The organism is Plantibacter sp. Mn2098 (assembly GCF_049319745.1).
Classification (GTDB): Bacteria; Actinomycetota; Actinomycetes; order Actinomycetales; family Microbacteriaceae; genus Plantibacter.
The window spans coordinates 460,706-630,943 of sequence record NZ_JBMOUH010000001.1 but is presented as its reverse complement, the minus strand read 5'-3'; the positions used below and the strand labels follow the sequence as shown (position 1 = coordinate 630,943).

The 170,238-nt window shown below is 66.5% G+C and carries 146 protein-coding genes, 1 tRNA gene and 2 pseudogenes; 73 read left to right on the top strand and 76 right to left on the bottom strand.

The window, feature by feature from the left end; genetic code table 11:
• Positions 1-134: 134 nt before the first annotated feature.
• The gene (gene galU / locus ACL9RL_RS02775) at positions 135-1,028 is read right to left on the bottom strand and encodes a UTP--glucose-1-phosphate uridylyltransferase GalU (protein WP_422778684.1); all 894 of its coding nucleotides are present in this window, start codon (positions 1,026-1,028) and stop codon (positions 135-137) included.
• A gap of 150 nt (positions 1,029-1,178) precedes the next feature.
• Between galU and ACL9RL_RS02770 the strand changes: the two genes are divergently transcribed.
• The 3 genes from ACL9RL_RS02770 to mscL are packed head-to-tail and all read left to right on the top strand — an operon-like array spanning position 1,179 to position 2,657.
• On the top strand, positions 1,179-1,778 hold the full coding sequence (locus ACL9RL_RS02770; protein WP_422778683.1) for a 5-formyltetrahydrofolate cyclo-ligase: 600 nt from the start codon (positions 1,179-1,181) through the stop codon (positions 1,776-1,778).
• A gap of 45 nt (positions 1,779-1,823) precedes the next feature.
• Positions 1,824-2,159 carry an FmdB family zinc ribbon protein gene (locus tag ACL9RL_RS02765; protein WP_422778682.1) on the top strand — a complete coding sequence of 112 codons (336 nt, stop codon included), beginning with the start codon at positions 1,824-1,826 and terminating at the stop codon, positions 2,157-2,159.
• Between the two features lie 51 nt (positions 2,160-2,210).
• Entirely contained in the window at positions 2,211-2,657 is a 447-nt protein-coding gene (mscL, locus tag ACL9RL_RS02760; protein ID WP_422778681.1) for a large conductance mechanosensitive channel protein MscL, read from the top strand.
• Positions 2,658-2,878: 221 nt separating this feature from the next.
• Here mscL and ACL9RL_RS02755 read toward each other — a convergent pair whose 3' ends face one another.
• From ACL9RL_RS02755 to ACL9RL_RS02745, 3 genes are all read right to left on the bottom strand, one after another.
• Positions 2,879-3,154: a hypothetical protein gene (locus tag ACL9RL_RS02755; protein WP_422778680.1), complete on the bottom strand. Its 276-nt coding sequence runs from the start codon at positions 3,152-3,154 to the stop codon at positions 2,879-2,881.
• A complete protein-coding gene (locus ACL9RL_RS02750; RefSeq protein WP_422778679.1) occupies positions 3,154-6,873 on the bottom strand; it encodes an AAA family ATPase in 3,720 nt (1,239 codons plus the stop codon). Before ACL9RL_RS02750 ends, ACL9RL_RS02755 begins: the two co-directional genes overlap by 1 nt.
• A 159-nt stretch (positions 6,874-7,032) precedes the next feature.
• On the bottom strand, positions 7,033-8,244 hold the full coding sequence (locus ACL9RL_RS02745) for an ROK family transcriptional regulator (RefSeq protein ID WP_422778678.1): 1,212 nt from the start codon (positions 8,242-8,244) through the stop codon (positions 7,033-7,035).
• A gap of 184 nt (positions 8,245-8,428) precedes the next feature.
• On the opposite strand from ACL9RL_RS02745, the gene ACL9RL_RS02740 reads away from it, so the two are divergent.
• Positions 8,429-9,634: a glycosyltransferase family 4 protein gene (locus ACL9RL_RS02740; RefSeq protein WP_422778677.1), complete on the top strand. Its 1,206-nt coding sequence runs from the start codon at positions 8,429-8,431 to the stop codon at positions 9,632-9,634.
• Here the strand turns inward: ACL9RL_RS02740 and ACL9RL_RS02735 are convergent.
• Entirely contained in the window at positions 9,597-10,595 is a 999-nt protein-coding gene (locus tag ACL9RL_RS02735; protein WP_422778676.1) for a Gfo/Idh/MocA family protein, read from the bottom strand. The genes ACL9RL_RS02740 and ACL9RL_RS02735 overlap by 38 nt on opposite strands.
• Before the next feature lie 242 nt (positions 10,596-10,837).
• Here ACL9RL_RS02735 and ACL9RL_RS02730 point away from each other — a divergent pair, with 242 nt between their 5' ends.
• Positions 10,838-11,320: a LysM peptidoglycan-binding domain-containing protein gene (locus ACL9RL_RS02730; RefSeq protein ID WP_422778675.1), complete on the top strand. Its 483-nt coding sequence runs from the start codon at positions 10,838-10,840 to the stop codon at positions 11,318-11,320.
• A 19-nt stretch (positions 11,321-11,339) separates the two neighbouring features.
• Here the strand turns inward: ACL9RL_RS02730 and ACL9RL_RS02725 are convergent, their stop codons facing one another.
• Positions 11,340-12,842, bottom strand: coding sequence for a CitMHS family transporter (locus ACL9RL_RS02725; RefSeq protein ID WP_422778695.1), 1,503 nt, complete (start codon positions 12,840-12,842; stop codon positions 11,340-11,342).
• A gap of 144 nt (positions 12,843-12,986) precedes the next feature.
• Between ACL9RL_RS02725 and ACL9RL_RS02720 the strand changes: the two genes are divergently transcribed.
• Entirely contained in the window at positions 12,987-14,738 is a 1,752-nt protein-coding gene (locus ACL9RL_RS02720) for an ATP-binding protein (protein WP_422778674.1), read from the top strand.
• Entirely contained in the window at positions 14,735-15,406 is a 672-nt protein-coding gene (locus ACL9RL_RS02715; RefSeq protein ID WP_422778673.1) for a response regulator, read from the top strand. The genes ACL9RL_RS02720 and ACL9RL_RS02715 overlap by 4 nt, the downstream gene beginning before the upstream one ends.
• Positions 15,407-15,435: 29 nt before the next feature.
• Here the strand turns inward: ACL9RL_RS02715 and ACL9RL_RS02710 are convergent, their stop codons facing one another.
• Entirely contained in the window at positions 15,436-15,792 is a 357-nt protein-coding gene (locus ACL9RL_RS02710) for a hypothetical protein (RefSeq protein ID WP_422778672.1), read from the bottom strand.
• A gap of 447 nt (positions 15,793-16,239) precedes the next feature.
• Between ACL9RL_RS02710 and ACL9RL_RS02705 the strand changes: the two genes are divergently transcribed.
• The gene (locus ACL9RL_RS02705; RefSeq protein ID WP_422778671.1) at positions 16,240-17,262 is read left to right on the top strand and encodes an AvrD family protein; all 1,023 of its coding nucleotides are present in this window, start codon (positions 16,240-16,242) and stop codon (positions 17,260-17,262) included.
• Positions 17,263-17,270: 8 nt separating this feature from the next.
• Here ACL9RL_RS02705 and ACL9RL_RS02700 read toward each other — a convergent pair whose 3' ends face one another.
• Positions 17,271-17,966: a ScbR family autoregulator-binding transcription factor gene (locus ACL9RL_RS02700; protein ID WP_422778670.1), complete on the bottom strand. Its 696-nt coding sequence runs from the start codon at positions 17,964-17,966 to the stop codon at positions 17,271-17,273.
• 64 nt (positions 17,967-18,030) lie between these two features.
• Between ACL9RL_RS02700 and ACL9RL_RS02695 the strand changes: the two genes are divergently transcribed.
• Entirely contained in the window at positions 18,031-18,969 is a 939-nt protein-coding gene (locus ACL9RL_RS02695) for an NAD-dependent epimerase/dehydratase family protein (RefSeq protein ID WP_422778669.1), read from the top strand.
• A gap of 264 nt (positions 18,970-19,233) precedes the next feature.
• Positions 19,234-19,557 (top strand): DUF4234 domain-containing protein, encoded by a 324-nt coding sequence (locus tag ACL9RL_RS02690; protein ID WP_422778668.1) that lies wholly within the window; start codon positions 19,234-19,236, stop codon positions 19,555-19,557.
• 202 nt (positions 19,558-19,759) lie between these two features.
• Here the strand turns inward: ACL9RL_RS02690 and ACL9RL_RS02685 are convergent, their stop codons facing one another.
• A complete protein-coding gene (locus ACL9RL_RS02685) occupies positions 19,760-20,647 on the bottom strand; it encodes a helix-turn-helix transcriptional regulator (RefSeq protein ID WP_422778667.1) in 888 nt (295 codons plus the stop codon).
• 146 nt (positions 20,648-20,793) lie between these two features.
• Between ACL9RL_RS02685 and ACL9RL_RS02680 the strand changes: the two genes are divergently transcribed.
• The 7 genes from ACL9RL_RS02680 (at position 20,794) to ACL9RL_RS02650 (ending at position 32,623) form a co-directional block, all read left to right on the top strand.
• Positions 20,794-22,029 (top strand): MFS transporter, encoded by a 1,236-nt coding sequence (locus ACL9RL_RS02680; RefSeq protein ID WP_422778666.1) that lies wholly within the window; start codon positions 20,794-20,796, stop codon positions 22,027-22,029.
• A 47-nt stretch (positions 22,030-22,076) separates the two neighbouring features.
• Positions 22,077-22,634 carry a YbhB/YbcL family Raf kinase inhibitor-like protein gene (locus ACL9RL_RS02675; RefSeq protein WP_422778665.1) on the top strand — a complete coding sequence of 186 codons (558 nt, stop codon included), beginning with the start codon at positions 22,077-22,079 and terminating at the stop codon, positions 22,632-22,634.
• The gene (locus ACL9RL_RS02670) at positions 22,631-23,497 is read left to right on the top strand and encodes an NAD(P)-dependent oxidoreductase (protein WP_422778664.1); all 867 of its coding nucleotides are present in this window, start codon (positions 22,631-22,633) and stop codon (positions 23,495-23,497) included. Before ACL9RL_RS02675 ends, ACL9RL_RS02670 begins: the two co-directional genes overlap by 4 nt.
• 880 nt (positions 23,498-24,377) lie before the next feature.
• Complete coding sequence (locus ACL9RL_RS02665) at positions 24,378-27,182, top strand: hypothetical protein (protein WP_422778663.1); 2,805 nt, start codon at positions 24,378-24,380, stop codon at positions 27,180-27,182.
• Positions 27,183-27,333: 151 nt separating this feature from the next.
• Entirely contained in the window at positions 27,334-28,467 is a 1,134-nt protein-coding gene (locus ACL9RL_RS02660; protein WP_422778662.1) for a hypothetical protein, read from the top strand.
• Positions 28,468-29,068: 601 nt separating this feature from the next.
• Positions 29,069-30,853: a DUF262 domain-containing protein gene (locus ACL9RL_RS02655; RefSeq protein ID WP_422778661.1), complete on the top strand. Its 1,785-nt coding sequence runs from the start codon at positions 29,069-29,071 to the stop codon at positions 30,851-30,853.
• A gap of 153 nt (positions 30,854-31,006) precedes the next feature.
• The gene (locus ACL9RL_RS02650; RefSeq protein WP_422778660.1) at positions 31,007-32,623 is read left to right on the top strand and encodes a DUF6119 family protein; all 1,617 of its coding nucleotides are present in this window, start codon (positions 31,007-31,009) and stop codon (positions 32,621-32,623) included.
• A gap of 78 nt (positions 32,624-32,701) precedes the next feature.
• Here the strand turns inward: ACL9RL_RS02650 and ACL9RL_RS02645 are convergent, their stop codons facing one another.
• The 7 genes and pseudogenes from ACL9RL_RS02645 to ACL9RL_RS02615 form a co-directional block, all read right to left on the bottom strand.
• On the bottom strand, positions 32,702-35,794 hold the full coding sequence (locus ACL9RL_RS02645) for a type I restriction endonuclease subunit R (protein WP_422778659.1): 3,093 nt from the start codon (positions 35,792-35,794) through the stop codon (positions 32,702-32,704).
• The gene (locus ACL9RL_RS02640; RefSeq protein WP_422778658.1) at positions 35,791-37,020 is read right to left on the bottom strand and encodes a restriction endonuclease subunit S; all 1,230 of its coding nucleotides are present in this window, start codon (positions 37,018-37,020) and stop codon (positions 35,791-35,793) included. The genes ACL9RL_RS02645 and ACL9RL_RS02640 overlap by 4 nt, the downstream gene beginning before the upstream one ends.
• A complete protein-coding gene (locus ACL9RL_RS02635; protein WP_422778657.1) occupies positions 37,017-37,829 on the bottom strand; it encodes a hypothetical protein in 813 nt (270 codons plus the stop codon). Before ACL9RL_RS02635 ends, ACL9RL_RS02640 begins: the two co-directional genes overlap by 4 nt.
• Positions 37,816-39,396 carry a type I restriction-modification system subunit M gene (locus tag ACL9RL_RS02630; protein ID WP_422778656.1) on the bottom strand — a complete coding sequence of 527 codons (1,581 nt, stop codon included), beginning with the start codon at positions 39,394-39,396 and terminating at the stop codon, positions 37,816-37,818. Before ACL9RL_RS02630 ends, ACL9RL_RS02635 begins: the two co-directional genes overlap by 14 nt.
• A gap of 203 nt (positions 39,397-39,599) precedes the next feature.
• A pseudogene (locus tag ACL9RL_RS02625) lies at positions 39,600-40,601 on the bottom strand (IS481 family transposase).
• A 241-nt stretch (positions 40,602-40,842) separates the two neighbouring features.
• Positions 40,843-41,439 carry a DUF3846 domain-containing protein gene (locus ACL9RL_RS02620; RefSeq protein ID WP_422778655.1) on the bottom strand — a complete coding sequence of 199 codons (597 nt, stop codon included), beginning with the start codon at positions 41,437-41,439 and terminating at the stop codon, positions 40,843-40,845.
• A gap of 158 nt (positions 41,440-41,597) precedes the next feature.
• Entirely contained in the window at positions 41,598-41,948 is a 351-nt protein-coding gene (locus ACL9RL_RS02615) for a hypothetical protein (protein ID WP_422778654.1), read from the bottom strand.
• 237 nt (positions 41,949-42,185) lie between these two features.
• Between ACL9RL_RS02615 and ACL9RL_RS02610 the strand changes: the two genes are divergently transcribed.
• From ACL9RL_RS02610 to ACL9RL_RS02595, 4 genes are all read left to right on the top strand, one after another.
• A complete protein-coding gene (locus ACL9RL_RS02610; protein WP_422778653.1) occupies positions 42,186-42,968 on the top strand; it encodes a hypothetical protein in 783 nt (260 codons plus the stop codon).
• Between the two features lie 9 nt (positions 42,969-42,977).
• Positions 42,978-43,367 (top strand): hypothetical protein, encoded by a 390-nt coding sequence (locus ACL9RL_RS02605; protein WP_422778652.1) that lies wholly within the window; start codon positions 42,978-42,980, stop codon positions 43,365-43,367.
• Between the two features lie 106 nt (positions 43,368-43,473).
• Entirely contained in the window at positions 43,474-44,145 is a 672-nt protein-coding gene (locus ACL9RL_RS02600) for a hypothetical protein (protein ID WP_422778651.1), read from the top strand.
• Between the two features lie 130 nt (positions 44,146-44,275).
• Positions 44,276-44,536, top strand: coding sequence for a hypothetical protein (locus ACL9RL_RS02595; protein ID WP_422778650.1), 261 nt, complete (start codon positions 44,276-44,278; stop codon positions 44,534-44,536).
• Between the two features lie 6 nt (positions 44,537-44,542).
• On the opposite strand, the gene ACL9RL_RS02590 is transcribed toward ACL9RL_RS02595, so the two are convergent.
• The 6 genes from ACL9RL_RS02590 to ACL9RL_RS02565 all read right to left on the bottom strand — a co-directional run bounded on the left by ACL9RL_RS02590 (position 44,543) and on the right by ACL9RL_RS02565 (position 49,386).
• Positions 44,543-45,061: a hypothetical protein gene (locus tag ACL9RL_RS02590; protein WP_422778649.1), complete on the bottom strand. Its 519-nt coding sequence runs from the start codon at positions 45,059-45,061 to the stop codon at positions 44,543-44,545.
• Positions 45,058-45,288, bottom strand: coding sequence for a hypothetical protein (locus ACL9RL_RS02585; RefSeq protein WP_422778648.1), 231 nt, complete (start codon positions 45,286-45,288; stop codon positions 45,058-45,060). The genes ACL9RL_RS02590 and ACL9RL_RS02585 overlap by 4 nt, the downstream gene beginning before the upstream one ends.
• Positions 45,289-45,418: 130 nt before the next feature.
• Entirely contained in the window at positions 45,419-45,841 is a 423-nt protein-coding gene (locus ACL9RL_RS02580; protein WP_422778647.1) for a hypothetical protein, read from the bottom strand.
• 184 nt (positions 45,842-46,025) lie between these two features.
• The gene (locus ACL9RL_RS02575) at positions 46,026-47,054 is read right to left on the bottom strand and encodes a tail fiber protein (protein ID WP_422778646.1); all 1,029 of its coding nucleotides are present in this window, start codon (positions 47,052-47,054) and stop codon (positions 46,026-46,028) included.
• A 173-nt stretch (positions 47,055-47,227) separates the two neighbouring features.
• Positions 47,228-48,652, bottom strand: a complete 1,425-nt coding sequence (locus tag ACL9RL_RS02570; protein WP_422778645.1) for a helix-turn-helix domain-containing protein — start codon at positions 48,650-48,652, stop codon at positions 47,228-47,230.
• A complete protein-coding gene (locus ACL9RL_RS02565; protein ID WP_422778644.1) occupies positions 48,652-49,386 on the bottom strand; it encodes a hypothetical protein in 735 nt (244 codons plus the stop codon). The genes ACL9RL_RS02570 and ACL9RL_RS02565 overlap by 1 nt, the downstream gene beginning before the upstream one ends.
• Positions 49,387-49,759: 373 nt before the next feature.
• Here ACL9RL_RS02565 and ACL9RL_RS02560 point away from each other — a divergent pair, with 373 nt between their 5' ends.
• Positions 49,760-50,278, top strand: coding sequence for a hypothetical protein (locus ACL9RL_RS02560; RefSeq protein WP_422778643.1), 519 nt, complete (start codon positions 49,760-49,762; stop codon positions 50,276-50,278).
• 67 nt (positions 50,279-50,345) lie between these two features.
• Here ACL9RL_RS02560 and ACL9RL_RS02555 read toward each other — a convergent pair whose 3' ends face one another.
• Complete coding sequence (locus ACL9RL_RS02555) at positions 50,346-51,590, bottom strand: hypothetical protein (protein ID WP_422778642.1); 1,245 nt, start codon at positions 51,588-51,590, stop codon at positions 50,346-50,348.
• A 112-nt stretch (positions 51,591-51,702) separates the two neighbouring features.
• Here ACL9RL_RS02555 and ACL9RL_RS02550 point away from each other — a divergent pair, with 112 nt between their 5' ends.
• From ACL9RL_RS02550 to ACL9RL_RS02505, 10 genes and pseudogenes are all read left to right on the top strand, one after another.
• Positions 51,703-52,665: a hypothetical protein gene (locus ACL9RL_RS02550; protein WP_422778641.1), complete on the top strand. Its 963-nt coding sequence runs from the start codon at positions 51,703-51,705 to the stop codon at positions 52,663-52,665.
• A 5-nt stretch (positions 52,666-52,670) separates the two neighbouring features.
• Positions 52,671-52,931: a hypothetical protein gene (locus ACL9RL_RS02545; protein ID WP_422778640.1), complete on the top strand. Its 261-nt coding sequence runs from the start codon at positions 52,671-52,673 to the stop codon at positions 52,929-52,931.
• Between the two features lie 260 nt (positions 52,932-53,191).
• A complete protein-coding gene (locus tag ACL9RL_RS02540; protein ID WP_422778639.1) occupies positions 53,192-53,830 on the top strand; it encodes an MT-A70 family methyltransferase in 639 nt (212 codons plus the stop codon).
• An 8-nt stretch (positions 53,831-53,838) separates the two neighbouring features.
• Positions 53,839-54,042: a hypothetical protein gene (locus ACL9RL_RS02535; protein ID WP_422778638.1), complete on the top strand. Its 204-nt coding sequence runs from the start codon at positions 53,839-53,841 to the stop codon at positions 54,040-54,042.
• Between the two features lie 172 nt (positions 54,043-54,214).
• Positions 54,215-54,445: a hypothetical protein gene (locus ACL9RL_RS02530; RefSeq protein ID WP_422778637.1), complete on the top strand. Its 231-nt coding sequence runs from the start codon at positions 54,215-54,217 to the stop codon at positions 54,443-54,445.
• Positions 54,442-56,622 (top strand): type IV secretory system conjugative DNA transfer family protein, encoded by a 2,181-nt coding sequence (locus ACL9RL_RS02525; protein WP_422778636.1) that lies wholly within the window; start codon positions 54,442-54,444, stop codon positions 56,620-56,622. Before ACL9RL_RS02530 ends, ACL9RL_RS02525 begins: the two co-directional genes overlap by 4 nt.
• A gap of 217 nt (positions 56,623-56,839) precedes the next feature.
• Entirely contained in the window at positions 56,840-57,760 is a 921-nt protein-coding gene (locus tag ACL9RL_RS02520) for a replication-relaxation family protein (protein WP_422778635.1), read from the top strand.
• Positions 57,757-58,083 carry a hypothetical protein gene (locus tag ACL9RL_RS02515; protein WP_422778634.1) on the top strand — a complete coding sequence of 109 codons (327 nt, stop codon included), beginning with the start codon at positions 57,757-57,759 and terminating at the stop codon, positions 58,081-58,083. The genes ACL9RL_RS02520 and ACL9RL_RS02515 overlap by 4 nt, the downstream gene beginning before the upstream one ends.
• Complete coding sequence (locus tag ACL9RL_RS02510) at positions 58,080-58,874, top strand: hypothetical protein (RefSeq protein WP_422778633.1); 795 nt, start codon at positions 58,080-58,082, stop codon at positions 58,872-58,874. The genes ACL9RL_RS02515 and ACL9RL_RS02510 overlap by 4 nt, the downstream gene beginning before the upstream one ends.
• Positions 58,875-59,150: 276 nt before the next feature.
• Positions 59,151-60,065, top strand: a pseudogene (locus tag ACL9RL_RS02505) (recombinase family protein); the annotation flags it as partial.
• A 150-nt stretch (positions 60,066-60,215) separates the two neighbouring features.
• Here ACL9RL_RS02505 and ACL9RL_RS02500 read toward each other — a convergent pair.
• From ACL9RL_RS02500 to ACL9RL_RS02480, 5 genes are all read right to left on the bottom strand, one after another.
• Positions 60,216-60,437 carry a hypothetical protein gene (locus ACL9RL_RS02500; protein WP_422778632.1) on the bottom strand — a complete coding sequence of 74 codons (222 nt, stop codon included), beginning with the start codon at positions 60,435-60,437 and terminating at the stop codon, positions 60,216-60,218.
• A gap of 523 nt (positions 60,438-60,960) precedes the next feature.
• A tRNA-Arg gene (locus ACL9RL_RS02495) sits at positions 60,961-61,035 on the bottom strand.
• A gap of 252 nt (positions 61,036-61,287) precedes the next feature.
• On the bottom strand, positions 61,288-61,785 hold the full coding sequence (locus ACL9RL_RS02490) for an HNH endonuclease (RefSeq protein ID WP_422778631.1): 498 nt from the start codon (positions 61,783-61,785) through the stop codon (positions 61,288-61,290).
• 454 nt (positions 61,786-62,239) lie between these two features.
• Complete coding sequence (locus tag ACL9RL_RS02485; RefSeq protein WP_422778630.1) at positions 62,240-63,430, bottom strand: CHAP domain-containing protein; 1,191 nt, start codon at positions 63,428-63,430, stop codon at positions 62,240-62,242.
• A 279-nt stretch (positions 63,431-63,709) separates the two neighbouring features.
• Entirely contained in the window at positions 63,710-64,411 is a 702-nt protein-coding gene (locus ACL9RL_RS02480) for a metal-dependent transcriptional regulator (RefSeq protein ID WP_422778629.1), read from the bottom strand.
• 83 nt (positions 64,412-64,494) lie between these two features.
• Between ACL9RL_RS02480 and serC the strand changes: the two genes are divergently transcribed.
• A complete protein-coding gene (gene serC / locus ACL9RL_RS02475; RefSeq protein ID WP_422778628.1) occupies positions 64,495-65,607 on the top strand; it encodes a phosphoserine transaminase in 1,113 nt (370 codons plus the stop codon).
• Positions 65,608-65,741: 134 nt separating this feature from the next.
• Positions 65,742-66,734 carry a hypothetical protein gene (locus ACL9RL_RS02470; protein WP_422778627.1) on the top strand — a complete coding sequence of 331 codons (993 nt, stop codon included), beginning with the start codon at positions 65,742-65,744 and terminating at the stop codon, positions 66,732-66,734.
• A gap of 7 nt (positions 66,735-66,741) precedes the next feature.
• Here ACL9RL_RS02470 and ACL9RL_RS02465 read toward each other — a convergent pair whose 3' ends face one another.
• The 3 genes from ACL9RL_RS02465 to mprA all read right to left on the bottom strand — a co-directional run bounded on the left by ACL9RL_RS02465 (position 66,742) and on the right by mprA (position 69,071).
• Positions 66,742-67,620 (bottom strand): DUF3027 domain-containing protein, encoded by an 879-nt coding sequence (locus ACL9RL_RS02465; protein WP_422778626.1) that lies wholly within the window; start codon positions 67,618-67,620, stop codon positions 66,742-66,744.
• On the bottom strand, positions 67,613-67,996 hold the full coding sequence (locus ACL9RL_RS02460; protein WP_422778625.1) for a cold-shock protein: 384 nt from the start codon (positions 67,994-67,996) through the stop codon (positions 67,613-67,615). Before ACL9RL_RS02460 ends, ACL9RL_RS02465 begins: the two co-directional genes overlap by 8 nt.
• A gap of 169 nt (positions 67,997-68,165) precedes the next feature.
• Positions 68,166-69,071, bottom strand: coding sequence for an MprA protease, GlyGly-CTERM protein-sorting domain-containing form (mprA, locus tag ACL9RL_RS02455; RefSeq protein ID WP_422778624.1), 906 nt, complete (start codon positions 69,069-69,071; stop codon positions 68,166-68,168).
• A gap of 134 nt (positions 69,072-69,205) precedes the next feature.
• On the opposite strand from mprA, the gene ACL9RL_RS02450 reads away from it, so the two are divergent.
• The 3 genes from ACL9RL_RS02450 to ACL9RL_RS02440 all read left to right on the top strand — a co-directional run bounded on the left by ACL9RL_RS02450 (position 69,206) and on the right by ACL9RL_RS02440 (position 73,192).
• Entirely contained in the window at positions 69,206-69,481 is a 276-nt protein-coding gene (locus ACL9RL_RS02450) for a multidrug ABC transporter ATPase (RefSeq protein ID WP_422778623.1), read from the top strand.
• A 5-nt stretch (positions 69,482-69,486) separates the two neighbouring features.
• A complete protein-coding gene (locus ACL9RL_RS02445) occupies positions 69,487-71,454 on the top strand; it encodes a helicase-associated domain-containing protein (RefSeq protein WP_422778622.1) in 1,968 nt (655 codons plus the stop codon).
• Between the two features lie 94 nt (positions 71,455-71,548).
• Positions 71,549-73,192, top strand: coding sequence for a DNA repair helicase XPB (locus ACL9RL_RS02440; RefSeq protein WP_422778621.1), 1,644 nt, complete (start codon positions 71,549-71,551; stop codon positions 73,190-73,192).
• Between the two features lie 235 nt (positions 73,193-73,427).
• Here the strand turns inward: ACL9RL_RS02440 and ACL9RL_RS02435 are convergent, their stop codons facing one another.
• Positions 73,428-73,883 carry an Hsp20/alpha crystallin family protein gene (locus ACL9RL_RS02435; RefSeq protein ID WP_422778620.1) on the bottom strand — a complete coding sequence of 152 codons (456 nt, stop codon included), beginning with the start codon at positions 73,881-73,883 and terminating at the stop codon, positions 73,428-73,430.
• A 164-nt stretch (positions 73,884-74,047) separates the two neighbouring features.
• Positions 74,048-74,479, bottom strand: coding sequence for a hypothetical protein (locus ACL9RL_RS02430; RefSeq protein ID WP_422778619.1), 432 nt, complete (start codon positions 74,477-74,479; stop codon positions 74,048-74,050).
• A gap of 189 nt (positions 74,480-74,668) precedes the next feature.
• Here ACL9RL_RS02430 and ACL9RL_RS02425 point away from each other — a divergent pair, with 189 nt between their 5' ends.
• Complete coding sequence (locus ACL9RL_RS02425) at positions 74,669-74,917, top strand: WhiB family transcriptional regulator (protein ID WP_422778618.1); 249 nt, start codon at positions 74,669-74,671, stop codon at positions 74,915-74,917.
• A 103-nt stretch (positions 74,918-75,020) separates the two neighbouring features.
• Here ACL9RL_RS02425 and ACL9RL_RS02420 read toward each other — a convergent pair whose 3' ends face one another.
• The 4 genes from ACL9RL_RS02420 to ACL9RL_RS02405 form a co-directional block, all read right to left on the bottom strand.
• Positions 75,021-76,514 carry a sensor histidine kinase gene (locus tag ACL9RL_RS02420; RefSeq protein WP_422778617.1) on the bottom strand — a complete coding sequence of 498 codons (1,494 nt, stop codon included), beginning with the start codon at positions 76,512-76,514 and terminating at the stop codon, positions 75,021-75,023.
• A gap of 9 nt (positions 76,515-76,523) precedes the next feature.
• A complete protein-coding gene (locus ACL9RL_RS02415) occupies positions 76,524-76,931 on the bottom strand; it encodes a MinD/ParA family ATP-binding protein (protein ID WP_422778616.1) in 408 nt (135 codons plus the stop codon).
• A gap of 132 nt (positions 76,932-77,063) precedes the next feature.
• Positions 77,064-77,894, bottom strand: a complete 831-nt coding sequence (locus ACL9RL_RS02410) for an AAA family ATPase (protein ID WP_422778615.1) — start codon at positions 77,892-77,894, stop codon at positions 77,064-77,066.
• Complete coding sequence (locus ACL9RL_RS02405; RefSeq protein WP_422778614.1) at positions 77,891-78,544, bottom strand: hypothetical protein; 654 nt, start codon at positions 78,542-78,544, stop codon at positions 77,891-77,893. Before ACL9RL_RS02405 ends, ACL9RL_RS02410 begins: the two co-directional genes overlap by 4 nt.
• Positions 78,545-78,693: 149 nt before the next feature.
• On the opposite strand from ACL9RL_RS02405, the gene ACL9RL_RS02400 reads away from it, so the two are divergent.
• Positions 78,694-78,990, top strand: a complete 297-nt coding sequence (locus tag ACL9RL_RS02400) for a helix-turn-helix domain-containing protein (protein WP_422778613.1) — start codon at positions 78,694-78,696, stop codon at positions 78,988-78,990.
• 47 nt (positions 78,991-79,037) lie between these two features.
• Here the strand turns inward: ACL9RL_RS02400 and ACL9RL_RS02395 are convergent, their stop codons facing one another.
• Positions 79,038-79,628, bottom strand: coding sequence for a hypothetical protein (locus ACL9RL_RS02395; protein ID WP_422778612.1), 591 nt, complete (start codon positions 79,626-79,628; stop codon positions 79,038-79,040).
• Between the two features lie 148 nt (positions 79,629-79,776).
• On the opposite strand from ACL9RL_RS02395, the gene ACL9RL_RS02390 reads away from it, so the two are divergent.
• Complete coding sequence (locus ACL9RL_RS02390; RefSeq protein ID WP_422778611.1) at positions 79,777-80,256, top strand: Rv3235 family protein; 480 nt, start codon at positions 79,777-79,779, stop codon at positions 80,254-80,256.
• A gap of 86 nt (positions 80,257-80,342) precedes the next feature.
• Here ACL9RL_RS02390 and secA read toward each other — a convergent pair whose 3' ends face one another.
• On the bottom strand, positions 80,343-83,153 hold the full coding sequence (gene secA, locus ACL9RL_RS02385; RefSeq protein WP_422778610.1) for a preprotein translocase subunit SecA: 2,811 nt from the start codon (positions 83,151-83,153) through the stop codon (positions 80,343-80,345).
• Positions 83,154-83,421: 268 nt separating this feature from the next.
• Here secA and ACL9RL_RS02380 point away from each other — a divergent pair, with 268 nt between their 5' ends.
• A complete protein-coding gene (locus ACL9RL_RS02380; RefSeq protein WP_422778609.1) occupies positions 83,422-84,000 on the top strand; it encodes a PadR family transcriptional regulator in 579 nt (192 codons plus the stop codon).
• Positions 84,001-84,193: 193 nt separating this feature from the next.
• Here ACL9RL_RS02380 and hpf read toward each other — a convergent pair whose 3' ends face one another.
• From hpf to mtrA, 5 genes are all read right to left on the bottom strand, one after another.
• Positions 84,194-84,835: a ribosome hibernation-promoting factor, HPF/YfiA family gene (gene hpf / locus ACL9RL_RS02375; RefSeq protein ID WP_422778608.1), complete on the bottom strand. Its 642-nt coding sequence runs from the start codon at positions 84,833-84,835 to the stop codon at positions 84,194-84,196.
• Between the two features lie 90 nt (positions 84,836-84,925).
• A complete protein-coding gene (locus tag ACL9RL_RS02370) occupies positions 84,926-85,750 on the bottom strand; it encodes a ComF family protein (RefSeq protein WP_422778607.1) in 825 nt (274 codons plus the stop codon).
• 97 nt (positions 85,751-85,847) lie between these two features.
• Complete coding sequence (locus ACL9RL_RS02365; protein ID WP_422778606.1) at positions 85,848-87,575, bottom strand: GerMN domain-containing protein; 1,728 nt, start codon at positions 87,573-87,575, stop codon at positions 85,848-85,850.
• Entirely contained in the window at positions 87,562-89,292 is a 1,731-nt protein-coding gene (gene mtrB / locus ACL9RL_RS02360) for an MtrAB system histidine kinase MtrB (RefSeq protein ID WP_422778605.1), read from the bottom strand. Before mtrB ends, ACL9RL_RS02365 begins: the two co-directional genes overlap by 14 nt.
• Before the next feature lie 9 nt (positions 89,293-89,301).
• Positions 89,302-89,985: an MtrAB system response regulator MtrA gene (gene mtrA, locus ACL9RL_RS02355; protein ID WP_422778604.1), complete on the bottom strand. Its 684-nt coding sequence runs from the start codon at positions 89,983-89,985 to the stop codon at positions 89,302-89,304.
• 236 nt (positions 89,986-90,221) lie between these two features.
• Between mtrA and ACL9RL_RS02350 the strand changes: the two genes are divergently transcribed.
• The 5 genes from ACL9RL_RS02350 to ACL9RL_RS02330 are packed head-to-tail and all read left to right on the top strand — an operon-like array spanning position 90,222 to position 95,993.
• Positions 90,222-91,718 (top strand): hypothetical protein, encoded by a 1,497-nt coding sequence (locus tag ACL9RL_RS02350; RefSeq protein WP_422778603.1) that lies wholly within the window; start codon positions 90,222-90,224, stop codon positions 91,716-91,718.
• Positions 91,715-92,389, top strand: a complete 675-nt coding sequence (locus tag ACL9RL_RS02345; protein ID WP_422778602.1) for a DUF4129 domain-containing protein — start codon at positions 91,715-91,717, stop codon at positions 92,387-92,389. Before ACL9RL_RS02350 ends, ACL9RL_RS02345 begins: the two co-directional genes overlap by 4 nt.
• Complete coding sequence (locus ACL9RL_RS02340) at positions 92,386-93,600, top strand: DUF4350 domain-containing protein (protein WP_422778601.1); 1,215 nt, start codon at positions 92,386-92,388, stop codon at positions 93,598-93,600. Before ACL9RL_RS02345 ends, ACL9RL_RS02340 begins: the two co-directional genes overlap by 4 nt.
• Complete coding sequence (locus ACL9RL_RS02335) at positions 93,597-94,685, top strand: AAA family ATPase (protein ID WP_422778600.1); 1,089 nt, start codon at positions 93,597-93,599, stop codon at positions 94,683-94,685. Before ACL9RL_RS02340 ends, ACL9RL_RS02335 begins: the two co-directional genes overlap by 4 nt.
• Positions 94,686-95,993: a DUF58 domain-containing protein gene (locus tag ACL9RL_RS02330; protein WP_422778599.1), complete on the top strand. Its 1,308-nt coding sequence runs from the start codon at positions 94,686-94,688 to the stop codon at positions 95,991-95,993. It begins immediately after the preceding gene.
• 92 nt (positions 95,994-96,085) lie between these two features.
• On the opposite strand, the gene ACL9RL_RS02325 is transcribed toward ACL9RL_RS02330, so the two are convergent.
• Positions 96,086-96,970 (bottom strand): LysR family substrate-binding domain-containing protein, encoded by an 885-nt coding sequence (locus ACL9RL_RS02325; protein WP_422778598.1) that lies wholly within the window; start codon positions 96,968-96,970, stop codon positions 96,086-96,088.
• Positions 96,971-97,074: 104 nt separating this feature from the next.
• Between ACL9RL_RS02325 and ACL9RL_RS02320 the strand changes: the two genes are divergently transcribed.
• On the top strand, positions 97,075-97,476 hold the full coding sequence (locus tag ACL9RL_RS02320) for a DUF5997 family protein (RefSeq protein WP_422778597.1): 402 nt from the start codon (positions 97,075-97,077) through the stop codon (positions 97,474-97,476).
• A gap of 28 nt (positions 97,477-97,504) precedes the next feature.
• Here ACL9RL_RS02320 and ACL9RL_RS02315 read toward each other — a convergent pair whose 3' ends face one another.
• Positions 97,505-98,500: a stage II sporulation protein M gene (locus tag ACL9RL_RS02315; protein WP_422778596.1), complete on the bottom strand. Its 996-nt coding sequence runs from the start codon at positions 98,498-98,500 to the stop codon at positions 97,505-97,507.
• A gap of 17 nt (positions 98,501-98,517) precedes the next feature.
• Here ACL9RL_RS02315 and ACL9RL_RS02310 point away from each other — a divergent pair, with 17 nt between their 5' ends.
• Entirely contained in the window at positions 98,518-99,372 is an 855-nt protein-coding gene (locus tag ACL9RL_RS02310; RefSeq protein ID WP_422778595.1) for an RDD family protein, read from the top strand.
• A 168-nt stretch (positions 99,373-99,540) separates the two neighbouring features.
• Here ACL9RL_RS02310 and ahcY read toward each other — a convergent pair whose 3' ends face one another.
• The 3 genes from ahcY to ACL9RL_RS02295 all read right to left on the bottom strand — a co-directional run bounded on the left by ahcY (position 99,541) and on the right by ACL9RL_RS02295 (position 102,774).
• On the bottom strand, positions 99,541-101,025 hold the full coding sequence (gene ahcY, locus ACL9RL_RS02305) for an adenosylhomocysteinase (protein ID WP_422778594.1): 1,485 nt from the start codon (positions 101,023-101,025) through the stop codon (positions 99,541-99,543).
• A 102-nt stretch (positions 101,026-101,127) separates the two neighbouring features.
• Positions 101,128-102,546: a phosphomannomutase/phosphoglucomutase gene (locus ACL9RL_RS02300; RefSeq protein WP_422778593.1), complete on the bottom strand. Its 1,419-nt coding sequence runs from the start codon at positions 102,544-102,546 to the stop codon at positions 101,128-101,130.
• A gap of 24 nt (positions 102,547-102,570) precedes the next feature.
• Positions 102,571-102,774, bottom strand: a complete 204-nt coding sequence (locus tag ACL9RL_RS02295; protein WP_422778592.1) for a DUF3499 family protein — start codon at positions 102,772-102,774, stop codon at positions 102,571-102,573.
• A gap of 122 nt (positions 102,775-102,896) precedes the next feature.
• On the opposite strand from ACL9RL_RS02295, the gene ACL9RL_RS02290 reads away from it, so the two are divergent.
• Positions 102,897-103,334 (top strand): metallopeptidase family protein, encoded by a 438-nt coding sequence (locus ACL9RL_RS02290; RefSeq protein ID WP_422778591.1) that lies wholly within the window; start codon positions 102,897-102,899, stop codon positions 103,332-103,334.
• A gap of 92 nt (positions 103,335-103,426) precedes the next feature.
• On the opposite strand, the gene ACL9RL_RS02285 is transcribed toward ACL9RL_RS02290, so the two are convergent.
• The 4 genes from ACL9RL_RS02285 to galE form a co-directional block, all read right to left on the bottom strand.
• Positions 103,427-104,857, bottom strand: coding sequence for a DUF5719 family protein (locus ACL9RL_RS02285; RefSeq protein WP_422778590.1), 1,431 nt, complete (start codon positions 104,855-104,857; stop codon positions 103,427-103,429).
• Positions 104,847-108,377: a glycosyltransferase gene (locus ACL9RL_RS02280; protein WP_422778589.1), complete on the bottom strand. Its 3,531-nt coding sequence runs from the start codon at positions 108,375-108,377 to the stop codon at positions 104,847-104,849. The genes ACL9RL_RS02285 and ACL9RL_RS02280 overlap by 11 nt, the downstream gene beginning before the upstream one ends.
• Before the next feature lie 266 nt (positions 108,378-108,643).
• Complete coding sequence (locus ACL9RL_RS02275) at positions 108,644-108,964, bottom strand: WhiB family transcriptional regulator (RefSeq protein WP_422778588.1); 321 nt, start codon at positions 108,962-108,964, stop codon at positions 108,644-108,646.
• A 229-nt stretch (positions 108,965-109,193) separates the two neighbouring features.
• Complete coding sequence (gene galE, locus ACL9RL_RS02270) at positions 109,194-110,156, bottom strand: UDP-glucose 4-epimerase GalE (protein WP_422778587.1); 963 nt, start codon at positions 110,154-110,156, stop codon at positions 109,194-109,196.
• A gap of 201 nt (positions 110,157-110,357) precedes the next feature.
• Here galE and ACL9RL_RS02265 point away from each other — a divergent pair, with 201 nt between their 5' ends.
• Positions 110,358-111,338: a GlxA family transcriptional regulator gene (locus ACL9RL_RS02265; protein WP_422778586.1), complete on the top strand. Its 981-nt coding sequence runs from the start codon at positions 110,358-110,360 to the stop codon at positions 111,336-111,338.
• Positions 111,339-111,713: 375 nt separating this feature from the next.
• Here ACL9RL_RS02265 and manA read toward each other — a convergent pair whose 3' ends face one another.
• The gene (gene manA / locus ACL9RL_RS02260) at positions 111,714-112,925 is read right to left on the bottom strand and encodes a mannose-6-phosphate isomerase, class I (protein WP_422778585.1); all 1,212 of its coding nucleotides are present in this window, start codon (positions 112,923-112,925) and stop codon (positions 111,714-111,716) included.
• Positions 112,926-113,117: 192 nt separating this feature from the next.
• On the opposite strand from manA, the gene ACL9RL_RS02255 reads away from it, so the two are divergent.
• The 3 genes from ACL9RL_RS02255 (at position 113,118) to ACL9RL_RS02245 (ending at position 117,314) form a co-directional block, all read left to right on the top strand.
• Positions 113,118-114,296, top strand: a complete 1,179-nt coding sequence (locus ACL9RL_RS02255; protein WP_422778584.1) for an acyl-CoA dehydrogenase family protein — start codon at positions 113,118-113,120, stop codon at positions 114,294-114,296.
• A gap of 232 nt (positions 114,297-114,528) precedes the next feature.
• A complete protein-coding gene (locus tag ACL9RL_RS02250; protein ID WP_422778583.1) occupies positions 114,529-115,980 on the top strand; it encodes an O-antigen ligase family protein in 1,452 nt (483 codons plus the stop codon).
• A 56-nt stretch (positions 115,981-116,036) separates the two neighbouring features.
• Complete coding sequence (locus ACL9RL_RS02245; protein ID WP_422778582.1) at positions 116,037-117,314, top strand: exopolysaccharide production protein; 1,278 nt, start codon at positions 116,037-116,039, stop codon at positions 117,312-117,314.
• Positions 117,315-117,351: 37 nt separating this feature from the next.
• On the opposite strand, the gene ACL9RL_RS02240 is transcribed toward ACL9RL_RS02245, so the two are convergent.
• Positions 117,352-119,544, bottom strand: coding sequence for an acyltransferase family protein (locus ACL9RL_RS02240; RefSeq protein ID WP_422778581.1), 2,193 nt, complete (start codon positions 119,542-119,544; stop codon positions 117,352-117,354).
• A 136-nt stretch (positions 119,545-119,680) separates the two neighbouring features.
• Positions 119,681-120,706, bottom strand: coding sequence for a glycosyltransferase family 2 protein (locus tag ACL9RL_RS02235; RefSeq protein WP_422778580.1), 1,026 nt, complete (start codon positions 120,704-120,706; stop codon positions 119,681-119,683).
• A gap of 178 nt (positions 120,707-120,884) precedes the next feature.
• Between ACL9RL_RS02235 and ACL9RL_RS02230 the strand changes: the two genes are divergently transcribed.
• From ACL9RL_RS02230 to ACL9RL_RS02215, 4 genes are all read left to right on the top strand, one after another.
• The gene (locus tag ACL9RL_RS02230) at positions 120,885-121,922 is read left to right on the top strand and encodes a glycosyltransferase family 4 protein (RefSeq protein WP_422778579.1); all 1,038 of its coding nucleotides are present in this window, start codon (positions 120,885-120,887) and stop codon (positions 121,920-121,922) included.
• A gap of 85 nt (positions 121,923-122,007) precedes the next feature.
• Positions 122,008-122,904 (top strand): glycosyltransferase family 2 protein, encoded by an 897-nt coding sequence (locus ACL9RL_RS02225; protein WP_422778578.1) that lies wholly within the window; start codon positions 122,008-122,010, stop codon positions 122,902-122,904.
• Between the two features lie 69 nt (positions 122,905-122,973).
• Complete coding sequence (locus tag ACL9RL_RS02220; RefSeq protein WP_422778577.1) at positions 122,974-123,708, top strand: glycosyltransferase family 2 protein; 735 nt, start codon at positions 122,974-122,976, stop codon at positions 123,706-123,708.
• Complete coding sequence (locus ACL9RL_RS02215) at positions 123,705-124,103, top strand: DUF2304 domain-containing protein (RefSeq protein WP_422778576.1); 399 nt, start codon at positions 123,705-123,707, stop codon at positions 124,101-124,103. Before ACL9RL_RS02220 ends, ACL9RL_RS02215 begins: the two co-directional genes overlap by 4 nt.
• Here ACL9RL_RS02215 and ACL9RL_RS02210 read toward each other — a convergent pair.
• The 3 genes from ACL9RL_RS02210 to ACL9RL_RS02200 all read right to left on the bottom strand — a co-directional run bounded on the left by ACL9RL_RS02210 (position 124,033) and on the right by ACL9RL_RS02200 (position 127,541).
• Entirely contained in the window at positions 124,033-125,094 is a 1,062-nt protein-coding gene (locus ACL9RL_RS02210; protein WP_422778575.1) for an acyltransferase family protein, read from the bottom strand. The two genes, ACL9RL_RS02215 and ACL9RL_RS02210, sit on opposite strands and share 71 nt — an antisense overlap.
• A gap of 85 nt (positions 125,095-125,179) precedes the next feature.
• On the bottom strand, positions 125,180-126,427 hold the full coding sequence (locus ACL9RL_RS02205; RefSeq protein WP_422778574.1) for a hypothetical protein: 1,248 nt from the start codon (positions 126,425-126,427) through the stop codon (positions 125,180-125,182).
• Between the two features lie 43 nt (positions 126,428-126,470).
• The gene (locus tag ACL9RL_RS02200) at positions 126,471-127,541 is read right to left on the bottom strand and encodes an NAD-dependent epimerase/dehydratase family protein (protein ID WP_422778573.1); all 1,071 of its coding nucleotides are present in this window, start codon (positions 127,539-127,541) and stop codon (positions 126,471-126,473) included.
• A gap of 204 nt (positions 127,542-127,745) precedes the next feature.
• On the opposite strand from ACL9RL_RS02200, the gene ACL9RL_RS02195 reads away from it, so the two are divergent.
• The 4 genes from ACL9RL_RS02195 (at position 127,746) to ACL9RL_RS02180 (ending at position 133,591) form a co-directional block, all read left to right on the top strand.
• Positions 127,746-129,254 (top strand): DUF2142 domain-containing protein, encoded by a 1,509-nt coding sequence (locus tag ACL9RL_RS02195; protein ID WP_422778572.1) that lies wholly within the window; start codon positions 127,746-127,748, stop codon positions 129,252-129,254.
• A 131-nt stretch (positions 129,255-129,385) separates the two neighbouring features.
• Positions 129,386-130,477, top strand: a complete 1,092-nt coding sequence (locus ACL9RL_RS02190; RefSeq protein ID WP_422778571.1) for a hypothetical protein — start codon at positions 129,386-129,388, stop codon at positions 130,475-130,477.
• Positions 130,474-131,871 (top strand): hypothetical protein, encoded by a 1,398-nt coding sequence (locus tag ACL9RL_RS02185; protein ID WP_422778570.1) that lies wholly within the window; start codon positions 130,474-130,476, stop codon positions 131,869-131,871. Before ACL9RL_RS02190 ends, ACL9RL_RS02185 begins: the two co-directional genes overlap by 4 nt.
• Positions 131,872-131,986: 115 nt before the next feature.
• Positions 131,987-133,591: a DUF2142 domain-containing protein gene (locus ACL9RL_RS02180; RefSeq protein ID WP_422778569.1), complete on the top strand. Its 1,605-nt coding sequence runs from the start codon at positions 131,987-131,989 to the stop codon at positions 133,589-133,591.
• An 88-nt stretch (positions 133,592-133,679) separates the two neighbouring features.
• Here ACL9RL_RS02180 and ACL9RL_RS02175 read toward each other — a convergent pair whose 3' ends face one another.
• The 3 genes from ACL9RL_RS02175 to ACL9RL_RS02165 all read right to left on the bottom strand — a co-directional run bounded on the left by ACL9RL_RS02175 (position 133,680) and on the right by ACL9RL_RS02165 (position 137,693).
• Positions 133,680-135,914 carry an LGFP repeat-containing protein gene (locus ACL9RL_RS02175; protein WP_422778568.1) on the bottom strand — a complete coding sequence of 745 codons (2,235 nt, stop codon included), beginning with the start codon at positions 135,912-135,914 and terminating at the stop codon, positions 133,680-133,682.
• Positions 135,911-136,381, bottom strand: a complete 471-nt coding sequence (locus ACL9RL_RS02170; protein ID WP_422778567.1) for a hypothetical protein — start codon at positions 136,379-136,381, stop codon at positions 135,911-135,913. Before ACL9RL_RS02170 ends, ACL9RL_RS02175 begins: the two co-directional genes overlap by 4 nt.
• 103 nt (positions 136,382-136,484) lie before the next feature.
• Complete coding sequence (locus tag ACL9RL_RS02165) at positions 136,485-137,693, bottom strand: hypothetical protein (protein ID WP_422778566.1); 1,209 nt, start codon at positions 137,691-137,693, stop codon at positions 136,485-136,487.
• Between the two features lie 221 nt (positions 137,694-137,914).
• Between ACL9RL_RS02165 and ACL9RL_RS02160 the strand changes: the two genes are divergently transcribed.
• From ACL9RL_RS02160 to ACL9RL_RS02150, 3 genes are all read left to right on the top strand, one after another.
• On the top strand, positions 137,915-138,751 hold the full coding sequence (locus tag ACL9RL_RS02160; RefSeq protein ID WP_422778565.1) for an ABC transporter permease: 837 nt from the start codon (positions 137,915-137,917) through the stop codon (positions 138,749-138,751).
• Positions 138,748-139,482, top strand: coding sequence for an ABC transporter ATP-binding protein (locus ACL9RL_RS02155; RefSeq protein ID WP_422778564.1), 735 nt, complete (start codon positions 138,748-138,750; stop codon positions 139,480-139,482). Before ACL9RL_RS02160 ends, ACL9RL_RS02155 begins: the two co-directional genes overlap by 4 nt.
• Before the next feature lie 74 nt (positions 139,483-139,556).
• Positions 139,557-140,402, top strand: coding sequence for a glycosyltransferase family 2 protein (locus ACL9RL_RS02150; RefSeq protein WP_422778563.1), 846 nt, complete (start codon positions 139,557-139,559; stop codon positions 140,400-140,402).
• A gap of 21 nt (positions 140,403-140,423) precedes the next feature.
• On the opposite strand, the gene ACL9RL_RS02145 is transcribed toward ACL9RL_RS02150, so the two are convergent.
• From ACL9RL_RS02145 to ACL9RL_RS02130, 4 genes are read right to left on the bottom strand one after another with little or no spacing between them, the layout of a single operon-like run.
• Positions 140,424-141,356 carry an NAD-dependent epimerase/dehydratase family protein gene (locus ACL9RL_RS02145; protein WP_422778562.1) on the bottom strand — a complete coding sequence of 311 codons (933 nt, stop codon included), beginning with the start codon at positions 141,354-141,356 and terminating at the stop codon, positions 140,424-140,426.
• The gene (locus tag ACL9RL_RS02140; RefSeq protein WP_422778561.1) at positions 141,349-142,599 is read right to left on the bottom strand and encodes a glycosyltransferase family 1 protein; all 1,251 of its coding nucleotides are present in this window, start codon (positions 142,597-142,599) and stop codon (positions 141,349-141,351) included. The genes ACL9RL_RS02145 and ACL9RL_RS02140 overlap by 8 nt, the downstream gene beginning before the upstream one ends.
• Before the next feature lies 1 nt (position 142,600).
• Positions 142,601-143,470, bottom strand: coding sequence for a glucose-1-phosphate thymidylyltransferase RfbA (gene rfbA / locus ACL9RL_RS02135; protein ID WP_422778560.1), 870 nt, complete (start codon positions 143,468-143,470; stop codon positions 142,601-142,603).
• A 3-nt stretch (positions 143,471-143,473) separates the two neighbouring features.
• Complete coding sequence (locus ACL9RL_RS02130; protein ID WP_422778559.1) at positions 143,474-144,079, bottom strand: dTDP-4-dehydrorhamnose 3,5-epimerase family protein; 606 nt, start codon at positions 144,077-144,079, stop codon at positions 143,474-143,476.
• Positions 144,080-144,221: 142 nt separating this feature from the next.
• Here ACL9RL_RS02130 and rfbD point away from each other — a divergent pair, with 142 nt between their 5' ends.
• Positions 144,222-145,073: a dTDP-4-dehydrorhamnose reductase gene (gene rfbD / locus ACL9RL_RS02125; RefSeq protein WP_422778558.1), complete on the top strand. Its 852-nt coding sequence runs from the start codon at positions 144,222-144,224 to the stop codon at positions 145,071-145,073.
• Positions 145,070-146,206 carry a glycosyltransferase family 4 protein gene (locus tag ACL9RL_RS02120; RefSeq protein WP_422778557.1) on the top strand — a complete coding sequence of 379 codons (1,137 nt, stop codon included), beginning with the start codon at positions 145,070-145,072 and terminating at the stop codon, positions 146,204-146,206. Before rfbD ends, ACL9RL_RS02120 begins: the two co-directional genes overlap by 4 nt.
• Before the next feature lie 77 nt (positions 146,207-146,283).
• Here ACL9RL_RS02120 and ACL9RL_RS02115 read toward each other — a convergent pair whose 3' ends face one another.
• Positions 146,284-147,645, bottom strand: coding sequence for an LCP family protein (locus ACL9RL_RS02115; protein ID WP_422778556.1), 1,362 nt, complete (start codon positions 147,643-147,645; stop codon positions 146,284-146,286).
• Complete coding sequence (gene purE / locus ACL9RL_RS02110; RefSeq protein ID WP_422778555.1) at positions 147,642-148,148, bottom strand: 5-(carboxyamino)imidazole ribonucleotide mutase; 507 nt, start codon at positions 148,146-148,148, stop codon at positions 147,642-147,644. The genes ACL9RL_RS02115 and purE overlap by 4 nt, the downstream gene beginning before the upstream one ends.
• Positions 148,149-148,448: 300 nt before the next feature.
• Here purE and ACL9RL_RS02105 point away from each other — a divergent pair, with 300 nt between their 5' ends.
• Positions 148,449-149,558 (top strand): VIT1/CCC1 transporter family protein, encoded by a 1,110-nt coding sequence (locus ACL9RL_RS02105; RefSeq protein WP_422778554.1) that lies wholly within the window; start codon positions 148,449-148,451, stop codon positions 149,556-149,558.
• A gap of 117 nt (positions 149,559-149,675) precedes the next feature.
• On the opposite strand, the gene ACL9RL_RS02100 is transcribed toward ACL9RL_RS02105, so the two are convergent.
• Positions 149,676-150,821, bottom strand: a complete 1,146-nt coding sequence (locus ACL9RL_RS02100; protein ID WP_422778553.1) for a 5-(carboxyamino)imidazole ribonucleotide synthase — start codon at positions 150,819-150,821, stop codon at positions 149,676-149,678.
• A 143-nt stretch (positions 150,822-150,964) separates the two neighbouring features.
• Between ACL9RL_RS02100 and ACL9RL_RS02095 the strand changes: the two genes are divergently transcribed.
• Positions 150,965-151,495 carry a GtrA family protein gene (locus ACL9RL_RS02095; protein ID WP_422778552.1) on the top strand — a complete coding sequence of 177 codons (531 nt, stop codon included), beginning with the start codon at positions 150,965-150,967 and terminating at the stop codon, positions 151,493-151,495.
• A gap of 410 nt (positions 151,496-151,905) precedes the next feature.
• Here the strand turns inward: ACL9RL_RS02095 and ACL9RL_RS02090 are convergent, their stop codons facing one another.
• Positions 151,906-157,710, bottom strand: a complete 5,805-nt coding sequence (locus ACL9RL_RS02090; protein WP_422778551.1) for a GH92 family glycosyl hydrolase — start codon at positions 157,708-157,710, stop codon at positions 151,906-151,908.
• 159 nt (positions 157,711-157,869) lie between these two features.
• Here ACL9RL_RS02090 and ACL9RL_RS02085 point away from each other — a divergent pair, with 159 nt between their 5' ends.
• Positions 157,870-158,892, top strand: coding sequence for a LacI family DNA-binding transcriptional regulator (locus tag ACL9RL_RS02085; RefSeq protein WP_422778550.1), 1,023 nt, complete (start codon positions 157,870-157,872; stop codon positions 158,890-158,892).
• 64 nt (positions 158,893-158,956) lie between these two features.
• On the opposite strand, the gene ACL9RL_RS02080 is transcribed toward ACL9RL_RS02085, so the two are convergent.
• Positions 158,957-159,604, bottom strand: coding sequence for a PH domain-containing protein (locus ACL9RL_RS02080; RefSeq protein ID WP_422778549.1), 648 nt, complete (start codon positions 159,602-159,604; stop codon positions 158,957-158,959).
• Between the two features lie 222 nt (positions 159,605-159,826).
• Positions 159,827-160,630 (bottom strand): biotin--[acetyl-CoA-carboxylase] ligase, encoded by an 804-nt coding sequence (locus tag ACL9RL_RS02075; RefSeq protein ID WP_422778548.1) that lies wholly within the window; start codon positions 160,628-160,630, stop codon positions 159,827-159,829.
• 139 nt (positions 160,631-160,769) lie between these two features.
• Between ACL9RL_RS02075 and ACL9RL_RS02070 the strand changes: the two genes are divergently transcribed.
• On the top strand, positions 160,770-162,371 hold the full coding sequence (locus ACL9RL_RS02070; protein WP_422778547.1) for an acyl-CoA carboxylase subunit beta: 1,602 nt from the start codon (positions 160,770-160,772) through the stop codon (positions 162,369-162,371).
• Positions 162,368-162,598, top strand: coding sequence for an acyl-CoA carboxylase subunit epsilon (locus ACL9RL_RS02065; protein ID WP_422778546.1), 231 nt, complete (start codon positions 162,368-162,370; stop codon positions 162,596-162,598). The genes ACL9RL_RS02070 and ACL9RL_RS02065 overlap by 4 nt, the downstream gene beginning before the upstream one ends.
• Before the next feature lie 403 nt (positions 162,599-163,001).
• On the opposite strand, the gene ACL9RL_RS02060 is transcribed toward ACL9RL_RS02065, so the two are convergent.
• The 4 genes from ACL9RL_RS02060 to ACL9RL_RS02045 form a co-directional block, all read right to left on the bottom strand.
• Entirely contained in the window at positions 163,002-164,057 is a 1,056-nt protein-coding gene (locus ACL9RL_RS02060) for a hypothetical protein (protein WP_422778545.1), read from the bottom strand.
• Positions 164,054-165,304: a sensor histidine kinase gene (locus ACL9RL_RS02055; RefSeq protein WP_422778544.1), complete on the bottom strand. Its 1,251-nt coding sequence runs from the start codon at positions 165,302-165,304 to the stop codon at positions 164,054-164,056. Before ACL9RL_RS02055 ends, ACL9RL_RS02060 begins: the two co-directional genes overlap by 4 nt.
• The gene (locus ACL9RL_RS02050) at positions 165,294-165,950 is read right to left on the bottom strand and encodes a response regulator (RefSeq protein ID WP_422778543.1); all 657 of its coding nucleotides are present in this window, start codon (positions 165,948-165,950) and stop codon (positions 165,294-165,296) included. Before ACL9RL_RS02050 ends, ACL9RL_RS02055 begins: the two co-directional genes overlap by 11 nt.
• 211 nt (positions 165,951-166,161) lie before the next feature.
• Positions 166,162-167,454 carry a class I SAM-dependent RNA methyltransferase gene (locus tag ACL9RL_RS02045; RefSeq protein WP_422778542.1) on the bottom strand — a complete coding sequence of 431 codons (1,293 nt, stop codon included), beginning with the start codon at positions 167,452-167,454 and terminating at the stop codon, positions 166,162-166,164.
• A 44-nt stretch (positions 167,455-167,498) separates the two neighbouring features.
• On the opposite strand from ACL9RL_RS02045, the gene ACL9RL_RS02040 reads away from it, so the two are divergent.
• A complete protein-coding gene (locus tag ACL9RL_RS02040) occupies positions 167,499-168,149 on the top strand; it encodes a Maf family protein (protein ID WP_422778541.1) in 651 nt (216 codons plus the stop codon).
• A gap of 190 nt (positions 168,150-168,339) precedes the next feature.
• Positions 168,340-170,097, top strand: a complete 1,758-nt coding sequence (locus tag ACL9RL_RS02035; RefSeq protein ID WP_422778540.1) for a biotin carboxylase N-terminal domain-containing protein — start codon at positions 168,340-168,342, stop codon at positions 170,095-170,097.
• Positions 170,098-170,238: the final 141 nt, after the last annotated feature.

Below are 170,238 nucleotides of genomic sequence, written 5' to 3'. Positions count from 1 at the left end.
GCCCCGAGCGACCCGGGGAAGCGGAACGGCCCGGCCCCGAGCGACCCGGGGAAGCGGAACGGCCCGGCCCCGAGCGATCGGGACCGGGCCGTTCATCGGACCTCGTCGACCCGCCCACGGCGAGTCGACGGTCGTCAGTCGAGCTTCGCGGAGAAGTCCTTGAGCCACGGACGCAGGTCGGGGCCGAGGTCGTCGCGGTCGACGGCGAGCTGCACGATCGCCTTGATGTAGTCGAGACGGTCGCCCGTGTCGTAGCGGCGGCCTCGGAAGATGACGCCGTAGACGCCGCCAGTGCCCTCGACGTCGCCCGCCATCTCCTGCAGCGCGTCGGTCAGCTGGATCTCGCCGCCCTTGCCGGGTTCCGTGTGCTCGAGGATCCCGAAGACCTCAGGCTTCAGGACGTAGCGGCCGATGACGGCGAGGTTCGACGGGGCGTCCTCCTTGGCCGGCTTCTCCACCAGACCGGTCACACGGACCACGTCGGGGTCGTCGGTCTTCTCGACAGCGGCCGCCCCATACATGTGGATGGTGTCCGGGTCGACCTCCATCAGCGCGATGATGGTCGCGTTGCGACCCTCCTGCTCTTCGAGCATGCGCTCCAGGAGGACGTCGCGGGCATCGATGAGGTCGTCGCCGAGGAGCACGGCGAACGGCTCGTCGCCAATGTGACGCTTGGCGCGGAGCACCGCGTGGCCGAGGCCCTTCGGGTCGCCCTGGCGGAGGAAGTGGATGTCGGCGAGCTCGTTGGACTCGTTGACCTTCTCGAGTCGCTGCGTGTCACCCTTCTTCACGAGGTTGAGCTCGAGTTCGGTGACACGGTCGAAGTGGTTGGCGAGCGCGTTCTTGTTGCGCCCGATGATCATGAGGACGTCGGCGAGACCGGCGTTGACGGCTTCTTCCACCACGTACTGGATGGCGGGCTTGTCGACGACGGGCAGCATCTCTTTTGGCATGGCCTTGGTCGCAGGCAGGAATCGAGTACCGAGGCCCGCTGCAGGAATGACGGCTTTTGTGATTCGTGAGGTCATGGGAGCGACCTTATCGTTCTGATGTGACTCGCAGACTGAGCAATTCTTGCTTCCTGGCCCTCGTTTCGGGGGTTTCGCGTACAGCGAACCACAATGAAGGACAAGTGATGGAAAGCGGCCGGACGGTCGATGGCGCTTAGAATGGCTCCCATGACGAGTCCGGCTGAGCACGAGAAACGCGCGCTGCGCGCTGAACTCCGCGAACGTCGCGAACTCATGACGTCCTCGGAGCGGGAACGCACCTCGATCGGCATCACCGACAACCTCCGCGCACTCGTCGAGCGCACCGGAGCGGAGTCCATCGCCTGCTACCTCTCCTCCCCGCGTGAACCCGACACCCGCCCCTTCCTGCGCTGGGCGCAGGATCGCGGCATCCGCATCCTCTTCCCCGTCACCCGCCCGGACGGTCTGCTCGACTGGACCGTCGGCGAAGACGGCGTCGAGACGGAGGGGTTCGCCGGAACGCCGGAGGTCGTTGGGGAACGGCTCGGCCCCATCGCCATCAACGACGTCGACCTCATCCTCGTCCCGGCCGCTGCCGTGGACGGGACCGGCCTGCGCATGGGCTGGGGTCGCGGCTACTTCGACAAGACGCTCGGCTCCATGGAGAAGTGCCCACCCGTGTACGCCATCGTCTACGACGGCGAGATCCTCGACCAGGTGCCCAGGGAAGCGCACGACGAACCGGTCGGCGGGGCAGTCACCCCGACCAGGATCCTCGATTTCACCCCGGCTCGGCAGCGTCGCTAGACGCTGCACGCATCAGCCGAACGACGCATAACCCAGGAGAACCACGTGCCAACCTACGCGTACCGCTGCACCGAGTGCGGCAATGCCTTCGACGTGCAGCAGGCGTTCACCGACGACTCGCTCACCGAGTGCCCGTCGTGCGGCGGCAAGCTGCGCAAGCTCTTCAGCGCCGTCGGCGTGACGTTCAACGGCTCCGGCTTCTACCGCACGGACTCCCGCGCCGGCGCATCGAAGTCGTCCTCTGTGCCCGTCTCCTCTGCCAGCAGCGCGTCCTCGAGCAGCGGCTCGTCCAGCAGCTCGTCCGCGTCGACCAGCGGCTCCAGTGGATCGTCGAGCTCAAGCGGCGGCGCGCCAGCGTCGACTGGTGCGTCTTCCAACTGAGCAGATAGCGTTGTCCGGAGTCAGGTCCAATACACCCTCCGGAAGGTGCCCATGCTCAAGGGATTCAAAGAGTTCGTCCTCCGTGGCAACGTCATCGACCTCGCGGTCGCCGTCGTCATCGGCGCGGCGTTCACCGCTGTCGTCAACTCGCTGGTCGAGAACGTCTTCAACCCGCTCCTCGGCGCGCTGTTCAAGTCGGAAAGTCTGAACACGGCGTTCGTCGTGGCCATCCCGACGTTGGATGGCAAGACCGCCAATGTCGCATTCGGCGCGTTCCTCGGCGCACTCATCCAGTTCGTCCTCGTGGCGGCCGTGGTGTACTTCGTCATCGTGGTGCCGATGAACCACTTCAAGCGCATCACGACGAAGCCGACCGTCGCTGACGAGCCGGCCGCTCCGAGCGAGCTGTCGCTGCTCACGGAGATCCGCGACCTGCTGAAGACGGGCGAGAGCTCGCCGCTGCCGCCGGCGCGCGACGACACGACCGACGGCCGGTAGGCGTCGGGAGTTCCACCCTTCGACAGGCTCAGGGACCACGGTCCCTGAGCCTGTCGCATTCCCCCCCCCCCGCCGCCGCCCCGGTCCCTGAGCTTGTCGAAGGGCCCCACCCCAACCACCCGCACCCGGTCCCTGAGCTTGTCGAAGGGCCCACACCCCAACCGCCGACCCCGGTCCCTGAGCTTGTCGAAGGGCCCGACCCCAGCACGGCCGAAGCACCCCTACCAGTGCGGCGGAACGTTCCGCTTCAACTCGTCGTCGTTGCCGCCGGGCGACGGCTTCGCAGCCGCAGCACCACCCCATGCCTGGTCGGTGTCCTCCGCGGCCTTCACCGGCCCGCTCGGCAGCTGCGGCGCCGGGTCCGTCCCGGGCGCCCCAGGACGCTGCGCACGCCGAGACCGCTTCGCCCGCACAACGGCCGGCCCGACGACCGCTTCCACGGCCGGTTCCACGGCAGGCTGCTGCCCACCGTCATCGGACGGCCCTGCAGGCGTCATCAGGAGTGCCGTGGCACCTGGACCGCGATGGGAGCGGTGTTCAGGTCTTCCGTGGAGACGAGGCCCAGGACGCCTGCGACCCGCTTCGCGACGGCGTCCGCGTCGGCGAACAGGTCGAAGCTGTGCACACGCACGTAGTGCCAGCCGAGGCGACGCAGCACATCCGGCCGGAGCCTGAGCGACTCGCGCAGGCTCGTCTCCGCGAGCTGCGAATCGCACTCCACCACAACGGCCCGTCCGTTGAACGCCGCGACGAGCGCGAGCTTGCCCCGGTAGCCCATGTCGACGCGCATGCCGAGCGTCTCCAGCCTCGTGGCGAGGTCGACGAGCATCGGTTCGGCCTCGTGCGTCGCCTGGTCGGCTGCCGCACGACGGGTCGTGTCGGTGAGGATGCGGGCAAGCGCGAGTATGCCGTGCTGCACACGCGCCTGGTCGAGGTCTTCCGGTCGCATGCACGACACGATGACCATCGAACGCCTGGCGCGCGTCATCCCGACGGCGAGCAGACGGTCGCCGCCCGGCTGCCCGAGGGCGCCGAAGTCGGAGAGCACCCGTCCGTGCGGCGTGAGGCCGTAGCCGATGGAGAAGATGACCCGGTCGCGGCTCTCCGCGACGGACTGTTCGAGCGTCAGGACCGTGAACGGCTCCGCGCGCTCACGCAGGAGGAACTCGGAAAGGTCCGAACGGCGCGCGAACGCCGCCAGGACAGCCTGCTGCACCCGGACGGCGTGCTTCTGGCTGGCCGTGACGACCATGAGCGACTCGCGTGGACGGTTGGAGGCGTGCTCGAGCACGAGTTCGACGACGCGGTCCACCTCGACGTCGACGCTCTCGATGGCGCCCGTCACCGGGTCCGGCATGCCGAGGCCGCCAGGCACGTAGTCGAGGCTCAGGCTGCCGTGGCCGAGGAACGATCCGGCCCACGGCAGGGAGTCGATCTGTCCGCCGTAGAAGCGTTCGTTGACGAGTTCCGCGAGGTCTTCGCCGCCGGCGCGGTAGCTGCGCGTCAGCATGAGCGTCGGCAGGACGGCGCTCAGGCGTTCGAGGGCGGAGTCGCGGTGCAGCTCCCCCAGGTCGACGTCAGGTTCTGCCGGGTGGTCGACGTCGTCGACACCGATCGCGAACGGCGACGGGCTCTGCGTCACCGGGTCGCCGAAGGCCACGACCTGGCGCGCCCGACGGATGGCGTCGACGTTCTCGGCCAGCAGCGTCGCGCCGGCGTCCACGAGGAGCACGGTGTCGAAGCCGGCGCCCTCCGGGATGCGCGGGACATCGTACGGCGAGACGAGCCACACGGGTGCGAGTACCCGCGAGAGCGTCGGTGCGGCGGTTTCGAGGTCGGTCGCGGAGATCTGGGCCGTGCCGGCCTGGCCGTCGCGCTTGAGGAGCGTGCGGAGGGCCATGCCCTCCTCCGGGTGATCGACGAGGCCGATCTTCCAGGTGTCGGCGAGGAGCGATGCGAGGAGCTGGCCGGAAGCCGATGCGTGCGCCTCGTCGACGAGGCGGAAGTCGGATTCCAGGCGCTCGACGACGGTCGTGTTTGCGCCGAGGAGTCCGCGGTCCTCGTTGAGGAGGTACTCCAGCATCGACTGCCACCAGGACAGTTCCAACTCGTCCGCGAGGCGGTTTCCCGGGACGTGGCGGTCGGAGAGGTCGATGATGAGTTCGCCGAGGCCCTGCTCGCGGAGGCCGGCGAGGATCGCGGTCCGCTCCTGCAGGTTGTGCAGCACCTCGGACTCGGTCGCGAGCTCGGAGATCGTGCGGACGAGCGTCGGGATGGGCAGGCGTCCGAGGCGGTCCGGCGTGCCGGCGATGCCGAGCGGTGCGTCGACGCGTTCGAGGTCCTCCGCGACCCGCAGGAACGCCTGGTCGACCTCGGCGATGCCGATGGGCACCTCCGGCGGCGCTCCCGTCGTCACGTACCGCTGCCAGAGGGTGCGCTGCTGCTGGATGCGGCGCAGCGAAGCATTCATGTCCGCGACGTGCGCGCCGGGCCGCAGGTACTCCTTGGCGAGGGACTTCAGGCGGCGACGGCTGGCGGAGGACATCGCGGCAGAGTCCTTGCGGGAGCTCGTGGCGACGATGAGATCGGCGAGCGAGCGGTCGAAGACGTCCGGCTGGAAGCGGTCGAGCGTCTCGCGGATGTCGGCGAGCAGGTGCAGGTAGATGCCCAGCTCGTCGATCGACTCGAACGGTCGCATCTGCGTCTGCCCGATGAGGTCGTACGCGCGTTGCAGGAGCTGCGGGAGATCCTTGCGGTGCAGCTTCTTCGCGAGTTCGTGGGTGGCCTTGGCGCCATCGGTCGTGTCGAAGGACGCGCCGTACCAGGGCGAGTCGCTCGGCCCGTACTTGAACTCGCCGAGCGATGCCGCCGCTTCCAGCGCCTCGGCTTCCCGGACGCGGCCGTGTGCAAGGCGCACGAGCGACTCGCGGTCGAGGCGGACGAGCGTCCCAGGCGGGATGGGGAGCTTCGAGAGCTTCGCGAGCGCATCGAGGGCGTCGATGACGGAGACGCCCAGATCGGGGTCCGTCGTCGCGATGGAGGACCGGTAGTCCTGCAGGACGCGACGCAGGCGCACGAGTGCGTCGTCCACCTCGCCCACCTGCGGCGGGACGGCCCGCTCGTTGCGGGTGATCGCCTGGATGACGTCACGACGCAGGCTTCCGGGCGAGACGCACAGGCCAGGCAGGCCCACCTTCTCCAGCCGGTGCCTGATGCCGTCGAGCGTCGAACGCCGCGGGCTCACGACGAGCACTCGCTTGTGCTGCGATGCGAGGACGCCGATGGCGTTCACGATGGTCTGCGTCCCGCCGGTGCCTGGGAGGGTCGTGACGACGAGCGAGTTGCCTGCGCCGATCTGCGCGATGACGTTCTCCTGCTCGACGTCGGCGTCGAGGAGCAACGTGTCGGTCGACGGCGGACGCTCGTCCTGGCCGGGGGCGTCGACGGGCTTGAAGCTGCTGCGCACGAGCTTGGCCGCCTCCTCGTCGCCGGCTGCGGCATCGAGGATCGGGTGATCGAGCTTGACCGCGTCCTCGAGCAGGGAGTGCCCGACCGTGCCGAAGGAGGAGACCACGAGTCGCGGCTGCACGCTGAACCAGTCGAGGCCGGAGGTGAGCATCCGCAGCTTGTCGATGACGGGCTGCGGCTTGAAGACGCCGCCTGACTCGCTCAGCGCGACGAACTCCTCCGGATCGAAGATGATGCCGAACTGCTCGCGGAGCGCCCGCACGAGTTCCGGGTTGGCGTAGGTGTTGCCGCGCAGCTTGACCTCGAAGTCGCGGCCGTACCGACGGATGGCGAGTGGCCGGAGCAGGACGGGAGCGCAGAAGTCCTCGTCGCCGTGCTTCCACTGGGCGAGTCCGACGGCGAGGTGCACGGCATCGATTCCGCGGACGGTCGAGAGCTCGATGCCCTTCGTCGTGATGCGGTCGGCCGCACGCTTGGCCGCGCGGAGCGCGATCTCGTCGCGGATGAGGTTCGAGAGGAGGGTCGACTTGCCGGAGATGAACTGCGGCAGGCCGCCCGGGTGCGTCGAGCTCAGCTCGACACGGGTGCTCGGGGCGTCCACGAAGTGCAGGAGCGGTGATGGACCACCGACCTGTTGCAACTGATGACGCCATTCGGCGAGCGCAGTGTCCACGGCGCCGGCCGCAGCGGCGACCTCGCCGTTCTGCAGGTCGATGTCCTCCTGCACGCGTTCGAACCCAGACGTCACGTTGCCGTCATCCCGTCTCTTCTCCAACCGCCACACACTTGCACCATAGACGCCAACACGCCGAATACCCCGCAATCGTCGCGGGTTTTCGTGGACTTGGCCCCCGAATCCGGGTCAGAGCGTCGTGAACGCGCGGATCGGGGGTCTGATCGGCCGGTCCTAGGACACACCGAGGAGCCCGGAGAGGACCATCACCGCGGTTCCCCTGAGCACGATGTCGCTGCCCTGCTCGGTCATGCGGAGCACCACGCCGCCGTGGAATTCCGTCATCGTGCGCGCTTGCACGGTCGCGACGGCGCTGTCCATGAGGACGCCGCCGAGGAGGTCCTCGGGTCCGCTCAGGACGATCTCGGACAGGTTGAGCGCTCCGACGATCGCCGCGAGCGAGATCCCGAGGCGTTGCCCGGCCGCGGCGAGGATGTCGGCGCGTCGCTGCTCGGCCTCCGCCTCCGGGAGGTCAGCGGCGTCGACCGCGTCGATGAGTTCACGCAGGTGCGGGACGGCGAGCCAGGCTTCGAGGCAGCCGCGTTTGCCGCACGCGCACGGCGGTCCGCCGTCCGTCCCGACGACGACGTGCCCGATCTCGCCGGCGGCGAACCGGCTGCCGAACATCAGCTGCCCGCCGACGAGCAGTCCGGCGCCGACGCCCTGGCTGACCTTGACGAGCATCAGATCTCCGGCGCCGCCGCCGAAGGAGTATTCGGCGAGCACGGCCGCGTTGGCGTCGTTGGCGACGAGGACGGGGACCTGGGCGACGTGTTCGATGGCGCCCTGCAGGTCGACGTCCGTCCAGTCGAGGTTCGGCGCACTGCGGACGTACCCGGCGACATCGACGACACCGGGTGAGCCGACGCCGACGCCAAGGACCTCGACGCTCGTCAGGTCGAGCAGTTCCTCGGCGAGCGCAACGGCCTTCGCGATCGCGTCCTCGCCTTTCGCCCCGTCGAGTGCGACCTCGCGGGCGAGCACGATCTCACCGTCGAGGGTGAGGATCGCCCCGCGGAACGATCGTGTGTCGGAGAGGTCGAGTCCGACGATCTGGAATTCGTCCCGGTTGATGTCGATGAGGGTGGCCGGCTTCCCCGGCCTGGTCGACTCCCGGACTCCGACTTCGACGATGAGGTTGTCGGCGATGAGCGATGCGACGAGGTCGGAGATGCTCACCCGGGTGAGCCCGGTCGCCCGCGCGATGTCCGCCCGGCTCATCGCCCCGCTTGCGAAGAGGGTCTGCATCACGAGCGCACGGTTGTGACCCCTCGCGTGCTCCGGCAGGACCTTCGCGCTCGGGCGGAGCCTGCGGCCGGGAGCGTAGGAGAAGGAGTCCAGACGGTCGTGCGCGCCGTCCCCTCCTGCGATTCCACCGACACTCATGGGATAAGTAAAGCAGGCTTCCCATCATCGATGCCGCTCCCAGCGGTTCCGGCCCGTCCGCACCGGATCCCGCGGGTTCCGCAGTTCCAGCGGCGGCGCCGTCCACCAGGCCGTCACCGGATGGTCACCGACGCGTCCCCTGCACAGCACCCCTGGGCCGCACGAGCTGCAGGACCATGGTGATGTGAGGATCGCAATCGTGGCCGAGTCGTTTCTTCCGCAGATGAACGGCGTCACCCACTCCCTGCTGCGGGTCATGGAACACCTCTCCGATCGAGGCGACGACGTCGTGGTGATCGCACCTGGCGCGGGGGCCGCGACGCCGGACCACCACGGGAACGCACGCGTCGACGGGCTGCCGTCGTTCGCGCTCCCCCGGTACCGGAACGTGCGGGTCGCCGCCGGAGGGGTGCGCCGCATCGCCGCCATCCTCAACGGGTTCCGGCCGGACGTCGTGCACCTGGCGTCGCCGTTCGTCCTCGGCTGGCGCGGTGCACAGGCGGCGGAGCGGCTCGATCTGCCGACCGTCGCGGTGTACCAGACCGATGTCCCGGCCTACGCCGCCCGCTACGGCTTCCCGGTGGCGGAACCGTTCCTCTGGCAGCACGTCGAGCGCATCCACCGGCGGGCGACGCTCACCCTCGCCCCGTCGCGGGACGCCCTGGCCCAGCTCGAAGCGCACGGCGTCGGCCGCCTGCGGCTGTGGGTGCGCGGCGTCGACGCCGTGCGGTTCTCACCTGAGCGCCGCAACGAGGAGTGGCGGCGGGTCGTCGCACCCGGCGGGGAACGGATCATCGGCTACGTCGGCAGGCTCGCGTCCGAGAAGCAGGTCGAGGACCTCGCGGCACTCGCCTCCATGCCTGGCACACGACTCGTCATCGTCGGTGACGGCCCGCTCAGGGCCCCGCTCGAACAACGACTCCCCGATGCCGTGTTCCTCGGATTCCTCGACGGCGACGCCCTCGCGACGGCGATGGCCGGCTTCGACGTCTTTGTGCACCCGGGAGAGTCCGAGACCTTCTGCCAGACGATCCAGGAGGCGATGGCCTCTGGCGTGCCTGTGGTCGCGACGGGGCGGGGCGGCCCGGTCGACCTCGTGGATTCGAGCCGCACGGGCTGGTTGTACGAACCTGGCCGGTTGGAGCAGATGCGGGCGTTCGTGCAGGACCTCGTGGGCGATGACGGCAAGCGCGCCGCGTTCGGGCAGGCGGCAAGGGAGGCGGTCGCGCCGCGCACGTGGAAGAGCGTCAGCAGCGCACTCGTCGGCCACTACAGCGACGCGATCGAACTGCACGATGCGGCAGCGAGGCTCCGCGACGGCATCCCGCCGCGGAGCAACCCGCTGCAGGCGATCATTCGCCGGGGTAGCGCACGCCGATCTGACGTCTGACCTCGTCCATCGTCTCCATGATGCTGATGGTCTCGGCGACCGGCAGCCGGTCGCCGCTCAGCTCGCCGGAGGCGACGATGCGTTCGAGCTCCCACGCCTGGTACTGCATGCCGCGGCCGGCGACATCGGAGGTGTAGCTCTCGATGACTTCCGCGTCCGGGCCGAGCACGCGGAAGTCCGCCGGGTCCTGCCAGGTGCGGTCGATCTCGATCCACGCCTTCGTGCCGACGATCGACGCGCGGTTCGGACCGGGCGCGCGGCTCGACGCGAGCGTCACGGCGGTGGCGCCGTTCGCGTAGGTGAAGAGGGTGGTGACCTCGATGTCGGTGCCGACGTCCTGCAGCGTTCCGGACGCCTGGATCCGCTCCGGCGTGCCGAACAGGTCGGAGGCGAAGGAGATCGGGTAGACCGAGAGGTCCAGGAGGGCGCCGCCGCCGAGCTCTGGCGCGTTGATGCGGTGGGCGGGGTCGGTGGACAACAGCTGGTTGTGACCGGCCGTGACGTTGCGCAGCTCGCCGAGGGTGCCGGCCGCGATGATCTCGCGGATGCGGTCCATGTGCGGCAGGAAGCGCGACCACATCGCCTCCAGGACGACGAGGCCCTTCTCGGCTGCGAGGGCCACGACTGCCTGCGCCTCGGCGGCGTTGAGTGTGAACGGCTTCTCGATCAGGACGTGCTTCCCCGCGTTCAGCGCGAGGATCGCCTGCTCGGCGTGGAACGGGTGCGGAGTCGCGATGTAGACGACGTCGACCTCAGGGTCGTTCACGAGCGATTCGTAGCTCGTGTGCACGTTGGGGACGCCGTATTCGGCGGCGAACCCGTCGGCGGTCGACTGCGATCGCGAACCGACGGCGCGCACGTCGAAGCCGTGCAGAACGAGGTCTGCGGCGAATGCCTTCGCGATGCCGCCCGGGCCGAGGATCCCCCACCGCAAACCGTTCTGCTTGGTGCCGTCCGTCATGTGAGTTCTCCTTCGAATCGTCTGGTTCGAGCCTACTGGAACGGCAGGGACCGACCGGCACGATAGGGGCTCGTGACAGGGCCCAGACGTGCATGGTTCCGCGCTCCGGACCGGATGCGGGACGTCATCGTGCACCGTTTCCTCGATCCGGCATCCGCGACGTTCTATGCTGGTCCGGCACCGCGATGCGATGAGGCCCTACTCGTGACCATGCGGCGCCTCATCGTGGAGGGGACCACTGTATGAAACCGTTCGCCTGCCGTCGCGCCCGAACGCTGATCGGAACCGCGATCGGAGCGATGCTCGTGACCGTGTGCCTGAGCGCGTGCGTCCAGGAACCGCCGGCCCCGGCCGTCACGATCGTGGTGACGGAGACGGCGACCCCGACGCCCACCCCGACGCCGCCGCCCGCCGCAGCCCCTGCTCCGCCGCCTGAGCCCGCGCCCCTCGTGCCGAACGCCCCGGCAGCCCCCAAGGAGCCCATCCCCGAGGGGCCGGCCGACGACACCGGCGCCATCCCCGGCGCGACCGGCGCCCCCACGAGGGACGCCGACGGCAACCTGTCGACCTACACCGTCGTCTCCGGCGACGCCTTCTTCGAGATCGCGCAGCGCTTCGACCTGCCCCAGCAGCAGCTGCTGCGGATGAACCCGTCGATTCCCGGCCTCGGCCTCGAGATCTACATCGGCGACGTCATCAACCTCGACTGGACGAAGACCAAGTAGCCGCCTCGGCGCCCGCGGGTCAGCCGAACGGGATCGCCCCGACGAGCACACCGACCACGAGCATCACGACCGACACCACGGCGGCGCGCCACAGCACCTTCTTGTGGTGGTCGCCCAGGTTGACGCTCGCGAGCGACACGAGCAGCAGGATGGCCGGCACGAGCGGGCTCTGCAGGTGCACCGGCTGACCGGTGATCGACGCCCTGGCCATCTCGACCGGCGAGATGCCGAAGGTCGAGGCGCTCTCGGACAGGATCGGCAGGATCCCGAAGTAGAACGCGTCGTTGCTCATGAAGAACGTCATCGGGATGCTCAGCACGCCCGTGATGACCGCGAGGAACGGGCCGAGGGCGTCCGGGATGATGGCGACGATCCAGTCCGCCATCGCCGAGACCATGCCGGTGCCGTTCAGGACGCCGATGAGGACGCCGGCCGCGAGGACCATCGACACAACGCCGACGATGCTCGGCGCGTGCGCCACGATCTCCTTCGACTGCTGCGCGAGCTTCGGGAAGTTGATCAGCAGCGCGACGCCGGTCCCCACCATGAACACGTACGGCAGCGGTACGACGTCGATCACGAGCAGGACCATCACGGCGATCGTCAAGGCGAGGTTGAACCAGATGAGCTTCGGGCGCAGGGTCTCACGGTCCGGGTCGAGCATCGTGTCGGCCATCGCGGTGTCATCCGGCCGCACGAGCGTCGCGAGTGCTCCGCGACGCGGCCTGGCGAAGGAGGTCGCCATGCCTCCGGTGAGCGGTGCAGCGGCCGAACCGCCGCCGGACGCCGCAGCAGCGACGCCTGCCCCCGGTGCGTGCGCGAATCCGTCGTCGAGCGAGTCGAGCATCCCGAGCGCACCGATCCGCTTGCGCTCCCCCAGCCCGAGCATCCACGCGAACACGAACACGATGACGAGACCGGCGGCGAGCGACGGCAGCATCGGCACGAAGATCTCCGTCGGCGACACGCGCAACGCCGAAGCGGCCCGCACTGTCGGACCGCCCCACGGCACGATGTTGAGCGTCCCGTTCGCCAGCCCGGCGACACACGTCAGCACCACCGGGTTCATCCCGAGCCGGAGGTAGATCGGCAGCATCGCGGCAGTCGTCACGATGAACGTCGTCGAGCCGTCGCCGTCCAGCGAGACCGCGGCCGCGAGGAGCGCCGTGCCGAGCACGATCTTCGCCGGGTCGTTCCCGAGCGCCCGCACGATGAACCGCACGAGCGGATCGAACAGGCCGACATCGATCATGATCCCGAAGTACATGATCGCGAACATCAGCAGCGCGGCCGTCGGCGCGAGGTTGCCGATCGCTTCGATGACCATGTCGCCGAGGCCGAGCCCCGCGCCGGCGAAGAGCCCGAAGATCGTCGGGACGAGGATGAGGGCCACCATCGGGGTGAGCCGTTTGGTCATGATGAGCACCATGAAGGTGAGGATCATCGCAAAACCGAGGACTACCAGCACGTCGACTCCTTCGTCTGAGTGGGTGTGGATGCGCCGACCAGGGGGTCGGCCGATCCGTTCCACAGGTTAGGAGGGCCGTGCTTCGCCGTCGCGCTATTCCGCGTTCGGCTCGGATAAGCGGCTTGACGCACGTTCTGCGCATTCTGCTCACGCACCGCCGACCGCCGGACGGGCGTGTCCACGCCGTACGATCGTGGGATGGTCGACGTCGACGCCCCGAAACGGCCCCGCCTCCGCTTCGCCACACAGGTGCTGTTGCTGCAGCTGCTCGTGGTCACGGCCGTCATCGCGATCAGCAGCGCCATCTCGATCTGGGCCGGGGTCCAGCGGCTCGCGCACGAGGCGCAGTCGACCGCGTTGTCCATCGCGCAGAGCGTTGCAGAGGACGTCGACGTCCGCGCAGAGGTTACGGCCGAGTCGCAGAACGACGGCGAACCGGACGGCGCCGCTCTCGTCGCAGGGCCGCTGCCCGCCATCGCGACCGCCGTCGAACGGCGCACGGGCGCGTTCTTCGTGGTGATCACCGATGACCGGGGCATCCGTCTCGCGCACCCGGATCCGGCCGAGATCGGCAAGCGGGTGAGCACCAGCCCGGACGCCGCACTCCGCGGTGAGGAGACGGTGTCATGGGAGACGGGGACCCTCGGGCCGTCCGCACGGGCGAAGGTGCCCGTCTACGCGGCGGGATCGACCGGGAACCTGCCAGCGGACGTGGTGGGCGAGATCAGCGTCGGGTTCGCCCCGCAACGCGTCTTCGAGGACGTCGTGCGGGATGTGGTCCCCGTCGTCGTCGGGGTGGTCGCGGCCCTCGCCATCGGACTGCTCGCCTCCGTGCTCATCCGGCGGCGCCTCAGCCGTCTGACGCTCGGGCTGCAGCCGGAGGAGCTCGCTGCCCTCGTGCAGAATCAGGCCGCCGTGCTGAGCGGCGTCGGCGAAGGGGTGCTCGCGGTGTCGCCCACCGGCGTCGTGACGGTCTGCAACGACCAGGCGGCGGGCCTGTTCGACGTCGGCGACTGCGTGGGACTGGACTTCGACGACCTCGGGCTCCCCACAGCCCTCCGCGAGCTCGTGGCCGGCCGGGAGGACACCGCGGAACCCCTCCAGCTCGTCGTCGGACAACGGGTCCTCTTCGTCGACGTCCGGACCGTGTCCCATGACGGCGTCCCGCTCGGGCGGGTGCTCGTCGCACGCGACCGCACCGATGTCGAGGCGCTCACCAGACGACTCGACGCCGTCGCAGCGATGACCACGGCGCTCCGGGCGCAACGCCACGAGTTCGCCAACCGGCTGCACACCATCGCCGGCCTGCTGGAGATCGGACAGGACGCCGAGGCCAGGAGCTACCTCGCGAACGTCCTCGACCACGGCCCGCTCAAGTACCCGGTCGAGCACGCGGACCGGCTCACCGAGCCGTATCTGCAGGCGTTCATCGGTGCAAAGGGCGTCGAGGCGGCGGAGCGCGGTGTGCTCCTGACGCTCGGGTCGGAGACGCTCGTCACCGGGTCGCTGTGCGATCCTGAGGACGTGACGACGGTGCTCGGGAACCTCATCGACAATGCGATCACGGCCGCGGTCGATGGCCGGACGAAACCGGCCTGGGTCGAGGTCGAGGTGCTCGACCACGGGTCGGAGCTGCATCTCTCGGTGATGGACTCCGGTGACGGGGTCGATGACGGTACGGGTCACGGTGCGGCCGGTCGCGAGCCGGGTGCTGGTTCTGGTGCCGGCGGACGCGGGGGCGCCGACGCGGACGCAGAGACGGACACCGGACGGATCCGCGGCCTCGGGCTCGGCCTGCCGCTCTCGCGTGAGATCGCCAGACGCCGGGGTGGGGACGTCTGGCTCGCCTCACCGAAGTCGGGCGTCGACGAGCCCCGCGCCCACGGAGCCGTCTTCTGCGCGCGGCTGCCCGGGGTCATCGAGCCGCTCGGTCCGGAGGACGAACGATGACGGCGGCGAACGATCTGCGTGTGCTCGTCGTCGACGACGACTTCCATGTGGCGCGCCTGCATCGCGAGTACGTCGACTCCCGTCCAGGGTTCCGCGCCCTGCAGCCGGTCGGGACCGCTGCGGAGGCGATCGCCGCGATCGCCAGGGACAAGCCGGACCTCGTGCTCCTCGACGTGTACCTCCCCGACCGCAGCGGGCTCGACGTGCTGCGTGAGATCGACGCGGACGCGTTTGTGGTCAGCGCGGCGACCGATGGCGCAACGATCCGCCGCGCCATCCGCAACGGAGCGCTCTCCTACCTCGTCAAGCCGTTCTCGGCGACGCTGCTCACCGATCGCCTCGGCGCCTACGCCCGGTACCGCAACATCCTCGATGAGGGCGCGACGCACGACCAGGAGGCGGTCGAGCGGGCGCTCCGCGTGCTCCATTCCGGCGACGCGAGAGGCGGTGCGACGTCCCGCTCCGCGACGGAGCAGACCATCTACGAGGCGGTGTCCGGTGCCGTCGCCGACCTCTCGGCGATCGACGTGGCCGAGCTCGTCGGCGTCTCACGCGCAACGGCGCAGCGATATCTGGCCGGCCTCACCACGAACGGGCTCATCCGCGTGCAACTGCAGTACGGGACGACCGGGCGTCCCGAGCACCGCTACGGCCCGACACCGGGCTGACTCGGGGCAGACTCCGGGCTGACTCCGGCTCAGCGCTCGGAATTGGCCGCGAGCGGCTGAGATGCCGCGTCAGTGTCCGTGTCCGCGCCCGGCTCCGCCTCCGCGTCGGAGAGTTCCTCGGCCATCTTCGCCCACATCTGGATAGTGGTCGGCGAAGCGTGGCCGAGCGCGGCCTGCAGCGTCTTGAACTGGATCCGCAGTTCTCGCGCGTCCTTCGTCGCGCGCGGCAGCTCCTCCTTGACGACCGCGTCCCGCACATCCCGCAGGACGAGCAGTCTCGCGATGGCCCGATCACCCTCGGTCGGCTTCCCGGTCGCGAGCTCTCGTGCCCGACGTTTGGCCAGGGCTGCGACGGCCCGTTCGATCTCCGGTTCCAGACGGCTCATGCGATGATCCTCTCATCGTGCGGCCCCCGATGCGAGCATCCTCGGCGTCGCCAGGCGGATGACCTCGCCGCTGCGGATCGACGGTGATCCCACAACGGGAGGGGAATTGGCTGGGCGATCCCCCCATGACATCGCCCAGCCCGTGATTCTCTACTCCGCCGGTGTCTCGACGAGCGCTCCCCTGCGCGCGTCAGAGCTCTTGGCCCCCAGACCGATCAAAGTGAGTCAATCACCCGACTTACCATACGGCATCGCGAGCGGTTTACCCAGCGCTCGTTGCCTGATGGACATTATTCGTTACACAAACTGTCCAATTCCGCGCACCGGAAATCCGCGGAACGACACAGAACGCTCAATTAAGCGACACATGACGCACATAGTAGGTCGCACACCTTGGCGATGCGTCAGGCTTGGCCTGTGGCTCACCGAGCCGGAGAGGGACTCACCATGACCATGGCCATCGACCGTCCAATCGGGGACGAATCCGAACGCATCCCCATGTACCCGACGCCCCACGATGACTTCGAACGCCGACTGGGCCCATCGCATCGACGGTACTTCGGCGCCGGCTACCGCAAGACGGAATACCGTGTCCCGGTCCTCGCCCGCACCGATGACGACACGCTCACTGGAGTCGCCGCCATCGACTACGCCTCCGACTGGTCGAGCAAGGCTTCATCCGAACGGAAGCCGCACGCGAGCACCGTCGATGCGACCGTCCTGGCCGGACATGCGGCAGAACGCGCCCTCCAGTCCCTCATCGGCCTGTCCCCGGCCGAGGTGCGTCGCGCATGGATCGAGCGCATCGACGTGCGCGCGGGCGCGAAACCACTCGAGTCCACCTCCGAGGTACCGCTCTCGATCACCCGCACCGACACGGGCGAGGTCCAGGACGATGCCGTCGGCACGCCCCTGCAGACCACGCTGCAGTGCAGGATCGGCACCTTCCAGGTCGCGCTCGTTGTGCGGCACCCAGTCCCGGAGTCCCCCGACACCTCGCGCCCGACCTCGTTCACCGACGGACGGCCGTCGACCGCCTACCGCGGCACGACGCACACCTCGACCATCACCCGGCTCTCCATCGAGGATCAGCTCGTCGCCTGCACCCACCACGCGGTCGCCGACCCGATGCTGCGCGACGACGCCGCCCTCGAATCAGCACACGATCCGATCGTCGGCATGATCGACCGTCTCGTCCTCGCCGGGCAGATGGCCCAGGTCCTCATCTACGCGACCGACGGGGTCGACCGCGACACGACCGCGAACCTCTGGATGCGGCGCGCCACGATCATCGCCGAGCCGCCGGCGCAGTTCGCGGCGGCGAGCGTCGATTCGACCCTGCGGGTGAGTCAGCGGCGCTCGTTCGCCCGCGACGGAGGATCGGTCCGCACCGTCGACGTCGTCATCGACGACCTGTTCGGTGTGCACATCGAGTCCTCGTTGGCGTATCTCGACGCCGGACCTGCGTGATCGGAGCGTCAGTCCTCGGTGGCAGCAGCGTCTGCAGCGGCCGCCGAGGCACCCGCCTCGTCGTTGTCGAACGTGCGCTCGATGAAGGCCGTCACCTGTTCCTGGCGCTCCGGCACGATGACCGCGAGCGTCATGAGCTTCCACATGGTCTCGAGCGCGGACAGCAGGTCGCTGCGCTGGCTGAGCACGTTGGAGACGAGCTGCACACCGGTGAAGTAGGACACGGTGGAGCGGCCGAGGCCCTCCCGCTCGATGTCCGGGCGCACGTAGCCTTCCTTGACGGCCTCTTCGAGCTGTTCGGAGACGGAGGCGATCCACTTCCGGTAGAACTCCGTGGTCGGCATGGACAGGGTGCCCTGCTCGAGCGACAACCGGATGCCGGCGCGGACGACCGCATCGGTCGTCAGGTGCTCCGCGATGATGCGCGATGCGGCGACGAGGGCGCAGAAGGACCCGTCGTCGTTCGGCACGTCGGCGAGCGCCGCGAAGGTGCGGGAGTTCTGTTCGTTGATGACGGCGAGCGCCAATTCTTCCTTCGACGGGAAGTAGAAGTACATCGACCCCTGGGTCGTTTTGGACTCGCGGGCGATGTCCGACAGGCTGGCCTGGCCGTAGCCGACGCGGTCGAAGACGCGGGCTGCGCCTTCTACGACGGCTTGCCTGCGCTCATGACCACGCTGCTGTTGCGGCTTGCGTTCTGGCATCGAGAGGTTTTCCTCCAAGAAAATCTTGACCCAAGCGTATCGAGTAGATCAGGAGTTCATTGACATGTGTGACCGAATTCATATCCTCCTCACGGGTTCGACCGGTTTCATCGGCTCGGCGATTCGTGATTCTCTCAACGATTTGGGGGTTTTGCCGCGCCGATTGGTGCGCGCAGAGCGTGCGTCCGGATCACACGGCGACCCGCTCGAGGTCCGCGGCGATCTGCACGATGCGGCGGCGTTGGACCGTGCGCTGGACGGCTGTGACGTGGTGATCCATGCGGCGAGCTACACGGGTTCGGACGAGGCGGAGCAGGCCAGGACGAACCGCGACGGGACCGAGCGACTCGTCGCAGCGGCTGCGAAGGCCGGTGTCCGCCACATCGTGTCGCTCAGCACGGCCGGCGTGTACGGCGCCGACTTCCCGTTGGGCGGTGACGGCGCAGGGGTTGCGCCGGTGCCGCGGTCGGCACTGAGCGCGAGCCGTCTCGCGGCGGACGAGGCCGTGCTGGCAGCCGGCGGCTCAGTCGTCCGTCCGAACCTCGTCTACGGTGCGGGTGACCGCTGGTTCCTGGGGCCGCTGCTCACGCTCATGGGCGGGCTGGGCGCGTGGATCGGCACCGGGGACGCGCGCATCTCGGTCATCGAGCGGACGCAGCTGGGCGATGCCGTCGCGAGGCTCGCGCTCGCGGCGACTGACCCTGAATCGTCGTCGGTCGGCGGGATCTACCATGCAGGAGTCCCCGACGCGATGACACCCAGGACCCTGGTCGGGTCCCTCTCGGACCGCCTCGGGCGCGCGGCGCCGTCGGCGATGATCGACGCCGCATCGGCCCTGGGGAAGCTGCAGAGGTTCGGCGTCACCGGCGCCCAGCTGTCGACCGTCGCCGACGATCACTGGTTCGACTCCTCGCGTCTGTGGGACACCATCGGGCGGCGTCCGTCGAGCGATCCGTTGTGGTCCGAGGCGTCTCTCGACTGGTATCGCCGCTTCGGGGGCTGAGGCGGCCCACACGCCGCCGAGCTGTCGCAGAACCAACGTTACATTTCACAAACTGTGACTCGTTCGACCGCCCGATTCCAGTATGCTCGACCAGGCGGATCCGCACGGACCCGCCATCTTCGTGTGGGGAACACGAACCGGACGACCATGCATCGCACCTGATTGTGATGCGCAGGCTCCGATTCTGCATCTGCGATGCGCCGGATCAGGTCATCACGACGCCTTCCCACACGCATCGATTCGACGCTTCGAAAGGCGCCTCCCATGAAACGACGCAGCCCCGCCGCCGTGTTCTTCCTGCCCATCATCACCCTCGGCATCTACTTCATCGTCTGGTACGCCAAGACGCGTGGCGAGCTGAAGGCCCAGGGCCAGAGCGTTCCGACGACCTGGCTGTTCATCGTCCCGATCGTGTCGTTCTGGTGGCTGTGGAAGTTCTCCGTCGGCGCGGCGAACGTCTCCGGCAAGAGCGCGGGCGGCACCTTCGCCCTCCTCCTCCTCGGCAGCATCGGTCAGGCGATCGCGCAGAACGGCTTCAACAAGCGCAACGTCGCTCCCGTCGCCGTCGAGGTCCCGGTCGCCGCGTAACCCGCAGCGCACCACAGCATCACCCGGAGGCCCGCGCCTCGGACACCCAGTCCGGCGCGGGCCTTCGTCGTTCCTCTATCCATATGACACCGATGCCACGATCGCTTGAGGCTCGTCCTCACCCCGGGAGCGTGATCGCCACAGGTTCGAATACGGGGCGGGGTCGCAGATGTCATCTGCAGCATGCAGCCACAGGACGCCGCTAGTCGGTCGACGTGCGCAGACTCTGGTGCGATGCGGCGCTGGGAGCTGTCCAGTTGGCGAGCAGCTGCATCGCCTGCTCCGTCGGCGACGCCGGTTCAACGGTGTAGACGAGCAGGAGGAGTTCCGGGTCGCTCGTGATCTCGAACGACTCGAACCCGAATTCGACGTCGCCGACGAGCTCATGGGTGTAGCGCTTGACGCCCGACTTGTACCGCAACACGTCGTGCGAGGCCCACAACTCGGTGAACTCGGCACTCGACGTCGACAGCTCGCCGACGAGTCGAATCAGACCTTCATCATGCGGTGCGCGACCGACCGCTTGACGCAGCAGCGCGACGTTGTTGCGCTTCATCAGGTCGAAGTCGCGGTAGAAGTCGGCCGCCCTCGGGTTCAGGAAGACGAATCTGGCGTAGTTGAACGGCACGGCCGGATCGTTCGTCTCGTGTCCGTAGAGTGCACGGCCGATCGCATTCGTCGCGACATGATCGCCACGGTTGTTCTGAACGATCGCCGGCACCGTGATCGCATCGAGCACCAGCTGCACACTCGCGGACACGCGTGACTTCGTGACCCGTCTGGGCTGTCGACGCGATGGGCTCACCGGCCGCGTCGCCTGAACGAGGTCCTGCAGGTGCTCCCGTTCGGCCTCGTCGAGCCGGAGGGCGTTCGCGATGGCGTCCAGCACCTCCGTCGACACGCCACCGGTGTGGCCCCGTTCGATGCGTGCGTAGTAGTCCACGCTCACCCCGGCAAGGTGGGCCACCTCTTCTCGGCGAAGCCCAGGCACACGACGCACACCGCCGAACGTCGGCACCCCCGCATCCTCCGGCGACACCCTCGCGCGACGAGACGCGAGGAAAGTCTTGATCTCCGCTCGTCTGTCCATGCCGCCATCGTACGTCGCCGACCCGCTGCCAGGGGTGCCCTGTCAGACCCTGGGTGCGCCAGACCACGGTTCATCACGCCGTTCCGCGCAACTGGGAACTGGGGTTGTCTCGAATGGTCAGCCATTCACAGACAGGACTTCCCTCCATGACTTCCAACAGCGTCACGGCACCATCGACCCCGGCCGGCGGTGAACCCCACCGCCGATCCGCGAAACCGCGGATGCCGATCATCGTGCCCCTCCTGATGATCGGTGCATTCCTCATGTGCACGACCGAGAACATCGTCGCCGGTCTGCTCTCGCAGATCTCGGACGACCTCCACGTCACCGAGGCGCGCGCCGGTCTCCTGATCACGATCTTCGCGATCGGGATGGTCATCGGCGCGCCGACGATGGCGATCGCCACCCGGAACATGCCACCCAGGATCATCCTCGTCGCCGCGCTGCTCGTGTTCGCGGCCGGGCACGCGTTCACCGCGTTGAGCGGCAGTTTCGAGATCAGTCTCATCGCTCGATTCATCTCGGCCGTCGCGACCGGAGCATTCTGGTCGGTGGCTGCGGTCGCGGCGACGACGGCCGCCGGACCGGCCCTCGCCTCCCGAGCGCTCGGCCTCATGATGAGCGGTGTCGGCCTCGCTACCGTCGCCGGCGTCCCGCTCGGCGCATTCCTCGGCCAGTTGGTCGGTTGGCGGGGCACGTTCTGGATGCTCACTATCCTCACGGTCGTCGCCGCTGTGATCATCGCGCGCGTCGCCCCCTCCGCCAAGCCGACGGACCAAGCGTCGATCCGCTCCGAGCTCGGCGCGTTCCGTCAGGTGCGCATCTGGCTCGTCCTCGCCGGCACCGCCGTGGTCAGCGGTGGTGTGATGGCTGCGTTCAGTTACATCCAGCCGCTGCTCGTCGGCCGCACCGGCCTGCCGCAGTGGACGGTCCCGCTCGCGTTGATCGTCTTCGGGATCGGCTGCCTGCTCGGCACGAACCTCGCCGGTCGACTCGGCGACACGCACGCCGTCGGCACCTTCATCGGCGCCTCGATCGTCGGCGCTGTCGCGCTCGCCCTCCTCGTCCCGTTCTCGGTCGCCCCGGTCGCGACCTTCGTCCTCTTCTTCTTCGTCGGCGCGGCCGGCCTGTGCGTGCCACCGCTCGCGACGGGCCTGTCGATCCGCCTTGCGAGCTCCGCACCGACCCTCGCGGCCGCGTCGGCGGTCGCCGCCTACAACGGAGGTGTCGCTCTGGGCTCCTGGGTCGCGGGTATCGCCCTGGAGTCGGCCCTCGGCGTCACCGGGCCATCGGCCGTCGGCGCGGTCATGGTGGGCATCGGCCTGATCCCGCTCATCGTGCTCGCAGCCCTGCGCGCACCACGGACCTCCGTCGCATCATGACCAACCCACCACTTCCACCCCACCACGAATCAACCGAAGGAACACGCATGACCACGAACAACAATCCGTTCGCCCGCCTCCCAGAGGTTCCGGACTTCACGCTCACGAGCACAACCGTCGTCGACGGCCAGCCGCTCGCCGCCGCCCAGCTCTCCGGCCTCTTCGGCGTTCCGGGCGGTCGGGACGTCTCGCCACAACTGTCCTGGAGCGGCGCACCAGCGGGAACGAAGAGCTACGCCGTCACGGTCTACGACCCGGACGCGCCCACCGGTTCCGGCTTCTGGCACTGGGCAGTCGCCGGCATCCCGGCCAACGTCACCTCACTCCCGGAAGGGGCAGGCGATGAGGCGGGAACCGGCATCCCGACCGGAGCGTTCCAACTCCCGGGAGACGCCAGTGCTGCACGATTCATCGGTGGCGCCCCGCCGGCCGGCCACGGAGTGCACCGCTACTTCATCACCGTGCACGCGCTCGATGTCGAGGACATCGGCATCTCCCGGGACGGGACACCCGCGTTCCTCGGATTCCTGATGGCTTCGCACATCCTCGGCCGCGCGACGCTCGTTGCGACTGCTGAGAGCGACGAGCACGGAGATGACGCGTGAGCACGATCGCCGTCGTCGGTCTCGGCGCGATGGGGCGCGCGATCGCCCGCAACCTCCTCGCCGCCGGTCACGAGGTGACGGTGTGGAATCGGTCACCCGAGCCCGTCGAAGAACTCGTCCGAGCCGGTGCGCTGGCGGCCATTTCTCCCGCACAGGCGTTCCAGACCGGCGTGGTGTTCTCGGTCCTCGCGAACGATGCCGCAGTCACGGACGTTCTGCTCGACGCAGACGCGTTGATGTCCGCTCCGCACGGTGCAGTGCATGTGAACCTGGCGACGGTGAGCACCGATCTCGCCCGCCGCGCCACGGGACTGCATGCCGAGTACGGTGTCGGCTACATCGCGGCTCCAGTCTTCGGTCGGGTCCCGGTGGCGGAGGCCGGCAAGCTGAACATCCTCGCCGCCGGACCGGAAACGCTCATCGATCAGGTGCAACCGTTCTTCGACGTCATCGGATCCCGCACGTGGCGTTTGGGCGATGCGCCGGAACAGGCGAACATCGCCAAGATCCTGGGCAACTACCTCATCGCCTGCGCCCTCCAGTCGATAGGTGAGGCCGTCAGTCTCGCCGAGGCGGCGGGAGTCGATCCGGAGCAACTCACCGGACTGCTCACCTCCACGCTCTTCCCCGGCGTGGTGTACTCCTCGTACGGCCCCCTCATCGCCACACGCACCTACCAGCCGGCCGGCCTCACAACGCGGATGGGACGAAAAGACCTCCATCTGGCCCTCGACGCCGCGGCGAAACACGACCAGTCGCTTCCCTTCGGCGAGATCCTCCGACAGGTCTTCGACCAAGCCATCACGACCGGTCACGCCGACGACGACTGGGCGGCCATCGCGGAACTACGCCCCCGTACCTGATCGATTGCTCGCGATATGGCGGCACCCGACGGAACCGGGCCTCCGGTCCCCTCTCCCCGCCGGGTCAGATCCGTCGCTCGCGCGCAGAGACACGATCAGGAACACGGTTGTGCCCGTGATGAAACAACCTCACGGGCACAACCGGACGCACGTGGGCACCCGGCGCCTATGCAGGATGCGGCACCCGGTGCAACGTTCCACGCGATCGAGGCCCGCCCTGTCCGGGCACGTACAGACAGTGTGCGACTGCTGGGACAGTACTTGAGTTCAAAAACAGAGGCCGAGCGGATTTCTGGTCTCTATCGGCGGGCGACAATATCAAAGGTAGAGCGCCTTTCCCCTACCTCAGTTCGTGGACCTGCGAGGCTCACAAGAGTTCAAAACGTGGAGCTCGTCGCACTCTACGAAGCGGATGGTCGCCCAGCCGATATCGCACGGCAACTATGCACAACCGAATAGACGATCCGTCACCGGCTCCCTAGGCGTGGAACGACGGCCAATCAGCACGACCGACGCTGAGATTCAAGAAGCACTTCGGCTCAACGACGGAGGCGTTCCGATCACAGAGCTAACCAAGCGATTCAATCGATCATGGAGGACAATCCGGAAAGACTCCGCGCTGCTCGCGGCTACTGGTAACGCCGCTTGTAGTTCAAGGAGGATCTGCGCCATCTTTACTGGCTCGCGATCTGCTCCTCGGAAACGACTCGATACCTGGGCGCATAGACAGACATCCCGATCCGATAGTCCTGTTTGTGACAGGTCCTTCCATCTACCTGCCGAATCGGTAATGTCTTGTAGGGAGGTACCGTTGCCAAGCAACCGTCGGAGTGGCGCACAGCGCGAAGCGGAGAGGCGAGCGCGGCAACGCCAAGTTTCGATGGCCCGCGCCGCCGCACCTGAGCAGAATCTACCTTCAGTAGACGAGATCTTCGCTCAGCTCAGAAGCGGAGCGGCAAATGTCGCGGGCGTCACTTATCAGGTGAGCCTCGCTGCGCTTCTTCTCGCGGGTGGACGATCCCGCCAGGGCGCCTTCCCTGTAGTCACCGCCGTCCGGCCCGAGGGTTTCGAGGACATCGATCTTTGCCTCGACGACGGCTCATGGCTACTCGTGCAGAGCAAGCAACGCGGTGGTGAGCGACCAATCGGAATTGCCGAGATTGCGAGGATCATCGTCCATGCGTCTCAGGTGGAGTCAGGGCGAGACTATGACGGGAATGTCGCGGGCTTTGCGATCGTCACAAACGGGTCTTTTGCGATTGAGCCGACTGGGTGGGCGGCCACCGTTTCAGAAAACGAGGACCTCCTTGTAGCTGTGCAGAAGGCGTTGTCGAGCGTCGGCCGCGAGCCTAAGGGCGCGCCTCAACTGGTAGCCCGCACTCGACTTGTGATCACTGAGGACTCTCTCGCCAGCCATATCGAGTCGCAACTCATCAGCGCGTTCGATGTTGCTCCGGTCGTAGCAGCCATCGCCAGAACCCGGCTTACGGCCGACCTCGGCGAACTTTCCGCAAGTCAGCGCGGTGGCGTTGCTTCTACGGCTCTTCACATGGGCGCCTCCGACCTCGATGTCCTCGTCACCGACGTCCAAGGTACCGTGGACGTGAGCGCCCTTGAAGAGGCCCTTCGCAGCGGCGTCTGCGAGCTTGCGAACTTCGCCAGAGGCTCGGCTGACTCTGAAACCCAGTTTTTCGCGGGCGTTCGGGTTGTCCCGGGTCACGTTGGGTCCAATCGTGACGTAGTTCGAGTGCCCGAATGTCTGTCGATCCTCGACGCGCTACGAGCGAGCCGACACGTCTTGGTGGTCGGCCCGAGCGGCACTGGTAAGTCCGGACTCCTCTGGCGTTCAGCCTCGATGCTCGAAGACGGCCCGATCCTGGTTCGCGTACTCCGCGTTGAGACCGAAAACGATGTTGAACAGCTCGTCCGCTACGCGAAGGTTCTTGCGCCCTCGGAGCAGAGGCGCGTTTTGGTCTGCGTAGACGACATCGGGCGCACCTCCACGGAACTGTGGCCAATCGCGAGAGACCGTTTGCTCGAGCTTCCTGGCGTTTCTGTACTTGGAGCGTCCCGCCAAGAAGACCTCCTGCCGTCTACGGCGATCGGCGCCACGCTCGTCGACTCGCGATTGACAACGGAGTCTGCGGAGCGAATTTATGAGCGCCTCGTAGCCGCTGGACTACCCATCGAAGCCGAGCCAGAGGAAGCCATTTCGCGCGCCCAGGGTCTGCTCATGGAGTTCGTTGCGATTGCAACCACCGGGCACAGGCTACGTGAGGTACTACGTAGCCAGATTGCCGCGCTCCGTTCCGCTGAGAACGAGGTGGCGCTCGATCTTCTTGGGATCGTCACTGCCCTCCACACGCTCGGCCGTTTCGTGGATGCCAACCAGCTTCCCGCTTCGACAGGGCAGACCGCGACTAAGGTGTCTCAGCAGCTCGCCAGACTCCAAGACGAGCACCTTCTCGTAACTGAAGATGGGACGAACTGGCGAGCACTACACGACTTGCGTGCTGAGGTCATCTTGGACCTCATCCACGAGACGCCGCCGCCAACCCTGGCCGCTACCTACGCGAAGGCCATCGATGCCACACCCGCTGGCGCCCGGCCCGCTCTCTACTGTCGAGCGGCAGTCCGCGTGGTGCGATCCCTGCAGCCGAACGCAAGGAGCGATGCGGCTGCGAGGTTGACGCTCTTTCACCAGGCGCTTGCTCCGCTGGTCGCCTCGATCTGTGCTCGAATCGACGCCCTCGTGGCCGCGAGCACTCCCTCCGTGGCTTCAGAGATCGCGGCGCTCGTCGACGCCGCAGAGCGTTTCGATGTCGCCGCCTATGCTGCATCAACGCTCGAACACGTCCAGCGGCACACGCCAGCTACGATCGACGTCTCCGGCTACTACCTCTTAGCTCACTCTTCGAAGTTCGGCCGCATCTTCGACGGTAACGACGCCTTTCAACAAATTGCGTCAATCGGTGAGGGCCTTCCCGACTGGGATTCCTCGTCGCGCCGGCAAGTGCTCGACAGACTCACAGACAACGCGATCAGCCAGGTGCTGGTTGAGACTGATCTCGATGCCGCGGTGCGATTCAGCGAGAGGCTCGAGGGCTTCCGTGTATTGCCGCGGGATCAGGTGATCCGCGTCTATCAAGCGCACAATGCTCAAGCGCCGGCAACGATCGAGAGGGCGGACATAGTCGCGCAACTGATCGCGACTCTCGCTGTGGTCTCGGGCTCCCAAGGAGCGGAATTCTCAGACTTATTCGGTCCGATAGAAGGCCGCGCGACATGGGCCGTTGCTTCCGATGACCACGCCTTCGAAGTCAAAATCGACTTTCCGAACAAAGCTACGTTGCCGGACTCGCCGAGCAGCATGGCGAGGGTCCGCACATACACCGAAGACTCGTTCTGCAAAATATCGGCACGTGCCTTCCTTCGAAGAGATGCCGCCGTCAGTCGGGGTTACCAACCTCAGCCCTCCCACGACCGCACCTCGGTCAACGCACAAGCCGTGTTTCTCGCTCAACGCATTTTTGATGCTTGCCCTGAAGCCGATCTCGTCGCGGTCGAAGTCGTGACGGCAAACCTCGTCGCACCGATCGATGGGGGTGAAGATCATGAGGTCTGGCGTACTGCCAAGGCAGGTGTCGGTCGAGCGATCGATCGCTACTCAAGTAACTGTCGCTGAGCTCCTAAGTTCTGAGCGTTGGACCGACCGGTGCCGCCGCCAAGCGGCATCAAGCGCCCAACTCGTTGAGCTCCTCCAGGACCTGCCGACGAGGCTGACGGACCGTGACGGCACACGGCGCCGAGATGACTGGACGTCTCGAGCCGAGAGTGTGGCGTCCGCGATCGCCGCTCTCCCGGGCCTCCCGTTCGATCCCCAGCTTGCGGACGCTCTAAGCGACCAGTACCCGCACGCGAATGACTTCGATCGCAACGTACGTGAGGCCATGCGCGACCAGTCAAAGGCTGCTCTCGACCACATCGCCGGATGCATTCTTCAAGTGGCTCGGGATCTAAGCAATGAATCCAATTTGACGGGCGCGGGGTTCCGCCTAGCAGACGGTGTCAAGCGACTGAATGAAGCTCGAAGCGATGCACGACTCCCGGATTTCGCGGGGGTAGGGCCCCTGCTGCCCGATGAACTGGATGGACTCGTGACTTTTTGCGCCCGACTCCTCATAGCTCGGGGACGAGGGCTCATTAAATCTTACGAAATTCAGGCTTCCTCGCCAGCCGAGATCGAGTCGAGGATCGCGGCCATCATGATGGAGTCGGGGGAGCACTCTATTGCCGCGTTGACTCAACGCCTCGCTGAACACGGTGTCGCTCTGCAGGATGCCGCGGTCAGCGTTTGGACAGATGCTCCGGATCCACTGGTCGCCATCCAGGTCTCCGGAGCCGTCCGGGTTGAGTCCTGGCAAGCGGCGGAGGAGGCCGTCCGTGAATGGAGCATCGCCGAAAAGGAGTCGGCCGGTTTCGCCACGAGAGCAACTCTCGCTACGGTGGCTTCGGGTACAATCATCCAGATCGGCATCAACATCTGGAATGCAACCGCCGGATTCACCCTAGCCACTCAGCCTGACTTTGAGAGAGTGGCGAACGCGCTCCAACACCCGCTTCTCCCGACGATATACCAGGAGCTGGCGGACGAACTCTTGCAGAACCTCGTCACGGCGTCGTCAAACATGGTTAGAAGCGAGAAGCGACCACCAGACTGGCCGACTAAAATCGCCCCCACGCGGCTGACGAACGTCGACCTCCGAGCCGGCGATCCCGCGCCTTGGGAGACTGCACTAGATACATACCGGGAACTGCGCGACCGTGTGCTTACCCAGACTCCGGGCGACACCTTGGCGGGCGCAGTCTCGAACCTCGCGCCCTCCGTATCCACACAGTCGCCACTCATCGAGCTGGTCGCGAACCTGCGGCTCGCGGCTATGGACGCAGACCTCGCAGGATCGAGCTAACACTGCCTCGACGTATCGTCGGCGCGCGAGCATCGATGCCACGGCAACCGTCACATCAGCCACCCGCTCGAAAGTGCGCGTAGTACGAATGGCGACGCGAATACCGACCGGAATATTGGTGCGCCTCCTGCAGGTTTACTCGAACCCTTCAAAACTACAGTTCTCTGCTCAGGACCTCGTCGCCCGTTCTCGTCGATCTTCGCGACCAGAGGCGTCTCAAGGCCCGGCTCGCTCCGCGCGACAACTTAGGGAGGCGGAGCTTGAATCGCTGGTGGCTCGATACCTCGAAACTCGCAACATGCGCCAGGTGGCCCGAGAGATGCGAGTGTCGCGCACGACAGTCGCAAAGCTACTTGCGCAAAGAGGCATCGACACTTCGCTGAGCATGAAAGCTTGGGAGATCGATCGCGCCGTCGAACTGTACGCACGGGGACGCTCAAGTGCAGCGATCGGTAAAGAGCTCGGGTTCGACAATCACACCGTCCTGAACGCGCTCCGTGCGCAAGGCGTCCAGATCAGGCCGCAACTTGCGAGCCGGTAGCAGACGGCAGTGTCTCATCACGTCGATACGCTGAGTCCCAGAGGTAGAAGGAGACGCATCTTGGGATTCGAGTCAGCGAAGCATGTCGAGCAGGTACTCCGGGAGATTCATGCGCGCGAGTATCTCCTCCCCGCAATCCAGCGCGAGTTCGTCTGGGACACAGATGACATCGCCAAGCTGTTCGACAGCCTGCTCCGCGGCTACCCGGTTGGGTCCCTTCTCTTCTGGAAAGTGGATCCAGAAACAGCCGAGGACTACGTCTTCTACAACTTCCTGACCAATTTCCACGAGCGTGACGAGCCATTCGCGGTGCGGGCTACAGTTCCAGCAGGATCCGGAACCACAGCCATCCTCGACGGTCAACAGCGTCTCACCGCACTCAACATCGGGCTCTACGGCAGTCACGCCACGAGACGGCGATACGGTCGCTCATCCAGTTCTCAGGCCTACCCCAAGAAGCGCCTGTATCTGAATTTGGTCGATAGCCCGCCTGACGAGGAACTCGGACTCAAGTACGACCTCCGCTTTCTTACGGACGACGAGGCGCACCCCACACCAGCGGCTGAGGGGGCCAGCGCGATGGACCGGTGGTTCCTAGTCGGCGACGTATTCAAGCTCACGGACGATCCCGTGGGCTACATCGATGCCGTCACGGAACGAGCGATTCCTGACATCCGCGAAGGAACCCGGCGCCTTGGCGCTCTCTACACAGCCGTGCGGAAGACGCCGTCGATGAACTACTACCTCATCGACGAGAAGGAGCGGACTCCCGACGAGGTTCTCGAGATATTTATCCGTGTCAATCAAGGTGGCGAGAAACTCACTAACTCGGACCTGCTGTTGTCGATGGCGACAAACCAATGGTCGACCGAACCCGGGGCGCGTGAAGAGGTGAGAAACCTCACGGCCGAACTGAACACGCGCGGCTTCAACTTCGACAAGGACTTCGTCCTGAAGACCGCACTCACTCTCGTCGGCGCGGACGTCCGATTCAAGGTCGAGACGATCACTCACCAGAACATCACGAAGGTCGAGAACGACTGGCCGAAGATCTCGGCCACGCTGCAGCGCACCGCCGACCTCTTGAAGTCTTCGGGCTTTTCCCGCGAATCCCTCACCGCGAACAACGCGGCAATCCCGATCGCCTATTACCTGCACCAGCGGAACATCTCGGACTCGTTCCTCGATTCCACAGCCAGCGCACCAGAACGCGCTGAGATCATCCGTTGGCTGACTCGGACTCTCCTTAAGCAGGGCGTGTGGGGCTCAGGACCGGACACGCTTCTCACGCGCCTTCGGTCAGCGATCGACCGTGAACAGTCCACACCTGGCTTCCCGACCGCCGCCCTCGATGCCGAGTTCGCTGCGCTCGGCAAGGCTCTGACCTTCGATGACACCGAGATCGACGGCCTGCTCGATCTTTCCTACGGCGCCCGTGGGACGTTCGCTGCCCTCGCAATTCTCTATCCGGGTTTGGACTTCTCGAAGGAGTTCCACGAGGACCACATCTGGCCGAAGTCGCTCTTCACTCGCCGACGGCTCGAAGAAGCCGGCGTGCCGTCCGAAGCAGTCGACGGCTACTTGGCACGCGTCAACTCGCTTCCGAACTTGCAACTGCTCGAGGGACGTCAGAACCAGGAGAAGCTGGCGAAGCTACCCGCCGACTGGATCGAGACCCTGCCGGAAGTACGCCGCGAACCGTACCTCCGCGAAAACGACCTCGACGGGGTGAATCTCGCACTAGGGAGCTTCGTCGAGAGCTTCACGACTCGACGCGAACGGATCCGCCAGCGATTGGCCCGCGCTCTTGGAACAGACAAGGATAGATCCACCGAACTCTTCTGATGAGTTACATCCCATCCGTCACGTTCTGAATCGACTTGGCGGCAAGAGGCGACTGCTGTAGGAGTTGCGAGACCAACGCGTCGCATCCCAACCATTCCTTCGCTACCAAGATCCGGTAATCTCACAGATACCGTCAATGTGGAGGGAGAGTGCGTGCGAACTCAGCGCCTAACCATCTTCCTGCTACGCGATATCGCGAACGTCGATGACGCCATTGCCGAGGACGCATCTGCGGGGCTCGAGGTCAGCGAACTCACCGATTCATCCGGGCTGGTGGGACGTTTCTACTCGAAGAAGAACTTCGCCAGCACCCCAAGCTGGGCAAAATATGTCGAGCCCGCGGTCGAGGGTGGAATCCACGGAGTCCAATCGGCATCCGCATCAGGACTCCTCGTGCTAACCGTTGATGACCACACCTTCGCGCTGACCTTCGGATATGGGCGAAGCTTCCTCGACCAAGCCAAGATCGAACGCCGCTTCGGGCTCAAGGTCGCACTCAATCTCATCGACGAGAAACAGATCCGCAGCCTCGACACCAAATTATTCGACGAGATGGTGGTGTCAAAGAATACGCAGACAAGTCGCACTGCCGAGCTCCCTGCGTTCGGGGTCGATATCCTTCGCGACATCGTGCGCGCCGTTACGGGAATCGCTCCGGAGTCCACTGGTTACAAGGGTGTGAGCGGGGCTGATGCCCTTGTCCTCGGCGTGTCAACGCCGGTCACAGATCTCCCAACGCTCCTCAAAGACATCTACGGTCACTTCACTGCGACCAAGTATCAAGCCGCCTTCGGCTGGGTGGATCATCTGGCCGAGGTCAAAGACCCCACGCTCTCAGAGAGCCTCGACACCCAGTTGATCGATCAGCTTAAGGCGAGCGACACGAGTTCAACGCACATGGCCATGCCAGAGAACCTGGACTGGGAGGATATCGAGCACTTCCTAATCGCGCCGACCCGTCGACAGATCCAGTTCGTCGAGTTGGACTTGGATCTTTACCTCGCCCAACCAGTGACCAAGCCCTCCGAGACGACTGTCGGCCAGCTCAAGCAGCGCAAAGTTGCAGTCAAGTTCCTCAGCAGCGCAGACCCCGTGGACCGATGGAGCGTTTACCAGTGCCTCGTATCGGAGCAGTGCATCGGTGAGAAGCTGTACGCGCTGGTTGAGGGTAGATGGTTCGAGATCGCGAGTTCACTCGTGAATCAAGTCGACTCGGTTGTCTCAGCGATTCCCGCGATGACGGTGACATTGCCGCCAGGTCGCCCGGGTGAGTCCGAAGGCGACTACAACGAAAGGGCAGCGGCCGGTTCAGTCGAGTTGACACTCCTCGACAAGCAATTGGTCGCGGCGGACGGTGCCACGAGCAGGATCGAGTTCTGCGATCTCATAGCCACCGATGGCTCCTTAATCCACGTGAAGCGCAAGTCTCGATCGTCCACTCTGAGCCATCTCTTCGCCCAAGGACATGTCTCGGCTGAGGCGCTCGTTGACGGTCCACTGCGCGACCAAGTTCGAGCGGCCATCACAAGGGCCGCCGGTCCCGCTGATGCCAGCGGTTGGCTCGCGCTGGTGCCTCCGAACGGTGCAGCCCCAGAACGCGACAAGGTCACAGTCACCTACGCCGTGATCGCAAACTCGAAGGCTAAGGGCATCGAGTGGCTCCCGTTCTTTAGTCGACTCACGCTCATGCAAACCGTCCGCGATCTCAACCGACTCGGCTTCACGAAGATTGCACTAGCGCGCGTGCCGGTCGAAGAGATCCAGAGCTGAGATCCACCCGCCGCTCATGTCCAGGAGTTCGTGTGACCGCCAGGCCGTCGATACAGGAATCTGTGGCACTCCTCGGGCTCAACTCAGGCCGAAGAACCGATCGAAGAAGATTGTCAGGGCTTCAAGCGCGCGCCGCTTCAGATCGCCGTGACTGGCCTCGCGGCTAAAGCGCGACACCGGTGGCAGAATCCGGGTGATCTCAGTTCCCGTCGTGCGGAGTTGGCCGTCTCGAAAGGCTGAATCGATGAAGGCGCGAGTCTGCTCGGGCTTGAGCTTCTGCGCCACGATTATTGACTCGAGTTCCGCCTCCCTCTTGCCAGCGACGAACGCCTGCCACTGCTCATCGACGGTCCCGTCTACCGAGACCGAGTCGACGAACGACTCGACGAGGTCGCGCTTCGAGCGAAGGCTCGGGCTAGAGTCCAAAGCTCGAGAGATCTGGGCGCGGACTTCCTTGTCTTCCCCGTCGCCAAAGCTTGCGCGATACTTCTCGACGAGCATCAGGATGTAGTCGACGTTGATCTCGACCTGCTTGACGAGCTCGATCTCGAACACGATGTCGTCGTTGATCGTCTCTTTGTCGCTGTCGCGTTCCTTGCGGAACTCGGCGTAAAGGTCGAGGTAGATAGAGCGGTAGTCCTGGCTCTGGCGCTCCGTGAGCGGATCCTGTCCCGCGAAGTCGTCGAAGGAGGTCAGGATGTTCTGCAGGCGAAGGACCGATCCAAAGAGCCCAACAAACGTCTTCTGGGCAGCCTCGCCGCCTATCGGGATTCCGAGCGGGAAACGGCTGAGCAGTTCGGTGACTTTGTCTGCGTATTCGGCGTAGTAGTCGCCGTAAGGCTTGAGGAGCACGACGCCGCGGGCGTCCTTATTCCCGAACAGTTCGAGGGCGGCATTGGTCTCGTCTTCAAGGTCGCGGAATGTGACGATGTTGCCGTACGTCTTGACGGAGTTCAGGATCCGGTTGGTCCGCGAGTAGGCCTGAATGAGGCCGTGCGAGCGCAGATTCTTGTCGACGAAAAGGGTGTTCAACGTGGTGGCGTCAAAGCCGGTCAGGAACATGTTGACCACGATGACCAGGTCGATCTCGCGGTTCTTCATCCGCTGCGACAGATCCTTGTAGTAGTTCTGGAACTTGTCGGCGCTCGTGTCGTAGCTGGTGCCGAACATTGCGTTGTAGTCGCGGATGGCCGCCTCCAGGAAATCCCGGCTGCTGCCGGAGAGCCCTTCGGTGTCGAACGCCTCGTCGTCGAGGATGCCGTCCTCGGTAGCCTCGTTGGCGCCGTAGCTGAAAATGATGCCGATCTTGATACGTCGATCCGGCGTAAGTGATTCTTGCTGAGCCCCGAAAGTCAGGTAGTAGCGCTGCGCCGCCTCGATCGAGGCAGTCGCGAAGAGGGCGTTGAAGCCACGGACCCGTTTGTTCTCCCGAATTGCTGCCATCGCCCGGCGCGTCCGCACCGACTCGGCCACGTTCGTCACGATCAAGTGCTCGTAGCCCGAGGCGTCGCGCTTGGTCTTCTGATCGAAGTGCTCGAGGACGTACCCGACGACATCGTTCAGCCGCCGCTCATCGAGCAGCGCCTGCTCGGCCTGAATTCCAGAAACCTCTTTGTCGATGACCGACCCGACCTTGACGGTGTTGACGTAGTCGATCCGAAACGGCAGCACGTTTCGATCGGTGATGGCGTCCACGATCGTGTAGGTGTGGAGCTTGTCGCCGAACGCCTGCTCAGTAGTTTTCAGCTGCGGGTTACCGCCACTGCCGGCGTTTGCGGAGAAGATCGGGGTGCCTGTGAAGCCGAACAGGTTGTAACGCTTGAAAGCCCTGGTGATGTCCGTGTGCATGTCACCGAACTGCGACCGGTGGCACTCGTCGAAGATGATCACGACATGGCCCGAGTAGATCTCGTGACCCTTGTTCGCCTTGATGAACGTGGATAGCTTCTGAATGGTCGTGATGATGATCCGGGCGTTCGGATCCTCGAGCTGCTTCTTAAGGATCGCGGTCGACGCGTTCGAGTTCGCCGCCCCCTTCTCGAAGCGGTCGTACTCCCGCATGGTCTGGTAATCCAGATCCTTGCGATCGACCACGAAGAGCACCTTTGCTACATCGGGAAGCCTGGACGCGAGCTGCGCGGCCTTGAACGAGGTCAGCGTCTTGCCGGAGCCAGTGGTGTGCCATACGTACCCACCCGCTTCCACTGTGCCGAGCTTGCGGTAGTTGGTCGCGATCTCGATCCGCTGCAGGATCCGCTCCGTCGCCACGATCTGGTATGGACGCATAACGAGAAGGTCGCGGTCGGCGGTCAGCACGCAGTAGCGCGTCAGAATATTCAGAAGCGCGTGCTTGGCGAAGAAGGTCTTGGCGAACGCCGTCAGTTCCTGAATCGGAGTGTTCCGTGCATCCGCCCACCACGACGTGAACTCGAACGAGTTGCTCGATTTCTTGCCACGGGTCTGCTTGCCCGAGCCTTCCTTGATATGCCGAGCACGAGTGGAGTTTGAGTAGTACTTCGTGAGCGTGCCGTTGCTGATCACGAAGAGCTGGACGTAGTCGAACAAACCGGAGCCGGCCCAGAAGCTGTCCCGCTGGTAGCGGTCGATTTGGTTGAATGCCTCACGGATATCTACTCCGCGGCGCTTGAGCTCGATGTGCACCATGGGCAGACCGTTCACCAGCACGGTCACGTCGTAGCGATTGGCGTAGCGGCCACCGCCCTCGCTGCGCTCCACCTCATACTGGTTGATCACCTGCAGATGGTTGCCATGGATGCTCTTCTTGTCGATGAGCGTGACGTTCTTCGTCGACCCGTCGTCCCGGGTAAGCGCCTGGACGTGGTCATCCTGGATGCGCACCGTCTTCTCGACAGCGCCCTCGTTCTGGCCGGCAAGCTTCGTTGTGAAAAACCGATCCCACTCCGCATCCGAGAACGCGAAGTTGTTGACGCGCTCGAGCTGGACGCGCAGGTTCGCAATCAACTGCGCCTCGCTCGTGACGGGGAGATACTCGTATGCCTGTCCCTGCAAGATACGAATCATCTCGCGCTCAAGATCGGCCTCCGACTGGTACGCGGCCGCACTCGACGGATCGGCGATGTACTCGGAAACGATCGTGCTCTCGGCAGAGATGGCGATCGGATCATACTTTCGTGCGAGGGCGTCACTCATGCCGCCCTCTCCTCGAACGTCAGCAACAGGTCACGGTAATGCTCGTATTGTTTACGGCGCGCGTTGATCTCAGCAGGAAGACCGTCACGAAGGTCGTTCACAAGCGCATCGAACTGATCGAGGAACCCGATGGCGCGCTGCTGCACCTCCCGAGTCGGGAGAGGCACCTCGACAGAGCGAACAATCTCGGCATTCAGGTTCTGCACCGTACCGGCACCCGCACGGCGTTTGAACTCCTCTTGGATGGGAGCTGAACGCAGCAAGTGATAGAGGTAGTCCGGGGCAAACGACTCCTCAAACCCACTGATTGCGAGCCAGCCGTCATGGATGTACCCCTCGATCTTGGAGATGTAGGGACGGCCGAAGCTCATCGAGTTGGAGAGAACGAAGTCACCAGGCTTCACGCGCCGAGACTTCGCAGCGCCGGCCAGCGTGACACGCTGTGCTGTGCCAGTGATGTACTTGCCGTCCGCAGGAACGTCGCCGATCTTGATCCATGGAGCACCATTGGGATCGTCGGTGAAAAACTGCTGGATCGGGCGAGGAGAGGCCCCTCGAACGATCTTCGCAACGTCGCCGAGCTTCACTCTCGGAACGTCAGCGTCCGCCGCGAGGAGAGAACCGGCATAGTAGCCATACTGGGCGCGCCGAGCCTCCAGCTCCGCCTCCAGCTCTGTCTCGAGATGAGTGAACTGGTCCAGTATTCTCACGATCTCGCGCTGAACCGGTAGAGGCGGGACGGGGATTCGGTAGCTCATTAGTTGCGGCGTGTTTATCGACGTGGCAGACCCGCCAGACTTACTCGTCTTAAGCAGTATGTCCTGCCCGCGCGAGCTCAGGACATGTGCGAGATATTCCACTTGAATGTCGCTGCGAGGCACAACCGCTTTCATGTCCTGATTGAGTGCAACCTCAATCGGGACAAGAGCCGTGGGAAATGTGTGATCAAGAATGCTAGAGCGCACGACCATCACGACGGAGGTCGGAGGTACCAACTTTGTCGACGAGCCAACCACCGCGGCATCCGTAATCGTGTCGATTGACGAGTCCAGGACGCGTCGTCCCATGTCCTTCGGGGACACCCACGGAATCGTACCGTTTGTCCAGTACTCGGGCGTCTCTTTCGAAGGTGTCCCACCGCCGTACCAAACGCCAACATCTCCGAGCGGAACGAGCGGAACGCCATCGGGACACAGGTCTCGAACAAGTTGAGCAACGCTGATCATGACGAGCCTCCCTCGCCGGCAATCTCTTGGATATTGTCCAGGTTCCAACCCAGCTCGTCGATCGCCTGCGCAACGACATTGTCACGATTGACTTCATCCACGACACCCAGCACCAGTTGAAGGCACGGCCTGAACTTCTGGAGCGCCTCAGCCTCACTCGAGTCGCCGTGAATAATGCCGCTCAGCTCGCGGAAGAGTTGGTACCCGTCGCTGGAAAAACGCTGAGGGATGATGTTGCGGACGTTGTTGACTTCCTCGAGCACCTTGAAGAAGGCCCGCGGGCTGCCGTTCGGCTTCTTCGTCTCGACGCCGAGGATCTCGGCGACTTCCCACGTGACCTTTTCGAAGATCTTCCGGAGGTAGATGACAGCACCCGCTCCGAGGTCACTCTCGTAGGCAAGCTGAGCGCGCTTAATAAGGTCGGCGAAAGGGCCATCGGTGACCCCCACACGGTCCGCACGATCCCGGAGATTCTCTGTGTAGCGCTCGACGCGAACTTCAGGAGCGCGCGCGTAGATGTCACCTCTTGAAGCCACCACGAACCATGCCTCGACGGAGGCGCGGCACACCATGCAGCGCAGCGTTGCGTCGATGCTGACCTGCTCGTTGCTGAGCCCAAGACAACTCAACTCCTCGCCCGATTCGAACGGGCGGACATCTCCGCAGTTCCGGCAGTAGAAATTGTGGATCACCTTGCCGACCCGGATCCGCTTGTGCTTTCCCCAACCGAGCGGGCGGTCAGAAAGAAATCCTTCGACCTGGGCGGAGACGACCTCCGGAGCTTTGGAGAGAAGGTCAGACAATCGCATGTCCCCCCGCTTCCAGATCAGCGACGATCGCGTCGATCGAGGTTCGGAGTTGCGACTGGCGCTCGACGATTTGGGAAATTTCGGCGTTCAGCGCCGCGATATCGACAACCTCGCGAGTGTCCTCGGACTCGACATACGAAGAGACAGCAATGTTGTAGTTGTTGGCAGCGATGGTTTCGTTCGAGACGCGCATGACGAAGTGTCGCGCCTCCGTGCGCGTTTCGACCGCGTCGAGAATGTTCTTCTGATGGCCGGAAGTGAGCTTGTTCTTATTGCCGACCCGGTCGAACTCCTTCGACGCGTTGATGAAGAGGACGTCGTTATCGGTCTTGGACTTCTTGAGAACAAGGATGCAAGTCGCGATCGTGGTGCCGAAGAAGAGATCCGGCGGGAGCTGAATCACCGTGTCGACGTAGTTGTTGTCGACGAGGTACTTGCGGATCTTCTGCTCCGCTCCCCCGCGGTACAGGACGCCAGGGAACTCGACGATGGCTGCAGTCCCGTTGACCGCCAGCCAGCTGAGTATGTGCATCGTGAAGGCGAGGTCAGCCTTCGACTTCGGCGCGAGGACGCCGGCCGGCGAAAACCGCTCGTCATTGATGAGCAGGGGGTTGGCGTCGCCGTCCCACTTGATGGAGTAGGGCGGATTGGACACGATCGCCTCGAACGGCTCCTCATCCCAATGTTGCGGGTCGAGGAGCGTATCGCCGTGGGCGAGGTTGAAGTCCGAGTAGTTCACGTCGTGCAAGAACATGTTGATGCGGGCGAGATTGTAGGTGGTCAGGTTGATCTCCTGGCCGTAGAAGCCTTGGCGGACGTTCTCCTTGCCAAGTACCTCTGCGAACTTCAGCAGCAGCGAGCCCGAGCCCACCGCGGGGTCGTAAACCTTATTCACCTGCGTCTTGCCGAGCACCGCGATTCGTGCCAAGAGCTCAGAGACTTCCTGCGGGGTGTAATACTCGCCGCCGGACTTGCCGGCGTTGGCCGCATACATCTGCATCAGGTACTCGTAGGCGTCCCCGAACAGGTCGATCGAGTTGTCCTCGAACCGTCCGAGCGGCAGATCACCGACCGCTTCGAGCAGCTTCACGAGCTTCTCGTTGCGCCGAGCGACTGTCGCGCCGAGTTTGTTGCTGTTCACGTCAAGGTCATCGAACAGGCCCTTGAGATCGTCCTCGCTGTCCGTGCCAAGCGCTGAGCCCTCGATGTTCTTGAATACGCGCTCGAGCGTCTCGTTGAGGTTCTCGTCGCCCTTCGCGGCCTGGCGAACGTTCGCGAACAGCTCGCTTGGGATTATGAAGAACCCCTTCTCTGCGACCACCTCGCCGCGGGCGAACGCAGCGTCCTCGTCCTGGAGCTTCGCGTAGTCGAAGGAAGCGTCTCCGGCCTCATGCTCGCCCTTGTTGATATATGCGGTCAGGTTCTCGGAGATGAAGCGGTAGAAGAGCATGCCCAGCACGTAGCTCTTGAAGTCCCAGCCATCCACTGAGCCACGCAGATCATTGGCGATACGCCAGATCATCTTGTGCAGCTCAGCGCGCTGTCCCTCTTTTGTCGTCGGTGCCATGCGTTCGTCTCCTGCGCCGCGGCGCGCTTTAGGTTGTGCGTAGTGGGGCCAGTCTCACCGTACCGGCGGGCCAAACCGTCAGCACTAAGCCCCGCCATCGTTGATGATGGAAATCGCTTGGGCGGGAGTCAGAAGGACTCGATACCAGAACCCGCGATCCTTGCTCAAGTATCGCACGCCCAGGTGCTTTCGTAAATGCCGACCTAGTTGTAGTGCCCAGTCAGGTTGTTTGAGATCCGGCTGATGGGCGGGAGCTTGCCGATGGCAGTGTGGGGCCGATGATGATTGTAGAAGTGCAGCCAGGCCGGGAGTGCGTTGCGGCGTGCTGACTCGGAGTTGTAGCGCTTCGAGAAGGCCCAGCCATCGGCCATGGTGCGGTGGAAGCGCTCGATCTTCCCGTTGGTCTGCGGCCGGTAAGGGCGGGTCTTCTTCGCCTTGATGTCGAGCTCGGCGCAGGCGTCCCGCCAGGCGTGGGACTTGTAGGCAGAACCGTTGTCTGACAGAACTCGCTCGACCGTGACACCGCGGTCAGCGAACCACGAGACCGCCCGGCGCAGCACGCCGATCGCGGTGACGGCGGTTTCGTCGTCGTGGATCTCGGCGTAGGCGACGCGGGAGTGATCGTCGATGACAGTGTGGACGAACGCGGTGCCCAGTCGCGGCTCCTAACGGTGGTTTCGGCTGCGGGTGCGGCGAGCGGTCGCCTCGCGGTTCTTCTCGCCCTGGACGCGGCCGACGAACCGCCACCCTCCGCCGTCGGGGATGTTGCCGAGCTTCTTCACATCGACATGGATCAGCGCGCCGGGCGTCTCGTGCTCGTAGCGGCGGGCCGGCTCTCCGGTCTTCACATCGACGTGGGAGAGTCGGTTGAGGCGGCAGCGCACCAGGACCGCGTGGACGGTCGACGCGGGTATCCCGAGTCGCCCGGCGATCTGCACTGGCCCGAGCCGTTTCTTGATCCGCAGGTGAACGATCCTCTTCACCACCGGCTGCGGAGTCCGGTTCGGATGCGAGTGCGGTCGGCTCGAACGATCGGCCATGCCCTCCGGGCCAAGCTCGACGTATCGTCGAGCCCACTTCGCCGCCGTCGGATACGACACCCGGAAGTAATCAGCCGCAGCCGAGACCGACCAACCCTCATCCACGATCTGCCGGGCAATGCGAAGACGTTGGCGGGGCGTGAGCGCCGCATTAGCGTGAGACACGAGAACCTCCTGGTTCAGAGCGAGCGGTAGCAGCTCCACTCTGCCGGGAGGTTCTCGTCACATCAGGGCATCCAGATCAAACAACGTCCCTGGGCACTACACCTAGTCGATGCAAACGGGAAATCTGATTGGAGTCCCTCTGCCAACTGCATACCAGCAACGGGAATGAAGAAGGCGACAGTCCGCCCGGGAGAGAACTCGTGCGGTTCTCGATCCCGGGCGACTGCCGCCTGTTCCCCACCTAGTTTGAGGTCGCCGTTCTCTTCGCCGCCTGAAGGTGCTCGGGCAGTTCGGATACGGGCACGACCTTCGTGTCGACAGCATCGCTCCACCGCTCAAGCAGCACCATCGCCCACACCGCGGCTTCGAAGTAGTCGCCGTACCGAGCCGAGCTGAGGTACCAGTTCGGCTCTCCACTGGTGAGCGGGAGGACGACGGAAGACACCTTGTTCACGGGGTCGGTGTACCAAGCGGGGTCTGTCCCGACTTTGATCAGCACGGCGTACCCACCCTCGGTGGTAAGCAGGGCGAGCAGCTCCTCCGGCACGTCAGTGTTGTCACCGTTTCGATCCGGCATGCCAACAATGACCGCGTTACCGACCAGCATCGCCTGACGCGACGCCGGAACGTTGTACCACCACAAGAACGAGGCCCGGGAGTTGAACGGCAGATGCCGCAACCGTCCTTCCTCGTTGACGTACATCGTGATGCCGAGATCGGGGATGTCGACCGGTTCGATCCATCCTTCGACGGCGGCTTGGTACGCCGCGAGGTTGGCGAAGTCGCACACTTCGAGGGGCTCGGACGGGTCGACGGGGACGTGGATGCCTTTGACCATTTCTTCTCTCCTTGCTGCAAGCGGCCGGCGAACCAGGTGGTTCTCCTTGGGAGCCGCGCCGCAGCAACGAGCAGGAATGGTGGGTCGAGGTGGTGAGAGCGACAGCCGCTCCGGGAGAGAACTCGTGAGGTCTCAATCCCGGAAGCGACTGCCGCTGTTCAGGCTTCTTCCGTTGCCTGTTTGCCGCGCCCACGCGAGCCTCCGGTGGTGCCGGAGGTTCCCTCCTTCTGGGCGGAGCCGCCGAAGATGGCCGTGATCGCGTTGCGCTTAGTCTGCGCTTCGCGTTCGATGTCGGCCCGAACCGTCTCGGCACGCTGGAGGACGGCGGGGTCGGACTTGCTGGTCTCGACCCACCCCTCCAGGGCGATACGGATCTCTTCGGTGACGCTGCGGTCGTTGAGCTGGGCGATGACGTCCAGCTGTGCCCGCAGATCGTCGTTGATGCGAACAGCCAGGGTCCGCATCTGGTACACCGGGGCGTACCCGGTGGGCTGAGTGGCATCACTCATGCCACACCTCCTCTTCTTTGAGCGGCCGACGAACCCCGGATGGGTTCCTCTCGTATAGCCGCTCTCGGACGAGGAGGGATTGATCATTATGAACAGCCGGGCGTGGGAGTCAATATTCCGATCGGGACGTTGTGTATTTCGCAACGACTAACCGTTAGCGGTTCTAGGCTCGCCGAAGCCTGCACTGTGTCAGAGCGGCACCCGCGAAGTGTCTGACCTCACGGCAATACTGAGAACGTGAGCATTCGAGCGCCGAGAGACCTGATGGGGCAGATCGAGCGCGACCTATTGGCAGAGAAGCCTCTTGACACCCTTCTTCGCAAGCTCATCCTGCTTGGCGGGAATGCTGGCTCGCCCGAACTTCGTGCCTGGGCCTCGATGGAACTACGCGGCTACACCAAAGGTGATGAGCTGCCTGCCTACCGCACCGTCGTTGCGCCGCTACAGATCGATGGCGCAGTGCCAGGCGGCATCGTGCGTCACCAAACGATCGGGGCTATGGACATCCCGGACTTCGCAAGAGACGACGTCAATGAAATGGTGCCGCTTCGAATGGGAGTGAGCGAGATCCACAGCATGGTGAACCAGCACAAGAGCGACCGGATGGTGAAGTTGCAACCGCCGGGAGCTCCTGACCTCGTCACTTACATGAACGGGACCCAGGAAATGAACGGCCACATCGCGTCGCTGTACTGGAGCGTCAGCACCATCGCGCTTGAAGGCGTCCTCGACCAAATCCGCACCCGTCTCGCGGAGCTCATCGCCGAGCTTCGCTCGGGCACGCCGCGCGGGCAGGCGCTCCCTTCACCAGCACAGGCCGCCAACGCCGTCAACCTGGTGATCAACGGTCGCGGGAATCGAGTGAACATCGCCCAGGCGGCCCATGGCAGTACCGTCACCGCACTTCCCGACGAGACTCCTCCGCGTTTCTGGACAAGCGCGCGAATCGTCGGGGCGGCGGTCGTGGGCCTCTTTACGATCGCCGGAACCGTCCTCGCCGCATTGCAGTTTGCCTTCTAAGGAGAAGCCATGGCTAACGTCGTTCCACGCAGAGTGACCTCTGTTCTCGTCGAAGAGGACGCCAACAGCGTGACGATCACCTGGGGCATCGCGGAGGCGGTCGACACGAAGCCAGTCGAGTATTTCGGCTACGGCATGTACTACTACGACCCGACAGGCAACGGTGGGAAGCGTTTCGGTGTCCGCTTCGGCGAAGCAACGACTGCCTGGGTGTTTGACAATGCAAGCAACACGCAGGCGAACTACGCGTCCGACAGCGTGACCGTCTCATCCAATGCAATTGTCGTGCGTTACCACGACGCGAGCCTCGGAATCGAAGACATCGGGACCATCAGTGCGTACGCACACATCAACGGTCGCGATGAGCAGGTCGAACTGCCGGTCACGCTCCTCCGCTGACATGAGCGACCTCGAAGCATCCGACAAAGGTTCGTTCGGTGAGCACCTCATCGAGAACATGTTCACTACCTGGGTCGACAGCGATCTTGCGCGCCGAGACACCGGGTTGAGCCGCTCGGACGTGACACGAGCGGTCGTCGAACTCCCGCCCTTCAGCGGCAACCCGATCATCCGCATCAACGACGAGGCCTCACTCCAAGCGAAGGCGGTCGCGGCGACTGCGATCAAGAAGGGCGATCCGGTCACCCCCGAGAACATCCGCGACCTCGAGTCGTTCTGGCCCGTCGACGTCCACCCAGACAGCGGTTGGCTCGCCTACGTGGTCGTGGGTGACGCTGCCTACATCGCGTTCGATCTGCGCTACAACAAACAGCGGACTGCCGAACTCCTCGGTCTGGCCGACGACTATCTCGAAGTCGTCGAGGCAGTCATGAACCGCGCGCTCAGGCCGGCAGTCGACAACTTGCTATCCGCGGCAGAGCTCACCGTGCAAGCGCAAATGCTTGCCGAGTCCCAAGAAACTAAGTTCCACCATGCCCGCGACAAATGGCTCCGCCAGGACGAGCGCATGGGCAATGCTCCCGCGGGCTTCTTCGAATTACTGCAGCGGCTTCGCGATGAGCGAGCAGCGGCACGCTACGGCGACGGCCACCTGTCGGTCAGCGTCGATGAGATGCCCGCGCTCGTCGCTCGGGTGAGACAGATGATTGCGCACGCCGCGAGTCGGGTTGGCGTGGAACCGATCGAGGGCTCCGGAACTGATTCGCCGCAGAGTTGACGCCGTCGTCGTCGACCTCATACTCGCCAAGCACAGGCTCAAGGTGATCACCTACCGCTCTCGAGCAGGGTGCCATTGGCTCAGCGCTTCCCACTAGCTGTGCTCCAGTCCACCCCGATACCGTGACTACATGACGTCACCTGCCTCTGACTGGATCGCGCCGACCGGCGTCCGGGCGGTCGAGGTGGACGCTACTGACACCGCGATTACAGACTCCGCGATGAGCGACCCGCGGCTGTCGCTCGCAGCCAAGGGGCTCTACGCGTTGCTGCTCACCTACCAAGGGCAGCCGATCGACCCGTACGACGATGCCCTGGAAGATGAGTGGGAGATCCGTGCCGCGATCGACGAGCTCATCGAGTGCGGCTACGCAGTGCGGGTCAAGCGGTAGGTTCCGCTACAGCGCGGTGCGTCTCTCGTGCTTGCGGTTAGCAAACGGCCAGCGCCCGAAGCGGGATTCGAACGCGTCGATCATGGCCGTCTCGAGCGGCTGCACTTCGTCGTCCGATGTGGTCTTCCAGCACGCCAATAGTTGCGCTGAGTCTGCGAGCTGCCAGATGTACTCGCCGCCGCGGTGCCCGACCGCCTTCCCAGCACCATGCCGTCGGTACTGACTGAGTCGGCGACGGATTCCATCTTGCTTGATACCCCAGCCCGCCTTGCCGATGTAGACGACAGGAGTGCCGTCGACCCAAGCCGCCTCGAGCACCGCAACTCCGACGGTCGAGTCGACTCCCTTGAACCTGCCGGCGATGCTCTGCCCCAAGAAGGTCGGCGCCGCGTTGGACTCACGCAGGATGACGTAGATACCTGGCAACTTCGGCACGGCAGCAGGAGGGAGCGCCGCGAGCGGGAGGAACCCTTCGAAACCGGCGTCCTGGAGGCCGGCCCGAGTCCACTCGGCAGGGATGGTCATGCGAGCCACTCGCGCAGCCGCGACGTCAGAAGCGCCGGACTGGCCGTCCGGCGCGCGAAGAAGATGTTGACCAGTTGGTTGTCGGCCATCCAGTGGATGTCGCTCGAGGCGGGAGCGACTGCCGCGATCTCCGAAACAAACTCGTCGTAACTTAGCGGGCGGTCGAGAGCGTCGAGATGTTCGGCAACCGTCCGACTGTCGCGGGTGAGCGTGTCGTCGAGAGCCATGGTGGAAGCGTACTGATCTCCGCAGACATGACCTCGGACAATGAAAAGAGCCCGACTCCAGCGACGGCAGAGATGCCACAGCTGGAGCCGGGTGCTTCTCTGCCGGTGGTGCGGGCTCTAAGGTGTCGATTCACCGGAGGGTGAGTCGACCGCGAAGGTTTACGTCGATGACCTGGGCTTTGCCCTCGACAACGATCGGTCCTTCCAGACAGGTCTTCCCACCAACGTAGGCATCCTCTCGAACGATCACGCCGCTGATCAGGATGGCTTCGCCTCCCACCCTTGCGCGGTCGCGCAGGGTAGTCATGCCGCCGAGCACTGCATGGTCCTCGGCGATGGCTTCGCCGAACAGGCGTGCCGTTCCCAGAAGGACCGCGTGACCGCGGACCATCGCTCGACGATCAACGTAAGCGGACGGTGCGACCTTGGCTGTGACGGCCACGAGTCCGCCGCCGAACTTGTGCCGTCGATAGAACTCTCCGTCGATGCAAATGAGTTCTGGCGGAGCGTCAACGAGGGTGGTCGACACTGGGGTGGAGACGGATATTGACATGATGATGCTCCTCTCGGGTTGGAGTCCTGCGGGCGCAGGCGGCTAACCAGCACGACGGTGCTGGGCCGACGCCCACGTCCGGGTCTTCACCCGAAACGACAAACAGACCGGCGTCTCCTCCGGTCTGGGTGGTAACTATGCGCTCATCGATCGATTTCGTCAAGCATGAGCGGGATGCAATTTGTCAGTACTTGATCGCCATTCGCACAACCACCGACGGCTGGACGATGTTGTGAGCCTGACCGCCACCGTTAGCGATGACCGGAGGATACGGGGAACCTCCGGAACCCATGTAAAACCGGTTGTTGGAGTATCCATTGTTGTCAGGAGCATCGTTGCCGTTCGACTGCACAAAGACCTGGTTTGAACCACTGCGCGTGATTTGCAGCGGAGGAACTTGGGCTGAGGTCAGAGTGTGAGTGGTTGCTCCTCTGTGCTTGCCGACTGCGTTGAAATTTCCATCACTACCCAGATCTACGAGAACTCGGTCGTTGGTGAGCGGAAGTCGGAACTCAGAACTCGCACACGCACCCCATCCGAAAGATGCCGTTATGTCTGCCTCATAAGCAGTCCCGAACTTCGCGAAAAGCGCGCTGTAGGTGGTGCGGGAAACACATTGCCCGTCAGTCCAAAGATAGCCATCCGGGGCCGTAGTGCCGGAGGTCCAAGCGAGAGAGATGATCGATCCGACAGGCATAGTCGACACCGGCACCGCTACAGCGTTCGCCGAACTGCTCGTCCATACACGCCATGCGAGATTGGTCGAGCTCCTCACACCCTCGGTGTAGCCCTTAGCTTGAGCAGAACCGTCTACGACGAAGAAGGTACGAATGCCATCACGATCAATGACGTAGGCAGAAGCAGATGAGTCGATGTTCCCAGCGCAGTCAGTGTTCGGGCGAAGCGGCTTCTCGTTCGTCCAACTGATCTGGTTACCCGATTGTTCGAAACACGCCGTCGCGAACTCGTTCCCTGCGTCCGTCGCGAGTTCGGCCAACTTCGTGTAGTGCTGGTCGCGGAGGCCGTTGTTCACTGCCACCGTTGCGGACATCCCCGTGACGAGCAACATCAGCAAGATGACTGAGACGATCAGGACTGCGGGAAGGGCGAAGCCTTGCTGGGCCGTGGTGCCGGAAGTTCGGCGACTCGAGGAAGCTCGGCTGCCTAACGAGTCGGTTGATCGGCCTGCACGGATGGGTACTTGTTGCGTCATTGCTGCCCATGACTATGAACCACAAGCGCGTTTCGTTCAAGACGTTTGATGTTGCGGTTTTTACAACTGCACCGACGAACCGGGGGGAGTCGCTACAGTGGCAGCAGAAGAGGGCGGTCGATCTCAGTATCAGTGAGATCGAACGCCCTCTCCGGTTTCAGGGTGAGTGCGGTCTACTTGCCGCGCTCGGTCACGCTGGTGTTCGGGTGACGTGCTGCGGCAGCGTTGGAGATGTACTTCCCGCTGATTGCAGACCGGTTGTGCACACCACTGGACTTGTTGCCACCGGATTCGGTGACGCTCGTCTTCGGGTGCCTGGCGGCCGCTGCATTCGAGATGTAGCGGCCGGATATTGCGGAACGGTGAGCCATGTCGGCTCCTTCCTCTTGGGATTCACTCTCGGAGGTACCGAGAGCCGCCGTCGGATCCACTGTCTGTATGGACCGACGGTCGTCTGTGCTGCCCACGAGCGAGAGCTTGGGCTGCGGGTCGTCGATGTCGGCGAGGCGCCGAACATGCTTGGGCGTCATCTGCAGATCGGCTGCGATCTGCGTGAGCGTGACATCGACGGTGTCGAGTAGCTCGATGGCGTTATTGAGAAGCTCCGGGCGCTCCCCCGGGAAATCCCGGATGGGTAGAGGCCGGCGCGGGAGGCTGCTGAGCGTCATGTAGGCGCGACGGGCAGTGGACTCGGAGATGAGCTCCAGCTCCTTGGAGCGGTACACCAGCGAATGCACGGAGACACCCCACCACTGGCTGAGTTCCTCGAGCTTGTCGAAATTCAGCCGCCGAGGGAGTTGCTCGCCGATGACCTTCTTGGGCGTCAGGAACTCCGCCGCGAACATGTCGGCCTGGCGCTCCATCTGAGAATCCGTGCCCTGCCGGCCATGGTGCAGCACGATGTGGCCGAGCTCGTGCGCCGCGGAGAACCGGTGGCGCATCACGTCGTTGGCCTTGTCGGGAGTGAGCACGATCATCGGGCGGGGCAAAGCGGTGGTCGAGAACGCGTCGATACGGCCCTTGTCATCGGGCTCGCCGTCCTGCTTCATGGTGAAGAACACCGTGAGGATCCCGTGCTGCTCCAGCTGGTAGACGAGGTGCTCGATCGGCTCCTGACCCAAGTTCCAGTACACGCGCATAGCCCGCGCTGCCGTGATGGGATCCGGAGAGTCGTCCGACTCGGCGAGCGCCCAGTCCGGCAGATCCAGCGCCGGGAACTCGACACTCTCTTCCAAGTAGCAACTGAGCTCCCACGCTTGTTCGACGTAGGCCGTCGCCTGTTGCTGCTGGGCGAGCGACGTCGACCGCAGACGACGGAACGAAGCCTCTGCGATATCGACCTGCGCCTTCGGGCGACCGTGCGCGAAGAATCCGGGCGGCACGCGCAGCGCATCAGCGAGCAGGGCGATCGTCTCGGCTCGCGGCTTCATCTCGCCGCGCTCGTACTGTCCGATCGCTGCCGCCGACACCCCGACCGCTTGGTGGAGTTCGGTCTTGCTCATCTTGCAGACTTGGCGCGCTTGAGTGAGCCGAGCCGGGTCGAACAGGCGAGCGACATCGGTGAGGCTTGGCTGGGACGCCGTTGGCTTGTCGGCCATCAGCTGCGGCCCTTCTGGTCCTCGGGGCGTGGTCGAAGCTTGGCAGAGGTGCGCGGGCGCTCCCCCTCTGCGAACCCGGCCGCCGGACGGGGAGCTTCACGCTTCTCCTGCTTCGCAGCGGGCTCCTTCACGTAGGTCAAGCGCTCCGGATCGGTGAACTCGAGGTAGCGACCTCGGAGGCGAGCCGGAGCCCAGAACATCGACCCGACGCTGAACGGCGTGCTGCTGTAGTACGGCACGAACAGGGTCACGCGGCCGGCGTCGCCGACGATGTCGAGCACATCGGAGAGGTTGGCTGCCTCGTCAGCCTCTTCTTGCGGCAAGTCGAACAGGCCGGGCTCGGTGTACTTGACGTTGCTGGTCTTCTCGAGCAGTTCACGGCGCTGCTCGGGGAGGTAGCTCAACCGGAAGCGGCGGTGGTTGCGCGGCATCTTCTTGCCGACCCGCTGCAGAAACAGGAGCGTGTCGCCGACGAAGGTCAGGGTGCGCCGGGTTCCTTGCACGCGCTGCTCGCGGTATGAGTCGAGCCCCTTGAGCGCTGCTTGGAGTTCCTTCTGCGCGCCACGCGACATCCCGACGCCATAGACGTCTTGGTCCCCGTCAGGGTCGGCGTACTCGGTGTGCGCCCGAGCGGACCGCTCCTGGCTGGCGTGGATCGCGTTCGGGATAGCGCTGCGAATCGCTGCGAGCTCTTCATCCGAGAACTCTTCGCGCCAATCTGGTCGCTCTTCCATGGGTGTCTCCTGTCTGCCAACAAGGAACACACTAGCAGATTGGTTTAGCCAGAATCAGAAATTCGTCATTTCATCGGTGGCGTGTCGCGCATGTCGCGCACAAACTCGTGCACTCAGAGCACGAAACCGCCAGCCTTTGCTCCCGGCGCGAACGCCTTTACCGGTCTGCTCGCTTGGATAAGTAGACCACCCGCCACCGACAACGGATGCGAGGGTATTGACACATTCGAACGTTTGTTCTATAATATGAGGCAGTCTCGCACAGCGGAAGACCGACCCCTTCTTGAAGCATCTCAGTCTTGAAGAGCGGATCGGTCTGCCGCTCATGGCGACCCCGACTACCCACGGACTGGGTATCAAGTTGGGAGCTCCCATGAACTATCAGACGAACATTCACCCCACGGCAAGAATTGACCCAAGCGCGGAGGTTGACCCCTCGGCTCGGATTGGCGAACGCGTCATCATCGGGGCCAAGGCAATAGTCGGTCCGCGCGTAGTCATCTCCTTTCGCGCCACTATCGGCGTTGGTGCACGCGTCGGCGCTGGCACAACCATCGCCATGCACACCCACGTTGCAGACGGCGCTTGGATTGACCATCGCTGCCGAGTCGCCGGAACTGTCAGCGGCGGCGCTCGAATCGACTACGGCGTCACTGTGGCAGAGGGTGCATACGTCGGCCTGGGTGTCCGGATTGGGCACAACAGCTACATCGGCGAATGTGCGCGCATCTCGGACGGGTCCCGAATCGGCATGCACTCAATTGTTGGCGATGGAGCGGTCGTACCTGCGAAAACGCGGCTTGTCCACCACACTGTGGTGCTTCGCCGCCGGCAGGGATACAAGAACCAGCAGACACTGATCTACGACGACGCCTTTTCACCTCAGCCGTGAGAAACCAGCCCCGCACAGAATAGTGCGGGGCTTTTCACGTCCTACCGACGCATCGCGACCCGTGTGGCTACTGGTCGTCCTTGGATGAGTCGGGTGCGGGGCCGAAGGAGGATTTGAGCTGCTTGAGCCACGCACTCTCTGCGTCCGCCCATAACAAGTCGATCCGGCGGGCGAGGTCGCCGTCGTCCAGTAGCGGCACGGAAACAACTGGAGACTCCTTCGGACGCCGAAACTGCAACAGCTCGAAGTCTGCGCGGTCCATGTCGCGCTCAAGCCACCGCCGAGCTCCCCGCTCGCGCATCATGAGGAAGTCCGTCAGCTCCTGAGTGAGCTCATGCGATGGAAGCTCGTCAGCGGTGCCCATCTGCGCAGCCCACTTGTAGACCTGCCAAACGAGCGCGACCCGCAGGTCTTCGCTTTCCACGCCAAATCCTGGTGCGCGTAGCGGGCGTTTAGGCGAGAGCTGTCGATAGAGCCCGAACATCCGCAGCGGAAACCAGAGCCAGAGCCTCCGCTGCAGTAGGCCATATCGATTCACCCAGTCCAGCGACCCCGAGAGTGCATACATGCGCTCCCACCTGCGCCGGTCGTTTACACGGCTCCCGAGAAGCACCGAGGCACGCCGCACCAGAAAACTCGGGGGAGCAAAAGGGTTGTCCAGTTCATGTTGAATCGTGTGGTCAACGACCAGCACGCGGGCAACGAGCGCGGTCACAAACTGGATCCGCGCGGGCACGCGCCACCACGGCATCAGTTGCCAACGCTCCGCCGCCTGGTAGAGCGCGAGTATCTGGGCTCGCAGTTGCCCGAGCTGATACCTGGTCTCGACGCTGGCCTCGTCCGCGTAACCCCGTTTAAGACCGCCGTCTAAGAAGTCGAGGTGCTTCGCGTTGGTGAGAGTGTCCACCATGCCCACTATTTGCTCGGCGAGCTCGGCAGTCAGCTCGTAGCGCCGCCGCTCCCGCGATCGCTCGGCACTGTGCGCGAATCCAGGAAGCTTGTACGCCTCGTCTAGCAGTGTTCGTGGTGTGTGGCTTGCGTAACGCCACTCACCAAGACCGAACAGCACTTCTACCACCTCAGCCGTTTGCGGCTCGAGTCCCTGCGTCGCCGCTTCCAGCATTGTCCGCAGGTCTTCTCGACTTGCTGTGTCGCGCATCGACCACAGGGCGGCGATCCTCCGCAGGTATGGGATCGGCAGCGAACCACTCCGATGCGCATCGATGTGACCGATGCCACGGACACGAAGCGCAGTGAGTTCGCGAGCGAGTACGCGCTCGAAATCCTCGATCTCCTCTGCTGCACGGTCCATACATCAATTCTGGCGGGAACTGGGCGGATGTTTCAGCGCAGTGGCGAGAACTGCTCGACACGCTGAGAACCATCTCTCGACCGCACCGGTCGAACACACCCGGAGGTCGCCCATGAACAGCACACCGACAACAGCAACTGCCGAGCAGATCAGCATCGCCGACAAGGAACTCACCGCCACGGTCCAGTCCGTTCTGCTCAAGATGGCAGACCGCCTAGAGCCAAACCTTCCCGGCATCGCGGACGGAGCGCGCCGGACCGTCATGAAAGTGAAGCACCGCCCTGGTAAGTCGCTCGGCCACTTCGCGGAGCACGCCCACGTCAAGGGCGGTACCCGCAAACACGAGATTCTTCTGAACTCGGATCGCGCGCAGGGGCACTTCCACGGCAAGCAGCCCGGCTGCGACGCCGTCGTGACGCTGGCGCACGAGCTGGCTCACCTTTATGCGGCAGAGCACGGCGTGAAAGACACCGACGGTGCTGTGCATAACGCGGAGTTCGGCGACATCGCCCAACTCACCGAATGCTTCGTCGAGAAAGACGCGGGAGGCAGTCACTGCACCACTCGCCTGAGCAGGCGAGGCCAAGTGCTCTTCGCAGATCTCGTCTCAGAGATGGAACGCGCCTTCATCGTGCACGGTGCGGCGACCTCCGTCGCTCCGCACGCTCCTTCGTCGCCTCGCAGTTCCCTCACGCCGACCCCAGCAGCACCCATCCCGTCCTCATCCCCAACCCCCGCCAGAAAGGTAGATCCCCTCATGTCCCTCGTTCCCGGAAACTCTCTCGTTCCGATGCCGCTCGGTGGCGGTGGCGCTGTCGGCGGGTCGCTGACACCCCGCCAGCAGCGCGCTGCGCTCGCCGCTATCGAGCAGGTACAGCTCGGTGGGGCCATCTCGGCCCTCACCGATGACATGCGCCACCGGCTCGCGATGCGCGCCATGGAGAACGTCGCCATGCTGTCAGGCATTGAGGGTCACTACCTCGCGGTCGCGCCGCTCGCGGAGGCTCGCATCAAGGCCATCGTGGACGCCTACACGCTTGCCGCATCCGCCGCGATCCAGCGATTCGGGCGGTGATGGCTGTGACTGCAAATGACATCTGGGTCGTCGGCGGTTACCTGGTTCTGCTGGTCGCCCTTGGCTTGATCCTTGGTGCACTGCTCGTCTCGTTTGCCGTCGACAAGCAGCGCCGCCGCGCGGAGCACGCTGAGCAGCAACTCCGGCAGGTGTATTCGATGGTGAGCCAGGCTGGCGCGCTAGGCAGCGCGCTCGACGAAGCGGCGCTTCACGCCCACCGCGAGCTCATCCGCGAAGCAGTCGCCGGCCGCCAGCGCACCTCGTAAGGGATGGCGGCCGAGGTCTCGAGCCTGGCTCTCTGACTCGCTCCCGACGTCGCCCGTTGACGATTTCACAACAACCGAAATCGCCGCCAGATCAGTTCTCTGAGAGCAACTCCCGACCTTCGGTCGGCTCTCTTCGCGTCGCCGTTCCGGTCGCTGGCACTGCATAGCGACCGGAACATTGACGACCCGTTTGCCATGCCTCATAACCATCCGTCCCCGATCCGGACCCTCTAACCACCCGGACGAGAAAGGAGATCTTCGTGAACAGCACCACCCACCAACCCAAGGCCGAGCAAGAGGGAGGCCGACGCTTCAGCGTCATCTACGCCGACCCACCGTGGGACATCGCCCAACTCGGTGCCCGCGGCGCTCACCGCCACTACGACGTCATGAACTTAGAGGCGATCAAGGCGATGCCGGTCGCCGACCTCGCTTCCGATAACGCCACCCTTCTGCTCTGGGTCACCAACGCGGCGCTGCCCGCCGGCCTCGAGGTAATGAAGGCCTGGGGCTTCGAGTACAAGACCAACGCCGCCTGGGACAAGTACTACATGGGGCTCGGGAACTACTTCCGCGGCACGCACGAACTGTTGCTGCACGGCACTCGCGGCAAGGCACCGTTCAAGTTCCGTGGGCAGCGCTCGACGTTGCTGTTCCCGCGCCAAGACCACTCACGCAAGCCCGAAGAGATGATCCCGCTCATCGAGCGCATTCTCGACGGCCCCTACCTCGAGCTCTTCGCGAGGGAGCGACCGAACAGTCACTCGGACTGGTCCGTGTGGGGTAACGAAATCGAGAGCGACATCACGATCCCCGGCTACCCCGTGCCGTCCGACTTCACTCGGCTCTTGACTGCGGGGCACTCCGGAGACCCCGGTCTTGCAGGAGAGGTCAGGTGAGATGACTCGTGGCCGACAAAGACAAGGAGCCGGTGACGCTCGCGCGCCGCTTCCTCAGCTTCTGCTTCGCCGTCTTCGGCGGCATCCTCCTGCTGCACTTCTCCCTGCAACTGCTGTCGCAGTTTTGGGGCTGGCTGGTGCTACTCGCGGCCGTCGGTGCGGCCGGGTACGCCGCGTTTCGGATCACGCAGTCACGACGGGATCGCTGGTGAAGGCGATCAAGAGCGTGAGCACGTTCACCTCTGGGCAGGCGTTGTGGAATGGACAACGCCCCTTGACAGAACGAACGACCTGCCTCATAAACGGTCATCCCCCATCCGGGCCCACCCCACGACCGCTCCCGACAGAGAAGAGAGACGAGCAGACAGGAAAGGAGGTTTCCCTATGACCAACCGTCAGACCCGTCGCCGCTACCGCAAGAGTGCGGATCGGCGCGTGTGGGTGTTCAGCGAACTGAACCACGACCTGACGCCCGAGCAGATGGCGAAGGTACTCGTCTCCGCGGCTTTGGAGCAGGCACGGCGCGAGAAGGAGGCCCAGCAGGCTCAGCCGCAGCCCGACGCGACGTCTCACGCCGAGTCTCGGGCCCATGACAGCGGTGAGGTCCGCCCATGAGCGAGCCGATCGTCTTCGCCCGCCTCTACCTCCCGGTGCCGCTCGACCCCGCTCACGTCGCCCGGCTCATCGCTCGGCTCTCGTCACCAGACGCGCCGCGTCCTGCGATCTTCGAGACAAGGGCGGGCGACCACGGCGTCACGCACCTCATCGGCAGCACCATCGACCGCTTGGGCCACCTTTGCCGACTCGTTGAAGACCAACTCCCCGGAGCACGGACATCGTCAAACGCCTCGAGGACACCGGTCAGCGGCGCTAGGCGAGTGCACATCGAACCTCGCTCACTGCCACTCAACCCAGATGCAACCGAGGCCGCCGTGCACGCCCTGTACGCCGCGCTCGGGCTCCGAAAGCCCGGCGAAGCACTCGTTATCCAGATTGCGCTCGGTCGCGGGCACCGGCCGCAGATCGTCCCGAGCATCGCCGCCGACCCGACCGACTCCAGCATCTGGCATTCACTCACTCGCGGCAACAAGCCGGCCAGTAGTGAGATACGCACCCGCTTGAGGCGTCGGGCGGAACAGACGACACTCGATCTGAACATCGCCGTGGGCGTTGTGGCCGAGACACCGGACCGCCGGCGTGCACTGGGACACCAGGTACTCGGTGCACTCCAGACACTGCAGGCACCGGGCGTTCGCATCGAGCTCATCCGTGACTCCGCGCAGGCGATCAACGAACCGCAGCGCATCCGACGGTTCCGCCTGCAGCTTTCACCGAACGAGCTGATCCCCCTCTTGGGATGGCCAGTCGGAGGCGGGGAACTCCCCGGCATGCCGACCCTGCACCCTAAGCGCCTGCCTGCGCCTGTCTCGCTGAGCAGTACCGAGAACTGCTTCGCCATCACGACGGCTCCCGGCGACACCCGTCCGGTCGGGATCCGTCCCGAGGCCCGGCTGCAACACCTTGTCGTGTCCGGCCCGACCGGGTCCGGAAAGTCGATGGTGTTCGCTCACCTGATCCTGTCCGACATCAAGGCCGGACGTCCGGTGGTCGTCGTCGATCCCAAGCGCCAGCTCATCGACTACGTCAGCGACCGCATTCCAGCGGATCTCACAGAGAACGTCGTTGTCCTGGACGCGGCGGACGAGCGACCGGTCGGGTTCAACCCGCTCGATACCGAAGGCCGCAACGCCGACGTCGTTGTCGATGGCATCCTGAGCGCCTTCAAGGCCGTATTCGAGGACGGCTGGGGACCGCGCACCGAAGATCTCCTGCACGCCGGCCTACTCTCGCTGGCACACGCAGGTGTCGCCCGAGGCGAGCCGTACACGCTGCTGGATCTCCCGAGACTGCTCACCGATGCTCCTTTCCGGCGCACCGTCTCCGGAGCCGTTGCGAGCAACCCGACCCTGGCGTCCTTCTGGGCAGGGTACGAGGAACTCAGTCCCGGAGCACGAGCGAGCATCATCGCCGCTCCCATGAACAAGCTGCGCAAGTTCGTGCTACGCCGAAACCTCGCCGCCGTGCTCGGGCAGAGCCGCTCGAAGCTGCGTCTGCGCGATGTCTTCCGGGAGGGCAAGACCGTGCTCATCCCGCTCAACGATGCCCTCCTGGGCCCGGGTGCAGCGCAGTTGCTCGGCAGCCTGGTCGTCTCGGAACTCTGGATGGCGACACTCGAGCGGGCGAGCGAACCGAACCCGACCAGCCGCCCGGGCTCGATCTACATCGACGAAGTGCAGCAGTTTCTGAACCTGCCGACCTCGATCGCTGATGCGCTGGCCACCAGCCGCTCTTACGGAGTCAGTTGGAACTTGGCACACCAGTTCCGCGCGCAGCTGCCACCAGCCATGCGTGCCGCGTTCGACGCCAACGCGCGCAACAAGATCGTCTTCGGCCTGGGCGCAGACGATGCCCGCGACCTCGCCCGCATGGCGACAGGACGTGGGCTGGAGGCTGAGGACTTCATGAGCCTGCCCACCTATGAGATCTACGCACAGCTCGTCGATCAGGGCGGCGTCACCGGCTGGTTCTCAGCCCGAACCGCCTCACCTACTCCTTCGCTGGAGAGCGGGGCACACGTGCGCGCTGCCAGCCGCGAGCGCTACGGCGCGGACAGCCAGCCCACCGATGAGCCAGTCGACATCAGGCCGAGCACGGCTGCCAGCGGGACATCTGAGTCAGGCGGCGGGCCCGAACCACCGGTCGGCGGGCATCGCAGAGCGAGGCGACCATGAGCCGCGACTACATCACTCGGCACCCGCTGACCTCTGGCAGGGGTATTCCGGTCGCCTGTCCACTGGGTACTCGAACCCGATGCCTGAGAGAACCGCTAGAAGGCCCGTGTTTGGCGGCAGAAGGGGCCAATCGGGATGGGACTACCCCTGTTATCACTGGTGTTCGCCCTGCCAGCGCCGGAGGCCGCTCCCTGGCCATTCACTTTGGAGGCGGACGATGAAGCCCACTCCATCTACCTACAAGATCCATCAGATCAGACAACACCTGAGCCCTCGGGATCTCGAAGTACTGCGCGCCATCGAGACCTTCCGCCTACTCACGACCGGACAGATCCAGCGCCTGCGTTTTCTCGATCACGTCTCGTCGAGCTCGGCAGCGCGAACCACGGTACGGGTACTCGCTCGGCTTGAGGGACATCGCCTCATCGTTCGACTCAGCCGCAGGATCGGTGGGTACGACAAGGGCTCTGCCGCGAACGTCTGGCAGCTCGCGGCGCTCGGTGAGCGACTGCTGCGCGCACTCGACGGCAACCCGAACCGACGACGCTTCGTCGAGCCGTCTGAGAAGTTCACGGCTCACACCGTGGCGACCGCCGAACTCGCCGTGCGGACCGTTGAACACTCGCGTCAGGGTCACTTCGACATCCTGACGCTGCAGACGGAGCCGGACTGTTGGCGGACTTCGACCCGCGAAGACGGTACGACCGATTGGCTCAAGCCGGACCTATTCATGGTGACCGCCGATGCCGACTACGAGTCACATGCGTTCGTCGAGATCGATCTCGACACGGAGCATCTGCCCGCGATTCTTCGCAAGTGCCACACCTACCAGCGGTACTGGCGCTCAGGCATCGAGCAAGCCGACTCAGGCCTGTTCCCTGCCGTCGTCTGGGTCGTCCCGACCGCGGGCCGCGCCGAGCGGATCCGTGCCGCGATCCGAGGCGAGGCCAGCCTGACGAGCGACCTATTCCACGTCGTCACCGCCGACCAAGCACTCAGCGTGCTAAGCCCCGAGCCGAGCACTAATACGGACCCTGACCCTGACCCTGACCCTGACCCTGACCCTGACCCTGACCCTGACCCTGACCCTGACCCTGACCCTGACAAATCAAGTAACCGAAAGGAGGTATCCCCATGACATCAACCACGCAGACCAGCCCATCTGAGCTGACCACACCAACGAAGGTCGCCGCTGGCCCAGACCAGACCGAGCGCGCCCGTGAGCTCATCGAGTTCTGGATGACGCTCGATCCCGAAGCACAGGACGAATACCTGGCGCGACTCATCGCCGCCGCCGTGCACCCTGGACTAGGTTCCGTCCTCGAGCGCTTCGCGGCCACCGGGTCGCTCCACCCTCAGGACGCGCTCGATGAACTCAACGAGGTGCGCGTCCCGCTCGAGCGGGAGTCCTGGGTCGACATGCTCGGGCGCTTCGTCATCTCGGGAGGTGGGCGCCGATGAACGAGCAAGAACCGAGCACCCGAAACCCCGAGCGGCTCGTTCGCACTGCCGGCCGCTACGAACAGCAGATCGTCGAAGGCATCGCCACCGCAAAGCAGGAGCAGCGCGAGATCGATGAGCACACTGCCCGCCAGATCGCCCACGTGCTCGGACGTGCCGTAGGCCGCGCCTCAGCACTGGCCGAGTACGGACGGGCGGGCTACAGCGACGGATGCTACGAGCCGCTCCGCGAGGAATACCTCGACCTCTACATCGACCCCACCACCCCGCCTGGGATTAGGGAGTGGATCGACTGGTTCGGCACGCACGTCATTGCGCGGGAACGAACCAGCAGCGGGCGGCAGTTCATGAACGACCACCTGCCACCGACGCTGCAGCTCCTGCTCGTGGAGACATCTGTCACCATCGGTGAGCAGACGTTCACCGTGCACATCCCCGCCGACCGCACTCAGACCAGCGTTGACGAGCTCCGCCGCTCGCTTGAAATCCTGGAGCTCAGCAGGAATGACGCCCTGCAGGCCTTCCTTTCGCTGTCCGATGTCGACGCCACCAGCCCCGACCTCATCGAGAGCTTCGACGAGTCCTACGTTGGCACGTTCGATTCCGTCGAGGCGGCACTCCGGGGCCTCATGGAGGTCGAAGTGTGGGAAGCCGACCTCCAGTCGTTCGCCTCAGAGCGCGGGTTGCTCCCCGGAGCGGTCACTCTCGACCTCCGTGTCATCGAGGCGCAGACCCGCGAGATCTATGACCTCGTCGAGCACAAGGGAGCCGTCTATGCCTTCAACAAGTAGCACCCTGACGGTGGGTTCGAGACGCCAGCGTCGCGCGAAAGTGGTGTTCTCCGTGGGCAGACAGGGAGTGTTGTGGAATGGTCAACAGGCCCGGAAATCCGGGCCTGACGAGGTAAAATTGGAGGGTAAACGGAGAACGCAACCGATGGCGGATCAGACATCGGGCACGCGCCCTGGCCCGAAGAATCACGGGGCGCACACTCCACCACCTCTCTCTCGAAACCGAGTAGCTGCTCGCCTCGAGGCTGTCCCCTCACATCCGAAAGGAGGGCAGCCATGAACCTGCCAGAATCCGCCCCACCGTCCGCTTTCGTTGCGGCACCACCGCGGCTCCGGCCCGCCACCGAACCCGTCGCGGCAAGCGCGGACACCTCATGGCCAGACGCCACTGAGAACACACTGGTGAGCGCAGTCGCGCCAGCGGGCAGCCGAGCCGTCGTCTACCTACGCGTCTCATCCAAGGGGCAGGTCAACACCGACTACGACCCCGAAGGCATCTCCATCCCAGCCCAGCGCCTGTCTTGCGAGCGCAAGGCCGACCAACTCGGACTCTCGATCGTGGCCGAGTACGTCGAGGCCGGGATCTCCGGAACCGAGATGACCAAGCGCGTCGAGTTCCAGCGCATGCTCGAACGTATCCGCCGCGACAAGGACGTCGACTACGTCATCGTCTACAAGCTCTCTCGCTTCGCACGAAACCGCACCGACGACGCCATCGTGATGGCAGACCTACAGAAGCGCGGCGTCACCCTGATCTCCGCAACCGAACAGATCGATGCGACGCCCGTCGGGCAACTCATGCACGGCATCCTCTCCGCATTCAACGAGTACCGGTCTCGCGAAGACGGTGCCGATATCGCCTACAAGATGGGGCAGAAGGCCAAGAACGGAGGGACACTTGGCAAGGCTCCCCTCGGCTACATCAACACGCTTGAACGCGTCGAGGGCCGCGAGTTTCGCGGCATCGCAGTCGATGAAGAACGCGCGCCCTTCGTGCAACTTGCATTCAAGATGTTCGACGAAGGTGACGTCTCCATGGAGGACATCGCGGATGCATTGACCGATCGCGGACTCGAGACTCGCCCAACCGCGCGTCGACCAGCCGGTCCCATATCGACCTCGAAGATTTCGTCGATGCTGCGTGATCCGTACTACGTCGGTGACATCACCTACAAGGGCGAGAAGTTCGAAGGTCGACACCCTGCGATCATCGACCGCGAACTCTTCGACCGGGTTCAAGTTCGCCTCGAAGCATCGGGGCGCGCTGGCGAGCGCAAGCGCATCTATCCCCACTATCTGAAGGGCACCCTCTGGTGCGGGGAGTGCTACGCAGTCCGAGGACTACACGCAAAGAGGATGCTGATTCAGCGCTCGATTGGACGACTTGGTGGCGAGTACTTCTACTTCTTCTGCCGGGGTCGTCAAGAGGGCATCTGCGACTCGCGTCACCTTCCGTTCGACCTTGTCGAGGACAAGATCATCGAGCATTACCGCACTGTGCAATTGCGCGCTGAGTTCATCGAGTGGGTCGACGCCCAGATAGACGCCGTGCTGCGGGATCAAGCCGGGACCCAGCGCCAGATGCGCGACCAGATCCAGGGCCAGATCATTCGACTACAGACTCGCGCAGACAACCTGATCGATCTCGTCGCTGACGGTGGACTAGCTGGTTCCAAAGCTCGCGAGAAGATCACCGAGATCGAGCGGGAGCGCGCAGGGCTGCAAGCACGTCTCTCGACGATCGACGACGACATCAGCATCGGCGCGGACTACCTCAAGGGATGGCTGCAACTCTTGCGCGATCCCTATGAGATGTACCGAACCGCCAGCAACGAGATGCGTCGGGAACTCAATCAGTCCATCTTCAAGCGCATCTGGGTCATGGATCAAGACCGCGCCGAGTCTGAACTCGCGGAACCCGCACGGCTTCTCATGGAAGCGCAAGTTGCCTGGGCGGAGTCCTTTGATCTCGGATCTGACTCCGAGACGATCAAAGGAGACGCCGAAGCGTCGCCTGAATTGTTGTCAACCAGAGAAGACCGACTAGAGCCCATGGAAAGTGCTCTGGGTTCTAGTAAGCGTTCTCTGGTGCCCCTGGAGGGACTCGAACCCCCAACCCTTTCCTTAGGACGGAACTGCTCTTCCATTGAGCTACAGAGGCTGACCACACGAGTTTAGCGGAGACGCGGCGTTCGCACGCCACCCCTCGCCGCTCGCCCCTCGCCGTCGCCCATGCAGCAGCTAGCCCCGTCGCGAGGGGAGGCATATCGCCCCTCGGAGCGCGGGCGGACGACAATTCGCCTCACCTCGCGTAGAAAGTGACGACAATGCGCCTCACCTCGTGGACGGGGAAGGAGGGACGTGCGGGCGCAGCGGGACGCAGCGGGGTGCAGCGGAACACCGCGACTGCCTACTACGCCGCAGGCTCCAGGTACTGCTCCCAGTCGGGCTGAGGGCGCTCGACGCCTCGCACCATCCAGTGCGAACCGTGCGGCATGCGCGGGGAGATCCCGAGGTCCCAGTTCATCTCCGACGGCGTCCGGTCGCCCTTGACGTTGTTGCAGCGCAGGCAGCACGCAACGAGGTTCTCCCAGCTGTCCACTCCCCCGCGCGAGCGCGGCAGGACGTGGTCGATTGTCGTCGCCGACTTGCCGCAGTACGCGCACCGGTGTCCATCGCGACGAAGCACACCACGACGCGTCACGGGGACGCGTCTCGAATGCGGGATCCGCACGTACCGGGTGAGGAGGATGACCGACGGACGATCGAACTCCCCACTCGACGCGTAGACGGGATGCGAGGAGTCGATCTCGACCACAACGGCCTTCTGATTCATCACGAGCATCAGAGCCCGTTTGAAGGACACGATCGCGAGCGGCTCATAGCCCGCATTCAACACCAGTGTGCGCATGCACGCTCCCTTTCGATCGGCCGCGACGGCTGCCGCGACGAAACGACGTCGCCCCTCGGAGATCGCATGGCATCCGCCGACTTCCAGGCAACAAAAAAGGGCGCTGTCATGATGACAACACCCTCACGCACACGGCTGCGCCGCTGCACCGTTGGCTGGAATGCCGGAGCGCGTACAGGCCGCGGTCCACCGCGGCACCGTGACGACGTATTCCGTGCATCAGCTTCTGAACCTCTCCAGAACCACAAGGACCAGAAGACTCAGGTCCGCTTCCGAGTTGCAGAGCACCAGATTAACCCACAAATCCCGAAAACTGTGCACAGTCAGGGCAGATTCATCCGAGCGTCACGGATTCGTCGACCGCGGAACACCTGACGGAGGTCCCCGGAAACGGCGATCGGGCCTCGGACGATTGTCCAAGGCCCGATGCACAACACCGACATCAGCTGACGAATCAGCCGACACCCGGCGGGTAGAGGTAGGAGGCGACGGAGCTCGCCGGAACCACACGCACGTTGTACGCGTGGCGGGCCGCACCGTAGTTGTACTCCTCGAGCACAACCGTGCCATCGGGGTTGACCGCCTGCACGTACGCGACGTGGTTGTAGGTGAACCAGGCGACAGAGCCTGCGATCGCCGTGGTGCCCTGCTTGTACGGCCACGCGGACGACCAGCCGTACGCGCTGCTCGGCGGCAGGCCATTGCCCCACGTGTACGCCCAGCCGCCGTTCGGCGTGCCGGCGTCGCGGTTGAGGCGCCAGGCCACGAAGTCGACGCATTCGCGGTAGTAGTACCGCAGCGGCGACAGTCCGCCACCCTCGTCGTCGGTGGGCATGTCGTACCAGGGGTAGTCGTCGCCCTCTGCGCGGGCGGCGGAGACCTGGATGGAGTACTTGGCGTTCGTGACGGCCGCTGCGGCGTCCAGCTGACGCTGGCGCTGCTGCAGTTCCTCCGGCGACGTCGCCGAGTATGCGTCACGGGCGATGTTCGTGTCGGCGACCTTGTCCGAGACCACAACGCTCTGTGCGCCGGACGCCTTGAGGCTCGCGGCCTCAGACGTCCCGAACTCGGCCGTCGGGCCGGTGCTCGCCGCGTAGGCGGGAAGTGCGATGGTAGCCAGCAGTGCCGGGACGAGCACGGCCATGGTCGCGATGCCGCGGACGGAGCCGGGGCGTGCGCCGGCCGGCTTGGCCTTCCGTGCGGCGAGGTTCTTGGAGCCGCTGTTCTTCGTGGCGAGGTTCTTGCCACCGCCCGTGCGGATCGGGCCGGTGCGGACCGGGATGCCACGAGCAACGGTCGGGGCCTCTGCGGCGGCTGCCGCGATGCCGTCTTCGACGGGCGCGACGCTCTCGGACGCGGTCACGGCGTGCGGCGCGATGGGGATGCTCGGTGCGGAGTCGCTCACGACCTCGGCATCAACGACCTCTTCGACGACGTCGGCATCGAGGATCTCAGCGTCGACCACACCGGTCTCGACCAGCTCTGCCTCGACGATCGGCCCGGTGTCCGCTGCGTCAGCGGCTTCCGGAGCGACGCCACCGGCCGCAGCCTGCTGCTCCTGGAGCCGCAGCTGTCGTCTCGTCAGTGGAACATCGCTCGGGTTGGTGCCGGTCCCCTCGGGACCGTTCGCGCCAGCTGCAGTCAAGTGAATTCCTCCGGCATCTCACCAGCACAGAGCTGCCCCGTCCGCCATAAGTATCGGCTTCTACAACCAAGGAACGGGCTAGGGAGATGCCTTGGTCGGTGTCCATCGGTCGGGTGGTGACCTCGAGAACGAGTCACAGCCTACGGGCTAACCCTAGGAATGTCACGTTTTCGTTACGGCGAACCGTGGAACTTCGGCAATTCCTCATCGAGGTCTCATCGAAGCGGCGCGCATCGAGCAGGGCAGGCGGGAATGCGCCGTCCGCCGCCGGAGGCGCGCTTACGCGGCGGGCGCGTCGACGAAGATGTGCGTCGCGAGCTCGTTGGGGAGCTCGAGCCCCTCATCGAAGCCGTCGATGTGCACCAGCACGTAGTTGCCGGCAGCGGAGAACCGACCGGTGCCTGCCGGCATCACGCCGGACTGCTTGAGCTGCAGGAGCAGCTCCGGGTCGACCTGCGCCGGCTCTCCGAGACGGCGGATGGTCGCGGTGACGGGCTCCGTCGTGCCGGCGACGAGCGTGGCGATGTTGACCACACCCTGCGAGAAGGAGACGGCCGGGCTGTCGCCGAATTCGTCGAGACCAGGGATGGGCGTGCCGTACGGCGACTCCGTGGGGTGGTTGAGCATTTCGAGCAGCTTGCGCTCGACCTGCTCGCTCATCACGTGCTCCCATCGGCACGCCTCTTCGTGGACGTACTCCCACTCGAGGCCGATGACATCGCTCAGGAGGCGCTCGGCGAGGCGGTGCTTGCGCATCACATGGACGGCCTTGCGGCGGCCGGCCTCGGTCAGTTCGAGGTGGCGATCGCCGGAAACGACGACGAGTCCGTCACGCTCCATGCGGCCGACCGTCTGCGAAACCGTGGGTCCGGAGTGCCCGAGGCGCTCCGAAATCCTGGCGCGCAGAGGGATGATGTTCTCTTCTTCCAACTCGAGGATGGTCCGCAGATACATCTCCGTGGTGTCAATCAAATCGGTCATCGACGCCCTCCCTGCCCGATTGCACGTTTTCGAGCTAAGCCTAGTGTGAGTGGCTGACACTCCGGCGCAACTAGAATCAGCACATGCCGGAGATCATCATTCCTTCTTCCCTTCTGCCCGTTGACGGTCGCTTCGGATGCGGCCCGTCGAAGATCCGCCCGGAGCAGATCACCGCGCTCACGAACGCGGGCCTGTCCCTCCTCGGGACCTCCCACCGTCAGGCCCCCGTCAAGAACCTCGTCGGCAGTGTCCGATCCGGTCTCGCAGAACTCTTCAACGCGCCGGAGGGCTACGAGGTCATCATCGGCAACGGCGGCTCGACCGCGTTCTGGGACGCAGCGGCGTTCGGCCTCATCGAGCAGCGCAGCCAGAACCTCGTGTTCGGCGAGTTCGGTCAGAAGTTCGCAAAAGCGGCTGCAGCCCCGTGGCTGACCGCGCCGGACGTCCGCGAGTCCGCAGGCGGATCGCGCACCGAGTTCGAGGCCGTCGAGGGCGTCGACGTCTACGCGTGGCCGCACAACGAGACCTCCACCGGCGTGATGGCGCCCGTCACGCGTGTGCACGGCGACGACGGCGCTCTCACGGTCATCGACGCGACGAGCGCTGCCGGCGGCATCGACTTCTCCGCAGCCGAGGCCGATGTCTACTACTTCGCACCGCAGAAGAACTTCGCATCCGACGGCGGCCTCTGGCTGGCCCTGTTCTCCCCCGCAGCCATCGCCCGCGTCGAGCGCATCGCGGCGAGCGGCCGGTACATCCCTGAGTTCCTGAGCCTCAAGAACGCGATCGACAACTCGCGCCTCAACCAGACGCTCAACACGCCGGCGCTGTCGACGCTCGTGCTGCTCGATGAGCAGGTCAAGTGGATCAACGGCAACGGCGGCCTCGGTTGGGCGTCGGCCCGCACGGCAGAGTCCTCTGGGGCCCTGTACGACTGGGCCGAGCGCACGGAGTACGTCACCCCGTTCGTCGTGAACCCGGAGCACCGTTCGCAGGTCGTCGTCACGGTCGACTTCGACGACGCCATCGACGCGTCGGTCGTCGCCAAGACGCTCCGCGCCAACGGCATCGTCGACACCGAGCCGTACCGCAAGCTCGGCCGCAACCAGCTGCGCGTCGCAACGTTCACGGCGATCGACCCGAGCGATGTCCGCCAGCTCATCGCGAGCATCGAGCACGTCGTCGGCGCCCTCTGATCATCGCAACACCCTGACGCGCATCGGGCCGGTCTCTGCTGAGGCCGGCCCGATCCGCATCTGCGGACAGGTGCCGCCAGGAATCGCCCGGGTCGAACGGGAATGACCTGGAGGATTGCTGGAATACTGTCTGGATGCCCGCGGCCGCCCGATCGAGACTCCGGTCACTCCTCTCCCACGGATCCCTCTACGCGGTCGTCTGCTGGCTCGCCGCAGCGTGGTGGCTGGCACGCGGAGAGGCTGCAGAGTTCGTCCCGTTCCTGTTGGCGCTGCTCGCCGGAGTCCTGTGCGGAACCGACTTCGTGGACGCTCTCCAGCGATTCGATCGCCTGCGGACACGGCTGCTCGTGCACGCCGGAGTCGTCATCGCGGTCGCGGCAGCGCTCGCCTGGTCCACGGCGTCCGTCGGCCTCGCAACGCTCTTCCGGTTGGAGCCACCGCTGCTCTCCGGCACGTTCTTCTTCCTCTTCATCGCCGCCCTCCCGTTCACGGCGTGGTCTGGGCTGGCCCTGTTCACGCACATCACCTGGGAGCTCATCGACCGACGTCCGATGATCGAGTCCGCGACGCCGGAATGGAATGGCGAACGCGGCGTGTACACGCTGAAGATCCGCGCCGTGCCGATGAGCACCACAACGGGTCTGGTGATCCTCACCGCGGGTTGTCTGCTGGGCGGCGGCGCCTATCTATCGGCCGTCGTCGCTCTGCAGCACATCGGCTTCGGGATCGGCACCGGCGTCCTGGTGCTGCTCTCGCCGATCTTCCTGGTCGTCGTGGCAGCGACCCAGTGGCTCGTCCGCCGACGCGCGGTCGAGCACACCGTCCGGCTGACGACGTCGATCATCGATCTCGCCGCCGGCACGAACACGATGGTGGCACCCCTGACCGCGGTCAGATCCGTGCGCCTGCGCCCTCGCGGACTCCTGGCGCGCATCGAGTACGAGACCGCCGATGGCCGTCGGACGCTGCTCGTCGGCATGGGCCACCCCTCGAACTGGATGCGTCGCGATGAGCGCCCCCTGATCCCGCGCTTCCCCAAGCGGATCGTGGATCTCCTGGAGCACAGCGGACTGTCCGCGGATGAATCAGCGGCCCCGAAGGAGCTCCGATTCATCCGCGAACGGTGAGGGTGGTTCAGCGCTCGAGGCGCGGGTCCTCGTAGTCGTCGTCATCCTCGTCGAGGTCGTCGTCGGACTCGTCGTCGTCCGGTTCGTCCTCGTCGGACTCGTCGTCGTCCGAATCCGCGTCGTCGTCGTCGTCTTCATCGTCTTCGTCGGACTCGTCGTCCTCGAAGTCGTCGTCCAGGTCGTCTTCGTCGTCGCCGTCGAGAGCCAGCACGCTCAGTTCGTCCTCGTCGACCTCGTCCTCGTCGTCATCGAGGTCGTCGTCGTGCTCGTCAGCTGCAGCGGCAGCGGCGATCTGCGCAGCCCGGTAGTCCGCGAGCCGTTCGGACCACGGGACCCACTGCGGGGCGAGCAGAGCGCCCTGGCCCGGCATCAGCTCGGTTTCGAGCACGTTGGGCAGCGCGTCGTCGCTCGTGCGAGACAGCGTGACCGTCCAGAACCAGCCCGGGTACCCGGCCATCGTGTTCTCGAACAGCAGCGACACCAGGTGGTCGTCGACGATCGTGTATCCCGCCGGCTCGCCGATCGTGCGCTCCGGCGTGATGCCGAGGAGGGCCGTGCGGGCGAGGTCGACCGATGCGATGAGGGTCTCGTCCGGGATGGGGTCGCGAGCAGGCTCGACCGGCACCTCGACTACAGGAGCATCGGCTTCTGCCTCGGCTCCGGCTTCTGCGGCCGGTTCTGCCGCATCGGCGAGGTCTGCATCCACAACGACGGACTCGGACTCCTCGGCGACTGCCGAACCCGCTTCCGGCGCGTGCGCATCGGTCACTCCGGCATCCACGGTCGCCTCGGCGGCAGCCTCGGCTTCGGCAGCGGCGGCAGCAGCAGCCTCACGGTCGGCCTGCAGCCGGACCGCGAACGGGTCGAACGGATCGACGTCAGGCATCCAGCTCGTCCGCCACCTTGCGCAGCACGGCAGCGATCTTCTTGCTGTGAGCGCTGTTGGGGTACTTGCCGCGGCGCAGGTCGCCGCCCATGCCGTCGAGGAGCTTCACGAGGTCTTCGATGATGATCGCCATGTCGTCCGCCGGCTTGCGCTTGAGCTTCGCGAGGCTCGGCGGCGTCTCGAGGACGCGCACCGACAGCGCCTGGGCGCCGCGCTTGCCGTCGGCGATGCCGAACTCGAGCCGGGATCCTGGCTTGATGGCGGTGGTTCCGGCTGGGAGCGCAGACGCGTGCAGGAAGACCTCCTGGCCGTCATCGGAGCTGATGAAGCCGAACCCCTTCTCCTCGTCGTAGAACTTGACCTTGCCGGTGGGCATGGAAACCTCGCTGTGTGTTGTGCGCGAAACAGCGCGCCGTGCGGTGACCGCGCGGACAGCACGGCCGAATCGGGGCAGTCGGCCCCGCATCAAGCTTAGTTGCTCAGCCGCCCTGGACGCCGGAAGACGGGCCAGAGGTCCGCTCCGGAGTCGGCTGGAGCGGCTGTGTTCAGCTGCGCAGACGCCGGCGGGCGAACAGGACGCCGGATCCGAGCAGGAGAGCTGCGAGAGCCGGTGCGACGAGTCCGCCGGCGAATCCCGTGTCCGGCAGCTTCGCGGCATCGACCGACGCGACCACCGGGGTCGGCGTGGGGGTCGGCGTCGTCGGCGGTGCGAGCACGGGGATCGACGATGCGGGGATCACACACTCCTCGACGGAGAATCCGGCGGTCTCGCCTGCACTGGTGACCTCACCCGTCACGGTGTTGAGCGATGCGGCGTTGAACGTGACCGCCGAGCCCACCACCCCGGTCAGATCGGTGCCGCGCGGAGCGGTGTCCGCCACACGGATCGTGAAGCTGAGCACGGAGGCGGAGGCGTCGATGGCGTCGAACGGCCACTCGAACTGGCTCGGGACGATGCGCGGGCTCTCCGGGATCTCCAGGGCGTCGTGGTCGCTCATCCAGGTCAGTCTGGCGCCTTCCGGTGCGTCCTCGACACTCACGGTCTCGCCGGGCCCTGCGGCGGCGCCGACGAGTTCGACGTCGAACGGCAGCCCTCCCGTCGGCGGGAAGCTCGTGGTGATCCCCTGGGACGGAGTCGGGGCGCCGACGAGCTCGAAATCGGAGCCGAGCGTGGTGACGCTCGTGCCGTAGCGGAGGTCGACGGGTGTCGTCGGGAGGGTCAGGTACTCGTCCGCCTCGGAGGCTTCCGCCGTCGAGAGCGTCGCGTCGACCAGATCGACCCGGAAGGTCCCCGCACCCAGATCCGTCACGCGGTACAGGTAGTCGCTGCCGTCGGCGACCTCGCACAGGACGTCTCCCTGGGCGGCCGATGCCGGTCCGGCGAACGCCAGAACACTGCCGGCTGTCAGCATTCCGGCCGCGATGAATCCCCAGGTACGTCGTTGTGTCATGCGTGGAAATGTAGCAGTAACCAACACTTGTGGGCCATAAAGGTTCGGTATTTTGCCCCGCGGTCGGTGCCCCCGAAGCGGCACTTCGACGCGACGCGCGTGCACGTCGACCCGGCTGCCGTATCCTGGGAGGCGTGACTGAGGAGAAGACGCCGAGCATCTCGCGGCCCGAACGCATCCTGGCCTACATGGTCGTGACGATCGTCGGCGTGTCGATTGCGGCGTTCGTCGCCGTGATGATCGGCACGGCGACCGGTATGCACCAGGCTGACTTCGCCGGCGGGGTGTGGCCGTTCGTGACCATCCTGCCGCTCGTCGGCCTTCCCATCGCGTTCCTGCTCCTCATCGCTCTGATGATCGTCGGCGCCATCCGGCGCTCACGCGAGTCCCGCGGAACGTCGTCGCGCTGAACGTCATGAGCGACGCCTTCGCGATCGCGCGCCGGCTCCGGGAGACACCGGACGACGCGCTCCGCGAACTGCTGCGCGAGCGTCGCATCGTCTCCCCCAAGATCGGCGACTTCTTCGATCTGGCCGAGGCGCTCCTGGACGAGCAGAACATCAGCCGCGTCCTGACGCTCCAGGACCGCAACACGCTCGCGGTGCTGGTCGCCGCTTCGCGCACGTCCACCGGCGGGGCCGGCGGTCGCCCAGCCACCAGGGCGGACCTCGTCCAGGCGACGGGGCTCCCCGAGGACGTCGTCCGCGACGCCGTGGGCACTGCCGAACGGCTCCTGCTCGTCACCACCGTGGACGGCGCCGACGACGCGTCATCTCCACCTTCCGACGCCGTGGTCCCGGTCGCCCCGCTCGGCGCGGTGTTCGCCGCGTGGCCTGCACAGGGGCTCCCGTCGGCCGACGAACTCCTCCGCCTCGCCGCTGCAGCGCCAACCGCACAGGTATCTGAATCCGGCCCCGAAGCCGGCGAAGCCTCCCCCTCCGAAGCACCTCCGTCCGCCGACCACCACCCCGGCCCGGGGAACATCGACCAGGCCACGATCGACCAGATCGGTGCGGAACGCGCGACGCTCGGCGTCGGAGTGCTCGCCGAGAGCATGCACGAACTCGCCAAGGATCCTGCCCGCCAGTTGGGCCGGGGCGCGCCCTCCATGCCCGACCTCAAGCGGATGGCGGCCGCCGCGAATTCGACGACCACCCAGGTCGAGCTCATCCTCCAGACGGCGGCCGATGCCGGACTCACGCTCGTGGTCGGCGGATACATCCGGGTGAGCGAGGCCGGCGAGTCCTGGCTCTCCTCGACCGTGTCCGAACGGTGGCGCTTCCTCGCGACGGCCTGGCTCTCATCGATCCCCGAGACCTTCCGATCCCGCGCGATCGACGCGTACCTGAGCGGTACCGCCGACCTCCAGACGGACCTCGCTGCGTGGTACCCGGCCGGCGCCGAGACGCTCAAAACCGCGGCCGGGCTCGTGCAGGCTGCCGGTGAACTCCTCGGCGTGAGCGTCGAGGGCACCACAACCACCCCGGCCCGTCGGCTCCTCCTCGGCGAGGACGATGCCGCCGAGCAGGCCCTCGCCGCCCTCCTGCCGGCGGAAGTGAGCCAGGTCGTGTTGCAGGACGATCTCACGGTCATCGCGCTCGGTCCGCCAGAGGCGTCCCTCGATGCAAAGCTCCGGCTCATCGCCGATCCGGAGGGCCGCGCCCAGGCGTCCAGGTACCGATTCACCTCCGCGACGATCGCCCGCGCCCTCGCGGACGGAGAATCCGCGCAGTCGCTCCTCGACTACCTGCGCTCCGTGTCCCTCACCGGCATCCCACAACCGTTGCAGTACCTCATCACGGAAGCGGAGCATCGGTTCGGACGGGTGCGCGTCGGGCTCATCGGGGCGAGCGATGACGGCTCTGCCGAGGCCGGACGTGTGTCGTACGTGCGCTCGGAGGACGCCGGGATGATCGCGGCCATCAGCGTTGACCAGGGCCTCGGCCCGCTCGGGCTCCGACACACCGACCAGCACCGACTGGCCTCCAGGCTCTCGCCGGAGACGGTGTACTGGGCGCTGCACGACGCCAAGTACCCGGTCATCGCGGAGGACGAACACGGCGCACCGATCCAGATCAGACGGCAGGCGCCTGCACGGACGACCGATGTCTCCCCTGCAGCGACCGCGCCGGACCTCGTCGCCAGACTCCGCGACGGCGACGCCGGCGACACCGGCAGGGCGTGGCTGTCGAAGCAGCTGGAGATCGCCGTCCGCGACCACACACCGGTGACCGTGAGCGTCGTCTTCGGCGACCGCGCTGCGACGTTCACACTCGAACCGACGAGCCTCTCCGCCGGCCGGCTCCGCGGGCTCGATCGTGCGGCCGACGTGGAACGCACCCTCCCGCTGTCGACCATCACGGAGGTCCTCGCCGCACGGTGAGCGGACCAGCGCGGGGCCCAGGGACGGTGCCGAGCGCGCGACTTCACCGACGCACGGGGTGTATCCAGAGCAGACCCCGGTAGACTTGAGGGCTATGTCTGATGGACCACTGATCGTCCAAAGCGACCGCACCGTGTTGCTCGAAGTCGCGCACCCGCTCGCCGAGGACGCACGACACGACCTATCGGTCTTCGCCGAGCTCGAACGCGCGCCAGAGCACATCCACACCTACCGCATCACGCGGCTCGGACTGTGGAACGCCCGTGCAGCAGGTCACGACGCCGACTCGATGATCGAGACGCTCGAGCGGTACTCCAAGTTCTCCATCCCCGCATCCGTCACGGTCGACATGCGCGAGACCGTGAACCGCTACGGCCGGCTCATCATCGAACGCTCCGCGGACGGCGAGTTGATCCTCCGCTCCGCGGACCAGCCGGTCCTCACCGAGGTCGCCGGAGCGAAGCGCATCGCCCCGCTCCTCATCGGCCACCCGAGCCCCGACACCTTCCTCGTGGAGCCGTGGGCCCGCGGTCAGTTGAAGCAGGAGCTCGTGAAGCTCGGTTGGCCGGCGGAGGACCTCGCCGGATACACGCCGGGGACGCCGCACCAGATCGATCTGATCCAGGACGACTGGACCCTGCGGGGATACCAGCAGCAGGCGATCGACAACTTCTTCGCCGGCGGGTCCGGGGTCGTTGTGCTGCCATGCGGCGCAGGCAAGACACTCGTCGGAGCCGGGGCGATGGCGTCGGCCAGCACCAACACGCTTATCCTCGTCACCAACACGGTTTCTGCCAGGCAGTGGCGTGACGAGCTCCTCAAACGGACCTCGCTCACCGAGGACGAGATCGGCGAATACTCCGGTCAGGTCAAAGAGGTCAAGCCGGTCACGATTGCGACCTATCAGATCCTCACCGCCAAGCGGAAGGGCGAGTACGCGCACCTCGCGCTGCTCGACGCGATGGACTGGGGACTCGTGGTGTACGACGAGGTCCACCTGCTGCCGGCGCCAGTGTTCAAGCTCACGGCGGAGCTGCAGGCGAGGCGCAGGCTGGGCCTGACGGCGACGCTCATCCGTGAGGACGGCCGGGAGGGCGACGTCTTCTCGCTCATCGGCCCGAAGCGGTTCGACGCGCCGTGGAAGGAGATCGAGGCGCAGGGCTTCATCTCCCCTGCCGCGTGCTTCGAGGTGCGCGTCGACCTGCCGCAGTCCGACCGGCTGAGCTACGCGGCGGCGGCCGACGACGAACGCTACCGGCTGGCCGCGACCGCGCCGGCCAAGCTCGACGTCGTGAAGTCGCTCGTCGAGCGTCACCGCGGCGAACGGATCCTCGTGATCGGTCAGTACCTCGATCAGATCGAGGAGCTCTCGGAGGCGCTCGGCGCGCCGCAGCTCACCGGTTCGACCCCCATCGACGAGCGGGAACGCCTCTACCAGGCCTTCCGCGACGGTGAGGAGGAGGTGCTCGTCGTGTCGAAGGTCGCGAACTTCTCGGTCGACCTCCCGGAGGCGACGGTCGCCATCCAGGTGTCCGGCTCGTTCGGTTCTCGGCAGGAGGAGGCGCAGCGCCTCGGTCGCCTGCTGCGTCCGAAGAAGTCCGGTCTCGCCGCCAACTTCTACACGCTCGTCGCACGCGACACGGTGGATCAGGAGTTCGCGCAGAACCGTCAGCGCTTCCTCGCCGAGCAGGGGTACAGCTACACGATCCTCGACGCGCACGCACTCGCCGCCGTCTGACCCGTCCCCGCCGGTCCCTGAGCCCGTCGAAGGGCCCCGCAACATCATCCCCGCCCGGTCCCTGAGCTCGTCGAGGCTCCACAACACCGTCCCCGCCCGGTCCCTGAGCCTGTGGAAGGGCCCGTTCACAACTCAGGAGCGCCCTCGGCGTGTCGTCCCAGATCCACCGGATCGGACGCGACGCGCCGGGGCGCTCCTGAATTGCGAACGGCCTCGCCGAGGCGGCCGCGATGACCTACGCGGCTGCGGGGGCCTCGGCAGCAGAGGCAGCAGGCGCAGAGGGCGCAGCAGACGCGCCCGTCGCGACCTGGACCTTGCGCGGCTTCGCACGCTCGCTCACGGGAACGGTCACGTTGAGCACGCCGTTGACGTAGCTCGCAGCGATGTGCTCCGTGTCGATGCCCTGTCCGAGCGTGAACTGGCGCAGGTAGCTGCCCGTCCGACGCTCGCGGGCGATCCAGGTGATGTCGTCGCCGCTCGCGGGCGTGCGCTCGGCACGGATCGTGAGCAGCTGCCCGTCAACGTCGATGTCGACCGACGCGGGGTCGACGCCCGGCAGATCGGCGCTCAGGACGTAGACGTCGCTGTCGCGGTACAGATCCATCGGGATCTTCCGCGGCCCTGCAGTGGCGCCCTGCAGGCTTGCAGCGAGACGTTCGCGGTCACGTGTGGGGTCGAAGGTGAGAGCCATGGTGTTCCTCCTGTGTCAGGCACAGTCGGGAGCGATGCGGCAGCCCGGCTGATCGAATGAAAGTTGAGTGGATGTGACTCAACTCTCCAAAGATAATCGCGCACGCCGATGAGACCTTCCCCTGTTCGCGGACAGCGAGCGGGACGGGGGGCACCCGCCTCAGTTCAGTTGAACTCGCGTCGGGTGACCGCGATGACCGGCTTCGTGAACAGCAGGACGAGCACCACGAGCGATGGGATGAGCAGCAACCAGCCGATGCCCGGCTGCGCGAACACCCCCTGGAACGCGCCGATCGCCACCGCGATCTGCACGATCTGCCAGGTCACGGCCCCACCCCGGATCCAGGTCCGCCGACGGATCGCACCGATGGCGAGTGCGCTGACGAACACCGTGGCAATGAGCAGGATCACGAAGATGGCGAGTGCGCTCGCGAACGAGGACGGCTTCGCCGCGACGAGTTCGAAGAGGAACCAGGCGGACAGGCCCACCATGAACAGCGCCTCGATACTGAGCAGCACCACGAGCGCCCGCACGGCGGGTCGCCTGCTCGCGTCGTCGTTCGTCGATTCGCCACGCGCATTCTGGTCGGTACTCACAGAGGTATCCCAAACTTGACTATTGATTTGCCACTACCGATATGAAACCATGATTGAGGCCGATTTGACGTCCACGAGGAAGTGGACAGATCCCATTCTGGACGATCATCCCCCTCGCAAATCGGCATTCGCTTCCCGACCCCATTGATCGGTTGAAGAAATCTACCCTGCAATAAAAGGAGTACCCCTATGGACTGGCGCGACAAAGCTGCTTGCCTCACCGTCGACCCCGAGCTGTTCTTCCCGGTCGGCAACACCGGTCCGGCCGTCGACCAGATCGACAAGGCGAAGGCAGTCTGCGCCAACTGCACCGTCACCGAGGTGTGCCTCCAGTACGCGCTCGAGACCGGCCAGGACTCGGGCGTCTGGGGTGGCCTCAGCGAGGACGAGCGCCGCGCTCTGAAGCGCCGCGCAGCTCGCGCCCGCCGCGCTTCCTGACTCACAGCCCCCGGCTTCGCACACCACGACCCGTTCGGTGTGCGGGGCAGGGGGTTTTTGTGTGCCTCCGGCACGCCGCGCCCTGACACCCGAGGGGCAGCGATCAGTTCTTCGCGACCCAGCGCAACGGCACCTCGATCGTGACCTCGGTCCCGCTCCCCATCAGCGTGTGCCAGTCGATCGTGCCGCCGAGCTCACCCTGGATGAGCGTGCGCACGATCTGCGTGCCGAGCCCGGATCCGACCTTGCCCTCCGGCAGACCTGCTCCGTTGTCGCGCACCTGCACGGACAGCACGTCGTCCGTCCGGTTCGCAGTGATGGCGACATCGCCGTCACGACCGTTCAGCCCGTGCTCGACCGCGTTCGTGACGAGCTCCGTGAGCGCGAGCGCGAGCGGGGTGGCGTACTCGCTCGGCAGGTTGCCGAACGTGCCGGTGGACGTCGGGCGGACCGTTGTGTTGTGCGAGCTCGCGACCTCCGTCACGAGCAGCAGCACGCGCTGGAACACCTCGTCGAAATCGACGTTCTGGTTGAGGCCCTCCGACAGCGTGTCGTGCACAACCGCGATGGCCGCGACCCGGCGCATGGCCTGGCTGAGCGCGTTGCGCGCCTCCTCGGAGTGCGTGCGGCGGGCCTGGATGCGCAGCAGCGACGCGACAGTCTGCAGGTTGTTCTTGACCCGGTGGTGGATCTCGCGGATCGTCGCGTCCTTGGTGATGAGCTCCTGCTCCTGGTGGCGCAGTTCGCTGACGTCGCGGCACAGGACGATGGCGCCGATCCGGTCGCCGCGGCTGCGCAGCGGGATGGCGCGCAAGGAGATCGTCACGCCCTTGTTCTCGATGTCGGTGCGCCAGGGGGCACGACCGGTCACCACGAGCGGGAGCGATTCGTCGACGGTCAGCGTTCCGGGCAGGAGGTGTGTGGTCACCTCGGCGAGGGACTCGCCCTCGAGCTCCTCGTCGAAGCCGATGCGGTTGAACGCGGAGAGCGCGTTGGGGCTCGCGAAGGTGACCGTACCGTCGACATCGAGACGCATCAGGCCGTCGCTGGCCCGCGGTGCGCCTCGGCGAGGGCCGGTCGGTGCGCCGAGGTCGGGGAAGTCACCGGCCGCGATCATCTCGAACAGGTCGCTCGCGCAATCGTTGAACGTCAGCTCCTGACGGCTGGGCGTGCGCGCCTCACCGAGGTTCGTGTGCCGCGTGATGACGGCGATGGGCGCGTCGGCGTTGACCTTCTCGGTCGGTGAGAGCCTGCGGGCGACGGGAACGGCGCGGACGCGCGTCGGCGTCTCCTCATACCAATCGGGTGCCGAGGACTCGATGATGCGGCCGCTCTCGAAGCAGTCGGTGACCTGTTTGCGCCACTCCTGCTTGATCGACTGGCCGACGAAGTCGCGGTAGAACAGCGTCGCGGCGCTCGACGGGCGCGAGTGGGCGACCGCGATAAAGCTCCCGGACGCCGTCGGCACCCAGATGACGATGTCGGCGAAGGCGAGGTCCGCGAGCAGCTGGCTGTCGGCGAGCAGCATGTGCAGCCACTCGACGTCTTCTGCGCTGGAGCGCCCCTGGGCGAGTACAAGATCACTGAGCGTCGACACTCCCCCAGTCTAGGGTCGGCCGCGCGCCTTTCCTGTGGAGGTCCTCCGGGCGGCCCGTGTGTCGGCGCGCGCTTCGGCCCGTGTGTCGGCCCGTGTGTCGGCCCGCGTGTCGGCGCGTGTGCCGGCCCGCGCTTCGGCTCGTGCTCCGGCGCGTGCGTCGGCCCGGCTGATCGACGACACGGTTCGTTCTGGAAGGGTCTTCGCTGCGAGCTGCCGGATCGCCGCGGCGAAGGCGGACCGGCCCGAGCGCTCCCGGATCGTCCGGCCCGCGATGACCGCCGCATCGATCCTGCGCTGCTCCTCCGGCAGCATCCCGGCCGCCGAGACGCCGCCGAATCGAGCGAGCGTCGTGGCGATCTGACCTGCAGGGTCGAGCCCCACCGAGGAGGCCCGTACCCGATTGACGACGATCGACACCCTGGCGGGGTCGACGAGTTCAACCAGCTCGGCATGCCCACGGAGCAGCCGTGAGATGCCAACGGGGTCCCCCGTGCCGACCTCGATGATGTGGTCGGCCGCCCCGAGGACGGCGAGCGCCGCCGCATTCCGTCACGGTGCGAAGAAGTCGCTCGAGATCTCCTCGTCCGCTTCGATGCAGCATCCGGTGTCCACGATGACCACGTCTGCCCACGCACGGCAGGCGAGAAGCGTCGCCTCGACCCGTTCCCCGGTCAGTTCGGGCCAGCGTGACGATCTCGCGATGCCGGTGAGGACCCGGAACGCGCCGGTCGCGGCCGCGTGGATGACGGAGATGCGTTCGAGCTGTCCGGCGTCGAGCGCTCCGGAGGCGGCGAGGCGACAGGCCGCCGCGAAACCGGGCGCCTCGTCCAACAGGCCGAGCATCGGTGCGATCGACGCCGCGTACGTATCGGCGTCAGCGAGCACCACACGCCGGCCGGAGGAGGCGAACTCGGCGGCCAGGTTGACGGCGATGGTCGTGGCTCCCGGCGAGCCGCTCGCGTGCCACACGGCGAGCACCGTCCCAGGTGGCCGAGCGGCCGCCTGCATCGTCTCGCCACGTCGCATCGCGGCTCCGAGGGCCTCCAGCCCTGCGGACAGGGGCAGCACGTCCACAGCGTCTGCTCCGGCGCCGGCACAGAGCGCCGCAACCCTGCCTGCCTCGGCCTCGCCGTCCGACACGATAAGCAGGCGTGCTCCGTACCGGCGCGCCTCCTCGACGAGCGCGGCCGTCACGTGCCGTTCACCACCCGAGACCACAACACGGTCGATCTGCCCGCACGCGCTCTGCGCAAGTGCGGAGATGACAGCCTCGGCGTCGATGCATCGGCCGACCACCCGATGTCCGTCCTCAAGCATTCGTGTCAGGATGTCCGCCTCCATCGGCTGATCCACACCGAGGAGGATGCGGGAGGCGCTCATGCGCCCGGCTCGGCAGGGACCAGGGACACGAGGTGTTCGGCGGCGATCGCGGCGAGCACCGTCGCGACCTTCGACCGCGGAACCGAGAGTTCGACCGAGACGCCGTCACCCGAGCCGAGCGGTCCATCCTCCTTCGTCACGGTGACCACGGTGACCGCGGAGACGAGCACGGTCGGCGGCCCGTACTCACCCGACTGCAGCGGCGCGGCGGACCAGACGTCGACGACCGTTCCCGTCTCGATCTCCTGCGGCAGCGCGCCCGCCACGGTGACGACGACCGCTGCGACGCCCACCGCGGTCGCATCGCCCACCGCGGCCACCGGCAGCAGCTCGCCCTTACCGACGGTGCGTGTGACCACGAGCCCGCCCTCCGGCAGGGATCCGACCCGCACGTACATGTCCTCCGACTGACCGAGCCTGACCTGAACGGTCCGCAGCTGGGCCGGACCGGCAGCCTGGCCGGCCGTGAGCGTCGATCCTGCCACATATACGGCGACCGTCCGGTCGGACGCCGTGACGAGCCACCAGACGCCGACGAGGCTCACGACCACGAGGGCGATCCCGATTGCGAAACGCGGATCGAACCACGGGCCGCTCCGGCGGGCGGCCTCATCGGTGAATCCACGTCCTCTGGGGCCGGCATCGGTCATGGCAACTCCTCCCGCCGACGTCGCCGGCTCGCTCAAGGCCGCATCGACGGCCTGTTCCCATGGTGTCGACTTCCGCGGGAGCGCGAGAAAGTTATCCACAGACGCGACCGACTGCGTTCCGACCATCGTCCGCAGCCGATAATCGAACCATGAACGTTCTCCAGGACGACACCGCACTCGGACGATTCCTGACGATCGCGGACACCGCGGACATCCTGAACGTCTCAACGACCGATGTCGCCGAGTTGATCGATTCCGGGCAGCTCCCGGCCATCCGGGTCGGCCGCGGCGGGCCGTGGCGCATCGAGCGCGACGTCCTCGAGGGGTACATCGACGGACAGTACGAGGAGGCCAGGCGCAGCGCGCTCTGGCAGCAGGCGCAGCTGGCCGATCTCCCCGAGCTGAGCGGCGGCCGCATCATCCGTCAGCAGCACCCGTTCGGCTGAGCCGGTTCAGCAGCACCCACTCAGCGGCCCCCCTCAGCCGAGCCCGCTCAGCCGAGCCCGCTGCGCTCCACCGACACCACCGTGCTGAAGGCGATCACCCGGATCTCCACCACGTTCGACGAACGACGCGACGACCCGGGCTCGTGCACGGCGACATCCAGGTGATCACGACCGACCCGGTCGATCGTCCCGTGGACGGTCCCCGTGGCGCACGCGATGCGCACGGCCGTCCGGCGGCGGCTCAGATCCCGCAACACGAACGAGAGCGTCAGCCGATCCACGAGCCGTGATTCCGGTCGGTCGGCGGGTGCGAGGCTCATCTCCACCTCCGCCGGACCGAGCCGGATGGATGACACCGCCCACATGGGGATCACCAGCTCCCGATGCTCGGCCCCGGCGACGACCGCGGCGAACCAATCCCGGCCGAACGTCCGCGGAATCAGCCGGAGAGCGGAGCCGTCCGCGAGCTCGAGCAGCACGGGCGCCCCACCGGCCCGTGCACACGCGAGGATCCGATCGCGCAGCGTCAGCCGACCGCGTCGCAGACGTTCCTCCTCGAGGTCGAGACCCGCATCGTCGACTCCGAGCTCGTGGTCGAGCTGACCGGCGAGATCATCGAACAGGCTGTCCCATCGCATCCGTCGACGCTAGTGCGCTGCGGCCATCCGCGTCGGGAGTTCTCCACAGGCTTCAGTGACTCTGGACTTCCAGTACGCCGACATGCTTTGATGTGGCATTCCAGTTTGCCAGCCGTCGATGACGACCGAACCGCGTACGGAGACCGAGATGAGCATTGCTCTGCCAGACGACGACGCCGCTGCGTCGCGTCGCCGAGACCACCACCTTCCGCATCCGGTCGATCCTGCGCCGTCGGACCGCTTCATCGCGGACGATTTCTTCGGTCAGCAACCCGTCTCCACCGCCAAGCTGCCGGACCCGAAGCCCCTCCTCGTGAATCTCACCAGGAGTGTGATCGAGGTCATCGCCGGGGCGAGGGATCTGGCGCAACTCGCCAGATGGATCACCGCCGACGTGCACACGGTCCTCCTCAAGCGCGCGATCCTCGCCGAGCGCGCACGTCGGGTTCGTGGTCTGCCGACGGCACGCCCGGTCGTGCAGATCGGCACGGTCACGGTCTCCGAACCGCGTGACGGCGTCATCGAGGCGGTTGTGATGGTGCACACCAAGACGCGGTCGAGGGCCGTCGCCATCCGCTTGGAGGGCCTCGACCGCCGCTGGCGAGCCACCTCCATCAGCGTCCTCTGATCCCGCAGGCGGACGACGATCCCCTGGAGACGACAACGGCCGCCGATCGATGATCGGCGGCCGTTGTGCAGCGGGTGGCGCTGGTGTTACTTCTTGCCCTTCGCGCGGCGCTCCGCGCGGTTCACCGGTGCCGCCTCGGAGTCGTCGGCCTTCTGACCGAACGCACCACGAGCAGCAGGCGCCGGGACGTTGCCCTCTGCGGCGGCCTTCTCGATGGCTGCTTCACGCTGCAGACGCTGAGCCCGCTCCGTGGCGGCCTTCTCGATCTGACCGCGCTGGTTGCGCACCTCGACGCCGCCCTGCTCGCTCGGAGCGGAGTAGCTGAGCTTCTCGTTCTCGGGCGTCTCCTGGGTCAGACCGCGAGCGGAGATGGCCGGAGCCTCCTCGCCCTCGATCGCATTGACCTCGACCTCGAGGTTGAACAGGAAGCCGACGCTCTCCTCGCGGATCTGCCCCATCATCTGCTGGAACATGGCGTAGCCCTCGCGCTGGTACTCGACCAGCGGGTCGCGCTGCGCCATGGCGCGCAGGCCGATGCCGTCCTTGAGGTAGTCCATCTCGTACAAGTGGTCGCGCCAGCGGCGGTCGATCACCTGGAGGACGACGCGACGCTCCAGTTCACGCATGGCGGTCTCGCCGAGCGCTTCCTCACGGTTGGAGTACGCGAGCTTCGCGTCGGACAGGATCTCGCGGCGCATGAAGTCGCGGTTGATGCGACCCTTCGCTCCGGCCTCCTGCACGACCTCGTCGATCGTCAGACCGACGGGGTACAGCGTCTTGAGCTCCGTCCACAGTGCATCGAAGTCCCAGTCGTCGCCGTTGCCCTCTCCGGTGTGCTCGTCGAGCACCTCGTCGATGACGCTCTCGAGGAACTGCTGCGCACGATCGTGCAGGTCGTCGCCCTCGAGGATGTGGCGGCGGTCGCCGTAGATGGCCTCGCGCTGGCGGTTGAGGACGTCGTCGTACTTGAGGACGTTCTTGCGGATCTCGGCGTTGCGCGCCTCGACCTGCGACTGCGCGCTGCGGATGGCGCGGCTCACGATCTTGGACTCGATCGCGAGGTCGTCCGGAACGTTCTGGCGACCCATCAGGCTCTCTGCCGCACCGGCGTTGAACAGGCGCATGAGGTCGTCGGTGAGCGACAGGTAGAAGCGGCTCTCACCCGGGTCGCCCTGACGGCCGGCACGACCACGCAGCTGGTTGTCGATGCGACGCGACTCGTGGCGCTCGGTGCCGAGCACGTAGAGACCGCCGGCCTCCACGACCTTGTCGGCCTCTTCACGGACCTCGGCCTTGACGGCGGCGAACACCTCGTCCCAAGCCGCCTCGTACTCCTCCGGCGTCTCGGACGGGCTGAGGCCCTTCGCATTCATGGCCGCGACAGCGAGGAACTCGGCGTTGCCGCCGAGCATGATGTCGGTTCCACGACCGGCCATGTTGGTGGCGACGGTGACGGAGCCGAGGCGACCGGCCTGAGCGATGATCGCGGCCTCACGCGCGTGGTTCTTCGCGTTGAGGACCTCGTGCTTGACGCCCTTCTTCGCGAGCAGGCGTGAGAGGTACTCGCTCTTCTCGACGCTCGTGGTGCCGACGAGGACGGGCTGGTTGGCCTGGTGGCGCAGGACGATGTCCTCGGCGACCTGGGCGAACTTCGCCTCCTCGTTCTTGTAGACGAGGTCGGACTGGTCGATGCGCTGCATCGGCTTGTTCGTGGGGATCGCGACGACGCCGAGCTTGTACGTGGACATGAACTCGGCCGCCTCGGTCTCCGCGGTACCGGTCATGCCGGACAGCGTCTTGTAGAGACGGAAGTAGTTCTGCAGCGTGACCGTCGCGAGGGTCTGGTTCTCCGCCTGGACGGCGACGCCCTCCTTGGCCTCGATCGCCTGGTGGATGCCCTCGTTGTAGCGACGACCCTGCAGGATGCGGCCGGTGTGCTCGTCGACGATGAGCACCTCGCCGTTCATCACGACGTAGTCCTTGTCCTTCTTGAACAGCGCACGAGCCTTGATCGCGTTGTTCAGGAAGGAGATGAGCGGCGTGTTGGCCGACTCGTACAGGTTGTCGATGCCGAGGTAGTCCTCGACCTTCTCGATGCCGGGTTCGAGGACGCCGACGGTGCGCTTCTTCTCGTCGACCTCGTAGTCCTCACCGGACTCCAGTCGGAGCGCGAGACGTGCGAACTCCTGGAACCAGCGGTTCGCCTCACCCGATGCGCGACCGGAGATGATGAGCGGCGTGCGCGCCTCGTCGATGAGGATCGAGTCCACCTCGTCGACGACGGCGAAGAAGTGGCCGCGCTGGACCATGTCCTTGGCCTGCCACGCCATGTTGTCGCGAAGGTAGTCGAAGCCGAACTGGTTGTTCGTGCCGTACGTGATGTCCGCCTCGTACTGCTCGCGCCGCTGCTCCGGTGTCTGGCCTTCGAGGATGACACCAGTCGTCATGCCGAGGGCGCGGAAGACGCGCCCCATGATCTCGGACTGGTACGACGCCAGGTAGTCGTTGACCGTGACGACGTGCACACCCTTGCCGGCGATGGCGTTGAGGTATGCGGGGAGCGTCGCGACGAGGGTCTTGCCCTCACCGGTCTTCATCTCGGCGATGTTGCCGAGGTGCAGGGCCGCGCCGCCCATGATCTGGACGTCGAAGTGACGCATGCCGAGCGTGCGGCGCGCTGCCTCGCGCACCGCCGCGAACGCCTCGGGCAAGAGGTCGTCGAGGCTTTCGCCGTTCGCGTGACGCTCGCGGAGCGTCGTCGTCTCGTCCTTCAGCTCGTCATCGCTCAGATCGGCGAAGTCGTCTTCGAGGGCGTTGACCGCCTTCGTGTAGCTCTGAAGCTTCCTGAGGATGCGTCCTTCGCCGACACGAAGGATCTTCTCTAGTGGTGAGGCCACGAATTGCTCTCCATTTACGTGCTCAGGGGGCTGCGCCCCGTCCGGCCGACGGCGCGGACTCGCTGTCACCGATCTCGGGACAGTCCTCCCCATATGTTACCGGGGAGGTGCATGGATGGAGGCTGTGTGTCGGCATCCGATTCACCCAGCAGTGAACGCCGCAGGTTCGGAGGCGTGCCCGGCCTCCCCGTTTTCGGCCGTTGAACACGTAGAGTCGGCAGTGTTCAGTACACGGTACGCAATTTCGTCTGCAGCTCCAGGAGGAACGATGTCGGTCAAGTTCGGGCTGCTCGCGATCCTGTCGGAGGGCGATTGCTACGGGTACCAGCTGCGCGGCGAATTCGATCGCCGGACCGGCGCCCGCAGTTCGCTCAACGTCGGACAGACGTACACGACGCTGGACCGTCTCGAACGTGACGGCCTTGTGGAACGCGGGGACGTGAACAGCGAGGGACACGTCTTCTACCGGATCACCCAGGCCGGGCGCCTGGCCGTGACGGATTGGTTGGACGCGGCCGAAGCGTCCGCGCGCGCCTCACGAGACGACCTCGTGACCAAGATCGCCATCGCGGTGACCTTGCCGGGCATCGACGCCGCCGCGGTCATCGCGACCGAACGGCTCGCACTGCTCGACCGCCTCGCAGCGCTCACCCCCGTCCCGAGCGACGATCAGATCGCGGCGGGGATCGTCGATTCGGCGGCACGGTTCAAGGCGGAGGGCGAACTCGCCTGGCTCGATCACGTCGAACGGACGATCCTCACGGGCCCCGTCCGCGCGGACTTCCCGCTCGCGCAAGACATCCCGCGCCGGGGCAGGCCGTCCGCCCAGCAAGCCGCAACCGTCTGACGCGCAACCGCCTGAGCACTCCGGGCACCAGACCTGTTCGCAATTCAGGAGCGGCTTCGGCGAGTCGGCCCAGAACCGCTAGATTCGGCGCGACACGCCGGGGCGCTCCTGAGTTGTGAACAGACAGAACGGGCAGGGGCGGGGACAACGAACGGCCGCCCGGAAACCGGACGGCCGTTCGTGTGAGCTGGTATCAGGCCTGTTCGTCGAGGCTGATCACGCCGTAGTCCCACCCCTTGCGGCGGTACACGACGCTTGCGCGTTCCGTACCTGAGTCGATGAAGAGGAAGAAGTCGTGGCCGACGAGTTCCATCCGGTCGACGGCGTCCTCAAGGCTCAACCATTCGGCCGGGAACTCCTTCGTGCGGATGACGACGGGCGTGTAGGCCTCGTCCTCCTCGTGCTCGGCCGTGAGCGTCGCCACGCTCCCGGTCGAAACCTGCTCGAGCAGTTCCGGCGCGGCCGCCTGAATGGCGACACCGCTGAACCCTGCGGTCGAGGCCTCCTGCAGCGAGGTGCGATGCTTGCCGCGGCGCACCTTCTTCCGATCCTTGGATCGTCGAATGCGTTCCAGGAGCCTGGCCAGGGCGAGATCGAATGCGACGTATTTGTCGGAGCCCGTCGATTCCGCTCGGACGAGTGGTCCAGGACCGACGAGCGTCAGCTCGACCCGGTCTTCGCCCTTGCGTCCGTGTGCGTCGTGGTGACGGGAGACCTTGATCTCGAGCGACAGCGCCTGCTCGGCGAGGTGCTCGACCTTCTCCGACTTCTCGTTCGCGTACTCGCGAAAACGGTCCGTGATTCCGAGTCCCAGTCCGACGATGTTGATGTCCACGTTCGACCTCCTGATCCGGCTGACCGCCCGGTCTGGGGCGGTCCTTTCACGCCTGTCCTGCCACCGTAGTGCCGAACCCTGCATATGTCATCAGCGTTCGCCGACTTCGTCTGATACTCGGTTCCGGGGACCGGTCGAATCGGCCCTGGCGAGCGCCGCGACCGCGACGACGACTCCCCCGGCGTCGGCGACGGCCCGCATCGCTTCCCTGGCCGTCGCGCCCGAGGTGACGACGTCGTCGACCAGGATGAAGGTGCGGCCGGCGAGGTCCGCACGAGCGGCGAGTGCGCCGTCGAGGTTCGCGGCCCGCTCGGCCCGACCGAGGCCGCGCTGGTCTGCGGCGCGACGGGTCCAGCGCAGGACTCGCGATGGGGTCAGCCCCGCCCGCCGCACGAGCGTGTCGACGGGGTGGAACCCCCGCGCGACGGATGCCGCCCTGGTCGTCGGGATGGTCACGAGCTCGATCGCGCACTCCGAGGGAATCTCCTGCCGCGGGTCCGCTGTGCGAACGTCGTCACTTTCCAGACCGTCGACGGCCGCGACGATCGCCGAGCGGAGTGCTGCGGAGAGCACACGGGCGAGATCCGTGCGTCCGCCGTTCTTGTAGGCCAGGACGATGCGCGCAACGGTCGGGTCGTAGATCGTCGCGGCGGAGCCCCTGACGTCACGGGTGCCCCTTGCCCCGCTGACCCCGCTGACGGCACCGACAGTCCCGACCGCGGCGCCCCCGCCGGACACCCCCCATCCGGTCGGCGCGTCCAGCGCCCCGGAGCACACATCGCACAACGTCAGCCCGGCGGCGCCGCACCCCGCGCAGACGACCGGCACCACAAGCGTCCACACCTCACGCAGCGCTGCCAGCACGACGTCCGACGCCGTCCCTCGCCGCCGCCGATGCCCGTCCGTCCACGCCATGCAGACGAGCCTCCTCGATCCGCGACGGCAGGCCTTGCGCCATCGACCGATCTGTGGACGACCTGCCGGATCAGTGCCCTGTGAGCAGCACCAGGGATCAGTCCGTCGAGCCCATCTGCGTCGCAATGAATGCGACGCCCTGACCGGCCACCTGCCAGGCCGAGCCCCGCGGCACCATGATCTTGCCGTCAGAGGTCAGCGCACGCAGCTGGTTCGGCCCGTTGCCGCCGACGAGGCCAACGACGCCGTTCAACGCGGTGACCGGGGTCGACTTGCCACCGACCTGCTGGCTCACCATCCGGGTGTCGCCGTTCGGTTCGTCGACGAGCACCGCGACCGTCAGGTCATCGACCCAGGTGACGCTCACCGGCTCGCCGGCCATGACTTTCAGATCGTTCGGTTCGCCGAGCTTCGTCGGGACGTTGCGATCGCCCCTGATGATCGCGGCCGCGACGAGCCGCAGCTGCGATCCACTGCGGATGAGCGCGACGACGCGCGTCCCCTCCCGGGAGACCTGCAACGACTCGATCGACGACGCCTCGGGCCAACTCGTCGCGATGGGGGTCGCAGCACCCGTGTCATCGTGCGCCACGAGCGCACCAGGCGACCCGCTCGGCACGGTCCAGGTGAAGCCGTACGGATCCATCGCCGGGGCGATCAGTCCGGGCCTGGCGTCGACGAGCACGGGATCGGCCCCTGCGTCGATGACCGTCACCCCTGCCGCGGAGCCGATCGCCGCGCGACGATGATCCGCTGACAGCACTGCGGACGTCGCACCGGCGGCGATGACGGCCGGGGAGATGCCAGGCACCTGCTCGATGCTGTCGCCGGACAGGAATCCGAACGCGGCCCCCTGCAGCACGAGCGGACGCGAGTCGACCCGCGGCGGCGTGAGCACGAGCGGTTGGATGGGCGCGGTGCTGTTGCCGTCGATCGTCACGGCGACGCTCGACACCGCTGCGACGCCGCTCACGCTTCCGGAGAGCTGCACGAGGCTCGTGGTCAGCTGCAACTGCATCCGTTGGAGGGTCACAGCATCGGCTTGGAGCGCCGGCCGCGTGAGGTCGACCTTCGCCTGCCCCACATCGACGGGCACGGCATCGCTCGTGAGCGCGCTGCCCTCGGGGAACGCGGTCGCAACGGCGCCCTTCAACCACTCGCTCGGACCGTCGAGCAGGGCGCTCACGATGCGCGTCGCCGTCGATGCACGCGACGGGAACCATCGCTGATCGGGGACGATCCGGGAGAAGCTCGGGTCGAAGAAGCTCAGGGAGTACGCGGCGAAGACGTCGCTGAACGCTGAGGACTCCAGCACGATGCCCGGCGGAGCCTTCGAGATGCGCCACTCCCCCTTCACCTGCTCGAACGTGAAGTCGTAGCGCAGCTGGGCGGAGTTGGCTGACTCCTTGTACTCGCCGCGGGCATCGACCTCCGCCACCGGCGTCACGGCGAACTGCGCCGATCGGTCGCCGGTGGTCGTGTAGGTCCTGGCGCCGGGCTGGTCGATCGTCACGCCGGCGTCCGGGTTCCAATCACCGCGCACCGATGGCGTGAGGAACTCGCGTGCGATCTCGTAGTTGTTCTGCGGGCTGGCCGCTGCATCGACGAAACCGTTGAGGATCTGCTCCTGGGTGGCGCCGGCCGACGGCCCCTGCGCCACGAAGTTGACGTCGATGTCGGATCCGGAGGTGTCGACGGTCCCGCCGGCCTGCACGGACCCGGAGCGCGGGATGCCGACGCACCCGGTCAGGACCACGATCGCGGCGAGCGGGACGACCAGGAACCTGGCACGCCACAAGCTGGCCGTGCGTCTACGATCGGTCATCGTCGTCTCCCGCCGTGTTCGGACGTTTGGATCCGCCCTGCAGCCGCTTCGCGAACGGCGGCCACACGGTCCCGATCGATCCGGAGGCCGGGTTCCGCAGTTCGTCGACGACCGATTCGATGGCGTCCTCCGGCGGCAGGCTGAGCGGCGATCTCGCGATGCTGCCGCCCTCCTCCCGTGGCAGGGTCAACCTGAACGAGGACCCGGCTCCCGGCTCCGACCACACGTCGAGCGTGCCGTGGTGCAGCGTGGCGTCCTCCCGGGAGATCGCGAGCCCGAGGCCCGTGCCGCCGATCGTCCGCTTCCGGGACGGATCGGCCCGCCAGAACCGGTCGAACACGCGCTCGGTCGCTTCCGTGTTCATCCCGAGGCCGTAGTCGCGGACGGTGAGGGCGACGGCGCTCTCATTGCTGTCGACCGTGACCACGATCGGCCGGCCCTCGCCGTGCTCGATCGCGTTGCCGATGAGGTTGCGAACGATCCGCCTGATCCGACGGGGATCCATCGCGACGTTCGAGTACCCGCCTGGCGCGACGAGACGGACGTCCGACCCGGTCGGCTCGGCGAGCGGCCGCAGCTCCTCGATGACGTCACCGGCGAGGTTCACGAGGCTCGTGAGTTCGAGGTCGAGTTCGATGCTGCCCGCGTCGTAGCGGCTGATCTCCAGGAGGTCCGCGAGCAGGAGCTCGAACCGGCCGACCTGGTCGTGGAGGAGCTCGGCGGTGCGTTCGGTGGCCGGCGGGAAGGTGTCGCGCTGGTCGTAGAGGACGTCGCCGGCCAACCGGATGGTCGTGAGCGGCGTGCGCAACTCGTGCGAGACGTCGGAGACGAAGCGCTGCTGCACGAGCGACAGCTCGGCGAGCTCCTTGATCTGGGTCTGCATGCTGTCTGCCATGCCGTTGAACGATCTGGCGAGGGTCGCGAGTTCGTCCTCGCCCTTCTCCGGCATGCGCACGTCGAGGTTGCCGTCCGCGAGCCGTTGGCTCGTCTCGGCGGCGGATCGGATGGGCGTCGCGAGGAACCGGACGACGAGCCACGCCGCACCGCCGACGAGCAGCATCAGCCCGAGGCCTGCGAGGACGAGGGTCTGCTGCACAAAACCGAGGGTCTGTTCGGAGTCACGGAGGTCGTAGCCGAGGTAGACCTGGTACGACCCGGCCGAGGGCATCGTGACCTCGGAGCCGACAACGATCCCCGCCGATTGCGTGCCGTCGGAGGCGGTGAGGGTGACCGATTGCCACCACTGGTCGTCCGGCGACTTCTGCACGGCGTCCCGGAGCGGCTGGGTGACGACGCCGCCCGCGAGCCCAGGCGCTTCGAACCCCGGGGGCGCGACGGCGCTGTAGTCCTGGCCGGGGGCGCGATAGGCCGCGATGAGCCGGCTGGCCGAGGTGGCTTGGAGGTCGCTGCGCACCGCGCTCATCAGCTGCTGCAACGCCACCCGCTCCGTCGCATCGGAGGCGTCGAGGATCCCCTGCGCGCTCGTCATGGCACGACCGGAATCGGCGAGCGCCTGCTGCAACCGCGACTGGAACAGGTCGTTGCCGATGCTGAACGACAGGTACGCGCCCGTGATCACGATCGCAAGACCGGACAGGCCGACGGTGATCGCGACGGTGCGGAACTGCAGCGATCGCCGCCACAGTCCGGAGAGCCGTGACGGCCAGGAACGCCAATCCCGCCATTCGACGGACCAGCCCGCGAGTCGGGCGGCCACGACGGTTCGCTATCCCGTGACGGCGCCGGCGCGGTACCCGACGCCGCGCACGGTCATCACGATCTTGGGGTTGTCCGGGTCTTCCTCGACCTTGGCCCGCAGCCGCTGCACATGGACGTTGACGAGCCGCGTGTCCGCCTTGTAGTGGTAACCCCAGACCTGTTCGAGCAGCATCTCGCGGGTGAACACCTGCTGCGGCTTGCTCGCGAGGGCGAGGAGGAGGTCGAATTCGAGCGGGGTCAGACCGATGACGGTGTCGCCGCGGCGGACCTCGTGGCCGGCGACGTCGACAGTGAGGTCGCCGATGCGCAGCGACTCCCCGACATCGGCGGCCGGGGCACGCAGACGAGTGCGGATGCGCGCGACGAGTTCCTTCGGGTTGAACGGCTTGACCATGTAGTCGTCTGCGCCGGACTCGAGGCCCTTGACCACATCGGAGGTGTCCGACTTCGCGGTCAGCATGATGACGGGCACACCGGATTCCTGACGGATGAGCCGGCAGACCTCGATGCCGTCGATGCCCGGGAGCATGAGGTCGAGGAGCACGAGGTCGGGTTTGGTGTCGCGGAACGCCTGCACGGCACCGGATCCGTCCGCGCAGAAGGAGGGCTCGAAGCCTTCGGTGCGCAGTACGATGCCGATCATCTCGGCCAGTGCGGTGTCGTCGTCGACGACGAGGATGCGTGCGTCCATAGCTCCGTCTCGATCGTGACCGATCGGCTGCTCTGCCGTCCGGTCTCCCTGCGTCCTGGCCTCAGCGTAGTCGAAGTCTCCCTGGCAACCAGCCTCAGCGCCGCATGGCGTCCTCGCCGGCGGTCTGCTCACAGTGCCCGCACCCTGCCCGGTCGTCCACAGGACGTCAGGAATCCCGGCGCTCGCGGAGGCGGTATGACACGATGGAGCGTACGACGAGGCGAGGGGGTCAACCGGTGAACACTGGTGACGGCTGGAGTGCACCGGGGTCGTCCGATGCAGATGGTGGACAGCGCGCGGGCGGGCAGCAGGCACCGCAGTACGGGCAGCCGCAGGCGCCTCAGCATGGGCAGCCGCAGGCGCCCCAGTTCGGTCAGCCTCAGTACGGGCAGCCGCAGCAGCCCCAGTACGGACAGCAGGCTCCCTCCTCCTACCCCTACGGCGCACAACCGGCACCGGCTCCCACCGCCGCCTACGACGCCAATCCGTACGCGCAGCCGGGCTTCGGCCCTGCCCCTGGCGCACAGGGCTGGGCGCCGCCGCCGAAGCCAGGGCTCATCCCGCTTCGTCCGCTCTCCTTCAGCGACCTCTTCAGCGCACCGTTCCAGGTCCTGCGCCGAAACCCCAAAGCCACGTTCGGCAGTGCTCTGCTCGTGCAGGGAGTCGCGTCCCTGCTGTCCCTGATCGTCGTCGGGCTCGTCGCCTGGTTCGCCTTCTCGCGCGTCGCCCAGGCCGCGCCGGAAGATCGCGACGCCGTCGCAGCCGGCGCGACGACGGCCGTCATCATCGCGTTCCTCATCCCACTCGCCGTCTCGATCGTAGGCGGAGCGTTCATCCAGGGGGTGATCTCCCAGGAGGTCGCCCGCGGCACCATCGGCGAGAAGCTCACCCTCGGCGCCCTGTGGAAGCTCACCCGGCGCAGGTTCGGTCCGCTCGTCGGCCTGACGTTCCTCATCATCGCCGCGGTCGTCCTGTTCGTGCTGGTCTTCACCGGCATCGGCTTCGGACTCGTCCAGCTCGGCGGCGTCGGCATCGCGCTGACCGTCGTCATCGGGATCCTCGCCGCCCTGGCCCTCGTGGCCGCCTACGTCTGGATCGGCACGAAGATCGCGCTCGCTCCGAGCATCATCGTGCTCGAAGGCGTCGGCGTCTTCGCGGCGCTCCGTCGTTCATGGGCGTTGACCGACCGCTACTTCTGGCGGACCTTCGGCGTGATCTTCCTCGTCACCGCTGTGGTGAGCGTCGTCGCCCAGGTCGTGTCGGTGCCGATCAGCTTCCTCGCCGGCATCGTGCCGGTCTTCTTCACCGGCACCGGCTCGGAGGAGACCGGGATCGCCGTCGCGATCATCGCCCAGGGTCTCGTCATCCTCGTGAGCCTCGTGATCGGCTCCGTCACGATCGTCATCAGCGGATCGGTGAGCACGGTCATCTACATCGACCTCCGGATGCGCAAGGAGGCGCTCGACCTCGAACTCGCCCGGTTCGTCGAGGACCGTGCCGCCGGTCGCGAGACCGTGCAGAACCCCTACGAACACGTGTCGGCCGGTGGTCCGGCGTGGCAGCAGCAACGGCAGGCGTTCCAGCAGCCGTACCCGCCGCAGCCGTTCCAGCAGCCGTATCCGCCGCAGGGCGTTCAGCAGCCGCCCTACCAAGCACAACCTCCGTACCGGCAACAGCACCAGCCGCAACAGCCGCCGTACCCGCCGCAGCAGGGATGGCCCGGGCAACGATGAGTCTCCCCGTTCTCCTCGGCGGTGTCCTGATCGAGGTGCCCGTCGAACCGGATGCGCCCGGAGCGCGCGACCTCCTCCAGCAGGAGCTCACCAAGCCCGAATACCAGGCGGCACAGCCAAGCCTGTGGGACATCATCTCCCAAGCGTTCTGGGACTGGGTCAACTCCCTCCGTGTTCCAGGCGACGGGCCGTTCACCTCGCTCTTCCCGATCATCGTGATGACGGTCGTCGTCGCAGCCGTCGTCGCGGCGTTCCTCATCTGGGGCGTCCCGCGGCTCAACCGCCGCAGTCGCCTGCAGGCAGAGCTGTTTGGGGAACACGACACCAGGACCGCCGATGAACTCCGCCGTGCCGCGCGCGCCGCCGCCGGCCTCGGAGACTGGTCCACGGCCGTGCAGGAGCTCTACCGGGCCATCGCCAGAGCACTCACCGAGCGCACGATCGTGATCGTCACCCCCGGCACCACCGCCCACGGATTCGCCGAGCGCGCATCCGCCGCGTTCCCGGCGGAGTGGAACGCCCTCCACACCTCGGCGGACGTGTTCGACGCCGTCCGATACCTCGGCGGCACCGCAATGGCCAGCCAGTACGAACAGCTCGACGCACTCGATCACCGGCTCGCCGCAACCACTCCCGACCACCTGTCAGAGCCGGAGGCGGTCGGCGCATGAGCACCTCCACCCTCCAGGAACACGACGTCGCCTCGGCCGCGACGCCGCGCGTCCGGACGTCGTTGCGCCGAGCGGTGTTCTGGATCATCGCCGCGGTGTTCGCCATCCTCATCGTGGTGGTGTCGTTGCTTGCGACGCGGGGCGCGTCGATCGACGCGGACGAACTGAGCGCGGGGAACTCCACACCCAACGGCGGTCGAGCGCTTGCTCAGGTGCTGCGCCAGCAGGGCGTCGACGTGGTCGAATCGACGACGCTCGCGACCACGCTCGCGTCCGTCGGCCAGGGCGGCGGCACGGTTCTGCTGTACGACCCGGCGGGTTATCTGGACGAGGCGCAACTCGAATCGCTCGCCGCCCTGCACAACACCCGGCTGGTCGTCGTCACTCCGCGCGACGATGCGCTCAGCATCCTCGCCCCCGGCGTCGCATTCGGCGGCACCACCGAGACGGACGACGTCCTGCCTGCGCGATGCGACGTCGGTCCGGCATCGAGGGCCGGCAAGGTCACCGGTGGCTGGACGCTCTACTCCGCCAGCCAGGCGCAGGACGCCTCCGGCTGCTTCATCGGCCCGTTCGGCGCCGCCGGTGTGGTCTCACTCGACGACGGCCGGGTCACGGTCGTCGGCTCGGCGAACGCCTTCACCAACGGCGTCATCACGAAGGAGGGCAACGCCGCCCTCGGTCTCGGCCTCCTCGGGGCGACGGACCGCCTCGTCTGGTATCTGCCGAGCATCAACGACGTCGCCGTGAGCGGACCGCCGAGTCTTGAGGCGCTCACCCCCGGCTGGGTCGCCCCGGTCACCGGCATCGTCGTCATCACCGCCATCGCCGCCATGCTGTGGCGCGGTCGCCGCTTCGGCCCGCTCGTGATCGAGAACCTCCCCGTCACGGTTCGTGCAAGCGAGACGATGGAGGGCAGGGCCCGCCTGTATCAGCGGTCGTCCAACCGCAGCAGGGCGCTCGACGCGCTCCGCATCGGCACCGTCACGAGGTTGTCCGGGATCGTCGGCCTGTCGAGGCACGCGAGCGTCCCGGAGATCGCGGCGACCGTCGCCGGTCTCACCGGACGCGACCCGTGGCAGGTCAGGTCGGTCCTCCTCGACGCCACCCCATCGAGCGACGCCGATCTCGTCGCCCTGTCCGACCAGCTGCTCGATCTCGAAGCGGCCACCAGAAGAGCCATCGACCTCACCGAGAGGACCACTCAATGACCGACGCAAGCGGCCACAACGGCATCCAGCAGAACGGTTCAGCACCGCACGAGCCGTCCGCTCCGCACGCGCAGAGCGCCGTGCGCGAGCAGACCCGTCCGCACAACCAGGGCGGGAGCGCGGATCGCATCCACCCGGACGAACTGCGCGGAGCCCTCGCGCAGGTCCGGCTGGAGGTCGGCAAGGCCGTCGTCGGACAGGACGCGGCCGTCACGGGGCTCGTCATCGCGCTGCTCGCACGCGGACACGTGCTCCTCGAAGGTGTGCCAGGCGTCGCCAAGACCCTGCTCGTCCGCTCGCTCAGCCAAGCGCTGAGCCTCGACACCAAACGCGTCCAGTTCACCCCTGACCTCATGCCGGGCGATGTGACCGGGTCACTCATCTACGACGCGAAGGCCGGCGAGTTCGAATTCCGCCGAGGGCCGGTCTTCACCAACATCCTGCTCGCCGACGAGATCAACCGCACTCCACCGAAGACGCAGTCCGCACTGCTCGAAGCGATGGAGGAGCGCCAGGTCAGCGTCGACGGGGTGTCGCAGACGCTGCCGGACCCGTTCATCGTCGCGGCGACGCAGAACCCGATCGAGTACGAGGGCACCTACACGCTCCCTGAGGCACAGCTCGACCGTTTCCTCCTGAAGCTCGTCCTGGATGTCCCGGAGCGCGACGTGGAGGTCGAAGTCCTCCGCCGCCACTCCGCCGGCTTCAACCCGCGCGACCTCACGGGCGCCGGCGTCACCCCGGTCATCGGTGCCGAGCAGATCCGGGCGGCTCAGGCGGAAGTCGGCCGCGTCGGGGCGAGCGCAGACGTCCTCGCCTACATCGTCGACCTCGCACGCGCGACCCGCAGGAGCCCATCGGTCCGACTCGGCGTCAGCCCCAGAGGGACAACGGCGCTGCTGGCGTCCGCGAAGGCGTGGGCGTGGCTGAGCGGGTACCAGTCGATCACCCCGGACCACGTGCAGACGATGGTGCTCCCGGTCTGGCGGCATCGCATGCAGTTGCGGCCGGAGGCGGAACTCGAAGGCGTTTCGGTCGACACGATCCTGCGATCGATCATGCAGCAGGTGCAGGTGCCCATCTAAATGGCGCTCACCGGGAGACTCGTCGCGCTCATCGCGTTCGGCATCGTCCCCGTCGTCATCCTCGGAGTGACGACGGGCGATGCCGTCACGCCATTCCTCGTGTGGCTCGCGCTCGTGCTCATCCTGTCGATCATCGACCTGGCGCTCGCGGGATCCCCGCGGTCCGTCGTTCTGTCCAGGAAGCTGCCGGCCCGTGTACGGCTCGGTGAATCGGTGGCGAGCGAGCTGTTCATCACCAATCGCGGTCGTCGAACCATCCGAGCGCTCGTCAGGGACGGCTGGCAGCCCTCCGCAGGGGCGCCGCCCGAACGGCTGGCGCTGACGATCCCGCCTGGTGAGCGACGCCTCGCCACCACCGTGCTCACCCCGTTCCGGCGCGGGGAGCGGCGCACGACGCAGGTCACCATCCGCTCGAGAGGTCCGCTCGGCCTCCTCGCACGTCAAGCGACGCTCAACTCCCCCGGCCGCATCAGGGTCCTGCCAGCGTTCACCTCGCGCAAGCACCTGCCGAGTCGCATCGCGAGGCTCCGCGAGCTGGAAGGCGCGACGAGTGTCATGGTGCGTGGTCAGGGCACCGAATTCGACTCGCTGCGAGAGTACGTCCGCGGCGACGACGTCCGTTCGATCGACTGGCGGGCGACGGCCCGACGCGGCGACGTGATGATCCGCACCTGGCGGCCGGAGCGGGACCGCCGCATCGTCATCGTGACGGACACCGGTCGCACCTCCGCCGCCCGCATCAGCGACGAGCCGCGCATCGACACCGCGTTCGAGTCGGCGCTGCTGTTGTCCGCGCTCGCGACCAGGGCCGGGGACCGGATCGACTACCTCGCCTACGACCGACGTGTGCGGGCGAGGGTGCAGGGCGCGACCGGCGCCGAGCTGCTCTCCCGTCTCGTGGACGCGATGTCCCCCGTCGATCCGGAGCTCATCGAAACGGATTGGACGGCGATCCCGGACCAGATCCGCCAGATCACGAGCCGCCACGCGCTCGTCGTGTTGCAGACGTCGATCGATGCTCCGGGCGCGGCCCGCGCGCTGCTGTCCGTCCTCCCCCAGCTCACCAGACGCCACACGGTCGTCGTCGCGAGCGTCACGGACCCTGCGACGCTCGATGCGACTCGTCTGCGTGGAAACCGGGAGGCTGTCTACCGAGCGGCGTCCGCCGAACGCGCCCTGCTCGACATCGAGCGTGTCTCAGCGGCCATCAGGCAGTTGGGCGCCGACGTCGTCACCGGGTCGCCCTCCGCATTGCCGCCGCTGCTGGCAGACCACTACATCGCGCTCAAAGCTGCTGGGCGGCTGTAGGCGTCAGGTACCTGCAGGCGTCCGGAACCCAGGGGGCGCCACGCTGAGCGACCAGAGACGCCCTGGACTCCTCGCTCAGGGCCGTCTACAGCTCAGTGCCGCTTGCGCTTCGCTCGCGAAGCGGCCTCGCCCTTGGCCTTACGTGCTGCCAACTGCGCTCCGCGGCTCGTTCCGGCCGGGGTGCCCTTCGCGGCGCCGGCCTTCGGCTTCGCCTTCTTGCGTCCGGGTTTGGCCTGCGCCGGCGCAGTCGTCGCCGCATCATCGGTTCCGGTCTCGGCATCCACGACCCGACGGGAGCTGTTCGCCGTCCTGCCACGGACCACCCCGACGAAGTCGTCGATGTCGACGCCGTCGCTGCCGGTCGGCCAGACGAGAGAGATGGGGACGAGCGGCAGGTCGACGATCGGGCGGAACACGACGTCGGACCGGTGGTGCAGGCGTGCGACGGACTGCGGCACAACGGCGATGCCGACCTCCGATGCGACGAGCTCGATCGCCGACTCCGCATCGGTCGTGAGCGGCGCGGCCGGTTCCTCGAAGCCCAGCTCAGCCGCGCGTTCCGACCAGCCGATCACGAGCGGAGCCATGACCAGCTGCTCGTCGGCGAGTTCTTCGACGCGGACGTCCGCGTTGGCTTCGAGCGGGTGCTTCGTCGAGATCACGACGACGGGCACCTCTTCATAGAGCTGGATGGCGTTCAGCCCGTCGCGGTCGAACGGTGCCCGGACGAAGCCGAGGGCGGCACTGCCGTCGAGCAGCATCTCGCGTTGGGTGTCGAGGTCGGTGCGGACGAGCGCGAGCGGCAGATCAGGTCGGCGTTCGGACCAGATGCGAGCCCATTTGCCGGGGTTCACCCCTCTGGCGTACGCCACGCGGAGGACGGGGACATCAGGGTCCGCTTCCGTCCCCTCATCGTCGATGAGGGGTTCGAAGACCTCGTCGTCTGTCTCGGTGTGCTCGCCGTCTGCGCGATCCATGTCGGTCTCCACTGCTCGTCCTCCCGCTGGTCGCCACTGCCAGACTACTGCAGCGGCCCACCGGCGGTTCGGCCGTGCACGCGTCGGCGCGGTACGCTGTCCGGATGGGCACCAACCAGAACGCGCAGATCCTCAAGCCGGCGACCGCAGCCAAGAAGCTCGGCATCTACCTGCCGGCGACCCCGGAGTCGTTCCAGACGGAGCCGATCACGCGCGCCGTGTTCCTCGACCTGCAGGAGAACCCGCCGGCCTGGCTCGTCGAGCTGCGTCGCAGCGGCCCGCACCCGCGCGACGTCGTCGCCAGGAAGCTCGGCGTCTCCACGTCCGGGCTCGCCCGCGCGGAGGTCACCGATGCGCTCACGACCGCGCAGATCCAGGAGCTCCTGCAGACACTGCCGGCCTGGCTCGTCCAGGAGCGCGCGGTGCACGCCGAGGTCCAGGCGGAGAACGCGCGCGTCAACGCCCGCAACGCCGAGCGTCGCGCACGCGCAGCAGAGTCCGAGTAGTCGCCGCTACCCGTCCGGCGCGACGGGCTCAGCCCGCGACGATCCGCTTCGCCCCTGCGGCGAACTCGTCGAGATCGCCCGTCTCACCGGATCGGTAGGCTTTGCCGCCCCACCAGATCATGTAGACGAGGAATGCCGCGAGCGCCGCACCGCCGATGAGCATCTTGACGGCCCACGGCCACGGCGCAGGGGTGACGAACCCCTCGACGAGTCCTGACACGAACAGGACGAACACCAGACCGATCGCGACGGTGAACAGCGCACGGCCGTCCTCCGCCAGCGCCTGTCCGCGCGTTCGGGCGCCCGGCGCTATCCACGCCCAGAAGATCTTGAGTCCGGCGGCGGCGGCCACGAACACCGCCGTGAGCTCCAGCATCCCGTGCGGGAGGATGTACTCGAAGAAGACATCGCCCTTGCCGTAGGCGAACATCATGCCACCGGCCTGGCCGATGCCCTGCGCGTTCATGAGGATCACGTACGGCACCCAGAGGCCGGTGATCCCGAACGCGACGCACTGGGCGGCGATCCACGCGTTGTTGGTCCACACCTGCCCGGCGAAGCTGGCCGCCGGATTGTTGGAGTAGTACGCGACGAAGTCCTGCTCGACGTACTGCCTGATCTGCGCATCGGTGCCGAGGTTCGCGATGACCTGCGGGTTGCCGGCGATCCACACGCCGTAGAGGGTGGCGATGATGACCGTCACCACGGCGACGGCGAGGGTGACCCACCTGATCCGATAGAGCGCCGCGGGCAGGGAGAGCACGAAGAAGCGCGGCACGAGGGAGAGGACGTTCGCACTCGCGCCGGTGAATCGCAGCCTGGCCCGCGACAGGGACACCGAGAGCCGGTCCCCGACGAGGGTCGACCCGGCCGTCGTCTTGATGGCCGAGAGCTGCGTCGCGCCCGACTGGTACCGGTCGATCAGTTCGTCGGATTGGGCTCCGCTGAAGAACCGCTGCCGACCGAGCTGGTCGAGGCGGTCCCACTCCTCGCGGTGGGCGGCACTGTAAGCGTCGAGATCCATCTGATTAGATGATAGGCATGGTCGACCACCGGGTACCAGCTGCCGAGCCGATGTCGGACGACTCCGAGCTCGTCACGGGTGAGGCGGTCGCGCTCGACGTGCGCGCCACCCCGTTCATCCTGCGGGCCGTCGGGGCGATCATCGACTACGTCCTGTCGATGATCGTGTTCATCGGACTGGCCATCATGCTGTTCTCCTGGTTGCTGTCCGGCGTCGAGATGGATGCCGCGAAGTTCCAGGCGCTCATCCTGTCGCTCACCGTCGTGTGCTTCGTCGTCCTGCCCGCCGGGGTGGAGATCGCGTCCCGTGGCCGCTCGGTCGGCAAGCTCGTGATCGGTGCGCGCATCGTCCGCGACGACGGCGGTGCGCCCGGCTTCCGCCACGCGTTCATCCGAGCGTTGACGGGGTACTTCGAGATCTACCTCACGGCCGGCGGCGTCGCAGCGCTCACCGGTCTGTTGAACGGCAAATCCAAGCGGCTCGGCGACCTCCTCGCCGGCACCTACAGCCAGCGCGAGCGGGTGCCGCGGATCATCGAGCCCGTCTTCGGCGTGCCGCCGCACCTCGCCCAGTGGGCGACGATCGCCGATGTTGCACGCATGCCGGATGCGCTCGGTCGGCGGGTGGCGCAGTTCCTCAAGCAGGCGCAGACGCTGACGCCCTCCACCAGGGCACGGGTGGCGGCAGATCTGGCCGCCGAGGTGTCCCACTACGTCTCACCGCTGCCGATCGCCGACCCGGAGTCGTTCCTGGCCGGGGTGTCGGTCGTCCGTCGCGATCGCGAGTACCAGGCGCTCCAGAGCGAGCGCCGTCGGCTCGACCTCCTCCAGCCGGTCCTGACCGGCCAGCCGCACGGCTTCCCCGACCGCTAGCCTGCGCCTCCGCCCTGCCGCGCGGATCGGCGCCCATCGCCCAACGCCCATCGCCCAACGCCACTCGCCTGTTCACAACTCAGGAGCACCACCGGCGTGTCGCGCGACACGCCGGAGCCCGGGACGCGACACGCCGCGGTGCTCCTGAATTGCGAACAGCGACGCGGATCAGTAGCGGTAGTGATCCACCTTGTACGGGCCGTCGACCGAGACGCCGATGTAGGACGCCTGCTCCTCCGTGAGCGTCGTGAGCTGCACCCCGAGTGCGTCGAGGTGCAGACGCGCGACCTTCTCGTCGAGGTGCTTCGGCAGCACGTAGACGCCGACCGGATACTCGTCCGTCCGCGTGTAGAGCTCGAGCTGCGCGAGCACCTGGTTCGTGAACGAGTTGCTCATCACGAACGACGGGTGCCCGGTCGCGTTGCCGAGGTTCATCAGTCGTCCCTCGCTCAGGACGAGGACGCTGCGGCCGTTCGGCAGCCGCCACTCGTGCACCTGCGGCTTGATCTCGACCTTGACGGCGCCGTCGAGGGCCTCGAGCGCCGCCATGTCGATCTCGTTGTCGAAGTGTCCGACGTTCGAGACGATCGCGAGGTGCTTGAGCGAGAGGATGTGATCGAGCGTCACGACGTTGAAGTTGCCCGTGCACGTGACGATGATGTCCACCTGCTCCGCGACACTTTCGAGCGTGGCCACCTGGAAGCCGTCCATCGCGGCCTGGAGGGCGCAGATCGGGTCGACCTCGGACACGATGACGCGTGCGCCCTGTCCACGCAGCGCTTCCGCAGCACCCTTGCCGACGTCGCCGTACCCGGCGACGAACACGACCTTGCCGCCGATGAGCACGTCCGTGGCGCGGTTGAGGCCGTCGGGCAGCGAGTGGCGGATGCCGTATTTGTTGTCGAATTTGCTCTTCGTGACGGAGTCGTTGACGTTGATGGCCGGGAAGAGCAGCTCGCCGTCCTTGAAGAGCTCGTACAGACGGTGGACGCCTGTTGTGGTCTCCTCCGTCACCCCGAGGATGTCCGCGGCGATGCGCGTCCAGCGATCGGGGCTCTGCGCGAGCGAACGGCGGATGACGTCGAGGACGACGCGGTATTCGTGACTGTCTGACTCGGAGTCCGCGGGCGCGGCACCGGCGATCTCCGCATCGCGCCCCCGGTGCACGAGCAGGGTGGCGTCACCGCCGTCGTCGAGGATGAGGTTCGGTCCGGTCCAGTCGGCCCCGGCAGCGGCGCCCTCGGCCGACCAGTCGAAGATCTGCTCGGTGCACCACCAGTACTCCTCCAGCGTCTCGCCCTTCCACGCGAACACCGGGACGCCGGCCGGCGCCTCCGGGGTGCCCGTCGGACCCACGGCGATGGCCGCAGCGGCCTCGTCCTGCGTGGAGAAGATGTTGCAGCTCGCCCAGCGCACCTGCGCGCCGAGCGCCGTGAGCGTCTCGATGAGGACGGCCGTCTGCACGGTCATGTGTAACGATCCGGCGATCCGTGCACCGCGGAGCGGCTGGCTGGGACCGAACTCCTCACGGAGCGCCATCAGACCGGGCATCTCGTTCTCGGCGAGTCGGAGCTGGTGACGCCCCGCTTCTGCGAGTGACAGGTCGCGGACTTTGTGAGGAAGTGCTGCTGCTGGAACGGCAGATGAGCTCATGGCACCATCATCGCAGAACGGTTCTTCGTGCGGTCAGAAATGACGATGCCGATGCTGGCCTGCTGGGTGCACGTCGCCAGGACGCGCACCGCGGCGCCGCGATCAGCCGCGGATGAGTGCGAGCGCCTCGTCGCGGATGCGTTCCATCGTGGAGCGGTCGGCGGCCTCGACGTTCAGTCGAAGCAGCGGCTCGGTGTTGGAGGACCGTACGCTGAACCACCAGAACGGCTCATCCTGCGACACCGTGCCGATGACGGTGAGGCCGTCGAGCTCGTCGAAGGTGGACCGGGCCTGGAACGATTCGACGATGCGGGCGAACGCGCTGGGCACGTCCTCGACGGTCGAGTTGATCTCACCGCTCTGCGAGTACGGCGAGAAGCGACGCCCGAGTTCGGACAGCGGCGCATCCGCGTTCCCGAACTCGGCGAGCACGTGCATCGCCGCGAGCATGCCGTTGTCGGCGCCCCAGAAGTTCTTGAAGTAGTAGTGGGCGCTGTGCTCGCCGCCGAAGACCGCGCCGGTCTCCGCCATCACGTCCTTGATGAGGGAGTGCCCGACCTTGGTCCGCACCGCGATCGCACCGGCGGCCTCGATCGTCTCCGGGACGATGCGGGAGGTGATGAGGTTGTGGAGGACGGTGACGTCGGCGTCCGGCTCGATCTCGCGCCAGCGTGCGATCTCCCGCAGGGCGACGATGGCGGTGACGGCGGACGGGGACACGGCCTCGCCACGCTCGTCCACGACGAAGCACCGGTCGGCGTCGCCATCGAACGCGAGTCCGAGGTCTGCGCCGTGCTCGACGACCGCGCGCTGCAGGTCGACGAGGTTCTTCGGGTCGAGCGGGTTGGCCTCGTGGTTGGGGAACGAGCCGTCGAGCTCGAAGTACATCGGGATGATCTCGATCGGCAGTGCCGCGAGGCCGGCCGCCTCACCGAGCACGGCGGGAACCGTGAGCCCGCCCATGCCGTTGCCGGCGTCGACCACGATGCGGATGGGCCGGATGCCGGACAGGTCCACGAGGTCGCGCAGGTGCGATGCGTACGCCGCGAGGACGTCGAGCTGGCGGATGCTGCCAGGAGTGGCGACCTCTGCGAGGCCCTCCGTCAGGAACGCGGCCGCACGATCGCGGATGCCGGCGAGCCCCGTGTCGAGGCTCACACCCTGGGCGCCGGCCTTCGCGAACTTGATGCCGTTGTAGGTGGCGGGGTTGTGGCTGGCCGTGAACATGGCGGCCGGTGCGTCGTAGAAGCCGGAGGCGAAGTACGTCTCGTCGGTGGAGCACAGCCCGATGGAGACGACATCGGCTCCCCTGGCCTGCGCGCCACGCGCGAAGGCTGCCGCGAACCCGGCGGAGGAGTCGCGCATGTCGTGACCGACGACGAGGTCTCCGCGGATGCCGAACTCGTCGACGAAACCGGCTCCGAGCGCTGCGACGAGCTCCTCGGTCAGCTGGCTGCCGACCAATCCGCGGACGTCGTACGCCTTGACGATCTGGGCGAGTCTGGCGGGGGCGTCAGGCATGTCGGTCATGGTCGCTAACTTACCTCACCGGGAAGTCGTGTGCTTCACCACCTGCCACCCTCGCGGGACGCTCATCCGGTCGGCGTGGATGGCGCACAGATCGTAGCTGTGCGGGGTCTTGGCGAGGCTCAACGGACCGAGAACGGCCATGGAATCGCCGTAATCATAGGTCAGCGTGGATACCGGCTCACGCGAGCATCCGACTTTCGAGCACATCCTGTCCACCATTTGGTCCAGGCTAACCCCGGGGGCCGACATCGCGACGTCACCCCGCCGTTTGGGTGAAATGTACTGATGCTGCGCAGCGGTCGGAGCGCCGGCGCCCGCACGCGGCGAAGTAGACTCCTGGTATGGCTGCAGCTGACGAGGAGACCCGCGAAGCCCTCGCGAGGCGCCGCTCACGACACGGCCGTGCGGGTCGTTCCATCATCGTCGGGCCGAATCTGCCCCCGCTCACCACTCGCGTCGATCAATTCGATCTGACCGTCGCCACAACGGCCGACTACCTACGCGGCTCCTGGCCGGACGAACTCGCGGATGTGACCTTCGAGGTCGCGCCCATGCCGATGCAGAACACGGGCGTCGACGGCGTCGACCGGTGGAAGGTCAACCGGGCCGCCCGCACGATCATCCTGTACCGCCTGCCCATCCAGCGGCTGAGCAAGCTGCACCAGAACGACGAGCTCCACCAGCGGATGATGGTGGAGAGCTGCGTGTTCCGGGCCGTCGCCGAGCTCCTCGGCAAGGATCCCTGGGACCTCGGCCCGGATCGGTTCCGCTTCCTCTGAGTCAGCACCGAGCAGCTGAAACCGAATCCGAAACCGAGTCGGGGGATGCGACGGCGACCGCAACGCGAACGCGGGCGCGGCCGCCGCAGCACCTAGCGCGGGTGCACCTCGATCGGCGCCGCGAGCGGGTTCGGCGGGTTCACCGGGAACGATGCGATCGCTCCCGGTGATGCGAGGCTGACGGACGCGTAGAGTCCGGCTCGCCCTGACACCTGGTAGTTCTGGCCGCCCTGGACCGGCACGACTCCAGCCGATCCGGCCTTCACCTTGGCGGTGACCGGCGTCCCCGACCCCGTCGAGATCTCGACGGTGGCGTCGACGGTCGTGCTGTTGAACAGGTGCAGGACCGGGCCTGGGCCCGTCGGAGTGGAGAACACGAAGTCGGCGTCGAGCGATGACGATCCGGCGAACCAGGCGAAGTCCTCCGCCTGTTCGGAACGGCTGTTGGACCTGGCGGCTGCGACGATCGGGTGATCGGCGGTGACCTGGAGGGTGAATGTGCCGACGGGCAGGTCGGCGAGCGCGATCTCCCCCGGGACGCCGGGCGTCAGCGTTGCGTCGATCTTGTCCATCGCCGCGGTGCCGTCCTCCTTGAAGGCGGTGATGACGACGCGCGTCGACTGGGTGCCAGGGGCGAGGAGGCGAAGCGCCGTCGCACGGTCGTCGACCGAGGTCGTGTCGGAGCTGGCCGCTGGGCCTGCCGGAGAGGTCACCACGAGTCCTGGGATCGTGACAGCCGTGCTCGGCGACGTCGTCGGGCCGACGACCTCGACACCGCCGGGGGTCAGCACCCGGACGGTGCTCTGCTGCAGCGCAGCCACGATCTGACCGCCCTGACTCGTCACGTGGACGACGGGGGTCACCTCGTTCGGTGCGAGTCCGGTGAGCGGGACGACCCGCTGCGTGTTCGGGGGAACGACGATCCCGGTCGCGCCAGGCGCCTCGATCCGGCCGTTCGCGCCGAAGATCTCGAGCGACACATTCGCGTCGACAGCCGAGGGGTTGCTCAGCAGGACGAGCGTCGTGCGGCCGGTGTCGCTCGATCCGCCGACGAGCCACGCTTCACCCGAGGACGGGTTGCAAGCCGCGGCGGCCAGGCCGGAGATCTCCGCCTGCGCAGCGCGCTGCGACTGCGCACCGCTCAGCGGCGTCTGATGATCGCCTCCGCCCTTGACGGTGACGACGAGGGGCCCGCCGTCGGCCGAGGCCGAGGTGTTGTCCGGTGCGACGATGCTCTGCGTCGTCGCGGTGTCCCCCTGCGCCGCGTATTCGGTGCTCGGCTGACCGAACGATCCCACAGCCGTTGCCGCGTCCGCGTTCTGTGCGAGCGCGAGCAGCGGGCCGGGGCACACGATCGACTGATCGCCAGCGATCGGGTTGACGAGGATGCTCTGCGGTTCGATCGTCACGTTCGGGAGGTCGAGGCGGCCGGCGGCCGCGATCGTCACCGCCGCGATGCCGATGCCGACGATCCCGGCGACGATGCGTCCGGATGTAATGGCGACGCCACGCTTAGTCGGCACGTGGTGCCTCCGTTCCTGCTGGTGCTTCGTCGGTCGGTTCTGCCGCGGCCGGATCGGCGAGCTGGTCGTCGGTCGGTTCCGCATCGAGCTGCGAGTCGGCCTGCGCCTCGGTGGGCTCGGCGAGGTCGGTGACCGGTTCGGTCTCAGGGGCCGGGACCGATCCGTCGTGCTCCGGTTGGTGTTCGATCGGCTCGACCTCGAGCTCTCCGACGAGCGGAACCCTGGTCGGTTCGTCGATCGGCTCTGCGCCGACGGCCGTCTCGTCGGGCACGGGTGCGTCCTCGATCGATTCGATCGGCGACTCGGCCGGTGCGGCGGCATCGCTCTGCGCTGTCTCCGCGGCGTCTGCAGCGCCTGCCGCGTCCGCGACCACGGCCGACGTATCGGCTTCTGGTGCATCCGCTGACGCTGCTGCGTCATCGGCGGTCGCGGCGGCATCCTCCGTCGACGCGGCAGCCACTGCTGCCGCCCCGCCGGCCGCTGCGGCTCCGCGCTTGCGCCATCGGGAGGTCTTGACCGGTTTCGCCACCGGAACCGCCGCAGCGGCATCGGCCGCATCGGTGTTCTCGGCTCCCTCTGCGAGCGCACTGCCGTCTTCACCGGCGCCCGAAGCGCCATCGGCCCCGACAGGTGCATCCTCCGACGTCACGTCGGCGTCGGCGGCTTCCCCGTCGGCGGCGCCGCGCTTGCCGCGGCCCTTCTCCTTCACGGGAAGCTTGCGCGACCCGGCGCGGTATCCGTCGCGGGCTGCGCCGGTCGGCACGCTCAGCAGGATCACGATGAGGAAGACGACGCCCAGTCCGACGGCGATGAGCGTGCCGAGCACGGGCTGCTTGGGGATCGCAGGGCCGGTTCCGACGTCTGCGACGGCCCGCCACAACGAACCGGTCTGCGTCTCGCCGACGGAGATGAGCGCCGCATTGGCGTTCAACGCCGTCAGGGCGCGGAGCGAGGTCTGCGCTGCGGTCGTCGACGACGAGTCGCCGGTGGACGCTGCCGGTGCGAGCAGGACGAAGCCGATGCCGTGCTCGACGAGCGACTTGGTCGGGTCGAGCCCGCTCTGGGAGGCGAGGTTGCCTGCGAGGGTCGCGACGGTCTGGTCGTCCGCTGTCGTTCCGCGTGCGGTCTGAACTATCGTGGAACGCTTCTCCAGGGTCTCCCCCGCACCGCGGACGACGACACCCGCGATCGATCCGTCCGCCTGCGGAGTGATGATGAGCGTCCCGAGTCGTGGTTCGTGCTCAGTCGCCGCGGTCACATAGGCCGGGAGCGAACGTCCGCTGCTCTCCGCCACGACGGAGGTGCCGAGCGGCTGCGCGATCACGAGCGGCACGGCGACCACAGCGGTCGCGAGCACGATCACGAGGGCCGGGATGGCCGCGTTCCGCTTGATCGCGTCGAGACCGCGCGTCGCGGCACCGACGAGTCCGAGCCAGTAGAGGCTGAGTGCCGCGCCGGCCCAGACGGGGACGACCTCGCTGCCGGTCGACGACAGGAAGAGATGGCTGGCTGCGAACGCGGTCACGAAGCCGAGGAACGCCGCGAAGAGCAGGAAGGCCGCTCTCGCCGTCCCGGGCAGGAACAGGGCGATGAGCGCGAGGATCGCGAGCGGCGCGAGCAGGACAGGGACGGCGATGACCGGTGAGAGCCCCGGCAGGCCGAGCGCCGCGGCGATCTGGCTCCATCCGCCGAGGCCGCCGAGCGGGAACCCGAGCGCCAGCTGCCAGCCGGAGGACACGGTGCCCGGCGCGACCGCGCCCGGGTCCGCCAGCAGACCGAGCCAGTTCCCGAGTCGGAACCCCTGCTGCCACACGAGCGGCGCGAAGAGCGCGATCGCCGGGATCGGGATGAGGAGGACGCGGGCGATGCCCCGGCCGGAGACGGCCGCGACGATGACCCACAGGATCACCAGCGCCGGGATGAGCGATGGCGAGCTCGCGGCGATGGCCGCGAAGATCAGTGCACTCGCACCGGCGGCGGCCCAGGAGCGCGCGGCGACGGCGCCAGCGTAGAAGAGCCACGGCAGGAGGACGTGCACGATGACGGCCGCCGGTCGTCCGTCGGCCAGCGCGCTCAGCAGCGGCGGCGCGATCGTCCAGAGGATCGCGGCGACGGCTCGGGCTCCGCTGCGTTCCGTCAGACGGGTCGCGGCGAACCAGGCGCCGAGCGCGGAGAGCGGGAGGGCGAGCAGGAAGAGCAGCACGAGGCTGAACGACGGCTCCCAGAAGGTGATGGAGCCGAGGACTGCCAGCACGGCGGAGAACGGATCGGCCGCACCGGTGAACCCGAGCCCGACATCGCGCCAGCCGTAGCCGATCTGGTTCCAGAGCTCGCTCACCGCGTGCGACAGCGGCAGGAGCGCTCCGCCCGAGATGAACGTCGCCCCCAGCAGCGGCGCGAGCGCGCCTGCACCGAGCACGGCTGCGCCGAGGACGACCCAGGCGCCACCGCCGGAGAAGAACCGGAGGTCGCGTTCCTCGCCGACGACGCCGATCTGCGACGCCTCGCGTTTGAGCGCGCGCAATCGGCGGACCTCGTCGAGCTTCATCCGGAGCCCGGCGATGCTCGACCAGCCGAGTGTGCGCTGCTTGGCGAGCTGTCGGCGGGCGTTGCCGACCTTCGTCCCGGAGAACGCGACGCCGAACGCCGCGGCGAGCTCACCGAGTACGAGCTCCGGCTGCTTCTTGATGAAGTCGCCGATGACGCGGATGATCGCGAGCGGCACGAGTGACAGCCAGTGGATGACGACCATGACAGCCGGTGCGTAGACCAGCCGGCGGTGCAGTTGAGCGGCGCGGGCCAGACGGTGACGGCGGCGACGGGCGCCGAGCTTGTTGGACCAGGAAGGACCGGCGATGCCCGTGCCTGCCGACGCGACCCGCGCGGTGGGGACGACCGTCACGAGGTATCCGGCGAGGCGCGCCCGGATGCAGAAGTCCAGAGCGTCGTCGGCGACGAGCGCGGGGTCGAAGCCGCCCAGCTGGTCCCAGACCTGGTGTCGGACGAGCATGCCCGTCGGGCCGACCGCCATCACGTCGTTGAGCGTGTCGTGCTGCGCCTGGTCGAGTTCGTCCTCGACGACGGCGGTGGCGTTGCCGAGTGTCGTGATGGTCTCGCCGTAACGGCGGAGGAACTTGGGGTCGTCCCAGTCGAGGACCTTGGGGCCGGCGACGGCGACGGACGGCGACACTTCGAGCGCGCCGAGGAGCGCCGCGAGCGCGTCCGGCTCGGGCGCGGAGTCCTCGGCGAGGAGCCACAGCGTCTGGCCGGGATCGGTCGGCTGGTCGGTGACCCTGACGGCGACCGCGACGGCCTGCCCGAAGGACAGCTCCTCGGAGGACTGCACGAGTTTCACCGCCGGGTGGGCGGCGATCACGGCGAGCGTCGCATCGCTGCTGCGGCTGGCGACCACGATGATCCCGTCCGCTGGACGGGTCTGGGCGTTGAGGGCTTCCAGGGTGCGCGCGAGGGCTTGAGTGCCGTCGCGCACCACGAGGATCGCCGAAACTCGGGGAGACATCGGGTTCAGCCTAAGCTCGCGCCCGCGAGAGACCGGGAGCGACCCGGGCGTGCCCCGAATTGGTGCCGGACTTCCGTGACGACGACGAAGCGGATGCCACGGGCACAGAGCCCGCGACATCCGCTTCGCATCATTTCATCGGACTGACCTCGTCAGCCCTCGTCGACCCAGGCCGCCGGAGGAACCCCCATCGAGACCACCGGCATCACACCGGATGGCCCGCTCGTCCCCGACGACCGTCGTTTCACTTGGACTCAGTCGCAGACTCAGACTGCGCGCTTGCGCAGTTTTCGTCGTTCGCGTTCCGAGAGCCCGCCCCAGATGCCGAATCGTTCGTCATTCTGTAGTGCGTACTCCAGGCATTGCGACCGAACGTCACACGTCGTGCAGATGCGTTTCGCATCCCTCGTCGATCCACCCTTCTCCGGAAAGAAGGCCTCAGGGTCGGTTTGGGCGCACAATGCGTCGGTCTGCCAAGCGAGCTGGTTCTCGTCGTCGACGGGCTGTCTGACGCCTGGAACCCCCAGCTTGACCGGGTCGACGAACCAGTCTTCAGGTACCCCAGAACGATATTCAGGAATTGCCATACCGTCTCCCCACCAATTCGTGCCCCGCGCCACGCGGCGCGATACATAATTACACCGTTGTCATTAGCCCGCCGTCAAGTCGCACATCGTAAAGCCTCAAGAATCAGATGAGGGTTCACGACGCGCCGCGTGTCACCCGAACTGGGCGTGGGGCGAGATCACGATCAGGCCACACACAGCGGACGAACAGGGTGCAATCAGCGCGCGGGGAGCGCGCGCTCAGGCTGGATCAGCCCGCGACGCGCCTGGCTTCCCAGGCGCTCTGGACCATCTGGCGCAGATCGTGGCGCATCTCCCACCCGAGATCGCGTGCCGCGAGCGCGCCGGATGCGACGATGCGGGCCGGATCCCCCGCACGGCGCGGCTGGATCTCCGGTTCGAACGCGATGCCGGTGACCTCTGCGACCGTCGACATGATCTCGCCGACCGACGAGCCGTTGCCGCTGCCCAGGTTGTAGGCGGCCTCGATCGGCTCGCCCGCATCGAGCCGCTTGGCCGCTGCGACGTGGGCGCTCGCGAGGTCGGCGACGTGGATGTAGTCGCGCACGCAGGTGCCGTCAGGCGTCGGGTAGTCGTCGCCGTTGATGCGCGGCGTCCGTCCGTCGAGCAAGGCGTCGAACACGAGCGGGAACAGGTTGTGCGGGCTCACGTCGTAGACCTCGGAGGTGCCGGAGCCGACGACGTTGAAGTAGCGGAGCGAGGTGTGGCGAAGCCCCGTCGCGACGCCCTGGTCGCGCAGCAGCCACTCGCCGATGAGCTTCGACTCGCCGTACGGGGACTCGGGAGACTTCGGCGTGTCCTCGGTGACGAGCTCGACATCGGTGCTGCCGTAGACGGCCGCGCTCGACGAGAAGACGATGCGGGAGACGCCGGCCTCCTCCATGGCGGCGAGGAGCGTCGCCGTGCCCGTGACGTTCTGGGCGTAGGTGTGGAGCGGACGCTGCACCGAGACGCCGGCGTACTTGTACCCGGCGACGTGGACGACACCCGTGATGTCGTGGTTCGCGAAGGTCCGCTCGAGCAGTGCACCGTCGAGGATGCTGCCGCGGACGAACGGGACGCCGGCCGGGATGAACTGCTCCTGACCGCTCGACAGGTCGTCGAGGACGACGACGTCGATCCCCTCGGCCTGGAACGAACGCACCACGTGGGCACCGATGTATCCGGCGCCTCCAGTCACAAGCCACGACACGGTGCATCCTCCTGGGGTCATTTCCGTCGGCAGCGCACCGGCGGCACAACCACACTACTGGAGGCGGAGGCACCCCCATCGCACATGTCCTGACATATGACCCGTCGCCGTATTCGTCCTCCGGATGCCCGTTCGTGGCAGAATATCGTTCAGGTTTACTTTTCCGCCAAGTTGTCACTTGCACCAGTTCCAGGAGGCGCCATGCTCCAGAAAGTCGCACTGCTCGCCATCCCCGGTCTGCAGCCGTTCGAGTTCAGCGTCGTATGCGAGGTGTTCGGCATCGACCGCGCCGACCAGGGCGCACCGCTCTTCGACCTCCGCATCGTCACCGCCCGGCCGGGCCCCGTCCGGATGAACCTCACGAGCGACGGATCGAACGGTTACGACATGATCGTCGAACACGACCTGTCCTTCGCGTACGAAGCGGACCTCGTCGCCGTCACCGGTCGAGGCGGCAGCAGGGACGCCGTCCTCGACCCCGCGTACATCGACGTGCTCCGCGCGGCCGAAGCCCGCGGCGCGTGGGTGTTGAGCGTGTGCAGCGGATCGTTCGCGCTCGGTCACGCAGGGCTCCTCGACGGCCGGCGCAGCACGACCCACTGGATGTACACCGACGAGCAGCAGGAGATGTTCCCGCTCACCTCCGTGGATCCGAACGTGCTGTTCGTGGAGGACCGCAAGGTGATCACGGGAGCTGGGACGGCCGCCGGCATCGACGCGTGCCTCCACCTCGTCAGGCAGGAGCACGGCGCAGCGGCGGCCAACGTCATCGCCAGGCGTATGGTCGTCCCGCCGCAGCGGGAGGGAGGTCAGGCGCAGTACGTGCTCTCCCCTGTGCCCGTCGAGCGCGGCGATTCGCTCGCACCCATCGTCGACTGGATGCTCGACCACCTCGCGGACGAGCTCAGCGTCGAGGCGCTCGCCAAGCGGGCGCTCATGTCGGAGCGTACCTTCGCGAGGCGGTTCAGGGCCGAACTCGGCAGCACCCCGGCTGCGTGGCTCAACCGGCAGCGGCTCATCCGCGCACAAGAACTCCTCGAGCAGACCGACCGTGGCATCGAGCAGGTCGCCGCCGATGCGGGCTTCGGTACCGCCGCCGTCCTGCGCCATCACTTCGATCGTGTCCTCGGGACGACGCCCGTCGCCTACCGCCGAAACTTCGGCCTGCGCACGCCCGCCTGAGCGCACCTGCTTCGCCAATCCCTCTGCTCACTCCGCGGCTCCGCGGGCTCTGCTGCGCACCCCGCTGCTCGCCGCGCGACTCTACCCGGGTCTCCCGCGGCTCGCCCCCACCCTCCCAGCTGCGCACCCCACCCCATCGAGCACAACTCCTTCGAGCACAACTCCTTCGATTCGAGCCGTCCGGTTTCGACAGCCCCGGAATTCCGGGGCTGTCGTCAGAACGACGCGAGAATCGAAGGAGTTATGCTCGATGGCTTGGCGCAGGGCCCTTCGACAGGCTCAGGGACCGGTGGGGATGAGCTCAAGGACCAGTGGGGCGGCCTCAGGGACCGTTGGGGGCGACCTCAGGGAACGGAGGAGCGGCGCTGCCGCGCGTCAGGGCTGGGTGGTCGCGAGGAAGAGCGTGCCGGCGCCGGAGAAGCGCAGCGTCGCCTCGTCGGGCGTGACGTAGGCGTACTCGCCGCGGGCGAGCGTCGTCGAGGACGTCGCACCGGCGATCGTCACCTCGCCTGAGGTCACGATGACGATGCCGGGGCCAGGCAGCTCGAATTCGGCGCCGCTGATGGTCGTCTCGGTCGTGACCTCGGCCCGCAGCAACTCGAAGTCGCGCACGTCCGGCACGAACAGGTCGAGCCCTGCACCGACGTTGACGGACGGAAGCCACGGCACGGGCCGGGGTTCGAATTCGAGCACGGACAACAGCTCTGGGACGTCGACGTGCTTCGGCGTCAGACCGCCGCGGAGGACGTTGTCGCTCGCCGCCATGAGTTCGATGCCGATGCCGCGCAGGTACGCGTGGATGTTGCCGGCCGGCAAATAGAGGGCCTCGCCCGCGCGCAGCGTGACGAGGTTGAGCAGGGTCGCGACGACGATGCCAGCATCGCCCGGGTACTCCTCCGCGAGCGTCGCGACGAGCGTGCGCTCCGCGACCCAGCGGTCGGGTGCGGCATCGGCAGGACCAGCTGCTGCCGCGACGACGGCTGCGATGACGTCCGCAGGAGCGTCCCCGAGGAGCCAGCCGACCACATCGCTCAGCCCACCAGGAGCGGCCACTCGTGCACGCAACGACTCGATGGCTGCGCGACCGGCCTCGTCTGCCGCGGTCGCGGCGAGCGCTGAGAGCAGCGCGTCCGTCGCGCCGAGTTCACGGAAGCCGCACAGCGCCTGGAAGCCGTCGCGCAGGGCGACGATGAGCTCGGGCTTGTGCAGCGCGTCCTTGTAGTTGCGGAACGGGGCGTCGAGCGGGATGCCGCGTTCGTTCTCGTCCGCGAAGCCTGCCGCCGCGCGCGCGAGGTCCGGGTGCGCCTGCAGCGACAACGGGTGGTCGGCCGCCAGCACCTTCAGAAGGAACGGCAGCCCCTGCAGACCGCCGAGCGCGGCCGCCGGGTCCTGCTCGATCCAGGCCTTGAGATCCTGTGCCCCGCCGAGGGCCGCCGCGTCGACGATGCGGGTCGGAGCACCTGGGTGGGCGCCGAGCCACAGCTCCGCCTCCGGGCCGCCGGACGGCTGCGAACCGAGCACCTCGGCGATCGCGGTGTGGGACCCCCAGGCGTAATCGCGGGGGACGGCGGTGAGCGGCACGAACACGGGAACCCTTTCCACGTCCGGCAGGGCTTGGCGCGCACCTACAAGCTGGGCGGGTGCGCCACCGGACGGCTTGCACCAAACTACCAACTCGTTGCCCGGGCTTCGGACCACTCCATAGGCTGGCACCATCCGAGCAATCGGGCGCGCAGTGTGCGCGTTGGAACACGATCGAAGCAATGGAGCAGCGACATCATGACCTTTGAGCCCCTCGCCAGCGACTTCTACGGATTCGAAACCCTGCTCACGGCCCAGGAGCAGGAGGCGATCGGTCGCCTGCGCACATGGGCCGAGACCGAGGCGAAGCCGATCGTCAACGACTACTGGGAGCGTGCGGAGTTCCCGCACCAGCTCGTGAAGCCGCTCCTCGAACTCGATGTCGCCCGGTGGGCGTGGGAGGAGACGAAGCCGTTCCCCAACAGCGCCGTGTTCCGCGGGCTCGCCTCGATGGAGCTGTCCCGTGTCGACGCGTCCGTCTCGACGTTCGTCGGTGTGCAGGACGGCCTCACGATGGGCTCGATCAGCGTGTGCGGCTCCCAGGAGCAGAAGGACGAGTGGCTGCCGCTGCTCGCATCTGGCGAGAAGCTCGGCGCGTTCGGCCTGACCGAGCCGCTCTCCGGCTCCGACAGCGCCCAGGGCCTGCGGACCACAGCGACGCGCGATGGCGACGAATGGGTGCTCAACGGTTCCAAGCGATGGATCGGCAATGCGACGTTCAGCGACATCACGATCATCTGGGCGAAGGACACCGCCGACGGCCAGGTGAAGGGCTTCATCGTCCCGACCGACACGGCCGGGTACACGGCCACGAAGATCGAGGGCAAGATCAGCCTGCGGATGGTGCAGAACGCCGACATCACCCTCGAGGACGTGCGAGTCCCCGAGCGCTTGCGCCTGCAGAACGCGAACTCCTTCCGCGACACCGCCAAAGTGCTGCGGCTCACGCGTGCCGGCGTCGCCTGGTCGAGCGTGGGTGTCGCCGTCGGCGCGTACGAGGCTGCCGTCGCCTACGCGAAGGAGCGTGTGCAGTTCGGGAAGCCGATCGCCGGCCACCAGCTCATCCAGGACCTCCTGTCCAAGTGCCTCGGCAACATCACGGCGTCGATGGCGATGTGCGTCCGCGTCTCCCAGATGCTCGACGAGGGCACCCAGCGCGACGAGCACTCCGCCCTCGCGAAGGCGTTCTGCACGGCCAGGATGCGCGAGACCGTCGCGTGGGCCAGGGAGATCATGGGCGGCAACGGCATCGTCCTCGACTACCACGCAGCTCGATTCTTCGCCGACGCAGAGGCGCTCTACAGCTACGAGGGCACACGCGAGATGAACGCGCTCATCGTGGGCCGGGCGATCACGGGCACCGCGGCGTTCGTCTGAGCCTTTGGAGCCGACCGATTCTCGCGCCGGTCCCTGAGTCCGCGACTGCTGCACGTCCGACCCGCCGGTCCCTGAGCTTGTCGAAGGGCGCCCTTCGACAAGCTCAGGGACCCGGGTTGTGCGTCCAGGGACCGGAGGGCGCGGCACCAGGGGCCGCGACAGCTCCACGTCCGGACGTCTCGGAGCGTCTCCACGGTCACACGGCCGACCCTCGCGGTAGCCTGAGTCCACCATGATCTCGCAGGATGTCAGCCCCCCAGTGGCGCCGTACGACCAGTCCACCCGCGCACGCGTGCTGCGCGGCATCGCGACGTTCGGGATGTTCGCCGCGTTCGCCGGCACGTTCTGGATGAACCTGTTCACGATCTGGGGTTACACGGTCGTCGCGGTCATCACGGGCGGGGCAGCGCTGGCCTGCCTCATCGTCGCCCGGCCGACGATCATCCGCAGCAGACTGCCGAAGTCGCTCATCGCGTACGGCGCGCTCGCGGTGCTGTCGCTCGTGTGGTCCGCGTACCCGCTCGGCAGCGCGGCGACCCTCGTCGGCGCAGCGCTCTGCACGATCCTCGGCGTCTTCGTCGCGACGTGCTTCGACTGGCCGGAGATCATCCGCATCATCGCGAACGCCCTGAAGTGGGTGCTGGCGCTCTCGATCCTCTTCGAACTCGTCGTCTCGGTGTTCGTCCGCCATCCTGTCCTGCCGTTCTTCGTCGACTTCGGCGACAAGAAGCCGCCGCTGCTCGCCTACTGGTCGCGCGACCTCCTGTTCGAGGGCGGACGCATCCAGGGCATCCAGGGGAACGCGAACCTGCTGGCGATCATCACCGCGTTCGCCATCGTTGTGTTCGCACTGCAGCTCGCCGCGCGCTCCGCCGGGCGGAAGGCGACGATCTTCTGGCTCGCCCTCGCGGTCGTCGAGTTCCTGCTCAGCTTCTCGACGACGATCCTCCTCGCGGTCGTCGTCGCGGCCGTCGTCCTCGTGGCGGCCCTCCTCATCCGGCGAGCGCCGACGCCATCGGCCCGCACCCCGATCTACCTCGGGTTCGTCGGGGTGATCGCCGTCGCCGTCGCCGTCGGCGCGGTGTTCCATTCCCAGCTCCTCGCGCTCCTCGGCAAGAGCCCCGACCTCACCGGTCGGCTCGACATCTGGAGCACCGTGTGGGGGTTGGTCGTGCAGCGCCCCGTGTTCGGTTGGGGATTCTCGAGTCCGTGGACGCCGTGGCAGCCTCCGTTCGACGACCTCGTGATCCGTCGCGGTGTCGTCCAGTTGCAGGCGCACAATGCCTGGCTCGACGTGTGGCTGCAGCTCGGGATCATCGGTCTGGTGCTGTTCGCAGCCGTCATCCTCTCGATCCTCACGCGCACCTGGTTCCTCGCGGTCGACCGGCCGCGCATCGATCACAACGATCAGCGTCCGTACACGGCGTTGTCGCTCGCGCCGCTGCTCATCGCGACCGTGCTCGTGGTGCAGAGCCTCGCGGAGAGCCGCATCCTCACGGAGTCCGGCTGGGTGCTCGTGGTGTTGCTCGCGCTCGGCACGAAGCAGTCGCCCGGGTGGCCTGTACCGGTCGGGGCGGCATCGAGCGATCCCGCGCCTGCAACGCCTGTGCCAGCGGACCCTGTACCGGCGGAACCCGTACCGGCTGACCCCGCGCCGCACGATCCCATCGGCCAGGACGGATGACCGGCCGCTGACGGCCGGCGAGACGGACCGCGGGGACGACTGACGGTGGAGGACCGATGAGGGGCGGGACACACGACGCGATCGCGCGCGCCCAGGTGTTCTTCTCGTCCGCGCCCCTCGCCGCGGCGTTCACGGTCGTCGCCGTCGGCGTCGCGTTCGGGCACCACTTCATCGTGAGCCTCATCGGGCACGCCGGCCATGCCGCGATGCTCGGCGGACTCGTGGTGATCGCGGCCGCGGCGCTCGTCGCCAGGCTGCCGAGCATCGAGTGGCGCGGAGTGCTGCCCATCTCGCTGCTCGCGTTCCTCGCCTGGTGTGCGGTGTCCATCGTGTGGAGCCGCTCCCCGCTCGCGACGATCCCCGCTGTCCTCGAACAGCTGGCCTGGGCGTTCCTTGCCGTGGTGATCGCCCTCATCCGTGACACGATCCAGGTGGTGCGCGCCGTCGGCAACGCGATGCGCGCCCTGCTCGGGCTGTCGCTCGCGATCGAGGTGCTGAGCGGTGTCCTCATCGACATGCCGATCGCGTTCCTCGGCGTCTCCGGGAATCTCGCGATCGGCGGACCGCTCGAGGGCGTGTTCGGGACGAGGAACGCGCTGGGGCTCTTCGCACTCCTCGCGATCGTGACGTTCGTCGTCGAGTGGCGGACGCGGTCGGTGCGGGTCGGTGTGACGATCGGGTCGATCGCCCTCGCGACGGGGTTCGCCGTCGCCACCCGCTCCCCCACGATCGCACTCGTCACCCTGGCCCTCGCGCTCGCGACGGCGGTGCTCTACGGGCTGCGTCAGATCGGTGCGGAGGCGCGACGGATGTGGCAGTGGGTGCTGCTCGTGACGGTCGTGGTCCTCGGGCTCATCGCCTACGCCTTCCGCACCGAGATCCTCGTGGCGCTCGGCATCGGCAGCGAGATCGAACAGCGATACGCGCTCTGGGGGCACATGCTCGACGACGTCGCCGGGAACTCGCTCAACGGCTGGGGCTGGGTCGGGCCGTGGGTCGCGAACGAGCCGCCGTACGTCGCGATCAACGCGATCACGGGCGTGGTGAACCCGAGCGGGCAGAACGCCTACCTCGACGTGTATCTGCAGGTCGGCCTCATCGGGCTCCTGCTGTTCCTCGTGCTGTGCGGGCTCGCGTTCACGAGGACGTGGCTCATCGCGTCGAACCGGCGCAGCGTCGTGTTCGTGTGGGCGCCGCTCATCCTCGTGGTGCTGTTCGCCTCGGCGACCGCCGAGAGCCGACTTCTCGTCAACGCCGGCTGGCTGCTGCTCGTCGTCTGCGCCGTCCAGGGCGCACACGGCCTCAGCTGGCGGCGGAAGCTGCCGGTCGGCTGAGGGCGGACCGGCAGAACCTCCACACGTCGGAAAGCGCTCAGCCGGCGGATGCAGCTGCGGCCGGATGCAGCACACGAGCGAGCCGCTCTCCCAGGAACGGTGCAAGCGTCTTCGCAAAGGTACCGCTGACGTGATTCTCATCGGCGTACGTGACAACACCGCCGACGAGTCCGTAGCACTTCTCGTCGTCGCAGAAGAAGTCGGTCAAGTCCACCATCGACGCGGCAGGATCCAGCACAAGAGCCTTGTCGATCTCGTCCGGTACAACACTGGTCGCGCGCGAGAAGGCACAGGGCGCCGTCGCATCTTTGCTCTCACCGATGCACGCCGGAATGTTGACCCGATTGGCATCGGGAATGTCGCGGATGAAGATCACCTGCTTGCCAGACGCCTCCAACCGGTTCCAGGTCGCAGCGACCGTCTCCGGAGACAAGCGACCATCGGCAGGGATCGCCGGGTCGTTGTAGCGGCTGGAGTAGCCGCTGAACAGCACCGTCGAGATGTCGTGACGACTCTCGATCTCCGACAGCACCCTCGCCGACCACGTCGCGCAGGCGTTCTGTTCCCACAGCTCGCGCTTCGGCATCGGGATCGGCTCGGTCGACAACGCCGGGCAACCGACGCGGAAGTACGTGACGATCTTCCACCCGGCCTTGCCGAGTGAATCCTCGACCGCGGGAAGCATCGCCTGTGCATGCGAGTCGCCGACCAGTGCGAGCGTGCCCTTCGTCGCCTTCGGATCGCCGCGCTCGCACACCTTCCAGTCCACGGTGGGCTGCGCGATGCAACCGAGATCGAGGTCGGAAGCGGCGAACGCGAGATCGAGGTCTCCCGGTCGGTCGAACCTGGACGGGCAGTCTGCACCCGGGGCCATCGCATTCGCCCCGAAACAGCTCGCTTCTCCCTGCTCGGAAGTCGCAGCGGCGAGTTTCTCCGCGAATGCCTCCGCCGCAGCCGCTTTCCTTGCATCGATCCCCGTCGACACGAGGGTGCACGCGATGATCAGGATCGCCGCGCCTCCGGCTGCAAACGCGAACGAGGGCCACCGACGGCGTCCCCACCACTGGCTCTTGCGCACAGGATCCTCGATGAGGACTTTGGTCAGTGCGCCGAGCAGAATGCTGACCACCCCGATCAGCACTGCGTCGACGAAGGTGATCGGGTGGTTGGTGATGCGGGGCAGAATCACGATCATGGGCCAGTGCCACAGATAGATGGCGTAGGACCAGTCGCCGATCCGTTGCACCGGCGCCAGACGCGCGATCGGCATGATCGAACCGCGACCAGACACGCCGCCGAACAGGATCACCAGCGCGGTCCCGACAACCGGGATCATCGCGATACTGCCGGGGAACGGCGAAGCGTCGGTGAAGGTCACCGCTGCGAACACGATTGCGGCAAGACCGATCCAGGTCAGGGTGATCGAGATCGCACGGGTCCCGCCGGAACGGCCCAGGCGCGCACGCTCGAATGAGCGTGACGACATGACCAGGCCGACGATCGCACCCGCGCCGAACTCCCATGCCCGCGCGAACGTGCTGAAATACGCGAGCTGCTGGGCGTGCGACGTCTCCGCAACGGAATAGCCGAACGACACCACGAAGATGAGGATGAGCATCGACAGGATGGCTGTACGCGCGGTGAGCCAACGGAGACGCGGGCTGTTGGCCCGGCGCGCGAGCTTCGCGATGAGCACGGCGACGACGAGCAGCACCGGCCAGACGACGTAGAACTGCTCCTCGACGGACAGCGACCAGAAGTGTTGAACGGCTGTCGGGAGATTGTTCGCGGCGAGATAGTCGACGGAGTCGGCAGCGAGCGCCCAGTTCACGATGTAGACCGCACTCGCCCCGATCTGCCGGAGACTCTCCTGGATAAGGCTGTCGGGCATCCAGACCAGGGTGGCGACCAGTGTCACGGCGAGGACGAGCAGCGATGCGGGGAGGAGTCGTCTGATACGCCGCGCCCAGAACTTCGTCAGCGAGATGGTGCCGGTGCGCGCGACTTCCCCGAGCAGGTGCGAGGTGATCAGGTATCCGGAGATCACGAAGAAGACGTCCACGCCGACGTACCCGCCGTGGAGGCGTGCCGGCATCAGGTGGTACACAACGACGAGTGTGATCGCCAAGGCACGGAGCGCCTGGATCTCCGGTCGGAACGCCGAACCAGCAGTCCGTGGTCGACCCGACGTCTCAGCGGTTCGCCGGTCCTCGGTGCGAACGGCTCCCAAACTCGTCTCCTTCAGATCGGGTCAGGATTCGAACCCCGACCAGAGGAGCATACAGGTGCCGCATATCGACATTCGCACCGTTCACTCAGGCCGGATACCAGACCTGGCAGAGCCGCGTCGACGCCCGGTGCACGTGCTACTCAGCGGATGGGAGCTCGCGCTGGAGGAGGTCACGGGCGACGTCCAGGACGCCCTGACTCGTGTAGCGCTGATATTCGCCACGCGGAACTCGTCCGAGCACCGGGAGAATACGTCTCCACCGTGCGGCGGGCAACTCGGCGCGGAACCGTTCGATGTCGAGTTTCCGTCGAGCAGACGCGAGGTCCTCGGGCCTCACCCTGGAGCCGAACTGCTCCAGCCTGGGGATGAGTCCCTCGACCCGAGCCTGGATGTCACGGTTGCGCTGACGGCCTGGGGCGGTGAGGCGCGCGAACTTGTAACGCAGCGTCGGCTCCACGATGCCGATCTGGTTCGCCCCGTGCTGTCGGTAGTCGATGAGCTGCTCATCGAGGAGCCCGACCCGGGCCGTGGCAGCCGCGATGATTGCAAGCCATTCGTCGTGCACCCACGGTTCGGGAAATGGTGCGGCGTCCTCGAGGAGAGAACGGCGGAGCATCGTGGTCGCCCCCGTGACGAGGTTGCGGCGCAGCAACGTGTTGAAACTGCGGGACCCCGGAGCGAATGCAGCCCGTTCGCCTTCTCCGATGGAGAGCGACTGCAGCAGGCTGAACCCGAGGTCGTCTCCGACCGCATCGACCAACCGGGCGTCGCTGAACAACAGGGCCAGACTCGGGTCCGCGTCGAAACGGGCGACGGCCCGCGCGAGCCGGTCGGGGTGCCAACGGTCGTCCTGGTCCGACAGGACGAGCAGCGATCCCTTCGTCGACTGCAGGGCGGTCTGGAAATTCTTCGTCACACCGAGCGGCTTGACGTTCAGCCGCAGGGTGATCGGCACCCGGGACGCCTGCGCGAAACCGGTGACGATCTCCGCGGTCGTATCGCTCGAACCGTCATCGCTGACCACGATCTCGCCGGGCAGAATCGTCTGCGCGAGGATGCTGGCGAGTTGTTCGGCGATGTACGCCGCTCCGTTGTAGGTGCACAAGGCGACTGAGACGCGAGCGTCGACAGGCACGGCCGTTCGACCGTCCACATCGCTCATCAGCTCTCCCCTTCAACCGCTCGAAACCATGCACGAGTGTATCCGACCGGTCCCCGGCCGCCCTGGATGGTTCCGCGATCGGGAGGTGCTCGGCGGACGTCGGTTGACAGTCGGTATGCTCACCTGCATGCCTCTCGTTGCTGTTGACCTTCTTTCGTACACGGGGACGAAAGGCGGAATGGAGACCTACACCCGTGAGGTCTACCGTGCTATCGGTGCATCCGGAAGTGAATTCACCTTCGTCGGACTGGTGAGCGCGGAAGGCGCGAAACTCGACCTGTCCTGGTTCCCCGGCGAGATCGTCGAGACCGGCATCAGCGGGGAGAAGCGCGTCGAGTGGGCGATCGGCGAGCTCTGGCGTATCGCAGGAAGAGCTGTTGCAGCTGGAGCCGACCTCATCCACTCCCCCGCAACGCTCGGACCCGCGTCGACCCGCGTCCCGCTGGTCGTCACGATGCACGACATGCTCTACTGGAGCCACCCCGAGCTGATGAGCACCCCGCTCTTCACCAAACCGGTGAAGTGGATGGAGCGACGCGTTGCTTCCACCGCCTCGCGCATCATCACCATCAGCGAGGTGTCGAAGCGCGAGATCGTGAAGTATCTCGGCGTCGCCGCCGACCACGTCGACGTGATAGCCCTCGCAGGGACCGCCCCGGACGTCGCAGCACGCACTCCCGATACGGACCACCCGTTCCTGCTTGCATCGGGCAACCGTCGGCCCCACAAGAACTTCGACGGGCTCATCCGGGCACTCGCCCTCGTCCCAGAGGAGATCCGCCCTCGCCTCATCATCGGTGGCAGCCACGGTGAGGACCCGCTGGCGGCGATCGTCGAGGAAACAGGGCTGCACGACTTCGTCGAGCTCCGTTCGTGGCTCACGGCGGAAGAACTGGGCGACCTCTACTCCCGCGCGACGGCGCTCGCCGTCCCGTCGTTCGCCGAAGGCTTCAGCCTGCCGCCGCTCGAAGCGATGATGGTCGGCCTCCCGGTGCTCGTCAGCGACATCGAGGTGCACCACGAGGTCTGCGGTGATGCCGCGCTCTACGTCGATCCGCACGACCCCTCCGCGATCGCCGCCGGCATCACGCGCATCGTGACCGAGCAGGGCCTCGCGTCCACGATGAGCGGCCTCGGACTCGAGCGGGCGGCTGAATTCACCTGGGCGTCCACCGCCGAGCACACGCTCGATGCGTTCCGGAGCGTGCTCGCCTAGTTCGACGCGTTCTGGATACCCGGAACCGTTGGCATACGAGTGCCGCCGATTCCGCCGCTGGTCAGAAGGTTGCTACCGTGTCCAGGTGACGCTCGACATCATGATGCCCTTCTACGGCCGCTTCGACCATTTCCAAGCGGCGGTGAACAGCGTGCTCGCCCAGACCGACCCCGACTGGCACCTGACGATCGTCGACGACGTCTACCCCGACCTCGCACCCGGCGAATGGGCCCAGTCGCTCGGCGACGAACGAATCACCTACATCCGCAACGAGGTCAACCTGCGGCCGAGCCGCAACTATCGCAAATGCGTCACGCTCATGAGCGGGGAATTCTCGGTCATCCTGGGCTGCGATGACGTGCTGCTGCCCAACTACGTCCGCCGCGTCGGCGAACTTATCCGTCAGTTCCCCGACGCGTCGATCATCCAGCCGGGAGTCGCCGTCATCGACGAGAATGGCGAGCGTTCCTACCCGCTGGCCGACCGGGTGAAGTCCTGGTACCGCCTTCCGGTCAAGGGCGCCGGTGTCTGGAGCGGCGAGCGACTTGCGACGAGCCTTCTCCGCGGGAACTGGACCTACTTCCCCTCGCTCGTGTGGCGCGTCGAAGCCCTCCGCAAGCACGAGTTCAGGCTCGACCTCGACGTCGTCCAGGACCTCGCCATGCTGCTCGAGATCATCAAGGACGGCGGAAGCCTCGTCCTCGACGACGAGGAGTGCTTCACCTACCGGCGCCATTCGTCGAGCGTCTCCGCGGTGACCGGGCCGGACGGTTCGAAGTTCAAGCAGGAGCGTACGCTGTTCGCCGAAGCGGCGCGCGACCTCCGCTCGATGGGCTGGTCGAAGGCCTCGCACGCCGCACAGAACCACTGGACGTCGAGGGCGAACGCACTGAGCGAGATCCCCGCTGCGATCAAGGCCGGCAATCACGACGGCCGACGAGCGCTCGTCGAGCATGTCTTCGCCCGCACGACCGGCCGCTGACGGGATGAAGTCGCTTGGACGCGGTGCGCTTTCTCGGCGCGCGCACCCACGATTGCTAGGATTCCAGCTATGACGCCATCGCTCCACGGAACACTGATCGTCATGCCTGCTTTCAACGAGGAGGCCTCAGTGGCCGCCGTCGTTCGCGAAGTGCACACGAAGCTCCCTGGCGTCGCCGTCCTCGTCGTCAACGATGGTTCGAGCGACCGTACGACGGAGGAGGCACGATCCGCGGGTGCGGTCGTCGCCGAGCTTCCGTTCAACCTCGGGGTTGGCGGCGCGATGCGCACGGGGTTCCGATATGCGCTCGACAACGGCTTCACGAACGTGGTGCAGGTCGATTCGGATGGCCAGCACGACCCTGCCGGGGTCGTGCGTCTGGTGGAAGAACTCGAAACAGCGGACCTGGTTCTCGGCGCACGCTTCGCCGGTGAAGGCGACTACGAGGTGCGCGGCCCGCGGAAGTGGGCCATGGTCGTCCTCTCCGGCACCCTCAGCCGAGTGGCGAAGACGAAGCTGACCGACACGACGAGTGGCTTCCGGGCAACGGGACCACGCGCCGTCCGCTTGTTCGCGGAGCATTATCCGGCCGAGTACCTCGGCGACACGATCGAATCGCTCGTGATCGCCGCGCGGGCAGGGTGCGTCATCCGACAGGTCCCGGTCGCCATGCGCCCGAGGGCAGGCGGCACCCCGTCACACAACCCGGTCAAAGCCGCCACGTACCTCGCTCGCGCGGCCATCGCACTCGTCTTCGCGCTCATCCGGCCACCGGTCGCGCTCCATACGGAGGTCTCCGCATGACGCTCGGCTCGTACATTCTCGGCATCGTCGGCGCAGTCATCACCCTGGGTGTCGTCATCGAGATGCTCAGACGCCGCCGCCTCCGTGAACGTCACGCGGTGTGGTGGATGGTTGCGGGGATCCTCGCACTCCTCGTCGGCGTCTTCCCCGGTGTCCTCACCTGGGCCGCTGGTGCGATCGGGATCGAGATCCCGACGAACCTCGTGTTCTTCGTCAGCCTCTTCATCCTGTTCCTCGTGAGCATTCAGCACAGTTCCGAACTGACGACGCTCGAGCAACGGACCCGGACGCTCGCCGAGGAGTCTGCGCTGCAGGACCTGCGGATCACCGAACTGGAAGCGGCCCTTCGCGCAGCACCGCGGAACGAGCCGCATTCCGGCCCGGCCGACGCTTGATCCACACGATCGGTTGTTCCACGAACCACCACAGCGCGTAGCCGAACGCGGTTGAGATCGCGACCGTGCACAGGATGCTCGGGATCCAGTCGAGTTCAGGGTTCACGTGGATGAGCAGCTGTTGCACGGGGAAACTCAGCAGGAAGATGCCATAGCTCGGATCGCCGAAGCGTCCCGCGCGTCGGATGAACGGTGTCGAGCGCGTTCCGGCGTAGATCAGCACGTAGGGCACGGTCAGATGGGCAACAGGCCAAGTTGCGTCTGGGACGACGACCATAACGATCGCGAGTGCTGACGCCGCCAAGAGCGCGGCAGACCCGCGCATCGGGACCCGCCACTCCCGAATCGCCGCTCCCGCGCAGAAGAATGCCGCCACACGCATGATGTCCGAGAGGTAGTTGCCCCAGACATCGAACCCGGTTTCGATCGGATCCCATCCCGGAGCGACGAAACAGAAGACGAGCAGAGCCGTCCAGAGGGAGGCCTTGACGACGCGCCACGGCAACATCCCGATGACGGGCACCATCAGGTACAGGAAGAACAGCGGGCCGAGCGACCAGAGTGCACCGTTGACCGCGCCCGGATACGGGTTGGCCTCGAAGACGCCCGGGAGCAGGTAGTTGGGAAACAGGGTCAGGTTGTCGGCGAGGAAGTATGCCGTGCGCGGGTTCTTGAGGAACTCGATGGGTTCGAGAGTCGTCGCAATCATCCCGATCACGAGCACCATCACGAGCAGACTGACCGCAAGACTGGGGAAGATGCGCAGCACACGGGCGGAGATGTACTTGCCCAGGTGCGGACGGCGCTCCCAGGCTGCCGGCAGCAGGAAGCCGGATACCACGAAGAACACCCACAGTCCGAGAGCCGGGACATCGTCGGACGTGATCGGCCCGAACGGGGAGATGTTGTCGTCCAGGATGATGAGCGAGTGGCGGATGAGGACCACGAGCGCTGCCGCGATTCGGAGGGCCGCGAAATTGTTCCCCGTCATGCCCGCCTCGCCGTCGCGCGGTACTGGAAGATGTTTCCAACACTTGTCGTGAACATTCGGACCACCCTAGGCCAAAATGCGCAACTCAGGAAATCGGTTCCGGCACCGATCCGCCAGCGCCTCGCCCGGACCTGCGGGTGAGGGCGATGCCATGGACCACCAGGCCGCCGACCGGGCCGAGGGTCATCGCGAGCAGTGTCCGCTCCTGCAGCCCGAGCGGCAAGAGCAGCACGATGATCGTCAGGATCGCCGCAACGATCCATCCGGCCGTGAACGAACTGTGCTGGGATCGGGCGAGGGTAGCTGCTCCGGTCACGCACAAGACACCGACCAGGCCCGCGGTCGCCACGAGCAGTCCGAGCGTCAGCGCCGGCAGGACGTCCTCGCGGTGGAAGAGCGCTGTGAGCACCCACGGTCCGAGCCACCACGCCAGGAACGCGAGCACGAGCGACCCCCCGAGCACCACGGCTGAGAGCCGCAACACCCATCCGAGGACGGCGTCGGCGTGTGCCCGGAACGTGACGACCAGGTAGCTCTGGAGAGCGAGGACGACGATCACGATGGGCGCACGCGTCAGATTGATCGCGTACGTCAGCGCCCCGAAGTCGTCGACCGTACCTGTTGCGCCGGTCGACTGGATGACGAGCGGCAAGCCGCTGACCATGATTCCGGTGGCTGTCGCCGCGACGATCGTCCTGGCCACGTTCCAGGTGAGGGCCCGAGGACCGACGTCGAGCGAGAACCGTCCGGTGACCGACGATCTGGCGACGAGCCACACGATCACGGGGGTGAGGGCGAACGGTGCGGCGACACCCCAGGCGAGCACAACGGTGTCCTTGGTGAGGAAGAGCAGCGTCCCGACGATGACCAGCCGCAACAGCCCGTCGACGACCGTCATCATCGCCGCGAGCACCCAGAACGAGAGGCCGTAGAAAACGCCCGAGATCGCGGCGACGGCGACGTATCCGACGAGCCCGAGCACGAGGGGCGGGATGAAGGACCATCCACCGACAGGGAAGACGGTCGACACCCACAGCCACGCGGAACCTGCGACCAAGGCCGCTACGACGAGCATCGTCAGGAGGGAGAAGTTCCGCAGGAGCGCACCTCGACCGTGACTGACGGATGCGGGTGCGGATACACCGACGGTGACCGGCTTCGTCGCCCGGGTGACCTCCTGCTGCAGGCCGGACAGCGCGCTCACGAACAGGTACAGCGCAGACCAGAACACCGAGAACGGTGCATACAGCTTCGTGTCGAGCGTCGGCCCGGCGAACGCCTGCAGCACATAGCCTGCCCCACCGCCGATCGCCGTGGCGGCAAGGATGAGCACAGCGCCGTTGGGCCCGCGGCGTGCAGCCTCGGGCGCAACGTCGCTATCGCTGGGCCGCAATCCACTCCTGCAGCGCAGCGACGCCACGGGTGACATCCCACTCCGGCTTCCAGTCGAGTGCTGCGAGCGAGTCCTCGATGCTGCACTCGGCATGCCGCACGTCTCCGTCGCGATAGGCGCCGTTGATGGTCGGCGCCGGTGCTCCGTGGTATTCGGCGATGCTGTTCGCAAGCTCGTGGATCGTCGTACCGACGCCGGACCCGATGTCGTAGCGAGACACCGACGCGGTCGGACCGGCCAGGATGGCGGCGGTGAAAGCCGAGGCGATGTCCTCGATGAAGACGAAGTCGCGCGTGATTCGGCCGTCCTCGTAGATCTGGATGGTTCCACCGTCCATCGCGAGCTGCGAGAACAACGACACGATGCCGGTGTAGGAGTTGATGAGCGACTGCCCCGGTCCGTACACGTTCTGGAGGCGGAGGATCGTGAGATTGGCGTCGTGAGCGCCCGCCCAAGCGGAGATGATGTGCTCCTGGGCCAATTTGGTCGCACCATAGACGCTCGTCGGCGCCGGGATGGTGACGGCGGCACGGCTGGGCAGCGGCGTCGAGTCGGGGAAGTCCCATTCGCCACGTTCGAACTGCGCGTGTGAACGCTGACCGGGCTCGTAGACCGTGCCGTCGGTGCGCTTCCACTGTCCCTCACCGTAGACCGCGCGGCTGGAGGACAACACGAAGTGCGGCGGAACCTGACCTGCGCGCCCCAGACCGTCGAGCATCTCGGTGGTGCCGACGACGTTCGCCTCAGCGTGCCGGGTGGCTTCGTGGAGCGACTGAGCAGTCCCGGTCTCTGCGGCGAGGTGAACGATGACGTCCGGCCGGACATCGGCGAGGACTGCGTCCCAGACCGCCGGGTCCGTGACGTCGCCGACCACGAGCTCGGCGGCGGCGTGGAGATCGGCGGGACGATCCGCGGTCGGGTGGACCTGCGGGTGCAGTTTGTCGATCACGATCCAGCGCTCGGCGCGGTCGGCAAGCTGCTGGGACAGCGCGCAGCCGATGAAGCCGGCCCCGCCCGTCACGAGCACGGTCCCGAGTGCGGGCTGTGCAGTCATCGAGGCTCCTCTTATTCGCAAAAGACGTACCCACCGAGTATAGGAGCGACTCCAGCGATTGTCCGTCGCCCGCAGCGACGAGGACCCGATCGTTCACCATCTAGAATGACAGAATGGCACCGACTGCCCCAAGCTGCCGCCACCCGAGACGAGAACGGAAGCATGTCGAACACTTCTCCAGACCTTCGTCGAACGGCCTGTCTGATGCTGATCGTCTCATTCCTCGCGACGCTCGCACCCATGCTGATCTGGGCCGTCGGATCGCCGTTGATGGCAGTCCCCGACGAACCGTCCCACGCGATCCGTGCGGCTGCCGTCGTCCGTGGACAACTCGGTCGCACCCCGCACTCGGAGCAGCCGACCCAGAGCGAGGCCCTGGTGCCGGCATCAATCGCCGCTGCGCACGCACTCCCCTGCTTCGCATTCCGTCCCGAGGTGAGCGCCGGCTGCCAGGTCCCTCTGCAGGGCGATCCGCAGAGGAACGTGACGACGGGCACGACCGCCGGACTGAACAGTCCCGTCTACTACGCGATCGTGGGGCTCCCGTCACTTCTCTTCCACGGTGAGACGGCCTTCATCGCCATGCGCGCGTTGAACTCGGTGCTGTGCGCCGCGCTGCTCGCCGTGATGTTCGTTCAGTTGCGCAGACTGCCTCGCTCTCGTTGGGCCGTGATGTGCGCCGCCGTCGCCGTAACACCGATGCTGCTATCGCTCGGAGGATCGATCAATCCGAACGGCGTCGAAGCGGCGGCGGCTGGAGCCTTCTTCGCAACGCTGCTCGCATCGCTCCGCACCGCTTCTCCCGGGCGACGGCTGTGGCACCAGGGATGCATCTCGGTGGTCGCGATGACCTTCCTCGTGTCCGGGCGCAGCATCGGGCTGCTGTGGGCCGTGCTCATCATCGGAACAGCGCTCCTGCTCGCGGACAGGCGTGTGCTCCGCGATGTCCTGGCCCGCCCGGCAGCATGGGTTTCGGCCGGAACAGCTGCCACCGTCGGAACGGTGACGGTCGTCTGGTTCGGCAACCCGCCGCAATTCGCTGCGGAGCCCACCGCGAGTGCCGCCGACCCCATCACCTGGCTGTTCATCGCAGCCGTCACTCTCGTCCGCACGGCCGACTATTCGGCAGGCCTCATCGGACTGTTCGGTTGGGGCACGGTCCCCTTGCCCGCCTTCACAGGTGCCGCATGGGCCGCCGTTGTACTCGCGCTGCTCGCAACGGCCTCATACGTCGCGGCTGGACTCGCCCGCCGGGTCCTGTTCGGAGCGATCGCAGTCATGGTCGTCGTCCCTCCGTTCATCCAGGCCTCCGCCTACGCCGAGTACGGATTCATCTGGCAGGGACGATATCTCCTCGCTCCGTTCCTGTGCACCCTGCTCATCGCCGGGTACGCCATCGACCGTTCCGAGCGCATCGCTTTCACGGCTCCGGTCCAGCGGCTGGTGCTGACCGCGGCCGTTCTCCTCTGCATCGGCCAGATACTCGCATTCATCGCGATGACGATTCGTTTCGTCGTGGGGTCGACAGGTTCACCGATCGATCTGATTCTGGCTCCGCAATGGCACCCGCCCGTGCATTGGGCTGCTCTCACCATCGCGTTGGCCGCCGCCAGCGCTGCCGGGTGGTTCGCGGTCGTCCGGTCGGCTGCGCGTGCCACAACCGATGAGATCGACGGAGCCGTCCTCCCTCACCAGGGAGGACGCCGACGGTGACCCGCACCGCACAACCATCCGCAATGGGGACACAGGTCCCTGCCAGACGAACACTCAGACCACCGGCAAGTATGCTGTTTGGGATCGCGCCGACCCAACCTCTCTTGCGGTGCCACGCGTTGAAAGAAGCTATGCAACTGACAAGCAGCCCGCTGAAGACCGCACTGATCCGCGACCCGTGGTGGATGCTCGCAATCCTCCCGGTCGGCCAGGCGCTCCTCGTGATCCTTCGGGCATTGACCGGCAAAGACACCGTGGACCCGACCACGTTCGTTCACTATCTGGGATCAGACGCGACGTCCCTCGGCGCACTGCTCAATCCCAATGCTGTGACGGCGACGCTGTGGGCTGCTCTCACCGCGCTCGCTCTCTTCACGGTGATCCGCACCGTCAGCCCCAGTCGTGTCGCGGCGTTCGCGCTCACCTCGCTCTGGGTGGTCTCGCCGCTCGCATGGGAGGCATTCCGACCCGGTTCGCCGTATGCCCTGAACCCGCTCGTCGGCATCGCGATCGTCGTCGTCGCACAGCGCTGCATCGCGGGAGCGCTACCCTCCTACTGGGCGGGAATCATGGCAGCGATCGCCATCGCGGTGAATGCCACGAATGTCATCGGCGTCTTCGTGCTGCTGGGGGCATCCGTCCTTGCGCTGTTCCCCCCGTTCAGGAACAGCGCGCAGAGCGTGTTCCAGTCAATCCGCGTGCTCGGCATGACGATTCTCGGTGCAGCCATCGCCCTCGTGACGTTGTCGATCCTGATGGAGCCCGACGTCGCGCAGCGATTCACCACCAGGCCACTGACGCTCCCCGAAATCGCCATGCTGTTCGGGTTGCCCTTCCAAGGCGGAATCCTGTCGAACAGTGCGAGCGGCGGCATCTCCCTCGCGTTTCCGTTCCACTACTCCATCACCGTCGGACTGTGGTGGTTGTGCGCGGCCGGCATCATCACCGCCGTGGTCGTCCTGCTCCGTGAACGCCGATGGAACGCCGTCCTCTGCGCGATTCTCGCCGTCGCCTTGTTCGGTGGGCCAGTCGCCGGCCTCGGCTTGGCGCGCCTCACACACGCGTACTTCGGCCTCACCGGCCTGACCGTCGGCTCCCTCGTTCCGATGTTCCTCATCGCAGCTGCGATGATTGCGCGGCAACGCGTCGTCAACATCGTCCTCATCTCCCTCACAGGCGCGCTGTTCGCGTCACTCGTCATCTGGACGGTGGTTTCTTCATGAACGCGGTAGCGCAACGGACAAGGTCCGCCCTCACCACTCTCACTCGCAGCGACGCCTACCGGCTCGTGTATGTCGTGCTCGCCATCACGGCAGTGGTCTTCGGAGTGAGTGTCACCGCGAGTCATTCGCTCGCGCTGAGCCCCTTCGACGAGTGGATGTACCTCGACTATCTCGTGAAATTCCCGACGCAGGGCTACCTGCATCTCGGAGAACCGATCGGTGACTTCTCAATGAACTGGATGGCATGCCACGGCTTGCAGGCGTTCGGCTCGACCGTCTCACCCGATCTCTGCGGGGCAGGCTCGTTCGACCGAGCCGCCTTCCCGTTCGGCGGCATCCAGACTGCGCAGCTCTACACCCCGCTGTATTTCGCACCGACCTGGACGATTGCTGCCGCGATCCAGGCCGTCACGGGCATCAGCCTGCTCGAAGCCGCACGGTTCACCGGCACCATCTGGCTCGTCGCAACCGTCCTCGCGATCGCCGCGCTGTTGCGGATGTACCGTGTCCCGGCGACCGCGACGATCGCTGTCGGACTGCTGTTCCTCGCGACCCCGTTCGTCTGGTGGACCTATACCTTCGTCTCGACCGACGTCACCGGTGTGCTGGTGGGCACAGTCGTCGTCATCGCTATCGAGCGTGTCGCCAGAGGACGCTTGAATGCCTGGTGGATCGTCCCGCTGTTCACCGTCGCACTCCTCCTGAAATCAGTCAATGCAGTGTCCATCGGTATCGTGTTCGTGTATGCGATCGTTCGTACGCTCAGCAGCGCTGAACGTCGTGCCGCCTGGCGAGACCAGACCGCGTGGGCTGCGGCCGTCCGTGGACGCGGTCCGATCTCACTGATCACCGGTCCGCTCGTCGCCACGGTCGTAGCGCTCACGGCACAACTGCTCTGGCTCCGCGTCGTCGCAGCTTCCGCAGTCGGAGCTCCCGCGGAATTCGGGGAGGGCAGGCCGATGCTCTGGCACGACCTCGTGACGCAGATCTGGACGTTCGTCCCATCGGTCTTCCTCACCGGAGTGAATGAGATCGGCGCCGTGAACCGGTGGCTCTATCCGCTCGTCGCGATCGGTGCAGGTCTCGGCTGGCTGTGTCTCGCCGGGGTCATCGGTCTCGTATGGTCTCGCACGGTGACCGGGACACGCAGCGTCGCTGCGAAGACCGCATTGCTCGCGTCCATATTCGCAGGCCCGGCGCTCGCCGTTATGTTCACTCTCTCCGTGGGGGAATACACGGACCTGGGCGCACGGTACGGCGCGAACTTGGTCGGGCTCTTCCTGCTCACGATTGCCCTGCTGTTCCGCGGAACGATCCAGCGCAGAATCCTCCTCGGACTCGGAATCGTGCTCGTGATCTACGTCCTTCTCGGCACGATCATCGTCGTCCACTGACGACCGGCACCGTTCTGGGCTGTACCCTCCACCAGGCTGGGCGGTGCGACCACACATAAGATTGCCTGATCACACGGCCGACCAGCGCAACAGCACACTGACGAGGAGCCGCACAATGGCAGCAGCATTCGCAACCGACCCTCAGCGCCTGGGCTGGAGGCAGAACCGCTGGTTCGTGTGGCTCGTTTCGTTCGTTGTCATTCTGGCCCCCATGTCCTTGTGGGCGCTCGCGTCGCCCCTGTCGTCGGTTCCGGACGAGGCGTCTCACACGTACCGTGCGGCCGCGGTCGTTCGGGGTCAGATCCTTTCCGAGCCGTGGAAGGAACACCCCGCGCTCACCCGGGCGGAGATCCCCACCAACTTGGCAAACGCGGGGGTCCTGGCCTGCTTCGCATTCGATGCGAACAAGAGCGCCGCATGCCAGCACAGCGTCAGGAACTTGAGCGAGAAGACAACGGTCACGGGCGGTTCGGCGGGGTTGAACAGCCCTGTCTACTATGCGATCGTCGGACTGCCGTCGCTCGTTCTGGACGGCAACGCCGCCTACTACTCGATGCGTCTGATGAACGCGGTGCTCTGCGCGTTCGCGTTCGCGGTCATGTTCATGCAGCTTCGGGAACTCGGTCGGACACGATGGGCGATGCTCGGAGCGGTCGTCGGCATCACCCCGATGGTCTTGTACCTCGGCGGTTCGATCAATCCGAACGGCGTCGAAGTCGCAGCCGCAGGGGCGCTGCTCGCAACGCTGCTGGCGATGTCACGCGGCTTTTCTGCCGGCCGTCGTCTCTGGGAACAGGCCGGTCTCGCGCTTGTAAGTGCGTCACTGTTGATGGGGACGCGGAGCATCGCTCTCCTGTGGGTCCTGATCATCGTCGTCGTCGCGATCATGCTCGGGACTCCAGGACGTGTGCGTACTTTGCTCGGAAGTGTTCAAGGGTTGACGCTGCTCGCCGGCGCGACGATCGCCGGCGCGCTGAGTGTGCTCTGGTACGTCCTGCCACCGGACCTCGCCGGAGGAGCGGTCTCGAACGCATCCTTCCTGAGCTCTCTCATCGCTGGAGCGACCGCCTTCGGTCGCTCGTTCGACTATCTGAACGGCATGATCGGGCTATTCGGATGGGTCGACACCCCAGCCCCGTCTGTGACGATTGCCGTGTGGGTGGCGGCGATCATGGTACTCATCGTGGCGTCGTTCATCCGCGGCAGCCGCCGGACACGAGTGGCCGTATGGGGCTTGCTGTTCATCTGCGTGATCGTCCCCGTTGTGACGGAGACGGCCGTGTATGCCGAGTTCGGGCACATCTGGCAGGGACGATACATGCTGGCGATGCTGCTGTGCCTGCTGGTGATCGCCGGTCTGTCTCTCGATGACGCGCGCGTCGAATCGGGACGTGTGACGGTGCGGTTCATCAGCGTCGGGCTGGCGCTCCTTGCCGCGGGGCATCTCGCGGCGTTCGTCACGGCGCTATGGCGCTACGTCGTCGGTTTGGGCGCGACCGTTGACAGTTTCCTGGAGGGCGGAGCGTGGGAGCCCCCGCTCGGTTGGAAGGCGCTTGCGATGCTGTACGCGATCGTGCTCGTCGTCGGGGTGCTGATCGCACGACGTGCCTTCGTCACTCCTGCGTCACCCGCCGAGGAGAGTGGCAGGGGTGCCGCACCGAACCGGTCAGTGCCGGCCGCTGCTCCCATCGATCCGGAGAGCGCTTCGTCTCGCGACTGAACTGTCTCGTCTTGCCCTCACACGACGACGGCGACGTGCTGGTGAGCACGTCGCCGTCGATTCGTTGTACGGGCGAACCCGATGGCTGCTACTGGACCACACCGCCGCCGGTCGGCGACCAGAGGATCTTCCCGCCCTGGAACGGCTGCGAACACGAACCGTCTGTGGCGCAGGTCTGATTCGCCGTCGGCCATCCGAGCGGACCGGTGACGCCACCCTTGGTGTTGTAGAACGCTCTGATGTCTGCGACGAGGAGGAAGGCGCCGGTCTGCGACGACCAGGCGATCGCTCCCTTGACGAACGCATTGACGACACCTGGTGAAGCGCCACCGATCGGCACGGACCCGCCCGTCGGTGCTCCGAGCACGCCGGTAGCCCCTCCGGATTGGGCATAAGCCGTGGCGATCTCCGGCTTGAGGATCACACCGCTGCCATCCGGCTGCACAACCACCGTCCCACCGACGAACGACTGGGTGCAGACGCCGGCCGTATCGCACGCCGCCTTGCCGGTCGGCCACCCGAGTGGGCCTGTGATGCCGCCCTGCGCGTTGAAGTAGGTGCGGACAGCGCCCTGGAGAGCGAAGCCACCGGTCGCCTGCGACCAGGCGATCGCGCCGCCGTCGAAGGCTTGGACCAGTCCGCCGGCAAGCGGAATGGGCGTCGTCTGCGGCCAACCGAGTGCACCCGATGATCCGCCGGCTGCGGTGTAGGCACCCATGATCCCTGTGGGGATCACAAACGCGCCCTTCGCCTTCGACCAGATGACGCCGCCACCGGTGAACGACTGCGAGCATGATCCGTCCGGCGCGCAGGTCTGCGGACCGGTCGGCCATCCGAGCATCCCCGCGATACCACCGGCAGCGTTGAACGCATTCCTGATGTCGCCCGTGAGGAGTTGAGCACCACCGCCGACGGAGAATGCGATCGCGCCGCTCTCGAAGGCCTGGACGACACCGCCACCGTTGCTTGCGATCGAGATGGGCGGGGTGACAGGCAGCCCCAGCACACCTCCCATTCCGCCTGCTCCTCGGTACGCTGTCAGGATCGCACCGGAAATGCTCCGTGACCCGTAGGCGGCGGAGTTGTAGATGATTCCGCCCTGGTACTCCTGTCGGCAGGTGCCGGAGGCACAGATCTCCTCACTCACCGGCCACCCGAAGGAACCTCCGATGCCGCCCAGCTCATTGAAGTGGGTCCGGATCGCTCCCTTGATGGTGAATTCGCCCGCCGCGGAGACGGCGACCGCTCCGTTCTGGAAGGACTGCACGGTTCCGCCTGTGCCGACCGCAATTCCGTTCGGATTGCTCGCAGGCCATCCGAGCGCGCCGCTCACACCGCCCTGGGTCCCGTAGTAGGTGCGGATGAGGCCGGTGAGCGGGAAGGCACCGCGAGGAGCTGACCAAGCGATCGCGCCACCGGTGTAACCGCGGACGATTCCTCCGCCGTTGTCCGAGATCTCGTTGTACCCGGTGACAGCCGTGCCGAGCACGCCATTCGCTCCACCGGAGTTCTGGTAGACCGTGTCGATCGCCACGGCGCCCTTGCTCGTCGTCGGCCCGAACCAGTCCGTGAAGATGCGCCAGAAGTTGCGGTTGCCGTATGCGCCACAGCTGTCGCCCGAACCGTAGAGGTTGGCGAGGGCGGATGCGTTTGGCTGATACGGCGTGTAGTTGTAGAGTCCGGCAGTCGCCTGGTTCTGGATGAAGACCTGGCTGGACCCGCACGACGCGTCCGGGTTGTACCTGACGGTGTTCACCCGTCCGGCGATGTGGTTCCATCGGGTGGGGTTCCCGGCGTAATTCTTGAACTGCAGCGCCGCCGCGTACACCTGGTTGAAGAATCCGTAGTATTCGGCGTCGCAGTCGGCGGTGTCAGGGCAGCCATAACCCATGGCGCTCCGGTACTGGCGGGCGGAGGGCCAGTCGTCCGTGACGAGGCTCTGCTCCTTCTCGAGGAGGACGATGATCGCCTTCTGGCTGATGCCGCAGACCGCGCCGACCTGGGCGATGATGTCGGCCGCGCTCTGGTTCCCGCCGACGTATGCGGCACAACGCCCGGAGACGGCGGCGCGGTTCGGCGTCGCCTGCCGGAAGTCCTTGAGACAGGTGTAGCCGGATCGACACGACCCGAGCTTGGAGTTCAAGACCTGCTGCACCTGCTGCGACGACAACTGGCTACCGTCGAAGAAGATGTCATCGCTGATGATGTTCCCGGCGTTGAAGTCGCGGGCGTCGGCCGCAACGGCCGGCTGGATCACCGCGAGCGTCAGCCCGCTCACCACCAGGGCGAGGATGGCGGCGAATGCAGTCAATCTGCGTTTCATGGGATCTCCAGCGTGCTGGGCGTCGACGTGATCGACTGTTGGCTGTCTGAGCTGTACGTGAGCGTGGCCGTCCAGGTCCCAGGGGTCAATGAAGCGGTGTCGATCTGCGACACTCCGCATGACGTTTGCGCGCGATCAGAGAGCCCTTCGGCCTCGACCGTCTGTGTGCTGGCGCCGTTGACGAGCGACCATGAACAGGTGCCGCCGTTCTCGATCACACCCGCAACGTATCCCGACAGCAGGACGTGCGTCGCATCGCCGTCGAGCTGGACGAACACGATGACCGGCTCCGGTTTCGCCGTCGGTTCAGGTGCGACCGGCGCATCGGTGCCCTTGTCCACGTCCGGCGGTGTACTAATCGCCGTGGACACGGGGTCGGGGTCGGAGAACAGCGAGCACCCCGTCAATCCCGCTGCTGCGAGCAGCAGTCCGAGAACAACGAGCGTCCCACTCGTGCGAATCTGCATGGACCGTCCTCTACTTGTGTCCCCCGCCCAGGTGCCACCAGAGTACCGGGCGCAAGGGTTCAAGCGCGAGTTGAAGGTCGAAAGCGGTCCGAGATTCTCCTGATCAGTTCTTCGAAAGCTTGAGTGCGACCTTCACGAGTGGCTTCGTCGTCACCCGTACGTAGTCGCGTTCGATGTTGTCATTGCGACCGCGGAGCTCCGTGAGCTCCCCCTCGAGGAGGTCGCGATCGCGCTGCATCCTGACCCATTCGCGCACGTAGACGCCGAACGCCTGCTGCATCAACTCGTGCCCCATGATTCGTTGCGTATCGATCGCGGACACCGCACGCGGATGCTCGGCAGCGTAGGACAGCAAGCGCCCGATGCGGCCGGCGAGCGTGTAGCGGGCGAGCGCGACCTCGCGAAGGTCCTGCGCATCGCCCCATGCCGCTTCGATTCCGGAGGAGACTTCCTGAATGATCGTCGATGCGGTCTTCCGGTTGAACCCTCTGCCGGAGAAATTCTCGTACGAGGTCTCCTCGAGGTTGTCCACCGTCAACCAGCCGGGGCCGCCGAAATGGTCGTAGACGTACACCGGCGTCCCGCTCACCATGCTGTATTGGACGGTCTTGCCGATGCTGATCACTGCATCGGCGGAGGTGATGAGGTCTGGCGTGACCCGTTGCGGGGCAGCACCCAACTCCGTCTGGGCTCCGACGAGTACCACCTCGAAACGCTCTCTCAGTCCCGCGACGGCATCGACGAGTTCCTCCGGGATGTGGTTGGACACAACGAGGACGCGGCGCGCGGCGCTCTGCTCCCGGTCCACGGCGAAGCCTTGTGCTGCGGGGTTCCCCATGACCTGCAGTCGCTCCGATTCCACATCGTCGTACACACCGGTCGCTCGGTGGACGTCCAATGACTTGGGCGACTCGAACAGGACGGCCGTCGCAAGTTCCACCTCGAGCGCTGCGTCGAGCGTGAACTCCGCGGCAAGGATCGACGACATGTGGTGGAAGAGGAACACGATGTCAGCAGCATTCTCCAGCACGCGCTTCGGCAGCATCGAGTGGTGGATCCACGCGATGTCGGGCAGTCGTTCGGCCAGATTGTCGTCGAGCGCCGGGTCGTCCAGGCTGAAGACGGTGACGCCGTCGATCGCCACAATGTCGTCGGCGACCGGCGAACCGATCGCGTGCGTCACCACGACCACTTCGGCTCCCTCGGACACGAAGAACTCCGCGAGCTCGAGGGTCACGATCTCCGATCCCATGTAGCGCACGAGGTGCGCTTGGGTGAGGAGGATCTTCTGACCGGCGAGTTCAAGCTTCACGGCACCACGTTTCGGTTCGAGATTGGAGGCGGGCCGAATCACGACCGAGTTCATCGCCGATTCGGGGATCTCCACTCTACGGGAACGGGTCGTGCAGATTCCGGCGAATGCCCGGCCACCCGACAGGGCATCGGCTGTTGTCCAGACAGGTACAGTAGATTGGGTTGGCTTGGTGCATGCATTTAATTCTGCCCAGCTGCCGTCCCGACAAATGAGGTTGAATGCACTATCTCAAGGAGCTGGCTTCCGCCAGAGAACTCCTCGCGAATCTCACCCTTCGCGATATCCGAGGTCAGTACAAGCGCACCGTGCTCGGTCGTGTCTGGTCATTGGCGAGTCCGCTCTCCGCGATGCTCGTCTACACCTTCGTGTTCTCATTCATCTTCAACATCAAGCCTGCGGCCGGTGACCCGAGCGGTGTCAACGTCTTCGCGATCTGGCTCCTGTGCGGCCTCCTGCCGTGGACGTTCTTCTCCTCTGCCATCTCTGCCGGCATGGGATCGGTCGTCGGCAACTCCGGACTCATCACCAAGGTGTACTTCCCACGTGTTGTCCTGCCGATCTCATCGGTCCTGACAGTCGGATACAACTGGCTGTTCGAAATGGGCGTACTCGCCATCGCGTTGCTCATCGTCGGTGCGAATGTGCTGCCGTGGCTTCCCCTGGTCGCTCTGATGATGCTCGTCCTCGTGTTGTTCGCGACCGGCGTCGGACTCGCGTTGAGCGTCGCGAACGTGTATTTCCGCGACACGCAGTACCTGTTGACGATCATCCTGCAGATCTGGATGTACCTGACGCCGATCGTCTACCCGGAAACGCTCGTCCGTGAACAATCCGCGAAGGTCGGCGGCCTCTTCGGCACCAATATCTCGGTAATGGACATCTACTCGCTCAATCCGATGCTCCACTACGTACACGTCTTCCGAAACATGTTGTACGACAACCGCTGGCCAGACACCGCAGATGTACTCGCGTGCATCGCCTGGGCCGTCGCCGCGATCGCCGTCGGCATGTTCGTGTTCGCCCGCAAGGAAAAGAGACTGGCGGAAATCCTATGACCGACATCGCAGTACGCGTCGACTCGGTGAGCAAGAAATTCCGGCTCTACCACGAACGCAACCAGAGCTTGAAATCCGCCATCATGCGTCGGCGAGTGTCCGTGCACGAGGATTTCTGGGCATTGCGCGACATCAGCTTCGAAGTGCCGACAGGTTCCACCTTCGGTCTGATCGGCAGCAACGGGTCAGGAAAGTCGACCCTGTTGAAATGCCTGGCGAAGATCCTGTACCCGGAGAACGGTTCGATCACGTCCTTCGGGAAGGTCGCAGCGCTCCTCGAAGTCGGTTCCGGTTTCCACCCGGAGCTCTCAGGACGCGAGAACATCTATCTCAACGGATCGATCCTCGGCATGAGCCGGAAGGAGATCGACAAGAAGTTCGATGCAATCGTCGACTTTTCGGGAGTGGAACAGTTCATCGACCAGCCGGTGAAGAACTACTCGTCCGGCATGTACGTCCGGCTGGGCTTCTCAGTGGCGATCAACGTCAACCCCGACGTGCTGATCGTCGATGAAGTCCTCGCAGTGGGCGACGCCGAGTTCCAGGCGAAGTGCTTCGGCAAATTCGAAGAGTTCAAGGCCGCCGGCAAGACGGTCATCCTCGTCAGCCACTCGATGCCGACAGTCAAGACCATGTGTGACCATGCTGCGTGGATCAACAAGGGGCATCTACAGGCTGTCGGCGAGGCTGCACCGACCATCGCGGCATACGAGGCATCCTATCCATCGTGACCCTCGCGGATAGAGTTCGAGACAAACTCCGACGCGAGCGTCTCGCGCTCGTCGAACATGTACGGCGTTTTCGGGTGAAAGCTTCTTCGGAAGCGGTCTACACGAGGCGCGTCAGGTGGCGCAATCGACCGGGTACGCATCTCGTTCGACGCGGACGATCCGACACACGGCGGCCTGGGATCGTCGGAACCATCAGACTCCGCGACGAAGCCCTGCTGCTGAAGGACACACTCGACCACCTCGCCGGGTTCGTGGACACGATTATCGTGTTCGACGATGCGAGCACCGACGACAGCGTCGCGATTGCGCTGGACCATCCCGCCGTCCACTCGGTCATCAGCAATCGCACGTGGCGTGCGTCGAACCGCATCTGGGAGGAGACCGCCAATCGACGGATTCTCCTCCAGCATGCACTGAAGCTGTCGCCGGAGTGGATCTTCTACTCCGACGCCGATGAACGTTTCGAAGGCGACATCAGGGAGTACCTCCTCGAGACCTGTCCTGCCGACGTCCAGGCGGTGCGCATCTCACTGTTCGATGCCTACATCACGCCTGAGGACGCGGCACCGTTCGAGTCCGGAGACCGTCTGTGGAACTTCCGCAAGCGATTCGGGCCGGAGCGTCGCAACATCATGATGGCTTGGCGAGCGAACGGCGACATCGACTATCGGCTCCCCGACTCTCGTGAACCCCAAGGCATCACGGGGACCGTGGTCACTCGATTCGCATGCCAGCACTACGGCAAGGCCCTCTCCATCGAGCAATGGGATGAGACCTGCCGCTACTACGTGAAGCATTTCCCCGCGCTCTATCGCGACAAGTGGGCTGCTCGGATCGGCAAGGCAGTGCATACGGAATCCGACTTCGGTCGCCCCTTGTACGCGTGGAACGACGTCGCAGCGAATGCCGTCGACATCTGACCTCGCTGTGAGCTGTCGGCGCTACGCGCCCGCGAGCTGCGTTCGGATGTCCGCGTAGGTCGCCGCGACGCCGGCGTCGAGCGACGTGAGGGTCGGTGAACCGAACTCGTCCGAGTACCGTTTTGTGTCGAGCACCACGCTGTCCACGAACGTCGCAGGGGTCTCTCGAATCTCGATGTCGAAGTCGACACCGGTCACTCGACGCAGCGAATCGAACACTTCGGTGATCGAGGAGCCGACCCCGCTGCCGAGGTTGTAGAGGGTGTGCTCAGTCGTCCGGTCGACGAGCGGAATGATCATCCGCACGAGGTCTTCGACGTACACGTAGTCACGGATCATGCTGCCGTCGCCGAACTGCACGACCGGCAATCCGAGTGCGATCTGCCGCAACGCGATCGGGATGAGCCCTTGACGGCGGTTCACTCGCTGACGGGTCCCGAACGGGTTCGAGATCCGCAACGAGGTCGAGGCCAGGCCGTGCCTCGTCCTGAAGTAGCTGAGGTAGTGCTCGATCGCCAGTTTGCCGATGCCGTACGGGGAGATCGGCAATGCCCGGTCCGTCTCCGAGTAGCTGGTCTTGTCCTGCGGGCCGTAGATGGCGCCGCCCGTCGACGCGAAGTAGAAGTGCCCGACACCGGCATGGACACACGCCTCGAGCAGTTCCACGGTCTGTGCGACGTTCGTCCTGATGTCGAGCGTCGGGTCGTTCTCCGCCGTCGCCGGTGTCGTCGTGGACAACAGGTGGAACACGGCATCCTGTCCGGTCACGGCCTCTTCGAGGTCCGATCGGCTGAGGAACTCCCCCGCGACGACCTTCGCGGCACCGGTGGCGAAGGTCGTCGTGCCGCCGCTGAAGCGGTCGAAGGCCGTGACGGTGTGCCCGTCATCCGCGAGCGCCTCGACGAGGTGGGAGCCGATGAATCCGTTGGCCCCGATGACGAGCGTCTTAGCCACGCATCGCCCGTTCGAACGCGTCGACGAACTGGGTGCCGGAATCCGACCAGTCCACATTCTCGACTGACTTCGACATGGCGACAGATCGTGCGACGGCATCCTCGTGGTCGAGGATCTCTGCGAGCTTCCTGGCGATGGCCCGTGGGGACGGTTCGACGTATTCGATGTTCGGGTTGTCCGAGACCATGCGGTTGTTCGGCCCGTCGTTGACGACGGGTGTGACACCGCTCGACATCAGTTCGAGCGGAAGGAGCGACATGTTCGTGAGGGACAGGACCAGCCCGGCACCGCATCGGTTGTACACGTCGTTGAGCTTGTCGATCTCGAGCGATGCGAGATTGTTGTGCTTGAACGGGATGTCGAATTCCGACACGTCCCAGCCCGCGAGGTTGATCATCACGTCCGGCTTCAAGGCGGCGAACTCCGTGAGCGCCAGGATGCCGAGCTCGAACGCGCGACGCGGCGTGACGGGACGGGCGTAGAAGAACACCTCCTTGCGCGGCTCGAGGTTCGTCACGCTGTAGTGGGCCTTGTCCACGGCGAAGTCGAACGAGTCGCACGCCATGCCGTAGTCGCTGCTGAGCTTGTGCTTCAGCCAGCCTCCGGCGGTGATGCCGTGGAAGCCGAACTTGTAGGTGTTCTCAGCCAGGATCGCCTGGGATCCGAGCGGGTAGAACAGCGGCTCGAAGTCCTGGACGAAGTAGAACCGGCGAGCGCTCGACGCGTCGCGGTACACCGGGTAGGCGGTCTCCCAGCCGGTGGCGAACAGGGCCTGCGTATCGGGTCGGACACCGGCCACCCGGTCGTACTCGACGATGTCTGCCTTGAGATCCGGGTAGGCGGACGACTGCTTGAGCATCGTCTTCGTCGCCGCGAGCGTCGGCCCGGCGCCGACGTTGTCATACAGGTAGATGGTGCACTCGTGACCGGCCTGCTCAGCGAAGTTGATGAATCGGAACAGGTTCTGGTGCCCGCCGCTCTCCTTGCCAGGAGGCGACATGATCCAGGCGATCCGCACCGGCCCGTCCGTGACGACCGTCGGTGATGCGAGTCGAGGTGCAGGCTCGGTCCAGTCGACGTCGGACACGTCGTCGGAGTCGACGAGCATCGAACCGACCGGAGTGCGGGTCAGGAGCTTGATGGCGGTGCGCTGGGCGATGTATCCGGCGAAGTTGCGCGGGCCCTCGTCCTTGAGGAGCTTTCGGGCTCGACCGAGACGCTGGCGGAATCTGTTGACACCCATCTCAGACCTGCTCGCCGAGCAGCGACTGCAGGTACCGGCCGTAGCCGCTCTTGACGAGCGGAGCCGCGATGACGGCGAGCTGCGCGTCATCGATCCAGCCGGCACGCCAAGCGATCTCCTCGATGCAGCCGACCTTGAAGCCCTGTCGGTCCTCGATGACGCGGACGTACTCCGACGCCTGCATCATGGACTCGAACGTTCCGGTGTCGAGCCAGGCGGTGCCACGGTCGAGGACCTGCACCTGAAGCGATCCCTGCTGGAGGTAGCGCTCGTTGACCGTGGAGATCTCGAGCTCGCCACGGGCGCTCGGCTCGATGGTCTTCGCGATCTCGACGATCGAGTTGTCGTAGAAATAGAGCCCTGGGACGGCGTAGTTGCTCTTCGGATTGGCCGGCTTCTCCTCGATGGAGAGTGCCGTGAAGTTGTCATCGAACTCGACGACGCCGTACGCCTTCGGGTCGGCCACCTGGTACGCGAAGATCAGGGCGCCGTCGATGTCGTTGTGGCTGCGCAATGCCGAGCCGAGGCCCGTGCCGTGGAAGATGTTGTCGCCGAGGACGAGCGCGACGCTCTCGTCTCCGATGAACTCCTCACCGATGATGAACGCCTGCGCGAGGCCGTCCGGCGAAGGCTGCACCGCGTACTCGAGGCGGATGCCGAGCTCGGAACCGTCGCCGAGCAGCGCGCGGAACTGCGCGTTGTACTCGGGCGTCGTGATGATGAGGATCTCTTTGATCCCCGCCATCATGAGCGTCGACAAGGGGTAGTAGATCATCGGCTTGTCGTAGATGGGCATGAGCTGCTTCGAGATGCCCTTGGTGATGGGCCACAGCCTGGTGCCGGATCCTCCGGCGAGAATGATTCCGCGCATCGGTCAGTTCCCCTTCAACGTCTCGTAGAAGGCGCGTGCGGCCTCCCAGGTGGGCAGCAGGCCGCTCGCAGCGGCCTCGGACAGGCCGGGGGCCTCGGTGTCCTTGGGGGACAACAACGGTTCTCCCGCTTCCGGCGGGAGGACCAGGCCGATCTCGGCGTCGAGCGGGTTGATCCCGTGCTCCCTCTCCGGACGATACGTGTCGGTCACGAGATAGCTCACGGTCGCATCGTCGGTGAGCGCGACGAAGCAGTGGCCGAGCCCCTCGGAGATGAAGATCGCCTTGCGGTCGGTGTCGTCGAGCAGGACCGTGTCCCACTGGCCGAACGTCGGCGAACCGACGCGGATGTCGACGACGTAGTCGAGGACGGCACCACGCGTGGCGGTGACGTACTTCGCCTGGCCGATGGGGATGTCGGCGAAGTGGATGCCGCGAACCGAGCCGCGCTTCGACACGGAGGTGTTCGACTGGGCGAGCTTGATGGATCGACCGGTCGCCTCTTCGAGCTTGTCGAAGCGGTACCACTCGAGGAAGACTCCTCGGTCGTCACCGAACTGCTTCGGGGTGATCTCGTAGCTGTCTGGCACATTCAGTTCGCGGATCTGCACCACAGGAGTCTAGCAAGACGGCCGTGTGCGGGCTGAGGACTGTCTGAGTGGCGTTCCGATCGACGTCGACCAGGAGCGCTCTCCGCTTCTGGCGAGGGGAAGACGTTACGATTGCAACGCCACACCCGAGAGGACCACACCCTTGACCTACCTCATCACCGGAGCATCCGGCATGCTCGGCCACGACCTGCAGGATGCCCTCGCCGGGCGGGAGGTCACCGCTCTCGGTCGCGCAGCCCTCGACGTCACCGACCTCGACGCGGTGCGCGCCGCCGTCGCCGGCCACACGGTCGTCATCAACGCCGCCGCGTACACGAAGGTCGACGACGCGGAGAGCCACGAGGACGACGCGCACGCCGTCAACGCGCTGGGTGCCGAGAACCTCGCCATCGCCGCCCGTGAAGCCGGCGCAAGGCTCGTCCAGGTGTCCACGGACTACGTCTTCAACGGCTCGGCGACGACGCCGTACCAGGAGAACGATCCCCTCGACCCGATCAGCGCGTACGGCCGCACCAAAGCGGACGGCGAGCGTGCGGTTCGCGCGGAGCACCCCGACGGCTCCTACATCGTGCGCACCGCCTGGTTGTACGGCCAGCACGGCCCGAACTTCGCAGCGACGATGGCGAAGCTCGCCAGGAACGACGTCTCCCCCGCCGTCGTCACCGACCAGGTGGGTCAGCCGACGTGGACGGTCGACCTCGCGCGGCAGATCGTCGCCCTGCTCGATGCTAACGCCCCGGCCGGGATCTACCACGGCACCAACGCGGGCATCGCGACCTGGTTCGACTTCGCGCAGGCCGTGTTCGCGGCCGTCGACGTCGACCCTGAGCGTGTGCAGGAGACCGACAGCTCCGCGTTCGTCCGACCCGCACCGCGGCCCGCGTACTCCGTGCTCGGACACGACGCGTGGACCGCTGCAGGACTCTCCCCCATGCGCGACTGGCGTGAAGCCTTCGCGGAGGCCGCAGAACGCGGCGTCGTGGCGGCACGATGACGACCCTCCGCGTCGTCGTCGACCAGGTCGCAGCACCGGTTCCCGGCGGCATCGGCCGGTACACGGATGAGCTCACGCGCGAACTCATCGCGACCGCCCCAGCGGACTGCGAAGTGGAGGGCATCGTCTCCGCAGTGAGCAAGGAGAAGTTCGACCAGATCGAGGCGTCCTTCCCCGGACTCGCGGCGCTGCACCGCACGGCCCTCCCCCGACGTGAGCTGAGCGCCGCGTGGCAGCTCGGCATCGTCACCCAGGGGCTCGCGAACGGCATGGTGCACGCGCCAGGCCTCCTGGCCCCGCTCACGAGGCACGATCGCGGCACGGACGGCAATCAGATCGTCGTCACCATCCACGACACCCTCGCCTGGTCACACCCCGGCTCCCTGACGCCGATCTCGGTCGCGTGGCAGAAGGCCATGGTCAAGCGCGCCAGGAAGCACGCGGATGCCATCGTCGTGCCGACGCACGCGGTCGCGAACGAGCTCCGGAGCTTCGTCGACTTCGGCGATCGGATCCGCGTGATCGGCGGGGCTGCCGCGAGCAGCCTCGTCCTCCCGACCGATGCGGACGGCCGTGCTCGTACCCTCGACCTCCCGAGCGAATACCTGTTGACGATCGGATCGCTCGATCCTCGACGCGGGATCACCGAACTCATCACCGGGCTCGGCCGGCCAGGGGCTCCCGATCTGCCGCTGCTCATCGTCGGCCAGGACTCGTGGGGAGACATCACGCTCGCGGAAGTCGCCGACGAGGCCGGTCTCCCAGAAGGACGGGTGCGCGCCCTGGGCTTCCTCGACGACGCAGACCTCGCCGTGGTCCTCGACCGCGCATCGGCGTTCATCTATCCGAGTCTGGCCGAGGGCTTCGGCCTCCCGCTCGTGGAGGCGTTCCGCTTCGGCACCCCGGTCATCCACTCCGACGTCCCAGCACTCGTGGAGGTCGGCGGCGGCGCCGGCGTGGTCGTCGAGTCCGGTGCGAAGGGGTACCCCGAACGTCTCGTCGCCGCGATCGAGTCCGTCCTCGGCGACTCGAAGCGGCTCGACCAGCTGCGCATCCTCGGCACCGACCGTGAGCAGGCGTTCAGCTGGCGCGACTCGGCGGAGCGCGTCTGGCAGTTGCACGCCGACCTGTAACGAGCGTCGCACCAGGCATCGCCGCACCAGACATCGCCGCGTCCGGCGCCGCACCAAGGCACCGCGCCAGGTCAGCCCTACGGCGTCGGACTCGGCGTCACCGGCCAGAGCGCCTCGTGCACCATCTGCTTGATGAGGTCGTAGTCAGGCTCTTCCGGATCGATCGTCGGCGGGGTGAACTCGATGCTCGACATCCCCTGCTCCTTCGTCTTCCCCGCGAGATTCACGAAGTAGCCGAGGGCTTCCTGCGGCACGTCCGTCTTCACGACGTCCGGGCTCGCCTTCGCGATGTCCTGGAACCTCGTGAGCACGTTCGCCACCGAGAACTGGGCGAGCATCGCCTGCTGCACCTGGCGCTGCCGGTCGATGCGGTCGTAGTCGGTGGAGCCGTGGCGCGCACGGGCGTACATCAGCGCGTGCCAGCCGTCCATGTGCTGCTTCCCGGGCTCGATCCACTCGGTGACGTTGCTGAGGTCGGCGTCGCCGTCCATCGGAACCCGGCTCTTCGCATCGATCTCGATGCCGCCGAGGGCGTCGATGAGCTGCGCGAACCCGTACATGTCGACGAGGACGTAGTACTGGATCTTGAGCCCGGTGATGCCCTCCGCAGCCTGCCGCATGGCCTCGATGCCCGGCTCGCTCCCCTGCTTCACCGCGTTGGGGAAGAGGTCGGGGTTCTTCAGCTCGACCTCCGTGTAGATGGAGTTCAGCTGGCAGACGTCGACGTTGCAGTCGTCGTTGTACCCGTCGGGGTAGAGCGTGGACATCTCCGAACCGGCGGGGAACGGGATGTCGATGAGGTCGCGCGGGAGGCCGAACGCCGTCGCCTTGCCCGTCTCGGCGTTGACACTGATGACCGAGGTGCTGTCGGGGCGCATGCCGTCGCGGTCAGGCCCGGCGTCGCCACCGAGGAGCAGGAAGTTGTAGTAGCCGTCCTCCGCCGGCTTCGACGGCGCCGCGGTGAAGATCGACGTGATCGTGCCGCGCGCCGACCCGGCGAGCACCGCACCGTAGCCGGCCGTCCCGGCGACAGCGACGAGGGCGATCGTCGCGAACGCCGCAACGGCGAAACGCGCGTTCGGCGATGCCTTCACCAGTCGGACGAGGCGCAGCGTGTCGAGCGTCAGCACGACCCACAGCACCGCGTACAGTGCGAGCAGCACCTGGGCGGCGGTCAGCGCGAACCAGTTGGTCGCGACATTGTAGATGACCGTCGGCCAGAGGAAGAAGACGACGACGGCCGCGATCACCACGAGCCACAGCGTGAGCGTGCACCCGAGGCCGAAGCGGCCGAGTCGACGGTTCCCGGCCAGCACCTGCGCCGAACCGGGGATGAAGATGTTGAGCAGGACGAGCCACCAGGCGCGCTTCGTCATCACCTCGCGCGAGCGGGTGTCCGGGTATCGAATCGGCTTCGACGAGGCTGCTGCGCTGCTCATACCTGGGACTTGAGGTTCCTGTTCTTCTCCTCGACCTGCGCGGCGAGGTCCGTCGCGTAGTCGGCGAGCTTCGTGGTCAACGAATCGTCAGCGGTGGCGAGCACCTTCACGGCGATGAGCCCGGCGTTCTTCGCGCCGCCGATGGAGACCGTCGCCACCGGGACACCGGCCGGCATCTGGACGATGGAGAGGAGCGAATCGATGCCGTCGAGCCGCGACAGCGGGACGGGCACGCCGATCACGGGGAGCGTCGTCACCGAGGCGAGCATGCCAGGCAGGTGGGCCGCCCCGCCCGCACCGGCAATGATCGCCTTGAGCCCGCGCTCATGGGCGGACTTGCCGTAGGCGATCATCTTCTCGGGCGTCCGGTGCGCTGAAAGCACCTCGACCTCGAACGGGACGCCGAAGTCGCGAAGCACCTGCGCGGCGTCGCTCATCACGGGCCAGTCGGAATCGGAACCCATAACGACGCCGACGAGCGGCGTGGAGGAGAGATCAGGCATGAGGACCATGGTAAGTCCAGCCGCCTGAACGTCTCCCCACGACGCGCGGCCGACACCTGTCGGTGACCTGAATTGGGGCCGTCGATGCGGATTCGACCGGAATCTGGAACAATGGCCTCTGAAGGGGAGTAGTTCCCGCGGTCCATGCAGATGGACGAAGAGGCATGTCGACACACTGGTCCGCAATCGGACCCGGCATGTCACCCGGATTCAGGTCCGGGCGAACGAGACCTTCGGTTCATACGCGATGCGTACGGCCGGAGTGTTCCTGATTCCGGTCGTTCGAGACCAGGAGTCCTCATGACCGACACCCAGACGGCGCAACACCCGCCTGCGGCGCCATCCCCCAAAGAGCTCCGCCGTTGGCGGAAGTACCTCGCGGACGAGCGTGCGGAAGCCGCCGTGTACCGCGACCTCGCGAGCCGCCGCACGGGCGAGGAACGCGACATCCTGCTCGCCCTCGCCGCTGCCGAGAAGCGCCACGAGACCCACTGGCTGACGCTGCTCGGCGACCAGGTCGGGATGCCCCAACGAGGGGAGTTCCGCACCCGCGCGCTCGGCTTCCTCGCCAGACGGCTGGGCGGCGTCTTTGTGCTCGCGCTCGTCCAGCGTGCGGAGTCCCGATCCCCGTACGCCACCGATGCTGCGGCCACGGAGCGCATGGCGGCGGACGAACAGATCCACGAGGAGGTCGTCCGCGGGCTCGCCGCCCGCGGCAGGAACCGCCTGTCCGGCACGTTCCGGGCCGCCGTGTTCGGCGCGAACGACGGCCTCGTGAGCAACCTCGCCCTCGTGATCGGCATGAGCGCGACGGGCGTCTCCAACGAGATCGTCCTCGCAGCCGGACTCGCCGGGCTGCTCGCCGGAGCGCTCTCGATGGGCGCCGGGGAGTACGTCTCCGTGCGGTCCCAGCGTGAACTGCTGGAAGCATCGAGCCCAAACCCCGCCGCACAGGATGCGCTCACCCACCTCGACGTCGACGCCAACGAGCTCGCGCTCGTCTACCGGGCGCGCGGCATGGAGCCGGACGAGGCCGAAGGCCACGCGGCCGACGTCCTCAAGCGTGTCACTGCAGGCACCTACCAGGGCGAAGGGAACGACGAGGAGACGGCGTCCGACGACCACGAAGCGATCGGAACCGGCTTCGGAGCGGCGCTCTCCAGCTTCTGCTTCTTCGCATCAGGCGCCATCATCCCCGTGCTCCCCTACCTGCTCGGGCTGCAGGGCTTCACGGCGCTCATCGTCGCAGCCGTCCTCGTCGGCATCGCGTTGCTGTCGACCGGCGCGGTCGTCGGCCTGCTGTCCGGTGGCCCGCCCCTGCGGCGTGCGCTCCGCCAGCTCGCGATCGGATACGGCGCAGCAGCTGCGACCTACCTGCTCGGTCTGCTCTTCGGAGCGAATGTCGGGTAGTGGGTCTGTAGCCCGGTCTCTGACGTGTGGCCCGGTCACTGAGCTTGTGGCCCGGTCACTGAGCTTGTCGAAGTGCACCCTTCGACAAGCTCAGGGACCAGGCACGGAACGCCGGACTCAGGCGTTCTCTGCGCCGAGGAGCGCCGCCGCAGCGCGAGCGGTGTAGACGGCGTCGTCGAGATCGTCCGACGCCACGTTGACGTGCCCGACCTTGCGTCCAGGACGCGGCTCCTTGCCGTAGGTGTGGACCTTCGCGGACGGGTGCTCGGCCATCACGGCGCCGAAACGGTCATCGAGCGATTCGCCCACTGGACCGCCAAGCACGTTGACCATCACGGTCCAGTCCTGGTGCGACCCCGTCCACCCGAGCGGCAGATCCAGCACGGCCCGCAGGTGCTGCTCGAACTGACTCGTCACGCTGCCGTTCTGCGTCCAGTGACCGCTGTTGTGCGGTCGCATCGCGAGCTCGTTGATGAGCAGGCGGTCATCGGTCGTCTCGAAGAGTTCGACGGCCAGCACGCCGGTGACGCCCAGCTCGGTCGCGATCGTCGATGCGATCTCGCCGGCGACGTCCGCGAGGCGACCGGCCGAGTGCGGAGCGGGTGCGATGACCTCGCTGCACACACCGTCCCGCTGCACCGTCTCCACCACTGGCCACGGAACGACCTCGCCGGAGGGGCGGCGCGCGACGAGCTGCGCGAGCTCCCGGCGGAACGACACGAGCTCCTCGACCAGCAAGGAACCGCCGTTGGCGTCCTCGGACAGCGCGGTGAACCAATCGGCCACCTCGTCCGCACCGGAGACCACACGGACGCCCTTGCCGTCGTATCCGCCACGCGGTGTCTTGACGACGCCACGACCGCCGTGCGCATCGAGGAAGACCTGCAGCTCGGCGGCATCGGACACGCGCGCCCAGTCGGGCACGGGAAGGCCGAGCTCGGTGAGGCGTTCACGCATGAGGAGCTTGTCCTGCGCGACGGCGAGCGCATCCGGCCCCGGGTGCACGTGCACGCCGGCGTCGACGAGCGCGTGCAGCACCGCCTGCGGGACGTGCTCGTGATCGAAGGTGATCACGTCGACGGTCTTCGCGAACGCGAGCACGGTCGCCGCGTCCCGGTAGTCGCCGACCTCGACGGCCGCGAGCTTGGCCGACATGCCCTCCTGCTCGGCGAGCACCCGGATGTCGACGCCGAGGTCGACCGCAGCGGGTATCATCATTCGAGCGAGTTGGCCGCCGCCGATCACTCCGACACGGATGCTCATGGGTTCTCCAGATTCATTCAGACGCGGCATGCGATTCGGGCGGGAAACTCCCAGGGTCGCGCGTCACACTTTTCGCGGCACAGTTTCTTCAATTCCTTCTGAGCCTTCGCGCTTCTATCATCGCTCATCGAACGGAGACCTGCATGTCGGGGGTTCTGCAACCGGGTTCTCGCTGGCGACGGTTCATCGTCCAGGTCGCGCAGTTCGGTGCCGTCGGCGCAGCCGGGTTCCTCGTCGATCTCACGGTCTTCAACGCGTTGCGCCTGACGGTGTTCGCCCCGGAGCACGTCGCGGCCGGTCCGCTGCTCGCGAAGGTCGTCTCGACGGTGCTCGCCATCATCACGAACTGGCTCGGCAACCGGTACTGGACCTTCTCCAAGGAACGCCAGTCGAGCACCGTGCGCGAGGGCATCGAATTCTTCGCCGTGAGCTTCGCTGGCATGGCCATCGGCCTGTTCTGCCTGTGGGTCTCCCACTATGTGCTCGGTTACAAGTCGGTCGTGGCCGACAACATCGCGTCGAACGTCGTCGGGCTCGCGCTCGGCACCATCTTCCGGTTCGTGCTGTACCGCTATTGGGTCTTCTCCCCCACGCGTCAGGCGGCTCGTGCGCAGACGGCTCCGACGCTCTCGACCGGTTCGACCTCCGTCATGGACGCCGGTACCGCCCGCTGACGTCCGCGCCGCTGACGCCGGTTCCGCCCGCTAACCGCCGCGCCGCTGACGTCGGTGCCGCTGCGCGCCGCGTCGCGCGCCGCGCCAGTCCAGATATCGGCGGACTGTTCGCAATTCAGGTAAGCCACCGGCGTGTTGCGTCCCCTCGGCCCGTTTCCGGGCGACACGCCGAGGTCGCTCCTGAATTGCGAACGGACTGACGGGCTGCAGCCGGGGCGGGAGCGCGCTGGCCGGCGGCGCAGCACGCGCGGTAGCGCAACGCAGAACGCCCCGACACACACGACCGAAGCCGTGGTGCCGGGGCGTTCCAGGTTGCGAACAGTCGACCGCACCGACCCGATGCGGCACGGCCGGCAGATCAGCGAGGGCCCGATCGGTGGCGGCCCCTCAGCCGCCACCGATCAGCACCGTCAACCGATCTGCTGCTCGCGGTTCCGACGCCGGCGGATGAGGAATCCGCCGCTGAGGGCAGCACCGCCCAGGACCAGCAGGGCGATGGCGATGATGGTGCCGGCTTCGACACCCTGCGCACCCGTGGAGTTGAGGATGCCGTCATAGCCGCCAGGACGAACCGGGACGTCTCCGCCACCCGTCGACGGGTCGGGCAGCTTGGCGACGATCGAGAGCGGCGCGCTCGCGTTCGCCCCTGACGTCAGCCCGGTGACCTCGATGGTGTGGTCGCCGACCGGAGCAGTGTCCGGGATGGTGACCCGCGCCTCGAAGACGCCGTCCCCGTTGGCCTCGAACTCGCCGAGGGTGACGGGCTCGGAGTGGAGCACCACCTGGACCTGCTCACCAGCTGCGAAGCCGGTGCCACTCAGCGTGAGCGAGTCGCCTGGGCGAACCGTTCCCGCCGACAGCGTCACACTCGGGTCGAGTTCCGGCGGCGTCACCTTCGTGAGCACCCGGATCGACGCGTGTGCCGGCGTCGCGGACGTCGCACCCGTTGCGGAGAGCGGGTACTCGCCGTCTGCGGCGTTCGCCGGAACGGTGATCGGCGTGCTGAACGCGCCGTCGCCGTCCGTCGTGACCTGGCCGGTGGCGGCCGGGTCGCTCTGCAGCGTGAGGTCGACGACCTCGTTCGCGGCGAAGCCGGATCCCGTGACCGTGACCGCGGTCCCAGGAGCGACCGCTGCACCGTCGACCGCGATCTGCGGCGTGTAGGTGATCGGATCCGTCACCGCGACGGTGGTCGTGGTGGCGATGCTGCGCTCCGTGTCGTCCGCGGTGACGGTCACCGTGTAGGTGCCCGCCTTCGCGTAGACGTGGGTTCCGGCGATGTCCGCACCGGCTTCTGCGGTCGTGACGGCACCCGTGGTGGTCGCCGTCCCGTCGCCCCAGTTGACGGTCGCCGTGTAGGCGCCGACGCCACCAGTGACGGTCGCGAGCTCACTCGTGAACTCCACTCCCGAGACCTGGTCCGCGACCGAGCTGCCCTCGGCGGTGAAGGGCGCCGGAGCGACCCTGACACCGTTCGAGGCGATGGCGAAGACGTGGATGCGGCCCTCGCTCTTCGGCGTTCCCGGCTGCTTCGGCAGCTTCAACGAGACAGCCGTCTTGCCCTCGGGGAGCGTGATCGGCGTCGTCGAGTAGATCGCGGCGAGCACGTTGTCGCTGCCCGTCGCACCGGCGAGACGTCCCTGGGACTTCCCGACCACGATGTTGCCGAACTGCTGGTTCGTGGCGCCTCCGGTCCAGTCGCCGAAGTTGATGTCGATCTCCTGGGTGGACCCGTCGGAGAACGTCAGCACCCCCTTCGACTGCTGGTGCTTCTCGGTGCCCGTTCCGATGATCGACAGCTGGGTCGCTCCCTGGCCGAGGTTCAGGCTGAGGGTCTGACCGCTGCCCATCGCGTTGTCCGGCTGGCCCGGGGCGATCTGCGGGAGGTCGAACGTCAGCTCGGTGCCTGGGACGGCGACCGTGGTGCCCTGCGTGAAGCCGGTCGAAGCGAGCTTCGAACGGTCGAACGCGTAGTTGAGCTGGTCGCAGTTCCCGACGAGGCCCGGGTCGCTGATGCACACGCTGTCGAACGCGGCCGTGAGGCTCTGGTTCTTGGCGATCGCGATCGTCGCGAGGGCGGTGGCCTGAGCCGTGCCTTCCGTGACGGTCACCTGTGCGTTGTACGTCCCGGCATCCGCGAAGGTGTGCGGCGCCGCAATCGTCCAACCGCCGAGCGGCGACTTGGTGACGGCCGCCTGGACCGGACCGTTGCCGTCGAAGTAATCGACGGTCGCCGCGTAGTCGGACGCCTTGTCCGACTTCCCACCGGAGAGCGATGCGAGCGGTGCGCTCACCTCTGCCCCCGGCGTCCCGGTGACGTTCGGGCTCGCCGTGAGGGCGAACTCGCTCGACTGCTTCGTGGTGTCCGCGAGCAGTTCGAACTCGGCGATCCGCGGTGCGGAGCCATCCGAGCTCTCGGTGACCGCAAGGCGGTAGTACGCGTACGGCACGGCGTCCTTCAGGACGAACGGACGCGTCTGCGTCGCCCAGGTGAACGTCTGGCCGCTGCGCTCGTCGACCGGGAGCCAGGTCTTGCCGTCGGCAGAACCCTCGAGCTTCCAAGCGGACGGTGCAGCGCCGGACGGACCGTTCGTGATCGTGTACGACGCGACGGCGACGGGACCTGCCGCGGATGCCCACTGCACGGTCGGCGTTGCGGAGTTGAACGTCACGACGGATCGCGAGTTGTCGTCGGTCAGCGCCTTGAGGTCGGTTCCGTCATCAGACGTGACGGCACCGAATGTCGGCTTCGTCGCATCGACGTACGGGACGCGGGGCCCCTCGGTGGAGGTCCGCTCGCCCCACGACGACGGCTTGGAGCCGAGGTCGAAGTCGAGCGTACCGCCGGTGCGCATGATGTCCGTGGAGATCGTCGCCTGGTCGAGGGCCTTGCCGTTGAACGACGCCGACTGCACGTAGACGTTCTTCGGCGAGTTCTTCGGGGCGTTGATGACGAGGTCCTTGCCGCCCTTCAGGTGCACGGTCGCCTTGGTGAACAGCGGCGAACCGATGACGTACTCGCCCGATCCGACAGCCTCTGGGTAGAAGCCGAGGGCGGAGAAGACGTGCCAGGCGCTCATCTCGCCGTTGTCCTCATCGCCCGGGTATCCCTGGCCGATGTCGGATCCGACGTAGAGGCGCTGCAGGATCTCACGCGTGATCGCCTGCGTCTTGCTCGGTGCGCCGGCAGCCGCGTACAGGTACGGGATGTGGTGCGATGGCTGGTTGCTCATGCCGAGCTGGCCGAGGCGCACATCGCGTGCCTCCACCATCTCGTGGATGACTCCGCCGTATCCGCCGGGCTTCGTCGCCGTCTCGGGCGTGGCGAAGAACTGGTCGAGTTTCGCGACCAGGCCGTCGGTGCCGCCGTAGAGGGCCGCGAGGCCGTCGATGTCGAACGGTGCGTGGAACGCGAAGTTCCAGCCGTTCGTCTCGGTGAACGCCCCACCCCAGTTCTCGGGGTCGAACTTGTCGGCGCCGACCTCGAAGCTGCCGTCAGAGTTGCGGCCCTGGAAGAACCCGACGGACGGGTCGAACAGGTTGCCGTAGGTCGTCGCACGCTCGAGGAAGTAGGAGGACTCCTCCTTGAGCTGGGCGACGCGCTCGGCCGGGACGGCCGGGTCCTCGGCGAGCTTGGCCGCCATCCGTCCGATGCCGTAGTCGTTCGTCAGGCCTTCGAGGCCCCAGGAGACGGACTCGTGCGTTTCAGCCGGCGTGTAGCCGAGGAAGATCGACTGGTCGAGCCCCTTCCGGCCGACGGCGTTCGACGTCGGGAGCACACTCGCGTTCTTGAGTGCGGCATCGTACGCCTCGAGCGCCGTCTTCGTGTCGATCGCACCGTTCAGGTACGCGTCGGCGAAGGCGACGTCGGAGCTCGTGCCCGTCATGAGGTCCGCGTAGCCGGGCGACGACCAGCGGGCGACCCAACCGGAGTCGCGGTACTGCTGGACGAAACCGTCGACGAGTTCCTGTTCGAGGTCGGGGTAGAGCGCGGAGTACGCGGGCCACACCGTGCGGTAGGTGTCCCAGAATCCGTTGTTGACGTAGATCTTGCCGTCGACGACCTTGGCGTTGGTCGTGGTGGGCGTCGCCGATCCGGTCTGCGGTGCGACGGGGCTCGCGTACTTGTACACGGGCGCCTCGGCGGTGCCGGTGTTCTCGAACTGCGAGTTGGGGTAGAGGTTCATCCGGTAGAGGTTCGAGTACAGCGTCGTGTTCTGCGCTGCGGTCGCGCCTTCGACGGAGATGACGCCGAGGCGATCGTTCCACTGCTTCGTCGCGGCCTGCTGGATGTCTTCGAAGCTGCGGCCAGTGACCTCGAGCGCCAGGTTCTTCTTGGCCTGGTCGAGCGAGATGAACGATGTCGCGATGCGCAGCTGCACGTTCTTGTCACTGAAGCTCGCGAAGCGGGCGTTGGCGCGGTTGCCCGTCGGCGTGCCGACCGACGCCGGCGTCTTGTCGAAGACACCGGTGACGAACATGCGGCTGCGACCGGCGGAGAGTCCGCTGCCGCCGTCGACGTAGCCGGACACGGTGCCGTCGGCTACGACGGTGAGCGACGCGGTGCCTGCGACCTGGTCGAGCAGGACGCTGCCGCCGTTGCCGGGGAACTGGAAGCGGTACACGCCGCCGTGATCGGTCGGCGTGACCTCGGTGATGAGGCCGTTCGTGAACTTCACGCTGTACAGGTCGGGGCGGGCGATCTCGGTGTTGTGGCTGAACTCGAGCGCACGGCTCGTGAGCGTGCCGTTCGGCGTCGCGGAGGTGCCTGGCATCACCGCGAGCTGGTTGCGGTCACCCATCCACGGGCTCGGCTCGTGGGAGATGCCGATGCCCTGCAGCGTGGGCAGGTTGTTCCCGTTGTTGCCCGATGCGTAGTTGTAGAGCCACGAGTCGGTGTTCGCGTTCGTCATGGGGGTGAAGAAGTTGAACCCGTTCGGGACGGCGGTCGCCGGGATGTTGTTGCCACGCGAGAAGCTCGCGCTCGACAGGGTGCCGCGGCGGGTGTCGACGTAGTTGACGAGGCTCGACCCGTCGACCGTCGCGGCCTGGGCGATGCTGACGTCGTCGATCCAGCCGGAGAATCCGGAGCCGGCCTTGCCGCCCGGGTTGTCGTAGGTCAGCAGCACCTTCTGGATGCGGCGGCCTTCGAGCCCGGAGAGGTCGACGTGCACGGAGTTCCACTGGCTCGCGTAGAGCGCCTTCTGGGTGCCCTGCGAGCGCGCGTCGGCTCCGAAGCCGTTCCCGTCGAGGACGCCGTGCTTCGAGAGCCTCGTGCCGTCATCGAGGACGAGGTCGATCGCCGCGTAGGTCGCGGCGTACTGCAGGCCGGATCCGAGCTCGGGGAAGATCTTGTAGCTGAGCTCCTGGCCCTTCGTCACGGGGATGTCGACGTCGAAGAGTTCGTTGGCCGCGATGGCGTCGCCGTCCGCGATGTGCGATCCGCTGTAGCGGAGCGACTTCACGCCGGTGAAGCCTGCGGTGGACTTCATGTTGTAGCCGGAGACGGGACCGGCGCCCACCTGCGTGGTGATGGGGGTGGCAGGCGGCAGTGTGTTCGATCCGTCGAGGATCTCCCAGTCCGCGAGCTGCACGAGGGTGCCGCTGCCGACGGCGAGCACGTTGAGGCGGTACCAGGAGTACGCGGTCTCGTTCGCTGCGGTGTAGGAGTTCGTGGTCTTGCGGTCGGCGAAGGTCTGGCCGTTCTGCGCGTCGATCGTCACCCAGTCGGTGCCGTTCTGCGAACCCTGCAGTTGGAAGTCGCGCGGGTCGCGGCTGGGGGCGTCGTCCGCGGAGGTCAGCTTGTAGGCGCGCACGGTCTGCGGGCTGCTGAGGTGGTAGGCGACCCAGCCGGTGCCGGAGAAGGCGAGCCACTTGGTGCTCGGGTTGCCGTCTGCGAGGTTGGCTGCGACCTCGTTCGGCGTGTTCTGGGCGCTCGCGGTGACGTTGTCGACGCTGCCGAGCAGGCTGCCTGCTCCGAAACGCGAACCGGTGACGTTGGTCTGGGTGCCGAACGGCTTGCTCGTGGCCGACTGAGGGTCGGCGCTTTCGAACGAGGACCAGAACGTCGCGTCGGAGGCGGCGTGCGCCGGAGCGGCGACGACGAGTCCCGTCGCTGCGGCTGACGCCGCGACGACGAGTGCGAGAAGCGCCCTCGGACGCTTCAGACGGGGTGGTGCCGGCCGCGGGGCTGCGGCCGTCGACGACAGTGTCAACTGGACTCCAAATCTCAGAGGTGGGGGTCGCAGCGCCGTGTGTGACAGCGCTGTCATAGTGTGTATCTTGGCGATGTGGCAATCTCCTGTCAAGCCAACGTTCATCGGATAACTGATTCCGATGCGGCACCACAGGGCAATCGAACCGAATGGAGCACCGTGGACGGCAGCACTGAACCGCGCGCGGCCGTCACCCTGCAGGCGGTCGCCGATCAGGCCGGTGTCAGCCTCAAGACGGCCTCACGCGCCATCAACGGCGAACAGTACGTCCGCCAGGAGACTCGTGATCGGGTGCTCGACGCCGCGGCCCTCCTCGGATTCCAGCTCAACACGATGGCGAGCCTGCTCGCCCGGGGCATCACCTCCAACACGGTCGGGCTCGTGACCGGCGACCTCGCCAACCCGTTCTACGCCGCGCTCGCGAAGGGCGTCGAGGACGAGATCCGCGGCAAGGGGCTGCAGCTCACGCTCGCGAGCTCGGACGAGTCGGCCGACACCGAGCGCGCGCTCGTCCAGGAACTCGCCCATCGGCAGGTCAAGGCGATCATCGTCGTCTCGGCGATGGACGCGCACGGCGAGTACCGCTCACTCCAGGAACGCGGCATCCCTGTGGTGTTCGTCGACCGAGCTGCTGCGGACATCGCCGCCGACTCTGTGGTGTTCGACAACCGCGGTGGGAGTCGGACGGCTGCCGCGCACCTGCTCGGGGTCGGACATCGGCGGGTCGCGTTCCTCGGGGACTACGAGTGGCTGCCCACCTACCGCGAGCGCCTCGCGGGCTTCGCGGAGGCGATGGACGGCTCCGGCGTCGACGACTGGCGCACCCTCGTCCGGGACGGGGCCCACGACGTCACCACCGCGTGCGCCCTCACGGAGGCGCTCCTCGATCTCCCGCACCCCCCGACCGCCGTCTTCGCGAGCAACAACCGTGCCACGATCGGGGCGTTGCAGGCGTTCGGTCGGCGCCGGCTCTCCCCGCAGCCCGCGCTCATCGGCTTCGACGATTTCGACCTCGCGGAGTTCATCGGCGTGACCGTCGTCGCGAACGATCCGGTCGAGATGGGTCGGCGTGCGGCATCGCTCGCGCTCGCGCACCTCGCATCGCGCGGCATCGAACCAGAGACCTACGTCCTGCCCGCGACGCTCATCGTGCGCGGGTCGGGCGAGCGTCCGCCGGTGTGACGGATGTGACGGGTTGCCGCAACGGTCCGGACGAGGTGCGCGCCGACCGGGGTGAGGCTGCCAGCTAGGACCGGTAGCCCTGGTCGGCGCTCGTCTCCGCACCGAATCCAGCAGCGCCGAATCCGGGCGCGACGGAACCCGGCGCACCGAATCCCGGTCCGCCGAGGCCGGCCGTCGGCATCGAGGACGAGCCGCCCGGGTAGGGGGCGACGACGCTCTGGTTCTCGGCGACGAGCTCGTGGAGCGCATCCTGCACGAGCGATGCCGATGGCACGTCTCGCAGGACGACGGGCAGCTCACCGCCGGAGGTGACGCGGACGTTGCCGCTGCGGAACGCACTCTGCGCCCAGCTGCGGTGCACCGTGATCCCGTAGCCGCGCGCGTGATACAGCTCCTGGCGGACCCGCACGAAGAATCCTCGGCGCACGATGAGGCGACGGGTCGTGATGACGTACCTCGTCGACATCCAGCTGATGAACGGCGCGACGGAAGCCAGCAGGACGAGGACAGCGCCCGCGATGAGCAGCGTCCAGTTCTGCCACGCCTCGGGGAACGTGCCGAAGAAGTAGGCGACGACACCGGGCACGGCGATGAGCACGAGCGCCGGGAGGAACAGCCTCCTGGCATGCGGACGCAGGCGCGCGACCACTCGTTCGGTCGCCGCCGCAGGAGGGGCCGGCCTGTCCGGCCCCGTCACGCCGGGATCAGCCATGCTCCCATTCATACCATTCCGGCCGGGGACTCGCCCGATGCCACCCCGACATCGGAGAACCCGTGGTCACGGATGTGGTCGGCCAGCGGCCCCTGAGCCTGTCGAAGGGCGGGTGCCCCGGTCCCTGAGCCTGTCGAAGGGCGCACTTCGACAAGCTCAGTGACCGGACAACGGGGTACAGCTCAGTGACCGGGCAACCGGCTACAGCTCAGCGACCGGACCTCAACGCCCTCCCGCTGGGCGCACGTGCGTGACGTCGCCGGCGGAGACCGTGTGCAGGACGCCCGCCCCATCGCGGACGACCATCTGACCGAGCGCATCGATCGACTCGGCCGTGCCGGTCAGGAACACCCCACCGGGCAGCTCGACCCGCACCGCCGTCCCGATGGTCACGCACGCGGAGACGACCTCGTCGCGCAGTCCGCTCGCGACCGCATCACCCTCCGCAGCGACATACGCCGTGTACAGCTCGCGGAACGCGCCGAGATAGCCGGACACGACCGCATCGGGGTCGGGGTCTGCGATGCCCGAGAGCGCGAGCGACGTCGACCAGTCGGTGGGCAGCTGCTCCCGCGTCTGTCGGAGATTGATTCCGGTGCCGACGATCGCCCCGGTCGCCCCCGGAAGCAGCTCGGAGAGGATGCCCGAGACCTTCTTCCCCTCGACGAGGACGTCGTTCGGCCATTTCACGCCGGAGGACAGTCCGAGCCCGGCGAGCGCCCGATGCAACGCAGCCCCCGCCAGCAGCGGGATCCACCCGTACCCGGCGATCCCGAGCGGTTCACCGGACGGCGTGACCGGTCGCAGCAGCAACGACACGGCGACCGACGCCCCGGCCGGCACGACCCACGGACGACCGAGCCGTCCTCGGCCACCGCGCTGGTCATCGGTCACGACCACGGAGAAGTCCGGCCAGTCTGCGGCGTCCTCCCCCGTCGCCCGTGCAACGAGTTCGTCGTTGGTGGACCCTGCGTACTCCAGGATTTCGAGGCGGGAGACGACATCGGCGGTGCGCGACAAGTGCATGGCATCAGCCTAACCAGCGGGTTCGGCGCGGCCGGCCCCGCACGGACGGGCTGTTGTGGAGGGTGGACAACGCATCCGGCACCGGATTGTGCTCCGTCGTCAACGGGACGGATGCGGGGGCTGGCGGTAAGGTGAAACGGTGACCGACGAAACCACCCCCGGCCCAGACCTCTACACGACTGCTGGCAAGCTCGCCGACCTCAAAGCGCGCTACCACGAGGCGGTGACGGCGAGTGGCGAGACGGCCATCGCCAAGCAGCACGCCAAGGGCAAGATGACGGCCAGGGAGCGCATCGAGCAGCTCCTCGACCACGGCAGCTTCGTGGAGCTCGACGAGTTCGTCCGTCACCGCACCACAGCGTTCGGCATGGACCGCTCGCGCCCATACGGCGACGCCGTCGTCACGGGCACCGGCACGATCCACGGCCGACAGGTCGCCGTGTACTCGCAGGACTTCACGATCTTCGGCGGTTCGCTCGGCGAGGTCGCCGGCGAGAAGATCATCAAGGTCATGGATCTCGCACTGAAGACGGGTGTGCCCATCATCGGCATGCTCGACTCCGGCGGAGCCCGCATCCAGGAGGGCGTCGTCGCCCTCGGCAAGTACGGCGAGATCTTCCGCCGCAACACGCAGGCCTCCGGGGTCATCCCGCAGATCTCCATCATCATGGGACCGGCCGCCGGCGGCGCCGTGTACTCCCCGGCACTCACCGACTTCGTCATCATGGTCGACAAGACCAGCCAGATGTTCGTCACGGGCCCTGACGTCATCAAGACCGTCACGGGCGAGGACGTCGGCATGGAGGAGCTGGGCGGCGCGCACACGCACAACACCCGCTCCGGGGTCGCCCACTACCTCGCGAGCGACGAGCCGGACGCGCTCGACTACGCCCGCACCCTCGTGAGCTTCCTCCCGGACAACAACCTCGCAGAGGCGACCGTCTACCCCACAGAGGTCGAACTCGAGACCACGGACGAGGACCGAAAGCTCAACACCCTCATCCCCGACTCGGCGAACCAGCCCTACGACGTCAAGACGGTCATCGAGCACGTCGTGGACGACGGGGACTTCCTCGAGGTGCAGCCGCTCTTCGCACCCAACATCGTCATCGGGTTCGCCCGGGTCGAGGGCCGCTCGGTCGGCGTGATCGCGAACCAGCCCTCGCAGATGGCAGGGACACTCAACATCGAGGCGGGCGAGAAGGCCAGTCGCTTCGTGCGGTTCTGCGATGCGTTCAGCATCCCGATCCTCACCCTCGTGGACGTGCCGGGGTACCTGCCGGGCACCGACCAGGAGTGGACGGGCGTCATCCGCCGCGGCGCGAAGCTCCTGTACGCGTACGCGGAGGCCACCGTGCCGCTCGTGACCGTCATCCTGCGCAAGGCGTACGGCGGGGCGTACATCGTGATGGGGTCCAAGCAGTTGGGCGCCGACATCAACCTCGCGTGGCCGACGGCCGAGATCGCGGTGATGGGCGGCCAGGGCGCCGTCAACATCCTCTACCGGGGCGAGATCAAGCGTGCCGAGGAAGCCGGCGAGGACGTCGCCGCCGTGCGCACGAAACTCGCGAACGAGTACACCTACAACGTGGCCAGCCCGTTCCTCGCGGCGGAGCGCGGCGAGCTGGACGGCGTCATCGAGCCGGCCGCGACGCGCGTCGCCGTTGTGAAGGCGCTGCGCGCGCTCCGCACGAAGCGCGCGAGCCTGCCGGCGAAGAAGCACGGGAACATCCCGCTGTGACCGAGCAGGCTGCGACTGAGACGTTCGACATCCGGGTCGTGCGCGGGGCGCCGACGGATGAGGAGATCGCTGCGTTGACGGCCGTCCTGACCGCCGTCGTCTCGCAGGGTGCTGTCGATGACTCTGCGCGCGACGTCGTCGGCCAGACCAGGTGGCAGCGGAGCCAGCGTCAGTTGCGGACGCCGCTCGTGCCGGGTCCCGGCCGGTGGGTCGGCTACGGCTCCTGAGTCGACACCGTCCGTTAACCGACAGTTGTTGACGTGTCCTCCATAGTGCCGACTGTTGGGGTTACCCCTAATCGGGCAGTATCTATATCGACAGGTGTGCCTCATTGAGCCACACCACCAGCTCTCGCTCCATCTAGGGTAAGCGGGTGGGAGTTTGGGGGGCGGGTCAGAGTGGTATTCGGGTTATTGCTCTGGCCCACGAACGTCCAAGAGGGCCGGCATCGGGTGCCGGCCCTCTCTTCGTTTAACCCGCGCCTACGGCCACCCTCTTCAGCCCGCGAACGGTCACTCGTGGCTGCTCTGGCTGCCGTCTATCCGGCCACGACTGTCAGCTCACGAGCCGGCAGTTCTGGCTGGTTCGGCTGGGCTGGAAGCCGCCACGAGTGACAGTTCGCGGGCAGGGCTAGCGGGCGGAGGCGGCGTGGTTGGGGACGCCCTGGTCTCCCCCGCGCGGGATCTCCAGCCACAGCTCGAGTTCCTCGGCATCGTCATCGTCGTCCGCCGAGGCGTCCGGCTCCGGTGACGCCGGCTTCAGACCGACGACCGTCACCGCGACCCGCTCGTCGTCAGGGACGCTGCGCACGATGAGCCGCGATGCGCGCGAGGTCGACAGCGCTGCGGCGAGCTGATCGAGGATCCCGGCCAGCTGCTCCGGCTCCAACTCGTCAAGGCCGCCCTCATCGAGCATGTTCACCACCGCACCGCGTCGACGGGCCGCGAGGACCTCCTGCCGCACGGCGTCGTTCAGCAGGTGCCGCCCGCGGATCTCGTCCCGCAGGCTCGCTTCGAGCGTCCGGCACTCCGTCCGGTCCGCGGCGGACAACCGGCCGTTGGCCGCGATGATCGTCCGCAGCATGGGCGTCGCGAGACGGCCCGTCTGACTCAGCCGGCGACGACGCTCGTGCACGTGCGCGTACTGCGCGGCTTGCCAGTCAGAGGTGGCGTGCTCCGCTTCCGTGAGCCGTTCCGCATCGTGCCTGGCCCCTGCGATCGACCTGGTCAGCACACTCGCGAGCACCACCCAGATGATGCTGCCGCTCAACCCCATCCCGAATGCGAGCCCGGGCCCAGCCCACACGATGGACTGCACGGACAGGAAGATGATGCCGAGATAGGCGACCAGCTCCCTCTGCCGGACGACCGTGATCGTCATGAGCGTGCCGATCGATGCGACGTGCCAGGTGGCGTACCCGTTGTTGAGCGTCGGATCCAGCTGACTCGTCACGAGCAGCGGGACGACGATCGCGGTCGCCAGGTTGAAGCTCGCGAGCCACGGTGGGAGCCTCGTGCTCTTGCTCGGCCAGAGGCTGAGGATGCTCGCTGCGGCGTAGACGACCATCGCGATGATGACGGGCCACGCCATCCGCGGCGTCTCGAGCGTGAGCGCCGCCCGCAGCAGGTGGTAGCCGGAGAAGAGCGCCGCAAGGATGACGAGCGCGTACCGGGGGGCCGGGGTCACGAGTGCACCTCCGGGGACCATTCGATCGTGATCACGGCGCCGCTCCCCGGGCTGGAGTCGACCGTGGTGTGCCCGCCGACGCCCGCGACCCGCTCGACGATCGAGACCTTGAGGCCGAGGCGCTCCTCCGCGACCTGCGTCGGATCGAAGCCGACGCCGTCATCGGCGATCACGACCCGGACGCCGCCAGTGGCGATGCCCTCGATGTGCAGGGTGCGCAGGACGCCATCACCGGCGTGCTCGACGCTGTTGACCATCGCCTGCACCGTCGCCCAGTAGATCGCGTTGGCGACGGAGAGCGGGAGGACGCGCCCTGAGGCGCCCTCGACCGTGACCGTGTACGGCTCGCCGATCATGGAGACGGCGACCTGGATCCGGTCGATGAGCTCCGCGAGCCCCGTGACCTCGTCCTCGCTCGTCATGGGCGCCCCGACGCCTTCGAGCTGCTCGATCGCCACGCGGGCCATGCCCACGGCGAGAGCCTCCGACTCCGGACTCGCTGCACGATCGGCCGCGAGGAGCGATGCGAGCACGCTGTCGTGGACGATCGAGTCGACCTCAACGCGCTCCACCTCCGTCGCGTGTTGCTTGACGGCGGCATCGTAGGTCGCGAGCGCGGCGGCCCGTGCGACATCGACTCGGCTGGCGAGGGTCCGGAAGAGGCTCACGAGGACCACGATGAGACCGCTGATGATCATGGCGTAGGAGGCGTCGAGCGCCCCGATCTGCCAGGAGGGTTCCGCGAAGTCCGCGTCGACGATGCGGTTGACGCCGTAGATCACCGAGGTGATGACGGTGTACGCGATGGCGGCGCGCAGCGGGATGGCGACGACGGCGAACGCCGCCGCGATCGAGCACAGGTACCAGATCCACGGCTCCTGGTTGACATCGCGCGGGACGTCGTCGCTCACGAGCGGCCAGATCACGAGCGCGACGAAGAACACCGCCGCGAAGACCAGTGCAGCACCTCGGTGGTGCCACAGGAAGAAGCTGCACACGATGGCGACGAACAGCGTCCCGAAGACAGCCGTCACGTAGACGATCCCGAGCCACCCGTCGATCTGAGTGCCCTGCCCGACGGCCGTCAAGGCCGTCTGGAGTCCGAAGACCGTGCCGATGAGGGCGACGGAACGACCGAGGAGGCGTTCGAAGTTCGCCGTGTTCAGCATCCGGCGCTGGACCTGGGCATCCTTCCCGCTCTCGCGGATCGCAGGATGCCGGTCCGGACCCCGGAGGCTAGGAGACATCCGTCCCGCCCTGGTCGAGGCCAGGGAGGATGCCGTCTTCGACGGCGCGACGCAGCAGGTCGACCTTCGTGGGCGCCGGGCGACCGACCTCCACGTACTTGACCCGGATGCGGTCGATGTGTTCGCGCGCCGTCGAGTACGCGATGCCGAGCTGGCTCGCGACGGTCTTGAGCGGCAGGCCCGACGCGTACAGGTGGAGCACATCGCGCTCTCGGCGGCCCAGCTGAGCCCTCGCGAAATCGCTGTCGGCATCGATTGCACTGGCCCACTCGAGGTTGTTCAGCACTTCGCCGCGGGCCACGGTTCCGATGGCGGAGATGACCGTGTCGGTCGGGGAGGATTTCGGGATGACCCCGGATGCCCCGGCGGCGAGCGCCTCGCGGACGAGCGCGACGCGGTCTGCGATCGAGTGGATGAGGACGTGCGCCCCGGTCGCCTGTGCGGCGTGGATGTTGCTCGTCGGCGTGCTGCCGTCCGAGAGGGAGAGGTCGAGGACGACGACGTCTGCGACGGTCCCGCCGAGCTCCGCGATGCATTCTGCAACCGTCGGCGCGCTGGCGATCACCTCGTAGCCGGCGTGCGCGCACACGGCTGCGATTCCGAGTCGAACGGACTCATGGTCATCAATGATCGCGACAGTCACCACGGGTCCATCGTAGCGGCGCAGCGCTGTCCAACGTGTGACGTGGAGGGCGTGAGTCGTCCAGTGACCGTTCCGGGTGCGTCCCGGATGCCTTCCGGCGACCTGCGGAGAGGCCACCGGCGGCACCCGGGAGGAGTTCGGTTCGTACGCGGTGAGCGTCCGGTGATCGCCCGGTGAGCGTCCGGTCCGTGCCCGGTCCGCGTCCGGGAGCCGTTCAGCCCGCGATGGGGGTGAACGTCGCGACGGACTCCAGGTGGTGCGTGTTGGGGAACAGGTCGTACCCGCGCAGGCCGCCCAGCTCGTAGCCGCCCTCACGGAACAGTGCGATGTCGCGGGCGAGCGCGACGGGGTCGCAGGCGACGTAGACGATGCTCGCCGGACGCAGTTCACTCAGCATCGCGACGACCTCGCGGCCGGCGCCTGAGCGGGGCGGGTCGAGGACGACGGTCGCCTTGGCGTACCTGGCGCGGTCGGTCGCGGAACCGTTCTGCAGCTCGCGGCGCAGGAACGCGTCGACGCGCGCGGTGATCGCCTGGGCGCCGACCCACTCCGCGAGGTTCTCGCCGGCGTACTCCGTTGCGCGCTCATCGCTCTCGACGGTCACGATGCGCGTTGTGGAGCCGAATCGGTCGCCGACTGCGGCGGCGAGGAGGCCGACACCGCCGTACAGGTCGAGGTTCGCAGCGCGAGGGTCGAACACGGCGTCGTCGATCGCATCGATGACGGCCGTCTGCAGCGTGGTCGCCGCCGAGCGGTGCACCTGCCAGAACCCGCCCGCGTCGACGAGGAACTCGCGGTCGCCGACGCGCTCGCGGATGGGGTCGGCTGCCGGGCGAGCCGGGCGTCCCTTGCGGCGCCGGCCCGGCGCATCGGTGTTGTCGTCCGTCCGGCTGAGCACCTTGATGCCGCCCGTGGAGGGGGCGACGATGTCGACGGACGTCGTCTTGTACGGGAGGCCGTCGAGCGCGGCGGTGGCCGCCTTGGCCACGTTCTCGACGGCGAGCGGGAGGTCGGTCACTGGGATCACCCGGTGCGATCGCGCGGCGTACGGTCCGACATTGCCGTCGGCGTCGACGTGCAGCGAGACGCGGGTGCGCCACCGGGTGCCGTCGGCGGTCTCGTCCGCGACGGGCTGCACCTCGAACGGCGTCGCCGTGCCGGTGAAGCGTTCGAGCGCATCGGTCAGGACCTTGTGCTTCAACGCGCGCTGGTGGGCGAGGTCGATGTGACCGAACTCGGCGCCGCCCGCACGGTTCTCCGGGGCCCGGTCGATGGAGGCTTCGGCCCAGACGTGCTCGCGACGGTGCTCCGACGCTTCGAGGACCTCGAGGGTCTCTGCCCGCCAGAAGCGCTTCTCGTTCTCGTCGACGATGCGGGCGCGCACCCGCTCCCCCGGGATCGTGTCGGGGACGAAGACCACCCGGCCTTCCAGCCTGGCGACGAACACCCCACCGTGGGCTACGTTTGAGATCTCTAGTTCAACGGTGCGTGACGAAGGCGTGCTCATGTCTTGAGCATGTCACACGGCGCCCCGCACAGCGAAAGGCCGCCATGCGCCTCACCCTCGCATCGACCTCCCCCGCGCGTCTCGCGCTGCTCCGATCGAGTGGCATCGAGCCGATCATCGTGCCGTCGTCGGTCGACGAGGATGCTGCGGTCGCCGCGGCGGAGGCAGAGTACGGCGGCCCGCTCGGGCCGGCGCGCATCGTCGAACTGCTCGCGAAGGCGAAGGCGGAAGCGTCGCTCGCGGTCGTGCGTGAGCGCGGCGACGACGTCGACCTCATCCTCGGCGGGGACTCCGTGTTCGTCGTGGGCGGCATCGTGCACGGCAAGCCGCACACCCCGGAGCGGGCCAGGGAACGATGGCTCGCCCAGCGCGGCGCCACCGGGACCCTGTACTCGGGGCACTGGCTCATCGACTGCACTGGCGAGGAGCCACGCGCCGTCGGCAGCGTCGCGAGCGCCGATGTGACGTTCGCCGACGACATCGACGACGACGAGATCGATGCCTACATCGCCTCGGGCGAGCCGCTCGCCGTTGCGGGGGCGTTCACGATCGACAGTCTCGGTGCTGCGTTCATCACCCGCATCGACGGGGACCCGAGCACCGTGGTCGGGATGTCGCTCCCGACGCTGCGGCGGCTCGTGCGGTCGTTCGGACACGACTGGCACGCGCTGCGGAATCGAGCAGGGGCGCTGTAACGCTCTAAGTGGCGTCGTCGGTGTTGCATGGCTGCAAGGCCGCGCTTGCGGCGCCGGGTCGGCATCGCGTCGCCACGATCTGAAACGACACTGGTCGCCAGCGTTTTGTAGGTGGCCAACCCTGTCTCCGCGACATTTTTGTCGGTGTGCACCAAAGGACGGCACCCGAGGGGCAATAAGCTAGGGAACTGTGTCTGTTATCTCGAAGGTCCTGATCGCCAATCGCGGCGAGATCGCCGTCCGCGTCATCCGTGCTGCACGAGACAGTGGCATCACCTCGGTCGCGGTCTACGCCGACCAGGATCGCGATGCCCTCCACGCCCGCCTCGCAGACGAGGCCTACGCGCTGGACGGGACCACGAGCGCGGAGACGTACCTCGTCATCGACAAGATCCTCTCGGTCGCCCGCCGCTCGGGCGCCGACGCCGTGCACCCGGGATACGGCTTCCTCGCCGAGAACGCGGACTTCGCCCGCGCCGTCATCGGCGCAGGACTCATCTGGATCGGCCCCTCGCCGGAGGCCATCGAGCGCCTCGGCGACAAGGTGTCGGCACGCCACGTCGCTGAGAAGGTCGGCGCGCCGCTCGCGCCAGGCACCATCAACCCGGTCTCGGGCGCAGAGGAAGTCCTCGACTTCGTCGACATCCACGGGCTGCCCGTCGCCATCAAGGCGGCGTTCGGCGGCGGCGGACGCGGTCTGAAGGTCGCCCGCACCCGCGAGGAGATCCCGGAGCTGTTCGAGTCGGCGACCCGTGAGGCCATCGCGGCCTTCGGTCGAGGCGAGTGCTTCGTCGAGAAGTACCTCGACCAGCCGCGGCACGTCGAGACCCAGTGCCTCGCGGACGAGCACGGCAACGTCGTTGTGGTGTCCACGCGCGACTGCTCGCTGCAGCGTCGCCACCAGAAGCTCGTCGAGGAAGCGCCCGCGCCGTTCCTCACGGATGAGCAGAACACGGAGCTGTACCGGGCATCGAAGGCCATCCTCAAGGAGGTCGGCTACGTCGGCGCCGGAACGTGCGAGTTCCTCATCGGCAAGGACGGCACGGTCTCCTTCCTCGAGGTCAACACCCGTCTGCAGGTAGAGCACCCCGTGTCGGAGGAGGTCACCGGCATCGACCTCGTCCGCGAGCAGTTCCGCCTCGCAGAGGGCGGCGTCCTCGACTACGACGACCCGAAGCCGACCGGTCACTCCTTCGAGTTCCGCATCAACGGTGAGGACCCTGGGCGCGGGTTCCTGCCGCAGCCGGGCCCCATCCACGTCTTCAAGACCTTCGGCGGTCCTGGCGTCCGTCTCGACTCGGGTGTCACGGCCGGGGACGTCATCTCCGGCGCATTCGACTCGCTGCTCGGGAAGATCATCGTGACGGGCCGCACCCGCGAGGAGGCGCTCGAGCGCAGCCGTCGCGCCCTCGACGAGTTCGAGGTGTCCGGTCTGCCGACCGTCATCCCGTTCCACCGGAAGATCGTGCGCGACCCCGCCTTCACCGCCGAGAACGGCCAGTTCGGTGTGTACACGCGCTGGATCGAGACCGAGTTCGTGAACGACATCGAGCCGTGGAACGGTTCCATCGAGGAGCAGGCGCCTGCCGCTGAGCGTTCCCGTGTCGTCGTCGAGGTCGGTGGCAAGCGTCTCGAGGTGAGCCTCCCCGGTGGTCAGCTGGGCGGCACCTCGCGCGCTGCCGCTCCGGTTCCGCACCGTCGTGGTGGCGGCAGCGGTGCTGTTTCGACGACCACGGGCGATTCGGTGACGGCTCCGATGCAGGCGACGATCGTGAAGATCGCCGTCGCCGAGGGTGAGCAGGTCGTCAAGGGCGATCTCGTCATCGTCCTCGAGGCCATGAAGATGGAGCAGCCGATCACGGCGCACAAGGATGGCACCGTCGGCGCGATCAACGCCGTCGTCGGTTCCACGGTGTCCTCCGGCCACCAGCTCCTGACGATCGCCTAGCCCGCCCCTCGCCCCTCCGCCCTCCTCCCTCCTCCCCGCTCCTGACCTACTTACAGAATTCAGGAAGATTTTCGCAATTCAGGACGATGTGATGCTTCAACCGCGCAAATCGTCCTGAGTTCTGTCAACCGTCCTGAATTC

Coding starts and splice junctions, on each gene's coding strand:
- ACL9RL_RS02710 (WP_422778672.1), bottom strand. CDS start 15,792: ATGAGCCGTCTGGAACCGGAGATCGAACGGGCCGTCGCAGCCCTGGCC.
- ACL9RL_RS02215 (WP_422778576.1), top strand. CDS start 123,705: ATGACGCTCGGCTCGTACATTCTCGGCATCGTCGGCGCAGTCATCACC.
- ACL9RL_RS02715 (WP_422778673.1), top strand. CDS start 14,735: ATGACGGCGGCGAACGATCTGCGTGTGCTCGTCGTCGACGACGACTTC.
- ACL9RL_RS02770 (WP_422778683.1), top strand. CDS start 1,179: ATGACGAGTCCGGCTGAGCACGAGAAACGCGCGCTGCGCGCTGAACTC.
- ACL9RL_RS02635 (WP_422778657.1), bottom strand. CDS start 37,829: ATGCGATTGTCTGACCTTCTCTCCAAAGCTCCGGAGGTCGTCTCCGCC.
- ACL9RL_RS02280 (WP_422778589.1), bottom strand. CDS start 108,377: ATGTCTCCCCGAGTTTCGGCGATCCTCGTGGTGCGCGACGGCACTCAA.
- ACL9RL_RS02040 (WP_422778541.1), top strand. CDS start 167,499: ATGCGCCTCACCCTCGCATCGACCTCCCCCGCGCGTCTCGCGCTGCTC.
- ACL9RL_RS02055 (WP_422778544.1), bottom strand. CDS start 165,304: ATGTCTCCTAGCCTCCGGGGTCCGGACCGGCATCCTGCGATCCGCGAG.
- ACL9RL_RS02705 (WP_422778671.1), top strand. CDS start 16,240: ATGACCATGGCCATCGACCGTCCAATCGGGGACGAATCCGAACGCATC.
- ACL9RL_RS02510 (WP_422778633.1), top strand. CDS start 58,080: ATGAACGAGCAAGAACCGAGCACCCGAAACCCCGAGCGGCTCGTTCGC.
- ACL9RL_RS02370 (WP_422778607.1), bottom strand. CDS start 85,750: ATGGCGTGGACGGACGGGCATCGGCGGCGGCGAGGGACGGCGTCGGAC.
- ACL9RL_RS02120 (WP_422778557.1), top strand. CDS start 145,070: ATGACGACCCTCCGCGTCGTCGTCGACCAGGTCGCAGCACCGGTTCCC.
- ACL9RL_RS02480 (WP_422778629.1), bottom strand. CDS start 64,411: ATGACCGATTTGATTGACACCACGGAGATGTATCTGCGGACCATCCTC.
- ACL9RL_RS02195 (WP_422778572.1), top strand. CDS start 127,746: ATGCTGATCGTCTCATTCCTCGCGACGCTCGCACCCATGCTGATCTGG.
- ACL9RL_RS02200 (WP_422778573.1), bottom strand. CDS start 127,541: ATGACTGCACAGCCCGCACTCGGGACCGTGCTCGTGACGGGCGGGGCC.
- ACL9RL_RS02140 (WP_422778561.1), bottom strand. CDS start 142,599: ATGGGTGTCAACAGATTCCGCCAGCGTCTCGGTCGAGCCCGAAAGCTC.
- serC (WP_422778628.1), top strand. CDS start 64,495: ATGCCGGAGATCATCATTCCTTCTTCCCTTCTGCCCGTTGACGGTCGC.
- ACL9RL_RS02275 (WP_422778588.1), bottom strand. CDS start 108,964: ATGGCAATTCCTGAATATCGTTCTGGGGTACCTGAAGACTGGTTCGTC.
- ACL9RL_RS02245 (WP_422778582.1), top strand. CDS start 116,037: ATGAGGGGCGGGACACACGACGCGATCGCGCGCGCCCAGGTGTTCTTC.
- ACL9RL_RS02730 (WP_422778675.1), top strand. CDS start 10,838: ATGAAACCGTTCGCCTGCCGTCGCGCCCGAACGCTGATCGGAACCGCG.
- ACL9RL_RS02300 (WP_422778593.1), bottom strand. CDS start 102,546: ATGCCTGACGCCCCCGCCAGACTCGCCCAGATCGTCAAGGCGTACGAC.
- ACL9RL_RS02180 (WP_422778569.1), top strand. CDS start 131,987: ATGGCAGCAGCATTCGCAACCGACCCTCAGCGCCTGGGCTGGAGGCAG.
- ACL9RL_RS02580 (WP_422778647.1), bottom strand. CDS start 45,841: ATGTCAATATCCGTCTCCACCCCAGTGTCGACCACCCTCGTTGACGCT.
- ACL9RL_RS02595 (WP_422778650.1), top strand. CDS start 44,276: ATGACGTCACCTGCCTCTGACTGGATCGCGCCGACCGGCGTCCGGGCG.
- ACL9RL_RS02720 (WP_422778674.1), top strand. CDS start 12,987: ATGGTCGACGTCGACGCCCCGAAACGGCCCCGCCTCCGCTTCGCCACA.
- ACL9RL_RS02175 (WP_422778568.1), bottom strand. CDS start 135,914: ATGAAACGCAGATTGACTGCATTCGCCGCCATCCTCGCCCTGGTGGTG.
- ACL9RL_RS02515 (WP_422778634.1), top strand. CDS start 57,757: ATGACATCAACCACGCAGACCAGCCCATCTGAGCTGACCACACCAACG.
- ACL9RL_RS02490 (WP_422778631.1), bottom strand. CDS start 61,785: ATGCGCACACTGGTGTTGAATGCGGGCTATGAGCCGCTCGCGATCGTG.
- ACL9RL_RS02555 (WP_422778642.1), bottom strand. CDS start 51,590: ATGGACCGTGCAGCAGAGGAGATCGAGGATTTCGAGCGCGTACTCGCT.
- ACL9RL_RS02045 (WP_422778542.1), bottom strand. CDS start 167,454: ATGAGCACGCCTTCGTCACGCACCGTTGAACTAGAGATCTCAAACGTA.
- ACL9RL_RS02295 (WP_422778592.1), bottom strand. CDS start 102,774: ATGGTGGACAGGATGTGCTCGAAAGTCGGATGCTCGCGTGAGCCGGTA.
- ACL9RL_RS02400 (WP_422778613.1), top strand. CDS start 78,694: ATGAACGTTCTCCAGGACGACACCGCACTCGGACGATTCCTGACGATC.
- ACL9RL_RS02320 (WP_422778597.1), top strand. CDS start 97,075: ATGGGCACCAACCAGAACGCGCAGATCCTCAAGCCGGCGACCGCAGCC.
- ACL9RL_RS02075 (WP_422778548.1), bottom strand. CDS start 160,630: ATGCACTTGTCGCGCACCGCCGATGTCGTCTCCCGCCTCGAAATCCTG.
- purE (WP_422778555.1), bottom strand. CDS start 148,148: ATGCCTGATCTCTCCTCCACGCCGCTCGTCGGCGTCGTTATGGGTTCC.
- ACL9RL_RS02345 (WP_422778602.1), top strand. CDS start 91,715: ATGAGTCTCCCCGTTCTCCTCGGCGGTGTCCTGATCGAGGTGCCCGTC.
- ACL9RL_RS02105 (WP_422778554.1), top strand. CDS start 148,449: ATGACCGACACCCAGACGGCGCAACACCCGCCTGCGGCGCCATCCCCC.
- ACL9RL_RS02310 (WP_422778595.1), top strand. CDS start 98,518: ATGGTCGACCACCGGGTACCAGCTGCCGAGCCGATGTCGGACGACTCC.
- ACL9RL_RS02255 (WP_422778584.1), top strand. CDS start 113,118: ATGACCTTTGAGCCCCTCGCCAGCGACTTCTACGGATTCGAAACCCTG.
- ACL9RL_RS02615 (WP_422778654.1), bottom strand. CDS start 41,948: ATGAGTGATGCCACTCAGCCCACCGGGTACGCCCCGGTGTACCAGATG.
- ACL9RL_RS02585 (WP_422778648.1), bottom strand. CDS start 45,288: ATGGCTCTCGACGACACGCTCACCCGCGACAGTCGGACGGTTGCCGAA.
- ACL9RL_RS02425 (WP_422778618.1), top strand. CDS start 74,669: ATGGACTGGCGCGACAAAGCTGCTTGCCTCACCGTCGACCCCGAGCTG.
- ahcY (WP_422778594.1), bottom strand. CDS start 101,025: ATGAGCTCATCTGCCGTTCCAGCAGCAGCACTTCCTCACAAAGTCCGC.
- ACL9RL_RS02630 (WP_422778656.1), bottom strand. CDS start 39,396: ATGGCACCGACGACAAAAGAGGGACAGCGCGCTGAGCTGCACAAGATG.
- rfbA (WP_422778560.1), bottom strand. CDS start 143,470: ATGCGCGGAATCATTCTCGCCGGAGGATCCGGCACCAGGCTGTGGCCC.
- ACL9RL_RS02290 (WP_422778591.1), top strand. CDS start 102,897: ATGGCTGCAGCTGACGAGGAGACCCGCGAAGCCCTCGCGAGGCGCCGC.
- ACL9RL_RS02680 (WP_422778666.1), top strand. CDS start 20,794: ATGACTTCCAACAGCGTCACGGCACCATCGACCCCGGCCGGCGGTGAA.
- ACL9RL_RS02620 (WP_422778655.1), bottom strand. CDS start 41,439: ATGGTCAAAGGCATCCACGTCCCCGTCGACCCGTCCGAGCCCCTCGAA.
- ACL9RL_RS02590 (WP_422778649.1), bottom strand. CDS start 45,061: ATGACCATCCCTGCCGAGTGGACTCGGGCCGGCCTCCAGGACGCCGGT.
- ACL9RL_RS02665 (WP_422778663.1), top strand. CDS start 24,378: ATGGCCCGCGCCGCCGCACCTGAGCAGAATCTACCTTCAGTAGACGAG.
- ACL9RL_RS02100 (WP_422778553.1), bottom strand. CDS start 150,821: ATGAGCATCCGTGTCGGAGTGATCGGCGGCGGCCAACTCGCTCGAATG.
- ACL9RL_RS02645 (WP_422778659.1), bottom strand. CDS start 35,794: ATGAGTGACGCCCTCGCACGAAAGTATGATCCGATCGCCATCTCTGCC.
- ACL9RL_RS02435 (WP_422778620.1), bottom strand. CDS start 73,883: ATGGCTCTCACCTTCGACCCCACACGTGACCGCGAACGTCTCGCTGCA.
- ACL9RL_RS02250 (WP_422778583.1), top strand. CDS start 114,529: ATGATCTCGCAGGATGTCAGCCCCCCAGTGGCGCCGTACGACCAGTCC.
- ACL9RL_RS02330 (WP_422778599.1), top strand. CDS start 94,686: ATGGCGCTCACCGGGAGACTCGTCGCGCTCATCGCGTTCGGCATCGTC.
- ACL9RL_RS02405 (WP_422778614.1), bottom strand. CDS start 78,544: ATGACCGATGCCGGCCCCAGAGGACGTGGATTCACCGATGAGGCCGCC.
- ACL9RL_RS02570 (WP_422778645.1), bottom strand. CDS start 48,652: ATGGCCGACAAGCCAACGGCGTCCCAGCCAAGCCTCACCGATGTCGCT.
- ACL9RL_RS02640 (WP_422778658.1), bottom strand. CDS start 37,020: ATGATCAGCGTTGCTCAACTTGTTCGAGACCTGTGTCCCGATGGCGTT.
- ACL9RL_RS02520 (WP_422778635.1), top strand. CDS start 56,840: ATGAAGCCCACTCCATCTACCTACAAGATCCATCAGATCAGACAACAC.
- ACL9RL_RS02685 (WP_422778667.1), bottom strand. CDS start 20,647: ATGGACAGACGAGCGGAGATCAAGACTTTCCTCGCGTCTCGTCGCGCG.
- ACL9RL_RS02575 (WP_422778646.1), bottom strand. CDS start 47,054: ATGACGCAACAAGTACCCATCCGTGCAGGCCGATCAACCGACTCGTTA.
- ACL9RL_RS02440 (WP_422778621.1), top strand. CDS start 71,549: ATGTCTGATGGACCACTGATCGTCCAAAGCGACCGCACCGTGTTGCTC.
- ACL9RL_RS02210 (WP_422778575.1), bottom strand. CDS start 125,094: ATGACGGGGAACAATTTCGCGGCCCTCCGAATCGCGGCAGCGCTCGTG.
- ACL9RL_RS02465 (WP_422778626.1), bottom strand. CDS start 67,620: ATGCCTGACGTCGATCCGTTCGACCCGTTCGCGGTCCGGCTGCAGGCC.
- ACL9RL_RS02445 (WP_422778622.1), top strand. CDS start 69,487: ATGAGCGACGCCTTCGCGATCGCGCGCCGGCTCCGGGAGACACCGGAC.
- ACL9RL_RS02755 (WP_422778680.1), bottom strand. CDS start 3,154: ATGACGCCTGCAGGGCCGTCCGATGACGGTGGGCAGCAGCCTGCCGTG.
- ACL9RL_RS02560 (WP_422778643.1), top strand. CDS start 49,760: ATGAACTATCAGACGAACATTCACCCCACGGCAAGAATTGACCCAAGC.
- ACL9RL_RS02160 (WP_422778565.1), top strand. CDS start 137,915: ATGCACTATCTCAAGGAGCTGGCTTCCGCCAGAGAACTCCTCGCGAAT.
- ACL9RL_RS02525 (WP_422778636.1), top strand. CDS start 54,442: ATGAGCGAGCCGATCGTCTTCGCCCGCCTCTACCTCCCGGTGCCGCTC.
- ACL9RL_RS02080 (WP_422778549.1), bottom strand. CDS start 159,604: ATGGCTGATCCCGGCGTGACGGGGCCGGACAGGCCGGCCCCTCCTGCG.
- ACL9RL_RS02325 (WP_422778598.1), bottom strand. CDS start 96,970: ATGGATCGCGCAGACGGCGAGCACACCGAGACAGACGACGAGGTCTTC.
- ACL9RL_RS02190 (WP_422778571.1), top strand. CDS start 129,386: ATGCAACTGACAAGCAGCCCGCTGAAGACCGCACTGATCCGCGACCCG.
- ACL9RL_RS02530 (WP_422778637.1), top strand. CDS start 54,215: ATGACCAACCGTCAGACCCGTCGCCGCTACCGCAAGAGTGCGGATCGG.
- ACL9RL_RS02095 (WP_422778552.1), top strand. CDS start 150,965: ATGTCGGGGGTTCTGCAACCGGGTTCTCGCTGGCGACGGTTCATCGTC.
- ACL9RL_RS02675 (WP_422778665.1), top strand. CDS start 22,077: ATGACCACGAACAACAATCCGTTCGCCCGCCTCCCAGAGGTTCCGGAC.
- ACL9RL_RS02390 (WP_422778611.1), top strand. CDS start 79,777: ATGAGCATTGCTCTGCCAGACGACGACGCCGCTGCGTCGCGTCGCCGA.
- ACL9RL_RS02735 (WP_422778676.1), bottom strand. CDS start 10,595: ATGACGGACGGCACCAAGCAGAACGGTTTGCGGTGGGGGATCCTCGGC.
- ACL9RL_RS02550 (WP_422778641.1), top strand. CDS start 51,703: ATGAACAGCACACCGACAACAGCAACTGCCGAGCAGATCAGCATCGCC.
- ACL9RL_RS02460 (WP_422778625.1), bottom strand. CDS start 67,996: ATGCCCACCGGCAAGGTCAAGTTCTACGACGAGGAGAAGGGGTTCGGC.
- ACL9RL_RS02745 (WP_422778678.1), bottom strand. CDS start 8,244: ATGAGTGTCGGTGGAATCGCAGGAGGGGACGGCGCGCACGACCGTCTG.
- ACL9RL_RS02605 (WP_422778652.1), top strand. CDS start 42,978: ATGGCTAACGTCGTTCCACGCAGAGTGACCTCTGTTCTCGTCGAAGAG.
- ACL9RL_RS02155 (WP_422778564.1), top strand. CDS start 138,748: ATGACCGACATCGCAGTACGCGTCGACTCGGTGAGCAAGAAATTCCGG.
- ACL9RL_RS02470 (WP_422778627.1), top strand. CDS start 65,742: ATGCCCGCGGCCGCCCGATCGAGACTCCGGTCACTCCTCTCCCACGGA.
- ACL9RL_RS02220 (WP_422778577.1), top strand. CDS start 122,974: ATGACGCCATCGCTCCACGGAACACTGATCGTCATGCCTGCTTTCAAC.
- ACL9RL_RS02265 (WP_422778586.1), top strand. CDS start 110,358: ATGCTCCAGAAAGTCGCACTGCTCGCCATCCCCGGTCTGCAGCCGTTC.
- mtrA (WP_422778604.1), bottom strand. CDS start 89,985: ATGGACGCACGCATCCTCGTCGTCGACGACGACACCGCACTGGCCGAG.
- ACL9RL_RS02410 (WP_422778615.1), bottom strand. CDS start 77,894: ATGAGCGCCTCCCGCATCCTCCTCGGTGTGGATCAGCCGATGGAGGCG.
- ACL9RL_RS02335 (WP_422778600.1), top strand. CDS start 93,597: ATGACCGACGCAAGCGGCCACAACGGCATCCAGCAGAACGGTTCAGCA.
- ACL9RL_RS02700 (WP_422778670.1), bottom strand. CDS start 17,966: ATGCCAGAACGCAAGCCGCAACAGCAGCGTGGTCATGAGCGCAGGCAA.
- ACL9RL_RS02115 (WP_422778556.1), bottom strand. CDS start 147,645: ATGAGCAGCGCAGCAGCCTCGTCGAAGCCGATTCGATACCCGGACACC.
- mprA (WP_422778624.1), bottom strand. CDS start 69,071: ATGACACAACGACGTACCTGGGGATTCATCGCGGCCGGAATGCTGACA.
- ACL9RL_RS02235 (WP_422778580.1), bottom strand. CDS start 120,706: ATGAGCGATGTGGACGGTCGAACGGCCGTGCCTGTCGACGCTCGCGTC.
- ACL9RL_RS02565 (WP_422778644.1), bottom strand. CDS start 49,386: ATGGAAGAGCGACCAGATTGGCGCGAAGAGTTCTCGGATGAAGAGCTC.
- galU (WP_422778684.1), bottom strand. CDS start 1,028: ATGACCTCACGAATCACAAAAGCCGTCATTCCTGCAGCGGGCCTCGGT.
- ACL9RL_RS02315 (WP_422778596.1), bottom strand. CDS start 98,500: ATGGATCTCGACGCTTACAGTGCCGCCCACCGCGAGGAGTGGGACCGC.
- ACL9RL_RS02340 (WP_422778601.1), top strand. CDS start 92,386: ATGAGCACCTCCACCCTCCAGGAACACGACGTCGCCTCGGCCGCGACG.
- ACL9RL_RS02695 (WP_422778669.1), top strand. CDS start 18,031: ATGTGTGACCGAATTCATATCCTCCTCACGGGTTCGACCGGTTTCATC.
- ACL9RL_RS02365 (WP_422778606.1), bottom strand. CDS start 87,575: ATGACCGATCGTAGACGCACGGCCAGCTTGTGGCGTGCCAGGTTCCTG.
- mscL (WP_422778681.1), top strand. CDS start 2,211: ATGCTCAAGGGATTCAAAGAGTTCGTCCTCCGTGGCAACGTCATCGAC.
- ACL9RL_RS02170 (WP_422778567.1), bottom strand. CDS start 136,381: ATGCAGATTCGCACGAGTGGGACGCTCGTTGTTCTCGGACTGCTGCTC.
- ACL9RL_RS02690 (WP_422778668.1), top strand. CDS start 19,234: ATGAAACGACGCAGCCCCGCCGCCGTGTTCTTCCTGCCCATCATCACC.
- ACL9RL_RS02230 (WP_422778579.1), top strand. CDS start 120,885: ATGGAGACCTACACCCGTGAGGTCTACCGTGCTATCGGTGCATCCGGA.
- ACL9RL_RS02380 (WP_422778609.1), top strand. CDS start 83,422: ATGTCGGTCAAGTTCGGGCTGCTCGCGATCCTGTCGGAGGGCGATTGC.
- ACL9RL_RS02185 (WP_422778570.1), top strand. CDS start 130,474: ATGAACGCGGTAGCGCAACGGACAAGGTCCGCCCTCACCACTCTCACT.
- ACL9RL_RS02395 (WP_422778612.1), bottom strand. CDS start 79,628: ATGCGATGGGACAGCCTGTTCGATGATCTCGCCGGTCAGCTCGACCAC.